Source organism: Alteromonas abrolhosensis (assembly GCF_001953635.1).
In the GTDB taxonomy this organism is placed as follows: domain Bacteria; phylum Pseudomonadota; class Gammaproteobacteria; order Enterobacterales; family Alteromonadaceae; genus Alteromonas; species Alteromonas abrolhosensis.
This window is the reverse complement of the sequence record NZ_MEJH01000008.1, coordinates 1-183610: the sequence shown is the minus strand read 5'-3', so window position 1 is coordinate 183610 and position 183610 is coordinate 1. Positions and strand designations below refer to the sequence as shown.

The window sequence follows — 183610 nt, the reverse complement described above, 5'->3', positions numbered from 1 at the left end:
CTCGCAAAGGCAAGTTCCCAAGCATTACTCACCCGTCCGCCACTCGTCATCTTCTAGCAAGCTAGAAATGTTACCGTTCGACTTGCATGTGTTAGGCCTGCCGCCAGCGTTCAATCTGAGCCATGATCAAACTCTTCAATTAAATATATCGAAATATGAATCGTCGTTGTGACACTCTTAACGAGTGCCCACACAGATTGTCTTGTCTAAATTTTTAAAGAACATTCACTAAAAGCCGTTGCTTCTTAGCGACTCACCCTGTTCGAGTGAGGTGCGCATTTTACATCGTTTATTTTCGATGTCAACCATGTTTTTAAACTTTTTATTTGTTTGAAAACTTGGTTTCGCACTTGTTGCTAAGTTGGCTTTGTTTTTCTCGAAGCCCCCTCAGAACGTGGAGCGCATTATAGATACCTCCTGTGAAAGATCAACACTTAAATTGGATTTTTTTGCTTTTTAAGCCACTTTTGGTGTTAACCGCTCATTTCTGCATCATTTCTCGTTGCTCAATGCATCTTTCGACTAGTTTTTTCACATTTTATTGTTCAATTTGTTACAAATGAGTAAACTATGTACAGCCTCCAACACCATAATAAACAATAGAAAGGTAGGTATATGAAAGTAGGCTTTATTCAATGCGCTGTTATTAGCGCTATTTTTGCAATTGCAGGTTACTTGTTATTTTCTTCTGCTAGTTTAAACGTCCATGTTCCACTAACCGTATCAGCAGCTCTGCTGATCAGCGGTATCGTTACTCCTTGGCTAGCGTCTCTTATTCAAAGTCCATCTTCCTCAGATGCCAGAGCACATTCTAATGACGGATCAGTAGAAACCTTATACGTGGGTAATTTGCCTTATAGAGCAAACGAAAACGCAGTAAAGGAATACTTCAGTAGCTTTATTGAAGTACAGTCGGTTCGCTTAATGAAGGATCGCAAAACTGGAAAACGAAAAGGATACGGTTTTATCGAGGTTGTAACAGACGACCTAAACAGTGTTATCGATAAAACCAACGACTCAATCTTCCAGGAACGAACGCTAAAAGTTCGCCCTGCAAAGGACAAAGTCGAACACGCGTAATTCTACGTACGGTTTAAAGGCTATAAAAAAGCCCGGCTAGCTTTCGCTACCGGGCTTTTATATTAATGAATAGTTAGTTACTCACTCGTCTCAGCAGATTGAGGAAGTCCATTGAGTAATGTTTGATTGAAAGCATGAAATCTATTTATGGCAGATACAAGGTCTGGCACCTGCACATCTTTCATTTCACTGATCAACCCACCTATTAAGGTATTATAGTCTTCGTTACTTCCTAACGTACTTTCGGCATTAGCAAAAGTATCCATCATCTTCTCTAAATATTGAGCTATCGGGCTAACTACATTCCCGAACTTAGCATTATCACTTTTATCATCGTTATAATGCTGAATGTTCTCATATGTCTTTAATACTTCGGTCTGTGTTGTTCTGTTCAGCTGCAATGCGTAGCCAACCAACTCTTTATCGTCAAAACCTAAACTTAATGCTTCTTCAAACGCTTTGTCGATGTCACCATTGTAAAAGGTGTCTGCGAGATCCTGAACTTGACCAACCAAATCAGCTATCGACTCCAACTCATCTTCATCAAGTTCGCCCTTCAATGAAAAGCTAATACCGCTACGCTCATAATATTGATACGACGTTTGTTCTGTGTAAGACGTCGAGAAGCTGCTTTCACTTTGCTCACCACTATTGCCAGATTGCTCCTGAGAAGCCTGAGCCTGGAAGTTAAGTTGCTGGGACGCCTGAAACGAGCGAAGACTCTCAAAACTAAAACTCACTTCGTCGCCATCTTTAGTTCGAATCAGCAAGCTTCCGCTTTTCTCATCCGATGCAGCTACCGCGTTTAAGGACGAAAGCGTTACAGCGTTCGGCTGCTGTCGACCAAATATGTCAGTTTCCAGATCGTTTATTCCTGTATCGATGAGATCGCGGCTTTTTGTCATCCCTTGCTCAATCTCTTCATTCATAAAACCAGCGAGGTCTTTTTCAGCCATAGCGAATCCACGGCTTACGCCTTCTCTCGCTTGGCTAAATAAGCCATTAAGCTTTTCTTCGCTGGCACCACCGTTTGCCGCACCTCTAATGACGCCACCTACGAACTTAAGTACGTTTCTGGCAACTTTTTCAAAGTCGAACAAACTGTTCGACTTATCTTCAATGGTTTTCTCTTTGGCTTCTTGTGGCTTTTGGCCATCTATGACCAACGCTTGGTTAAGGCTGCTACTCACCACACGTAAGCCGATGCTAGTTTGGCTACTGGAAACAGATACTGATGCCGCTTGTTGTTTAGAAAACTCAGCCGCTTGCTGCAATCCGTCTTGCTGTAACTGCTTTTTCAACATTTCGTTCGGGTGAACTGATGCCTTTTGATCTGCTTTTTGATCGACCTTCTGGTCGCCCATAAAAGCCTTAATTTGACCCACGTTCATAATTTGATCCTCACTATCCTCAATCTTATTATCGGCAAAGAATCAGTATTGTTTAATTTTAATACAGCTTTTTTACTAGTTCGTTCCTAATAATAATGCAGAAGTAGATAGAGCTTGTTGCAGTTATTTTATAAGGGACTACAATTCGCGACCTCAATATTGAATGGAGAATTTTATGACCGCGACCGAACAACAACGCTATCAAGCTCAGTTGGACGAAAAAGTAGAACGTCTTACTGCGTTACTTTCTCCGTTCAATGCGCCTGACTTAACCGTATTTCCATCGCAACCAACGCACTACCGTATGCGCGCCGAATTTAGAGTATGGCATGAAGGCGATGATTTGTTTCACATCATGTTCAACCAGGAAACAAAAGAAAAGTACCGCGTAGATAGCTTTCCTCCTGCTTGTAAAGCAATAAACGATGCTATGGCGCTGTTGCTTGAAGAAGTAAGACCAAATGAAGTGCTAAGAAAGAAGCTTTTTCAAATCGATTATCTTTCTGCACTATCTGGCGAGCTTGTCATCAGCCTTTTATACCATCGTCAACTAGATGAGAAGTGGCAAGAGGCTGCAAAAGAATTAAAGGCGAAACTCGAGGCTCACTTTCCGAAAGTAAACATCATCGGCCGTGCGAGAAAACAAAAGCTTATTATCGACAACGATTTTGTTATTGAGCGCTTACCCGTTAATGGCAAAGAATTCATATTTAAGCATATCGAAAATAGCTTCACTCAGCCCAATGCCGAAGTGAACTGTAGCATGATTGAATGGGCACTAGATTGCGTAAAGCCGCTCTCTGGCGATTTACTGGAGATGTATTGCGGTGCAGGTAACTTCTCACTGCCGCTAGCGCTTCACTTCGATAATGTTGTGGGGACCGAAATAGCCAAGCCCTCTGTACAAGCTGCGCAGTTTAATATTGAACAAAATCAGCTTAATAATGTGAAGATCGTAAGACTCGCCGCTGAAGAATTCACTCAGGCTATGAAAGGTGAACGTACGTTTAGTCGCTTAGAAGGCATTGATCTAAGTACATATAATTTCACAACTGTATTGGTCGATCCACCAAGAGCTGGGTTGGATGAAGACTCGCTTAGAATGATTCAGGATTACGATAATATCGTGTATATCTCGTGTAACCCTGAAACGTTGGCGCAAAATCTTGAGCTTTTAAGTGAAACTCACGACGTTGCTCAATCGGCATTATTCGATCAATTCCCGTTTACTCATCACATTGAGGCTGGCGTTTTACTTACACGCAAAAGCTAGTTTTGGTAAAAATTGACAAGGCCTTTGGAGTCACAAAGGCCTATGAAGACATATTAGAATAAGGTGGCTTTGATTAGAGCAAACGATGTGGACTTAAAAGGCCAATCGCCACTAATTCAATTATACGCTTTTTTGCGTTGCACCTACTTGAACGAAGCGAAGCTGTGCTTTCACTCTCTCACCAATTTCGCGGCGAAGCTTATCATCAGCTTCTAGTGCTTCAGCACCTGCACTGAATACGAGCCTAACCATAGCATCAGCTTGAAGCTGCGCGCATGAGTATTCTACGCCCTGCTGTTCAATAATGTAGTCGGTCAACTCGTCGATGAAGTGTTGAATCTCTCTAAATACTGCCAACCGATAAGCCGACGACGTACCAGTATGCTCGCGTAATAATAAACGAAATACGTTTGTATTTGCCGCAATAAATTCCATGAAGGTTTCAACAGAAGTATGTATTACGCCACCTCCAGAGGCTATACGCCGCCTTGCCTGACGCATAAGCTGCCGCAATGCTAAACCGGCTTCATCCACCAGCGTTAAACCTAATTCGTCCATATCTTTGAAGTGTCGATAAAAAGACGTAGGTGCTATACCTGCCTCTCGGGCAACTTCACGCAAGCTGATTGCAGATAAGCTGCGGTTTTCATCGAGCAAAGAAAACGCAGCATGAATGATATTTTGGCGGGTTTTTAATTTCTGTTCTTGTCGACTCACATTCGCACCATAGGTTGATTAGCTCTAAACGGCTTGATGATTTTTAGCGCTTAGGGTTGAAGCCCTTACGTCATCTGTATAGCCATTAACGCAATCAAACTTCGTACATCAAAGACTAGCATGTGTAGTTTATCGCAACACACACCAGTGGGGAAAGAGAAACAGAATCATCTCTTTTATAAACAAGCATTAAGCGGAAAAAGCCACAATTAACGAGCGCTTCAGCGTAGCTTTACTATAATTAAACTTTACACATGTAAGCAGAACTAATCTGGGTTTTGCTTGCCTGAAGCCTCGTAAAACGATAAATTAGCGAACAGTTGTAAGCCAAGTTGTATAAAATGAAAAAACCTCCTCTTATCCTTACTAATGTGCTGGTATTTATTATATCTGGCGCAATTGCGTTTATTGGTGTGCCGCTATGGGTGGCGTATCAAGGCATCGATTGGGCAGAAATCGGTGCGGCTATATTCCTATTTTACTTTACCGGTATGTCTATAACTGCCGGCTATCACCGCTTATGGTCGCATAAAACTTACGACGCCAATGTGGTAGTTCGTGTGATCCTTGCGATTGGTGGCGCTATGGCGCTGCAAAATAGTATTTTGCACTGGTCGTCAGATCATCGCGTTCATCATCGTCATGTTGATGATAACGACAAAGACCCCTACTCTGCGAAGAAGGGGCTTTGGTTTGCGCATATCGGCTGGATGTTGCGTGAGTATCAGGCCAAACGTTACGATGACTACAGTAACTGTAAAGATCTTCAAAAAGATAAAGTGGTGATGTGGCAGCATAACTACTATTTGCCCATCGTGCTGGCGGCCAACTTTGGTATCACAGGTCTTCTGGGCTATTTAAATGGTGACGTATTAGGCATGATCTTGGTAGCCGGTGTACTTCGCCTGGTGCTAGTGCATCACGTAACCTTCTTTATCAATTCGCTTGCTCATTTTTGGGGTAGCCAGCCTTACACCGATAAAAACACAGCACGAGATAACGGTATTCTTGCGTTTTTTACCTTTGGTGAAGGTTATCACAATTACCATCACATCTTTGAGTACGACTACCGTAATGGCATTCGCTGGTATCAGTTTGATCCTACAAAATGGCTTATTAAAGGATTATCACTAGTAGGTCTTACGTCAAACCTTCGCAAGGTTCCAGAAGAGCGCATCGAGAAAGCATTGGCTGCCATGCAGCTGCAAAGAGCAAGCGAAAAAGTCTCGCTGTTACCAAATGCAGAAGAAATGATGCACACCATACAAGAAGAATACGATTTGTTAATGCAGCGTATGAGTGATTATTACGCAACGAAAAAACGCGTAATGCGCGTTAAGCAACGTACGCTAAAGCGCAGCATTGAGGGATTAGAACTTGCGTATAAATATAAAGAGCTGAAACATGCCTTTGCTGTACAGAAAGAGAAATGGACACAGCTACAAAGCCTGTCCCTGCAAATGGCATAAGCTAACGCTCTGCATTACGAGTTGAACCTATAAAAACCACATAAGTGTCTGCTTATGTGGTTTTTTTTATTCTATAGTTGGAATTACAAAGCAAGTAAGGTAGTTATACTAAAACCAGAATCATTCATTTTGTATTGCGGCCAACCTAGTGGTGACATCGCATTACAAAAGTAACAACATGGGAAAGTAAGATGGCAACGAAGCAAAAAACTAAAGCCCCGTCGTATCACTATGACGTAATAGTTATTGGCACAGGTCCTGGTGGAGAAGGCGTTGCAATGCAGCTTGCCAAAGCCGGAAAAAAAGTGGCGGTTGTTGAGCGCTACGAGGCAGTGGGAGGGGGCTGTACCCATTGGGGGACCATTCCATCAAAAGCGCTTCGTCACTCAGTAAGTCGTCTTATTGAATATAACTCTTCTCCCTTGTTTGCCGACAACCACTTAAGTAAGAGTCTTACGTTTTCTGACATCATGCGCCATGCTAGCGGTGTGGTAAAAAGCCAAACTAGACTTCGTTCTTCATTCTACGATAGAAACCGCGTAACGCTTTTCCACGGTGAAGCCAGCTTCGTAGATGCGCATACGTTAGAGATAACCCGTAAAGATGGCTCGAAAGATACAGTCACTGCCGGTCAAATTGCTATCGCAACAGGTTCACGCCCCTATTGCCCTAAAGACATCGACTTTAGCCACCCTCGAATATACAACTCAGACACTATCTTATCTTTAAATCACGATCCCAAGTCCATCATAATTTATGGCGCTGGGGTAATCGGCTCCGAATATGCCAGCATCTTCAGAGGCTTAGGTGTCAAAGTTGACCTGGTGAACATGCGCGATCGACTTTTATCTTTCCTAGATGACGAGATCTCTGACGCGCTCAGTTATCACCTGTGGAACAATGGCGTACTCATCCGTCACAATGAAGCCTACTCTTCGGTTGAAGCTACCGATGACTCGGTTATTTTAAACTTAGAGTCGGGCAAGCGTATGCGCGCAGATTGTCTCTTGTTTGCTAACGGAAGAACGGGTAATACAGATACACTTAAACTCGAGAATATTGGTTTAAAAGCCGATGGCAGAGGCCAACTCAAGGTTAATGAAAATTATCAAACTGACGTAGACAATGTATTTGCAGTCGGCGATGTCATTGGCTATCCAAGTTTAGCATCTGCGGCTTATAACCAAGGTCGCTTTGCCGCTGAAGCTATGCTTGGCATAAAAACACATTCGGCATTGGTAGAAGATATTCCGTCAGGCATATACACCATCCCAGAAATAAGTTCTGTTGGTAAAACAGAGCAAGAGCTTACTGCAGCGAAAGTGCCTTATGAAGTGGGAAGAGCCCAGTTCAAACATTTGGCCAGAGCGCAAATTGCGTCTACGCAGACAGGAAGTTTGAAAATTTTGTTCCATCGAGAAACAAAAGAGATCTTAGGGATCCATTGTTTTGGCGAACGTGCTTCTGAGATTGTCCACATCGGCCAAGCGATAATGCAGCAAAAGGGCGAAGGCAATACCATAGATTACTTCGTTAACACTACATTTAACTATCCGACCATGGCTGAAGCTTATCGAGTTGCTGCCATTAATGGACTGAATAGGATTTTCTAACGGACACAAAAAAGCCGGCGAAATTGTCGCCGGCTTCTGTGTGTTAACTAAAAATTAGTTACGGTTCGCAGCAAGCGCGTTAAGCGAATCTTTATGTGCTACGATATCAATGTGCATATTTTCTTGATCGAACGTCATTGTTGCAATGGCGTAGTCACCCTGACTTTCGCTTGCAATGTCGATCAACTTTGCTTGTGCATCACGGAAACGAATGTTATTGCCGATTTTGTCAGACATACATTGGTTATTCATTTCGAATGTTTTCGCATCCATGCAATCGAAAAGCTGGTTATCTCCAGATTCCGCATGCGCAATACCAAAGGCCGCTGATAGAGCTAGGGTTAGTACTACTTTACGCATGTTTTTTCTCCTGTGTTACAGTCTACTACTGTCACTATTAAACATACTGTATATACATAAGATAGTCAAACTGAGATCATAGTTTTATGACAAAAGTATGACAAAGTGAAATATTTGGAGAAAAATTTGAAAGGGCACAACGCATTGGTGGTTAAAGCAAGGAATTGCAGGCTGTGCGCCCCTTATTTGCCACAAGAGCCCAACCCTATTTTTAACACTGCACCATCAACCAAAATACTCATTGTTGGACAAGCGCCGGGGCTAAAAGCGCATGAAAGGGAAACAGCTTTCGAGGATCCTAGCGGGGATCGTTTACGCGATTGGCTTTCTGTCTCGAGAGAGACCTTTTATAACCCGCGCTTAGTCTCGGTTATGCCAATGGGCTTCTGCTTCCCCGGTTATAAAAATGGCGCCGATGCACCACCTAGAAAAGAATGTGCGCCTACGTGGCACAATGAATTTCTCTTCTATTTAAAACCCAAAATAACGCTTTATGTCGGGCGCTACTCACAACAGTATTATCTTCCACAATTCAAAACGCTGACTGAAGCTGTGCGGACACCATCTGAGTCCCATTTTGTATTGCCTCATCCATCAGGTAGAAACAACCGATGGCTGGCCAAAAATCCTTGGTTCGAGCTTGAGATCCTTCCTGCCCTAAAACGCACTATTGCGTCTGTTTTATCAGCCTAATCTTGTTCTTCAAGAAACGCTAAAAGCGCATCGAACGGCATCGGCTTCGCATACAAGTAACCCTGAGCCTCGTCACATCCTAGTTTTATCATGTAACTCGCCTGCTCTCGCTTCTCTACACCTTCTGCAATAGTTAATAAGCCGAGCTTATTCCCTAAAGTTACAATGGTTTCAGCAAGTACAGCACTGGCTCCGGGTTTGATATCTTTGACAAAAGAGCGATCTACCTTCAAACGATCTAACGGCAATTGTTGAAGATAACTCATTGAAGAGAAACCCGTTCCAAAGTCATCAATAGCTATTTGAACGCCAAACTCTTTCAATGAACGCAATGCGTCTATTACAATTTGCGGTTCATCCATCACTACGCTTTCTGTGATCTCTAGCTCCAAAAGGCTTGGGTCACAATTTGCGTTAGATAGCGCCTGCTTCACTTTGTCTACAAATAGCCTGTCACGGAACTGCGGAATAGAGATGTTAACGGCAACTCTTAGATGGCCATAACCTTTCTCTTTCAACTCCTGAAGACGACGGCATGACTCTTCTAGCACCCATTCACCGATATCAACGATGAGACCTGAATATTCGGCAAGTGGTACAAACACGGCAGGTGAAATGTATCCCCCTTCCCCATTGGGCCAGCGTAGTAAGCCTTCCATGCCAACCACTCTTTCATTCAGCAAGTCCACTTGCGGCTGAAACCACAATTCCAGCTTTCTTGCTGCAAAGTCGCTTCTGAGTTGGCGAATCATATCTAGACGCCAAGTCGTCTGATCTTCGATGTCTTTGGCGTAATATTCAAAGTTATCGGTGAGATTTTTCTTTGCTCGGTTTAGCGCAATATTGGTACGCTTCAAGATCTCAATGCCGATGTGGCGCTTATTGTCTAATTTGCACAATCCAAGGGTGATGTTTACCGGAAGGGTGTGATCACCGACCTGAAACGAAGACTGGAAAATATTATTGATAGACTTTGGGCATACCAGTTCGTCAGGGCCGATAAGTCCAAAAACATCGGCGCCTATGCGGCCTTTTTTCACTATGCTGTCAAAAGATGACTGAAAGCGGTCGCTGATGGCACGTAGCAGTTCGTTACCAACTTCTTGCCCTAACCCATCGTTAATGTCAGAGAAATGGTTTACATCGATAAGGGCTACGCTGTAATTCTCTCCCGCAAATAAATTAGGTTTATCTAACATATTGATAAACTCGTTGCGGTTAGGTAGACGCGTTAACCAATCTCGAAATGCGGCGTTTCTTAACTCATGGAAAAGATTGACGTTTTCGTAGCCTACCGAAATGCTCGAAAGAAAAACTTCAAGTAAGTGCTTGTCTAACTCACTTATTTCATGAGTTTGACGCACGAAAACGGCGGCTTCAAAACCTGCGCGGCTGATATAAAGCACAGAGCAACTAGGTTCAAATATGTGCTTTTTCAGTCGTAGACAACGGCTAATATTTTCTTCAATCTCGAGATTCTTGAGAGTAAAAACGGGCTGGTTAATATATTTCGCATATTCGCCAGCTGCACCAAGTACGTAAACCTCTTCGTCTTCTCTATCCAGCAGCGAACCCGCTCTTGCACAGAGTAAACCCTCAGAATCTAAGCCAATTAGCGAACTTATCTGAGTAACTACGCCTTCACAAAACTCTTTTACTGAGTGCTCTTCAAACAAGTTGGCTGAAGAAGTAATAATCTTTTCTAAACCAGCACGACTTTGGCTAATCGTCACAATTTGCTGATACGAGCGAAGCGAGGAAATAATAGTGGTAAGGAGTTTAGCGCGAGTAAGTTCAGTCTTCGTTTTATAATCGTTGATATCGTAAACTTTAATGACTTGCTCTTCAGGCGCGTAGCCGGGCTGGCCTGTACGCAGAATAATTCGAGGTTCAACTAACTTCATGTCTTCGCGGATGTATTTAACAACATCAAAGCCCGCGTCATCTGTCTCCATGACGACATCAAGTAAGATTATGGCAATGGTGTTGCCATATTCATGAAGCATTTCTTTGGCTTGTTTTGCAGAATAAGCATGAATAAAGTTTAACTTTCTATCGTTTACGATGAGATCAGAAAGCGCTAGACGCGTTACCGTGTGAATCTCTTCATCGTCATCGACAATAAGAATGTTCCAGTCTTTGCCCAACAAAACTTGTTCTTCAACTGAACCATCATCATCTAAAAAAATTAACTCGTCGTTATCGTAATCCATTGCCGACATTACCGCTCATTTCCTCGATACATACAAAACAAGAATGCGCTATTCATTGTATTAAGGCGACGATTACATTGATAAATGGGTTACGCAATGCAATAGTGCTCTCATGTTACATGCCATTTTACATTCGATCATTTAAGCATTTATGAAGATTACATCCCAGCACTTTTCCCCTGAAGTCAAAAAACCTCAGCAAACAGAGGAGAAGACTGTCAAGGTGACAGCAGAATCGCCTGCGGCTGAGAAAGCGGCCAGCAACACAGTGAAAACCGATGCTAGTCGCCAACGTATGCTTTCATGGTTTGCCAGAGTGGGAATTAGCCCCTCTATGATGTCTCCTGATCCTAAAAAGCAAAAGCATGCGCTAGAACGAAGAAAACAAATTTTAGAAACCCAAAAAGCGAGCAATCTTCAAGCTGTATTAAATATAGCATTAAATGTGACGATCAACGAACAAACTAGCGATAATCTTGATCCCGACTGGTTTTTTGCATTTAGTACCATGGCTGAGGAAATTTATAGCCCACCTATGCAGGAATTATGGGGAAAGATTTTTGCTGTTGAAGTGGCGCGCCCAGGTAGCTTTTCACTGCGTACCCTTCAGCTATTAAAAACGTTAACACATAGGGATGCCCAAGTATTCAATAAGGCTGCAAATGTGGCCAGTAGAAGAAATAACGACACGGTGCCGCGCATATTAGTGGGCTACCACAAACGTAAAGGCTTGTTCTCTCTTCTGAAGCGCCCCGTTCCCGAACAGATAAACTTAGCCAACGTTGGGTTGAGTTACCCTGATTTGTTGTCTTTGCAGGAAATGAAATTAATTTACGCGAGCGAGATTGAAAGCGGTGAATATGCTGAAGGTCAGCAAGTCACGTGGCGATGTGTTAATGAAAATATCTCATTAACTAGTAAGACGTCGGGGGTTGCCTTGGTGTATTACAAGTTCACTTCGGTGGGCAGTGAACTGTATAAATTAGTGACTAAATCGCCCAATGAAGCCTATTTAACTAGCATAAAGTCGGTATTGGGCGAGGTATTTAACGTAAGTTAAATACCGTCACCAAACTCGTGCAGTCCACACTCGCGTTTCAATCCAAAGAAACGCGTATCTTGTTCGCTCATTCCTTCCTGAAGAGATTGTGTAGTATGCCAATCACCAATGGATACGTACCCTTGCTCCCAGAGCGGATGATAAGATAGATCATTATCTTTTAAATAATAATGTAGGTCTTTATTACTCCAATCAATGATTGGGTAAAGTTTGAACTGCTGCCCTACTTTTTGAAGTACCGGAAGCTTTCCTCTAGTGTCAGACTGGCTTCTGCGCAAGCCCGCAAACCATGTACCCGCATTAAGGTCACTTAATGCCCGCTGCATAGGCTCGACTTTGTTCATTTTGTTGTATTTTTCAATACCTTCAATGCCTTGTTCCCAAAGTCTACCAAACCGCGCTTCCTGCCATGCAGAAGACATATCTGCACTGTACACGTGAAGATTTAACTTCAACTTCTCTACAAGCTCATCAATGAACTTGTAGGTCTCAGGAAAAAGATAACCTGTATCGGTAAGCACAACTGGAATATCCGGCTGTGCCTGTGTAAGCATATGCAGCATAACCGCCGACTGTGCTCCGAAGCTCGAAGACACAATATGAGTATCGGGCAAGTTTTCCAGCGCCCAAGCAACTCGCTCTTGCGCTGTCATTTTCTCCAACGTCTCATTGATATCAGCAAGGGCTTCCTTACTGATATCGAGCGTTAAAGGCTGCTTTGTCGCTGTATTATTCGTCATAGAAATCCCGTGCGGAGTCTACTACTGGTTTTACAACACCAGCGCGAACCACAAAATCACCAAACGCTTCACCCGCTTCACGCTCCTTCGCCCATTGGCCAAGCAGCGTATCGAGTTCAGCCATGATTTCCTGTTCGCTAATGTTTTCTCGATACATACGTGGAATACGCGTACCTTCTCGGTTTCCACCCAAGTGCAAATTGTATTTACCTGGGCCCTTACCTACTAAGCCAACTTCAGACAGCATCGCTCGACCACAACCGTTCGGGCAGCCCGTTACACGGAAAATAACGCTGTCTTCCTCTAAGCCGTGCTTAGCTAGCAAACCTTCTAACTCTGTAACGGCATCAGGCAAGTAACGCTCAGCTTCAGCCATGGCTAGTGGACAGGTTGGCAATGCAACACAAGCCATTGAATCTAGTCGCTGGTTTGAAATTGATGGTGCTATTAATCCATGTTCACGGGCTAATGCTTCAATCTTGTCTTTGTCTTGCGGCGCTACACCGGCAATAATCAAATTCTGGTTGGCAGTTAAACGGAAATCACCTTTATGGATTTTGGCAATTTCTGCACAGCCTGTTTTTAACGTTTTGCCTGGGTAATCCAAAATACGGCCGTTCTCGATGAACACGGTAAGGTGGTATTTACCGTCAATGCCTTCAACCCAGCCAAATCGATCGCCGCGACCTGTGAACTCGTAAGGTCGACTTTCTTGGAACGTCACACCCGCGCGCTTTTCAACTTCAGCTTTAAAGTTGTCTACCCCTACACGCTCTAAAGTGTACTTGGTCTTTGCGTTCTTACGGTTAACACGGTTACCCCAATCACGCTGGGTTGTTACAACCGCAGCGGCAACGTCGAGCGTGTTTTCAAGCGGAATAAATCCGAAGTCAGACGCTTTTCGTGGATACGTGCTCTTATCACCGTGGGTCATCGCAAGACCACCACCCACAAGTACGTTAAAGCCAACTAGCTGGCCGTTTTCTGCAATCGCCACAAAGTTAAGATCATTCGCATGAACATCTACATCATTTTGCGGAGGAATAACTACTGTCGTTTTAAATTTACGCGGCAAGTAGTTATCACCCAAAATAGGCTCTACAGGCTTTTCAGTTGTTTCAACTTTCTCGCCATCTAACCAAATTTCTGCATACGCTCGAGTTTTAGGAAGTAAGTGTTCACTTATCTTTTTAGCCCATTCAAACGCTTGAAGATGTAACTCAGATTCCACAGGATTTGACGTACATAATACGTTTCGGTTTACGTCGCCGGCCGTAGCAATAGAGTCTATGCCCACTTTATTTAGCATTTGGTGCATAGACTTAATCTTTGGCTTTAACACACCGTGGAACTGGAACGTTTGACGGGTAGTTAAACGAATGCTGCCATACATGGTGTGATCGGCGGCAAACTTATCAATGGCTAACCATTGGTCTGGGGTGATAACACCACCAGGTAAGCGGGCACGCAACATCACATTGTGAAGCGGTTCAAGTTTCTGCTTTGCACGCTCAGCGCGAATATCGCGGTCGTCTTGTTGGTACATACCGTGAAAACGAATGAGCTGGAAATTGTCAGCTGTAAAGCCACCGGTCAGATCATCTTTAAGATCGGTCGTAATTGTGCCACGCAAATTATTACTTTCGCGCTTTAAGCGCTCGTTGTCAGCCAGTTTGCCCTCAACGATAAATGGTGATTTTTCGTTACTCATTAATAGACATCCTTCTGATAACGTTTCGCTTTTCGTAACTCTACAACATAGGCTTTTGCATCGGCTTCAGATTTACAGCCGTGCTCTTGCACAATACTAATTAGGGCGTTCTCTACATCTTTCGCCATGTGCATTGCATCGCCACACACATAGAAGTGCGCGCCCTGCTCTAGCCATTCGTACACTTCTTTCCCGTTTTCAAGTAAACGGTGCTGAACATATACTTTTTCTTCTTGGTCACGAGAGAATGCTAGCGTAATTTTGTCTAGCAGACCTTCTTTAACGTAACTTTGCCATTCCACCTGATACAGAAAATCTTGTGTGAAATGTGGGTTGCCAAAGAACAACCAGTTTTTGCCTTCAGCACCTTGTACGTCACGCTCTTGCATGAACGATCTAAACGGCGCAATACCCGTGCCCGGACCAACCATAATGACAGGGGTATTCGGATCAGCAGGCAAACGGAAGTTGTCGTTGTTCTCAACGAAGACTTCTACGTCACCATTTTCTTCTAAATACTCACACAAAAAGCCCGACGCGCCACCTTGATGACGATGCCCAAACGCTTCATAGTCGACGTGAGCTACGGTTAAATGTACTTCTTCTTCCACTTCGGCTTGGCTAGATGCTATAGAATACAAGCGAGGCGTTAGTGGTCGCAGAGCATCGACAAGCTGCTGTGCAGAAAGTTTACCCGGATGGTCGCGAACAATATCAATGATTTGACGTTCAGCCATGTAAGTGCGTAGCTGCGCTTTATCTTCCATTAGTGCAGCCAGCGACTCAGAGCCCGTCGCCTCTTGATATGACTTAATAAAATTAGGGTAGCTTAGTGTTAATTCAAGCTTTGACTTTAACGCTTCGGTGAGTGACATGGTCGCGTCAGCCACAGAGACTTCTGCATTGCCGTCTAGTGACAAAATGCTTATAAGCTCTGACACCAACGATGCCGCATTTTTAAACCACACACCAAGTGCGTCACCTGGCTTATAGGTAATACCGCTACCTTCAAGGCTTATCTCAATATGACGTATATCTTTAACGGAATCACGACCTGTGATTTTCTGTGATTCAATTAAGGTTGCTTTAAACGGCGCTTTTTTGGTGTATGTTTGCGCTGCTACACTTTGTACTGCCGCGCCAGTTTGCGCCGCTACTGCAGCTTGCGGAGCAGCACTAAAATCGTCTTTTAGCGAGTCGATTAGCTTGCTCAGCCATGCCTCGGCTTCCGCTTCATAGTCGACGTCACAATCTAGTCTCTCAACAATGGCTTTGCCGCCAAGTTTACCTAAGCGTTCATCGAAATCTTTACCCGTCTGACAGAAAAACTCGTAGCTACTGTCACCCAAGCCTAAAACGGCATATTTGGTATTAGCTAGCTTCGGGGCTTTTTTACCCGCCAAGAATTCATGTAACTCAATAGCATCGTCTGGCGCGTCGCCCTCACCATGGGTACTCACAAATACCGCAAGGTGAGTTTCTGCCTTCAAGTTACGCGGCTTGTAATCAGCCATGCTAACTAGCTTACTATTAAAGCCCGCTTCTTCAGCTTTCGCTTGGCATTGCGCAGCAACACCTTTTGCATTGCCGGTTTGTGAACCGTACAAAATAGTTAGCGTTGGCGCATCACCCGCTACTGCAGGAGTGCCTTGCATCATTGGTGCGACCGAACCACCTTGCGCAGCAGCCATGCCCGCAGCATAACCACTTACCCAAGTAAGTTGATCACGATTTAAGCCTGCAATGGCTTGCGTAATCGCATTCCACTGCTGTTCGTTTAATACCGCGCCTGGCGCTGAGTTCGAATTAGAATCTTGTGACATAGTCTTTTAGCCTTTTATCAATGGCGCTAAGGCTAACGGCTTTCTTCAAGAAGAGAAAAGAATAAATGAAACTTTTTTATTACTGAAAGTGCTAATGACTGTGCGAATAGGTAATAACACGATCGAATTTTTGCAAGGAGCAATAAAAAAGGCGTGAGCTGCAATAACAGTCACGCCTTTTAAAATAAGTAGTTAGGGCCTAAAAATGTAGTTCAAGGCCTGCAAATACGCCGTCGAATTCCATATCAGCGTACACGTCATCAAGGTCTTCGATATCAACCGTTACATTTCTGTAACCCACCTGAAGCGTCATATCAACGGCTAAGCTTTCAATGAATGAGTACTGAATTGCAGCTTGATAGTCACTTAGTTCATGGTCGTCAAACGACAAATAACTTCCTTCAAAGTATGCTGATAAACCTGTGAACGGTAATCCTAATTGAACCTTGGAATAAGCCATCGGAACAATGCCAGAAAATTCTGCTGACCCACTTGTGTCGCTTGCTCTATCTACAACGAACAGTGCGCCATCGATGTACTTCGCATTAACACCTAAGTCAAAGCTTACTAAGTCGTTGTCAAATAACTCGTAGTACAAAATGAAATCGGTAGCATCAAGTTCCACTTCAGTATTAACCGTTGTGCTTTCAGTAAATAGTTCGCCGTCAAAAGTGAATTCAGACTGAAGCGTTGTGGTGCCCGAGTTATCTAATGTCGTGTGATTTACTTTTACGTTAGGTAAAAACGGTACCGGATGCTCAAAGGCAATGTATAGCGCCGTATTGGTCTCATCATCAAAGTTAAAGTCAGCGGTGTTGTTGCTATCAGCAAAACCGCCCTGCGTATCAGTTTGCCATACTTGGGCTCCAACATATACGCCTGCGATAGTGTCTGCTTGAGATGAAACTGAAACTAATGCGCATCCCAATGCGGCAGCTATAAGACCCTTTTTCATTAATTATCCTTGATTAAGAAGTTCTGAAAGTTCAATTAAAGCAGCGTTTGCACGAGAAATATAGTTTGCCATTACCAAAGAATGGTTCGCTAGCATGCCGAAACCGCTGCCATTTAAAATCATGGGACTAAATACCGACTGTTGTGTCGCTTCCAGTTCCCGAATAATTTGCTGAAGACTAACCAATGCATTCTTATCTTCCAGTACATCGTAGAACTCAATTTCTACGGCTTTTAGAAAATGAAGCAAAGCCCATGTAGCTCCGCGTGCTTCATAGAAATTATCGTCTAGTTTCCACCAACTCGTTTTAACTACACGCTGGCTGGCTACAGGAGAAGACTGTTTAGCATTTGAGTCACCCGCCAAATCGGTATTTATTCTCGCCGATCCTACGCTGGCACTAAGTCTTTGTGAATAACTACCCAAACGTTTTTCTACCTGTTTCAACCACTCGCGTAAGTTGTCTGCTCGAGTATAAAACTGACTGTCGGTATTTCGGGTATTGGCTAACTCGTCACGGTATTTTTTTAGAAGCGCTATACCATCGGCATAACTTGATTCAGAAGAAGGCAATGCCCAGCTTTTGTGGTCCATATTGAACTTAGGATGGGCCTTTGTAAGATACGGATTTTCAATAGACTGAGATTGAGAGCGGCTAAAGTCTTTGCGCATTGAAAGTGCCAGATCGCGCACCATTTCCAGCGCACCGAACTCCCATGCAGGCATGTTATCTAAAAAGATGCCGGGAGGAGTAATATCGTTAGAAAGATACCCACCTGGCTTATCAATTAAGGTTTCTGACACATCGATCATAGTGGTGGTCAATGTGTAACCCGCAATATTGGTTGGGTTTTCAACTGGCGAGTTTTGTTCTAAGCGCTTTCTAACATCAAATGTATCTGGGGATAAACTCCAGTACCAACCAATTAGCCAGAAAAGCAAAAATATCACCACAGCGACAATCGCTATCCGTTTTGAGTTAATAGATTGTCTCATATAACACCAACCTTCCTTTTAAATAACAAATAGCCGACGGAGGTCAGCTATTCGTGGTCTTTATACTATGTGAAAAATGCGAAACCTTTATGACGGCTGTCTAATATCACCATCTTTTACTACGTTAACACAACTTAAATAAAATTATGATGATTATACATTATGGTGCATATTTCCGTCATTTTGCTGCTTATAGGCGGCAGAATTTCGGTTTTTCAGTGCATAGAGCGCAATTGCGATAAGTATTATTGGCCAAAATGCACTTACGCCCACAACTAATAGCGCTAAAAACCCCGCGCCAAGCGCTAACAGAATGGTGCCAACAACGCTTACAGCAACCACAAATCCAACGATAGCTAGGACTACGCCAACTAGCGACAATACTGCTACGTTTTCCCATGGACTTAGTAAATCATCTGACATAACCAGGTGCATACCTAACCAGCTATCAACCAAACTGCCTAAACAGTTCACCAGAATAATGGCGATGACCAATGCAATTAGAAAGTTTTTCATTACACTAATCTCGGCAATAAAATTACGGCTGCAACATAAGCTAATAGTGTAATAGGTGTCGCGATAAACAACCCAGCAACGGCAGCCGCTCTCACCCATACTGCATCTATATCAAAATAACGTGCAACCCCTGCACACACACCTGAAATGATTCCAGAATCAAGGTCTCTATAAATTCGCTTTTGTGATGGTACTTTCATCATCTTCTCCAAAAATGCTTACTTCGATATCTACAATATGGGCTTGCGGTACTTGAGGTCGCTTACGCGACCTTTTTCTTTTTAAGTTCAGCCAATTCCTTTTCAATAGCTTCATCCGCTTCCATTGCGTCGAACTGTGCTTGCAATGAAGTTGCTTCATTTGACTTTGTTAAGTCATACGCATCGACTTGCGCTTCTAAGTGATCAATACGTTGTTCGTAACTCTCAAAACGCATCATGGCATCATCAATTTTGCCTTCATGGTCAGCCTGTTTTACTTTCAAGCGTGTTTGCGCTGAATGTTTACGCTGAACCAGCGTTTTTTGCTTAGCCTTGGCTTCCGCCAATTTACTGTTCAAGCGCGCGGTATCGCCTTGGATCTTTTCGATACTTTCTGCAAGATGCGCTTCTTGTTCTTCAAGAGAAGAAAGTTTTGCGACATATTTTTGCTTTTCAATTAGCGCAGCTTTAGCCAATGACTCCTTATCATTATTCATTGCGATTTGCGCTTTGTGCTGCCACCCTTCTACTTCCTTTTTCGCAGACGCGATGTGACGCGTTAACGTTTTCTGCTGGGCGATAAATCGTGCTGCATCGGTGCGAACCTCAACTAATGTTTCTTCCATTTCTTGAATAATCAAACGAATGATTTTTTCAGGATCTTCAGCCTTATCTAACATCGCATTGATGTTTGCTTGAACAATATCGTTTATGCGTGAAAACATACCCATGATTATTTCTCCGTTAAAAGTAGTGTTGTGGCTTCCAGCACTTATTCTTCGTGACGCTACCGCTGGTTACCGCTGACTGAGTTCTTCTCAACAGTTAAACTATTACAATGAACATGCCAATTTCGTAACCAATTGATTAGTATAGACTTAATAGATTTTAGGAAAACAAAAAGCTGTTCACTTCGCAACCAAATACAATTTATTAGCGTATTTAACCAACGACATTGTTAAATTGACCAACCACAGTTTTTTTAATTTCAAGCTGTGCTTCACGCACAAAAAAAGCGCCTTTCGGCGCTTTTAGTGAATAAGTACATCGAATTAATCAGCATCTTCGTCTGCCGAACTACCTTCAGGCGAAGTGGCTACAACTAAATCAGTTACACTGACTTTACCGTTACCACGCACTTCCTGTGGGCTTAACTCGAAGTGATAAGTGGCGTTCGCCACAGCCTGATATACGTCTGCTTTAATTTCCTGCGATGTGGTAGCCACTGCATTTGAAACCACATTAGTCAAAAACGTTTGAAGCACTGACTCTTCTGCATTTGCTACGCTGCTTGCCATGCTTGCCGTCAGTAAAGTTGCTGCGATTAGTGAAGTTTTCATAATTTCCCTCTGAATTTAGTCAGTGCAACAACACGCCGTTGTTGCGATACTTAGAGGATTGCGAGAGCCGTGCCAACTCCTTAAAAAGAGCTTAAACAGTTGATTATTTTAGGAATAAACAAAAAAGCTCGCGAGAGAGCGAGCTTTTTAAAATTGAACAAATATTAAACTTTAGTCAAAACTACTAAGTCGTTAGTCATTTTGACTATTGTACGCTGCCACTTCTTTTTGGGCGCTTTCTACTGCGTCTAATGCATTTAGCAGTAAATTGGGATCTGGGTTTTTGCCTGTACCATTTTGGCTTAAGTATCTACGCCAAATACGCCCACCTGCTTGTCCTTGGTAAAGGCCTAATATATGCCGTGCTGCATGCCAGGGCTTAAAATACGGGTCGTCTTGGCGTTCAATATATTGCTGCATTTTAAGCACTACTTCACGACGTGACATGCCCTGAGCTTCAGTATCTCCGAAAATCTCTTTATCCACTGTCGCCATAATATACGGGTTGGCGTACACCTCTCGCCCTACCATAACACCGTCTACAAACTCTAGCTGCTGCTGGGTTTCTTCTAGCGTTTTAACGCCGCCATTAATGCTAATAGATAATTCAGGACGAGCCTGTTTCAGTCTATGAACCCGCGGATAGTTTAACGGCGGAATTTCGCGGTTTTCTTTTGGACTTAACCCTTGTAGCCACGCTTTTCTTGCGTGAACAATAAAGGTATCGCATCCCGCGTCTGCTACGGTATCTATGAAACGAGCAAAATCTTCATCTTCGTCCATATCATCAATACCAATACGACACTTAACCGTAACAGGGATATCTACCGCTGACTGCATGGCTTTAACGCAATTGGCTACCACCTCTGGCTGGGCCATTAGACATGCACCAAAACTGCCGTTCTTAACCCTATCACTTGGACAGCCTACGTTTATGTTCACTTCATCATAGCCACGTGCTTGTGATAATTCGGCACACTTAGCCATGTCAGACGGATCGCTCCCACCCAGTTGAACCGCTACCGGGTGTTCTTCTTGGTTATACCCCAAATAGTCACCCTTGCCATAAATAATTGCGCCCGTGGTGACCATTTCCGTATAAAGGAGTGTGTGCTTAGACATTAAACGTAAAAAGTAGCGACAATGGCGGTCTGTCCAATCCAGCATTGGAGCGACAGAGAATCTTCGGTCAAGAGTTTGAACAGTAGTATTCAATTTAAGCCTATGTTTTGTATAGATAATATTTAACTCTTCGAGTAAATACCAAATGCGGTATTTATCCTTTTAATTCCTTATTTTCACTGTATCGGGGTCCAAAAAGAGTCTTTTTGGGGCCCAAGTTTTTAGGCGGAAAATAAGATGGCGTATTATAGCATTACTAAGACGACGAGAAAAAATATCAATGTCTATCGCGTGAGAGTAAGAAACAAAGAGTCGGGAGTTATTACTTTTTCAAAATCGAAAACATTTCAAAACAAGGCAGCCGCAGTGAAGTGGGCTAAGGGCATGGTTCACAAAATTGAACGGCATTTAGTTGATGTCGACATGGAGCTAGTTGATTGCACCGTAGCAGAGTTAATAACTAAGTATCTTGATGCGAAGCAAAATAGTAATAGACCTATTGGCAGAACTGCACTTTATACACTGCAAAATATAGCTAAAAGCGACTTTGCGAAAATGCTCGTGTCTAAAATTAACGCTAGTGATGTGGTGAGCTATTGCCTTGAACGCAAAACGTCTGACTCTTCCCCTTCGCCTGCTACACTCTCTGTTGACGTTAGCTGCATCAGAAAAGTATTTCGTGTCGGTAAAAGTATGTTTGGTATAAACGTAGACGACCGCCCTATCGTTGATGCTTACCCTGCGCTCCACGACTTAAGGCTAATTTCACGTAGCAACGAAAGAGAGCGCAGACTAGAAGGAAACGAGTTTGAAATACTATTAGATGCGTTAAAAGAAAAGCAGCAACATCACTGCTGTTTAATTCCATATCACGATATTTTTCTCATATCGATACTCACTTGTTGTCGAATAAGCGAAGTCTGCAAACTTAGATGGCGAGATTTAGATATAAAGCAAAAAACGATTGTTGTGAGGGATAGAAAAAATCCGAATGGCAGCATTGGCAATCACTGCATTCTACCACTTCTTGGCGATGCGCTAGATATCATTTTGAGACAGCCTCAGACTGACGAGCGTGTATTCCCATTTAATTCTCGTTCGATTACAGCGGGCTTTCGGCGAACAAGACAAAAGCTTAATATCCCTGATCTTCGCTATCACGACCTCCGTCGTGAAGGCGCAAGTCGACTGATTGAGATGGGTTATTCGGTTGAAGAAACAGCGCGAGTAACGGGGCACCGTGACCTAAACGTACTATGGCGAGTTTATGTAAATATCAGACCTCAGCATTTTCTAGAGCGTAAAATGATGTAAGTAATCTAACTAATTGAATAATATTAAAAATAGCTTTCTCAACCCCATCATATAACTAAAAGAGACTTACTAATAAAAAATAATTCTATATCGGCAAATAGCCACATTAGCACGCAAAATGGCAGTTATTGTAACAATAACTGCCATCACGCTTTGTTTTAGGCGTTTCATAAAATAATGTAAAACATCGGTTTTTTAATTTCGCTGACAGGAATAGCTCAGAAAAACGCATGAATTACAATCGCTCCCGTGGAACAAAACCAGAGTTTCACGACATAACAAAAAACGCAACCTGTTGATTCAGATAAATAAAAGTAGGAACATCGTGTAATTAAAAAACAACGGCTACCCCCTGTTATACCAACAATGCTTTTAGAACAGTTAGTTAAAAACAATATTCGACCTGTAATTCAATTTAAGAATAACAGGTATATTTGTCGTTATAGAAACAACGAACATAAAATAGATAGAGAAGCAAAATTCGATAATGAAAAGGATGCAGTCGCATGGCGCTCAGAGATGATAAAAACATACGGAGCCATAAAGAACAAAGGGCCTGCCGGAAAAAACACTCTTATAAAACGAACAGAGAAGGCAATCTCGACTTCATCACAGCTCAAGATGTACATTTTGTTTTGGCTTGACGCCATTCGCGATGTACCCTACAAACCAGCTGCAAGTACCATTGCGAGTCTAAAACATATGCTCAAATACGATATTGTTAGGACTCCAGTAAACAAATTAGATTATACAACTCTATCTCGTTATATGGCGCAACGCGCTCAATCACTTACCAAACCTAGTGCGAGTACGCTTAATGTCGACATGTCTGCTATCAATCGCGTTATCAATGATGTTAATGCGCATCTAGATATCGCGTTCGATAATAGTGCTCTAATAAATGCTGGCCGACTACTCCGAAAAAGCGGGCAGATCAAAGGGTCTGGTGAAAAAGAGCGGCGCTTGAGGCATGGTGAATGGAAGCTATTACTTAAGGGAATTTACGCAACCAAAAAAAATAGAGCTCTAAGACAAAATTATACGCTAATACTTCGGCTATACATTAGTACAGCATTGCGCTGTTCAGAGTTGCTTTCTCTTACATGGGAGGATGTAGATATTGAAAACTCAACAATTAACCTTGTTATACTCAAACAAAGAGGAAAGCGAAAAGGCTTGGTAAAATCAATACCGATGCTCGATAAAACGAAAAAGCTTTTTCTAAAACTCCGTCCTCACGACTTCTCCTTGAAAGAGCCCATTTTTCATATAAGGGCAAAGTCTATGTCCACGGACTTTACGAAGTTCGTAAAAAGTGCCGGTATTAAAGGCCTCTCGTTACATGACCTCCGGACGGAAGGCATTAGCCGTATGTTAGAAATGGGGTTAACCATACCGATTGTGGCATGTTTTACAGGTCATCGCGAACACACAACTATAACCCGAATTTACACCAATTTGTGTGCAAAGAGAGTAGCCACCAAGGTTAGCTTAATTGCCCAAGTTAATAATATTCAATCTGAATGGCATTAAATTATTCGCGAAAATCAGACATTCTCGGCTAACGCGAAGGGCTCGATTAATTCATCACCGCAATGCATTTTTAAATACCAACGATTTCTAGCTTATCGTTAGTGTCATAACTTGTATTGTCCGACAGGGAACCCTTTTAATTGTTGAGCTAAATACTCAAAGCTTGCTTTATCTTTAGCAAACGCTTTTCAAAATCTTGCATATCATATTTACTCAGATGGACAGCAGAGCGGTCAAGCCGCTCTGAGAGCTCCGCTACTCGTCCACAAACCTTGCTCATAATGATGGCATCCAGCTTCAACTTTTTGACTAAACGAAGCCCTCTGATAGAAGTTAATAATTTTCGCCTAGGCGGGGTTATGTAACGCTCTATGTCGATAAGCAACGCGTCTAAGCGTTTTCTAGTAACGACACAATTGCCTTCAGAGGTTTTAATTGAACTCTTCATTGCAATAGTATTTCCAGAAATCCGCGTACTTTTAGAACGCTTCTTGCTAGCATTAATAAGCCGCACTTTTTCAGCAATAACCTCTTTGGTTAAGTGCTGAGGGCCGGATCTGGCTGGGGTTACCGAATCAGGAGCATCGTATTTATCGCTAACATTTTTGGCTTGTGTATTTTCAAATACCTCGGGAGTTACCCCGTTAGAGTTAGTATCGTCATTTTTTGATTCAATATTTACAGATGCGTAGCTCTCGCCAGTATATCGAGCCTCTTGAAAGTGGATATTCCTTACAGTGGAAGTCTCAATACTTTTCTGTTCAGGCGATGTGCAATTCAGAGTCTCATGACAAGACTTTCGATATATAGAGAGTTCATCGCTACCCTCACTGCTAGAACTTATGCTATTAGAGAGAATAGGCTCAGCGTCGTCGGCTACAGGTTTGCCCCCCTGCCCACCGGGCGTGTTGTTATACCCAAACTCAAATGTCCTATATTTCTTGATGTATAGTTGCTCAAACTCATCTAAATCCTCTTCTCTGCATTCATTAATAACGAAAAACGTAAACTTACTAGCACCTTTGGTATTCCATGCATGCTGCAACCCATCGTTATGATGCTTACCATTATTCAAGGTTCGTACGTGCTGCCGGAGCCGTTTACCTATATCTCGGGCTTGACCAATGTAAGTAGCAAAGTCATTCGAATAAATGCAGTAGATTCCGGTCTTATTTTTGTGCTTCTGAAAAAATGATTCCAAGTTTCTTTTAGGGGCGAAGGCAACTTTGGATATTGGATGTTTTTGCTTGCTGTATTGCCTCTGTGTGATAGGTGACGCTTTGTTATGGCTAAACTCTGGGCGTATGTATTTTTTTTGAGCTTTTCTAGGGTTAGATTTCTGAATTGTCAGGATTGGATAACTCGTCACATTCCATTGTGGAGCGCTTAATATAAACTCTAAAGGAAAGTCTACTTGGGCTTGAATTTTTTTTAGCTGAGAATAGTCATCGGCAGTCAAAAAGCCGACAATGGTCCCCGCAGCAAATATATTTCCATTTTCTTCATAAATGTTATTTTGTTTTACATAACAGCTTGTCGGTCCCGCATATATTTTTTGGAGCTCTTCTGGTTCAATACCGGTTTCATTTAGAATCCACTCGCGCCCTACTACGGCAAATGAAATGGGAAGACTGTTTTGTATATCCATTACTATTTAACTATTTGATGACGGCTTAACTTTCTTCAAAACACTTAGTTATTAACTGTTTTACTCTTACTAATTGTTCCACTTTTCTTATTTCTATCTCCACATCGCCAGTACCCCAGTGCCCGATATTTCTCATATCTTTAATGAACCCATCTTCTAGTTGAATGGTATCTGGATCTAATTTCAACCACAAAAGTACGCGAGGGTCTTTGTTCGGAACTATGCTTATACAGACAAAATTTTTGATTCGTTTGAAAGCCGTATACTGTTTTAAGTCTTTGCGAGTAATATCATCGCTCAAAGACTCTACGTATGAACATATCTCATCAAAAAAAGTTAGTAAATGAGGACTACATTGAGACTTAGCTTTTTCTAGAGTCCAGTCATACACCTGACTTTTTCTGATAACTGGTGTTTTTTCATTGTCTGCCGCTACATCTGGTCTCGAAGATACTTGAGTATTTACAAGTTCTAATAGCAGTAAGTCATCTGAGAAATATTTATATCTCATTAACTCAATATTTCTGTCTATCTGCTTAATTGCGTATTCATCATAGCGATTAAAATCAGAAGCGATGCAGATTAGCCTTGCGCCAGGCCATTCAATCGTTGCAGCCGTATCATTCCCTAACTTAGACATTACTAACAACTGAAAATCGGCTTTATGATCAAGCAACCAGTCCAAGTAGAACAAACCTTGGTTGATAACGTTTTCGTTTGAATGACGTTTATACTCAATAATTACAGGACAGCCGTTTTCATCCAAGCCCAAGCTGTCTATTCACCCGCCATTAGATGTAGAAAACTCTGATGCTAAGAAGCGGATACTGAGAAAGGTATCCATATTGATTTCAATTTGTTTTTGAAGTTCTCGTTCAAGCTTCGCTGATTTTGGCGCTAGCTCTTCCACTGAACCTGATAACGTTCTGAATAATTTTATATCGCTCATTCGCGCTCCCTGCTATGACTCATTAACCGATAAGAATAACATGCGTTGGGTAAAAAGCTTATTTGTGTTATTTGATGTAATCATATTGCCATGTAGTTATCTTCGGCGTAGTTTTAATATAAAAATAAGGAAATCAGGGAGGAACATTGATGTTGGATGCATTAGAGAAGATAGCTTTAAAAATACGAGAAATCAAAAAGAATACACACGATATCGAGAAGCTTGCAGAACTAAATAAGCTTATTAAAGTGTTTAACGATATCAGTAGCAGGAGTGGCTTAGAAAAACAGTACCCAGAGGCCTTAGTAAAAGAAGCCGAGCAGGTAATATTACGCGCTAAGCAACAAAAAAAGTCGGAAATTCGTAGTGATGACAAAGCTTCATGGGTTACTGATAGTTTTTACTGCCAACAATGCGATTCTATTGAGCTGTCAGCATTCCAAGCTACAAAGACCTCGCTCATTTCTGAACAGGGCTTCGATACTTGCTCATTCAGCGTTACAAGAACCAGAGTTTGTGAAAACTGTGGTTTCACATACCGCACACAAGAAACTCTAATCTTGAACGGTGATACAAAAACAAGAGCTGCTAGACAAGTACCGCATCTCAATTATGACACTATAAACAGTTTAGAGTCAGCAAGAGGGTTTATACGGAAGTCCGTATATTGGGTAAATCATTCATCTGGCGGTGATGTCTTATGTCCTGGTTTTTCAGAGAGAGTCTACAAAGGCATCTCTGGCTTTGAAATTGACTTTGGAGCTAATAAATTATTAATTACTGTATTATTCAAACGCGTTATTGACGAGCTTAATCGTGTACTGTCTGGTGAAACAAGTGAACTCACCGATGATTGGATTGACCTAATTATACGAGGTGCAGTAGCAAATCATAAGGGAATAGAGTATTCCACTTATTACCCCATTATTGATGGGTGTTACTTAAAGTTCGGTAACCATGGTATCGACATCGATAACGCACGCGGCTTTATCCTCACTCACCCCAAACTGACAGAGTTTTTCGATACGAAAGCATATAAATTAGCAGCAAGCGCAAATTAAAATTTGAGCATATACTAACTAATTTATCCCGACTCAAGTTTTTGCTAATATTTTTCGCTATTACTTTTAACTTTTACGAAAAAAGCTAGCTAGTAGCTCTGGGCCGAAGAAATTTATGCAGTAACTTCTACGAAATTTACGCTTTCTCTTATTTTTCTTACATCAATCTCTATTTGCTTAATAATTGAAGCCATTTTTTCAATAGTGTTATTAACTAAATCTTGATTTACAGGCTCTTGCTCTTCCCAAACCATTCTATTCACCTTATTGCTATCTTCACCTCCAGCATGCGCTTGAATATTGAACTCTATTTCTTCAATTTTCCGAAAATAAGTCGCCGCATCTAAATACCAGTCGTCGTATTTATCTGACAGTTCATTGCTTATATAAAGACGATTTTCTTCTATACTTTTTCTAAATTTTTTAAAGTGTGAAATAAACTCATAAGTCGGATCTATAAACTCAAACGAGCCGTCTTCATGCTTAAATTTTTCATATTCTGCCTTTATAATTAAAAGTTCAGAGTAAATATCTATTTTTTTATTGAATATATTTTCAAAAGTAGATTTCGATATCTGGTGGAACTGGTCTTTTTTTACCAACTCTAGTTGAAGTTCTTTTTCTAAAAGCTTTATCGAAGTTTGGTGCTCATTTTGCGTATTTTTAATGATTTTCTCTAAACCTGCTTTCTCTCTAAGCAATGATTTATCAGCTAATAACTTTCCAAGATAAGCAGATAGGCCTGTAATTATAAATCCTGCACCACCTAAAACCGAATAAATATGTTCAATAACAAATTGACTGGAAGACACCTAAATATCCTTAATATATATAACGCCGTACTGAATAGCGCGAGGTATTCTATAAAAACTTTCAGAAACGAGTGCCTTCAAAAGGTTTACTACCCGTTAAACTAGCTTCAATACTCTTTTGATACGTTCGTACACTCGCCTGAATTTAGGCTGTATTTCACTAGACAGCATTAAAACTCGGCCACGCCGCACTTTAGTAATAGCATCGAAGCTGTCTTCTCGAAACAGTAGAGGAGGAAAACCGTCAACACTGTGAGTTGGTGCATCTACACTTAGCTCGTGAAAGGTTATCGGGAACAGGTTTGAGCGACCTTCAACAGGTATGCCTGAGCCCGAACTTCCCTCATAAACTCTGCCTGTCTGTTTACAAATCCCAAGCTCACGCATTTAGCGTCTCAATTGAGCTTTCGATTGATTTGATTTTTGAATCGACTGAATTTGACAATAACTCGCCTTTGAAAGCTTTAGCTAGTATTGATTGAGTGAGTTTGTCTAAACGAGCTTTGGCGGCATTGTATTGCTTTTCTACTGTATTGGCATGTTCAAATAGCTGATTAACTCTACTAACAATTTCAGATTGTTCTTCGTCGCTTGGATAATAAATCTCAAATGCTTTGATAATCTTCTGATTCAAATTAACCATTGTGGAGCCAACGGAGTTTGATTCGAAAAATTGAATCGCTGTTGGAGATCGTAGCGCAATGGTTAAAAATGCAGGAGAGATACCTGACTCTTCAGTTCTTATAATCATTGAGCCAGTACCACACAGCATTGGCAAATGTTCTTCTTTTATTTCAGCTGCTCGCCCCATCTCACCACGTCTACCAACGATTACATCACCTATTTTTAGATTCCAAGCCTTTAAATCTTCAAACTTGTCGTGCGTTATGGTCATACTTTCAGACGAAAAAATTTTCCCCTCACTTATATGAGTCGGATTTACAACGGGAATCCCAGACATAATATATTCAGACTTATGGAGAGCGCTGCCAAATGGCCCAGTTTTTACAATAACTCCAGCATTTCCTAATGTTACTTTTTTGAAAGCTTCATGATGTTCCTCTCGCCAGTCTTTGGTGAGTTCGCCAGAAGTTGCAGCAGCAAGCACAGACTGACGGAAGCGTTTTGAGATAGCGGGAATTTTGTCGAGACGGGCCTGAGCGGCTTCGACTTTCGCGAGCACGCTATCGAGTTTGTCTGCGATGCGTTTTTGCTCTACACGAGGAGGTACTGGTAACTCAAAAGCAGACAATTTTTTCTTAGTTATGCGCCTTCGAGTAGTTCCAGTCGCTTGCATATCAATCAGGTTTCGGATTGCGGGTGAATTTAACCAATACTTTAACAACCTATTTTCCATTAGGTCATCAGGAGTTAGCCTAACGATACAGATATCTACTACAGTGACACAATCGTTCCTTAATTCAGGGAAAAGACAAGCTCTACCTAACGGGTCGGGCATTCGTGCTATCAAAACATCGCCAGTTTGCAGAAAGGTACACCTTAATAACGCAGCCTTTTCTTTATTCATAAAGCGAGACGATTTGTCCTTAAAATTACCGTCTCCAATATCAGCTAATTGTATTAATCTTATAGCACCAGAAGGGTCTTGGTCTTTACTCTCGACCCAATCTCCATCCGAAATCAAACCCGTAGATGCAATTTCTGAAAGTTTTTTAATTTCCCACCCTTGAGGCAACTCACTCATAGCACAACCTCTTCCGAAGCCTCTGCCACATCCAACTCAACCAAAATCGACTGCAAATCAGTAATTGCACCCGCCAGTTCTTCTATCGCTTCATTAATCAGCACATCTGGTTCAGGCAGTTTAGAAGCATCTTCAACACTATCGTCTCGAATCCAAGCCAAATCTAAGGAATCTTCTTTCGCAGCAATTTCTTCACGAGTGAATTTACGTAGGCGACAGGTATCGACATCCCCCACATCACTGCCGTTTTGATGATTATCGATAAAGGCTTGTCGTTGTGCCTCATCAACCTGAGTAAGGTCGCTGCCTACTGCCTCATAAAACTCATCGAAATGAGCTTTGGTCAAGACTGTGCGTTTGCCAAACTGCGGCATGTTCGCTCGCATATCGTAAACCCAAACATTTTGAGTGTTATCTGTGTCTTGATTCACATCTTTTGGCTTGTCGAAAAACAGCACATTTGTTTTTACGCCCGCCGCATAGAAAATACCTGTCGGCAAACGAAGGATGGTATGCAGGTTACATTTTTCCATCAAATCGTTACGTATCTTGCGGCCTGTGGAGCCTTCGAACAATACGTTATCAGGAAGCACTACTGCAACTCGCCCGCCAGGCTTAAGCATGGTTTGGTACATGGCATGAAGAAAGGCCAACTGCTTATTACTAGTGTAATGTACCAAGTCGTCACGGGTAGGCACGCCCCCACCCTGCTTTGTGCCAAAAGGCGGATTGGCTAAAATAAGCGAGGCTTTCGGTAAAGCTTTACCTTCATTTGATAACGTATCGCCATAAAGTACACCTGCATTGTCATCATCAATTGCCAAGTCGTGCAGCATTAGGTTCATCATTGCCAAGCGACGTGTATCGGGTACTAATTCCATGCCGAAGAAGGTTTTATGCTGATATTTGTCGTATGCAGTTTCCGAAAGGCTTGAGATATCGTTATGTTTTTCTAGATATTTATGCGCGGCGATAATAAACCCGCCTGTGCCTGCCGTTGGGTCTACCACTACATCATCTAGCGTTGGGCGCATTAGCTCTACCATGGCATCGATAAGTACCCTAGGCGTGAAGTATTGGCCTGCGCCCGACTTCTTCTCACTTGCATTGATTTCCAGCAAGCCTTCGTACATGTCACCTAGGCCTTCAACCTTGGCTGAGTACCAGTCTAACTTGTCGATTTCAGTTACCAGCTTATTCAATGTTGCTGGTTTACGAATACATGTTGCTGCATCAGCAAAAATCGCTTTTGTAATTAGCGAGCCATGTGAACCAAGGTGAATAAGTAGCTTTTTGTATTCTTCTAAACGTGTCGCTGCGTTAAAGTTTTCAATATCGCTCCAGCGATAATTTTCAGGAATGAGATTATCCTGCCCTGTTTCTTCAACCATTTTCAGGAAAATTAGGTAAGTTAGTTCGTTCAGGTACTCGTGGTAAGTTACGCCGTCATCACGCAATACGTGGCATAGATTCCATAACTTACTGATTAAATCTTGTGTACTCATACTACTGTCTCTTATTTGGTTCGTTGCACAGCCTGAAATCAGGCTGTTGCTTTATCATCTGTGTAGCCGCCATCATCATCGTTTACCCACAATGCACGATTAAACTGGGCGAGGATGTCGGTGATAGGCTGGTCGAAGAGTTTGTTGGCGCGATTGATTCCACCTAGCCGTTGCTTGAAAATACCTTCATTCAAGTTGGCTTCATCAACGATGATGTTAGCTTTCATTTGTTTGGCAATAGTGCTTAACCAGTCCCGCTGCGGTGTTTTCCACGGCTGGCTTGCAAGTATTCTATCTAATGCTCTATCTACTCGTTCTTCGTATGGGATAAGGGCTTCACCTATTGCGGCTTGGCGAATGTAACCAATGATTCTGGCAGCGATATCTTCGTTTCGTACTTCTTTCCATGCCGCTTTGAGATCTTCTTCTCTAAACTCGTTTTTTTCAAGTTCTAATGCTAATTGTTTCAAGCTTTCACGGGTTAATTCCCACGGACGTTGAATGACTGTTTGAATTGCAACCATTCTATTACTGTTAGCATTCACGAAGTCGTTAAAGGCGGTTAGGTAGTCTTCTGGCTTTTGGCCGCTGCCATAACCTGTTGAGGTATCGAGCACCTCGTCTTCATGCTCAGATACCACAATACGATTAAACCCACCCGTGCCCTTTACTTTCATATCAAGCAGCTCGCCTAAGCCTGGATTATTTAAAAACCAATTTGCTACTTCCTGCACAGGCTTTGCTTTTAATTCTTGCGCAAACTCCTGAGGCGGCTTTCCAACAATACGCTCGAATTCGCTTTGCTGAGTTTCAGTAAGGTAGCGCTTCTTACTTTGAAGCTTACTCAAAAATTGATCTCTCGCGAGTTCCTGAAGTTTGCTGTCTCTACCCTCTGCAATCTCGCTTTCCAGTTTGCTAAAGGTAATGTCTACGTTCGTGACCACGGGCTTCATGGTGTTCACTTTTTCGAGCTGCTTGTAAATGTCTACAGCATCGTAAATACGAAACCGCTCTTTAGCGATGTCATCACAGCGACGCGTAGCACGGCCTAACATTTGTTCGTAAAGAATTCGGCTGTTCACGCGGCGCATGAATACCAGGTTGCAAATGGAGGGCACGTCCACGCCAGTGGTCAGCAGGTCTACAGTGACTACTATATTGGGGAGACGGTCATTCTTATAACGCCTGATGAGCTGGAGCGGCTTATCGGATGCCCCCGTTATTTTCATGATTGCGTCATCGTCAACGGCCCCGTGATAATGCTCACACGCGTCCTTCAGCGCCTCTACCATCTCATCAGCGTGTTTGTCAGTTACACAAAAGATGAGTGTTTTCTCTTGAGAGTATGGGTCAATTGAATCACTTTCTATCAACCATTTCGCTATCGCTTTGGTAAACTCTGGTGCTATTACTTTTCTGTTGAACTGCGCAACATCAAAGTCGAGCTCATCAGGTGTATGAATGAGTTCAAGTTGATTGGTTTGTGGGTCGTAAACCTGCACTTCTTCATTCACATTGTAGTGAATACCATCAGTGTTGAGTTTGGTATGGATTCTTACAGGAGGTAGATGGTCAACTAGGTAACCATCAATTACTGCTTCGGTATAGCTGTAAGAGAATACTGGGTCGCCAAAGATATCGGTGGTATGTAAGGCTGGCGTTGCCGTTAACCCAATTTTGAATGCATCAAAGTAGTCTATTACAGCGCGATATTTTGAAACATAATCTTGCTGGTCTCTAAACTTTACTTCTGTTTCACTTAGCTCTCGGTCTAACAAGTAACCACGGTGGCACTCATCCACAACAATGCAATCATACTGCCCTACTCCTGGCCTAGAGGCATCTTCTGATGGGTACATGATACGCTTAACCAAACCCTGTACTGTAGCCACGTGTACTTTTGTGTCGTCATCAGGTGTGGGTTTTGGATTTTTTTCTGGCTCCATTCCTAATACGTCAAAAGTATCTGCAAACGTATTGAGGTTTTCCATACGCACTTCACCAAAATCAACTGTGGCCTGAACGCCAAGAGCACTGCGATCTACCAGAAACAGGATTCGGCGAAAACGTTCGGCTTTTAGAAGACGGTACACCAGCGCGATACAGGTTTTTGTTTTACCTGTTCCGGTTGCCATTGCTACAAGCGCACGCTCTTTTTCATCTTTAATAGCTTGCTCAACGCTTTGAATGGCTTTTTTCTGATAGTCACGTAACTGAAGTTCGTATTCAAACCCCATCTCATCAAGTTGTGCATTGGCTTTCTGAGGCGTCTGGCGAAGATAGGTTTTAATCTCCTGCGGGGAGTACCAGCCCTTCAACGCTTTGCGGCGATTAGTGGTATCACGAACGTCTAAGAACCATATCCCGCTTTCTTGCTCCAATTGTTTTAAATACGAGCGACCATTGGTTGCGAAAGTAAGCGGCACTTTAAACTCGCCGTACTCTGTCACTTCAATATCACCAGTTAACGATGCTATACCTTTAGCGTAGCGTTTGGCCTGGTCGATAGCGCCATATACATTCCTGGCATTTTTCTTTGCTTCGACAACAGCCACCAGCGTTGTACCGTTAAAGAGCGCGTAATCAGCTGGCCCAGAATCTGTGGGCCACTCTGCAATAGCACGGTTTTTATTGGGTTCTGGCCGAGCGCCTTTGGAATAGCGTAAGTTCTCTGTATCAGCTTCCCAACCTGCATCAATAAGTTGCTGATCAATGATGACACGGGTCTCCGCTTCATCCATTTCAAAGTGGGACTTTTCTATGCGTTGAAGCTCGGCGGCCTGCTGCTCTTTTGGTTGCGCTTTGAAATGGTCAAAGTTGACTTTATTTTCACGCTCAACTTCAGCTCGATAGTTGGCAAGCGCCTCTTCTTGCTCATGCGCCAATTGTTCCCATATCTCACGCTCCTCAGCCATCCGCTCTGCACGAAGGCGCTCAGCCTCGGCTTTTTCATGCTCGATTTGACTAAGCTTTTCTGCAACTTTTATGCGGTCTGATGTACGTTGAGCTTCAATCTTGAGTTGTTCTAACTGCTCTTCTATTTCTCTAACGTAAGCGGAGGGATCTTCAGGTTTCACAAATTTGGAAACTTTAAAGCCTTTGGCCTTGTCTCCTCCAAATGTGCTGTGAAACCACATGGAAAGCGCGTGGCCTACCATCATCGACTTCAGGGCATCGCGGTGGCTGCTACTATCAAATTCGTGGGTTGCTGTATTCCCTACCTTTCTTAAAGTATGAAAAGCGTCTCGAACGTTTTCATCTAATCTAAGTGAGTAATCTATATCGCGGAGTAAATCTACTTGCTTGATATCGTTGCCATACTCAACGCCCACACGGGCTGCAATATTTTGGGCAATGGCTTCGCCGAGTTGGCGCATTTTAATAAGTGTTGTATTGGGATCTGAGGAGAAGTTGCGCTCAGCACTTGCTGCAAGGTTATAAAACCAAACTCCGTGTGCTTTAAGAAACTCAAAATTGCTTGTGAATACCATACAACTTTCCTTGTCTACTCATTTACTGCTCACACTATATACTAAAGTTTAATCTTGATTAAGATTTTACTGAATACCGTGTGTTCGAATTTAATAATTATTTCCGCAAGTTAGCATTACTTTTATTCAACCTCCACGTCACTCATCGCGCCTCTGATTTATGCTCAAAAGTTCTCGCGTTCATATGTTGAAATATGAATAAGGAAAGCCTATAGAATTCTTCACTGGATACTCTTTACTCAATTTGGACTCATAATGACTAAAAGCTCGAAACTTATTAAATTCGTGAGCTGATAACACCTTCCTTATATCAAAAAATATCGATATATCTGTACTGAACAAAAACATGCTCCCAAATTGGAGCAATGGAACTTCGTTTATATGCGGAAGCGCTACTGTATTACTGTTCAATATGGCGTTAAAACTTGAAATTCCGCTATAAGAACAGGCCTTAAAGTTACCCAGTAAATATTTAGGCCAAGGTAGCTCCCCCTTTTCAGTCTTTATGAAAGTCTTCACACCTTTAAGTTTTTTGCCATATACGTTATCGAGGTGCTCGATTCTTTTGACAATTTTTAGCGCATGTTTTGTTTTTCTTATCTTGTAAGCTGCTAGTGCAGCTCTGTCTTTTTGGGAGTGTTTAATAGATTGCTTCTCTGCCAACTCGTTTTTTCGAATTGAATTCTCTAAAGAGCAAATAACCTCTTCAACCGAAAATTTAGGAGAACTGAAGTAGGGCTTAAGCTTCGTATTAAGCTCAGTCGGCGATAGAAACTTTTGTGACTCACCAAAACTAACTAAGTCACCATCAACAAGTACCTTAAATCGCAAACGCTCGGATTCAGTTAGCGCTTCGAAAAACGTTTCAATCAATCCATCGTAACGATGGTTAAACTGTAATATTGTTTTTTTGGAGAGAGGCTTTACTCGCTTATAAATGTTATTTAAAGCGCTTATCTTGCTATCTGCATCGATAATTTTTTGCTCTAATTCTTCGTACTCACCGTGTACGACACGCCCTATTCGACGTCCCAAGCTCCTTTTTATTTCTCTCTGTTTTTTGATAATTGCCCTTCTGTCCTCGCTAGATAAAACACTATCTTCAATCCATTTATTGTTTTCTATTTGGGTAATTTTACGGACATCGCTTGCCACAGCGTAACTTTCATCGACGAAAGCTAACTTTTGTTTAAGTGCGGACATCTCTACATTTGTGGATTTTTTGTAGACCAACTTATTCCATCCGATTGATTTTAAAGTCCAAGCGCCAATTACACCTTTTTTAGCAACGCCGCCGCAAGAGTATTTAAATACCAATATCAACACAACTCATAAGCAGGAACTAAAAATGAACATACTTATTACTCTTACACAAGGCGCTATCAAAAACGGCTACATAAACCTAAGAGGCAATCTAGACAAATTTGAGAGTCGGTATATTGGCGCAAGTGGTGAGGAACAGCATGGACATATGTTGCTGCTGGATATAGGTGATGGAGAAACCTTCGGTAGCGATGTATGCAGTACGTATCACCGTTTTCGCAATAGAACAGCCCTAAAAGCACTTGTAAAGAAATTTGGGGTTAAAGCGGGAGACACAATATCTCTTAAAAAGCTATCGAACAGTCATTGGTCAATTTCAAAAATGTAGTCATAACCCCAGCGGGCGGTGGGTTTGGTAACACCCGCAACCAGGCTTTAATCTTCACTCCCCGATACAATCGGTTCGAAGATATTGGCTTTTTACAAGGATATCAATGCGATTAGGGGTATTGATAGAGAGGTAAAATCTAAAAGTGACTGGCTGACAGCGGGAAAGACTGCGATATTCCGAGTTTTTTGTATTTGAAATAGCCTCCGCAAGGAGGCTATTAGTTATAGAGTAAATATTATTGTTTGGACTTATTTTTATATGCTTTTTGTGTAATAGTTATAAGAATCGAGAACAAGGAAAGTTGACGAAATGGCCATAACAATAAGACACACCTTTTTTGCTTTTCTTCTTGCGTCTAGCACTGTATGTGCGGAAAGAGTAGCAACTCCATCAAATGATTTTAATGAGCACTTCAGTTCTAATGTTCCCGTATCGGGCAATATTCTTGTTGGCGCTATGTATTCTAGTGCACTTGCTAGCACAGGCTTTCTTCTAAATACTTCCCATGAAGTGAGTCACTTTTGCTTTAAAGTATCTTCAATAGACGGGGCATATGTATCTGAAAATGATTACGAACTTCAGGCAGATATTGAACCAAGCTCTCAAACCGTATCTTTAGAATACCCTACAAAGTTTGAAGACATTCTCTCTAGCTTTAATCAGAACCAGCTAGCACCATTAGCAACAACTGGCAGTTGCGAAGATCAGCGCTACCAACACGTTTTACTTTCATCTAGAGCTGAACCGCAGAGCGGCTCTGATGTTCTCTTTATGATTAGTTCTGGAAGAAGTGAAGTTTTTATGCAATTAAAATCAAACGACGGTACAAGGGTAAAGGCGACTTGCGCTAGAATTGAAGATGGTAAGAGAACGTCGTTTGATACTATTTGTTCCGTGCCTGCTCTGTCTCTAGTTGACGAAGACTACAATGTGCAAATTGTTAGAAGAAAAAATGGAAGAAGTCTACCTGCAACACAGTTCACACTTTTGAAGAATAAATGAAACTTTCAATAGAGCGGGTAACCGCAATACTTTCTTTGCGAGATAAGCGACTCAACGCGGGTTATTTTCTAATTGCAACGATTGGCATTGTTGCGGTCATTATTCTACTAGGTGATAGAACGAATATTTATAGCGTAAAAGGGCACTCGCAAACGCTTACAATAAACACGACGAGCTCTGATATAAACGAATGGTATTTTGATTCAGGTACTCTAGTAGCAGAAGAGCTTTTTCTAGAACCCATAACTCTTTCTAGCGAAAGATATTTCACTTTTGCATCTGGTACAGAACTGCGCATAACCGCTGTTAATAGTGCTGGACAACATAAAATCCTGATTTCAGCAAAGAGTTTGAAACACTCTGGAACTCTTGAAAGTAGTGACGCTACCACCCCCCTCTCAGGTTACCTCGAACTACTTGTTAATCTATCTAAAGACATAGTGCTACCTTTTGAAGGCAAAGCGTTTTTAGGTGAGGATGTAGGGCGAGATGTAGACTCTCTTTTGCTGGAAGGCGAGGTAAATATACTTGAAAGCCGTTTTATGTCATCGGGCAGATATCAAGGCGAAACTTACACCTTAGACACTGGTGACAGAGCTACAATCGTAGACTTGAACAACGAATATATTTCAAAAGGGTTTCTTCGCTTTACTGATGAAAATGCCTTTTATTTTTCGGTTGTATCAGAGGGAGATGGAGTACGCGTAACGAGATTTGGTAACGAAGATCTTCTTTTAACACCTTCAATTTGGAGTCGCGTAACTAAAGATCCAGTTGTTGCTGCTATCACATCACTATTTGCATTAATGTTTTTACTTCTAGAATTCATTCTTCTTTTAAAGCAGACGATTAAAAATAAAGATCAGCTATGAATAAACTCTCATACATTACCCTTCTATTTCTTTCTTTCATTTCTTCAGGTTACGCAAATAACTTCACCCAAGTTTTCATCGAAGGTGATGATATTGGACAAGGTTTCTTAGTTAAACGACTTAACCTTTGTTACTTTATTTCACCGCTACATGTAATTGAAAACAGTGTGTTTCTAACTGTTAAAGGAAGTGACGAACTTCGCTCGTTAGGAGATGGACAGATGCTGCAGCCGTTCGGCTATGATTTATCGGTTGGTCATGTATCAGGCTCTCTTGCTAACCAATGTGGAGTAGATTACAACGCAATATCGGTTAAACAATCGGATATAGAAAAAGCGAAATCTGTAATTGTCTCTACAGTAAATAGTGACGGGTTACCCTCAAATATGAGTGCTACTATTCAAGAAACAGGCTTGATCTACTTAACTATCAAGCCACAAGCAAAAGAAAGAACGTTTTTTAAAGGGATGAGTGGGAGTTTAGTCTTCTCGGGAGGTGTCCCCGTAGGAATGCTGCAATCTATAGACAATAAAACAGGCTTAGGCAAAGTTCTAAGAATGGATCGACTATTTGAGACGGTTTCTCCATTTTTTTCTACTGATGGCGGAGATACTCAAGTTAACGAAGTTGCACCGACCAAAGGTTCAAATTTAAATTTCATTGTGACTTATTGGAATATGCCTCCAACAGTGAGCCAAAAGTCTATAAAGCTAATCAATGATGGCGACACTTCGACTTACTATGAAACTACTTTAAATGGCGATATCGCAGAGATTGATTTCACGTTATCTGATTATAATCATATTGAAGGGCTAAAGCTCAGTCTTCCTAATGACAGTGGAATAAAAGATATTGAAGTGCTTACCTCTAAAAAATCGGAAGGAAAAAGAGGATGGATTTCAACAGCCAGCAGCACTATATTGCCTAATCAGAGCGAAGTAGTTATTGAACTGGGAAGTATTAAAGCCCGCCGCTTGAAAGTTAAATTTTACTCTAGCTGGAATAAAAACGGGCTTATTAAAATTTCTGAAGCGACTATATTTTAAAAGATGCTTATTGTGGCGGGGAACTGTTGCTTTTCGCAAGTTATGGTTCCTTTGAATAACAAGTCGTCTGCCAACCTTAAGTGGCCATGACAATATCTCGTACCTAGAAAAAGGTTCAAACCGGACAAACTGGATTCTCCCGTACTATTTGAATAATTTGTATTATTTATAAAGACACCTTTTTCTTTATTGTATTGTTTAATTTTAACATTTAATCGCCCACCTATTTTCTGATAAATTGTTTTAGCTTCTTCGCTATCTGGCTGAGAATTAAAAGAAACGATAAAGTTATCCAACTCGCTAAATTTATTTCTAATCGTTAACGCTACTACAGATTCGTCGGAGGCATTTACTCCAGCAGAAAAAGCAAGTTCTCGCATCGCTAAATCATCAGAGTTTTGCATAGTATCTATCGCAGCAAGTCTAAGTGCAGGGTCAGCGCTTTGAACTAATGCTTTAAGTTCATTTATTTCCGCAGCTCTTTTTTTAATTTCTTCGATTGAATTAGCTGATACTGAAGTGGCAGTAGTTGAGAGCAGTGCTGTTGCAGCGAGGGTTCCCATGATTTTTCTTAGCATTGTTTTTCGTCCTTTGAGTAAATTAAATGCCTCATTAAGTTAACGATTTTCGATGTATTTTACAAATACCTTTAAGTCTAAATTTAACTATAAAACGAGCAGCTATTCCTAAACAGTTGATTATTTACTGGAGATTTTTAGTAGGTTGTAGCCTTCGATGCTTAGGATGAGTCAATTGCTTAAAAAAGCCTCCATCTAGGAGGCTATTAAGATCAGCGTGTAAGCTTTCGCCATCGCGCTTTACACGCGATCATCCATGTTTCAGCATCGATACCGAAAATACTTTCCACATCACCAGAAAAATTTCGAAGAAAGTTTGTGATTTCATCATGGTAAGAAAGCAGTACAGACAGAGCACCTTTTCCCTGACGGTATTTACCACCTCCGTCATCCATTTCCTGCTCAAGAGAATTACTGATTGATATCCCCAGCCATCTGCCGACACTATCGCGATGTAAATAAATATATCGCTGATAATCCAAAACAACGCCAGTTGGTTCAGCAGTAAAGTTTGCTAACAATAGGATTGTTGAGTCATCTCCTTCAAATGGCGACCTAGAGCGTCGTAAATATTTTCTAATGATAGATGGTGTTGAGCCTTGCATTTTGTTACTCCTGTTTTGTCCTTGGAAGTAACTAGGCTCCTAGATGGGAAACTCCTCTTTTTTTTCTGTGTGGAAGTCCAACCTCATCTGTTTTGAGAAATAAACTAAATCATCTTCTGTCCATTCCGCATAAAATTCCGGTTCGCTTAGTACAACGCCGATGAGTTCACGTATCACGGGAAAATGTGCAGGATTCGACACGATGTGATTTTGCAAAATGACATTCATAATAACGTCTTCGATATGCTGATTGTTTTTGTACTGACTTCCATCGAACTCATCTCGATAAGCCATAAATGCATTTGCTAGGTTATTAAAAACTTCGGATACGATTGCAGAGCATAGGTATGTATTTGTAGTCATGAATTTTCCTTTTTGTTGTTATTCATAATTACTTAGTCTCCCTATCAGAAAAATTTCCCTATTACTGACTTATTAAAAGATAAGACTAACTAGAAAAGGAAATAAGACATGACACACCTATCGCTCATTGAACAGCCAAAGCGTTGCATCTCAGATGATGAGGACTACATTGCTTTATACGAGAGCGAAGGCTCGTATATCTATTACGTGAGAAATTATGCAGCGCAAACTGAGTTTCTACTGCTAAGCATGGATTTGATGATGGCTTTGGAGGAAAGGTACAGAACAGTCGCGGGTGTTTATTTTACTCCCCACTTTTCAGTTTTGAAACATTTTGAGTCAGAGATCACACATCACGTACTTACAAGTGCACTACTGCCTCACTTCCATCACTTGTTCAATTGTAGTGTTTCAAAGTTCATCAAAAGACTTTGAACTACTGAAGCCAGCTTTTAGCTGGCTTTATTTTCAATATTACAAAGCTAAAAGTAGTTTTACGCTGAATTAGTTGCAATTTATTAAGTTTCTCTTTTCATGCCTCTCATTTAAAACAGAATCAAAGAAACTCTTTGTTTCTTCAATCCTTGCAAAGTAGCCGTTGCCTCCAAGACTATGCTCATCATAAACGCTGTACCAAGGAGCTTCCTTATCCTCAAACTCAATTGCATTTACAGATAATACATTTTGTTTAGCCTCTGGCATTCCAGATAGATACCTGCAAAACAATTTCTTGTCGGCACCTGCTCCCGTGGCTCCCAAAAAGGATAAGTTACTTATTCTAAATAGCTTGCCCAAGGCAATATCTCGACTATTAATTGAGAATACAAGAGAGCTATTAGGTGCTAGTAGACCTACTCTATGTTCTTCTTTGTCAGAAGGAACATTAAAAGTTGATGTCGGAGTAGCCGCTGCAATCATTCCAACTGTGACAGAAGAGAAGGTTGGAATTCTGTATAAACCATCTGATGGTTCTCCCTTACGATACTTTCTAAACAGTTTATATTCAGATTCTTGAGGCTGTTGTAGATTAGGTAAGGCATAATAGGGATTACCGAGTAATCCCCCTACAATGAATGCCCCCGAGCTGTGTGTAAATATTTTCAAACTCGGGGGATTAATCCCGTTATTTACAAACTGCTCTGCCAGCAAGTTAAATAGTTGTCGTAACTGAAATCCAACCAGAGGCCCAGAGCTTTGTGCCCTGCTCCATGCTCCTGAGATAGGGTTCCCCTCAAAACCATCCCAGTGAATGTTTACAAACAGGAACTCTCTCGACTCTGGCTCTGCATATTTGGAAATGTGCTCTTTGAATAGTTCGAAATTATTACTACTCTCATTAAAGTTATTGTTGTATCCATGAATCAAAACTATTAACTCGCGTTCAGTTCCGATTAATGACTGATAAATATGCTTTGCTCTACTCTTCCATATTTTATTTTGCACAATACGCCAATGGTCAAGGGCTTTTTGTTTGTCCTTTATCGTGCAGAGCTGTTCCACTTCCGTTGAGGCTTTAATTGAAGTGCAATCAAACTCTTCAGAAATTATGAGTTCATATAAACCATCATATTTATCAATACTCTTCGCGATATTCGAATCTAAGCCGCTTTTGGGATAAATACTTCCAAATGCATCAACGAAAATATTTATACTCTCTTTGTCTACTTTTTCTTGACTGGAAGCTTGTTCAACATAATAAACGTGAGTTGCACATCCCGCCGTAAGAAAAACAATCATTAGCAAAGCCAATTCTTTCATCATTCTCTCCTTTTTAAAAAATCGAGATAGCTGCTGTCACACTTACGATGTTTCCTGAATCATTAACCACTGTTATTTTAGTTTTACCTTCTTGTAACGGTGTTATATTAACTTTATCACCTGTACAACTAACGACAGCGACGCTTTCGGCACTAGAGGAACACCTTTTTATCTCTTTACCTTTAATAAGTGATAACGTCACTTTATGATAATTTTGCGCTTCGCTTTTCAGTTTAAATGGACTGGTATCTCCAATAGTGTCAACAAATTTGGCTTTAGAGGAGTCAACTTTTATATCTACATTGTTGGTATTTAGTCTAAATAGTTCGTAGTTCCCTGTTGCTTTCGCAATATCTTCTTGATCAGGTATAGTTTCGAGAAGTGAGTCCCTCATGATTTTTAGCGTCGCCATAACGCTTACGAATAACTGCGCTCCTTGAGGAGAAAGTTGCTCTTTTGGTATTAGATCATCTTTGCTACTTGCTACCTCAGCTCTGCTCCTAACATAGGTTGCATTTGCTTTTTCCACCAAGTCTAATGCCTGTGAATAGGCACGGGCTTTTCCTCCAGCATTTATAATATTTTCAATATCTGGAGTAAGAGCGCTCAATCCAGCTAATGTTGTTACAACGTCGGGATGAACTCCTGTAGAAGCTGAAAAAGCTGATGCGAATGCAGCAAAAACGACTTGGAGAGCAGACAAACCTTCTTCCCACTTTCTACCGTGGTCTACTCTTTTCCTCATAGTATCTTGTAATAAATAAGTAAACTTATAGACCTGTCTATCAGTTAAATCGAAACTACTGTCATCGATTACTGTATTAGTCGCTTTAGAGGCTTCAAGAAGTGAAAAAGAAGGTGTCGTTCTAACATCAAAATCTCCTACATCAGGCTTGTGATACACTCCAGAACATCCAAAAATAAGGTATATCAATGCAATTACTGTAGTTCGTTTGATATATATCATCAGCTATTCCCTTAGCACAAAAATCAAGATTGGTTGTTTTTTATACACCTTAGGTTTTATAAATGCAAATACTTACAATTGAAGACTAATCCTCTTATCGACCACTACTAATGTACAGCCTAAACGAATGAACACTTAAGGAGATCAAACAAAATCACTTTAACCTTTTTCCTGCTATCCTTACTTTCAGAGTTAAACTCAGTCTGAGTAACGTTGAAAAGCTCTAAGTCGGGAAGCACGTAACATGAGCCTCAAGAGTGCCTATGCCATACCTTCATTGCCTGTTCCACCGTAGTTTTTCAAACCACTTTGAACTACTGAAGCCAATTTTTACTAGCTTTATTTATAAAACCTCTGTAACCATCGCTCTTCCGTCATAAACGCTGCGTTGATTTCCGACGAAACTCAATTGTTCCACTTCAAGTAACAACATCCCAACTCTCAACTAATAGTCACCAAACTAATTTCCAAACAATTTTGATTTTAAGGCGCTTTGTGTATGCCTAATCGCTAACATTTAGCAACAATATGTCATTTTAGAGAGAACCAATGTTCACAACAAAAATCACCTTTGATCCCAACCCCGATACGGCTAACTTTCGTTCGATGCTAAAGCATTACCCAAAGCTCGAAAAATACTGGGACTTTGAAAAACATGACGATGGTGAGTTGCTGTTGCTGGATGACGAAAGTGTCTATATGACTAAAAGCGACCGCCTTCTCTTCCGTTTTTTCAAGGCAGTCTGGACGGGTTCTGGCGAAGATGCATTGAAATTTGATTTTGTCGAAGCTGCGTTTCGTTTGGAAGTGAAAGATCGTCAAATAATTGCAAACTTCTTTATATCGCCAGTTGCACCGTAGTGTACAGTGGCGGTGGATTAGTACGCCCATGAATGGCTGGTTTGATAAACGATGGTTAGCAGAGAAATAACGCAAACTTTCAATAGGGTTTCAAGGATGGGTTAGCTGAAAAGAAATATGTATTTTCACTAAAGCGCAAATGAGGTTGTGTTTATTTCTCGCTTTTCCAAATACACTTTTAACTGTCGGAACAAATAGAGGCTGAACGATGGTAAACATTTTATTTTCATTGCTGGTTCAACAATTCAATAGTGAGTGTATACAACCAAGTGATATCTCAACCTGGTTTGCAGCTAAACCTGCTTCGAAGACGCTTCTTACCGATCTGGCAAAGTATTTCGCACAGTCGAAGGAATTGGATTGTGATATTTCGTTGATGCAAGTGGCTAAGGATTTAGTCGCAAGCAAGTCAGCTAAACTGAGTACCCCAAAAAACATGCAAGATATCAGTCTTCACGAACAGTCTGTGGATACGCTAAACGCGTCAATGTCAAAACTCCAACTAGCCACCTTTTTCTTTCAGCAGCTCGGCAATCGCGCAGTTGTTCCATTTGCTGAAGCTGCTCAACTTTTTCAAATCTCAGCTGGTTCGGCGGAAGCAAAGCTGAAAAGCGGAGCTTATAAAGAACTGTGCTATATGGAAGTCGAGAAAGAAAATCGCAAGTCTCGCCCCTTGGTAAGCGTGTTAGACCTAGCTGACTACTTTTACAAAAAGAGAGAGGTAGTGGTTCTGGGGGATGCGCCCCAAGATTAGCGCGACGCTTAACTAGAGTGGAGCACTGGGTACAGGTCTTTTAGAGCGAATGCTAAAACTGAGAACAAAACTCCTCAGCTATTTGGGCGGTGAACGACTTTTCACCGCCAACCCATCAAGCTACTTCTTAATTCGACGGAATATCAGAGGTAAAGCACCTAGAAGCAAGAAAATTGCTGAAGGCTCACTTACGCTAATTTGATTTCTCTCAGAGATGGCACGCACTAGAGCCGTTCCTTGTGTAGGCCGCGTGTAAAATTCAGAAAACTCGTCGTTCAGAGCTATCGATTGTCCGAACTCCCTAGGTGGGTTTGAATTAGTTGTTCTATCTCTCAAGTACGCTGAGCGGGCTGTGACAGTCCAAGGCATATTTCTAGTCGATGGGGACTCCTTATAAAACCATGCCGAAGACCAGACATTCGAATCACCAACACAGTCATACCAAATATTACCTTCAAAACAACTCGTGCCTGTTACGCCGAATAACTCTGAAAAGCTACTATATAACGCTTCACCTTCAGAGTAATCCCAAGAATGGGAACCATCTTGATATACCTGTCCTAGCGACTCACCGAAATGACTGCTTAAAAGTGACTCAACTTGATCATACATAGCAACTTCCCAGCCACCAGCTTGGTAATCGTCGCGAGCTGCTGCAAGAGACATATTCAAGGTTTCATCCCACTGAAGCCATTCAAGACCTTGTGAGTAATCAGTGACTATGTTGGTTTGAGTGTCTAACGAAAGATTTCCATGCGTAATAATCGCGGAGTTACTAAAGAAAGGGGTAATACATAATGCTGCAATCAATGTGCTTTTTTTAATCATTTTTATGACTTCCTTGATTTTTAACTACTCGCTCCAAAAAAGCGAACGCGCAATGAAGCAATTTAGAGGCCGTTTTTCAAAGGTCGTCTATAAGCACCGCCACAAAGGGAAGCGACTTTAAAAAAAAATCGGTTCAACTAACAACTGTAAAGAAAACAGACACTTGAGAGGTTGATTATCAATCAAAAAAGGGAAGCACTGCTTCCCTTTTCAACAACCTTTAGTCTTCGTCGTCCTCACCACGATATTCTTCGTGGTTTGGGTTTAATTGGTTAGAGTGATTGTCCAAGCTATCCCAATAAGCATCGTTGTTTGGGTTCATGCTGTCGCTTCTATCGTCATTCGATGTTCTACTCATTATTTTTTACCTCTGTTTTGTTGAATTTGCTTTCCACGGTGGCCCATCGCTTGGTCGTACTGCTTGTTTGTTCCAGATGTACCTTTATTGCGATTGGTCATGTTCGCTGAGTTGTCTGTAGGTTTGATGTTTGACATTAGAGCTTCTCCTTATTTGTTGCTCGACGTGTATTCTGATTTAATACAACCATGAAAAAAGGGACATTTGAGTGAAATTATTTAATCGAGAACTAGATAAGGGATTACTGTTCAACCAGTTTCAGGGAACGACTTTGAGAGCAATTAATTCAATTAAGTCAGAATCAGATTTTTTAGTAAAAGTTGCCCAAAAAACGAAACGAAATAAAAGTATCACCCACGACCTTCAAATTTTCAGAGACTTTCGTGCTGATAAGCTTGACCCAGAAAAACTACAATCTTATCTGGGGTTTGAGTTTCCCTCAGGCTATCCAGGCTACAATAGTAGTAACGATGACATTATTGGAGGTTGGCACCACGTTCAGAGCGCTGTCTTCATGCTACGTCATACCAGCGATAAACCTGATCGATTGACTACTTTCTGGGACTTCATTAACGCTCACTGCATTTTGGAACGCGAGCAAGTTTTATTCGTGCGTTCCACAAAGAACATCTCGTCGGCCGAAGATTTTCTCAAACGATGGCTGTATTTAGGTGATACAGACCTAACATTTAAAGATTCAAGTTTCAGAGTTATATACGTTATCAACATGATTATGTTTTGGAGCGCTTGTTTCGAACTTTTTCTAGAATTGGAGTATGAGTCAGATGAGCACTCAATAGTGAGCCATATACTTCCATCTTGGTACACGAAAAAAGGGAATAAATACTTTAGTCCAAGTAATGAGAAAGTGATTGAATCAGTTAAGCGTAGTTGGGCAAAGAAGGCTTACAATGTCGATAACATATCTAATGTACAGCTTCACCGTGATATTTTGGTCAAGCAATACAATGACAAAACGCTCGATACGTCGAAATTATTTACGTGTAAAGAAGATACAATAGACCCAAATACAGACGCCATTAAGAAGAGATTCCAACGGATAGGTGAAGGGCAACTTTTTACTCTCAACCAGTTTAGGACGGACATAGCGATCCTAAATAATTCATATGCACAAACAAAAGAGCAACTTCCAATCATTATTCCTTTTTTGCTCACTAACCTATTCACACTTTGCCAAACGGATTTGATTGAAGCTGGGTGTAGTTTTGAGTCTATCGTTAACAACTTCGCTAGCTACCCCTCGCTAAAATCAAAAATTCGTAACCGCTACGATCATTTTCTTGATTCGGAAGAATTACGCCCCTAGCTTCCTACACTATACAATGGAATAGTATTTCGTTGTAATCATCGAAGGTTTTATTAACATAGTTTTGCGACACTTTCGCATTAACGCGGGGACTAATAGGTGGAATTATATTGAGGGAATATTGCTTAAAGCTTTGTATTTAAAGGGCTAGAGGAGAACTGCTTGTCCAATCCAGCATTGGAGCGACAGAAAATTTGCGGTTGAAGGGGGTGATTAGCACTGCGTTACCTTTTCTTATCTGCAAAAACGTGGTCAAAAAAGCGCCTTGAAATTAGGCGATGCGCATTCTACCTACCTATGTGCGAAAACAAAAGCAACCAGCATTATTAAGATCGCATTCATCTAATTTAATTATCGCGAAGTTCAGAGTTGGAAAAAATATTGTAGTAATAGGTTGCCGACCACGTAAGCATCATAAAACCAACTAGGGAGATTGAATCAATAATTACTGCTAGCTCGCTGTGAGGTGTGTGGGTCAAACTACCTAAAGTCGTAAAACTACTGGCGGCAATATGAACATAATCATCGATGGATAAACTTACGTCGCCTTGAAATCCACTTACGCCCCATATTTCATAAGCGAAATACATCATCAAGCTATACCAGGCAATTTCTATAAGGTGAATGAGAAAAAGGCACACTACTACCGATATGCTCATCATGAAATGAGAAGAAAAGCGCTTCGAAAACTGGGTGATTGTTCTTAAGCCCCAGTAGTGAAATATTATTATCTCTACTGCGCTAAAAAGCGCAAAGAGAACACTCGCAAAGAGTAACATTATTCACCTACCGCTTCTTCATAGACATACGCTTGGGCACACTGCTGCGCGATTTGCTTACCAAAATCAGCGCATGTATCTAGACCAGGAATATTAATGTACCAAGGTGTCACGAAAGCTGAGCCTATATAAATGTGGGTAGACTTACCGTTAAGCAGTAGCTCGTGATTTTCAGCGACCGACCATTCATCGCTGTTATTGCATTTTCCCCTTTCATTACTTGCTTCGCCAAAAGCTAACAAGTTCCTAAGTTTCGCAAGTTTATCTTCACACTCAATTACCCCTTTAGCGTCAATTTTAACTGCCTCTGCATCCTCATCTTCTCTTAACGTTTTGCCTTCAGTCTTTTCGAAACTGAGTACGCCACTGTCATAGAGTGCGATGATCCAATTTGCACTTTCTAGTGGAATCGAAGCAAAGCTCGCTGATAGCTGTGATTTAATATCGTGATGATTGCTTAGAAAGTCATTAAGTAACAACGGAGTTTGCTGAATGTAATCTATACCTGCCGCTATAACGGCGGGCCAGTCTGATTGACGGCTTGTATCGGCCAGAGAAAGTAATTCGGCTTTAAGCTTTAAAATAGGATGGGTTTGTCCTTTACGCTGATTTAGAAAGGTGAGGCTTTCAGCAAAAGACATGTTTTTTATCTGTTGATAAATTTTGGGCATGCTTTGTTTAAAAATAGGCAACAACTTGTGGCGAAAGAAGCTTTCCACGCCACTAACGTTAATTGCACTGTCTGCATCCAATTTTTTCTTATAATCAGCAACAACATCACTGTTATACCAAACTTTTGGAAACACACCCGTACGTGAGCGCATAACAATTTTAAATTCTTGGTTGCTTCGGTATTTCATACCACCAGCATCACGATAGAACTGCCCTTTAGTTCTAGCTATTGATAGAGCGGCGTCAATAGCCGTCAACGACATACCATCTATTATAAATTCCGCTTTATCTTCGTGCATGTAATACCTAGGAGGATAAGCCCATAGCGCATCATCAAGTTTCTCTGTCGCACATAAGTCACTGCCCATGTTGACCACCACATGAGTGAAACCTGAGAGCCTTTCGTTGTCCGTTTCAACGCTAAATTGATGGTTCTCCAAAACAATGGTTCTAACCGCAGCGCGAGTTTTTAAAGTGACGTCTAAACCAGACTCTTTAAGACTCTGCACCACTCGATTAAAGCAAAAACTTAAATACTCTCCCAACACACCTCTTGGAATGACCTGACTTTCTGAACTGTCAGAATCGTCGGTGCACGTAATAAAAGCATTTGGTGCTGTTGAAACGCTGTCTTCGCCATACACGTCACGAGCCCACGAGGAAAAAGAAACGTTAAGCGCTGGAATTTCATTTTCATTTAAGTTGGAAAGTAAATTGGGGCTGGCGTTTTCTTTTCTAAATGGCGTCCCTTTACCTGGTTCAGCATGTTTTTCAAATATCACTATCGACTGCGGAACATCATCTGCTTCTAGCAATGCGCAAAGAAAGTACAGCGTCGTTGGTCCCGCTCCTATTACAGCTATATTGCTTTGGTTACACTTCTTCATGATGTCGACTCTTTTCCCTTTGTAATTTTTAATCTAGAAAAAGGGAATAGATCACTCATACGCACATGTTTTCTGGTCTTTTATCGTTTAACTCTGCGCATAAATAAAAGTGCTCTGATTAGCACTAACATGTAAGCGAAAAATGGTGGTTCGGGGTTATTTAAGACACGCAGGGGAAAAACGGTGTTTTGAGGAGCCATCCCGCAACGTCATTTGGAATCAAACGCGAGATCAACTTACTGAATAAAATATGGTTTTTGTGTAGGTATTTACCACAATTATGCTTTTAGCGTATTTTAAAGTTCACGATTAGCGGCTATTGTATAAAGTAACAAGCATAATTATTAGCACAGACAAAAATGTGATTGCAGCTCGTTTGCGTGTTCAATGCAAAGACCTGCGCCTTCCGGAGACATTTTATGGCGGACAAGAAGCCGAAGGATCAGCAAGCGCAAGACGTAACTCAAACTGAAGGCGCGCCTCAACCAGCAGACGAACTTGCTCAACTTAGAGAAATTTTGTTTGGTCAAACAAACCGTGCTTTCCGTGCAGATCTCTCTGCTTTGGAATCACGGGTCAACGACAGCTTTACTAAACTGAATACGCATCTTGATAATCAGTTTAATGATATACGTAAGCTTATCGATCAACAGATCACTGAATTATCTAATCAGTTAGCCAGTGCAAATGACAATCATAGTAACGTCCAAGAGCAGCTTCAAAATACTACTGACAAGTTGCAAAGTGAGCTAGAAATAGCCGAGACCGCAGCTAAGAACGATAACGATGCGTTAGAAGCCCACGTAGTAAAAGAACTTGAGTCGCTAGATAATTTATTTAGTAAGCGACACCAAGAGCTATTAGAAAAGCTCCAGCAGGTTACTAGTGAGCTATCAGAAAGTAAAACTGACAGAAAAACGCTGGCAAACTTACTTTCGACTATGGCCACCAACCTCGCCACAGATCATTAATTAATGACTGAAAAAGTGCCGCCGTCTGAGCTGTCGGACAACTCTCTAGACAAAGTCAGAGAGCTACTTATCGGACGGGACGACAAGTTCGTTCAAGAGAAACTGAATCGCGATGCGAAAGGCATTGTGACCAACGTGGTTTCCGAAGCGCTATTTGATCGCGAAACAAAGGACGGTTCGGTCAACAAAGTCTTAGTTCCTCTTGTTGAAAAATCGCTGCACCGCTCTATAGAAGCTAATAGCGATAAGATTGTCGGCACGCTTTACCCATTAGTTGGCACGCTGGTAAGAAAGGCAGTGTCTTCATTTCTTGTTGAGTTTGTTGAGCGAACCAACGCGCTTATAGAAAACAGCCTAAGCCCCAAAAGTGTGTCCTGGCGATTCAAAGCTTGGCAATCTGGGATCAGATATTCTGAATACGTCGCTTCACAGATTTACCAATATCAAGTTCAACAATTGCTGGTTATTCATCGGGAGACCGGCACGCTTCTTCATAGTATTTCTTCAGATCCTGATAAAGAAAAAGACGCCGATCTAATTTCCTCAATGCTAGTGGCCATTAATGACTTTGTGGCAGATGCTTTTGGCGTAACCAGTACCGAGTCAGAAAACGAGCTTGGTGAAATAAAAACGGAAGACTTCACGCTGCTAATAAAAATTGGACCGCAAGCACTGTTGGTCGCAGCGGTCACTGGAAGTATTCCTCCTGAGGTACGCGGAAAACTTCAGCAAGCGCTTGAAGACTTTCATCAATTCTATCAGCAGCCACTACTTAATTATGAAGGCGACAATGCGCCCTTCGATGGATGCGAGACTATTCTTTCCGATTGCTTAATAAGCGAAAGAAAAGAAGGCGAAGGTAAGAAATCTAAGCGCTTAATAGGCGCTGTGGTACTTCTAGCGATTTTCTTGGGTCTAGCTGTGTTGTCATTTATGCGATTGTCACTAAGCATTTTGAAAAGTGATTTGCACGAGCTTACTCCCCCACCGGGAATCATCGTAACCGACACTTATATTTCTAACGGAAACGTGCATGCTAAAGTGCTTCGTGACCCCATCGCCACCAGCATCGAGAGCTGGTTTAGTGAAAATGGCATCGATACAGAAAGGGTCACCGTTATTGAAGAACCCTTTGTATCTTTAAAGCCAAGCGTAGTCGAGCGCAAACTTAGTATGTTGGTGAGCGACTATCCGCTTAGCGAGTCAGAAAACATATCAATGGAAAAAGGTGAAAACGGTAGCTTTGTAATTACTGGCACCGTATTTACTCCAACCGCAATTAACCTTACTCAGCAGATTAGTGCGATTCCAGGGATCTCGATGCTAAGCGTTGATACCACCTCACTCAACGTGAAAGCCGCGCATCAGGTAGACAATGCCGTGCTCCAAAAGGCCGCATTGAACCGGCTAGTTAACAAAGTTTCTTCACAAAATGTACTTTTTGCTACTAACCAAGAAGCGCTTTCTGAAGTACAGTTAGCAAAACTAGAACTACTGGCGAACGACATAAAGCAATTGTTAGCGCTTGCAGACAAAACGGAAACCGTTGTCAGCATTGTTGTTATGGGTTCCAGCGATAATTCAGGCTCAAGCGCACGTAATCGCGCATTGAGTCAAAAACGTGCAGAGAATGTTGTGAATTCATTAATTTCACTTGGCGTAGAAAGTGATATTCTTATACCTGTAAGCTTAGGAGAGCTGCCATTGCAGAAGGCGTCAATGGGGCGTTCGGTTATGTTAAACGTATTAATATCCAGTGAGCAGCAGTAAGGAAGCTTTGCAGTGATACAGAAGAAAGTTTGTATTTTAGGCCCTACTGGTGTTGGAAAAACAAGCCTGATAAAACAGTTCGTGGAAGGTATTTTCTCTGAAAAATACAAGACCACTATTGGCGTTAAAATAGATAAAAAACAAGTCAATAAGGATGGTCGCGGCATCCAGCTTCTACTTTGGGATTTGGAGGGTATCGACAGGTACTGTGGCTTTAATCCCCGCTATCTTCGCGGCGCTAGTGCATACATTATTGTTGTGGACCAAACCCGATCTCAATCCTTGCTTGAAGGCATGGAAATTCTAGAGCTCGCGCGAGAGCACTATCCAGATATCCCGGCATTTTTCGTTGTAAACAAAACGGACCTCCCCACAAGTTGGCACTGGAGTGAAGAGGAGCTGAATACTTATGCTCAAAAATTCGCTTCGCTTACGAAGACCAGCGCAAAGACCGGTGAAAATGTAGAGAACTTATTCAGTACAATTGCGTTTTGGTAGGAGATTGCCATGGATATCCATTTATTAAATGCATTGGGCATTACTAACTGCGCGCTTTTTAAATGTAATACTGAATCTGATATTGAATGCTTAACGCCTGAACTTCCATGGTTAGCCAATGTTGTGACGCTTGACGAAAACAACAAACTCCAAAAAAAGCATATCCCCTCTATTTTTTTAGACGACTTTTTTCTTGATGCCGACGAAGTATGGAAAGGTGATACTTCATTTACGCTTTCTTCGGGTTTTTGGACTGAGCAGAGTGAGAGCCAGGTACTTCGCCTAGAAGCATTAGCTATTAACAGTGAATCGGGTTCTCGCTATCTGGTCGTTAAAAATGTTGAAGAGCAATTTGACGAAAAGCGCAAAACCCTTCAGGCCGCTCGAGAACTTTTGCTAAGCCATCACGAAATTGTCGGTCAGCATGAGTACATTAGGCACAAACTTAACAGTGTTCTACGCAAGAATACGCGGCTTCAAAAGCTAGTTCCTCCCATTCAGCAAGCAATTCACAATCTAGAAACTGGCGTGGTCATTTTAGACGACAAAGGTGGGTTGATATTAGATAACAAAGCGTCTCACAGGCTGCTGCTTTGTAACAGCACCACCCCAAGCTCTATTCGCGTGAACGAATTGCTCAGAGATATCGACGCTCCGGCGGCATTTCTTCCGGCATTAGTGCAAAGAAAAGCACCGTGGCAAGGCGAGCTCTATTGGCAACCTGTTGATGATTACAACGTATGGTTACAGGTGACTATTCATCCTGTATTGCAAGGTGACGAGTTAACCCATTGGGTTTATCTACTTACCGATATCACTCATATCCACAATAAAGAAGAGAGCGTGTTAACCGCCAGCGGAATGGACTCGTTGACAAAGGTAGCCAATCGCAACCTCTTTACCGATACCGTAAGACGACTGGTTCAGGAAGAAACCGCATTCAAATTGTTTATCATAGACATATGCGACTTTAAGAAAATCAATGAGTCACTCAGCTATCAATCGGGTGACGAGATATTGAAGTCATTCGCACTGCGACTGCAAACCTTTGTGGGCAACAGCGGTTTTATCGCAAGGATAGGCAGTAACGAATTTGCATTAGTAAAACGTGAAGATACCTTCAAAGAAACAACTAGTGCTCAGTACATCGAGCAGCTAATCAAAAAGCTTACTCAAACTTACACCGTACTGAACGGCAGCGAGCCAAATTTGGGTATTAATATTGGCGAAGCGAACTTCCCTTTGCACTGTCAGTCAACAGAATCGTTACTTCAGTGTGCCGATATCGCACTGCAAGCTGCTAAATATCAAGGGCGTAATGTTGCGCTTACTTATAGTGAAGAATTGCACAGACAGCACCACGCAATAAATGAGCTTGAAAATCAGCTTCGTAGTGCCATCGAAAATAACGAGCTTAAGCTCTTCTTGCAGCCTATTGTCGATTTAGAGACAGGCAAAATTGTTAAATGCGAAGCTTTAGCAAGGTGGATAACGCCGGAAGGCAAGTTCATTTCACCAGAGATTTTTATTCCACTTGCTGAGAAAAGTGAGCTTATATTCCCGTTTGGAGAATGGCTTATCAATGAAGCCTGCGACGCCATTGAAGCATTAAAAGCATCGAATTTAGACATCAGGCTAGCCATTAATATTTCAGGACGCCAGGTATCAGATTTAGCGCTTCTGAATCAAATCAAAAACGCACTGGAAGATCATCAACTACCGGGTTCGAACCTGTCTATTGAACTTACCGAAAGTGTGTTTGTTGAAAGCTTAGATACCGTTTCCGTATTGCTTAACGAGCTTCGTGCTATGGGAATTACTGTGTCGATTGATGATTTCGGTACAGGATTCAGTTCACTGGTGTATCTGAAGAAACTGCCCATTGATGAACTTAAAATTGACCGCTCTTTTGTTAGTGAACTCGAGAAAAACACCGACGATCAAGCAATTGTGCAGGCGATTCTTGGGCTAGCGAGTAATTTGAATATTAAGATTATTGCCGAAGGTATTGAGACACAACAGCAGCAGCAATTTTTGCAAAGTCATCGCTGTGCTTATGGTCAGGGCTACTTGTATCAGCGTCCTGTCGCTATACCTGAATTCATATCGTTAGCGCAAAAACTGAAGTAACTGAGTATAGTTGCTCACCCAGTCTACAAAAAAAGCCGGAAGATTCCGGCTTTTTTTGTTTACTTTTTACAGTTAAATCAAACCCATGTGCCCAGCATGGAACTCTAAATGCTCTTCAATAAATGACGCGATGAAGAAGTAACTGTGATCATAACCTTCATGCATATTCAGCGTAAGTTGCGTATCTGACTGTTGTGCAGCATGAACCAGAGATTGGGGCTTCAATTGCTCGTGCAAAAATTCGTCTTTGGTACCCTGCTCTACCAACAGAGGCACGCTGTGCTTTTTGCTTGCCAGCAGCACTGATGCATCGTAATCCTTCCACGATGCCTCATCATCTCCTAAATATCTGCCAAGTGCCTTTTTGCCCCATGGACAATCCGAAGGATTCGAAATAGGGCTAAAGGCCGACACCGATACGAATTTGTTCGGATTACGCATACCAATGACTAACGCACCGTGTCCCCCCATGGAATGACCACTGATAGCACGCTCTTTGGTTACGGGGAATTCGCTTTCAATAAGTGCAGGCAATTCGTTTACAATGTAGCTATACATCTTGTAGTGCTTATCCCACGGCGCCTGTGTAGCATCAACATAGAAACCAGCCCCAAGTCCGAAATCATAAGAACCTTCTTCGTCGTCTGGAACACTTTCACCGCGAGGTGAGGTATCTGGCGCAACAATCGCCATACCAAGTTCTGCGGCCAGCTTCATTGCACCGGCTTTTTGCATGAAGTTCTGATCGGTACAAGTCAGCCCTGACAACCAGTAAAGCACAGGTACAGGCTTCTCTTTCGAGGCGAAAGGGGGAAGAAAAATTGCGAAAGTCATATCGCATTGTGTCGTTTCTGCTTTATGGGTGTAGCGTAAATGCCTCCCCCCAAATGCTCTATTTTCGCCAATAAGCTCCATTTCAGCTCCTTAAATTCGTAAATTTGCACCTTTATTGTGGAATCAGTAAAGGCTCTATCGGATTTTAGATCAAGTTCGTTTACACTAAGCGCCTAATTTTTGAGGTAAGTACAATGGTAAAAGCACTGTTGCATCATATTGTTGGCACTATTTCGGTCATCTGCTATTTCGTCAATACGGTAGTGTGGTCAACGCCTATTTTCATTTTGGCTATTTTTAAACTTATACCCATTACGCCGTGGCGAAGGTTCATTTCTTACTTACTCGATGCCTGCGCTACAGCATGGATCGGTGTAAACAACCTGAACCAGCGCATCAGTGGGCGCACAAAATGGCAAGTGAACGGGCTTGAAAAACTCACTCGAGATGATTGGTATCTCGTTGTTGCTAACCATCAATCTTGGGTCGACATCTTAGTTCTTCAACGTGTTTTTAATCGAAGAATTCCGTTTTTAAAGTTTTTCCTTAAAAAAGAGCTTATTTACGTTCCTATTTTAGGGCTTGCTTGGTGGGCACTCGACTTTCCGTTTATGCGCCGATATTCCAAATCATTTCTTGCGAAAAACCCGCATTTAAAAGGAAAGGATATGGAAACCACGCGCAAAGCGTGTGAGAAATTTCGCAATAAGCCTGTAAGCATTATGAACTTTGTTGAAGGCACGCGCTTTACGCAAGCCAAGCACGACAAACAAGCTTCGCCTTTTACTCACTTACTTAAGCCCAAAGCGGGCGGCATTGCATTCGTGCTATCAGCAATGGGTGACCATTTACATAAGCTTATTGATGTCACTATTGATTACCCGAACGGTGTCCCTTCGTTCTGGGACTTTGTCAGTGGCAAGGTTCGTGACATTCGTGTGAATATTAACGTTATGCCAATTAAAGATATAATGGAAAACGGTATTTTTAACGACAATTACTTCGATGATCCTCAAGTTCGAGCACGTTTTCAAACGTGGTTAAACGAACGCTGGCATGCCAAAGATCAACTTTTAGATTCACTAAACGCAACACAGAAACCATTATGATTCGCGCAGTACTCGCTCCTTTTATTTTTGTTTTACATACTTCGCTGCAAATTCTCAACCTTGCGTTGTGGGGTGGCTTAATTATCTTACTAGGACTAGTAAAACTCGTTTTGCCAAATGGCAAAGTTAGAACGGCCTGGAATAAAGTGATGCACGCACTTATGTTCAGTTTCGGAAGAATCAGCGTTCTATTGATACGCTTATTCAATCGCGTAGATATTGAATGTTCGGTGCACGGCGAACTATCAAAAGATCGTTGGTATTTGATCATTGCCAATCACTTAAGTTATCTCGACATTATTCTGCTTATCGAATTCGCTACTAACCGTATTCCAGCGCCCAAGTTCTTCCTTAAGAAAGAACTCATATGGTTACCATTTGTAGGGCTAGGCGCTTGGGCACTTGATATGCCGTTCATGCATAGATATACCCGCGCATATTTAGAAAAGCACCCAGAGAAAAAAGGAAAGGATCTCGAAACCACAAAAGCGTATTGTGAAAAATTTAGAACCGTGCCAACCACAGTGATCAACTTTGTTGAGGGAACGCGATTTACCACAGTGAAGCATCTATCAAGACAAAGTCCTTACGAGAACCTACTTCCACCGAAAGCGGGCGGCGTTTCTTTTACTTTATCAGCGATGGGCGAGTTGTTTACTAACGTATTGGATATCTCACTGCTTTACCCAGAAAACAAGCGCCATCCAATGATGGCCATGTTAAGCGGTCAGATGAAAAAAATCGTGATCGATGTGAACGTTACGCCAGTACCTGAACTACAACAGCATTCAGAACGCACTGAGTCTGAGTTTCGTCTTTATTTCCAGAATTGGTTGAACGGCTTATGGGAAAATAAAGATAACCGAATAAAGAAAATGTTGGAGTTGTAATTGATGGAAGTCAGTGCTTCAGTACGCGATAACTTTATCCACTTAGTAAATGATATTTTCCCGAATCTTACGACTGAAGATCCGCTATATAATGTTATCGCACTTAGCAGCATTCTGGTTGTATCTGCGGTCATCTATATAATCGCAAGGCTGCTGGTTCGCCCGCAAATTGCACGCTGGGTTTATAAATCAAACAATCTATGGGATAACGCGCTACAGCAGCATGGCTTTTTCCGCCGTTTGATGCACCTGTTCCCAGCGCTATTTATTTACCTTACTACGCCAATTCTTATTAGCGACGAAGCTGTGATGCACGGCATGGTGATAAAAAGCGCCCAGCTATACATGCTTTACAGTGGCCTTCTTGCCTTATACGCCATGCTAAGCACAGTGGAAGATGTGTACAACGCCTCTGCGCTTGCTAAACGCGCCCCTATCACCGGCTTTATCCAGGTTACCAAGCTAGCATTTGCTATTGTCACCATTCTATTAAGTATTTCTTTAATTGTAGACAGAAGCCCGCTGCTTATTGTGTCTGGCCTAACTGCACTTGCAGCCGTACTCTTACTCATATTCAGAGACACTATTTTAGGCTTTGTTGCTGGTATTCAAATTGCCGCCAACCGTATGTTCAATACAGGCGATTGGATTGCCATGCCTAAGTATGAAGTAGACGGTGAAATACTTGAGATTGGCTTAACTAACGTTAAAGTCCAGAATTGGGATAAAACAATTTCTACGTTGCCGACTTACAGCCTTACAACCGAAGCGGTTAAGAACTGGCGCGGCATGCAGGAGTCAGGTGGACGCAGAATTAAACGCGCAGTTTATATTGACGTACACTCCATCAAACTTTGCGACAACGACATGCTAGAGCGCTTCTCGAAGATTCGTTATATCAACGAATATATTGAAAAGAAGAAAAATGAGCTTCGCGCCTACCACCGAGATTATTCCATCGATGAGTCGGACTTGTTAAACAGTCGCCGCCTTACCAACATTGGTACGTTTAGAGCCTATTTAGAGGCATACTTGCGTAAGCACCCAGATATAAACCAAGAACTAACGCTTATGGTTAGGCAGCTACCGCCAAATGAACTTGGTTTACCTTTAGAAATTTACTGTTTCAGTGCACAAAAGGAATGGGTGAGATACGAAAAGGTGCAGGCGGATATTTTCGACCACGTTATGGCCATGTTAGATCTGTTCGATTTACGTGCCTACCAACGTGATGGGCATCTATCATTACTCGCCTATCGTGAACACAGCGTCTACAACGCGAATAGTACACACAACAGTGATGCGGCGTCTGATATGTCTGAACACCACCGAAGTGAAAATACAAGCGATGATAAACATGACGATTTTAAAGAGAAGAGCGAGTCTGAACGCAAAAAAGACGGTGCCTAGAGCGAACTAAACGTTTTCGAGACGAAAAAAAAACCGGCTGTGATAGCCGGTTTTTTTAATGCTTATCGCTTAAGCCAATGCGTAGGCCATCAGTAAGCAAAGCACTAAACCAGTAACGCCAAAAAAACCGTACTCGATTTTTTCCTGCATACCTTCAGCACCTGCTTTAGCAGTCATAAAGCCCATAACGATGCTGCTTAGCCCTAGCGTAAAGGCAATTAGCGCAACACCAAACATAATTGCATTAATCCAATCAGCCATTGTGATAACCCCTTAAAAATATTGGCGGTATTATGCACCAATAAATAAGATTTGAACATGCTTGGATTGGCTTAAATGTACCGCTATTGGTATTAATTGATCTTAGTCAAATCTGCTAATTAATTATCAAATTCACTAAATAGTGAAATTAACCGAATTAAAGAAAACCGACAAGCCCGCTTAAATCATTGAAAAATAATGCATTTAAATATTGGCAAGACCATTGCTCTATCTCCGTTATACCAGCTTGTATTGCTAGCTTATATCTGACAGTGACAGTACAGCGCATTGCAGTATGCCCAGTGCACTAACGCTGACGCGTCACACGTAAATTAAGGAATGAACAATGTCTAACAAATTATTACTTTCAGTTGCCGTTGCCAGTGCTTTGATGAGTGGCCAAGCCTTTGCGCATGACACAAGCTTTCAAAATAACAGCTGTGATATGGAGCTAGATGGTCATATCCAGTATTACCAAGGTGACCTAACCGTAAAAATGAATAACGGTACGGTAATGACGATTGATTCACACCACAATATGACTATTAACGGTGAGTCGGTTTCGCTAGACAGCGACCAGCAGCGTTGGGTAAGTGAATACTATAACAACATTGATATTGCCATTCCTATGACACTTAACATCGCCAGTGAAGGCCTACAAATAGCCAATGTGGCGGTTACTGAAGTGTTTACTGAACTGTTGGGCGGCGATCAAATGGGCGATGACTTTCGTGAGTTGTTTACTTCACTTGAAACCAAGCTGAACACCTCTTTCTATGATGATGCGGGCAATATTCGCGTTGATTCTACCAAGTTCGACGAGCCAGGTTGGTTTGACGAAAGTTGGGAGCAAGAGTTTGAAATGCAATTAGAGTCTTTGATCAGCGAGTCTATGGGACGAATTCTTATTGCCGTAGGCACACAAATGCTGTGGGAAGGTGGCGATATGTCTGAGTTTGAACAAAAGATGGAGCGCTGGGGTGAAGATTTAGAGAATCGTTTAGAAAGCCAAGCGGCTGCGCTAGAAGAGAAAGGCGATGCTTTGTGTGAAGTGCTTAAAAAGGCTGATTACGCCGAAGGTAAAATGCAGGCTTCTATATCTGGGCTTGATGATTTAAACCTTCTAGATATTGACCATCACAAAGAAATGAAGATGTAATTTTAGAAACGAAAAAGTTCTACACCATTCCTTTGAAGAGCCGACTGTACCGCAGTCGGCCTTTTTATTTATGCTTTAGCTGTTGCGAGTCTTCTCTACGCTTTCTCATCTAAAGCTCGTGATACTCCAACTTCTTCTAAATTCGCGGCCAATGTTTTTTGGAACAAGAACGCTTTGTTGCGCAAGAATGTTTTTGTCCGCAATAGGCTGGCCTTTAACCCCGCTTGAATTAACATGCCTTTAGCGTCGCGTTTTCAGCCACCAGAATTTCCTGATCCTGTTCAAACTATGCCTTCTTTGAAGGTTACTGTTAACGACAAGACTACCCGAGTTAATGTACTCTTAAGCCCTGAACAAAAGGGTATTCAAAGTATGAATCAGAATTTAGTAATGAGTGGCTACGGATGGTTAGCTGGCTATGTGGGTAACGCGCTTTCAGGAAAGCTCAATATTATTGGCACCAGTCGAAGTCCAGAGAAATGCTTCACGTTGAAAGCACAAGGAATTGAAGGGGTTCAATATGCACTAGGCGACGATACATCAATTCTGTGCAGTCACCTGCCTAACGCAACCTTACTGCTAAATATTCCCCCCGGTCGAAGAAACACAGATTTGGCGGTGTTCACTCAAAATATGCTTGGGTTAATTGATGCTGCAATCACTGCAAGTGTCGCGCATATTGTGTTTATCAGTACCACCTCAGTTTATGGCGATACAACGAACGACGTGCTCGCTGAAGACAGCGCTACGCAACCACAAACCGCATCGGCGAAAGCCCACGTAACTATTGAAAACTATCTGTTATCTAAACGAGGCCAAATTGATGTCAGCATAGTTCGTTTAGCTGGTTTAGTTGGCCCCGACCGTCATCCCGCACGTTCCCTAAGTGGAAGACAGTTGGATGCAGGAAACAAAAGAATAAATCTTGTACATGTGAGTGACGTGGTATCTGCTTTGACTACCATCATTTGCGACTTGCCGCTTAATGACGTTATACACTTATGTAGCCTATCTCACCCTAAACGCGGCGAATATTATGTAGATGCTGCCCACGCTATGAAAATTGATGCCCCACACTTTTCTGATACTGAAGCAGAACCTGCTGGCAAAGTGATCGACGCAACACAAAGCTGGGCAAGGCTAAATATTACACCAGAGTATAGCGACCCCTATCGCATGTTTTAGGCTTTACACCTAGTGAAAATACATACTCTTGCACAAACAAAAACGGCAAGCTTTGGGTTTGCCGTTTTTAAGTTGAGCTCGTTACTTGCTCACGTCAATTCTTGTAAAACCTTACTAACCGAAAAGGCTCAATCCGAAGTATTTCACCGCAACCGTGTTTACAAAGATCACGAGTAAAATAAGCGGAATAAAGGTCTTCAGCGATATATCCACATACTTTTCGAACCAGCTTCCTTTGTAACCGCTGCTACCTTCTTCAAGAGAAGCATTGAAATTAGCGCTCTTCCAACGGTGAATAACAAACAAGCAAATTAGCAGGCCGTTCAACGGCAAAATAGTGTCGTAGAACACATCGTAAATCACATCGAACAGTGACTTATCTGCGCCAGCATAGTGCATAAACGATGTAAGCATCTCGACCTTACCAAACGACAACGCACTAAGAATGGCCAGCACAATCATAATGCTGCCCAAAGAACCTAGAGCCCATTTACGGCTTACGCCTTTTTCATCCATAAGTGCCGCAACGGGTACTTCGAAAATAGACACAAGCGAGGTAATTGCCGCAAAGAAAACAAGCAGGAAGAACAAGCTTGCAACAACCGATGCGCCCATATACCCAATAGAATCTTGTAATGCTAAGAAGATACTAGGTAGATAGGTAAAAATCATACCTACTGAAGACTCGCTTAAATCGTCAGGATTAATTTCTGGGTTGAAAGAGAATATGGCAGGAAGAATCATCAAACCTGCGGTGAACGCCACTGCCGTGTCTGTTAACGCCACTAGCTTAGCAGCGCTTGGCACGTCTGCGCGCTTATCGATATAGCTTCCGTAAGTTATAAGAATCCCCATACCCAGTGATAACGAGAAAAAGGCTTGCGATAATGCGCCATTTACCACTTCGGCAGTAATCTTTGAAAACTCAGGAACAATATAGAACTCAACGCCTGCCATCGCATTTTCGCGAGTTAAAACGAAGATAACGAGGCCAATTAGCATTACGAAAAGAGCGGGCATAAGTAGCTTCGCCGCTTTTTCTATCCCTTCCTTAACACCGCCTTGAAGGATTAGGTAAACCACACCAACAACGGCCGCCATATAAGCAAAGATGGCTTCTGAATTAATAAACAGCCCAAAGGTTTCTGGGTTAGCTAACTTGTCTAAATTCCCGCTTACTGCCTCAAAAAGATAACCGAATAGCCAAACAGTAATAACCATGTAGAAAACGGCAATCATGAACGGCGTAGCAATGGCTAGCCAACCCGCGATTTTCCATTTCTTTTCATTTCCACTGATATCGCTATATGCGCCTAGTGGGTCTTTTTTCGCGTGGCGTCCCACCGACATCTCTGCCAGCATTACCGGTAAACAAATGGCAAAAACGAAAATAGCGTACATTAAGAGAAACGCACCCCCGCCGTTTTTTGCAGCACCTACAGGGAAACCAACCAAATTACCTATGCCTACCGCAGAACCTGCAGCAGCCAAAATAAAACCTATGCGCGATCCGAACTGTTCTCTGGCCCCGCTCATATCCCTTCCTCTTGTTGAGTTATTGTTATAGCAGTTCGCCACGTCACACCTTGTGACTTACAAATATGCCTTGTGATATACAAACATTTTGTACTCACAATTTGTACTTGTTGTTCGTACTTACTTCTCGTAAGTATCGAGCCGAGCGAACTGGTATTATTTATTATCAGGATGGCGTTTGTTGTTATGACTCACGTGTGGCGTCAACGCGTTGTATTGCTACCTCTATGGGCTTATCAATACGCTGCACCATTCCCAAAAATAGCATGGTAACAGCAGTGAAATAAAAAGTCTTGATGTTGAACTTGCTGAAGTGATGTTAGACCGTATCACCAAGTTACCACTTCGCCATTCCAGTCGATAAAATGGCAAGCTTGGTCTCGATTGAGCACCGAAAGGTGGTGAATAAGTTGTTTTGCAGTGAAAGCCGCAGTGAACAGTTTCTTGGCGGCAACGTTCTTTTGAAAAGGCTTAGATAGATCTGTATCGACCGTGCCAGGGTGATAACAAACAAGCATGGCATCTTTCAATCTGCGCTTGTATTCTACAGACGCCGTTTTGACCAACATATTGAGCGCCGCTTTCGATGCGCGGTAGCCGTACCACCCGCCAAGTCCGTTATCTGAAATACTCCCTACTCTTGCGCTTAAGCAAACAAGGGTTGAGCCTTCTTTACTCATAATATTTACCAAGTGCTTAAGCCATAATGCAGGAATAATGCTGTTTGTCTCGAAATAAGCAGCTAATGCATGCTCACTTACATCCTCTAAGCGTTTTTCAGGGTGAATTCCATCGCTATCGCGATGCAAAAATCCGGTAGTTATTACAACCGTGGTTAACGTGACATCTTGCTTTGCAAGTTGCTTAACAAAGTCGCTTATGGCCTTGTCATTTTGCTCAGCAAGCTGATGATACAAAACGTTCTCAGATTTGCGAACGTAAGCAGCGGGTGCTCGGCTAACTGCATACACCTGAGCACCTTCGTTGCAGTACTGCTCGATTAGTGCAGAGGCTATGCCGCCTGAGGCACCAACGATGAGTACATTATTTTTCATTCAGCTCTCCAGGAATACATCGCTCACACTCACGCTTTTTACCAGTCAACAGATAGGAAATGGTGTATCTATGCTTTGCGAACAGGTTGTAAGCCCCATCTGCTACGTGTCTAATAATGGGCCATCTTAGCGGCGCGTAGAGCCATCCCATTCCAACTGCTTTCCATGCTTCATGCGTAACATCAAGCCCGGTAATTAATGTTCCATCCTCGCGAAGTCCGTGAATCCTTGCGTTTAGCGCGTGCCAATCCATTGCAGGGAATCGCGTTGCAAAATCGGGGGCTTGAATATCTACAAGGGTCAACTTCTTATGTTTGTCTCGTTTACGTAAATGCTTCATTTCTGCAATACACAAAGGACAATAGCCGTCGTAGAAAATAATCACCTTTGGTCACCTCTGCTAAATCAAGCATGTGTTACTACACACACCAACGCAAACACGGGAGGTTTAGATTAAAAACCTTTGCCCACAGCCGCACGTTATTTTTATTTAATATTCGTTTATACGATAAAAAAACACGCTTGGATGACTTGTGTTGTGAACGGCGCGCACCCACACTACAGTCAAAGATTAAGAGAGGTTTTACTATGGCAAATTTACAAGTCGCCACCCTAGCCGGCGGATGCTTTTGGTGTATCGAATCTGCGTTCAACAGTGTAGAGGGCGTAGAGAAAGCAATTTCGGGCTATGCTGGAGGCGAAAAAGCTGACCCAACCTACGAGGAAGTATGTACGGGTACCACCGGCCACGCGGAAGTAGTGCAGGTAACGTTCGATGCCGACATCATCAGTTACCGCGAAATATTAGAAATATTCTTCGCGCTACATAACCCTACTCAGCTTAACAGACAGGGTAACGATATCGGCACGCAATATCGCAGTGCAGTTTTCTACCACGACGATACTCAAAAAGCTGAAGCACAAAAGATTATTGCTGAAATTACAGAAGAAGAGATCTGGCCCGATCCAGTTGTGACCGAAGTGGTTGCCGTGAACAACTACTATGATGCAGAAGATTATCATCAGGACTATTTTAAAAATAATCCTCAAAACCAGTACTGCTCAATGGTTGTGGCGCCCAAACTTGCAAAATTCAAAAAGACGTTTGCTTCTCGCCTTCGTAGTGACGCATAAAGTAAACGGCTGACCTCACTCTCATCCGCACAACTAATAACAAAAAGGGTTGCTCGAACAGCAACCCTTTTTTCATTCCAACCATTGCAAGCTTTAATGCTCTACTCAAACCAAACTTCATTGATTTTTAGAGGAAAGAGCAATGGGGCTAAATCTTCGTAGCGACGCTTATGGGCTTCGCACTTAGCATTTTTAAGGTAATTTTTTTCCCACGGGTCGTTAATAATCCACAATGTATCGTCAATGGTCACTAACCCTTCCATCGAGGAATTATCCATAGTGTACTGCTCGCAGTTTTCATCACTGGCTACATCAAAGGTAATAGGAACTCGCTTTGTTGGCTTACTACCACTGGTATCAATTACCCACAGTTCATTATCGTTTCTTGCCGCGCCTAACAAATAGGATGTGCCTGTTGAATGCGTATAAAGTGCCAGCCCATTAATAGGATGATTGCCTGAAGTAAATACTGGAAGCTGCAGACTAGGTTCACTCATGGTGGCAAAGTCACTTGATGCAAAAAAGTCTTTATCGATGGATAAGGTAAAAATTCGTGGTTGCCCTGCTTTGTCTTTCTCTAGCGCTAGATATAGCGTGCCATCATCCGCCATAGTCAGGCCCTCTATGCCATCGTTCGGGAAGTTGCCCACTTGAAATTCGGTGGGAAATTGCAGCGGACGTACTTCCGACATTTCGACCGACCCATTGTCTTTTCGTGTCAGTTTGACCAACAAGGTGGGGTAATCTGTAGATCCCGTTTCCTCGTACTTACTTTCACAACGTGGGCTTAATGCGCCAGTACGAGTTGCATCTTCAGTTACCGTATAGATCACGTTGGTGTCTCTGGGGTCTACGGCTAACGCTTCTAGGTCTGGTTGCTCACTTAAGTAGCTATAAAAACAACTCCGACGCACTGCACTTGAATATGAAAAGCGTTCGCTTGAAGCGGTAAGTGTAGCGGTTTCAGGTGAAATACTATGAAGTTTTAGCTGCTGTGTAGCATCGGCGCTGGCGTCTGCAATAGTAACAAGTTGACCATCTAATACCACTAATCCCGAGGTTTGAGGGTCAAACATCACCTTGCCCTTTTCATCAAGGATCCATTTGCCCACGGTCACTTCTGTTAAGTCTTGAGGCTCTGGAGTAATAATAACGTCTTTCGGCTCACTGCAGGCGCTTAACAGTAAAGCGGTTAACACAGCACTGGTTAAATATTTAAACATAGTATGAAGTCCTCTCTCGAATCATGTCATCAAGAGCAAAAGGTAAACTGAAAAAATTGTAAGGGAGTATATCGAGCATACCGTTTATTCACAAAAAAGAGTAAGGTTATGCGATAGAAATCAGATTTACCAAGTACATGTATGATTTTGCAGCTTTAAATATTGTTATGGTTGCAATTTACGCTTGTATTAAGCCGTACGTTTAAGTCGCTACTTGGTTTTACAATCATATGTATTTGTATCGAAAAGAATGAGAGGAGAGCGTCATTTCTACGCAGAACTTGCCCCAGGTTATTGCAGGTCCATTAGTGAGAAAAGTGACATCCAAAGAGTGTCATATTTGGGTAGTAACCAGTAACGCCGAAACACCGGCGCTAAATTTATCTATAAATGGCGCAACCGTCTCTGGCAAATATCAAAGTGAGACCGTTCGCGTAGGCGCGCATGCTTTTATACATTTGCTCTCTTTCTTTGCGAATGACCCGTTCGAAGACAGAGTACGAGTGGGCTATGAGCTATCGTTCAATAACGATATCCAACAGGCAGCATGGGTAGAAGAGCAACGCGCTCTTCTTTACGATGAGCAAACTTCGTTAAGTTTCCACTACACCGAGACCCCTGAAACAATACTTCACGGCTCGTGTCGCAAACCCCATTTTCATAGCGACGATGCCCTAGCGCAAGTTGATGCGCTTCACAAAAAGGCATTTGAATCCAAGCATGAGTTTCCCGATCTACTTTTGATGACGGGCGATCAAATATACGCTGATGATGTAGCGGGCCCGATGCTTAAAGCTATACACAACGTGATTGAACGTTTAGGTCTTTATCATGAAACACTGGAAGGGGCAGTAGTAACCAACACTAATGAACTTGCCACACATGAACATGGGTATTACGAACGAGAGCAGCTTCTTCCACAAATTGCGACCAATACTGTACTGTCTTCAATTTTCTTTGGTGCTAAGAAAAAACCGGTATTCACATCGGTAAATGCGCAAAATCACTTGATCGGCAGTGCGGAAATCATCGCCATGTATTTGCTGGTGTGGTCTGACACGCTATGGGCTGATATCAATATAGATAAAGGCGGGATCCCCCAAAAATACCTCGCTATTTTCGACAAGGAACACGAGGCGCTTAACGGCTTCGTAAAACAACTTCCGCAAGTACGTAAAGCGCTGGCGCACATTCCTACCTATATGATCTTCGACGATCACGACGTTACCGACGACTGGAACTTAACCCGGGGATGGGAACAAGAAGTCTACGGCAATCCTTTATCGAAACGCATGATCGGCAATGCGCTCATTGGCTATCTGCTTTGCCAAGGCTGGGGAAATGCACCTAAAAAAGTAGCGCCATTGATTGCTAAAGTACAAGAATCGATGGGAGAAAGCGGTTTAAATTCGCACGACGAAATTATTGATGATCTGTTGGATTTTGATCAATGGCATTACCGCTTAGATACCACGCCGCCTATTGAGGTATTAGACACCCGCACGCAGCGTTGGCGTTCGGAGTCTAATATGAATAAGCCTTCGGGGTTAATGGACTGGGAAGCACTGTGTGATTTTCAGCATTCAATAATCGGCAAAGAGTCTGTCATCGTTGTCTCTGCCGCCCCTATATATGGTGTAAAGGTTATCGAAGCCATACAAAAAGTGTTCACGTTTTTTGGCAAGGCGCTTACTGTCGACGCTGAAAACTGGATGGCCCACAAAGGCACCGCGAATGTAATACTAAACATTTTCAGGCATTACAAAACGCCGCCAGACTTCATCATTCTATCTGGCGATGTGCACTATTCTTTCGTGTACGATGTACGTCTACGCTTTAGACGCAACAGCCCTCATATCACCCAGTTCACCTGCAGCGGGTTAAAAAACGCATTTCCAGATGGATTGATTAAGTGGCTGGATAGATTAAACCGAATACTTTATCGCTCGAAGTCCCCGCTCAACGTTTTTACTCGGCGCAGAAATATGTCCGTGAAAGCAAGGGAACCAAGCATGGGGTATGGCGAATTATTCAACGGTTGCGCCATTGGTGTATTAAAAATTTCACAGAAAAACACCGATGTTCAGTGCAAGGCTTTGTTGAGCAACGGTAAAGAGGTAGAATTCCCAGCTTCTAAAGACGATTAGTTCAAAAGAGGTATCTAATGAGTGATAGCGCACTGTCCATAGGGCTTTTTTACGGCTCAACAACCTGCTATACCGAAATGGCGGCAGAAAAAATCCAAGCGCAGCTCAATAGCCTTTTTGATGAAGACATCGTTGATCTTCACAACATTAAAGACGTTAACCTCACGCGCACAGCCGAATACGACATTATCATTTTTGGTATTTCGACTTGGGACTTCGGTGAGCTGCAGGAAGACTGGGAGTCTCATTGGGAAGAAGTGCACGGCTTGGACTTGGCGGGGAAAACTATCGCTCTATTCGGACTCGGCGATCAACTTGGTTACGGAGAATGGTTTCAAGATGCACTAGGTATGCTGCACGATGCAGTATTGCCATCGGGCTGTAAGATAGTGGGTTATTGGCCGAACGAAGGCTACGAGTTTACCGCATCAAAAGCTTTGACCGAAGATAAGACCCAGTTTGTAGGTTTATCTCTTGATGATGAAAACCAATACGATAAAACAGACGCACGCATCGAAGCATGGTGTGAACAGTTATTGGTCTCAATGGCTTAATCCCCTTTTACATTTGGATGTCAGTGTTGGAAAGTAAAGGCCGTATTCATCAGCAGTTTTATCGCAACGGCCCAAGCCACAGGGACGGCGCTGATGTTTCATTTCAAGATATTCGCAAGCTGTTTAATTTCGCGACGATCACCGTTGGTAGATGGGTGACGGCTGAAGAACAACAGATCGCTGCCAACCTGTTTTTCGATGCACTTTACGATCTGGTCGCGATCTTAAATATCAATGAACAGGTGTTGTCGCTGAACGGATCCCTGTCACTGGCTTTTGGCAGCGGTGGTCAAAAGCATAGTAGTGCCCATTACAACAGCGCGAAACGACAGCTTGCGCTTGCAAAAAACGCGGGTGCTGGCGCGTTGGCTCACGAGTGGTTTCACGCCTTCGATCATTATATTGCACCACGGATGTTCAGCGGCATTGCTGCCGGTAGTTTTGCTACGCAAGCCTGGCTAGATAACGCGCCTATGAACGATCATCCATTGAATCAAAAATTGAGCGATTGCTTCTCGTTATTGTTCTTAAATGATCAAAAAAGGCCAAATGAGTACTTTGTGCGATCCGTAGAAGCTGATCGCGCGCTAAAAATGTATTATTATGCTATGCCTCAGGAGATGGCTGCCCGTGCATTTGAGGCCTGCATTCAAGATCACGAGATCAAAAATGCGTTTTTGGTGCAAGGTACAAAAAAGTCAACGGAAGCTAGACTTGGCATTTATCCTCATGGTAACTTGCGTACATCACTCAATCAGGCATTGATGTTGTATTTTTACCAATTAGGTGTCGCTATTTCACACAAACAAACCTAGTTTGTTGTTTTATTACTGTGAAACTGAGTATTTTTTCAACAACAAGTGTTAATGAGCACACTGTTTTTATACAAAACCCTGTATATTTTTGTAACAAGCAGTATACTAAAGCGCTCGAACGTAACAGAAGAAAGAAGACGAGATGAAAAGAAAGAAGCATACCTCGGCTGAAGACGAGGCTCAGATTGATATGACCCCCATGTTGGACATCGTGTTCATCATGTTGATTTTCTTCATCGTAACGACCTCGTTCGTGAAAGAGAAAGGTTTAGACGTAAACCGTCCAGAAGATAATCAAGCTAAAAACGATAAGCCTTCAAAAGCGCTTTCTATTCGTATTGATGCTGATGGCACAATCATGATGGGCGGCCGTGAGGTTGATATTCGTCGTGTGGTAGCTAACACACAAACATACTTAGCGGAAAACAACACGGATTCAGCTGCTATCCAAGCTCACGAAGACAGCGAGCACGGTACTGTGGTAGAAGTTATGAACCAAGTTAAAATTGCAGGTATCGATAAAGTATCTGTTCTGGTTAAGAAGAAAAGCTAAAGCGCTTCATTGACTAGACAAAACTTTACAAAAGCCACCTTCGGGTGGCTTTTTTCGTATAAGACCTTATACCAAAGTATCTCTTGTGCTATCGCATGAATTTTGTTCAGATCGTACCATTCGGTGTGTCTGGAAAATCCATGTTGAAGCTCGGTTCCAGACTCGGATGTCACTGGAGCCATTATGCACAAAAAAATACTCTACACTGCTGTAGTTGCAGCGGTTATGTCAGCACCACAGGTGTCTGCAGCCAAAATTGAATTAAGCGAAGCGTTTGAATATAACGCGTTTATCTTCGACAGTTTTACTGGTCAATCTTCTGATGTTGAAGGAAGACTTGCAGTAGGTGGCGAAATGAACGTAACCGACTTCAATGTTGGATTGCTATTATCACCAAGCATGTCTGAGTCTGCCCTTGCGGTAGGCGGAAACCTTCATTTCACACGCGGTGACGTTCACGGTGGCTCGACTACCGTGTCAGGTATGGTATTTGGTTCAGAACTCACATTCGATAAAGCAGTTAACGCCGAGCAGACCGTTAATCTAATAAACTCGACGGTGAAATCTGGCGGTATCTCATCGAAAGGTGATGTCAAACTAGGTAACTCAAACGTTGTAGCAGGCGATGTACACGCCAACACCGTGAAGCTTGGTGGGCCAAACAGTGTTTACGATAGCGTGAGCAACCCCAGTCTTTATGGTTCTCAAGTGGAAAACGGCAATGTATTTGCTGAATCTAGCGTTGAACTTGATAGCAGTGAAGTCAACGGCGTTGTAACGCTTAACGACGTTAACAATTACACCGCCATCAACGGTTCGACAGCAACCTCTGTTGAACAAGATAGCGTGAGTAAGGCTGACGTTAACAACATTGACTTTAATGCGATTGCAGCCGAAGTTACAGCGCAGTCTCAGGAGTTTGCGTCAATGTCGGTGAATGGCTCAACTACATTGTCATGTACCGATGCCAGCGATCCGGATAAAGTAGTAGCATGTACCGACCCGAATACCGCTGTATTGAATACCATCACCTTCTCAGGATCTGATGACATCAATATCTATAATATTGATTCAAGTTGGTTTAGCGCTGCTGATAAAGGCATTGTTTACGATTTCTCTACCACCAGCTATAACATCATCAACGTTTATGGTGAGTCGGTGGAGTTATTCAACACAGGCTTCTTTAATACTGCCTTTACGCAGGAAAATGAATACTTCAGAGAAAATGGCCAGTATAGAGACAATGACAACAATGTAGGCCATCGTCACGATGGCCTGTATACCAACAACATTTTATTTAACTTTGTAGATGCCGATTTTCTTACGCTACATAGTGTAGGGGTGAAAGGCAGCGTACTGGCGCCATATGCAGAGCTAAGCTTTTATAATGGTCATGTAGACGGCAACGTTATTGCTAACAGTCTAACTACTCCATTAGTGCAATTGGTTAACGACCAAGGTCAAAACTACAATGCACCAACAGGCCAAGTAAACAATTATCGTTTTGGCGCTATCAATGTCAGTGAGCCAGCTTCAATCGCGCTTTTATTCGGCGCAGGTTGCTTTATGTTAGCTAGACGTAGAAAGGCGAACTAACGCTCTAGAAAAGATAGATAGTCTTCAAATGAAAGCGGCTTTACAGTGCAAAGCCGCTTAATCTTGGCGAAGAGAGCAACAGTTCATCGCTCGTTACACCAGTGCCTCGTCCTTCTCGCCATCTTATCTGAATACCCGCTTCGAACGCTTGATACTCAACGGCAAACGCTTTTCCAATATAACCAGCCACAATCCAGTGGTTATTAATACGATACTGGCCTTCAGCCATAAAGTTTCCGCTTAAGCCCGTATCTGAGCTTTCACCAAGGGTAGCGTCCTCATTAGTCGTTGGAGAAGCGCCTCCAATCGGAAAGCGAGGGTCATCATCTTGCTCTAGACGTGAAAGTGCAAGTGAGCTTCGAAGTTTAACTTGCCAGTTCAGTGCTTCAAGAGTGAGTAATTCAGAATACCCCCCAATGCTGACAAACTGACTCGGGCTAAAGTAGCCACCGTTGCCAACCGTAAAGCCGCTTAAGTTATTATCGTAACTTATATAGCTTAAGAACGGCCCTACACGCCAATAATCAAGCTTTGGGGATATCATAGTCGCAATATCGTAACTTACATCTCCACGTAGCGCGAGTGCGCTGTTATCAGCAACCTGTTCGCCTTCTAAGCGACTCAATTGCGCGGTGCCTGCAACAGACCAGTTATCGGCCACTGCATGGGCAACCAATCCTCTTACACCACTTTCTATCACGTAGCCCCACGGCTTCGCGTGGTCAGCATTAAAGGTTCCGTTTTGGCTTAACAAGCTGTCTTCTTTCGCCTTTCTAAACAAGGTCGCGGCAACTGTTGTGCTGCCAAGAAACTTGCTTGCTGATATTTGCCCGGTTACTTTTGCGCTAACGGGCTGGTCGAACATGGCATATTCTAGGTTAACGTAAAAATTAAAATCGGGCGCTTGATAATGCGCTTCGGCGCGAAGCCCCTTATCTTCGAAGCCGCTTATTCCTGAAAATGAACCGCTTAATTGGTTATCGCCAAACCAGTCACCTATCTGAGGGCGACCGCTATAAAACTGCTTATAGTCGAGTGAAACTTGCCACAGCCAGTTTTTGTAACCGCTGCCAATGCCAACGTATTGCGACAGAACATCGAAATTACCAAGCCCCTCGCCTCCGCTTCGGCTACGAGTATTCATTCCATAAACCGCACTTAGGCCGTCTTTGGTTTGTGCTGTAACTCCGCGTGCATCACCGTTTTGATAGGCCAACCAAAATTGTTTTCTAGGCCAAGCATTGCGTGATGTCCGTTCTTGCAAAATGCTTTTAACCGCGCTGTATCTCAGCGCCAATCGGTTTAGTGTGGCGTCGTCGTTTTGATTGAGCATCACCAATTCGTTGGCGATCACCGTATCGGTTGGCGTCTTCGCTAGCACTCGCTCGAACGCTGAGGTGGCGGTTGTGGTGTCTTGTATTTCTTTAGCAGCCCAACCAATTAGTGCTTGCTCATCAATGCTCAAAGGTCGCAATCGCGCAAGCGCCTCGCCGGCTTCTATACTTTGCTTGTAACGCCTTGTATCGTAAAACTGCGCTTGCTGGCTTGCCAGTGCATCAGCACAGCGTCGAATGAAAACTTCGGTATTGATACTACATGCTAAGTCGAAAGCGCGCTGCTTTGCCGTGTCACCGCTTTGGGCGCTAAGAGATAAATATCTGCCTTCGTTATCGTTAATCAAACTAAATAACGCTTCAGCAAAGTCATAGTTTTTTAAATCGTATTGTTGCCACGCTGCGCCTTGCAGTACTTCTTTAACGTAGCCGCTGTTATCAGATTTGAGAAACTGCTCCAACGTTTTCGTATCGCGCAAAGACAATGCCTGCTGTAGCTTAATACCAGTGACACTGTTAAGGCCTTGTTGAGCAGATTGTTTATCAATATCGCGCACTGCAGATTGCAAGGCCTCAGAGAACTGCTGCGTTGCCACCTCTAACATGCCTTTATCGAGGGCAGTCCATCCCATCAGCAGGTAAAAATCAGTGCGCTTAAGTTGATTACTTAAGGCAATGAGGGTTTCTACTTTTTGCTTAGGTGTATTTGCCCTGGCCTTGGGCGTTAACTGGGCAAATTGCTCTAGCGGGCGAGCTTTCAAAGCGGGCTTGGCCGGCTGGTTTTGTGCGGCTGCCGTCAAATTCCTAGACTCTGAAGCTACAGGTTTGATAGTACCTTTTAATCGGCCGTTTATTCTGTTTAGTTCGGTTTCAACTTCTTGTGGTACCTGCCACGCAGGATAACGAGCTTTTAAGCGCGTGAATTCCTCGTTAGCTTGTTGAACCTGTCGCTCATTAATATGGTACCAAAGCCCAGTTAAATCTGGCTGCTCCTGCTGTGCCGGTAGTATGCCCAGATCTTTTTCTTTGTACGTTGTTTTAGCTTGCCCCAAAGCCTGCATCGACACAAAAGACGTGGCGAGTGCTCCTAGGGCTAAATATAAAGACGTGCGTGTAAACCTATCTTTCACGATGCATTATCCAAAACCGCTAACATAGATAGCAGCGTTAAACTTGCCGAGTAATAATCCATGTTTCTATTGATTTCAGGCCACACTGCCCTTTGGTGATCGTCTGATTGCATCAGGCTGGTCACGGCAAGTTGCACTGATTGCATCCCCTCGGACATTTCATACTCGGCCGTTTTTTCGGTTAACAGGTTGACTGTCGCTGGCGTAGGCTTTTTTGCCCACCACGCGTAATATGGCGCAAGAAGCTTCTCGGTTAGTGCAGCATTTTCGCGAAATCGTGGCGACCATGAAAGCTGTAGCGGAATACGGATGGCATTAAATCCAAACTCAGGCGATATTACGTTGTCCAGCGTTAACGCGGCGCGGTCCAAACTATTTTCACGGCCTGATTCATTAGGTGTCAAGCGCACCCAATCGCTGGGCAATCGATAAGATGAAAATTGCATATTTGAGAGTAAGGTTAAGCCTGACTCATACAGATTTTCCCAACGTTCCGGCGTTACCGATAAATTGGCCAAATCAGTTATAGCGGGGAAAATCCAATAGGAAAGATTTAACTGAAGACTGGTTTTGCCCGCCTGTTCAGAAGTAAAGCCGTATTCACCAGGCAGTAGCAGCACGCTCTTATTGTGCGCTACCAGTAACTTCTGCTCCACCGCACTGACGATATCTTTGGCAGCGTCTCGATAACTGCCTACACCCCACTTTTCACTTGCACGCAATAATGCCCAGGCAATGAGGATCTCTCCATCAGAGGCATTATTAGGGTCATCGATACAAGAAGATGAATTATCCACACAAGGTCGGTAGCGCCAGCTAAAGAGCCCGTCATCGCGCATGAGCGTGCGCCTGGTCCAGTGCCACAATGCGTCAAAGGTATCTTTGTCGTTGGCGGCGACGGCAAAGAGCATACCGTAGCCCTGCCCTTCGCTGTGCGACACATCGTCATTTCCCGTGTCTATCACTCGCCCACCATCAATAAACAATGCCTTATACGCAATGTATTGCGACTTGAACTCGCTATCTTCCTTGGTAGAGCAAGACGCGAGCAAGAGGAGAATACCTACCACAAGCGCCGTTTTTGTTGCAAAGTGCAGGCTTACCATGAGTCTTGTACTTGTTTGTTTCGGCGTTTAAGCAACAGGTAAATCAATAGACTGACAACAAACACCATCAATACAAAGCTCATCAGCCAATACCAAGGATTGTTAGACAACCAAAGCCTTAAATGCAACCAGCTATCGTCGGCTTCTCCCACTTCGTATTTGTCACTTACTTGCATAATAAGTGAAGGTGACAGTCCATCTTTCCATGCGAAAAAGTCACCGGCCATCTGCCCCCACATAGACAGACTGACCAAGTCTTCTACCCTTGCCTGAAGTAACTCTGGAGATTGGGCTGCGACAATAAACAAGGTATCGGTTTGCGATGAAGTTGGATGGGCTTGTGCGGTAAGCACAGCTTGCTCACCCAAATCGCTTTCTTGAACTGTATGACCATCAATTCGCATTTCTTTAAAAGACTGATCATCGGTTAGGTTTCTAACGCGATTGTATAGATTATTTTGAAGTCGATAAGACCAGCGCTTTGTTGCTTCGATAGCGGTGTTGAATTCAGATTGTTCAATTTGCGTTAAGGTTTCAGGTGTGCCAAGTACAATCACAGAGCCTTCAGTTGTAATGTCGTTCCCGATTGCGATTTGCATGTTCAATAAAGGGACTTGCGCTACTTGTGCCAATTTAGCTGATAGAGTCAACGCGGTATCTAGGTAGTCTTCTGAAGGTATTGCAATCGTTGAAAGAGGCGCAGATTTAAAGCGCACAAACGGATATGCAGTTTCTGAAAGCAGTGCGAGATTAGGCTGAACTGCCACGTTTCCTGCATCGGGCAATTTCATAGCTGAAGAATCATCAAGCTGGAATACAAGATGAGATCCGGGAATGTCGTCACAAGGTACGCCCGCCAGTGGCGCTCTCATTGTCACTGCGAAATCTAAATTATTAACCCCGCCTTTAAAGAAACGCGCTGGTATTCTCAGTTGATAGTCTCTGAATGACTGCCCATTAATATTATTAAGCGATAAACCGTGAACAAGCTCGTCATTGACGCTGACGTTCATAACCGAGCCTGGCCCAAAGCCCGCTCCATATCCAAAGTCTAACAGCAAACTCACGCTTGCATTTTCAGGCACGTAAAAGTCAGCGGGCAGCCTGAAAGACACCCGTTTTGTGAAGTTCCCTTCATCTCTAAACTGAGTAGTCGACACACCAAAGTCTTTAAATGTGTAGTGATTGTCCGGCTTCAGAATGCGGTGGCGCTGCAGGGTTTCTGCCTGCATCTGTGACTGAGAAAGTACGGTAACTTGCGAAACGGGATTTATCGCGTCATCCATTACTGCCAAGGCTTTGGCGGCCTCAAGCACTTCATCTTGTGTGGTGCCACTTACAATTAAGCGATAGCTAGCTGGCACAATGACTTTACTGTCTTTTACAAACGCAGGTGTGCGTTGTGCCTTTAAAAACGCGCCATCAATGTCGTTGATCACTTCGTCAGATAATACCGGTGATAAAGCCTCAACTGTCCCGACTAGTACGTGTACGGGTTGCTTCTGTTTTGCCTTCAAATACCATGCTGCACGCTCGTAACGGGCGACATTTTGGTCATCCCAAAAACTGTTTTCTGTGTCTTCTAATTGAGGCAAAACATAGCCATCATCGAAGCTATCGTGCTCGACAATCAGCGGCTGATATTGATTTCTCAAAGCGAGGGCTTGCGCCACAAGAGGTAGCGTCTGCTGTTGGATTTGAGCTTCAACTTCTCGCGCCGTATATAGCTGGACATTTCGCTGACCGCCAATACCTGGATTAAAAAAGCCGCTTAGTTCATCAAGTGTAAAGCGTTTCTCATTCACCGATGTTGCAATCTTCAAAGTCGAATTGTACGCGTTAATTTCACTCCATAATTCCGGTGCGCTGCCGTCAACGCACTGCTCGGCGTAATGTTGACTCACTGCCAGCGTTAGTGAGTTAAAGCCTGCGCGCCACAATGATGAAGGGATCGCAATTTCCGATACAAGAGATGGTCTGTCTGGATCGAAAGCAATCTGACCAATAGTGGCGTTGTTGAACCTAACGTATAGCTGTGAGCGTTTTTTAATGAGCGCCTGCGAACTTACGACTTCTAGCGTCAACAGCGCGTTGTCCACATCGGTTACTGAGCTAAGAGGAATGGGAATGTCAATTGAGGCAGATTTACCCTGCAAGCGCACGGTACTTTCACCACCGAAAAAATCGGTCAGGCGGTACGTATCGGTTTGTGCCACAAGGGTAAAAGGCATGCACAAACACACTATGAACATAAGGTATTTTTTTATCATTGATTTTCCTTTGCCGGCTTACCAAGTAAACCTAATTTGCCGGCGAATTTCCCCATTAATACAAGCATATGCAACAAAACAGGCTTTAACCCAACTTTCAACACATGTTTTGCGCCGAACCAGTATGAGATAGCCCTTGTTCTTCTTCTTTGAAATGACATCCATCGTAAACTATCACACAGTGAATAGGCGACCACTTCGTTCTCTTGTTCTTCGGTTTGTGGCACAAAGCGCACCCGAAGTATTTTTGATTTATTGTCGTAGTGAAGCACGTCAATTGGCAAGTGAACGTTCTTTTTCAGTGCGTGACTCCACGATGTCAACGTGGCATTTTCAGGCACCAACGCTCCCTCACCTTTTAACCGCAGCCGTGCACCGCCCAGGGATAAGTCAACCAAATCTCCAACCCACGCTTCGTCGTTCGTAGTTTTAATGACGACACTGTTAGTAGCGGGTAAACGAGCCTGACTTCGAACCTGTTTTCGCTCCAGTAACACACTGAGAACGGATAACAAAAGAATCAAGTTAAATACATTCCACAACATAACCACCACAGTAAGTTCGCGAGTGAGTGGCTCTGTTATAAACTTATAAACGCCGCTACCTAATGCGAACGTGATAACCAAGATTAGCCAGTAAAACACGCTCGATAAGGGTGAAACGAACGTTCTGTCTAGGCTTTCTCCTTTCGGCGTAACCACAAATGAAGGAGCCCGCGGCTTTAAGAACACTTTTATTAGTGCGTTTAATGTAAACGCACATTGCAGTATTTCGTACAATTCCGAAACTAAGGGCCATCGCGTTCGCCCAAAGAGCATCGTGGATATCATGTACGTGGCAATAACGTGAGGCAAGGTGAAGGCAAAAATTTCTAGCATTGACGCATGATAAACCTGAAGGCCAAAGACCAAATACGCCAACGGCATAAGCAAAAAGATGATGCGAGCAAACGGGAACAGCCAAAACATGATTGAACTCATGTAGCCTACTCGCTGATACCACTTAAGACCTTGTGCTTTAAACGGCTTTTTTAGTAACAGTATTTGCGTCATACCTTGCGCCCAGCGCATGCGCTGCTGGATAAAAGCGTCGAAGGTTTCTGGCGCAAGTCCGCTTACCATGGGTCTGTCCACATATACAGACTCATACCCCATTTTATGAAGGTCTAACGCAGTTTCTGCATCTTCAGTGATAGAGTCGCCGGAAATACCGCCCACTAAATCAAGGTGCTTTCTTCTCATCAATGCCGCTGAACCACAGAAGAAAGAACTACCCCAGTAATCTAAGCCCTTCTGTATGGTTCCGTAAAACATATCATTTTCTGAAGGCATGCGAGTAAACGCAGAAAAATAGTTGCGTTCTACCGGGTCTGGGTTGGCCATAAAGTGCGGTGTTTGTACAAGAAAGACTTTCTCGTTTTTAAGCATCCAAGGCACAGTTCTGTCTAGAAAATCTGATGTCGGAACATGATCGGCATCTAAGATTACAATCAAATCGCCTGTGGTATTTTGTATCGCACTATTTACATTACCCGCCTTGGCAAACTCGTTTTTCGCCCGGGTATGATAGGTGATGTCTAATCGTTCACATAACGCCTGTAGGTTGAGGCGACGCTGTCTGGCAGCTGCTGCAGCTACTGGGTTCTGAGCATTTATCTTCTGGTCAGTACCGCCATCATCGAGCAAATGAACACGCAGCTTTTCCTTAGGGTAATCAAGCATTTTTGCCGCGCGGATCGTAACTTCTAGTATCCCCTCATCTTCGTTGTAACTTGGGATCATGACATCAACGCTAGGTAAAGTAGATTTATCCATTCCTTCTAAGGTCAACAGAGGTCGACTTAGTGGGAACGCGTTAACGATAGCCCCTAATACAGACGTTATCCCCGCATAAATTTCAGCACCGAATAACAACCAAACGGCGATCATTGAGAAGAAATCTGAATAGGTGAGCGTGTAAATACCTCGCCACAACAAATACCTTACGCTAAGTGCAATAGCTAGCACTAGCGCGAATATACGAAATAAGTTCTGATATTTTTGTGTGTGACGAGCTTCTTTGCTGCAAAGCGATATTGCAATGAGAATAACAACTGAAGATAGGAGCTGGCCCAAGGCATCCATGGGTGCCAGAAGTAGCACCCCAAGAATAAAGGATGCTACCAGCAGTAAGATGATGAACTGTGTGGTGTAGTGCTGTCTACGGGTTTGCGAATAATCCAAGTTTGCGATCCAATACGTGTATTTGCGTTACACTTGCATAGTTCGCCCTGTTAATTAACGTAATTTTACCGTCCGACATTTCGATTTCGTGATTACTCTTATAAAACAAACGAGAAATGTCATCTCTCTGCTTTTTATTGCTCTTTGAAGCTAAAAACCACGCCGGATACGTTGCCATTCCAAATGCGGCTACAACAATAAGGCCGTAAAACACTACCGGCGACATTGTTGGCGCTATGTACAGGGAAAATAAAAACATAGCCATACTTGCAATCGTAAATATACCAGTAATTTTACGAAAACGTATAACTTTCATAAGTTTATTTTCTGCATCTAGCAGCATCGAAAGGCGCTTTTTCCACAGCTGTTCTGTCTCTAAGCTTGTGCGCTCCTCAACCAGCTGTGGTTTAGTGAAAGCTGAAGGGGTGTTTCTAAACTGTTGAGCGCGCTCAAATACGTTTATCGTAGCGCCGTCATTGATGGCGCCCTGAAACGATTGTTCAAGCGTAGGTGATTGATCAAATTGTTTTGAGTTATCTACTAATTTCACTGCGCACACTCCCCTCATTACTACACGCTGAGTCTACTTCCGTACATCCAGAGGAAAAATTGCTGAAACCATACTTACTGATTAATAATGATACGCTTCCATACCTAAAATAATATTGAACTTTAGCTCATTGAACTTTGGTATAAGCGATAGAAAATAAGGGCTGAAGGGAGATTGTGCCGAGGTAAAACAGCGGGGTTACTGGTTTATAGAACGTACGGATTCATTAAACCAATCAGTGCAGTGAAGTAAGCGTGCAGTGGAATAAGCGCGCAGTGAAGCAAAGGTACGAACGTACAAAAATTAAGACGTGCAGCTCCATCTATAACAACCAGATGGAGCGGACAGGTGAGTTAGTAAGGTATGTAATCTGAATTGAATGTCAGAAACGTAAAGCTAAGGCTTACGCAGTTTACTTAAAATGCTAACCAAATTACTTACGTTGAATACTGTGCCGAAAATGCTTCCTACCGATATGGCGTATAAGAGCCCCAAGGTTTCGGCAACAAGGAAAACTTTCCTAATGGTATGGGTGTTGCGAATAACCAAAGAGCCTACGGTGAAAATGAGTGACGACGCATAGGCAATAAAGATTATCCAGCTATGTGACAACACAAACCATTCGTAAGCAAGAAAGCCTAGATTTACCGCAACGAAGAAAAACAAAATAGCATTGCTTCTGTGTTTAATTGCAATGAAATTGCGGACACTAGCAAGCAGTGTTCCGATGCCTGCTGCCATAGCATCTAGCATAAAAAAGTGTACGCTTAGCGCACTTAAAGCAAACGCTGATATTAGCAAATATTTGTCTACATTGGTTTGGCGATACCCAATAAAATTCAAAACAACGGCGATTGCGCCAAAGCCTTCTGCAACTATGTTCATTTATATAAGCTCATTAAAATTTAAGGTAAAAAGGCTGGCAAAGGGCTTTGTATTCGCTTGTGTAATTGCCCTGCGCGTCTCTAATGGTTAAAGTTGTCTTACTCGCCTCTTTAGCAATTACCCCGACATTTTCAATTGATGATAGTGTGGAAGTTATCGCTAGTTTTCTAAAGTGAAAGGCGCAAAGGTAAGGAGCGCTGTTAGATTCATGCCTGACGTAAAGTTGCTTTTCTAACGCGAAGCTATGAGAAGCGGCGTTCTGAATTACCCTTGCTTCTAGCGAAAAAGGATAAACGCAATACAAATGCCCGTTTGACTCAAGCAGTTTGTAGCTGACCTCAAAAAACTCTTCTGTACCAAGCGCCAAAGTCTGCCTTGCCAAATTTCGAGGTTGGCTTTGCTGATTGTAAGCATTTGAACGTTTGGCTGGTGAGTCGAAGTAAGGCGGATTTGAAATGACTACATCGTATAAATAGGGCGATGTAAAACTATTTACATCACAACGGCGGGAAAATAATTGGTTAGCCCACTTTGAGTTTTTAAAATTTAACGCGGCCTGCGCCGCAGCATCTTCATCAATTTCTATCGCGTCTATTCGAAAGGCTCGCTGATTACCAACACGCTGTTCATCGGTACTACTGTGAAAAAAATGCTCTGACTTTTGCGCCATCATCAGCGCAAGAATGCCACTACCCGTTCCTACATCTAGAATATGCTTGGCCGAACCGGGCTCAGCCCAACTTCCTAAAATCAGGCTGTCGGTGTTCACTTTCATGGCGCATTTATCTTGCGCTACGGTGAATTGTTTACAGCGGAACATAAGGAAGTCGTATTACCTAAGGCGTTTGAAAGGCGCGCATTCTATACCAAGTTATGCAAGGCTTCACGTTAAGGTTGTGACAATTACTGCCAGCGCTGCAGAGACATCATATTTCTAGCCACATCAACAGCATGAACCGGTCGGTATTTCTTTAACGGCCCTTTCATTATACTTTGCCAAATGGGCGCCGTTTTCTGCGCTATATCTTCTAGCGTTCTCGACTCATCGCGACTGCCTAATAATAACGACGGGCGCACCGCAGAGGCATGTGGCAACTGCGGCATTCGCATGATCGCGTTTTCTAGCTCACCTTTTACGCGCAAATAAAAGTTACTGCTTTTAGCATCAGCGCCTACTGAAGATATCCATACAAAGCTGTCTGCGCGCTGTGCACGGGTAAGCTGTGCAGCAACATGAACATACTCAAAATCGACGCGGCGAAACGCTTGCTTAGACCCTGCTTTTTTCAATGTGGTACCCAAACAGCAGTACACATGATTTACGCTGAAGTAACCTTGGTAATCCTGAAGATTTTCAAAATCGATAACCACGGGCTTCAGCCGATTGTAAGGGTCATTAAACATGCTAGAGGGAAGCGGCTTTCTCACTAAGCAAGTGACTTCATTGTACCTTCTGTCCTGTAACAACATATTTACAAGCGTTCGCCCCACTAAACCTGTCGCTCCTAGCACCATTGCGGATTTCATACGTCGCACCTTGTATCATAAATTGATATAGCTACAATCAAACCTTCGACAGTCAATTATGCAGATAAAAATGAAAAAAGCCCTTTTAATTGGAGCCGCTATGCTCTCTACTGCTTTAAATGCTGAAACGCTCACAATCGAGCGTATTTTCTCTTCACCTTCTCTTGATGGCGATGCCCCCCGTTCATTAAAAGTGTCACCCGATGGTCAAAGGGTAACGTTCCTTAAAGGTAAGCAAACCGACTACGAACGTCTAGATTTATGGGAGTACCACATTGAAAGTGGTCAAACCCGTATGCTGTTCGACTCAAACGACCTACAAAGCGGCGAAGAAGTACTTTCCGATGAAGAAAAAGCACGCCGCGAGCGCATGCGCTTATCTGGCAGCGGGATTGTTAGCTACCAATGGTCGGACGATGGAAAAGCCTTACTGTTCCCATTAGGGGGCGACGTGTTTTATCACAAGCTAGGCGAAAAAGGGGCGAAGCAACTTCTAGATACTGACGCTTTTGAAACTGATATTAAATTATCACCAAAAGGTAACTACATTTCCTTCATTCGCGACCAGAACCTTTATGTAAAACATATCGAGTCTGGTAAAGAAATGGCGATTACTAAAGAAGGTGGCGACAACATCAAATTTGGTATGGCTGAGTTTGTGGCGCAAGAAGAAATGGGCCGCATGACCGGATACTGGTGGTCGCCAGATGAAACTAAAATTGCTTTTACCAAAGTTGATGAAAGCCCAGTAGATGTTATCACGCGTTCTGAAATCTATGCTGACGACATCAAACTTATCGAACAGAAATACCCGAAAGCGGGTACGCCCAACGTCTTGGTGGAACTTGCTATTCAAGACATCAACTCTGGCGATCGCACCTGGGTTGATTTAGGTAAAGACAAAGACATTTATTTTGCCCGCGGAAAGTGGATGCCAGATAGCACCACCTTTACCTACCAGTGGCAGACACGCGACCAGCAAACACTGGAGCTTCGCGCGTTCGACCTTAACAGTAAAAAAGAAAACGTACTGCTTACAGAAACAAGCGATACCTGGATAAACCTGCATAACGACCTTTACTTTCTTAAAGACAAAGAACAGTTTATCTGGGCGTCTGAGCGTGACGGTTTTAAACACCTTTACCTATTTAACAACAGCGGCAAAATGGTTAAGCAATTAACCAAAGGCGACTGGGTCGTGGACAGCGTTGAAGCTATTGATACTGCGAACAACCGTTTGTATTTCTCTGGGCGCAAAGACACGCCACTAGAAAGCCATGTTTACAGCGTGCCATTAGATGGCGGTGAAATTACACGAGTAACCGAACTTGGGGCTTATCACAGCGCGGCATTCAGTAAAGATGCCTCTATCTTTATCGACCGTTTCTCAACCATTAACTCTCCTGCTCAAGTTAGCCTAAATAGTGCCACCGGCGAGCGAATTACCTGGCTTGAAGAAAATAAAGTTGAAGAAGGCCACCCTCTGCACGCTTACATGGATAGCTGGACGGCACCTGAGTTTGGTGACATCACTACAAAAGATGGCGCAACCCTTAAGTATCGAATTTACACGCCTGACAGTGCCAAGCAAAATCCTAAACAGAAGCACCCTGTTATTGTTTACCTTTACGGCGGCCCGCACGCACAAGTTGTAACAAACAGCTGGGCGGGTAACCGTGGTTTGCTATTCCAACACTGGGTTGACCAAGGTTATGTGGTATTTACGCTAGATAACCGCGGCTCTAACTATCGCGGCAAAGGCTTTGAAGATCCTATTTACAAAAAAATGGGCTTTATTGAAGTGGACGATCAGGTTGCAGGCGTAGAGTTCTTGCGCACACTTCCTTTCGTTGATGCTGAGCGTATTGGTGTTCATGGCCACAGCTATGGCGGATACATGACCCTAATGACCATGTTTAAAGCGGGCGATTACTTTGCAGCGGGTGTATCAGGTGCGCCGGTAACCGACTGGCGCTTATATGATACCCACTATACTGAACGCTACATGGGCAACCCCAATACGGATGACGATGCTTACACCGCGTCTTCAGTGTTCCCCTACGCAAAAGACCTGAAAGGCGACCTTTTAATTTACCACGGCATGGCAGATGACAACGTGCTGTTTACCCATTCAACGATGCTATACAAGCACCTTCAAGACTTGGCAATTCCATTTGAAACTATGGATTATCCGGGCAAGAAGCACAGCATTCGAGGCAAGCAAACGGGCATTCACTTATACAAAACAATAACCAACTTTTTCAATAGAACGCTCAAGTAGCCATAAGTGAATGAAATATAAGGGCATAAAGATTATTTATCTTTATGCCCTTTTTTTGGTTATTAAACTTTATAATAATTTTTTACTTCAAGGTTTGTTTAATTTTTTTCATAGTGTAGGTTCGAAAGTGAGCAATTTGCTCACCCACCACAAAAAACAATCAAAAAGGTGGGATTACACAACAGGTGAAACAGAGTGGTACCTATGAAAAACAATAAATTTACCCCTTCTTTAATCGCTGCTGGTTTGGCACTTTCAAGCTTCGGCGCTCTTGCAGACAACGACCGTTATATTATCCAAGTAGACAACAACGCCAAGGGCATTGTTAAAGCACTAGCCAAACAGTCTGGCGCAGAAATACACGTTGATGCCGATGGCTTTATTGCTGCAACCTTCAGCGGTAAGTCATTAGATGACGTTAAAGGCTTGCTCAACAATCCACATGTAAAACTGGTTGAGGCTGACCAAAAGCGTGTACCGCTAGCGTTATTTAACGACGACGCGGGAGACCCAACGCAAACCCAATTAACGCCGTACGCGGTTTATCAATCACAAGCTGATCAGGTTGTATTTGATAGCAACGCAGGCATGAAAGTGTGTGTCATCGACTCCGGGTTAGATTCATCGAATGCCGATTTCAACTGGTCTGCAATTACCGGTGACAACGACCCTGGCACAGGTAACTGGTTTGAAAATGGTGGCCCACACGGCACACACGTAGCAGGTACCATCGGCGCGGCTGATAACGGTTTTGGTGTAGTGGGTATGGCACCTGGTGTTGATATGCATATTATCAAGGTGTTTAACGCTTCTGGCTGGGGATATTCATCAGATTTAGCACAAGCAGCACAGCTTTGTTCTCAAGCTGGTGCCAACATCATCAACATGAGCCTTGGTGGCGGCGGTGCAAACTCTACAGAAGAAAATGCGTTTAAAGACTTCGTAGCTGGGGGCGGCTTAGCAGTAGCTGCAGCGGGCAATGATGGCAATAGCGTACGCTCTTACCCTGCGGGCTACTCGTCAGTGATGATGATTGGCGCTAACGATGCTGATAACAACATCGCGGATTTCTCTCAGTATCCGTCGTGTACCACAGGTCGTGGTAAACGCGTAACGACCGACGAAACTATCTGTGTGGAAGTAACTGCAGGCGGTGTAGACACTCTTTCCACATACCCAGCTGGCGGAGCTTCGCTTTCTTCTATGAGTGCTGACGGTGTCGGTTTTGCTTCATCAGCGATGGAAAACACTGGTACGGCATCAGCTGCAACCTACTTCCTGGGTTTGGGTGATGCTGTAGATAGCGGTGCTGCTGGCAAAGTTTGTGTTATTGACCGCGGTAGCGTGTCGTTCTACGACAAAGTTAACAACTGTGAACTATCTGGTGGTGTAGGAGCCGTCATTATTAACAATGAACCAGGCATGCTTTACGGCACGCTCGGTGATACTAACAATACATCTATCCCTGCTGTAGGAGCAGCATTCGAAGATAGAAGCGCATTAGTTGCGGCATCTACCATTGATATCTCTATTGGCGCAAGCGACTACGGCTACATGAGCGGTACTTCAATGGCGACACCAGCCGTTGCAGGTATTGCGGCACTGGTATGGTCAAATCACCCAACTTGTACAGGTGAAGAGATCCGAAGCGCACTGAAAGCTACGGCGATGGATGCAGGTGCAGCGGGCAAAGACGACTTCTTTGGTTATGGTATCGCCCAAGCGGCTGATATGAATGCTTACCTTACGCAAAACGGCTGCGCCGGAGGCAACGGCGGTGGCGGTACTGGTGGCACAGGTGAATTAACTCTTACTGCCACCGGCTATAAGGTAAAAGGCACACAAAGAGTGGATCTTTCTTGGGCTGACGCTACGTCATCAAATGTTGATGTATATCGCGACGGAAATGTAATTGCTACCACGGCTAACGATGGCGCTTATACTGACGCGCTTAACGTTAAAGGCGGCGGTAGTTACAGCTACCAAGTGTGTGAGACCGGCACTACTACCTGTTCAGCAAGTGTTAGTGTGGTTTTCTAAGGTTTTAGCGGGTTATGTTTCCGACATGAATTTGCAGTGATTCGCAAAAAGATTGTCTGAATCTTAAAGCAATAAACTAAAAAAAGCGGGCAGTTCACACTGCCCGCTTTCTTTTTATTAACCGTAATCTAGGTAAGCAATTGCGCTTAGCTAAACATCTGGGTTGCTAGGTTTTGCTGTACCGCCTGAGCAGACGATGCACTTAGTTCAATCTCAATTGGATCGGCTTTGCCCGACAGCCAAATTTTAAGCTCGGCGTCAGTATCAAAATGCCCTGCCGTCTCAACGATAAACTGCGTGATTGATTTATAAGGTATTGAATGATAGTTCACTTTGCGCCCGGTAAGGCCTTGCTTATCAATAAGGATTAGGCGCTTGTTTGTGAATACACTTAAATCGCGCACCAATTTAAACGCAGAGGTAACGGTTTCGTTAGCAGCAAGTATAGGCGTAAGCTCTTCTTGAACATCTGAAGCGCTAGTCTCGCTTGCATTCCCCATGATGGTATCAAATAAACCCATGACATTTCCTTTTAAGCAGAGGCAAGTTTAACTCGCCATTGAACTCTATGCGCCAGTGGCTTGGGTTTATCCAAAGCAAAGCCTTGACCGAAATCTACTTTAAGGTCTCGTAAAACCTCGGCGGTCGCGTTATCGACCACAAACTCGGCCACAGTCTGTTTACCCATACTGTGCGCGATATTATTTATCGCAGTTACTGTAGCATGATCGATAGGATCGTGAACGATATTTCGCACAAAGGAGCCGTCGATCTTAACGTAATCAACATCTAGATTTTTAAGGTAGGTGAACGAGGACATACCTGCACCAAAGTCGTCTAAGGCAAAGCTACACCCCAAATCACGTAGTGTAGAAATGAAGTGTTTAGCAGCGCTTAAGTTAGTTACCGCTGTTGTCTCTGTAATCTCAAAACAAATTTTCTCAGCAGGTACAGAAGTACTTTGCATACGCTTTGCAATCTTATGCAGCGCCATTTCATCACCCAATGTAATACCCGATAAATTAATCGCGACTTTGCCTACGGTATCGATGTGAGCAGGATTACTTTCAAGGGTTTTAAGGGTGTTATCTACCACCCACATATCCACTTTGTTCATTAAGCCGTGACGCTCTGCCAACGGGATAAAAAGCCCTGGACTTATAAGGCCACTGTTTTTTGCATGTAGACGCAGCAAAATCTCGTAATGCTGTAGTTGGGCGGCCTTTTCTTGATTGGGCACGTTAAGCGGCATGATAGCTTGGCTATACAACTCAAAACCGTCGTTTTGTAATGCGTGGTGCAAGGCATGTAGCACCTGGTTTTCACTGTCATCAATGGCCATTTGTGAATCATTGTCATGAAACACAAAGTAACGGTTTCGACCCAAGTGTTTGGCTTTGTAACACGCGTTGTCAGCAGCTTTAATTAACGCTTCTGCGCTTTGTGTACTCTCGTTTATTTCGATAACGCCAATGCTTGCCCCCACAAAGAACAACTTGTCGTCATAAACAAAACGATAATTTGAAATCGCCAATAAAAGCTTGTCTAGGCGCTTGGTCACCTCATCCAAACTTTGATTGCGAAATATAATGCAGAACTCGTCTCCCCCTATTCGGGCAAGCAGGTCTTTCCCATTCACGTATTGCCTAAATATGGTGGAGATTTCTTTTAGCAGCTTATCGCCGGCTGGATGACCACAGCTGTCGTTAACTAACTTGAATCGATCCATATCGATAAAGCACATCACGCTTTGCTTGTGGTAAGCGCGAGGCAAATTGATACTCGCCACTTTTTCAAAATCAACGTGGTTTAAAGCCTTGCTCTCGCCCTGCTGACCAGCCGCTTTATGCGTTTCATCAAGGATCTCTCGTAGTTTTTCATCAAATGCATAGCGATTAAACAGCCCGGTTAACTGGTCATGGTTTGCTTGAAAATACACTTCTTCCTGCAGCGCCAGCTCTTTCGTCACATCGCGAGCTATGCCTTCAACGGCAACCAGTAATCCCTGCTCGTCGACAATGGGCGTGTCTGAAAATTCAATCGCTAACGGTTCGCCGACCTTGCCTTGATAATGCACAATATAAGGCTCGGGCTTTTCGCCACGGGCAATGGTTTGGCGTATCTCAAACGTCTCGTCAGGTACTTGGCGAACGTACTTCGACTCGTTCGCACAGAAGTCTTCTGCGCTAAACCCTAAAATCTTTTCAATACCTGCGCTCACATACATAAAGTTGTGCTCGACGGTCTTGGTGTAAACAAAGTGGCGGTGCATGCCGTCAACTAAGCGGCGATACTTTTCTTCGCTACGCTTTAAATCGTGCTGGGCACGAAAACGTTCGGTCACGTCCCTTACGGTCACCGCAATATTGTCACCAGCTCTTACCACCTGGACTTTTATCCATTGAGGCGCAATCTTATCACTGTGAATGGCAAGGTGAGCTTCATAAGGCACGCCAAGTTCAGCAACGTTTTTGGCGTTTTTAAATTCACTGCTTAAACCTAAATAACGCGTTTGCTCGGCTAAACTCATAGACCTCAATACATCGCATGCACCGCGAAATAGGTAGCGACTGTATGAGTTTGCTTCTACTAGAGAAAAGTCGTCATCTGTTGGCTGATAAATAAGAAGCGCATCAAGGGAGGCTTCGCTAGCGGTGAGGTAACGCTGCTGACTTAAAGACAAATTAACCGCACCTTTAAGCTGCTTGTGCAGCACATAGCTCACTAGCGCCGACATCAACAGTCCAATCATAATAATTAACAAGCCAGCGTTATATGGGCTTAGCTGAGACTGCATGGAAAGGTAAAAATCGCGTTCTAAAAAACTGAACGGCAAAAGCGACACAATGGTGCCATCGTTGACTAACTCACCGCTTTGAAAAAGCGTTGCACTGTCGGCGTTAAGCTGAAAGTTAAACTGTGGGCCTACTAACTCGCCTAACATCACGGTTAATATGGTTTGTACGTCGAACCCCGCCGCCAGAAATCCGTGCTCAGGCTCTTGAGGGCTTATGGCCCTGCCCACAACGATAAAGTGATGTTGAGCGGCATCTGAATACAAAAGCGTGCTTTCCAAATCCTCGGACAAACGCGATATGTTTAAGCCCAACGCTTCCATAGGATGGCCAATGAGGCTGTTGTCTATACGGGTTTTGATACCGGAAGATGGCGTTGCCACCCACGCTATCTCACCGTTAGCATCGACAAATACCAGCGATGAAAAGCCTCGCTGCATGCCCATCAATGACAGTGCTTGCGCATTAAACCAGTCTACTTGGTTTGGCTCAAAGGTGGGCCAGTTTCGCATTAGGTTGTGCAGCGCTTGAATACGTTCGCTTGAGAAAACTTCAAGACTAATTTTTACCTGCTCTGCAACCGACTGCGCTTTGGAAATACGTGCTGCGCGTTCATCGTTTTGGATAAAAACACCAGCAGAAACAAATAAAAAGGTGAGAAAAAGAAACAAAACCGTAGGTAAGGCGTAAATACGATGGTTGTGTTTGCTTAACATGTGCCTGTCTCCGGTAACTTGCGCCGGTATACTAAATAAGGTTTATGAAATAAATATGAATTGTCTTATAGGTATAGGCTCTGGCGTTATTTAATAGTATCTGGCACTGTAAGGTATCGGTTTTCCTTTTAGTGCGTAAAGCCCTTGTCGGCGCTAACCCATTAAAAACTCAAAATGAAAAGAGCGTTACGTAATGAGTATTTCCCCAAATTTCGAAGACATTAAACAAGCCTATGAACGTATAAAAGGCGACGTAAAGAAAACGCCAATTGTTGAATCTTCGTTGCTCAACAAATGGATGGGCAACCGCATTCTGTTTAAAGCGGAGTGCTTACAGACCATTGGGGCATTCAAAATTCGCGGCGCCATGAATTTTTTAGCCCGCTTGAAAGAGGAAGGTCGTTTACCGAAGCATGTAGTTGCCAATAGTTCTGGAAATCATGCTCAGGCGGTAGCCTATGCAGCAGCTCACTTTGGTATTAAGGCCACTATTTTCGCGAGCGAGACCATTTCGCCGATTAAAGCTGCTGCTACGCAAAGCTATGGTGCTGAATTAAAACTATTTCCTACCCGACCAGAAGCAGACGCTGCTGTCGAGCAAGCCTCAAAAGCACCAGACACGGTCTGGATACCGCCGTTTAACCACAAAGATATTGTGGCAGGACAAGGCACGGCAACGTTAGAAGCGCTTAACGAAATTGGTGAGGTGGATGCTGTCTTTGCGCCCTGCGGAGGCGGAGGGTTATTGTCGGGCTCATTGCTGGCAACTCGCGCACTACAGCCAAATGCATTGGTCATTGGCGCTGAGCCTGCCGAGGCGAATGATGCCTCTATGTCGTTGCAAGCAGGTGAGATCATTGCCTTAGACTATGCACCAGATACCTTAGCAGACGGCGCTGCCACTCCTTCTGTTGGCGATGTTACGTTCCCTATATTGCAAGAAATAGATGATTTCTATGAAGTGGACGAGCTGCAAATTGCTTATTGGACCCAATGGCTACATCATTTATTAAAGCTTCATATAGAGCCCACATGTGCGATGACCATGGCTGCAGTAGCGGCTTGGGCTGCCAACACCCCGCCTGGGCAAACGGCTCTTGTTATATTGAGTGGTGGAAACATAAGTCAGGCGAGTATGGCTAAGATTTGGGAGAGAGATTTTTTGCTGCAGCCTCCTATCCTTGACCTTGATGACGAAGATGAACTTGAAGAAACTGAGCGTGTTGAGGCATAGCGTTTTGTTAGCGCACAGCTATCTAAATTCGGACAACTCGGTATAAGAACAAAGAATAAAACAGAAATAAAAAAGGCAGAAACTCACTATGAACTCTACATTGTCGGCACTGACATTTAAAAAGCACTCGCTTTCAAAATTGCTAACCGCAACGTTTGCAACAGCGGTAACGTTAGGTGCTATGACCACCACGCTTACGGTAGATGCTGCAACGCTAGTCGAGAACGTAAAAGGCTATACGTTAAATGAAAGTGGCAAACTGATTACGTTTAAAAACCTTGTCATTGATGAAGGCAAAGTAGTTGCATTAGATATCGACAAAGATAACACGCCTGTCGATAGCACTATTGATGGCAAAGGCAAAGTCATGCTACCCGGGCTTATCGACGCTCACGGGCATTTGCTTGGCTTAGGCGCAAACTTGTTGGAAGTCGATTTGCGAGAAAGTAGCAGTGCACAAGACGCGGCCAAGACAGTTGCCGAATACGCCTTTGCAAATGGACAACAAGCTTGGATTACCGGGCGCGGTTGGAACCAGGAGTTATGGTCTGACAGAGCGTTTCCAACAGCGGCTGACCTGGATAAAGTCATTTCTGACCGACCTGTGGCACTAGCTCGCGTAGACAGCCACGCTACCTGGGTGAACAGTAAAGCGATGGAAATTGCGGGTATAACTAAAGACACCCCATCGCCTGCAGGGGGCGAAATCATTAAAGACGCCGACGGTAATCCTACCGGTGTTTTCATTGATAATGCATCGCAATTAATAGAAGCGCACTTGCCTAAAGCAAGCAACGCTATTTACGAGCAACAATTACATGCAGCAGGTGAGCACTTACTAGCAAATGGTGTTACGTCAATGCACGATGCTGGCATAGACAGAGACGTTTACGATTTCTATTTAAAAGAAGCGGTAGAAGGTGACTTGCCTGTGCGTATTTACGCCATGGTGAGTGCGACAGACCCTGACCTCAGCACCATGTTAGGCAATGGCGCTATCCGCGATAAAGACGACTTTTTATATATTCGTTCAGTTAAAGCTTATGGCGATGGCGCACTAGGTAGCCGAGGCGCAGCATTGCTTGAACCTTATTCAGATGCGCCGCATCAACATGGATTGCTGTTAACTCAACCAGAAGATATGACCCAACTGTTTACTACGGTAATTGGTGCGGGCTTCCAGCTTAACTACCATGCCATTGGTGATAAGGCTAACCATGTTGCACTGAACGAGTTTGAAACCACGTTTAAGAGTATTGGCGGCAGCGAACTGCGCAACCGCATTGAGCATGCACAGGTGATTGCGCCTGACGACCTAGCTCGCTTTGCTTCGCTAAATGTTTTACCTTCCATGCAGCCAACTCACGCCACCAGCGATAAAAACATGGCGGAAGATCGTTTAGGAAAAGATCGTATGAAAGGCGCTTACGCATGGAAAACGCTACTCGATTCAGGTATTGCACTGCCTTTAGGCTCTGATTTCCCTGTTGAGCTTGCTAACCCATTTTACGGCCTTCACGCTGCGGTTACGCGACAAGACAGAAACAATCAACCCGTAAAAGGTTGGTATGCCCACGAAGCGTTAACCATTGAACAAGCCTTTAAAGGGTTTACTTTAGATGCAGCCTACGCAGGGCACATGGAAGATACCTTAGGCACACTAACTCCAGGAAAATGGGCAGACTTTATCTTGGTCGACCAAGATATTTTTACCATTGATGCCAAAGACATTTGGAAAACCGAAGTACACGCCACTTATGTGGCTGGAGAAGAAGTTTTTTCTAAATGAGTAGCGAAAACAAAAGCCTGTTAACCAAAGGGATTGGCGGCATTGGCGCTGCCCTTTTGGTGTTAAATGGCCTTATTGGGGCGGGCATTTTTGCTCTGCCCGCCAAAATGGCCGCTGAGCTCGGCGCTTTCAGCCCTTACATCTTTTTGATTTTTGGCGCGCTAATGCTGGCCATTGTGTGGTGTTTTGGGCAGCTAGCGGCGCTGTACCAAGAAACCGGTGGACCTGTGGTGTACGCCCAGAAAGGCTTTGGCGACGCAGCGGCGTTTCAAACTGGCTTTATTTACTATTTAGCTCGCGCAACCGCGATTGCCGCCAACATGCACGTGTTATTGCTGTACGCCGGCTATGTGTGGCCCGAACTGAATGCGGGAATAGGCAAGTCATTCGCTATTATCGCGCTTACCACAGCACTAATCGTAGTGAATATTGTCGGCCTTAAGGCCGCCATGCGTTCACTTGATACTATCTCGGTGCTAAAACTGCTGCCTCTTGTGGCGCTTATTGCGGTTGGTTACTGGCAGCTCGATTTTTCTACTGCGCTAGCACGTTCTTCGGAAACCGTTGTACCGGCGTTTGACACCATATCTGCTGGTGCCCTACTTACGCTTTACGCTTTTATTGGTTTTGAAACGGTAGTGGTCACGAGCGGCGAGACCAGTTCGCCGAAAAAGACCATACCTCGGGCTTTGATGCTTACGGTTTCAGGTATTGCCATATTTTACTTTTGCGTGCAGTGGCTTTATTGGCACACAGTAGGGCCTGCAGAGCCGGATAGCGCACCGCTTATCGCACTCGCCAATATAATATTTGGCGAAACTGGGGCGCTTATAATGACGCTAACCGCCGTTGTGTCGGTTGCCGGTAACTTACTGGCAAATATGATATCTACATCTCGTCTGACGTTCTCTATGGCGCAGCAGTCACTTATTCCAGGTAAACTCGGACAGAAGTTAGGCGAAATTCATGCGTCCTTCGCTACCCCAGCTGTTTCCATATCAATACTGGGATTATTTGCAGGAGCTATGGCACTTAGCGGTAGCTTTGTATGGCTGGCTATTTCAAGCGTGCTTGCCCGGCTTGTGGTTTACGCCGTGTGTGTAGTGGTGTTGATGAAAGCACAGCGAGATTCATTGCAAGGGGCTTCCTTGCAGAGCGCTACTTCACAAGCCAGCATGCAGCAAGATACTTCTGGGAAAGACGCTTACCTTAAAGGCTCTGCAGGCGCATTTGCCATCCCTGTAAACCTGTTTCGACGTCTGATACCCTTTGTCGCACTAGCGGTTTGCGCATGGTCTATTGCGCAGTCTTCAACCAACGCGTGGCTATTTTTACTGGGTGAATTAGTGGTTGGCGCACTGCTTTATTTTTTTTATTTCGCTCCAAGCAACAAAGAATCAAAAGGTTAAACCGTGGAAATTCAAGTTATACCCGTTACGCCCTTTGCCCAAAACTGTTCATTAATTTGGGACTCATCCACTAACAAAGGCGCGTTTGTCGACCCAGGTGGCGACGTTGAAACGTTAATTGAAGCTGCGTCAAATAAAGGCGTGAGTATAGAAAAAATCATACTCACTCATGGGCACTTAGATCATGTGGGCGGCACTGTTGCCATCGCAGAGCATTACGGTGTACCGATTTTTGGGCCTCATATTGGCGACAAATTTTGGTTAGATGCACTTATGCAGCAAAGCCAAATGTTTGGCTTTCCACCCGCCCAACCTTTTATTCCCAACGAGTGGTTAAACGACAACGATACCATTTCAGTGGGCAATTTAACGCTAGAAGTGCTGCATTGCCCGGGTCATACACCTGGTCATGTGGTGCTGGTAGAACGCTCAAGTAATCGCGTTATTGTGGGGGATGTCATTTTCGCAGGCTCTATTGGCAGAACGGATTTCCCACAAGGTAATCATCAGCAATTAATCGACTCGATTAAACAGAAAATTATGGTGCTGCCGGATGATATGACGATTTACCCGGGTCACGGGCCAACTACAACGGTTGCAACCGAAAAGGCCACGAATCCTTATGTATCTGGCAGGTTCGGTTAGCCTAATTAAAAATAAAAAGGCGAGGTACGTTTAATTGCCATTAACGCCCTCGCCTTCCTGCTAATTGACGCCCGCTACATACAAGCATGAAGCGATAATTAACAGACCTTACAAATAATGCTTATTCGTAAGCGCCACTTGCATAATGCAACTCATAGCTGTGGCTATAAATTTCAAGGATGTTGCCAAACGGGTCTTCCATGTAAATCATGCGGTAAGGCTTTTCACCAGGATAGTAATAACGCGGCGCCTTCATTCGCTTTTTACCACCAGCAGCGACAATCTTTTCAGCCAAGCCTTCAACATCTGGGTCTTGAACACAGAAATGAAAGATACCGGTTTTCCAATATTCAAAGTTGTTTTCTGGGTTCTCTTGGTTGCTGAACTCAAAAATTTCAACGCCAACACGATCACCTGTTGAAAGGTGCGCAATGCGAAATTTCCCCCAACCTGGACCAAATACATCGGTACACATTTCGCCAATTGCCGAGTCATCTTCAATAATCTCTGTTGGCTTCATGATGAGGTACCAGCCAAGTACTTCGGTATAAAATTTCACGGCAGCTTCTAAGTCAGGTACCGAAATACCGATGTGAGAAAACGTACGTGGATACGGTGTTTTTACTGCTTCAGTCATCACTTACTCCTATGTAGTGCAAGTTATCAAAATGGCTTAAGCGGTCGCCTCGTCTAGAAGGCCAACTCGAACACCGCTTAAGTGAATGTGCATACATAGTAGCTAGACAAAGATGAAACATGAAATTATGATATTTTCTAAATTTGATAAATTTAAATTATATAAAAATGATAAACCCTATTTGGCTAGACACCTTCATCACGTTAGCAGAAACGGGGAACTTTACGCGCACCGCAGAACAACGGTTTATGACGCAGCCGGGCGTAAGTCAGCACCTTAAGAAACTGGAAGAGGCTTGTCAGTGTGAACTAGTCGTCCGTTTAGGCAAAGGGATTCAGCTAACTGAACAGGGCCAGCGTGTGTACCACTATGCCAAGGAGCAGCAGGAAAAAGAGGAAGATTTTATTACCAGCTTAAAGTTTGACGCCCCTTTTGAAGGTAAGTGCGTAGTGGCCTGCTCGGGTGCTATTGCTCAGCGTATTTACCCAGCCTTACTGGCACTGCAAAAACAGCATAGCGCGCTTAATATTCACGTGGAAGTCGCACCTCGTCGTACTATTTTGTCAGGCATTGCGAGCAATACGCTGGAGCTTGGCATTGTGACAAACCAGCCAGAGAGCGAAGATATACATAGTGAGTATTTAGGCGAAGAAGCATTGGGGCTTATTCTACCGCGTAGTCTACCTGACGCGCTTGCTGCGCAGGTTCCTGAGTTATCTGAAAACGCGCAGGGTTTTGTTTCGGATTCGGATTCGGATTCGGATTCGGATTCGGATTCGGATTCGGATTCGGATTCGGATTCGGTAGCAAAAGTAGCAAGCGTATCTGGAAAAGCAAAGAGTAAAACTGGTGATGGTAGAACAATAAAATCCGTCATCAAGCATTTAGGGCTTATCAATCACCCTGATGCAATGCACTACTTACAGCGCTATTTCAACGATTGCGGAGAAGCTGAGTTAGCTAACATTAATCCAAATAAGTTGCCTCATGCCGGCTACATAAACCAGCTTTCGCAAATTCTACTGCCGGTAAGCGAAGGATTGGGTTACACCGTGCTGCCCACCAGCACACTAGACTTTGTGTCTTTTGCCGACAAACTTACCGTCTACAAAGCCAAAAATGAAGTAACCGAGCCCCTATACAGTGTTCAAACACCCCACAGCGCTCTACCCGCCCGCTACCAAGTAGTGAAACAAACCATCACCCAAGTATTGGGTTAAAAATGGGGTCAGAGTACATTATCGATCTAGCTAACCTGAATATTGGGGTCAGAGTACATTATTAGGCTGGTTTAACAACTAAGCGGCGAGCTTTTTGAGAGCGGGGCAATTAACGTTACTCTGACCCCACAATTCGTGATTAGTCGTGAAGCGATGGATCTGGCGCTACCATTTCGGCTTCTTTTTTGTGTTCAGGGACATCCACTTTACCCGAGGCTATGACTTCGCCTTCCTGCCATAACTTCCACTCGCCCCGTTCGTAGATATCCCACTGTTCATCGTTTGTTAGCGGTTCAGTAGCAATAATGCTCACTACATCTTTTGGCGTGGTTTCAGCTGCAAAATCAATTTCCACCTCTACATCACTCAAACAAGCGGGGCCGAAAGGTGCTCTACGAGTAATGCTAGCTAACTTTGTACTACAGAACGTAAATAGCCAATCGCCGTTACTCAGCAAGCAATTGAATACACCTTGCTGAGCATACTCCTTTGAAAGTGCCACCAGCGTTTCAGCTAACTGCTCTGGCATAGCGTCTCGAGGGAGGTTTTGCCTGACGTTATTCATAATATCGCAGAAAAGCTCTTCGCTATCGGTGTCCCCAACTGCTTCGTAAATACCCGTTCGGCGCGAGAAGCTAGGTAGTTGCCCGTTGTGCGCAAACACCCAATATCGCCCCCACAGTTCGCGAGTAAAGGGATGCGTGTTAGCTAAGTTAATGTTACCCACATTAGCCTGACGAATATGGCAAATCGCATTCTTGCTTTTTATAGGCAACTTCGAAACAAAGTCAGCGATGGGTGATGTGGCGCAAGGCTCGGGATCGTGAAACATACGCACGCCCTTCCCTTCATAAAAAGCAACGCCCCAGCCGTCTTTATGCGGCCCTGTTTCACCTCCGCGGCGAGTCAGCCCGGTAAAACTAAAACATAGGTCAGTGGGAGTGTTCGCACTCATGCCTAAAAGTTCACACACAGCGTTTATTACCTATAGCAGTTATTTCATGAAGTACGACGAGAATACGCAAGCACTTTAGCCGAATCAATTCGACATTGGTCCGTAATAAAGGAGAGGCAACAGACCTTACAACCCATTTAATTTTTTAAAGCCAATAACCTTCATACCACTTTATTTTAATTGAATTGCGTAAAAACGTCCGTTTTATGTTTACCTCCCCTTTCATTTACAATAAATAATAATGATAAACAATTACAAACAAACCACTCTTTCATATATATGATGCGCTACCACTCTTTCTCGATTTATTCGTTTTTCGTCATTGTTATGTGTTCGGTGTTATTACCCTACACTTCTTTTGCTAACGAGGTTTCGCCTTCAACTCATATCGCTAATACTGGGAACTACGAGGTAAATCAAACCTTTAAGCATTTATTAAGCGAACATCAAATCGTGGCAATTGGTGATATACACGGCTCCGCAACACCGACAGAGCTCTTAATCAACGCCCTGTCTGATCGTGATATCTTTGAGAGTGTCGACGTCATTGTGACTGAGTTTGGTAATAGCCATTACCAAGCTGAGTTGGATGATTATTTGCTTAATCCCAATACAAAGGTTTCACTGCAAGAATTAGAGCCTTTGTGGCAGGACAGTATTTATTTTATGGCGTGGCAATATGAGCATTACCGCCATTTTGTGCAGACACTAAGATTACTCAATGCATCGTCAAACCATAAAGTTCGCATAGCTCTTGCTGAACCAGAGTTTAAATGGGAAAGATTGAGCAAAGAGCAATGGCAGTCTCTCACCAAAACACGCATTGTTAACTATGAAAAGACTGTGAAGCAGATAGCTGAACAAAACAATAAAGCGATTCTTCTGTTTGGCGCAATGCATACATTAAAGCAGCCGGTGTCGTTAAAGCGCGGGGAAGCAATCAATGAGTTTGTGCCCTTTACTTCTAAGCTTAAGGACCTAAATATTGCGACAATATGGACCCATTTTTCTACATCGACAATACCTGATATTTCTACTCCTACGCTCGTTTTGCTTAACGAAAAGAGTGAATTGAACTCCCCTTTATCCAGCGTTTCAGCACGATTTGCAAACGACACAATTCAAAAGCTTTCAGACGTTGCTGACGCATACTATTACCCGGGTCCTTTGAACCGTCATGCGCCAGTGCCTTCACATATTAAACAAAACAGCCAATGGCACCACGAAATGAATCGGCGCGCCGCAATAGTTGACGAACGAGTCTCAGCACAAATCGCTAAGCAATTAGCTGAATGGCAAGCCAAAACCGACTAGCATTGTGAAATTATGGGGTCAGAGTACTTTTTTAGTAATGTACTCTGACCCCATTTATTCGGCGTGTTGTTGGGGCTGACAAATCTCATGTAGTGCTGAAGGGGCGTCGACGCTGAGATAGAGTGTGTCCATCGACTCAATAAAAGTCGCTAAACCAGAGTAATACTTTTGTTCTGAAACAAAAGTAAGTTTAACGTTTGCGTTGCCTATACCGAAATGGAACTGTTCTTTTGTTGAAGCAGCCGTCCAACTGCCTGTTTCTACTTGTTTAATATTGGAAAGTGGAATAACAGTCATTCCCCACCACGAATTATTCACCATAAGCTTATCTTTTATAAGGTAAACAGAGTAATGCTTGCTGACTCTGTAGTTAGCAATAAACATCACTATGAGGTAAAAAACCAAGGTTGCCACGACAATGGCAACCGTTTCACTCCAAAGTGCTATGGCGAGATAACTTGCATACGTCGCAACTACAAGCGCTACACAAACCAGTGACACATGCCACCACTGTGCGGACCATAAATGCAGATTGGCTATGGCGGGAACATGGTTTCTACTAAAACGAGGAATGGCGTAGTACCAACTGGCGGGCTCATGAGCAAACATAAGTGCCAACTCTAACTTCTTTGCTTCTTTTGACCCTTTTTCATAAATGTTATCGCCTTCATATTGTTCCAGCATATGAATTCGCGGATCGCCAGAGAGCTTTCGAGCCCCCCACAACGCTTTAACTATCGTTACCAGAAGGAGAATTTCTATCACCATCAATACGGCAATAATCGGATATTTAAGATAGGTAATGAATTCGAAGTAATAGGCTAACTGCTCTGGATAGTTATAGCGTGCGACCAAACTACTTAAAGAAAGAACTAACAATAATTTCCACAGAGCCTGATTGCCAACTTGAATGATCCAGAAATAGTAAAGTACAGGCAAAAAGACAAAATATGCTAACGTAACAAGCAAGGTATTTCGCCAATGTGCTTCAGCCCAAATACTTTCAAAGGAGAAGGTTATTTCAGGAAGGGTTTCAGGTAAAAATAATGCGCCCACATAAAAGCAGGCAGCAGCAACTATTAGAAAAGCTATCCGGTATTTAACGGGTTTGCGCATAATTCATCCCTGATGCGTTAAACAAGCTGGCTGAATGCCGAACCAGCGTTACACCTACCATACTGAAAATGCGCCGAAACCAAAAGCGTAAATCGTAAAACTAATGGGGTCAGAGTACATTACATAGAAATGTACTCCGACCCCATTTTTTAAGCAGCTTTCACTTTGGGAGAGTCTTCGTGCTCAATTGCGTTGCTTTGAGTATCGCTTTTTGTGCTGCTTGATTCGTCTGTAGTTTGGCTATCGCGTACGTTTTTCTGCACCGTAATAGCGGCGAAAAGGCTTAATATGAAGGCCATGCCGAAGAAGCCTTTTTCACTTAATAAAAGCTCAGCATTTAATAAGCCAATTACCAACAATACGATGGCTGATGCGGTGGCTACAGCTGATGCAAGGAAATACGCTTTGGTAGTTGGCACACCTGCCATTTTATCGCGTACCGTTTTTTGTAAGCTCACCACAGAAAACAAGCCAAATAACATAATGGTGAAGTAATAACCCTTTTCATTAAGCGCCATTGGGGCATTGTAAAGGCCGATAAAATAAGCGCTTACACCCACAATTAGGGCTGCCAGTGAAGCTATGCGAAATGCTTTCGTTGGTTTATTCTGAGTCTGCATTGTTAAATTCCTCGATAATAGTTGTCTCACCGTTACTCGCAAAAATAACTGCCTTTTCCGATAAATCGTATTTCTGCATGTAACGAGCAAGGCTGCCAAATGTAGTTGTTTCCACCTTACGACCGTGATCGGACAGCGTCACGCCGTCGCTGAACATACTCGCCAAGCCAAGTTTGGCGCGGCTCATGTTTACTTTTTGCGGCGTAAAATATGCCTTTGCATTAGCTTTTAGCTGGGCTATATCTGTGGTGGAGTACACCGCAGCATTCAGCACATCTAGGGTGTACTCGGTACAGTTTTGTCGTTCACTGTTGAATGGGTTAGCAACCACTGAATAGCGTGGGTTATGCAACAATTTTGCTTTATCTTCGCTGTACATACTTAGAAGCGCTTGCTGCACGGCAACCGATGGGATAATCAGGCCAGCCTCGAGCGCATAAGCACTCCAGAAAAAATCTACAGGATAATCTGTAACTAAATGACTCACGTCTTGTTCATCAGCATCTTGATACAAATTATGGATTGCATAGCCTTTAGCAGTCTCTCCATTATCTAGCTGAATGCTTGAGTAGATAGCAATAGCAGTGTGCGTGAAGCGAATGCCCTCCGGCATGTCTTCAATCGGTCTACCTCGCCTTGCAATAATGAAAGCACGAGCTCCTTGGCTTGCCGCATACTTTTCTACTTCTTTAGAAAAAATGGCAATGGCTTCTGGTGAAAACGAAGGTTTTCCGTGCTGCTGACTACCTGCCAAAGCTTGATTAGCGTTGGCAGTAAGTAGTACCAAAGCCACAGCCATTGAATACAAAAACGTTTTCATACTCTTCCCTGCTTAGATTTTCTCGACTTGCACTGAATAAGACCCACTTAAAGCGCTCACTAATTTTTATGAAGTACTAGATGCACAACGCTTCGCTGTAGCAGTTTTTTACCAAGCTACAGCAATTTTTATAGCTTCCAGTCGCACTCCAAGCCGCTAGCAATTAATTACCGTTAGCGTTTAGTTGTGGTAGTAGTTGTCGTAGTCGTTGTTGTGTTAGTGGTCGCAACGACTTTGTTTGGTGCAGGGTCTGCTGTAATGATTGTTTCGGTAATCACTAACGGCTGGTTATTATCAACGGAGGACTGATGACTAGCTCCGTGAATACTGCGGCTACTCTCGTCAATCACACTTTCAGCAACTGCGCTACCTGCCACTACAGCACTGCCGGTTAGTATCACCGGAACAGCGACTACGGCACTCGCTACTGACGCCGTCGTAGCTAAGCCTTCAGATGCTGCAAGCGCGCTATGTTTACTGGCTTTGCCACTGTGGTCGATAGAATCATCTGCCATTACAGAATGGGTAAGAAGCGCACTACTTAATAGTGCAGTTAACATCAATGTTGAACGCGAATTTTTCATATCACTTGCTCCTAGTATTTAAAGGCGAGATGTGCCTGAACATGTTCTACACTAGAACCAAGAATAAATTTCGTAAACCACAATCGCTGATGTAGTATTAAACTACACCACAAGTATAAATATTTAATACCATGAGCCAAATTAACCTTGTTTACGACACGCTTAAACAATGTTTACGAGAGCAGCGATTTACCTACAAACAGATCGCACAGAAACTGAACGTAAGCGAGGCCAGCGTAAAACGAAATTTCTCTCTACAGGCTTTCAGCCTCGACAAGCTGGAACAGATTTGTGAATGCCTAAATTTGTCATTGAGCGACCTTTTTAGCCTGTCGCAAAAGCAGCAGGAAAAAATTTCCCAGCTATCTGAGCAACAAGAAATGGAGTTACTTGCCAATCCCAAGCTACTGCTTGCAGCAGTTTGTGTGCGTGATGGCTGGCGCTTCTCGGAAATCATCAAGCACTACAATATTTCTGAGGTCGAGGGCATTAAGCTAATGACAACCTTAGATAAACTTAAGCTTATAGAGCTGTTACCGAATAACCGCTACAAGCTGCTCATTGCGCAAAACTTTCGCTGGATCCCTGGCGGCCCGCTAGAAAAATTTATGGAGCAGGAAGTAATGGTGAAGTTTATGGCTCCAAAGAAGAACGAGCCATGGATGTTCCGTTTCTATTTACGCGGCCGCTATTCTCAGACCTCGGTTTCGATTATTCAGCGCCGTCTTGAACAACTGCGACAAGAAGCAGCAAAACTCAGCAGCGAAGATAATGCCCTACCAATTGAAGAACGCCAGCACATTGGTCTTTTAATGGCGATGCGGCCTTGGGAGCCTTCACTTTTTGAAAATATGAAGCGAAAATAAAAGTAATGGGGTCAGAGTACATTAAATAAAAAAGTACTCTGACCCCATTTTTAAGCGATCCCGCTTTCTTCGAGAGCACGCTAAGCAACATTCAGCACATTATTTTGGATGGGCTAAAGCCAGCGTAAAACTTGATGCATGAGTTGCCGCGGGCGTGGAATAAATTTGCGGGAGGGTCTTTTGGCGCTCTCGCATGTGGAGGACAGTAGCCGCTCTTACAATGGTAATAGTGACGAACTTTCTCTTAAAAAGCCTTCCAATCGCTCGACCTGGGTAATTGCCACGCCCCCGTAGCGCTTTTCAATCAACTTTAAATCATACAGCTTCGTTAATGATTTATGTGCGGTAAGTACGGTAACGCCCAATCTTTCAGCATAATCGCTTTGCCTTAAGGGTATAAAGACGTGCTTAGAGGTAAGATACGATTGATAAATTAGCTTAGCTAACTGGACGTGAGTGGGTAAGCGTCGAATATCATCCAACCTTTCCAGCGCCGAGTGAAGCTTTATTGCCAGTGACCGGGTGATGAATTCAGCAATCGCTGGATGTTGGCTTGTCAGAGAACGAAAAGCAGGTTCAGGTATTTGTAATACCTTACATTCCGTTAGCGCTTCAGCGTGATGCGTTCTTGCAAGTGATGCATACAATGTGAACTCGCCAAACGTATCTCCTCGTTGCAATACAGTAGTAATTTGATAACTGCCGTCCAGGCCATAATTACCAATCTTTACTTCTCCTGATACTACAACAGACAGCCCTTTGTTTTTACTTCCCCTATCGTGGATTGTCGCGGTAGCCGCATAGGTTCTTAGCGTTCCAAAAGGCAAACAAAGCTCGACGTATTCGTCAGGCATAATGGTTTGCTGCTTGCCGTGGATGTAGGACATGACATTCAAATCTATACAAGTATATATTCTTGCATGTTAACGCAATGTAAATTCACTCTCAACAATCTCTTGGTGGGAGTCATTACAATGGGTTATCAATGGGCAATTTTAACGGTTTTTATCACGTTTGCTTTGCTGGAAGCGAAGAACGGTAAGCTATTTAAAAAAGCGACAGAAGTAAGCGATGATGGAAAAGTAGAGCTCATAGGTACGTTACTTTTATTTATTGTAACCCAGCCACTGGTTCTCTTTTGTTCTGCAACAATGATGGCACTAGCATTTCCTCAACTTCAGGGAATACTTGTAGATTCCCCTATTCTTTCACACATAGCGCTACTTTTGATTTTCGATGACATGATGCAATATTGGTGGCATAGGCTGTCACATTCCACCCGATTTCTTTACAACCTACATAGAGCACACCATAACGCTAAGTACATGAGTGTTCGCATCATTTACAGAAATAACTTTTTCTATTACCTGTTTATGCCTTCACTTTGGTTTTCCGGTGCACTGATCTACCTGGGTTTGGGTTGGACCTATGCCTTTTACTTGGTGGTTAAACTTACCGTTATCACCGGCGCACACGCAGAGTGGAAATGGGACAAAACACTGTACAGTATTCGGTGGTTACATCCTGTGGCCTGGGTAATTGAACGCACGATATCAACGCCTTCTACACATAGTGCGCATCATGGGTTAAAAGCAGATGACGGCGTGACCAACTACAAAGGTAACTATGGAAACCTGTTGTTCTTCTGGGATGTACTATTTGGAACCGCTAAGATCACAAGACAATATCCTGCACAATACGGTATTGAGGGTATGTTTTACGCCAACTGGAAAGAACAGCTTATTTGGCCGCTTTATAAAACGCCGCGAAAGCCTAAAGCAGTGCAAAGTCCATCGACGAAAGTGAACGATGCTAGCCAACCTTTGATACCAAACACAAAACAATTACCCTCGTGTGAAACAATTGAAGGTAAAGCCTAGCGCATTGGTACGCAGCAAGTAGGTTCGTGCTAGAATAGGGTCTTAATCTAGAACAAGCAGCGGCACTTTATGAATCAACAACCCAATAACCCCTTACATGGCTTAACGCTAGAGAAAATCGTCACGCAACTTCACGAGCGTTACGGATGGGATGGATTGTATTACCGCATCAAAGTGAACTGCTTCAATAATGATCCTTCGATTAAATCGTCACTTAAGTTTCTTAGAAAAACCCAATGGGCGCGAGATAAAGTAGAGCAGCTTTATATTCAGACGTTTAGTAATAATGCTTCAAATGGTGAATCTTAAAGCCATTTGAGCTGCAAAAGATTGAAACCGGTTTCCATAAAAGCGTTCAAAGTCGGCCTAAGCCGCTAGGGACATTAGACAAATAAACCAAGCAATAACACAAGAAAAAGCCCAATAAACCCTATTAAGGTCGCCATGCATGTCCAAGAAACAAAGGTGTCTTTCACCGAAATATCAAAATAACGATTAATGATCCAAAACCCCGTATCGTTCACATGAGACATGGCCGTGGCTCCCGCTGCGATAGCGATTGTCATCAGCGCAAGCACGGCAGGTGAAAAGGCCAAATCCTGCACTACAGGGCCCATTAAACCTGCAGCTGTTAACATAGCAACTGTTGCCGACCCTTGAATAATTCTGACTGAAATTGCGATAAGAAACCCGGCTGCCAACGGGGGGAGCGGCGATAGTGCGACAACATCGGCGAAGGCCTGCCCCGCCCCAGAATCGATGAGCACTTGTTTAAACATGCCACCCGCGCCTGTTACCAGAATGACCAAGGCAACCGGTTCTAACCCTCTCGATGCGATGTTTCTAATTTGCTCGCTAGATAAGCCCTGCTTCTTCCCAAGTACTTTAAAACAGGCGATGGTGGCGATGGTCAGGGCAATGAAGGGATGACCAATAAATAGCAACGCCTCTTTCAAGAAACCATCGGGTAGTGTGAACTTCGCTAACGTTCCAATCAAAATAGCCACCAGAGGAAATATCAGTAGCGCAGCCACTGAAGCAAAACTGGGAAGGTGCGCAGGTTTATTGTGCGACGCCTCTAAAATGTGAGCAGGAACCGGTACATACAAGCGCTTGGCCAAAAACGTCGCATAAATTGGACCGGCTAAACATGCGCAAGGTACGCCCACAATAAAGCCGAATAATATGACTAAGCCGATATCAGCCCCTAAAATTGAGGCTACCGCGACGGGACCGGGTGTAGGAGGTATGAAGGCATGGGTTACGGCAAGCCCAGCAGTAAGCGGAATACCGTAGTAAATGAGCGATTTCCCTGACTTCTTCGCCAATGAATAAATTAGTGGCATTAAGATAATGAGCCCGACTTCAAAGAAAACTGGAATTGCCACCAAAAACCCCGTAAGCACAACCGCCCACTGGCTGTTCTTCTCACCAAACTTAGTATTAATGGTTTGCGCGAGTCTATCGATACCACCAGACTCTTCTAAGAACTGCTCGAACATAGCACCCAGCCCAACGATAGTGGCCACAAATCCCAGCGTATTGCCCATGCCTGATTGCATGGATGCCAGCACATCGGCCGCTTGCATTCCCGTTCCAAGACCGACAAATGCTGCAGCCACCAAGATTGCTATGAAAGCATGCACTTTTCTAACTACCACTAAATAAGTTAGAAGCACGATGCTGCAAATGGCGACAAAAAGAAGTGAAAAGGTATCGGTCATACGTGTTCTCTGGTACCTGATAACGACCTCATCATAGTATGACGAAGCCACAAGCCAACATTAGCTTGCTATCAACATCGACCTAAGTACTTCCCGGCCGATGTTAATTATTTATTAAATAACATTGTATTTTCATAACAATATTATAATCACCACTTGAACGCAACCGGTTTCCAAACTAATATTTATGGTAGTGCTGATAGTGAGAATATCTCTGCGTATCCTCCTGAACTAAACTGTGAGAAGTAAACTTATGACCCACCGCCATGTATTTTTCGTTTCGGGAGTTTCAGGGACGGGAAAATCAACATTAAGTCGACATTTAGCTGAACGGTTTGCTATGCCTTTTGAAGAAGGAGATCGCTACCACAGCGCAGCAAGCGTAGAAAAGATGTCTTCTGGCATACCGCTACAAGATGCAGACAGATGGGAATGGCTAATTACCCTAAACATGATTGCCAAACAGCACCTTCACGCTGGCCGCAACGTGGTTATAAGCTGTTCAGCGCTGCGCTCAGCTTATCGTGACGTGCTAACCAAAGACATTTCGTCTCACTGCCATTTTATTTATCTTCAAGCTTCACAGTCAGTGCTAAGCGCGCGATTAAAACAACGGGAGCATTTTTTTAACGGTGATGCTATGCTCGAAAGCCAGTTTGCAGCCTTAGAGCTGCCTTCAAAAGAAAGCGCATTCATTATTGATGTGGCGCAGTCCTTCGAGCATGTATCCAAGCTAGCCGAAGACTTTATTCGCCCTTTAATATCAGAGTAAGACTGGCGACGTTATTTCGTCTACTGCGCTGATTACCGGAACTAGCGGCACGTTAAAAGATTGAAGAATGAGTAAGGTAAAAAAGTCTCGCACCAAAATATCAGATGTAGCCAATCATTTAGGGGTTCACAAAACTACTGTATCTCGGGCACTAAATAATTCTAGCGGCATTTCTAAATCGTTAGCCCTCAAAATTAAAAAGGCAGCGCGAGAGCTAAATTATATCCCTAACCGTGCCGCCCAATCGCTATGTGCAGACAACAATAGAACCATTGCATTACTACTCCCATCCTTCGGAAACAATGTGTTTAACGATGTAATGTTAGGTGTGAAGGCCGTTGCCGATAAGGCAAATTATGCACTGATGATTGGCGACTCGACCTATACCGAGCTTGGCGAGGAGCGTACTGTCGAATCTTACATTCAACAGAACGTGAGTGGCTTCATTCTTACTTCGACGCGCCATACTGAAGAAACGAGAAAAATGCTGCTAGCCACAGGGACGCCTGTAGCCGAAATTATGGATATTTCTAGTGAGCCCTTTGATATTAACTATGGGGTAAATAACGAATTAGCAGCCCAATCTATGACCCAACATCTCATCGACAAAGGGCGCCGTAATATTGCTTTTTGCTCTTTGTTTTTAGATTGGCGCGCAATATTGAGAAAACAGGGCTGGGAAACCGCGCTTGACAATGCAGGGCTATCAGCAACGCGATATGTCTCCTCTAGAGCCGACGCTTCATTTCAAGCTGGTGCTGAGCTTCTCTCAGAAACACTGCATAAGTGGCCCGATACTGATGCGCTATTTTTTGTGAGCGACGAACTTGCGGCCGGCGCGGTCATGGAATGTAATAGGCGAGGTATTAAACCTGGCAAAGATATCGATATCTGCGGTTTCAACGACTTGAGTTTTGCACGTTCAATTTACCCAGCACTAACAACGGTTTCAGTCCCGCGCCGAAAGATGGCAGAAATGGCAACCGAATCATTGATAGCGCTAATAGAAGGCGAAGACGTTGAACGAGCGAGCCAAGTTTTACCCTTTGAGCTTAAAATACGAGAAACTGCTTAGCAGACATCTGAAAGTTTCAGCCCTTAGACTTAGTGCCCGTTAGCCTAGTACTCTCTAACTAGCTACTCTAGTCTAGCTCTTCTAACCTAGTCCCTTGGGCGTGGTAGCCAAAAAACTGGCGCCCAAAAGCCTTCTGCCTGAAAGCCTTTTGTCCTTGAACCATTTGCCCAACAACTCTGTGAAAATCCTTTTTAAATAAATTGCAGGGTAGTAAGAGATACTCCCCTGCTCATTTATTCATTATTAAACGCGACGTTGCTAGTTAAGCATCGGTGTAAAGCGTAGTTATCCACTTCTCTTCGCTAATGAAATTCCAGCCCCAGTCGGCCCATTTTTCATCTAAGCCCATTGCTTTAACTTCATCAAGGGTTTTGCCGTCTTGCTTAAGTGCCTTAACGTAGTTGAACGTTTCAGAGATCATAGCTAAAAATGCGCTGTATTCTTGCTTGTTACTTATGTCGCCATGGCCAGGAATGATAACCGTCTCGTCATCTATTTTAGCAAGCAGCTGTTTTACTGAGTCCATATAGCCTTCAACATTGCCACCTGCGCCTTGGTCAATGTAGGGAAAACGACCATTAAAGAACAAATCCCCTGTGTGCATTACGTTTGGTTGCTCGAACCACACTACGCTGTCGCCGTCGGTGTGGCCTACTGCTAAGTGCATCACGTGAAGGGTTTCACCATTGAAGTAAATTTTAATTCCGTCTTCATAGGTGATAGTTGGCAGCGCTTCGGGTTTTACTTTTTCATCGATAGCTAAACGAACTCGCACATTCTCATGGGCAAGAATGGTTGCACCTTTATGACTGTGGAAAAATGCGTTAGAGCCCGTGTGATCGCCGTGATAGTGAGTGTTTATCACGTATTTTGGCTTGTCGCTGCCTAACTCACCAAGCTGTGCTGCTATTTTTTCAGCAAGGGGAGCGAATTGATCATCAATGATCAAAACACCGTCTTCCCCGGCTGATACGCCAATGTTTCCGCCAGCCCCCGTTAGCATGTGCACAGAGCCTTTTATCGCGGTTGCCTTTACTTCGACATCGGCAAATCTATCTTGTGCGCTAGCGGTGTTAAACGTTGAATATGCCAGCGGGCTCACAGCGATGAGTGCGGCCATAATATGTGTGCTAAAACGAGGTGCAGTTTTCATTATTATTTCCTTGTAAAAAGCCTGTTTAAATAAGACCTCTTACACTATGACCTAAATTCACAATTAGATCATTTTTTCATCATCAGGAATATCACCAACATAAGCGAAACGAGGAAGGGTTTCTCCATCTTTTTCAACCGACTCAACAAACATATCTAGAGGGCGAACCCAAAGCGCTTTTTCGCCGTAGCATGGGCGGTATACCACTAGCTTGCTTTCGTCTTCTGAATGCGTCGCCACTTCGTATACATCGTATAAATTACCTTTGTAATGCTTGTAGCGACCTGGGGTTTTAAGTTGTTTCGCGTCCATATTATCCTTCGAAAAAGTAGAGTGAAATTGTAAAGGCGTATTTGCCACGGTTGCACAGTAGAGTTCAATGAGCTCTATCTGCTTATTTGTGTAAACCTGGCTTTTGAAAAGCTACCTAAATTGATGGATGTTTAGTGCAGCATCATTACGTTGAGTATAACAAGCAACTGAAGTGAGGCTAGAGCCCTTCAGCATCTATTAAAAGTGTGTGAGGCGTTTCATTTAAATCTGACCAAACGGTAAAACCAACTGCTGTGTTGATTGGTCGGCAGCAAGACCTATATGTACCCCAACAAGGCGGATACCCCGTCCAGTTGCTCGCTCGAAGGCTTCCTGCATTAACGTGCGAAAATACGCTTCATCCAGCGTTACGCAGCGGTGTTCTACCGTAGTTAATTGGAAGTCGTTAAACTTAAGCTTTACTCCCTGTGTGCGAATACGTACCGGCTTACCCGTTCGCTTCTTGTGATTTTCCATTCGCTCTTGAAGCTTTTCAAATAAATGTGGCAAGAAGTCAATGCACTGCTCTAAGGTGTGGATGTCTTCGCTTAACGTACGCTCCACACCAATAGACTTGCGTTCACGAGATACCGATAGTTCACGTTCATCAATACCGTGAGCTCGCTCCCACAGCACACTGCCAAATTTACCCAGCTCTTTTTGAATACGCTCAAAAGGGTATTGGCGAACATCGTCGCAGGTATTAAGCCCCATACGCTGAAGCTTTTGCATGGTGACTTTGCCCACGCCCGGTATTTTCTTTAAAGGCATGTCGCGTACAAACTCATCGAGCTTATCAGGAGTAATAACACAAATTCCATCAGGCTTGTTTTCATCGCTCGCTACTTTTGCCACAAACTTACAGGGAGCGACACCTGCTGAAGCGGTAAGCCCAAGTTCACTTTTAATGCGCTCGCGTATTTCTTCGGCAATTAACGTGGCGCTGCCACCACAAAATTCACTGTTGGTCACGTCTAGGTAGGCTTCATCTAATGATAAAGGCTCAATGAGGTCGGTATAGTCAGCAAATATCTTACGTATTTTTTGCGACTCAGCAGCGTATACATCCATGCGCCCTTTCACTAGAGTGAGGTTAGGACATAGCTTTAAGGCATACGCTGTGGCCATAGCTGAGCGCACACCAAATTTACGGGCGGGGTAGTTACAGGTAGAAATAACCCCTCGACGGTCGGCACTGCCGCCAATCGCAATGGGAATATCGCGCAAGGCTGGGTTATCGCGCATTTCAACTGCGGCGTAAAAACAATCCATGTCGACGTGGATAATTTTTCGCATTACCTGCCTTTGCTCTTAACGTGCTCACACGAAACTGTACAAAAAGACAGTATATTATCAATAACGTTTAATTACACTACCTCGTTATGGAATATTGATAATATTAACGGGTCCCTAATCCCCGATAAGAGGCAGGCGTTAAAACGAAGGCATTTTATAATGGGTGGTTGACTGAACGAGAGTAGTCAATAAAAAGCGGCGACACCCCAACGTTGGAGTGTCGCCGCTCAATCATAAATCGCCTTGAAAAGTATCAGAATTAACTTAAGCGGAGTTACCTACTTCGCTCGGCCTAACCAATACATTACTCGTGATGTCGACATCATCACTTCCAGGCTTCCCTCAGCAGATTTTCTCGCATGTAGAGAGTGGCTGCGGGCTGGGCCAATCAACGCAGGGCTCTTCCAAATACTGATGCCTTCAACCGTCATTTCGCTGAGTTCAGAAGCACTATAGTAACCCCAGTCACCGTCATGCGCCGACGTCACAAGAAGTGTCTGTTCAGTAGCGGTTACTGGATTGGCTACCATGTCGACAATACTCATATTTACAGAAACGTCTGATGTCTTCGTCAAAGTGGTTTCATTTACTTCAAAAATAACCAGAGATTGGCTCTGATCGTTATAACAGGCAAGTTCGGATGCAGCGTCACTATCAGCGTTTATAAAGGTAAGACGCGCACAAGAAATATCGGCGCTTGCCTGAATAGAGAAACCAGATGTTGTTGGCGTTAGTAATTGCGTTATGTCGTTACCTTGAGAGAGCGCCACATACACATTGCCATTCATCGACACAATATCAAAATCACGGAAATATTGAGGCATGGTGTAAGTAGCCAACATAAGTTGATTGTTCACGTCGACCGCTTTTAATGTGCGACCATCAACATAGACTGCATCATCAAAACCATCGTTATTGAAGTCGAATGCCTTGATAACTGAAACATCGTTCGAATAGTCGCCTGTAATCTCATATTGAATAGAGAAATCATTTAATCGCATTGCAGCGAATGCGCCATCATAGGTTTGTGCAGTAGGCAGGAATAAATCACCGGCACCATCATTGTTGTAATCGGTAGTTACGGCAATACTAGAGTTATCCCAGTTAGAGGAAATTTCTTCACTAGTGATGTAATTCCCTGTGTTCTCCATTAGTAAGACTTTAGAGCCGTCATAGCCGCTCCCCGTACTCGGTACGAAGAAAACAGCACGTTCGTCACCAGGATACAAATCTGCCCACCCAGCCGCATTAAAGCTATCTAGTTGATGTGTAGTTGCTGTCGTTTTTATTGTTGCAGAAGTTGCCGTGACATCTGCCGTTACAAGTAAATCTTCACCAGAAGAAGTAGTGCCAGTGCCCCATAACAGTTCATTAAGGCCATCGTTGTCGGCATCGCCAAGGGTCAGCGAGGTAGAACCATGATCCACCATATCAATGCTAAATACTGAAGTTAGCGTATTGTTAGACAGCTTCATGGCGTGAACATTGCCCCATTGGCAGTCCCCTACAAGCAATACAGGATTACTATCATCAGTCAGTTTTCCTGCGCTAATGTCACAAGTATTAAAATTCTCAACACTCGTAATTTGAGATTTGTTTTGTGCTGAGTACACATAGATGTAAGACCAACTGTCAGCCCCTACAATTTCTTCAATACCGTCGCCATTTATATCGGCAACAGCAATGTGGCGACTACTAAATCCTGAATTCAAAAACCACTGGTTTTCCCCAGATCCAAGGTCATAAACCAAACCAGAGTTGGTAACCAGTTCTAACTGAGTGTCGGAATCTACATTACCCAGAGCAATTTCATAGGTATCTTCAGCGGTAAACGTAAATAAAGGTGTTTCGGGCGAACCAAGGTCTACCACCACAATATCACTGGCTTCGCCGTAATCACGTGATGAATATAGGTAGGCCAATTCATCGTCACCATCATTATCTATGTCACCGAGAACAGCACTATGTATGTAATTGTCGGTAGTAAAAAGCGTTGTTGCCGTCTCGTCAATGTCGGTAATAACGGATACGCTGTGTTCAGATATCACTAGAATATCGGGGTAATCATCGTTATCAAAATCTGTGCTGAGAACTTGCTTAACTTTTCCAGCGTCCGCCATTATGTATGGGTACATCCAAGTTTGGTTATAGCTGCCATTTTGATAAGACAGCAAGAATATGCGGTTTGCAGAATCGGTGGAAAGAACTTCATTGTCGCCGTCATGGTCAAAGTCACCCACTACCATTGAATTGTTCATTTTAGGCACTTCAATACCCGAGCGAGCTAATTCTTGAACCTCATTATTAGTCACTGAGACATGGGTTTTGACTACTTCAGCCCCCTCTTGCCCCGTCGAAAAACCAAATGCGTAAAGCTGGGTTTTAAACAACTGATTACTCGGCGCTTGCCAAGAAATCAATCCATCTTCATTAATGGTAGCACCTGAAGGTGCTGATACTAAGGTGGGTATCCCTTGGTTGTCACCAAGATCAGGGTCAGACACAATGGCTCTGAATTCGATAAATTCTCCTGGAGACACTGACTCTGGTAAATTCTCGAACGCTACTTGTGCCGGTGCATCCGACAGAACAATTGAAATGCGACCTGACTCTACAGTGTTAGCACTATCTGAAACGACCATAGATACTTCAACTAAATCGTTAAATACAGCGCGGTAGGCCGGTAAGGTATCACCTGATATGTCCTCTACTAAGACACCGTTGATGTACCACCGGAAACTGACCGATAAATCTTCGTAGTCTGTATCGTTATCATTATAATAGCCGGGACTAACGGTAATAGGTGTCGTTGTATCGACTGTGTCCCAGTTGTAAAATTCAGGTGCATAGACAGTTGGTGGGATAGACATGTCAGTAATAGCGACAAGAGTTCTGTCAGCAAGGTTACCACCAATTAAATCATAGGCATCGACTAAAAATGTACCTACATCGTAGTTACCGTCGTTATCAGTATCTTCTAGATAACGAATAATGCCTTCTTCGAAAAGTAACGTTGCAGTTTTATCACCTGCTACAACTACTTCCCCCATATACATGTATGGCCATAAATATTCAGGGGCCTCTGCTTCAATAGCTAATTTACCTTTAGAGCCAACATAGAAGTCTAATTCAGCATGGTTTACGGTTTCATTAGGCGAATCATGTATATTGAAATCGCCTTCTAATTTGTATTGCTCTGAGCCAATAGTGAACGCGACATGCTGGCTGGTATCTACGTAATAGTTACCGTTAGTTTCGTTGAAGCCTTCATCGATTGAGACGACACCCGACAAAGTATAAGGTACGCCGTCGTAAGTCCAAGTGAGGCTATCAACATACAAGCTGTATTTCACAGCGCTCTCTGACACGCTTTCAATGGCGATGGCCGTTGATCCGGAAATGGCTATGCCGTTGCTATATGACCAACAGTTTTGGTAATTCATGGCGATGACACCTGTTAAGGAGTCTGTCACCTTCCCGTCATAGGCAACGCTACCACCTTGATCACAGGCGTATGTTTTCTTAATCGCTCCGCTTTTTACATCATCAGTGAAGTCCTGTTCTGCCAGTTCTGGCACCGTCATAACAGAATCACTAAATAATAAATTGAACGCTTGTTGGACCAACTGAAGATCAACTTCCGCATCAGTTGTTTTGCCTTTGTATTGGGCGTTTGCAAGTGACTTGGCTGCAGTGTTAAGTCGAGACGCGTCGTAATCTTTTGCGTTTTTGATGATGGTAGATGGCGAAACCGAAGAGGAGCCTCCATTTACCGGCCCCGCAGAGTCCGAACCTCCGCCTCCACAAGCCGCTAAGGTTAATGCGACTATACCGATAGTCCCGAGGCGTACACTGCGTGTCATAGCTCTTCCTTGATCTGTTGTTATTGGAATTAGTATTTTTTGAAGTTTAAATTTAGCGTAAATATAAATGTGGAGCAACGAAATATAGGGCGAGCATAATGATGTTCACAAATTTAAATGCTTGTCACAGGCTCGTCTGTAACGATAACGGTTGGCTCTTGAAGCAAACCTAATGCTACATCGAATGAGCTGACCAGATTAGGTGAAGTACGTTAGCTGACAGATACAAAAAAGCGCTGTCGAATTACTCAAACAGCGCTTTTAAATCTTAAACGAAAGATGGGTGAAGCATCACAAAATTTGGTTTTGCTTCCATTCGTTTAGCTTTTTCTGGCGGGCTTCTTCTTTTTCCATGCGTGACTTCTTACGGTCACACGGTTCTGGACAGTCACAGGCCTTTTCAATACCTAGTGCACCTAAGCCACCACAGCTTCCAGAGATTGATTTTTTCTGAAAAAGGTAACCTACAGCCATAGCCAGTACCATTGTTAGAAAGAAACCAAAAGCAAGGATAAATGTAGACATTGCTACCCCCTAATTATGAACTGTGACCAGTTTATCAAATTCTGGCGACGCATACTCTTCAAATCCGTCTTCTGTGCGACGAATGAGGAATACAGCAAGTTGTTCTTGCTCAGCAACCGCTATCGCTTGTTCCCACCCCATTACGTTAAACGCGGTGGCTAGACCATCCGACGTCATTGAAGAAGGGTGAATTACTGTAACCGAAACCAGGTTATGAGAAATAGGTTTGCCCGTTGTGGGGTCGATTAGGTGCGAGTAACGAACACCATCTTCTTCGTAATAGTTGCGATAGTCTCCTGATGTAGCGACTGCATTAGTGCCAATAGACACCACTTTCTGAACGGCACGCTCAGTGGTAACTGGCTTTTCAATGGCAATCAGCCACTCACTGCCGTCACCGCGTTCACCTTTCACACGCATTTCACCACCTATTTCTACAAGGTAGTTTTCAATGTTGTGCTTTTCAAGGATCTCTGCCACTTCATCAACGCCAAAACCTTTAGCAATAGTCGACAAGTCGACATAAAGCATTGGGTGACTTTTCTTTAAACCTGTAGGCGTAGTTGACAGCTTCTTATAACCCACATATTCGCGAATATCGTCGATGTCTGTCTGGCTTGGTACTTTTTCAGGGCGCTTAGTTGGGCCGAACCCCCACAAATTAACCAATGGGCCAACGGTAACATCTAGTACTCCGCCACTAAGGTTTGCCAAGCGTAACGCCTCATTAACCACGGTTAGCGTATCTGGCGATACGGCGAAATTGTCGGTATAGCGATATTGGTTAAATCTTGAAAGCTCTGATGTTGGGTCGTAGGTAGACATCATCTTGTTTACCTCAACAAGACGGGCGTCTATTTCAGCCTGTAAGCCTTCCACAGGCGCTTCTTCTACAAGATATTTTATATTGTAGGTTGTGCCCATTGTTTGCCCTTGAAGGTGCACTACAGGCGTTTTTTCGTCGCTACAGCTTGCGAGAAGTAGAATACCTACCGCAACAAAGGCGAGGAATATTCGAATAGCAAATCGAATCACGATGTTGTCCTTAGCTAATATGCACAAAACGGAACGGGTATTATGTGCATTATGCGTTTTGCTTCAACGAAAAAGGGGCTTACGCCCCTTTTAATATGCTTAATTTTTTAAGCGAGTAGCTTAGCCACCGAAGTCATCAAGCATGATGTTTTCGTCCTCAACACCTAAATCTTTAAGCATGTTGATTACGGCCGCGTTCATCATAGGTGGTCCACACATGTAGAACTCACAGTCTTCTGGTGCAGGGTGATCTTTCAAGTAGTTCTCAAGAAGTACTTGGTGAATGAACCCTGTGTAACCTTCCCAGTTGTCCTCTGGCTGAGGATCAGAAAGTGCTACGTGCCACTCAAAGTTATCGTTTTCTGCTGCTAACTCATCGAAGTCTTCTGTATAGAACATTTCACGAAGTGAACGTGCACCGTACCAGAAGCTCATCTTACGCTTAGACTTAAGGCGACGAAGCTGATCGAAGATGTGTGAACGCATTGGGGCCATACCAGCACCACCACCTACGAATACCATTTCGTTGTCAGTTTCTTTCGCGAAGAATTCACCGAATGGACCAGAGATAGTCGCTTTGTCACCTTCTTTCAGGCTCCAAATATACGATGACATTTTACCAGCAGGTAGACTTAGGTTATTAGGTGGCGGCGTAGCAATACGCACGTTCAACATAATAATGCCTTCTTCTTCTGGGTAGTTTGCCATTGAGTATGCACGAATTGTCTCTTCGTCTACTTTAGACTCGATGTCAAAGAAGCCAAAACGCTCCCAGTCACCGCGATACTCTTCAGGAATATCAAAGTCTTTGTACTTAACATGGTGAGCTGGCGCTTCAATCTGAATATAACCACCTGCACGGAAAGGTACGCTTTCACCGTTAGGAATTTTAAGCTTAAGCTCTTTGATGAAGGTTGCTTTGTTATCGTTAGAGATAACTTCACAATCCCACTTCTTAACACCAAATACCGACTCTTCAAGTTCGATTTCCATGTCTTGCTTAATAGCAACCTGACACGAAAGACGACAGCCCTGACGCGCTTCACCTTTAGTGATGTGGTCTAGTTCAGTTGGAAGAATTTCACCGCCACCTGAGTGTACATCTACACGACACTGACCACATGAGCCACCGCCACCACAAGCAGAAGATACGAAGTAACCTGCGTCAGCTAGTGCACCAAGAAGTTTGCCACCCGGTGCAGTTTTGATTGCCTTGTCTGGGTCACCATTGATAGTGATAGTTACATCACCACTTGGTACCAATTTAGACTTGGCAAACATAATGATAAATACTAGCGCCAATACGATGGCAATGAACATGCCGACGCCAAGAAATATTTCTACGTTATTCATTTATATGCTCCCGAGCTCTATTACAGCTGAATACCAGTGAATGACTGGAAGCCAAGTGCCATTAGGCCAGCGATCATGAATACAGAACCAAGACCACGAACACCATCAGGCATATCAGCATACTTCAGCTTTTCACGTACTGCCGCTAGCAATACAATTGCTAGTGCCCAGCCCATACCACTACCAACGCCGTAAACGATGCTTTCAGTGAAGTTGTATTCACGCTGTACCGCAAACGCCACACCACCGAAGATTGCACAGTTAACGGTAATTAGCGGAAGGAAGATACCTAGTGCGTTGTAAAGCGCAGGGAAGAACTTGTCTAAGCTCATCTCTAGAATCTGTACCAACGCCGCGATAACACCGATAAACGTTAGGAAGTTAAGGAAGCTTAGGTCAGCTTCTGGGAAACCTGCCCATGCTAGTGCGCCTGGAGCAAGAATGTTTACATAAATAACTTGGTTAACGGGTACAGAGATACCTAGTACCACGATAACTGCAACACCAAGACCCATAGCAGTCTTAACTTTCTTAGATACCGCTAGGAATGTACACATACCTAAGAAAAGTGATAACGCCATGTTCTCAACGAAAATTGAGCGAACAAATAACGACAAATAATGTTCCATGACTTACTCCTTAGGCTCTACTTGCTCTGGACGGATAGTACGGATAAACCAAATCATACCGCCGATTAAGAAGAATGAGCTGAATGGTAGGATCAACAAACCGTTACCCTGATACCAGCCACCGTTTTGAACCAGTGGAAGGATTTCGAAACCTAAAATAGTACCGAAACCAAATAGCTCTTTAATTGTACCAATTACAACTAGAATGAAAGAGTAACCCAAGCCGTTACCAATACCATCAAGGAAGCTCATTAGAGGTGGGCTCTTCATGGCGTAGGCTTCAGCACGACCCATTACGATACAGTTAGTAATGATAAGACCAACGAATACCGACAGCTGCTTCGATATTTCATACGAATACGCTTTCAGGATTTGGTCAACAACGATTACCAACGACGCAATGATGGTCATCTGGATAATAATTCGAACGCTAGATGGGATCTGGTTACGAATTAGTGAAATAAACAAGTTTGAGAACGCTACAACGCTTGTAAGCGCAAGCGACATTACCAATGCTGTTTCCAGCTTAGTGGTAATTGCCAGTGCTGAACAGATACCCAATACCTGTAGGGCGATCGGGTTGTTGTCCAGGATTGGCCCAAAGAGGGCCTTTTTCATTTCTTTAGTATCTGCCATGAGACTTCCCTTATGAACGCCATGCTTGGTTCTTCAGGAACTGGCCGAAGCCTTGCTCGCCTACCCAGTAACGAATAGTGTTTTCAACACCGTTGCTGGTTAGGGTTGCACCTGAAAGCGCATCGATAGTGTGAGGATTGCTAGGGTTAGCATTTTTCACTACGCGAATAGCAACTTCGCCATTCTCGTAAAGCTCTTTGCCGTCCCATTTGTCCTGCCATGCAGGGTTTTGCACTTCACCACCTAGTCCTGGCGTTTCTTTTTGCTGATAGTAAATAAGCTCGCGAACCGTTTGGCCGTCTGCGTCTACCGCTAAGAAACCGTACATAAGATCCCAAAGGCCGCTGCCGTGCACAGGAAGGATGATACGAGATACATCACCTGCGTCGTCGCGAACTAAGTAAACACTTGCCACGTTAGGGCGGCGTTGAAAACCAACATTACTGTTAGTCACCTTAGTGCTGTACTCAGTTTCTTTGGCTGCTTTATACATATCGTAATCTGGCTTAGGCGCTTCTACGAAAGTACCTTCGTCAAGATTTACATAACGCTGCTCTACTCGCTCGCTGTACGTGCTTTCAATTGCGCTATTGCTCATGCCCATTTCATAAAGGCCTGCAGCATTAAGAATGTTGCTCTTTTTATCTAGAGCTGCGTTTGTTTGTTGTAGAGAGCGAAGGCCAACAGCCGCGCCAGAAACAACAATTGAACAAACTAAACATACGGCAACAACAATACCTACCGTTTTGCCTAAAGATTCTTTCTTAGCCGACACGTGCTACCCTCCGCTTGATATTGCTTTGTGCGACAAAATAGTCGAACAGTGGCGCCCACAAGTTAGCAAATAGAATTGCTAGCATTACACCTTCAGGGAAGGCTGGGTTTAGGACGCGGATTAGTACCGTCATGAAACCAATGAAGATACCGTAAGCCCACTTACCTTGGTTTGTGAACGACGCAGAAACTGGGTCTGTCGCCATAAAGAACATACCAAAAGCAAGACCACCAACAACAAAGTGCCAATGAGCAGGCATTGCAAACATAGGGTTAGTATCGCTGCCGATTAGGTTTAGCAAGGTTGCGAAGAACGCAACACCAATTGCTACACCAGCAACAATGCGCCAGCTTGCTATACGCATGTACATGATGAACAAGCCACCAAGAATAATAGCAAGTGTAGACACCTCACCCGCTGAACCTGAGATAGTACCGATGAAGCTGTTCATCCACTGATCCATGTTCGCGTAATCAAGGTTGCCTGAAGCCGCTTGGCTTAGAGACGTTGCACCAGAATAACCATCTGCCGCTACCCATACTTGGTCACCTGAAATCTGCGCAGGATACGCAAAGTAAAGGAATGCACGACCAGACAATGCTGGGTTAAGGAAGTTACGACCTGTACCACCGAATACTTCTTTAGCAATTACAACACCGAAGGTAATACCTAGTGCAACTTGCCATAGAGGAATAGTAGCTGGAAGTGTTAATGCGAACAGTACCGATGTAACGAAGAAACCTTCGTTAACTTCGTGCTTACGCACAGACGCGAACAATACTTCCCAGAAACCACCTACCGCGAACGTTACCGCGTAGATTGGCAGCCAGAAACATGCGCCATAGAAGAATAGACCTAGTGTACCCGCATTTACTAAGTCACCGCCAAGGGCAGCGAATAGACCTGCTTGCCACGTATCAGGTAGTGTTCCTGCGCCAGCAGCAATAGCTTCTTGCGCTTGGAAACCAATGTTATACATACCGAAGAACATAGCTGGGAATGTTGCCATCCATACCATGATCATGATGCGCTTAAGGTCAATGCTGTCACGCACGTGCGTGTTAGCTTTGTTTACTTTACCTGGGGTGTAGAAAATGGTCGCCGCAGCTTCGTAAAGCGCATACCACTTTTCATGCTTACCACCTGGTTCGAAGTTTGGTTCGATTTTTTCTAAATACGCTTTTAAACCCATGACTTAACCCTCTTTCTCTATCGTGGTCAAACAGTCGCGTAAGATAGGAGCGTAGTTATATTTGCCAGGGCATACATAAGTACACAATGCCAAATCTTCTTCGTCCAGCTCTAAGCAACCCAACGTCTGAGCACCGTCAGTATCACCAGAAATCAGGTCCCTAAGCAGAAGCGTAGGAATGATATCTAGGGGCATAACGCGTTCGTAATTACCAATTGGAACCATAGAACGTTCAGAACCATTGGTAGTTGTTGTCATATCAAATTTCTTGCTGCCACTTAGGTGACCTAAGTAAGCACGTGTCACAGAGTGTTGGTTTGAACCAGGTAGGATCCAACCGAACAATTTCTTCTCGCGACCTTCTTTTAGTAGTGAAACTTGGGTGTGGAAACGACCAAGGAAGCCGTGAACGCCCATCGCTGTCGTACCGTTAAGTACAGAACCAGAGATAACACGTACTTCACCGTCTACTTGCTCGTTAGCAGTAAGCTCGGTCAAGTCTGCGCCTATTACAGTGCGCACTAGGCGTGGGTTGGTTGCTGCAGGACCTGCAAGAGAAATAACACGACGGTTATCTAGCTCGCCAGAGGTCAACAATGCACCAATTGCCATTACGTCTTGGTAGTTGATGTGCCAAACCGTTTTGTTCATGCCAGCAGAATCAAGGAAGTGGATGTGAGTACCCGGTAGGCCCGCAGGGTGAGGACCGCCAAATTCTTCAACATCAACTGCCGCATCGCCAGTAGCAACAGAAGCACCTGCCGCTTTACAAACGTAAGTCTTGCCGCCGCTCAATTGCGTTAACGCTTTAAGACCATTTACGAAATCGTCTTGGCGCTCAGCAATAATCACAGCAGGATCTGCTGCTAGTGGATTGGTATCCATTGCTGTAACAAAAATTGAACTTGGAACAGAGTCTAGCTTAGGAGATTTGCTAAATGGACGTGTACGGAACGCTGTCCACATGCCTGACTCTACAAGGATTGACTGAAGCTGCTCACGTGAAGCGCTCGCGATCTGGTCAGCTGCAATTTTATCAAAAGTTACAGCATCGCTGCCGTTCACTTTGATAACTACAGACTGAAGAACACGTTTTGCACCACGGTTAACCTCTACCACTTCACCCGCTGCTGGGGCAGTGAATTTAACGCCAGGGTTCTTTTTGTCTTCAAAAAGCACCTGACCTTTCTTCACTACATCGCCAACTTGGACGTGCATGGTAGGGCGCATACCCACATATTCTTCTCCCAGAATGGCAACGCGCGTTGCAGCAGATGCATCAGCAATCTCCTGCTTTGGCGCTCCCTCAATTGGGAGGTCGAGACCTTTCTTGATTTTTATCATATGTAATCGCACTACTCTAATAGAAATACCCTTTTGCATGACCGCAGAAAACCTGCCTGTCAGCATGCAAAAGCGCACTATTAACAGGTGTAGAACACCTTTTCGTTGTTGATTGATGGAACTTGCTGCAATTGCTACGGTCAGCCTGTTATGAAGCCGTAACGCATAATTCCTTTTGCGGACGCTTAATTCGCCCTTTCTTTATAGACCACCAGCAGAAATTTACACTTTTTATTATTGTTGTGTAGCTGCAATCGCCACTGCTGTTTTGGTAGAGGCAGAAAAGACCCCTACTTAATTTCGGGATTTTAGCATTAACCCATACGTTTGTGCCACGCTAATTCAAGATAAAGGCAAATTTTTCTACAATTTAATGTAAACCTTTGGTCTTATTCATTTACATTTTTGCTCTCTACCCCAAATATCGACTTAAAATTTGGTACAAAAAAGCCGTCAAATCAGACGGCTTTTACGCATATTAGCATTAGGTTAATTAATGGTAAGTTTAGGTATTACCAATTAACCATTGGGTCAACTTCGCTGTCGTAATCAACACTTGAAATGTCAAAACCGAATAGCTTCAAGAATTCATGGTTGTAACCTTTGTAGTCACTTAAGTCATGAAAGTTCTCTTGTGTCACCTGGTCCCATAGCGCTTTAATTTTGGCTTGGGTAGCATCGTTAGTTTCTTTTCCATCCATGCGATAACGATTTGCTTCGTCCAACGTTGGCGTGTCGCCAAACAGGCACTGAGTGAACAAGCCATAAATCTGTTCAATACACCCTTCATGCGTCCCTTCCTCTTTCATCACTTTGTAAATAAGTGAAATATACAGAGGCATTACAGGAATAGCCGAGCTTGCTTGCGTTACCAAAGCTTTTAATGAACTTACGTTCGCCTGTACATACAGGTCGCTGTTTTTACCAATAATGGCCGCAGCGGCGCGATCCAGGTCTTCCTTCGCTTTTCCAATAGTCGCCTGACCATAAATAGGCCATGTTAGTTCTTTACCGATATAGGTATATGCGGTGGTTTTACAGCCTTCAGCAAGTACGTCGGCCTCGCGTAAAAAGTCCATCCAACGCTCCCAGTCTTCCCCACCCATAACTTTAATGGTGTTAAGGATCTCTTCGTCGTTGGCTGGCTCTAGCGATACCTCATGTACTTTGTCTTTATCAGTATCATAAGTTTTTGTGGTGTACGCCTGCCCTACTGGCTTAAGCGTAGACTTGTATGTGACACCTGTTTCTGGGTCAGTTCTGCGTGGGGAAGCAAGGCTATAAATAACCAGGTCGACCTTGCCCATTTCCGCTTTAATCTTTTCGATAGCTTCATTTTTGATTTCATCAGAAAAAGCATCGCCATTAATGGTCTCTGCATACAAGCCCTTTGCTTTGGCTGTTTCATGGAATGCAGCGGTGTTGTACCAACCCGCAGTACCTGTTTTGCGTTCTGTTGGTGCTTTTTCAAAGCATACACCTAGCGTTTTTGCGCCATAGCCAAATGCAGAGGTAATGCGCGACGCTAAGCCGTAGCCCGTTGAGCTACCAATAACCAGTACATTTTTAGGGCCTTCGCCTAAGTCACCTTTTGCTTCTACATAAGCAATTTGTTCTTCAACCGCTTTTGCACAGCCTACCGGGTGCGCGTTTGTACAAATGAAGCCTCTCACTTTAGGCTTGATAACCATAATAATTTTCCTTATTTGAGCGTGGGGCTATTGTAATGCCGAAGCCACTGATAACAACTCGGAGCAGATGAAACCTAGCATATCGCAAACGCAAGGCGACACCAATGAAACAACGTACCAAATTGAGGTTTGCTTTGTATTTAAGAGAAAAGACAGAGAAGAAAAGAGAAAGAAACTTTAGGCCATAACGCTAAACTTAGCGAAGTGCGGGCTAATATTTAAAGTGCTATGAACTATGAATAAGAAGAGATGGAACACAGGTGTACAGAACTGCACACCTGTGAACAACACATTAACCTAGAACGTCAAGTAGCTCTACGTCAAAGATAAGCGTGCTGTATGGTGCAATAGCTGCACCCGCGCCTTGCTCACCGTAAGCAAGATCGTGTGGCACGTATAGGCGATACTTAGCACCTACTTTCATAAGCTGTAGTGCTTCAGTCCAACCTTTAATTACGCCGCCTACTGGGAATTCAGCTGGCTGGCCACGCTCGTAAGAGCTGTCGAATGTAGTACCGTTGATAAGCGTACCGTGGTAGTGAACGCGTACTGTGCTAGATGCAACCGGTGTTTCACCGTCACCTTCAGCAATTACTTCGTACTGAAGACCAGATTCAGTTACGGTTACTTCGTCACGCTTCGCGTTTTCTTCAAGGTACTTTGTGCCTTCTTCAATAACCGCTTTGCTCGCTTCTTCTTTAGCCGCTTGCATACGCTTGTGAATTTCGCCAAACGCATCACGTAGTGTGTCGTTATCAACCTGAGGTGCTTGACCTGCGAAGGCGTCTTTTAGGCCAGCTACAACAGCATCAATCGCTAGTCCGTCAAACGGATTTGATTGTAATTGTTGACCCATTTGAAAACCAATGCCGTAACTTGCTTGGGTTTCTACTGTATTGAATGTATCAGTCACAAGAACTCCTGAAATTAAATTACAAATGCAGTACAAATTTCAAACAAAACGCATAGCGCGAGAATGTTTCTGCATTTTCCGGTGCAAGAGTGTATCACACCACAAAATATCTTGCTTTGAGCAATGTTAACTAGGGTGCAAAAGTATCAAAATGTTGTAAATTATAACCGAAAGTGGTTAGACAAGTCGCAAAGGACACAGTATGGTTAAGGCCATATATTTAGGAGGATAGCATGCAAACACACTACGATGCTGAACTGAAAGATACCGTTCGATACCTAGGTAAAACCTTGGGTGAAACAATCAAAAATCAATTGGGTCAAGAGTGGCTAGACCGTATTGAAAAGATTCGTAAAGGCGGCCGAGCTTCTTATCAGGGAGACGCTACGTGTAGCGAAGAACTGAAAGAAACTTTCAAAACAATGTCTGACAGCGATTTGCTTACTGTTGGCCGTGCATTCGCACAATTCTTGAACTTAGGCAATATTGCTGAGCAAGAATACAACGCAGCAATGAACGTTGATGCGTCGATAGATGCACTATTTAAGCACCTAGATAAAGCTGATTTGACAGCTGAAAAAGTACAAGATGCAGTAGCAAAGCTAAACATTGACCTTGTACTTACCGCGCACCCGACTGAGGTTACGCGACGTACACTTATTCACAAACATAAAGAGTTGGCGAACTGCCTTCAGGCAATTCACCAGGAATCGCTTAATGATGTTGAGCGTAAGAAAATTGAAACCCGCATAGCTGACCTTATTGCGCAGGCTTGGCACACCGAAGAAATTCGTTCGGTAAGACCTACGCCGGTTGACGAAGCTCGCTGGGGTTTTTCTGTTATCGAAAATTCACTGTGGGAAGCAGTGCCTGACTTCATGCGCGAACTTGATGACCGCCTGAATGAAGATTATGACGTATCACTGCCACTAGATGCGTCACCCGTTCAGTTTAGCTCTTGGATGGGCGGCGACAGAGACGGCAACCCATTTGTAACGTCAAAAGTGACTGAGCAAGTTCTATTGCTTGCTAGAAAACGTGCAGCCAAGCTTTTCGCTATTGATCTTGATCGCTTGCAAGTTGAGCTTTCAATGTACGACTGCAACGACGCGTTGCGCGAGAAAGTGGGCGACGCCAACGAGCCGTACCGCGCCCTACTGCGTCCACTTGTCGATAAATTCATCGCTACCCGCGATGGCATTAGCGACTACCTAGCAGGTAAAAACCCAGATACTTCAAATTGGGTTGAAAGTGATGATGAGCTAATTGAGCCACTGATGCTTTGCTATCAGTCACTGTTAGACTGCGGTATGCAAGTAGTTGCCAACGGCCTATTGCTAGACACTATTCGCCGTGCACGAGTATTCGGCATTCATCTTTTGCGCCTCGACGTACGTCAGGATTCTGAGCGTCATGCCGACGTCTTTAGCGAACTAACACGCTATCTTGGTCTTGGTGACTACGCACAGTGGAGCGAAGCAGATAAACAAGCGTTCCTATTACGCGAGCTAGGCTCAAAGCGCCCGCTATTCCCCGCTCATTGGGATGCGTCTGAAGAAGTGAAAGAAGTGCTGGATACCTGTAAGGTAATTGCAAAGCACAGCAAACACGGCTTTGGTATTTACATAATCTCTATGGCAAGTGAGCCATCAGACGTCATGGCCGTACAGCTTCTACTTCAAGAAAGTGGTGTAGATTGGCCAATGCCAGTGGCGCCATTATTCGAAACGCTAGACGATTTGAACAACTCGCCTGACGTAATGCGCAAACTTCTGTCTATCGACTGGTATCGCGGTTACGTAAAAGGTCGTCAGTTCGTCATGATTGGTTACTCAGACTCAGCTAAAGATGCAGGTGCACTTGCCGCAGGTTGGGCGCAATATCAATCACAAGAAGCCTTAGTTGCCATTGCTGATGAGTTTGACGTGAGCTTGACCTTATTCCACGGCCGTGGCGGTACGATTGGTCGCGGTGGCTTGCCAGCGCATGCTGCTATTTATTCTCAGCCTCCTGGCTCACTGGACGGCGGCTTCCGCGTAACAGAACAAGGCGAAACTATTCGCTATAAATTCGGTATGCCTAAGCTGGCTAAACGCAGCCTAGGTATTTACGCCAGCGCCATAATTGAAGCCATGTTATTCCCGCCTCCGGCGCCTAAAGAAGAATGGCGAGAGCTAATTACTGCAATGGCAGCCCAAGGTCGTGACAACTACCGTGCAACCGTGCGTCACGATAAAGAGTTTGTACCTTACTTCCGTGTAGCAACGCCAGAGCAAGAGTTAGGCAAATTGCCATTGGGTAGCCGCCCGGCGAAGCGTAAGCCACAAGGTGGTATTGAAAGCCTACGCGCTATCCCATGGATATTTGCTTGGGCACAAACCCGTTTGGTGCTACCAAGCTGGCTAGGCGTTATGCGTGCTATTGATAGCGTGAAAACCCCGGAAAACGAAAAAGTGGTTAACGAGATGTTCAGCGAATGGCCGTTCTATCGTTCACGTCTTTCAATGCTAGACATGGTGTTCCATAAAGCCGATCCGCGTATCAGTGAAGCTTATGATGAGCGCTTGGTACCAAAAGAGCTTAAACACTTTGGTGAAGCTCTACGTGCCGAGCTTAAAGAGAGCATCTCGTCGCTACTGGCTATTACTGGCGAAGACGACATTATGAAGAACGATCCGCAGGGTAAGGAGTCGATGGAGATCCGCGCAGCATATCTTCAGCCCCTTCATTACCTGCAAATTGAGCTATTAGATCGTATTCGTAAAGCGGGTGACGATGCACAGAACACCAGCCTAGAGCGTGCCATGATGGTCACCATCGCGGGTATCGCAATTGGTATGCGTAACACGGGCTAAGTAAGCTAACCCTATAAACCAAAAAAGCCCGCTTCGTTTTACGTAGCGGGCTTTTTTATTATTACTATGTACATGAGCTAACCATGCTTTGCAATCGGTAAAGGGAAGTGCATCGCCTTTAAGGGTTAATACTTTGGCAGTTGAGCGCGTGCAGTGTCTGCTAATGGTTTGGTATTGCTTGTAGCCGCAACAGTATGGCGTTTGAAAAGGATAAAAGAGCGATAAAAAGTAAAGTAATTCGTTTTAAAAGACTCATAACACATCCTTGTTGAATTCAAATAAAAAACAGTCAGAATGGAGGTGGTAAATAACGAAGACGTAAACGACTTAACAAAATACGGACCTGATTAGTAACAAAATTTGTCGTTGTGCATTGAATTAAACAGCCATTCACCAAACAGATTTGTGCTTTTAGACGAAAGCAAGCGTTACTCCTCTTTTTTCGACTCGTATCTATTTAACCAAGGAAGTTTTGTGCAAGAATCAAGGAAGCTAGAAGACTATTTGATCGAAAGACCCAAACCGAGTGGAATTGACGTTGTATGTAGCCTACAGCATTTTGCAATTATCACTTACGCAGTGCCAGCTAAGCGATTTGAAGGAATTTTCCCCGAGAGGTTTCAACTCGACACTATTGAAAGAAATGGTCAAGAGCTTGGGCTCATATCCGTAGTACCTTTTATCGACGTTGATTTCACTTCCGCCGTGTTCCCTTTCCCTAAATTTACGATGGGACAAACCAATTATCGCATTTACATCATCGATAAAGAAACGGGTGAGCGTTGTGTCTGGTTTCTTGGTACTACGCTAGATTCTTGGACGCTAGCCGTTCCCCGATACGTTTGGAACCTGCCGTGGCATTCGGGAAGGGTTCGTTTTGATTGTGAGCAAGACAAAGAGAGTGGTCTCTATAACAAGTATCGAATGAATACCGTTTCTGATTGGGCCCCTGCGTCGGTAGACTTAGTGCAAGGTGAAAGTGACAAGCTTAGTTTCCCGGGCTTTCCCGACGTAGAATCTGCTTTAGTTTATTTAACCCACCCTCTCGCAGGCTTTTATTATCGAAGTGATAACAAACTGGGGACTTATCGCGTCTGGCATAAAGAACTAGCTGTTAAACCCGCTAAACTTGTATCTGCGAGTTTCAAGCTTTTATCTGATCTCGACATTGTTAGAGAGTCAGAACAACATTCGCCTTACAGCGTCCTGATAGAACCCATCAATGAGTTTACTATTTACTTGCCACCGACTGTCATTAAATAACGCGAAGAGCTTATAAGCTCCTGTACCAAGGATGTCGCGACGCAGCCTGCAAAGATGCAACAAAAAAGGCCGGATACGTAAGGTGGTAACAGAAACACTTCTTTTTAGAGAAATGAGAGCTAATAAAATTTCATCTTGGTGCAAGGACTGGAAAGGCGATTGAAATGTAGGCTCTCCACCGCAGGGATGCGGTGGCGAAGCCTACATGGACGTATTCACGGCGGGTCTACGTTTTGATTGCCTTTTCAGGCTTCCCCGCCAATAGCGCTATTAGCCGTTTACGAAGTCAACGCCTAGCTTGATGTCGCCACGTAGGCCTTCAAGCATGTCGTTTTTCGCTTTTTCTTCAAATGCGCTTAGCTCGCCGTATGGCAAGATTTCTTCAACACCGTTTGCGCCTAGGCGAACTGGGTGTGCAAAGAATGCTGCGTCTTCGCTGTCGTCAGTTTGTACATAAGTGTACTCAACCACGTTCTCACCTTGCATTGCTGCAACTAGTGATAGACAGAAGCGTGCTGCTGCTTGACCCATTGATAGGGTTGCAGAGCCACCGCCCGCTTTAGCTTCAACAACTTCAGTACCCGCGTTTTGGATACGAGTAGTTAGGCTAGCAACTTCTTCGTCTGTGAACTCTACACCTTCAACTTGTGAAAGTAGAGGAAGGATAGTTGTACCAGAGTGACCACCGATTACCGGTACGTGCACAGAAGATACGTCTACACCTTTAAGTTCAGCAACAAACGTTTCAGCACGGATAACGTCTAGTGTCGTTACACCGAATAGCTTGTTCTTATCGTAAACGCCTTTTGCTTTAAGCGTTTCAGCTGCAATAGCAACAGTAGTGTTAACTGGGTTAGTGATGATACCAACACACGCGTTCGGGCAGTTATCAGCTACACCTTCGATTAGGTTTTTAACAATGCCGGCGTTGATGTTGAATAGATCAGAACGATCCATACCTGGCTTACGAGGCATACCCGCTGGAATTAGAACAACGTCTGCTCCAGTTAGTGCATCAGCTAGGTCATCTTTACCGTGACCGGTTACTTTTACCGCAGTGGGGATGTGGCTCAAATCAACGGCAACACCAGGAACAACTGGCGCTACGTCGTAAAGCGCTAAATCTGAACCTGCTGGCAATTGTGTTTTCAACAACAAAGACAGCGCCTGACCAATACCACCGGCAGCACCTAACACGGCTACTTTCATACCATTTCTCCTATGGGATTACTTCACGTATTTAAACGGAACGTCACACTAATGCAACGCGGGGGAAAACTCAATCACCGGATCGTCTTATTAACGTTATTTATGGCGATTTTATCTCGATATTCATTATCATGAATGATTATGCAAAGAAATTGCGCAAAGTCTACCTGTGCGGCACAATATACGCATACTAAATACAATTCCTAACGATAACCCTCAAAAAAGAAAAGAGCGCTAATGGCAAACGCAAAGCAAGAGCTACTCATCAAAGCTTTTAAAGAAATTCTTAAAGCAGAAAGTTACGGTTCACAGGGCGAAATTGTTGATGCATTAAAAGCACAAGGTTTTGACAACATCAGTCAATCTAAAATTTCTAGAATGTTAAGCAAGTTCGGCGCGGTCCGTACGCGAAATGCCCGGGGAGACATGGTGTACTGCTTGCCTCCAGAGTTAGGTATGCCAACTGCGAAAAGCCCTCTGAAACAGCTGGTTCTTGATATCGTTCATAACAATGTGATGGTGATTATTAGAACAAGCCCAGGAGCGGCACAGCTTATCGCGCGCCTTCTCGACTCTCTAAGTAAGAAAGACGGTGTTTTGGGTACGATTGCAGGTGACGACACAATTTTCATCGCACCAGCTGATGTTGCTAGAATTGAAGAACTAAGGCAGCGTGTCGAGGATCTGTTCGAAAACGTTTAGTTCATAAAACGATTTTGAAAAGTGCCCTCTTGAAGAGGGCGCTTTCAAGAAATACATTGTCCCGCTAGCTCAATAGCTTAATTAGTGCATCAGCTGCTGGTCGTGATGAAGGCGGGTTTTGCCCCGTCACCAATAACCCGTCGGTACACACTTTTACTGCAAAGTCGTCGGCACTCTCATACCTACCGCCTTTTTTAACCAGTTCATCTTCAACTAAGTAAGGCACTACCTCAGTGAGTTCCATTGCACTTTCTTCGCTATTTGAAAAGCCAGTAACCGCTTTGCCATCTACCAAATACTTTCCATCAGGGGTTTTCACATCTTTAAGGACGATTGGCGCGTGACATACTGCTCCAACAGGCTTATTAGCTGCAATCATGTCTTCAATGAGCTTAATAGAGTGAGCGTTATCTGACAGATCCCACAATGGTCCGTGTCCGCCGGGATAAAATACCGCGTCAAACTCTTCTGCTCTCACGTCTTCAAGGGGAATAGTCGACGCTATTGCACTTCGCGCTAGCTCATCTTTGGTATATCGCATAGCGTCATCTGTCATCGCATCGTCCGCAAGGCTATTTGGATCAATTGGCACCTGCCCTCCCATAGGAGACGCCAAAGTGATCGTGTAGCCCTCATCTTTAAATGCGTAGTACGGTGCAGCAAACTCTTCCAACCACATACCTGTTTTGTTACCGGTATCACCCATAATTTCGTGAGATGTCATTACCATTAACATACGTTTAGACATAAGCCCTCCTTGCGAGCATTTAAAAAATTCGTTGTGAATTACTTCGGCTAAAGTACGCAGTTAGATCATTAAAAAGGGTGAGAGATCGGTTGATTACTTAGTTGTGAGATAAATAACAGGCATAAAAAAGTGCCACTTCCTGTTAAGGAGAGTGGCACCTAACACTACAACTTGTAGTTAGTGTCTATCTACAGCTTAGAAGCGGTAGTTAACACCTACACGCATTTCCCAAAGTGATGCATCACCTTGACGACGCTCTGGGTTAGAAGAACCAACTACAGCTGTATTGAATGAAGTCTCTTCTAGGATACCCCAATCATCGTTAAGCATGTTCGTGAAGTTATCAATCACGAAGAATACTTGTGCAGTGTGGTCTTGATGGAACGCAGGAACATCTTGGCGAACCGCGATGTCAACCTTCGCCCACCATGGGCTTTCTTCATCGTTACGCTCAGCACCGATTGGAAGAACGTTGTTAGAATCCAAGTATGGTGTGCCGTAAGCTGCTTGGCTGTCACTGCGTGATAGTGTGAAGCTGTAAGGCTTACCAGACTGAGCAACCGCGAATGCAGAGAACGTAGTGTCTAAGCCGTCGAAGAATTGCGTTGTATAACGGAAGTCTAACGTAAAGCGGTGTGCAATGTTCCAATCAGATAGTGAAGACACTTCTTCGTTTGGATCGTGGAATGCACGGTACTGGAAGTTAGAGAACGCTACAGAGCTAGTCATAGGCTGAACATCTTCAGCGTGGCTGTAGTTGTAACCACCAACGATTGAGATGCCGTTGTCCCAAGACTTGTTCATTGTTGCTGTTAATGAATAAGAAGTAGAGCTCTCATTTGAGTTAGTTAACTCTAGTGAGCCCAAACCATTTCTCTCGTAATCAACATAACCGTCTTCTGTTACGCCAACAGCTTCAATACCTTTGTATTTAATCATCGCTTGGTCTTGCGTGATGCTCACCAATAGATCTAGGTTAAATACATAGTCTTCGTCAGTTACATGCGTCATACCTGCAGAGATTTTCCACTCGCTAGGCATTACGAAGTCTGGGTCAAGATTGTTTGGCTCGAAGTTACGGCCAACACCTGAATCCATTGTTGCATCTAGGTCAGATGGTACTGAGTAACCTGGACCAGCAGTAACGCCGTCTTCAGTGTTAACCCAAGTGATGCTGCCATCTAGGATGTTTGCGTAGTCGTTTCTTACTTCACCACCAGTAACGTTAGTGTTCTGATAGTTGTTGGTCATCCAAACGTTAGGGTTACCGCCTGAGAATAGACCAAAACCACCGCGTAGTTCTGTGCTATCGCTTAGCGTGTAGTTAAGACCAACACGTGGTTGAAGAAGGTCTACACCGTCTAGGTTAGCACTGTTGCTGTAACCGTAAGAATCAGTGAAGTCTGTATTCTCTAGAGGACGATCTGAAGTTGTGATCCAGTCATAACGAAGACCAGCAACTACTTTTAGGTCGTCAGTAAGGTAGAACTCGTCTTGCGCGTAGGTTGAGTGAGACGTGTAGCCCCATTCTGCTGCACGGTCAAGAAGGTTACCCGAGTATGCATAACCGTATTCGATACGTGCATTAGCACCGTTTTCGAAATCGTCAATGCTGTTAAACGTAGTTGTAGTTTCAGCGTGCTGTACGAAAAGGTTGAAGATATCAAGCTTGTCGTTTTCGTAACCGAAAGTTAGCGTGTGACCGTTGTCGAAGTAATAGTTACCACGGAACATGATGCTAGTTGCATCCCAGTCTAGGTCGTTGGCTTGACGGCTGTCATCAGAACCTAAGTAAACTGTTAGGTTATCTGAAGAGTCATCCGGATCGTTAGCCATACGGATTAGGATTTCACCGAAATCATTTCCACCTGGAGTGCCGTCACCGTAGAAAGAGCGCTGAAGGTTATCAAGCTCAGTACGTGCGATACGGATTTCAGTTGAGAATTTGTCTGTCCAGTCTGAGTAAAGTACACCGATGAAAGACTGAAGCTCTGCACCACGCTCATATAAGTGGCTTGAGAATTCAAATTCATTTGAATCGCCGTCAGACTCAGAGAAGTTGTTACCGTCGTTGTAGTTATAGGTAAACGCCAAACGGTGTTGGTCGTTGATGTTCCAGTCTAATTTAACAAGTAACTTTTCATCTTCGTTAGCAAGGCTTGATGGAACACCGCCAGCGTCAAAGTTGTAAACGTCTTGAGAAATCTGTTGGATACGCTCAACTTCTGCTTGCGTAATATTAACTTCGTTAATTGCACCAGAACCGATAGCACCACGGTCGAAGGTGTTTGCACCTTCAAGCTTTTCATATGCAGCGAAGATAAATAGTTTATCTTTGATTAGCGGTGCACCAACGGTGAAGCCGTAACGTTTTTCAGTGTACGCGCCTAGGTTGATGTCGTCGCCTTCTAGAGAGTCACCACGTAAGCTGTCGCTACCGTAGTCGTAGAATGCAGAGCCGTGAACTTCGTTAGTACCAGTTTTACTTACTGCACTGATGTTACACGCAGAGAAACCACCGTAAATTACGTCAAAAGGTGCAATTTCAACTGAAACGCCAGCAATAGCGTCGAAAGAGAAAGGCATTCTTTCTGTTGGGTAACCGTTAGAGTTAAGACCGAAAAGGTCGTTCATGCGAACACCGTCAACAGTCAAGCTGTTGAAACGTGGGCTCTTACCCACACACTGGATACCGTTGCTGCCGCCTTCGTCTACGTAGATACGTGGGTCGATACGAACGATATCAGTGATGTCACGGTTAATTGCAGGCGCTTCTTCAAGAGTAGAAAGGTCGAAGCTTGCTACTGGGCCAGTTTGACCAAAAGAAAGGCTGCTAATTTGAGAACCAGTAACAACAATGTTTTCGTACTGAGCCGCAGGCTCAAGCATACGTTCGATAGATGCTGATTCACCAAGCTCTAAGTAAACATCGTTGATTGTTTGATCAGCGAATTCATCAGAATCAATAACAACTGTGTATGGACCACCAACGCGAAGACCGCGAAGACTGAATGTACCACCACTGTTAACTGTTACTGTTTTCACAGCACCAGTAGGAACGTGAGTTACCGTTACAACGGTACCTGCTGCTGGGTTACCTTGAGGCCCCATAATTTTACCGTTCAATTCAGATGACGTTACCTGCGCCATTGCAGTAGACGACAAACCGATTGACAGCGCAACCGCAGCCGCAATGCGACTGAACTTTGCTGATGTTCTCATGTGTGTTTCCCTTTTTGTTTAAATTTGTTTTAGGTTCGCTAGTAGGGTATTTCCCTTAGCTGACCTTCAATTAATATGAACCGACGAAATTGTTATAGAGGTTCATGTCAATTTTATTACAGCTTTACATTTTTATTTAGCAGCAATCCCCCTAGGCCTATGACTTTGCAAAAAATATCTTGACCAAATGGTCAGATTAATTTACTTGTTATTATTCTTGTCAATTCACGGCGGTTAGCTGTCCCTATTCTTGCCATATCGAGCACTAATAAACAGCGTTTAATAAAAATCAGGTTTACCCATAAAAATAACAAAAATTACAACAACTTACCATTTTAAAATAAATTTACCTATTGCAATAAGTAACCTTAACTGATGAAATCCGCATATAAATCGTTAATTCATTTGGTCGTTTTTTTGACAGATTTTAGAATTGTTACCTCTGCAAAGTGGATTGTCTTGGTTGCCGTTGCATTAATATGTAGCGTAGCTAGCTATTTTAAAAATTCTATTTTTTATGATGACATTCTGCCACAAACCGGTCAAATATTAACCTGCAATACTGGATTATCGGGTAACGAAGACGTTTTTTCTGCTTATATTACCGATGGGCGTATTGCAGAGATGGTCAACGAACGGCTGTGTTCTGATAGTACAATCAAACGCCAATATAGCGGTATAAAGGTAGTAGTTGGACAAAGCGACTACGATACCTTTAGATATATTAATCATGGTGTTGTTGATCTTGCCTTGGTAAAAAGCAACATTGTTGACGCCTTTGGCGCCGACAAAATCTATGGGCTGACAAAGCTTGCAGCCCACCCTGACTACCCTGCATATTTTATAGCACTTAGAGAAAAGCCCACGTTAAGTAAAGAATACCTGCTTGGAAAACGCATAGGCCTGCTTGATTATCCTAGTAGTCGCTCCGGTCACATCGTGCCTAAAACAGTTTTACATCACTTAGGCCTGACTGACAGCAATGTCGATATCATTTATTACAGTTCTCACAAAGAGTTAAGGCGGGCACTCCTGGCTGGTGAAGTTGATATTATTTCGACTTATTGGGCCGAAGAAGACGGAGAAACGTTTTCTAAAAATTACATCGCTCCGCTATTAGAAAGCGTAAGCGGCATGCAGTGGTATTTAAAGATGCAGACACAAAACACCGACCTTTTCTGCGCGGTACAGTCGGTTGTTTATGAAATAGCGACAACCCATCCAAGACCATATTACAAAAATATTACGTTGGAAGAAGGGTGTAACAAATGAGTAAAATTAAGTTGCGCCTCAAATCACCACTAAAACTTGCTGTAGTTGTCTTTTTACTCGTCGTTTCATTGCAAATTGCGTCGCTGATAGGCCAGTACTTTGCTCATCAATCTTCTATTCATCGCGCAATTGATGTAGTTGAAAGAAGAATTAGCCTTGATAGCGCATTCTTAGATGTGGGTAATGAAACACTCAATACGCCAGAAAATAGATACGCGATAGGTCGTTATATTGAGCGTTTGAACCGAGTAATAGAAGAAGCGCAGCTTCCCGTTATCGTTAGTGAAATTCAAGGTGTTCCGACAAAGTTGGATTCCTCTGCTTTTCCAGTACAGCACCGCACCAAGTTTCAAAACGCAGAGCAAACCATTGATATTTTAGTTAATAGTAAAGCGCCAGTAAGCGAGTTAAGCGTAAGCTGGTTAAGCCTGCTATTGGCTTTACTTGTTGCGCCACTTTTTGCGTTTACTAATAGAAAGAAACGCGTGCAGTCGAAACTTGAAGAATTAGTACTTCCACCTAAGCCTAAGCTAGTTATCAATCTCCAAGAAAAAACGATTTCAAACGGCATTGATGACAGAATAGTGACCTTGCAGAACAAGCCGTTGTGTTTTTACACCGCGCTTGTCAAATACTGCATTGACAATCCACATGAGTCCCTTCCGCCTCACAAGGATGTACCGAGCGAACTAATGGCGCTAGCTAATAAATGTTTCGCCCGTCTCATTGAGTTGGGGCATACAAAACGAAAACGCCCAGACTTCAACGCGAACTTAGATAAAACCTTAAGTGAAATTCGCGCTGCCCTTGATGAGGTGTTTATTGGCTACCTGGAAGAAAAAGAAACCTATTATCCGCCTAGAGCTCAAGGTGAAGGCTCTCGCTCTAAACAACACTCGTACGCATTGCCGAATATTAAGGAAGACGATATAGAAATTATTGGAAACTAGTAATTTTTTAATTCTGGCAGTTAAAAACTGACCACTTGGAGAACTTTTTACTATTTTTTGCAAGTCGACTAAACGCCCTGCAATACCTTGAAAATACAATAAAGTTCTAGCAAAGACCGATCCAAATACCGATAACTTGTGAATATAACATTGATTCGCGAGGCCTAAACGCGTATCTTTGCACCAACAAAATCAGCTTTATAGTACTATGCAATCGCCACTTATTATTGCCATTTCTGGAGCTTCTGGCTCTGGGAAGTCTCTTTTTACAAAAAATTTGTTTAACGGCTTCAGTGCTCAGGGCCGCCCGGTTCAAGTGCTGCGCGAAGATCACTACTATCGCGCGCAAGATCATCTTCCCATGGAACAGCGTGAGAAGAATAACTACGATCACCCAAATGCGTTTGAACATGAGCTTTTAAAAGCACACTTACAAGCATTGCGCGATGGTCAGCCTATTGACTATCCACATTACTGCTATAAAACGCATACGCGTTTACCTGAAACTGAGCGCCTTAATCCAGCGCCAGTTATTATCCTTGAAGGTATTATGCTACTTGCTCGTACTGATCTACTTCCTTTGTACGACGTGAAGATCTTCATTGATACTCCGCTTGATATTTGTTTGATGCGTAGAATGATGCGCGACCTTAAAGAACGCGGTCGTAGCATTGAGTCTGTGGCAAAACAGTACGAAGAAACTGTTAAGCCTATGTATCATCAATTTATCGAACCTAGCCGCTTCACTGCCGACGTAGTAGTGACGCAAGGTGGCAAAAACCAAATTGCATTAGATGTGATCAAATCACACATTCAGCAAGCGCTTCTTTAAGGGAACATTACTATGGTGAGTTTACTGGGCATTGCAGTCCTTCTGGGTATTGCTTTCGCGTTATCGTCGGCGAAACGCAGTATAAATTGGCGCACTGTTGGTGGCGCGTTTGCTATTCAAGCATCGGTTGGCGCGTTTGTCCTGTATTCTGAACCTGGTAAAGAAGTATTGTTAAGCGCGACTCGCTTTGTCGCAAACATCATCGCTTACAGCCAAGAAGGTATTAATTTCTTGTTTGGCCCTATCGGCGACAAGTCGATCGCGTTTATTTTCGCTTTTAACGTACTTCCTGTGATCGTGTTTTTCTCAGCGCTTATTGCCGTTCTTTATCACCTGAAAGTGATGGGTATCATCATCAAAGTGATTGGTGGTTTCTTACAAAAAGCGTTAGGAACCAGTCGCCCGGAATCTATGTCTTCTGCAGCCAATATATTTGTGGGCCAAACTGAAGCACCTCTAGTGGTACGCCCTTTTATTCCACACATGACGAGCTCAGAGCTGTTTGCCATTATGGTGGGTGGTCTCGCGTCTATTGCGGGCTCGGTAATGGCTGGTTATGCAGGGATGGGCGTAGACCTTAAATATTTATTAGCAGCCAGCTTTATGGCTGCACCTGGCGGCTTACTTATGGCAAAAATCATGTTGCCAGAAACCAGTAAGCCCAATGAAGATTTACATGACGTAGATGCGGAAGATACCGGCTACGCCAATGTATTTGATGCGGCCGCCAGTGGCGCTGCATCAGGCATGCAACTTGCGTTGAACGTAGGTGCAATGCTACTCGCTTTCATAGCACTTATTGCCATGTTTAACGGCCTTATTGGCTGGACGGCAGGGTTATTCGGCTATGAAAACGTGACGTTTGAAGGGATCCTGGGTTATGTGCTTCAACCTCTTGCATGGGCAATCGGCGTACCATGGGAGGAAGCGCAACTTGCAGGCAGCTTTATTGGTCAGAAAATGGTAGTTAACGAGTTCGTTGCTTACCTCAATTTCTTAGAGAACCAATCACAGCTATCTGAAGCATCTCAGGCCATTATCACCTTTGCACTTTGTGGTTTTGCAAACTTCTCTTCTATCGCTATTTTGATGGGTGGAATTGGTGCTATGGCACCAACACGCAGAAAAGAAATTGCGAGACTGGGGTTAAAAGCTGTTATTGCTGCAACGTTATCTAACTTGATGAGTGCCGCGCTAGCGGGCTTTTACCTCTCTCTTGGTTAAATTTCATTAATTTGGACCAGTTGGTCAAGATTTTACTAGACTAACTGGTCAGGTTTCTGTAAATTACGCGCAAATTCCTCGCGGGATTGATTTATGTCAATTTCTGCGACTTTTTTCTGTAGCCCGTCTACCTTTATAATGCCGCAGTCAAAATATACGGGATAAAGTTATGCAATTAGTTGCTGTTGATTACCAAGCGGAAAACGCACAAGAAGAATTCGTGAAGTCACTTCGCGAGACAGGGTTCGGTGTTTTGAAAAATCACCCTATCCAACAGTCATTAGTTCAAGGCATTTACGACAATTGGCAGGGCTTCTTCGACAGTGAAGAAAAGAATGATTACCTGTACAACAAAGGTAAACAAGACGGATTTTTCCCTCAGAGCGTATCTGAGGTAGCCAAAGGCTTTACGAAAAAAGATATTAAAGAGTATTACCACTTCTACCCATGGGGTCAGTGCCCAGAAGCACTACGCCCTCAAATTTCTCAATACTATGAGGAAGCAAACACACTAGCGAAAGAGCTATTGGGTTGGATAGAAGAACATTCTCCTTCAGAGGTGAGTGATAAGTACAGTCAGCCGCTGGGTGACATGATCAAAGATTCTGATCAAACTTTGCTGCGCATACTGCATTATCCGCCACTTAAAGGTGATGAAGAAGTTGACGCGATTCGCGCTGCTGCTCACGAAGATATTAACCTGATTACTATCTTACCGGCAGCTAACGAGCCTGGATTGCAAGTAAAAGCTAAAGACGGTAGTTGGATTGAAGTTCCGTGCGATTTCGGGAACTTAATTGTGAATATTGGCGACATGCTTCAAGAAGCATCTGGCGGATACTTCCCATCAACTACTCATAGGGTGGTAAACCCAGATGGTGCTGATATGACGAAATCTCGTATTTCACTGCCATTATTTTTACACCCTAGACCGGATGTTGTTCTTTCAGAACGTCATACCGCAGGGTCATACCTGCAAGAGCGCCTTCGTGAGCTGGGCGTTATATAAATTAAGTTCCTTTTGTAGTGTTATTCTTTTGCCGCAGCTAGTCTGCGGCTTTTTTTATATAAAGCTTTCTGTCATCCCTCCCCTATCCTCCCTTTTTAATTATTTGCCAAAGCCGATAACTTTGACTGATAGCGAGACTTGTCTTGTCTATTATCCGCATGCTTCATAGCACGAGCTAGATATTGTTCAGCGTTTGTAATATCTCCACTCTCGTAATAGGTTTTCGCTAGCCCGAACAAAATCTCGTGACGAGTATTATCTAGCTTAAGGCCCTTTTGGTAGTGTGATATTGCTGCCTCGTACTGTTCATCATCGTACGCTTGCTCACCCAGAATATAATGGTAAAACGGGTTGCTTTGACGCTTGTTATCTACCATTTGGGTGATGTTTTTTGCCTCTTCATGTCTATTTTGATAACGATAGAGAATTGATAGGTTTTCCCATGCAGTTAGATTTTCATCACTTAAAGACAGTGCGTGCTTATACACTGCCTCAGCTTGGTCGTAGGCATCAACCATTCTGTAGAGCACTCCAAGATTGACCCAACTCTGAGCCAGTTCTGGGGCTATAGTTGCCGCCGCTCTAAAATAGCTGTAGGCCCTAGTGTAACTATTCGCCACAATCGCATCTGCGCCTTTGTTATTATAGAACATAGCAATGACTTTATTCTCTGAAACGGCAATTCTAGGAAAGTGACTTCTAAGTGTCTGAGGGTCAAAATCCACATCTGCCCAACTGCCTCCGATAGATACAACGTTCGGATCTTCTGGTAGCTGAACTCGTAAATTAATATGGCCGTTTAGTAAACTGTACCCTTCTCGACGCGTCCAATATTCGGGAATTTCAACTTCGTAGAAGGTGGCCTTTAGTCCTACATGCTCCGCCAGCGCATACGTCATAATAGAGAGAGACAAGCAGTTTGCAGCTCGATTATTAAATGTGGTGTTGGCGGTGGTATTAGCGCCATTTCTATAAAGCATGCCCTGGTCAGAGTGATCAAATATCGCCTTCACTAAGCCCCTTACATTTTTCTGTAAGGCACTTTTTTCATAAACGGCTTGTTCAGCAAAAAACTTTGCATCTTTGTCGAGAAAAAATATTTCCTCAGCGGTCTCAACAGGAAATAGCGAATAAGAAGGGAATAGGCGGTCGTTCAACAAGCTGGGCCCAGCTTTTACCTGCTGGTTATCGGTAGATTGGCAAGCACTTAGCGCTATGCAAAACAATAAAGGAACAGCGAGTCGAGCACTCATTACAGGCACCTTTCTTTTTTACTCGATACCCTAAGTATAGCAGCCGATCTATTATTTACATTTTATTTACATCCTGTTCTATTGCTCGTTTAACGCATATTTGAATACTCCATTTCCTCATTGAAATATCCAAGTTTCGCGAATTGGCATTACACAAAGTTAATCATCAAATTCTTCTAACATGCCGTACCAAATCTCAATTCAGTAGCTTTGTGTAGCGTAGGTCATGTAGTTGACGATACGAAGGATGTTGAATTTCACTTAACGTATTTAAATAGGTAAAAGGAAAGAGTATGAAAAAGTTAATTAGCGCGTTCTTCTTAGTGGTTTTAAGCACCTCGGCGATGGCAGGGCATCACGCGAAAGATGGGCATAAAGATATTGTCGATACAGCGGCAAGTAATGAGATGTTTTCTACACTTGTCACCGCAGTTAAATCAGCAGATTTGGTTACTACACTAAAGGGAGATGGGCCATTTACCGTGTTTGCCCCTACTGATGGAGCCTTTGCCGCCCTTCCCCCAGGCACGCTTGAAATGCTTTTGAAGCCAGAGAATAAGCAAACGCTTGTGAAAATTCTTACTTACCATGTGGTCACGGGCAAAGTCACAGCGAAAGACGTGTCTACGCTATCTGATGCCACTACAGTGGAAGGGAGTAAGGTGATGATTTCAACGGACATGAATAAAGTTATGATAAATGACGCTAACGTAATTAAAGCCGATGTCATGACAAGCAACGGTGTTATACATGTGATCGATGCCGTGTTACTTCCTAGTGACGTAAAAGCGTCACTTTAAAAGCATACTGTACGCGAAAGCACTTATTCGTAGTGCTTTCGCGCGTATTTCCATTTTTGTACCGACATCGATCTCTTCAATTCATATCAGCGTAGAAATAATTATTGAATAATTGAGCCTTCCTCAAGCCCTGGCTCGAAGCAACATCTATTTGCAAAAATCTCGCTTTAATCATTCGGACAAATCTATTCAAGGAATCAGGAAAGGAGTTCACATGTTTACCGTCTATACTTATAGCATCGCTGGCTTACTGGTAATTAGTTTCACTGTTTTCGTTCAAAATATCGTTGCTGCAGTCGCGCACCGCAAGCAATCTCAGTACATCCCAGGAAAAGTAAGCGAAGAGCTCAGTCACGATAGTTTTGTGTTCAGAAGCCACAGAACATTTCACAATTCTCTGGAAAACATCCACCAGTTTACGCTCCCTGCTATTCTTTGCATTTTTCTCGGCGCATCGACCAGCATACTTGCGGCATTAGTTTGGCTTTACGCGCTAAGTCGGATTATTCATATGGGGCTTTATTACGCTATTGCCACAGAGAAAAATCCAAGCCCAAGAAGCTATTTTTATATGATTGGGACACTATGTACGATGGGCGTTTTCGGGCTAGCATTATTCAACCTATTTACATAGAGTCTAAGTAAAACAATAAGTTGGATTCGTAATTAAACCATACGGTTAAATATTAAACTTTTGGTTAATCCACTTTTTTGAATTTTAGGCGTACTCTTTAAGTCGAACACTCACATTCGTGTTTAGGAGTACTTGTGTATATTGAACAAGTTGGCGATCGAACTTTGGCAGATTGCAAAGTATTGATTGTCGACGACCAAGCCAGCAGCAGACTTGTTCTGGAAACCTTACTTGAAGACACTGTAGCTTGTACTTCTGTCAGCTCGGGTAAAGAAGCTATTGAGTATTGCAAATATAATACCCCCGATTTGATCCTTATGGATGTGTCTATGCCTGAAATCGACGGGCATCAAACAACCGCAATATTAAGAAAAAAGCCGCTATGCGCTCATATTCCTATAATTTTCGTCACCTCTTCATCTAGTGACGAAGAAGAGTCTCGATGCTGGGAATCTGGATGCGTTGATTTTGTCGTAAAGCCTGTTAATGCTTGTACCCTACGCAATCGCGTCAAGTCGCACATTAATCATAAGCTTAGAAACGATTTACTCGAGAAGCTCATCTATGTGGATAAGCTTACGGGTGCCTATAACCGCCATTATTTAGATGACTACTTACCGCGATTAGTCAGAGACGGATTGCGCAATGTTGCGCCGCTTTCTTTAGTCATTTTTGATGTTGATCACTTCAAGTTATTTAACGATATGTATGGCCACTTAGACGGTGATAGCTGTTTATGGAAGGTGAGTAAAACGATTAACGATGCTCTTCTTCGACCTATGGACAAACTAGTAAGAATTGGTGGCGAAGAGTTTTTGGTGATTCTGCCGAACACTGATGCCGAAGGCGCAAAGTCTGTGACCGAGCGTTTGTTACGAACTGTTTATGATCTGAATATTCCTCACGCTGCCTCGGAGTATGAGCGTGTTACGTTAAGCGCAGGTCTAGCCGTGAAGAACGCCGATGACAATAAAACTATCGATTACGTCATGCTAGAGGCTGACAAAAACCTTTATGTTGCTAAAACCTCTGGCCGAAATCAGCTAGTTGCCCCTACTTCGAAAGCGGCTAGCAAAGTTGAAACCTTATCCCCTCCTATGAAGATGAAAGCCCAAGGCTAAAACGTCCCACGGCATTAGTATGAAATAAAGATTCGATAGAATCTTCCAGCGTAATTCCCAATTCGTTTAGCTGAGCGTAAAACAATTGTAGCGTTGCTAACGCATCGTCTAACGCATTATGTTCTGGAAATGCAGGGAACCCCAGACGTTGTCTACAAACGGTAAGTGTCGCGCTATTGCTGGGTAATACCTGATGCTGTTTATTTAGCTGATAAAGTGCAAGCTGAAGGGTATCGATATAAACGACGTCGACTTGAGGTAATTCACAGCGCTTGAAGGCACTATTGAGTGCCATCAAATCCAACCTCGCATTGTGAAAAATCAATACATGGCTTTCTAACAAAGGTATCAAGGACTTCAACGCTTCCTTAATACCTTCACCTTGCTGCAATATATCCAGGGTCAACCCGTGGATCACAGGGCTTTGCCCCAAATCTGCGGAGGTATTTATAACGTGATAACCACTGGAAGAAAGCGCAATTTTTCCGGCAGAACCACTTACATATCCAATCGATGTGATTTGTGTTGTTAAGGGGTCTAAAGAGGTTAGCTCTAGATCCACTGACGCTAAAGGCGTGCTACACAGCTTTTTGTCACGCAAGGATTTCCTAAATTTGCTTTTGCCAAATAACGCCGATGAACAAGTTTCAATTAGTCGCTTTATCATAAGATTAACTGACACCGCCAGAGAACTTCATTACCATCGCCTGATTAGTTCTCTCAATAGCTTTGAAAGCAGCCTTTAGCTGGTGTTTTTCTATCGATGATAGACTGGATATAGACACTCGGTTGTCTGTGACTTTGTTTTCCAGTTGATGCCGCCAACGTAAGCGGTTTAGGAAAAGCCAGATATCTCGTAAGTTAGTTGCATCCCTTTTGGAAAGCTGTGAATTAGATGACAGAGCCTCTAATCGGGCTAATGTATTGGGCAATGTCACCCCATCAGCTAACGCGTAAATACGCGCTATATTATTAATTAACGCAACGGCTCTTGTTTTTAAATCGATTACGTCTTTTTCCTTACGTCCCTTTTCATAAATAAACTTTTGGAACATGGAGAGTGGAACTGATATTTCGTTACTGTTTCGCGTAAGCGCGGCTAGAAACATATTTTGCTGCATTAACGGTGCGCGTTTACGCTGTAGCTGTTTAAATAAGCTCACATCACCGGCTGCACAGCGAACATCCAGAAAAATGTTGAAGTGCATAATCGCATCTTTAGTTGGCGCCTTTACCCATCGTTTAGCTTCTTCAATGGCTTCGTCAAGCGAAAGCCTAAGGTCTGGGTTGCTAGCCATAATATTGCCGTCACACAGTTTAATACCGCATTTTGCCAATCCATTGCAGACGTACTCTGCCATTTTTGCGAAATATTCAGCTTGTGCTTTGTTAGGCCGCTGTGCAAGAAGAAGACCGTTGTCTTGATCTGAGCCCATTGTCTGGTCTTCTCTAGCTTGAGAGCCATAGACAAGCCAGGCGAACATCATCGGCGCCTTTCCATTGGCCTGTTGGAAAAAGCCAATAAGCTTTCTTGTCATGATATCGGTAGCCTGAGATAAAATTTTGCCAGCAATGTCGTAGTCTCCTGCTTTTTTAGCGTGGGCTGAGAAATAATGCGGCAATTGCCAGGACAACCTGGTCAGTTCATACAGGTTTTCTGCTTTACTTAGTTCGCCAATAATAAAGAGTACATTTCCCCGCTGATGACGAATAATGTCGCTGGCTGTGACCATTCCCAGTGGAGCAAGGGTTTGTTGATCTACGACAGGCAAATGATGGATGTTTCTTTCTGTCATTAGCGCTAAGGCATCAAAAAGCGTTCTATTTCCCATTATTTGCGCAGGATTTGGGGTCATGATGTGGCTTACAGGAAGGTGAATATCAAGAGACGCAGCCACCACTCTTGAACGTAAGTCGCGGTCAGTAATAATACCAATTAGCTTATCTTCTCGGGTAACCAGCAGTGACGATACTTTCTGAGTTGTCATAAGCTGCGCCGCGGCTGTAATTGAGGTTTCTACATCCACCGACACTGGTGATTTGTTAATAACGTCTTCAAGCCCTTTGTAAAGCCACATGGAATTTGTGTCGGAAATAGCGTGGTTTTGAAGTGCGTTGTTGCGCAGCCCATCAAAGAAATGGCGAATAACAGGTAAGTCAAATAAGGGGGCAACCGCTGAAGCTTTAAAACAGTAAACAAGCCCAGGGCTGTCTACGCTTATGCTCAATGGAAAATTGCGGTTTTCCATAATGTTCACATAACCAAAGTAATCGCCTTCACTCAGGTGACGTAAAGGCGCATCGGAATCTTGAACAGAAAATTGACCATTTTGAATGAGATAAAGTGACGCATCGCCCTTTTGCAGATCGCCAACATTATCCGCTGTCAAATATACCAGCTCAGTATGTTTTACCAGCTCAAGCTTTTGCTCTTTGTCCAGCACGTCAAAAGGTGCTGATGTGTTGAGAAAGTCTTCAACTTGTTTAGCCATCGCAGTCATAGAAAATGTCCAGTTCACAAAAAGAAAAAACCAACCTACTCACTTTCGCCAGTAGATTGGTTTTGTTTTCTTAAAGCCTATCTTAAGGCAGCATTAGTTTAGTGAGCCGATGCTTCACCCGCTCCCTTAGGATAACGAATGCTTTCAACCAACTCTTGGATTTCTTCTGGTGCTTCATCAGTTGCTTTAAATACTAAGAATGCAACAAGGAAGTTAACCATCATACCCAATGTACCAATGCCTTCTGGAGAAATACCAAACCACCAGTTAGCCGGCACGTTAGCCGCAGGATTCACAAACTTGAAGTAGATGATATAGGCGGCGGTGAATGCAATACCGCTAACCATACCTGCAATCGCCCCTTTATCATTCATTCGCTTGCTGAAGATACCCATGATAATTGCTGGGAAGAAGCTCGATGCAGCCAAGCCGAAGGCAAAGGCGACCACCTGCGCAACAAACCCGGGCGGATTAATACCGAAGTAGCCTGCAATTACAATGGCCACACCTGCCGCTAATCGCGCGTACATCAGTTCTGCCTTATCGGTAATATTCGGCATAAAGTTTCGTTTCAACAAATCGTGGGAGACGGATGTCGAAATTACCAACAGTAGACCCGCAGAAGTAGACAAGGCTGCAGCTACACCACCCGCGGCTACCAGTGCAATGACCCATGCAGGTAGATTCGCAATTTCAGGGTTCGCCAGAACCATAATATCGCGGTCAACCTTCATTTCGTTGCGCTCATCGCCAGAATAGAACATCTTGCCATCGCCATTTTTATCTTCAAAGCCGATAAGACCAGTTTGTTCCCAATTCTTAATCCACGAAGGCGCTTCTTCATAGCTGGTACCCGTCATTTCAGGACCATTAATGGTTTCAATCATGTTTACACGAGCAAAAGCGGCAAGTGAAGGCGCAGTAGTGTACAGAAGTGCAATGAACACGAGTGCATAACCTGCAGACTTACGAGCATCGTGAACCTTAGGCACAGTGAAGAAACGTACAATTACGTGAGGAAGACCCGCTGTACCTACCATCAGAGCGAACGTAATAAAGAATACGTCGATAGTACTCTTAGTACCTGAGGTATATTCATTGAAGCCGAGTTCCACGGACAACATGTCGAGCTTCTGCAACACGTACATTCCGGAACCATCAACTAACGTGGCACCAAAACCGGTTTGTGGAAGAATGTGACCTGTCACCATGATAGAGATAAATACTGCTGGAACGATATAAGCAAAAATTAGTACGCAGTACTGTGCAACTTGGGTGTAAGTAATACCTTTCATACCACCAAGCACAGTATAGAAGAACACGATAACCATACCGATAACAACGCCCGATACGATATCCACTTCTAAGAAACGGCTAAATACAACACCTACGCCACGCATTTGGCCTGCAACGTATGTGAAACAAACAAAGATTGCACAGAATACGGCAACCGTACGTGCTGTCTGTGAGTAGTAACGATCACCGATAAAATCAGGTACCGTGAATTTACCGAACTTACGTAAGTACGGTGCTAAACAAAGTGCAAGTAGAACGTAACCACCTGTCCAGCCCATTAGATAAACGGCACCGTCATAACCCATAAACGAGATAAGACCCGCCATCGAGATAAACGAGGCTGCCGACATCCAGTCTGCTGCGGTAGCCATACCATTCATAATGGGAGGAACACCACCACCGGCTACGTAAAAATCATTAGTCGACCCAGCGCGGGCCCAAATTGCTATAGCGATATAAAGCGCAAATGATGCACCTACGATAATAAACGTTAAAGTTTGAACGTCCATGATTTACTCCTCATCTACGCCGTAGCGTTTATCCATGGCGTTCATCTTCGCCATGTAGACAAAGATTAATGCAACAAATACATAAATTGCGCCCTGCTGCGCAAACCAGAAGCCTAATTTAAAGCCAAAAAATTGGATTTCATTTAAGATATCGACAAAAATAATGCCGGCACCGAATGATACGACAAACCAAACGACTAAAAGCTTGGCGAGAAGGGCGAGATTCTCCCTCCAATACGCTTTTTTGTCCTCTTCGTTTCTAAATGCCATTGTTTCACCCTCATGTCAGGTTAATTGATTGTTATGATTTTACATATTCCTAACGCCCGGCTTTGTTAACGTTATTGCTGCGTAATGTGCGATTGAGAAGAAACAACCACACGCAGCAAAGTCAAGCATTTAGGAGCTCGCCTACTACTCTAGACCTGACACTAAAAATTCAAAATGAGACCATGGTCGTAGGTTGACTATGATCGAAATGATTATAATAGCGACAGCATTGTTAAAACTAAGTTAAAAGGAACGTTATGGTTTTTGGTTGGGTAACACTTGCAGTACTGTATCTCTTCTTGCTTTTTTCATTGGCGAGTTGGGGTGAGAAGAACTCGCCAACCGCAAGAGCTTTAACGTCACATCCAGCGATTTATTCATTAGCCCTCGCCATTTATTGTACCGCGTGGACATTTTTCGGAATGGTAGGTCAAGCAAGTAGAGATACGTGGATATACCTTCCGATCATGCTTGGACCTATTCTTGTTTATGTATTAGGTTATAAGTTTATTTATAAGTTGACGCTAGTTAGCAAGAAGCAGCACATTACTACCATTTCAGACTTCATTGCTTCGCGCTATGGAAAGCGCCAAACCGTGGCATTGGTAGTCACGCTTATTGCTCTACTCGCCACCATTCCTTATATCGCGCTTCAATTAAAAGCAGTCGGCGCCACTTTCCAGCTTCTTACTCAACAGCCCAATAGCAATGGCATTATCATTGCCGCAACCGGCTTTATCGCTGCGTTCGCTATGTATTTTGGTACACGCCAAACGGACGTCACCGAATACCGACGAGGTTTAATGTTGGCCATTGCGTTCGAGTCGACCATTAAGCTGCTAGCGTTGGTGTTGGTTGCGGTTGTTGGATATAGCGCATGGAAACGCACTCAGTCGGGGCCGTTTTTCGAGAGCTTTACTAACGAAGTCGCCTTAGCGCAATTTGGTTCGTTTACCTTCATTGCTCAAACAATCATGGCCGCCGCAGCCATCGTTTGCTTACCACGACAATTCCACGTTGCCATTATCGATAACCTAAGCTTGGGACACCTGCGCACGGCAAGGTGGCTGTTTCCGCTATACCTAACTATCATCTCAGCCGTTATTCCCGTTATTGCCATTGCGGGCAAAGCCATTTTTGCAGGCGCAAATATCGAGCCCGATTCTTACGTGCTGTCGCTCGCGGTCTTTTCAGAGTCAGTCCTTCTTCAGGTTATAGTGTTTGTGGGCGGGCTGTCTGCCGCAACCGCCATGATTATTGTAGCTACGCTCACTTTGAGTACCATGCTGACCAATGATGTAATCTTGCCGCGCATTCTTGCTTTTACAGGCAATACTGACGACAAACAGGATGTATCAAGCAAGATCAGACTTATTCGCCGTATAGTTATCGCTTTTATCCTGCTCATGGCTTTTTTATACCACCAGCAAATGACTAGCAGCCGCTCCCTTCACTCAATTGGACTTATTGCTTTCTCGTTAGTTATTCAGCTTATGCCAGCAATTGTTGGAGGGCTTTATTGGAAACGTGCTCATGCGCACGGGGTATATGCGGGGCTCATGGTGGGCTTGGTCATTTGGGTGTTGTGGCTTGTGCTTCCTATCGTCAGTGAGCAAGTATCGCAAATGGAGCAAAATGAACTCATTAGCCAAGGTGCCATGATCAGCTTAGCGGCGAACACCTTTGTCTACATACTCTTTTCACACTTTGCTCCCCAGCGTCTTATCGACAGGATGCAAGCGGAAGCCTTCGTTTCTCCAGCGATATCCAGTAATAATACCGTGAAGGCTCAGGCAACCAATGTAACGGTTTCCGACCTAATCACGTTACTTTCAACCTTTATGGGATCAGGTCGCTGCGAACAACTGCTGGAACAATATCAACAGCTTAATAACTGCCAATTGAAACATGATGACACGCCGAATGAGTCGTTTTTGTCATTTTGTGAACGCGCTCTCGGCGGCGTAATCGGCGCTTCAAGTGCCAAGGTGCTATTAGATAGCGCACTGCGCGGCAAGAAGATGGATTTCACCGAGGTCATCAACTTCTTTGATGACACTACTCAAGCCATGCAATTCAATATGACTGCGCTTCTTACGTCGCTTGAAAACATGGATCAGGGTATTAGCGTAGTCGACAAGCACTTAAACTTAGTGGCGTGGAATAAGCGCTACGCCGATCTTTATCCCTACCCTGATAATTTGCTGGCGGTGGGAACCCCCATCGAAAAATTAATTCGATATAACGCTTCTCAGGGAGAATTCGGCACGGATAACGTAGACGCTGAAGTAGAAAAAAGGCTGGCGCACTTACGCTCTGGTATGCCCCACCGTTTTACTCGACAACGCATGGATGGACGGGTAATCGAGATGGTAGGCAACCCACTGCCCGGTGGTGGCTTTGTAACCAGTTTTAACGACATTACTGGGCACGTTGAAATACAGCAAGCACTTGAAGAGTCGAACATTGATCTAGAAGCACGCATAAAAAAGCGTACAGAAGAAGTCCATTCCATTAACGCAGAGCTTCGCCTTGAGATAGAAAGGCGCTCTGAAGCGGAAAAAGAACTTATTCGAGCCAGAAAAGCTGCCGAAGACGCCAACGCGAGTAAAACCCGCTTCTTGGCACTCGCTAGTCACGATGTTCTTCAGCCACTCAATGCTGCCAAGCTGTACGTCAGTGCCCTTGAAGAGCAAGAATTGTCTGAATCAGCACTGGCAATTATCCGTAAGCTTAATCACAGTGTAACCTCTAGTGAAACACTAATAGGCACCTTGCTCGATATCGCGCGTTTAGACCAAGGTGAAATGAAACCCGACATTGAATCTATCGATGTAGTAGCCCTGCTATCCCCACTTGTTGACGAAATGGCTATGCGCGCTCGGGAAAAAGGGCTTGGCTTTAAGGCGCTAATACGTCCGTGTTGGGTGAAAGCTGACAAAACCTATTTATACCGAATAACCCAAAACTTGCTCTCTAATGCGGTGAAATACACAGAAAATGGTCGCGTTCTTTTTGTAATTAAACCTGTAAAAGACACGGTTTATTTTAAAGCCATCGACACAGGGATTGGTATTTCTACTGATAAGAGAGACAGTATTTTTGGTGACTTTTTCCGCGCAAACGAAAGCAAAGAGCATGGATTGGGACTGGGCTTAGGTGTGGTACGCCGCTTAAGCCTGCAGTTAAACAGCGATATCAATGTTACCTCTAAAATTGGTAAAGGAAGCTGCTTTGCTTTTTCTCTTGCTAAAGCGGAACCCAAGTTAGTTTCTGATGTACCAATGAAAACTCGCAACACGACATTTACAGGGATGGATGTACTGTGTGTTGATGACCAAAGAGAAAACCTAGATGCAATGCAGACCCTACTGCAGAAGTGGGGAATAAATGTTGTGCTGGCTAACAACTGGGATGACGCGCTGAAAGTCTGTGAGACGATTCAACCCCAAATCTTATTGATGGATTATCAACTTAGTCACGACAGCGAGAAAAATGGGTTGGCTCTGATAGAAGAACTCAGGCACAGGCTCAATATTGTAGTGCCGGCGGCGCTGATAACGGCAACACCGGATGAGAGCCTAGTCACACAGTGCAAAGCCCAAGGCGTAAACTTTTTAGCGAAGCCGTTAAAGCCAGCAAAATTGCGTGCGCTACTACAAAGTATGACGCGCTACATTAGAGAAGCGAAAAACGTGTAGGAAACTGCACGCTTTTCGATGATCGCTTTACCAGAACAGATTAAAGTAATTCGTCGTGTGGTTTACTTTCTTCAATCTTAACCACCGGCGTTTCAACGCTCGACTTCGCCACAACTTTACCCATTGCCCCCCACTTTTCTTTAGGATTAAGTAAAACTGGGCGAGTTAAAATCAGGTTGTTTGGGTACATAAGGGTTTCGCGCTCGGCGGTAAGCAAGCGCGTACTAAATGGCCCTACATCGGCAATTACGCCTTCAATGAAGTTATCGCCGTCAAGAATGCGCACGTAATTACCTCTGCGGTAGGCTACATTCGTAAGTAATATAAAGTAGGCGGTAATATTACTGATAAGCGACCAGCTTGCGAAAAGCGCAACACCCGTTACTGTAATGATAGAAGTAGAAAGGACTAACAGCCCGGAAAAGTCGATACCCCATGCTAGTAACAACAACGCCAACGATACTGTAGCGACAATGACGCGTGCGGCAAAAAGTCCTTTTAAGGCGCTATTCGACTTTAGCTTTGACTTGACGATGTTGGTTTCCAGTTTTGGCAGTAACTTTCGAGACATTGCCAAATACATAACTAAAACCAACCCACTCCACACGACATTTGACTGGTACTGAGTTAACCACGCCAAAAACCCATGCCACCACTCATTCATTAACCCTAATCCTTACATTCATTTAACTAAGCATACCGGCCTAAAATGCTAATTTTACTTTAAATAGGCCGACGCGCTCTAATGCTAACGTGAATAGCCGACAAGTTCATGCATTAAAAGCAATCGACACAACAAGAATTATTCGTAAGACACCCCTTGGCAGTTACATTAGTATGCGCGCAAAAATGACTTGTCTATTTAACAATCACGTTCTAACGTGGTAATAGGTTGGTCGATAAAACGACAAAATAAAACACAAACTACAGGCTTTTTTATAATGCGCATTGCAATTCTTTCCAGAAATCCTCGTCTTTACTCTACTTCACGCTTAGTCGAAGCTGGGCAGGCTCGCGGGCATCAGGTTGACGTTATCGATACCATGCACTGCTACATGGATATCACCAGTGCGCGACCGTCTGTTCGCTATAACGGTAAGCGACTTCCTTATTACGATGCCGTGATTCCGCGAATTGGCGCGTCAGTAAGCTTTTACGGAACGTCGGTTGTTCGCCAGTTTGAAATGATGGGCACCTACAGCCTTAATGAATCAGTGGCTATTAGCCGCTCGCGAGATAAATTGCGTTCATTGCAGCTTTTGTCTCGCAAAGGTATCGGCATGCCTAGGACAGGCTTTGCACATCACCCTGACAAGATTGACGACGTTATCAAAACCGTTGGCGGCGCGCCGGTTGTTATCAAGCTGCTAGAAGGTACGCAAGGTATTGGAGTAGTGTTGGCTGACACCCAAAAAGCGGCCGAATCGATCATTGAAGCATTTATGGGTCTTAACGCCAGTATTTTGGTGCAAGAGTTCATCAAGGAAGCTGGCGGTGCAGATATTCGTTGCTTCGTGGTTGGCGGAAAAGTTGTGGCAGCTATGAAACGTCAGGCAGCTCCTGGGGAATTCCGCTCAAACCTTCACCGCGGCGGCCAGGCAAGTTTAGTTCGCTTAAGCCCAGCTGAGCGTAAAACGGCAGTAGACGCGGCAAAAACAATGGGCCTTAACTGCTGTGGCGTAGACATTCTTCGCTCTAATAACGGCCCTGTGGTAATGGAAGTAAACTCATCGCCTGGCCTTGAAGGTATAGAGAAAGCGACAAACAAAGATGTCGCCAATATGATTATTGAATTTATTGAAAAAAGCGCTGAACCGCACAAAACAAAAACCCGTGGAAAGGGCTAGCGCCCTTTAACCTTTGCTTTGCAATGACGTAAATATAGGAAAACGTTAGTGGTAAATGATGTTTTAAGAATTGGGGGTGAAAACGTTGCTCCTGGCGAAACAAAAAAAATTGAGTTAGAAATGCCGCCGCTGTACACGGCAACCAATATGAGCATTCCCGTTTATGTAAAGCGAGGAAAGCGACCTGGCCCAATTATGTTTGTTAGCGCGGCCATCCACGGTGACGAGCTAAACGGTATTGAAATAGTAGGTAGACTTATCCGTTCAAAAGCAATTGAGCGTTTAAGGGGAACCCTTATTGCAGTACCTATGGTCAACGTTTATGGCGTATTAAACCAATCTCGTTATTTACCCGATAGACGCGATTTAAACCGCAGTTTTCCAGGAAGCAAAAAAGGCTCACTTGCGGGCCGTTTGGCTAACTTGTTTTTCAAAGAAATAGTAAGTAAATGCGACGTAGGCATAGACCTTCACACGGGAGCAATTCATCGCAGTAACCTGCCTCAAGTTCGTGCTGACTTAGACGACCCAGACGTATTAGAAATGGCGAAAGCGTTTGGGGTACCTGTTTTACTTAATGCAGAACTGCGCGACGGTTCGCTACGCGAAGCAGCCAGTGAGAGCGGCGTAAAAATCTTACTTTACGAAGCGGGTCAAGCGTTGCGCTATGACGAATTTTCGATTCGAGCAGGCGTAAGAGGTATTATTAATACCATGCGTCACTTGGGCATGCTAAATAAGAGCCGCAGTAAAGGGCACAGCATTGAGCGCTTTATAGCACGTCAAAGCGGATGGGTACGCGCACCAGAAAGTGGTTTCGTGACGCACTTAGCGCAGCTTGGCGACCATGTAGCAAAGGGCGATAAACTGGCTATCATTGCTGACCCATTTGGCAATTACTTAGACAGTCTTGAAAGCCCTGCCGAAGGTGTTGTAATTGGTAAACAAAATATTCCGCTTACTCAAGAGGGTGAAGCGGTTTACCACATTGCATACTTCTCAGAGCCTGATACTGTTGCTGAACATGTTGAATTATTACAAGACAATTTATTGCCACCAGAACAGGGTCCTGTTTTATAAAATTGGTAGAAAAACTGATGAACAATAAAAAAATTGTTGGTGCGGTAGAACTGTGTGATTTACCTAAACTTGCGATCACAGATTTAAACGTACGCGTTGATACAGGCGCGGCAACATCGTCACTTCACGTTGATAACATTGAAGAATTTGATCAAGACGGTGAGCTCTGGATTAAGTTTGATATACATCCGGACATTCACAACGTTGAACGCGTAGTGCGCCGAGAAGCGCGTGTAGAGGGGCAGAAACGCGTAAAAAGCTCAACTGCTACACTTGAGAAGCGCTATGTTATAATTACGCCTATAATAATGGACGGGTACCAATGGGATATTCAATTAACCCTTACGGACCGCTCGGAAATGACCTATTTAATGTTACTCGGAAGAGAAGCAATGAGTGGGCACTTTATTGTAGACCCCGAATACGATTTTTTGCTTACGGGGAAAGATTAGCATTACAAGTAAGCCATAAGGGAAATGTTAGCTGGATCCCTTGGGCAACTTGCAGTAAGGCATGCGCTTAGTGCATGAAAAATACAATATGGATGTTACGAAAAAAGCCCTAAGCGTTGTCGCTTTGCTAGTAAGTGTATTCACTCAACACAGTGTTAACGCCCAACAGCAAAACACAAATGAGGTAAGTACTGACTTACCTCATACCGTTCTTCGCTTACCAAATGTCCATCCCGGGCGAGACGCTGTATACGCCTATGCAAAACGCCTGCTTACAGAATCACTTCGCGTGACCGAAGCCCAGTACGGTACCTTTGAACTGATTGTCAGCGACCAAGAAACCGCGCAAGAACGTCAATTACGCAGCCTCGAGCACAACATGCTGGACGTAACGTGGAGCGTTACATCAACAGAGCGTGAACGCCAGTTTCTTCCCATTCGCATTCCCATTATGGCCGGACTGTTTGGTAAGCGTGCATTGTTTGTAAGAGAAGACGACACGCGGTTAAAAAGTGTAGAGTCATTGGAAGAGTTGCGGGCCTTTAGAGCGGTTTTAGGCTACGACTGGCCAGATACAAAAATTTTTCGCGCAAACGACATTCCTGTTCTAGAAACGACTTATCGAGCTTCATTTCGCATTGTCTCTGAAGGCTTTGCTGATATGTTTCCAAGAAGTGTTATGGAAATTAAAGAAGAACTCGCTGATAAGGCGCTCTCACGCGGTCTGACTATCGATGATCACCTTATCATTTCATATCCAAGCCCCATCTTTTTCTTTGTAGGAAGCGACAATCAAGCGCTTGCCGGGCGCATTGCTGAGGGCTTGCTCATACTGTTCGAGACAGGTAAGTTTCAAGAACTACTGTTAGCTCATGAAAACTTCAGAGAGGGAATGGCACTGATTGAAGGGCGAACCGTCATTGAGATTAGCAATCCACTGCTAAGTGAACAGAGCCGCCTGGCATTAGAGAAGTTTTTACCTGAGTTTTCTTCGTCACAAGCGATGAAGCAGTTTGACGCTACTGAACGGGTGGCTCCAGTTCAAGTTGTGAAGCAATAAGTACCGCTTGCGTGCGGTTGTTTATGCCTAACTTTTTGAAGATCGCCGTTACGTGGGCTTTAACAGTAGCTTCGGCTATATCTAAGTTAAAACCTATTTGCTTGTTTAGCAAACCGTCTCGCATATAGCAAAGCACTTTGTATTGCGAGGGTGTAAGCGATGCTACTTTGTCCGCCAACTCAGAGAACTCTTCGTTCACCTCATCAACGTTTTCACTTAAATTATCAGGTAGCCATACATCGCCATCTAATATTGCTTCTACAGCGTTTGCAATATCTTGCGCACTGGCTGTTTTCGGGATAAACCCAAGCGCGCCTACGCTGATTATCTTTGAAATAAGTGTAGTGTCTTCCGTACCAGAAACTACGGCAACAGGAAGTTCGGGAAAGAGTTTTCGAATATGAAGCAGACCAAATAAGTCGTTGCTACCCGGCATATGTAAATCAAGTAACAACAAGTCGATATCCTCATTATTGAGAATATCGACCGTAGTGTTAAGGTCTCCCGCCTCTTTAAGGGTTAAGGCTGGAAGTGACAACGACAACGCGCCTCTTAGTGCATCGCGATACAGCGGATGATCATCAGCGATTAGAAGGGTTATCATTGTCTATATCCTTAGTTTCTACTTATTTAGACGTTCCTCTATCAGTGTATCAACAACCGATGGATCCGCCAACGTAGATGTGTCACCTAATTGCTCATGCTCATTGGCGGCAATTTTACGCAAGATACGGCGCATAATTTTACCTGAGCGAGTTTTAGGTAGCCCGCGTGACCACTGAATCATATCTGGTGTGGCAATTGGGCTTAACTCTTGGCGTACCCACGCTTTGAGTTCTTTAGTAAGGGCTTCATCTGCTTCAACCCCTTCATTTGGTGTTACATAAACATAGATCCCCTGCCCTTTAATGTCATGTGGGAAACCAACAACGGCAGCCTCGGCCACTTTAGGGTGGGCAACAAGTGCACTTTCAATCTCAGCGGTACCCAAGCGGTGACCCGATACGTTCAACACGTCATCCACACGACCGGTGATCCAGTAGAAGCCATCTTCGTCACGACGTGCGCCGTCGCCCGTGAAGTACACGCCTTTGTATGCGCTGAAGTAGGTGTTAATAAAGCGTTGGTGATCGCCGTAAACCGTGCGCGCTTGACTTGGCCAGCTGTCTTTAATTACTAGGTTACCTTCTGCTACGCCTTCAAGCTCTTTGCCGTCAGCGTCAAATAGCGCCGGCTGAATACCGAAGAATGGGCGCGTAGCTGAACCCGGTTTTAGCTCCGTGGCGCCAGGTAGAGGCAGAATCATGTGTCCACCCGTTTCTGTCTGCCACCATGTATCGATGATAGGACAACGCCCTTTACCAATAACTCTGTGGTACCACTCCCATGCTTCTGGGTTAATTGGTTCACCCACTGTGCCTAGTAAACGCAGCGAAGATAAATCACACCCTTCTGCTGGAACGTCACCATGAGCCATTAATGCGCGGATAGCAGTTGGCGCGGTATAAAGACTATTTACCTTGTACTTCTCTACGACCTGCGCGATGCGTTTAACATCTGGATAGGTCGGTACGCCCTCAAAAAATACTTGTGACGCAGCGTTAACCATTGGTCCGTAAACCATATAGCTGTGACCCGTGATCCAGCCCACATCAGCAGTACACCAGTACACATCATCATCTTTATAATCAAAGGCATACTTAAAGGTCATTGCGGAATATAGTAGATAACCACCTGTGGTATGTACTACACCTTTTGGTGTTCCGGTAGAACCTGATGTGTAAAGAATGAACAGCGGGTCTTCCGCATTCATAACCTCTGGCTCACATTGCGCAGATTTACCCTCTACAGCATCGTGCCACCACACATCGTGCTTGTCATTCCAATCAACATCTCCACCCGTTAGCTTGTGAACTAAAACGTGAGTGATAGATGGACATGCATCGCCAGCCAACGCTTTATCTACATTCGCTTTTAACGGAATGCTTCTTCCAGCACGGCGGCCTTCGTCTGCCGTAATGACCACTTTCGCGTTGCTATCATTAATACGATCGGCAATTGCGTTTGGTGAGAAACCACCGAAAATAACAGAGTGAACGGCACCAATGCGGGCACACGCTAGCATGGCATAGGCAGCTTCAGGTACCATAGGCATGTAAATGGCGACACGGTCACCCTTTGTTACGCCCATATCTTTGAGTGCATTAGCTAGTTTACAAACTTCGTAGTGTACTTGTTGATACGTGATATCTTGGCTATCTTCTGGTGAGTCGCCTTCCCAGTGAAAGGCAACTTTTGTGGCATTGTTAGCCAGATGGCGGTCAATACAGTTATAGCTGGCATTTAACTCTCCATCTTCAAACCATTTTATCGACACATCGTTTTCGCCAAACATCGTGTTTTTAATTTTGGTTGGCTTTTGATACCACTCAAGCATGGATGCGTGCTCAGCCCAGAACGCTTCAGGTTGCTCTACAGATTGCTTGTACATCTCGTCGTATTGAGATGCGGTTAAATGCGTAGACTGAAGAATGTTCTCAGGCACAGGATAAGTTTTGCTGGCGGTCATATAGATTGCCTCCAATATCAATGATGTAAAATTCTTGTTGTATGGTGAAACACTCTAGCCATTCACCCACAAAGCAAAATGAGACTTTGGTCTTAGCAGCATACAACTAAGGTTCTACTAGAAAAGTATTACGACTATAGTCTTATGCGACCATTGGCTTATTTAATTTTGAGATAATAAGTACACAATCAGCAATGTTAACGTTGAATTTACATTTATTTAACCACTTTTTTGGAACAGACACGATGAAAGCTAAAATAAAAAATACGGCTACAGCAGTAGCGCTGTGCCTAGCAGCATCTACCGGTGCAGCGCAAGCAGCAACAATCGGCGACACAAGTGTGAAATTCACAGGCTACATTAAAGTCGACGCTATGGTCAGTGACTACTCAGATGGCACCATTGCATCGGGTAGCGTAGGTCGCGATTTCTATATTCCTTCACTAACACCTGTTGGTGGCGTTGACGAAGATCCACAATTTGACGCGCACATTAGAACGTCGCGATTCCGCTTTGCTACTTCTACTCCAACTGCTGAAGGCGATACCATAAACGGTGTTTTCGAGCTCGACTTTATTGTAACTAGCGGCGGTGATGAGCGTATCAGTAACTCTTACGTTCCTCGTGTTCGTCACGCATACCTGACCTACAAAAACTGGTTAGTAGGTCAAACTTGGACGACATTCATGGACGTAGGTTCACTACCAGAATCACTAGATTTCATCGGTACGACTGACGGCATTACCTTTGGTCGTCAAGTTATGGTGAGATATACTAACGGCGGCCTTCAGCTTGCCCTTGAAAACCCAGAATCAACCATTACGCCTTTTGGTGGCGGCGGCCGAATCACAAGTGATGACAACAGCGTTCCAGACTTTGTAGCTGCCTATACGTCAAAGTATGACTGGGGTTATGTTAAAGTTGCGGGCTTACTAAGACAGTTGTCTTACGACAACGCAGCTGGCATTGACGCTGACGAAACCAGCTTCGGTGTATCTGTAACTGGTAAATACAACCTGTCGAATGGCGATGACATTCGCTTTACTTTCAACACTGGTAAAGGTTTAGGCAGATACTCTGCACTTAACGCCGTAAATGGTGCAGTGCTTACTGAAAGCGGCGACCTTGAAGCCATCGACTCAACGGGTTACGGCATTGCCTACCGTCATAAGTGGAGCGAAAAAGCGCGCAGTAGCATCATGTTCTCAGCGTTTGAAGCAGACAATGATGTGTCACTCACAGGCTTGAATACCACTGAGAGCACTTATAGTACACGTGTGAATTACTTGTACTCGCCAACTAAGGCGCTAACCGTTGGTGCTGAATACGCTTTCGCAAAACGCGAAATTGAAGCAGGCCTTGAAGGCGACATGAACCGCTTCCAAGTATCGGCTAAGTATGCGTTTTAATTAAACGCTGCAGTTCAACAAAAACGGCGCTTATTCAAGGCGCCGTTTTTTTGTATCTTCAGAAAGCTTGCGTGCGTTCAACGAGGATATAAGCGCGTTTAAAAGCCTAGGGGATACTGCCTTAGCACGTTGTGAATGTCGTCTAACGTTTCGCTTGAAAGGGAAATATCAAATGCGTCGATATTCTCTTCAAGTTGAGGCAGGGTTGTAGCCCCAATAATTGTGGAGGTAACACCTGGCACTTGCTTACACCACGCTAACGCAAGTTGTGAGGGTGTAATTCCCGCTTTTTCAGCGATTTTCATATACTCAGCGGTAGCCGCCTGCGCTGGCGCTTTGTCTCTAAATAGTCCCATGCGCTGCGCTAGGGTCCAACGACTTCCTTCTGGTCTTGCGCCACCCTGATATTTACCACTTAACATGCCGGTTGCCAGTGGAGACCATGGTAAGTAAGCAATATTCTCTAGCTCACACATTTCAATTAAATAAGGCCAGTCTTTCGCATGAAGTAAGCTGAATTCGTTTTGAATAGAAACAGGAAGCGGCATATCCAGCTCTTTGCAAAGCATAAGGAAAGCGTGAATTCCCCAAGGTGTATCGTCTGATAAACCCCAATGCCTAATTTTTCCTTCGTCTAATGCGCGTTTAATACCTATAAGAATATCGCGCATTCCATCAAGCTCTTTTTCTCTGTTGGTTTTCGTTGGATCAGCACCATCTGGCCAGTGTTTGCCAAAGTGAGGGGTTACTCTGTTCGGCCAGTGCAGTTGGTAAACGTCGATATAATCAGTTTTCAAACGCTCTAACGAGTAAGTAAGCGCGTTAGCAATTGCACCGGATGTAATAGGCCCAGCGTTACGAATATACTTCAATCCGCTGCCGGCAATCTTTGTCATTAAGATAATATCTGAACGCTTTGACTCATTACGTGAAATCCAATTACCAATAATGCGCTCTGTGTCGCCATAGGTATCAACATTTGGGGGAACCGGATACATTTCGGCGGTATCGATAAAATTCACGCCCTTATCAAGAGCAAATGCTATTTGTTCGTCCGCATCTTGTTGGGTGTTTTGAATGCCCCATGTCATTGTGCCCAAGCACACGTCCGACACTTGTAAATCGCTGTTTCCTAAGCGGTTAAACTTCATCTTTGCTTATACCTTGTTCATGCAATAATGAGTCGACCGCTTAAGAAATAAAAGTGCCCTTCTGTAATTATGAGGCTTTCTTAGTGGCCAACTCGGCTTCTACACTGGCTAGTCGCGCCTCAATATCTCTTTTAGACTCGACCATCTCATTCGCCAACTCTGCGAGTGACTTTAACTCTGCAAACCCTAACTTTCGCGTATCAATCATTTGATACTGACGCTTGCAACGATAAAAGAAAGTAAGAAAGTTAACAAATGCACGGTGAAAAGTCGCAAAACTCTTGATCAATACCAGAATTAACACGACAGAAGTTAGCGCGGCAATACTTAAGCTGTAAATACGCACTTGGCCTTCTTGTTGTTCAATCATCGGTTGCAGAGCGGTATCAACGCCTTTTAGCTGAGTCTCAACGTTATGGGCACTTTGTCTGAAATCGCCACGAAGGCCTTCGTTGTGAGTAACGCCAAAGGTTGTAAACGCATCCACTAACTGTAGAAGTGCTTCTCTATATTGAACTACAAACTCACCATACCCCGTGTTATTGCGGTAATCAGAGACCAAGCGCTCACTCATTTCATTCATCAGCTTGGCATAGTAGCCTTCATGCGTTATTTGGTAATTTCGCGTGGCAAGCTGGATATTCGTTAATAATTCTCTTGCTTGTGGAGATTGAGAAAGCGGCCCTTCATTAAGCGTTTTTTCTAGCTCAGATATACGTCCTCTAAGTCCATCACTTTGGGTAAGTCCAATGCGCTCTTGAAGTGACACAACCTGTTGAAATACTCCTCTGTAGGCTTCCATCGAAGCAGACAGACTTTCTACATCCGCAACAGGTAGGCGATATTCGTTAAACATAGGTACAAGCGTAGTCAATCGTCCCTTGAACGAATAAGACTGTTGAAGAAATTTATCAAAGTAATCTGTGTCGTGGCGAAGTAAAAAATCCTTTTCGTGTCTTCTCATTTGAAGCAAATCTTGTCCCATTCTAAGTAACGCATCGCGCTGCTGATTTAAGCCAATCAGACGCTGCGTGAAGTAATGCTGACTTACCACCAGCATGCCCATTCCAATCACACATATAAGGGTCATTAAGACCAATCGAGACTTAATTGAATCAAACTTCATGACGAACTCCTCTTGGGAGAAAACTGATCGAAGAAAACATAAACAAAAGCTAATAAGTGTTTAAATTTCGCCAACATACATCACTACTATAGGTGCTAAACCCAACATTTTTTATTAAACCTTTGTAGCAATTTTGTACGTTTAAATATTAAAAAAAAATCGCACAATTAGGGTGAAACCCCTATGTTCGAACAAAATTCAAACGGCCACTATTAAGGCGTACTTTGCTGCGATGACGTAAATCGACAAACGCCGTGTTTTAGCTCAGCCAAAGGCGCTAATACCATGCGCCCTGACAATAAAAACGCGTTCGAAAATGCTAACGACAAAGCCAGTTAAACATTTGTCTTCAGCATCAATGAAAAAGCGCAGCCTCAAGAATTTGGAGAAGAATATGAAGAAGTTCGCCCTATCTACGTTAGCTGCAGCTATGCTTGCAAGCCCTTCAGCCTACACGCTTGCCGATGCTTATATCGGTTCACAAATGGCTGAAAAACTTGTATCGCTATCCCCTACCGAATCGCTGATGGCTGTTGTTACGTATGATCAAATGTCGCCACTTGCCGAGTCACAAATTACTCAGCTGTTGAACTTGGGCATTACAGAAGGTATTCAATTCAAAAACCTTCCTATTATTGGTGTGGTGGCAACCAAGGCGCAAATTGAGACTATCGCCCAATTCGACGGTGTACGCTCGGTTTTCGCTAACCGTGAGATGAAGCTATATAACGCAGATGCGCGCGAACTTACCGGTGTAGCAGATTTGCAGGGCGAGGGATTTGCGTCGCGAAACAACGTTGAATTTACTGGTAAAGGCTCAACTGTTTTAGTTATAGACTCAGGTATTGATGCTTCTCACCAAGACCATTTCTTTGGTGACACCGTGGTTGATAACGTTCAAGCAATATTGAACCCAGGGGCGCTTTCCATTGTTGGCGTAACAGGCCCAACACTATCGAATCAGGTAAATACAGATCTAAATTCAGGGCACGGTACGCACGTAACCGGAACTATCGCGGGTAGTGGTGCAATGTCTGATGGCAAACACCGCGGCGCAGCGCCAGATGCTGACATCATCGGTTATGGTTCGGGTGCTGCAGTTTTGCTTCTAGATACTATAGGCGGCTTTGATTACGCTATAAGTAAGCAATATACCTTCGATAACCCTATTAAGGTTATCAGCAACTCTTGGGGTTCTAGCGGTAAATATGAACCACTCGGCCCTGTATCGTTAGCAAGTTACAAAGCGCATACAATGGGAATGATAAGTGTTTTCGCGGCTGGTAATAGTGGCCCGGGTGAAGACTCACACAACCCATACGCTCAAATTCCTTGGGGAATTTCAGTAGGCGCAGGTGACAAGTTTGGAAAATTGGCTGGCTTTTCATCTCGTGGCCTAAAGGGCGAGTCTGGTGATTTTACCATGCCGGATGGTACGCAATGGACGTATAATAACGAAGTATCAATTGTTGCACCTGGTGTCGACATTATTTCTACTCGCGCTGTACTTAACGCTGCTGCAAATGGCGGTGATGCGGATGTCGATGCAATTGAACCGCAGAATCTTCCCTTCTACACGATGATTTCTGGCACCTCTATGGCTACGCCTCACGTTTCTGGCATTATCGCTTTGATGCTAGAAGCAAATCCAAACCTTGATAACGCAACCATTAAGCGCCTACTTCAAGAGACAGCCACTAACATGCCTGGCTATGAGCGCTGGGAGGTGGGTGCAGGTTATGTAAACGCGCGTTCTGCAGTTGCCGCAGCATTGCTTGAAGATATGGATCATAAGGTTACGGTTAATAACCTTGATGGCAAGAGCTTCAAGGCAAATGCACTAGTCACAACCAGCGATCGTGTGGAAAACTTCGATATCTTTTATTCACCCGTTGGTGAGCCTGAAGTGATTCCTTTTGAGGTGGGCACAGATGAAGTACTTGTTAAAGCATCGGCCGACACATTTGCGAACCTGACCAAATTAGTATTGGTGGCACCTGATGGTACCGAGTATCGCGGTAACCTTACAACGCCTGTACTTACCACAACCATGCGCGTTGCTGCGCCGGCCATGCCTGGCACGTGGGGCATTTATGTTTACGGGCTAACTTCACTTTCTGGTATTGAAGCCGACCCATTAGGTTTGACTAATGGCCCGGGTCTACCTGAAACTTTCAACGTAACGGTATCGTTTGAGAACAGTGGTGGGTTCGAGGGAATGGATGACGTAGTAGGCCACCCTCAGCAAAACGCCATTGAGTTTGCCGTGAGTGAACGCCTTATGGACGCCATTAATAGTCGCGGCTTCTCACCAGATGCACGCCTAAAGCGCAAAGACTTTGCTCGCTACGCCGTAATGGGTGGAGCAGTAAGACAATACCGTGACCTGCTAAACGAAGAACGTCCTAATGTTGGTTCAGTGCCTGGTTTTGACAAAGCGTTTATCGAGTCAGTAATGGTTAAAGGTGGCGCGCTAAAAGATAAGCTTCGTACACAGGCTCCTGTACTTCGCAGTGAAAATGGTAGTGCTGACCCGTTCGCAAGTGTTACTAAGCTAGATATCGCTTACTCACTGGTACAGATGCTTGGTTTGGAAGAAGCCGCACTTAGTTTTGACCCTAACGCCGACATCGTCGTTGACTATAACGGTGAGCAAATTGTGCTGGAAGATCAAGACAGTATCCCTGCTGATATGAAAGGTTATGTGCAACTTGCGCTTACCCTGTCATTGATCAACGCTGAGTTTGGTGTAGAGCAAAGCCCATTTAGCTTGACGCCAACCATTACCGCGAGTTTTGCGCCTGATACAGCGATAACCAGAGCACATTACGCAGTACTGGCATCACGCTTCTTTACGCAGTACTTCGAATAAAATCGCAAACCACTGAAAATGGTGCCATTATAATAATTGATAATGGCACCATTTTAGGTTAAATTTTAACCAATACTGGAAGAGGTCATCCTATGATGTTTACTGCGATGAAATTCAGACAACTTACCACTGTTGTTGCCACCACTGCTCTACTTCTGTTTTCTACTGCGCAAGCGCAGGTAGTAACGCCCGCAACCCTCACTGTCGATGACAATAAGATTCAGGCGAAGCTTACGCTCACTAGTTTAATTGAAGTGGACTTAACCGTTGAGTTCGAAAACAGTATTGGCCTTAATGCTAACAATATCGATATTACTGCTGAGCTACTTGATCCAACAGATTTAACCATTACAAATCGCCTCCCCTCTGCATTAACCAGCGCAGTCTCGGGTTTCCCGGTTCTTGTATCTATTTCTCCGAAAGCAGACGCAGGATTTGGGTTTGAAGGCTTAGCAATGGTTGAGCTTTACACCAAAGCTATTCACTATACGCCTACTATTCCATGGCGTTTATTTACATCCCATGAAGGCGATACGTTCGAAGATATAACAGCGTTAACTTCTTCGGGTAGTTTCCGCGCTCGTGGTAGCACGGGGCAATTTTCTGACTTCATCATATTACTAGACAATCGCCCGTCTACTACCGTCATCAACGACAAAGTGTCGAAACTTAACACTATCGTCAACGACAACCGTGACAAAATTGCAGCGCTTTTAGAAGCAGCAATAGACAGTGGTGTTAACGACATTCAGTCAGCGTTAGCGGTAAACGATGATGATGCGGCACTAGTTGCTGTAGATAGCCTGATATCGCTTATCGACAATGCGTCTGGAAGCGAAATCGCGGACGTATGGCGTTCAAGCGGAGATGTGGTTAATGTGAAAGGACTACTTCTTACTCAGCTTCAAACATTACGCTTTAGCTTGAGAACATTATAAATCACGCATGTGCACAAATGCTGGATTTAAACAAATTCAGGTGAGCTAGAGTTTAGCGTCACGGGTAAAACGGCGAAAAGAATAGTCCTATATCGGGAGTATGAATGACCGTTGTCAATGCCAGTGACGTGACGAGGAATTTGCCATGCCGCTACAAATTGCTTTTACTGAAAACAACGGAAGCGTAAGTGAGCACTTGCTTTTTGAAGGGCGAGAATATCAAGTTGGCCGTTCTGAAAGTGCAGATATTGTTATTTCACACCCGCAAGTTTCTCGTTCTCATATTGTACTACGAGCCGCAGACAACGATCGCGTATGGCAACTAAATGATATGAGCTCTACAGGCTGTTTTAGTGCGGGCGTCCAAATAAAACACCTGACGCTAGACAAGCCTCACGTTCTTCAACTTGGCCCCGTACCCTGCGAGTTCACCCCTGTCGAACTTAACAATGTTGTTAAACTTGATAGCCAACGGGAGTGGAGAAAACAACAGCTAAAGCAATATCAAACGCAGCTTCAACGTTGTAATAGCAGCACAGCACTTATTAACTTGGCCAGAGAGTGTTTAATTCAGTCGTTAGGTTGTGAGCGAGCATCACTTATTCTGTTTGATAAAATCAATAATTATCAACTTGGTGTGGGCTATGAAAGCTGGATGCAAGGTGACGATTTTACCGGCAGTCGCACTATTATTAATCAGTGTATGCAAGCAAATGCAGTTCGCGCAATCGGCAATATTGTTTGCGACGATTCGCTGAATAAGCAACATAGTATAATTAATCACGGCATTCAGGCAGCCATCTGCGTGCCCGTCTGTATTGAAGAAAAACCTGTTGGCGTTTTGTACGCAGACTCAACACTGGGACGCCGTTACTTCACCCAAACGGACATAGAATTTGCCACCTCTTTAGCAAATATGATTTCGATGCGTTTGTTATTCCACACAATAGAGCATAAACTTTCACTTATAAGCTAGAATAAAAACAATAACTCTTAAGTCTGTCGCCATATTGTACCTCATAGGTAAGCAGACTTGCGTGGTGTAATATTTATGTAGTTTGCACCAACGCAGTAATTAGTGAAGTGTGGAGAAGGCTTTGAACAGGCCAGATGTATTCTCGTCGCAAAACAATTCTCTTAAAACTGAAGCGTTAGCTTTAGGGGCTTCTGTTACGCCAAATTCACGGTTAGCTAACCGTTTTCGTATTCTTGAACGACTGGGTTCAGGTGCCCAAGCTGCCGTTTACAGTGCCCTTGATGAGCTACTAGATGTAAAGGTAGCACTAAAAGTTATTGAGGGTGGTGCCAGCGACCCGGTAAAAATGCAAACTATCCGCAATGAAGTCAACATTGCCAGGCAACTACAGCATCCCAATATCATCCGCGTTCACGATGTTTTCTCTGACGGAGATACCGCCTTTTTTACGATGGCATTTATTGAAGGTGAGCCCCTTTATACGCGCCTTCAACAACCTATCAGCAAAGCGAATTATGACAAGTGGCAGCAACAACTTATTGAGGCCCTGTTAGCATGTAAATCGATAGGCATAAAGCATGGTGATATAAAGCCAGATAATATTCTTCTTGATCACAACGCTGACATTAAACTTATCGACTTTGGTATTGGACAAAGTGCGGCGTCTGGCGCGCAGACGAGTGGCCACCAGCGCTACACTGCCCCGGAGGTTATCCAAACGGGAAAAGCAACCGAGCACTCTGACACTTACAGCTTAGGCAAGGTGTTAGAAGACATGCTAGGCTGCGTGCAAAAAGAGGGGATTGGCTTTTCCCATTACCTGTGGGTAAAAAAGCGCAAAGCATGCATTAAGCAGTTAACACACCATTTACCAGCCAAAAGACTCCCCTTAGAGCAGGCGCTTAGCATTAGTTCTATAGGTGACAACAGCAGTGCAAACGTGTCTTACACCACCTTTGTTACCTTTTCGGCAGTTGCGCTACTTGTATTAGTGGTGAGCGCCAGTATTTTCTCTTACTCTTGGTATCAAAAAGAGAAGCCTAAATTGGCCTCTGATTCCCCTGTTCAACTTTTACTATTAAATGATCCGCAATACCCACTTTTAGATACCATCAACACGCTGCTTCGCTATCCTCTATCTACGCATCCTCATATTGTTTTAGATGACCAATCACAAACTCAAGCTCTGGTGTCCAACTTGGCGCTGTCACCGTTTGAGCGTGATAACGACAGGGTAGACTTGGCCGCAACAATTATGGCCGACAGCGTTTTATTGCTTGATGCTACGCCAACCAGTAGCACGGGCTATCTGCTTCACGCGAGTGTGCTCAGCATGCCAGCCAATACACTTATTTTTACTGTGTCGCACAATGTAGATGCAAACACCCTTTCCGATGATTTGAGCGTGTTTGCCAATAAGCTGATTCAGTCGCTGTTTGACGCCATCGAAACTCAATCCCCCCAACCTCTGCCTGATTTACGGTATCTCGATGCGCTTGACACCGCTTGGCAAAAGGGAGAAGCGTTAAACAGTAATGACACCGTTGACGCCATAATAGCCACCACACCGGATTATCCTGGAGGGTGGGTAGCAAAAGCTCGAAATACAATGAATACAGGAGATTACGACGGTGCAAGACAGGCACTAGATACCCTGTTCCAACTCCCTGACTTGGCAATATATTGGCGTTTACAAGGCGAACTGTTAAGAGCCGAATTAAACGAAGATTTGTCGCTTGCTCAGCAATCGATAGATGCGCTTGTCTCACAGTTTCCTAATAGACCTGACTTGCTATCGCTGCGCGCAGACATCTATCAGTGGGCAGGCGAAGATGCCAAAGCAATGGCCGACTACAAAGCCGCATTAGCACTTCGACCTAATAATGGCCAACTGTGGTTCGAACTGGCCCGTTTGCAAATTATTAATGGTGATATAGACACCGCCACCAGCGAATCGTTAACGCGCGCTTTGGTATCTTTCCGGCAGGCGAAAGATAGCGAAGGGGAAAGCTTAGTATTGAATGCGTTTGGCATTGCGTATCTTCGCACAGCAGACAATATGTCAGCTGCTCGCTACTTTAAAGATGCATTAGCCCTGCGTGATGCAAAAACGCAGCCCTCTCAGCGAGCCAAAACATTAGCCAACCTCGCGATTGCCACCTCGCTTACTGGGGACTACGCCACCGCCGAAGCGTCGTTAGAAGAGGCGGTAAAACTACTGCATGATTTAGGTGATCTTGCCCAAGAAGCCCATGTTAACGATACATTGGGCTTTATGTTTGAAGAGCGCGGACAGTTTGCGAGAGCGTTGGATTACTATAAACGCGGCCTTGATATTCGTGTGCAAACCGATGACAAAGTACTTCAGCCACAAAGCATGAGTAACGTGGCTTACATGCACTTCCTCATTGGTGATATCTCACTAGCAGAGATTTACTGGCAACAGGCAAAGATGTTATTTGAAAGAAACGGTGACGAATCTCACTTGCTTCGAACCCATCAAAATCTTGCTCAGCTAAGCCTGGTGAAAGGTGATAAGAACACTGCCACAAATTATTTAACAACAGTTGAGCAAAGACTCGGGGCACAGCACAACCAAGAAAAGCTATATAACCACCTGCTGTTTAGCTACTTAAACTTTGCAAATGGAAACTTAGCCGAAGCCACTCAGCACGCTGCTGATGCAAGGCGCTTAGCCCAAGCTTCTGAAGACGCAAGAGCGCAAACCGAAGTGCTGCTATGGCAAGGAGAGATCTGCTTACTTACTGCAAATTGGTCCTGCTTGGAAAACAGCCTTGAAACGGTAACCCCAACTATTAGTCAAGAGCGTCACGAGCAATTTGCGGTTTATCAATGGTTAACATTAGGATTGAAGCACCATCTAGGCACACTGAATAACGAGCGCGACGAAATTTACAATACGCTCGTCGATAACAGCAACGTACCAGTGATAACCGAAATTAAAATTCTGCTCGACATGCAGCAGCGACTTTCTTTAAGTGAAAATAGTAGTGCTATGGAAAAGCTAAGTTCGCTTATTAAGCCTACCTACTATCAACCTTACCTGCAGTGGCTATACGTGAGAGCGTCGCTGGGTGATGAAGAGTCTATTGAAAAACTAAAACAAAAATTAGCGCTCTACCCCACCTACTGGCGCAATCACCTTTACTATCGTGCCATTCCGGGTAAAGAAGATACCGTTGAGAAATTGACCACACAGTGGTTGTCACAATTACCTGAAGAACAAGTTGGAGACTACAGGAACGCCTATTTTGACTGACTTGGCCACCGAGATAGAGAACATTAAAGCGTTGCAGGCAACCCTTCAAGCGCGTTTAGATGCCGACCAAGAGGTATTACAACAGCTTGCTAAACGACTGTGGGCCCAACAAGAATCAGAAAAAGCGAAGCTTTCCAGGGAGTTACACGATGGTATCGGCCAGTTACTTACAGGCCTAACCAGAAGACTACAGGCTTTATCTACCTCATCACCTGAGCTAGAAGCACTACACGGCATTGCTGAAATGGCGCTAAATGACGTTAGGCAACTGTCACGGTTAATGAGCCCCACTATTCTTGATGACTTAGGTCTTAAACCCGCACTTAACTGGCTATGTCGAAACTTGCTTAGTGGGGAAGTTATTGAGTACCACACGGATATAACCATACCCTCTGACCTTCCAAAAGATATAAGTATTTTATTATTTAGAATTGCGCAAGAAACGCTGGTTAATGCTATAAAACACAGTGAGGCTACTAACCTTACCTTATCGATTTCTTATCACCATCACGTAATTCGTTTGGATATTCTCGATAATGGTGTAGGGTTTGATAGTAAAGCCATAGAGCCCGGCATTGGTCTTTCAAGTATTCGCGATAGAGCTGAAGCGTTTAACGCGACGCTAGAAATAGACTCTGCAGTGGGGCAAGGCACCAGAACAACAGTAACGGTACCCGTATGACAATTCGTGTAGTGCTAGCCGATGACCATGTACTTATGCGTCAGGGCGTATCTCAAATGCTTAATGCCAACCCTGATATTAGCGTCGTGGGAGAATGCGACGACGGTGTCGCACTGATCGCTGCCGTGTTAAAGCTCTCACCAGATGTTATTTTGATGGATATCTCTATGCCACGAATGAGCGGGCTAGTGGCTATTGATAAAATTTTGTCCCAGCGCAGCGACGCAAAAATTCTTGTGCTGTCTATGCATAACGAAGTGGAATACATTGAAGCCATGCGTGACGCAGGCGCAAAAGGTTATATATTAAAAGAATCCTCCGGCGAAAGTCTGGTTGAAGCCATCAAGAAAGTTGCCGCAAACAAAACCTGTTTTCCCGATGAACTAACCCAGTCATCTAGCGATCAATGTCAAAAGCACGTATCGCCGCTGAGCGTATTAACTAGAAGAGAGCGAGAAGTCTTTTTCTTAGTTGCCGCAGGCAACACCAGTAAGAAGATTGCTGAACTCTTAGATATGAGCCTTAAAACTGCAGAAAATCATCGTAGCAATATTTATAAAAAACTTAATTTAAGCAGTTCTGCAGAACTTATCAGAATGGCAGGAAAAGCAGGCTTACTAGAGTAGTTGGTCTTTATTGCCAGCGTAGAACTCTTTCCTTTTCACTTTTTGCATTCTCAGCGAATAGTGATTACAGCATTTAACGCCCTAAACAAAAAAGAGGGCCTTGCTTCAGCTACCCCTCTCTAAAAATTGCGCGAGGGCTGGTTGTGGCATTCAAAATCCGTAGCAGTACACTTGCTGCAGAGGATTCTCCACAAGTGAGCTCCATTAAATTGAACACTGCTCCATTGGACTTTTTTACATTAAAACTAAAAAGAGGGGCCTTGCTTCAGCCCCCCCTCTCTAAAAAGTGTGCGAGGGCCGGTTGTGGCATTCAAAACCCTCAGCAGCAGGGATGCTGCTGTGGAGCGCCCATGGATGGGTTTACCGCGTGTTTTGAATGTTACAACCGGCCCTCGCCTCAAAGGACTAAAGTTCTGCGTATTGCGTTAAGATAAACGCAGCTTCGCCTCGTGACACGCCATCTTGTGGGTTAAAGAAGGCTTTAAGCGTAGGCTGTAGGTCAAATGGACCTTGCTCTACTTTCACTTCCACCTGCATTAAGCCAGCAGCTAATGCCTGTTGAACATAACCACGATATTCTGGTGCAATCGCATCGGTATCTTCAACTTCTACCGCTTCGCCTAAGACGATAGCGATAACCTTCTCTGAATCAAAGCTTTGTGCTGCATCTTCAAGACCTAGAGCTTGAACCATTGAGTACGCCATTTCTTCTTTGCTTACCTGCATATTACTTCCAAAGAAATCTCCATTTGCCTGCATAACCGGTTGCGTATTCATTTCTAAATCTCCCAACACTGCACCTGTCGCCGTGGCAGAGTTTACCGCTGCAGCGCTCTCTGCACCCACATCGGTGTAGTTAACTGTATTACCGTCGTTGGTTTGACGAAGGTTGGCACTGAGGGCTAACGTATCAGCAAGTTCTATACGTGTTAGCGGCGCATCTGGCGCAAACCCACTTTCTTTTGCGTCCATTAGCTCATTTGCAACTACGTATTCGATGAACGGTTTAGCCGGATGGCCTTGTGCATCATCAATACCTGTATAGCCTGAGGTTACCAGTAAGCGAATATTTACATCGTTGGTTCCAGGTACACCCACACCGTTTGTTACGCCAAGAGGGTCTACTGATACACCGCTAATACTACCAATACCACGGCTGTATAGCTTCCATGTGCCCGGCATACCCGGAGCAGCTGTGCCTACAGAAGAACCTAAAACAGGTAGGCCAATGCCAGAGCCGTAACGATTGCCTGCAGGATCTTCCAGTACAAACGCCGTAGCCGTTTCAATTGATGCGCTAGCAACAACCATTGACACATCTGCTGTTACTTCGAATTCTTCTACCGGAGACTCACCAACAGGAAGGTAGGTTGTAGGTAGCGTAAAGCTATCGCCTTCTGCTACATTCGCAAACGCATTAAATTCACGATTTTGCTTCACGGTATCGCCAAATACTTCCTCGCCTTCCAGCACAGCAGTTACCGCAGCATAAGCGTTCACGTAACCTGCACCCACTTCCCACTCGTCCATGCCTGCCATTGGTGTTGCAGTTTCCTGAAGAATACGTTTTACATCTTCCCACTGAAGGTTTGGATTGGCTTCTAGCATTAGCGCAACAATACCTGACACGTGCGGCGCAGCCATTGATGTACCGCTAGATACGGTATAAAACGGTAGGTGTTGTGGCTCAATCATTTCAGCGTCGTCAGCAGCGCTTAAACCGCCTAAGCTAGACAGTGATGCACGAGCAGAAATAACGTCTACACCTGGCGCGGTTACGGTAGGACGGTCTTCCCATGTAAACACTTCTCCATCGACAACCGCTTGTCCGCCTTTCCCGTCGACACCGCGTGAACTAAAATCAGCCAGCTCGCCCTGCTTGTTACCCGCAGCTACCGTAATTACCCAAGGTGCCTTTTTAAAGTTACCGGTAATTGTCGACTCACCTGGACCTGAGTTACCTGCCGAGAACACAGTGATAATACCGTTATCAGCTAATGCTTTAGTCACAACGTTTGTTGGGTCATCTGGGTTAAACTCTGTACCCACATCGCCAGTGTTACCAAACGAGTTTGAGATAACACGGATGTTGTAATCGAACTGGTGCGTTAACGCGTAGTCGAATCCACCGATAGTATCTAAAATGAATAGACCTGCGCCCGAGCCATAACCAATGATATCTGCACCCGGCGCTACACCTGCATGCAAACCACCGCTCTTAGCGCCGTTACCGCCTACCGTGCCTGCCACGTGCGTTCCGTGACCGCCTAGAATGTCGGTGTTAGATACGTTTTCTTGATAAGTAATCGGTAAAATGCCGCTGTAGCTGTTTAGATTAACTTGCGCTAGGACGTTTTGAACTACGTGATCAGGGAATGCTAAATCACCATGAGTGCCGTCAACACCTGAATCGTTAACAACCACGCCGATGCCTTTTCCTGACACTGGCATTCCGTTAATACGAATATCACGGTCAGCTCGCAGCGCCTGAACACCTGTAATTTGAGTTGATTCATGATTTTCTAGTTCAAGCGGATCGTTGTTCCATACAGAAACCACGTCATCGCGCTGATAAAGTGCTTCAACTTGTTCTTTGTTAGCTAGCACACCAACAATAGGCACGTTGCGAAGGCTAACACCACCCGTGATGCCTAACGATTCAAGTGCTGTAATTTGTTCTGTTGTGGCAGGTCCCTTACCTTCAAATGTAACAATAACTTGTTGTAGTTCTAGTGGCGAAGCAGCAAGCGCATCGGCCAATGTTTTATCGAAAGTTTTTGCATTCACCATGCTCGCTGGTAGGGCACAAGCAATAGCTACTGATAATACTGTTTTGTTATTAAGGAACTTCATAATACACCTCTCTTTGAGTACCCCTTGAGTATTTAACAACCAAAGAAGCAAAACTATGGGGAGTTCCCCCTATTCGGTGTAATTTATAAAAGCGTTGAAAAAGCAGAAACTTAAAAAGAAAAAAGCCCTCACAAAAGGAGGGCTGAAAACACCAACTATCGAGAAACATAGATATGTTGGAGGGAACGAACGAGGTACCAGAAACACATTAGCTAAAAAAGGATTACTGTTTGCGCTTTCTCATTGAAGTAAACGCGAACAAAATTAGCATCGCAGTGGCAAAAGAAGCAGGTTCGCTCACTTGTGTTGAACCATTTGTAGACTCGACAGTTTTAACAAGTTGAAACAAGCCACCTGCGCAGCGGTCGCCATTTTCAAAAAACACGCACGAGTCTGATGATCCTAGCCCGGCTAAACCTGAACTAATAGTGAATTCGTATGGAACGCTTGAGTCTTCAATAAATAGTTGAAAACCTTCACCGCTTTCATCACCAAACACACCATTTTCTAAATCAACTATCGCAAACTCATCAATATCGTCTTCTAAAATATTATAAGTCGTACCATTGAACTCTAGCTGAAAGAAAAATGATAACCACGTGCTCATATCGAATTGGGTTTCGTTTTCATCAAAAGTGATTTGCCCAATTAAACTGGTTTGGTCAGCTTCGTCACCTAACACTAATCGAGTGAAATCATAGGTGATTACGCCGGCGAAAGAAGGCGCAGAAAACAGAACGAACACAGCGGCAATTAATGACTTCATAGTAAACCCACTTCTAAATTCTTATGGGCTTAGTATTGAACTTAATGCATTGAATACAAATAGGGAGTTCCCCCTAGTTGTATTCAATGCTATCTAATATGACGTGGTTTAATTAGCGTTTTGTTCGCGTAGTACTTTTGCTAGTTCGTAATTACCCTGCGAAAGAGCGATATCCGCTACCGAATTACCAGCTTTATCCATGTGAGCTGGGTTAGCCCCTTGATCGATAAGCGTATTGATAATTTCTTGTCTATCGAAAAGGCTTGCGAACATCAACGCCGTTTGGCCTTGCTCGTTTTCTTCATCTATATCGCAATCGGCAAAAACCAGTTGCTTAGCTACACTGACGTGACCTTTAAATATGGCCCCCATAAGTGCGGTGTTTCCGCGGTTGTCTTCTTGACATGGGTTGGCATTAGCTTCGCTGATAAGAAAGTTCACGGTGTCGGTATGCCCATGGTACGCGGCAAGAATAAGTGCGGTGTAGCCTTTTTCATCGGCCACATTAACATCTAGACCGGCTTGATAAAACGCACTCAGCATGGCGCTATCACCTTCCCGCGCTGCATCAAAATAGCGTGCTTTCAAGGTCTCCATATTAGGCCTAGTTGCACTTTGTTGAGTATTATCTTGAGTGGTTGCGTCGGTTGCGGCACTAGTATAGAAACTGGTGAAGGTGGCAACGACGAACAGTGCTGCCGTAAGTGTTTGCTTTAAAAAAGACATTGTGCCCCCTTACTGGTAAATCTAAATTTGGTTACTACTAAACTGTTTTCAGCAAAGCTGTTACAGAAAGATTGTTATAGAAAAGTGGTTTGAGATAAATAGGAGTTACTCAACACTATGATGTAACTCCCAACCCTATTGCTACTTAGCTTATTGCATTAGTGCGGTTAGGCTTTCAGCAACTTGCTTCGCTTTTGCAGCGCGTGCAGCTTGCTGTTCCATTAAGTCTTTCGCCGTTTGACGAACTTTAGACATTGGTGCTTTCGCTAATTTTGCTACACCTGCACCATAGTCCTTATCAGCGTTGTACATATAGGCACTGATAATGACGCGAATTTCTTCTTCAGGCACCGATGCCAATGCACCGCCTAAGTTACTAATTAGGTTTTTCTGACCTTCTTTAGTTAGGTTTCTGAAAAACTCACCCGCTTGCTTGAAGTTCTGTTCTTTGTAGAACGGAATTTGTTGCGTCATACCTGCAAGCGGCTTGCTTGAATAACGAAATGCTGGGTCTTCGTTAAGATCAAGACGACGGCTTGGCTGGTAGTTTACATCGCGGTTAGTACTCGTTGTGCGTAGCTGACCATGTTGCTCGTGGTTATTGATAACCGCATTTTTAGGCGTATTAACCGGAATGCGGTACGCGTTAACACCTAGGCGATAGCGCTGTGTATCAGCATACGAGAACAAGCGACCTTGAAGCATTCTGTCTTCTGACGGCTCGATACCAGGAATTAAATTGCTCGGAGCAAATGCCGCTTGTTCAGTTTCTTCAAAGAAGTTATCTGGAACACGGTTAAGCACTAGGCGACCAATCTTTTTAGCCGGAACTAGCGATTCAGGCCAAATCTTAGTGGTATCAAGTGGGTTAAACTCAAAATCATCCAGTTGCTCAGGCTCTAGCTCTTGTAAATAAAGATCCCAAGACGCTGTTTCACCTTTTTCACCAATTCGCGTGTAAATGTCGGTTGTATGCGGCTGCATATCCATTCCCTGCACTTTCATCGCTTCTTCATTGGTGAAGTTCTTAATTGGCTGATTAGACTTCCAAGTAAACTTCACGTACTTATAGTTACCTTCGTCATCAACAAATTTGAAAGCGTGAACACCTGAACCATCCATATTTAGATAGCTTGCCGGTGTCCCGTAGTCAGAGAAAAGCATAGTTAGTGTATGCGTTGACTCTGGTACGTGAGAAAAGAAGTCAAAAATGCGTTTGGCGTCTTGCTTGTTTGTTACCGGCGATGGTTTAAATGCGTGAACCATATCAGGGAACTTGATTGCATCACGAATAAAGAAAACCGGAAAGTTATTACCCACTAGATCCCAGTTACCTTGTTCGGTGTAAAACTTCACCGCAAACCCGCGAGGGTCACGCAATGTCTCGGGCGACAAATGGCCATGTACTACAGACGAAAAACGAACAAAAACGTCGGTCTTTTTACCCGCTGATTGGAACGGCGCAGCCAATGTTTCATCTGAAAGGTCGACTAGGTTTTCATAATACCCATAAACGCCGGTGCCACGTGCGTGAACAACGCGCTCAGGAATACGCTCGCGGTCAAATGCCGCTAGCTTTTCAATAAGGTGCGAATCTTGTAGTAAAACCGGTCCCCATGGGCCTGCTGTTTGCGAGTTTTGATTATCGCCTACGGGGGCACCATTTTGACGGGTTAGTGTATCGGCGCTTACGCCTAAGGTAAGCATACTGGCAGCTACGCCGCCTAGGACAAACTTAGTTAACGTTGATTTTATTGAGGCTCTCACAGCTGTACTCCCACATGAAGGTTGGTACGAGGTTTAGGGGCTTTGACTTCTACGCAAACTTGGTCGCCATAATAGTTATCAGCGTAATTGCATTGCGTTCGAATGGGTTGATTAGTTGTGGAGGAAACACGGTGGCTATTCGCCGTTGTTAGCTTTTTTAATAGTGCGCTCATTTGGCTCTCCTTGTTAAGTTGAGAGCATTATCATTAATTGAGTAAAACTATTAAAACGGGATTATATGATTCAATTAATTGAATATTGCGATTGTAAAGATGCTAGCTAATCGTAATATTTTATGAATGAGTGGAAACCGTAACTTTAAATGGGAAAGCGAAATAACTGGGTTGGAAAAAACTTTACTGCCTAGGAAGGTGTATGTTGGCGCAGCGTATTAATTACAACGCTGCACCGATTACAAGAAAATTAAGCTTCTAGCCAAGGGCCGGTAATTGCCAAAGTTTTCGTTGGTGAGTATATGTTTACAAAAAGCGTTTTACCATCGGGTGAGAAGCAGGCTCCGGCAAGTTCAGTTTGCTCATGGAGTTTGGCAAAGTTATACACTTCTCCACTAGGCGTAATGCCGCGCAAATGGTTATCAACAATGTCAGTATATTGATCTTCACACACCAACAAATGCCCGTTTGGACACACCGTTAGGTTATCGCCAAAGTTATACAAGTTCTTGTCTTCACTTTCTAAAAACAGCTGAAGTTTGTCTTGTTTTCCATCAGCAGAAGGAACAAGTTTCATTACTTGACCGAGCTGCTTTTGGCCGCCATTTGTACAGCAAAAATAAAGCTCGTCTTCACCCCAGTGTATACCTTCACCGCGAGCAAATAAGGCCGCACCTTTCTTGTACCCTCTAGCCCGTAAGTCATCGTTCGGACTTTCCGGGTTGTCTAATGCTACCCACTCAATGTCAAACCAAGTTGCTACCGGCATCGTTGGGGAAGTCCAGTTACGGGTATCAAACTGAGGCCTGTCTTTGACTACTAGAGCTTCTAATTGGCCGCCAGCAGCCAAGTTACCGTACTCGTTAGGTACAAAGCGATACAGCAAGCTGTCACCCTGATCTTCGGTAAGGTAGACAACACCGGTTTTGGGGTCAACACAAGCCGCTTCATGGTTAAAACGCCCCATTGCTTTAAGGGGCTTAGCTTCTATCAATGAATTAGCATTAGCAGGTACTTCAAAGATATAGCCGTGATCTTTGTTTACCACGTCACCGTTCGGGCCGTGAGGACGGTCTACCGATTCTTCACACGTTAGCCACGTGCCCCAAGGCGTAACGCCGCCAGAACAGTTTCTTACCGTTCCAGCAAGGCTAATGAACTCTCGCTCTACCGTTTGCGTGGTAAGGTTGTACACCATAGTTGTGGTGCCGCCCGGCAAAGCAACCCCGTTGTGGTAGTTATCATAGGCCAGCTCACTTGTATGCTTTTGAATAGACTGTGGCTGAGCGCCTAAATGCTTCGGGTGCAATTCGTGGTTGCGTATGAGTGCCACTTTTTCGCTGGTACCGTCTATGGGTAGACAACCCATGCCGTCTGCTCGGTCAGGCACATGCATACCGTCAGACATCCTATTTCCAAGACTAGATATAATCTTGTAACTAAAGCCTTTAGGTAAATCGAGCAGCTTTTGAGGGTCGGCGACTAATGCGCCATAGCCTTCACTAATCGGCATAGACGCCAAATCTAACTTCTTACCGAAAGCACTGCTAGCCAGGCCACCAAATGCTAAAGAGCCTACTAAAAACTGGCGTCGTGTAATCATGAAAATCTCGTTAAACAATAAAGCCGGGCATAATAGCCATTAATTGTTACTGTATAACAACAAAGGCATGAAATTTCCACTTCTTCTCTGCGTGCTTATCTTATGCCGATAGAAGGGAATGAATGCTGTACCTTTTGAAATCCGACAACGCATGGTGCGATTCAGGAACTCTTACATAAAAGCGGGGATGGGCTCGCGGCGTGTTACTACCCTCTCACCAAGCTTTATATATTCCAAAGGGGTGGCGCTTATTCAATCTAGAACTCTCTGCTGCATGGATGGCTTTACGGCGTGTTTTTGATGGGGCTTCACTCCCGAAATTCCAAATCACAGGCATAAAAAAAGCGCACCTAAGTGCGCTTTTTTGTACCTTGTGTTGCTAAGTCTAGATTAGTCTAGGATCTTAGATACAACACCAGCACCTACTGTACGACCACCTTCACGGATTGCGAAACGAAGACCTTCTTCCATCGCGATCGGAGCAATTAGCTCAACTTTGAATTTAAGGTTGTCACCAGGCATTACCATTTCTACGCCTTCTGGAAGCTCTACAGCACCAGTTACGTCAGTTGTACGGAAGTAGAACTGTGGACGGTAGCCTTTGAAGAATGGAGTATGA

Annotated in this window: 159 protein-coding genes and 1 rRNA gene; 68 read left to right on the top strand and 92 right to left on the bottom strand. The window is 43.9% G+C overall.

Translation table 11 applies throughout. From position 1 onward, the window contains the following. Nucleotides 1-142, bottom strand: a 16S ribosomal RNA gene (locus BGK61_RS13560); the annotation flags it as partial. A 473-nt stretch (nt 143-615) separates the two neighbouring features. On the opposite strand from BGK61_RS13560, the gene BGK61_RS13555 reads away from it, so the two are divergent. Continuing rightward, nucleotides 616-1080: an RNA recognition motif domain-containing protein gene (locus BGK61_RS13555; RefSeq protein WP_014950707.1), complete on the top strand. Its 465-nt coding sequence runs from the start codon at nt 616-618 to the stop codon at nt 1078-1080. A gap of 77 nt (nt 1081-1157) precedes the next feature. Here the strand turns inward: BGK61_RS13555 and BGK61_RS13550 are convergent, their stop codons facing one another. Then, nucleotides 1158-2471 carry a DUF5610 domain-containing protein gene (locus tag BGK61_RS13550; protein WP_076011081.1) on the bottom strand — a complete coding sequence of 438 codons (1314 nt, stop codon included), beginning with the start codon at nt 2469-2471 and terminating at the stop codon, nt 1158-1160. A 175-nt stretch (nt 2472-2646) separates the two neighbouring features. Between BGK61_RS13550 and trmA the strand changes: the two genes are divergently transcribed. After that, nucleotides 2647-3744: a tRNA (uridine(54)-C5)-methyltransferase TrmA gene (gene trmA, locus BGK61_RS13545; RefSeq protein ID WP_081099447.1), complete on the top strand. Its 1098-nt coding sequence runs from the start codon at nt 2647-2649 to the stop codon at nt 3742-3744. A gap of 120 nt (nt 3745-3864) precedes the next feature. On the opposite strand, the gene fabR is transcribed toward trmA, so the two are convergent. Further along, complete coding sequence (gene fabR / locus BGK61_RS13540) at nt 3865-4461, bottom strand: HTH-type transcriptional repressor FabR (protein ID WP_076011080.1); 597 nt, start codon at nt 4459-4461, stop codon at nt 3865-3867. A 341-nt stretch (nt 4462-4802) separates the two neighbouring features. On the opposite strand from fabR, the gene BGK61_RS13535 reads away from it, so the two are divergent. Continuing rightward, a complete protein-coding gene (locus BGK61_RS13535; RefSeq protein WP_076011079.1) occupies nt 4803-5930 on the top strand; it encodes an acyl-CoA desaturase in 1128 nt (375 codons plus the stop codon). A 191-nt stretch (nt 5931-6121) separates the two neighbouring features. Continuing rightward, on the top strand, nt 6122-7543 hold the full coding sequence (sthA, locus tag BGK61_RS13530) for a Si-specific NAD(P)(+) transhydrogenase (protein WP_076011078.1): 1422 nt from the start codon (nt 6122-6124) through the stop codon (nt 7541-7543). Nucleotides 7544-7597: 54 nt separating this feature from the next. Here the strand turns inward: sthA and BGK61_RS13525 are convergent, their stop codons facing one another. After that, the gene (locus tag BGK61_RS13525; protein WP_014999558.1) at nt 7598-7903 is read right to left on the bottom strand and encodes a hypothetical protein; all 306 of its coding nucleotides are present in this window, start codon (nt 7901-7903) and stop codon (nt 7598-7600) included. 114 nt (nt 7904-8017) lie between these two features. On the opposite strand from BGK61_RS13525, the gene BGK61_RS13520 reads away from it, so the two are divergent. Then, on the top strand, nt 8018-8596 hold the full coding sequence (locus tag BGK61_RS13520; RefSeq protein ID WP_044556846.1) for a uracil-DNA glycosylase family protein: 579 nt from the start codon (nt 8018-8020) through the stop codon (nt 8594-8596). On the opposite strand, the gene BGK61_RS13515 is transcribed toward BGK61_RS13520, so the two are convergent. Beyond that, on the bottom strand, nt 8593-10818 hold the full coding sequence (locus BGK61_RS13515) for a bifunctional diguanylate cyclase/phosphodiesterase (RefSeq protein WP_014999560.1): 2226 nt from the start codon (nt 10816-10818) through the stop codon (nt 8593-8595). The genes BGK61_RS13520 and BGK61_RS13515 overlap by 4 nt on opposite strands. Before the next feature lie 214 nt (nt 10819-11032). Between BGK61_RS13515 and BGK61_RS13510 the strand changes: the two genes are divergently transcribed. Continuing rightward, nucleotides 11033-11869 (top strand): TIGR03899 family protein, encoded by an 837-nt coding sequence (locus tag BGK61_RS13510; protein ID WP_014999561.1) that lies wholly within the window; start codon nt 11033-11035, stop codon nt 11867-11869. Here BGK61_RS13510 and BGK61_RS13505 read toward each other — a convergent pair. The 10 genes from BGK61_RS13505 to dusA all read right to left on the bottom strand — a co-directional run bounded on the left by BGK61_RS13505 (nt 11866) and on the right by dusA (nt 21365). Further along, nucleotides 11866-12609 (bottom strand): phosphoadenylyl-sulfate reductase, encoded by a 744-nt coding sequence (locus BGK61_RS13505; RefSeq protein WP_014999562.1) that lies wholly within the window; start codon nt 12607-12609, stop codon nt 11866-11868. The two genes, BGK61_RS13510 and BGK61_RS13505, sit on opposite strands and share 4 nt — an antisense overlap. Continuing rightward, nucleotides 12599-14320 (bottom strand): assimilatory sulfite reductase (NADPH) hemoprotein subunit, encoded by a 1722-nt coding sequence (cysI, locus tag BGK61_RS13500; protein WP_076011076.1) that lies wholly within the window; start codon nt 14318-14320, stop codon nt 12599-12601. Before cysI ends, BGK61_RS13505 begins: the two co-directional genes overlap by 11 nt. After that, nucleotides 14320-16143, bottom strand: coding sequence for an assimilatory sulfite reductase (NADPH) flavoprotein subunit (locus BGK61_RS13495; RefSeq protein ID WP_076011075.1), 1824 nt, complete (start codon nt 16141-16143; stop codon nt 14320-14322). The genes cysI and BGK61_RS13495 overlap by 1 nt, the downstream gene beginning before the upstream one ends. A 199-nt stretch (nt 16144-16342) precedes the next feature. Continuing rightward, nucleotides 16343-17098, bottom strand: a complete 756-nt coding sequence (locus BGK61_RS13490) for a TIGR04219 family outer membrane beta-barrel protein (RefSeq protein WP_076011074.1) — start codon at nt 17096-17098, stop codon at nt 16343-16345. A 3-nt stretch (nt 17099-17101) separates the two neighbouring features. Beyond that, a complete protein-coding gene (locus BGK61_RS13485) occupies nt 17102-18094 on the bottom strand; it encodes a DUF2333 family protein (protein ID WP_014999565.1) in 993 nt (330 codons plus the stop codon). Between the two features lie 153 nt (nt 18095-18247). Next, on the bottom strand, nt 18248-18610 hold the full coding sequence (locus tag BGK61_RS13480; protein WP_076011073.1) for a hypothetical protein: 363 nt from the start codon (nt 18608-18610) through the stop codon (nt 18248-18250). Continuing rightward, nucleotides 18610-18810 carry a PspC domain-containing protein gene (locus BGK61_RS13475; protein ID WP_014999567.1) on the bottom strand — a complete coding sequence of 67 codons (201 nt, stop codon included), beginning with the start codon at nt 18808-18810 and terminating at the stop codon, nt 18610-18612. The genes BGK61_RS13480 and BGK61_RS13475 overlap by 1 nt, the downstream gene beginning before the upstream one ends. A gap of 62 nt (nt 18811-18872) precedes the next feature. Further along, nucleotides 18873-19541 (bottom strand): phage shock protein PspA, encoded by a 669-nt coding sequence (gene pspA / locus BGK61_RS13470; RefSeq protein ID WP_076011072.1) that lies wholly within the window; start codon nt 19539-19541, stop codon nt 18873-18875. A gap of 321 nt (nt 19542-19862) precedes the next feature. Next, nucleotides 19863-20150 carry a hypothetical protein gene (locus tag BGK61_RS13465; RefSeq protein ID WP_076011071.1) on the bottom strand — a complete coding sequence of 96 codons (288 nt, stop codon included), beginning with the start codon at nt 20148-20150 and terminating at the stop codon, nt 19863-19865. 192 nt (nt 20151-20342) lie between these two features. Further along, a complete protein-coding gene (gene dusA, locus BGK61_RS13460) occupies nt 20343-21365 on the bottom strand; it encodes a tRNA dihydrouridine(20/20a) synthase DusA (protein ID WP_076011070.1) in 1023 nt (340 codons plus the stop codon). Between the two features lie 144 nt (nt 21366-21509). On the opposite strand from dusA, the gene BGK61_RS13455 reads away from it, so the two are divergent. Then, nucleotides 21510-22586 carry a site-specific integrase gene (locus BGK61_RS13455; RefSeq protein WP_076011069.1) on the top strand — a complete coding sequence of 359 codons (1077 nt, stop codon included), beginning with the start codon at nt 21510-21512 and terminating at the stop codon, nt 22584-22586. Between the two features lie 366 nt (nt 22587-22952). Then, the gene (locus BGK61_RS13450) at nt 22953-24119 is read left to right on the top strand and encodes a tyrosine-type recombinase/integrase (RefSeq protein WP_076011068.1); all 1167 of its coding nucleotides are present in this window, start codon (nt 22953-22955) and stop codon (nt 24117-24119) included. A 148-nt stretch (nt 24120-24267) separates the two neighbouring features. Here BGK61_RS13450 and BGK61_RS13445 read toward each other — a convergent pair whose 3' ends face one another. The 3 genes from BGK61_RS13445 to BGK61_RS19745 are packed head-to-tail and all read right to left on the bottom strand — an operon-like array spanning nt 24268 to nt 26716. Then, on the bottom strand, nt 24268-25767 hold the full coding sequence (locus tag BGK61_RS13445; protein WP_076011067.1) for a GIY-YIG nuclease family protein: 1500 nt from the start codon (nt 25765-25767) through the stop codon (nt 24268-24270). Between the two features lie 25 nt (nt 25768-25792). Continuing rightward, entirely contained in the window at nt 25793-26539 is a 747-nt protein-coding gene (locus tag BGK61_RS13440; RefSeq protein ID WP_240498949.1) for a DUF5655 domain-containing protein, read from the bottom strand. 9 nt (nt 26540-26548) lie between these two features. Continuing rightward, nucleotides 26549-26716, bottom strand: a complete 168-nt coding sequence (locus tag BGK61_RS19745) for a hypothetical protein (RefSeq protein ID WP_234349442.1) — start codon at nt 26714-26716, stop codon at nt 26549-26551. Between the two features lie 149 nt (nt 26717-26865). Here BGK61_RS19745 and BGK61_RS13435 point away from each other — a divergent pair, with 149 nt between their 5' ends. Further along, nucleotides 26866-27777, top strand: a complete 912-nt coding sequence (locus BGK61_RS13435) for a hypothetical protein (protein WP_076011066.1) — start codon at nt 26866-26868, stop codon at nt 27775-27777. A 113-nt stretch (nt 27778-27890) separates the two neighbouring features. Here the strand turns inward: BGK61_RS13435 and BGK61_RS13430 are convergent, their stop codons facing one another. The 6 genes from BGK61_RS13430 to BGK61_RS13405 form a co-directional block, all read right to left on the bottom strand. After that, on the bottom strand, nt 27891-28589 hold the full coding sequence (locus tag BGK61_RS13430; RefSeq protein ID WP_076011065.1) for a hypothetical protein: 699 nt from the start codon (nt 28587-28589) through the stop codon (nt 27891-27893). 96 nt (nt 28590-28685) lie between these two features. After that, nucleotides 28686-28976, bottom strand: a complete 291-nt coding sequence (locus tag BGK61_RS13425; RefSeq protein ID WP_076011064.1) for a hypothetical protein — start codon at nt 28974-28976, stop codon at nt 28686-28688. Next, on the bottom strand, nt 28969-30294 hold the full coding sequence (locus tag BGK61_RS13420; RefSeq protein ID WP_076011063.1) for a restriction endonuclease subunit S: 1326 nt from the start codon (nt 30292-30294) through the stop codon (nt 28969-28971). The genes BGK61_RS13425 and BGK61_RS13420 overlap by 8 nt, the downstream gene beginning before the upstream one ends. Next, on the bottom strand, nt 30291-31799 hold the full coding sequence (locus tag BGK61_RS13415) for a class I SAM-dependent DNA methyltransferase (RefSeq protein WP_076011062.1): 1509 nt from the start codon (nt 31797-31799) through the stop codon (nt 30291-30293). Before BGK61_RS13415 ends, BGK61_RS13420 begins: the two co-directional genes overlap by 4 nt. 38 nt (nt 31800-31837) lie before the next feature. Further along, complete coding sequence (hsdR, locus tag BGK61_RS13410; RefSeq protein ID WP_076011061.1) at nt 31838-35290, bottom strand: type I restriction-modification system endonuclease; 3453 nt, start codon at nt 35288-35290, stop codon at nt 31838-31840. Between the two features lie 180 nt (nt 35291-35470). Further along, a complete protein-coding gene (locus tag BGK61_RS13405; protein WP_157888797.1) occupies nt 35471-36607 on the bottom strand; it encodes a hypothetical protein in 1137 nt (378 codons plus the stop codon). A 31-nt stretch (nt 36608-36638) separates the two neighbouring features. Here BGK61_RS13405 and BGK61_RS13400 point away from each other — a divergent pair, with 31 nt between their 5' ends. The 4 genes from BGK61_RS13400 to BGK61_RS13385 all read left to right on the top strand — a co-directional run bounded on the left by BGK61_RS13400 (nt 36639) and on the right by BGK61_RS13385 (nt 39864). Further along, a complete protein-coding gene (locus BGK61_RS13400; protein WP_076011059.1) occupies nt 36639-36941 on the top strand; it encodes a hypothetical protein in 303 nt (100 codons plus the stop codon). A gap of 312 nt (nt 36942-37253) precedes the next feature. Continuing rightward, nucleotides 37254-37946: a hypothetical protein gene (locus BGK61_RS13395; RefSeq protein WP_076011058.1), complete on the top strand. Its 693-nt coding sequence runs from the start codon at nt 37254-37256 to the stop codon at nt 37944-37946. Next, complete coding sequence (locus tag BGK61_RS13390) at nt 37943-38818, top strand: hypothetical protein (protein ID WP_076011057.1); 876 nt, start codon at nt 37943-37945, stop codon at nt 38816-38818. Before BGK61_RS13395 ends, BGK61_RS13390 begins: the two co-directional genes overlap by 4 nt. Further along, complete coding sequence (locus BGK61_RS13385; RefSeq protein ID WP_076011056.1) at nt 38815-39864, top strand: hypothetical protein; 1050 nt, start codon at nt 38815-38817, stop codon at nt 39862-39864. Before BGK61_RS13390 ends, BGK61_RS13385 begins: the two co-directional genes overlap by 4 nt. Here BGK61_RS13385 and BGK61_RS13380 read toward each other — a convergent pair. The 3 genes from BGK61_RS13380 to BGK61_RS13370 all read right to left on the bottom strand — a co-directional run bounded on the left by BGK61_RS13380 (nt 39861) and on the right by BGK61_RS13370 (nt 41410). Beyond that, complete coding sequence (locus BGK61_RS13380) at nt 39861-40442, bottom strand: hypothetical protein (RefSeq protein ID WP_076011055.1); 582 nt, start codon at nt 40440-40442, stop codon at nt 39861-39863. The genes BGK61_RS13385 and BGK61_RS13380 overlap by 4 nt on opposite strands. Before the next feature lie 212 nt (nt 40443-40654). Further along, entirely contained in the window at nt 40655-41047 is a 393-nt protein-coding gene (locus BGK61_RS13375; protein WP_076011054.1) for a hypothetical protein, read from the bottom strand. A gap of 39 nt (nt 41048-41086) precedes the next feature. Then, nucleotides 41087-41410: a hypothetical protein gene (locus BGK61_RS13370; RefSeq protein WP_076011053.1), complete on the bottom strand. Its 324-nt coding sequence runs from the start codon at nt 41408-41410 to the stop codon at nt 41087-41089. 108 nt (nt 41411-41518) lie between these two features. On the opposite strand from BGK61_RS13370, the gene BGK61_RS13365 reads away from it, so the two are divergent. Next, nucleotides 41519-41845 carry a hypothetical protein gene (locus BGK61_RS13365; RefSeq protein ID WP_076011052.1) on the top strand — a complete coding sequence of 109 codons (327 nt, stop codon included), beginning with the start codon at nt 41519-41521 and terminating at the stop codon, nt 41843-41845. Between the two features lie 69 nt (nt 41846-41914). Here the strand turns inward: BGK61_RS13365 and BGK61_RS13360 are convergent, their stop codons facing one another. Further along, a complete protein-coding gene (locus tag BGK61_RS13360; RefSeq protein ID WP_159062712.1) occupies nt 41915-43171 on the bottom strand; it encodes a hypothetical protein in 1257 nt (418 codons plus the stop codon). Nucleotides 43172-43181: 10 nt separating this feature from the next. Beyond that, the gene (locus BGK61_RS13355; protein WP_076011050.1) at nt 43182-44135 is read right to left on the bottom strand and encodes a hypothetical protein; all 954 of its coding nucleotides are present in this window, start codon (nt 44133-44135) and stop codon (nt 43182-43184) included. A 549-nt stretch (nt 44136-44684) separates the two neighbouring features. Here BGK61_RS13355 and BGK61_RS13350 point away from each other — a divergent pair. Both BGK61_RS13350 and BGK61_RS13345 read left to right on the top strand, forming a co-directional pair. Next, nucleotides 44685-44996: a hypothetical protein gene (locus BGK61_RS13350; RefSeq protein ID WP_076011049.1), complete on the top strand. Its 312-nt coding sequence runs from the start codon at nt 44685-44687 to the stop codon at nt 44994-44996. Between the two features lie 208 nt (nt 44997-45204). Beyond that, a complete protein-coding gene (locus tag BGK61_RS13345) occupies nt 45205-45750 on the top strand; it encodes a hypothetical protein (protein ID WP_076011048.1) in 546 nt (181 codons plus the stop codon). Nucleotides 45751-45870: 120 nt separating this feature from the next. Here BGK61_RS13345 and BGK61_RS13340 read toward each other — a convergent pair whose 3' ends face one another. From BGK61_RS13340 to BGK61_RS19620, 3 genes are all read right to left on the bottom strand, one after another. After that, nucleotides 45871-46578 carry a hypothetical protein gene (locus BGK61_RS13340; RefSeq protein ID WP_076011047.1) on the bottom strand — a complete coding sequence of 236 codons (708 nt, stop codon included), beginning with the start codon at nt 46576-46578 and terminating at the stop codon, nt 45871-45873. Nucleotides 46579-46798: 220 nt separating this feature from the next. Next, on the bottom strand, nt 46799-46936 hold the full coding sequence (locus BGK61_RS19625) for a hypothetical protein (protein WP_167369500.1): 138 nt from the start codon (nt 46934-46936) through the stop codon (nt 46799-46801). Next, entirely contained in the window at nt 46936-47073 is a 138-nt protein-coding gene (locus tag BGK61_RS19620) for a hypothetical protein (protein WP_167369499.1), read from the bottom strand. Before BGK61_RS19620 ends, BGK61_RS19625 begins: the two co-directional genes overlap by 1 nt. A 71-nt stretch (nt 47074-47144) precedes the next feature. On the opposite strand from BGK61_RS19620, the gene BGK61_RS13335 reads away from it, so the two are divergent. Next, nucleotides 47145-48263, top strand: coding sequence for a hypothetical protein (locus BGK61_RS13335; protein ID WP_076011046.1), 1119 nt, complete (start codon nt 47145-47147; stop codon nt 48261-48263). A 347-nt stretch (nt 48264-48610) separates the two neighbouring features. Here BGK61_RS13335 and BGK61_RS19740 read toward each other — a convergent pair whose 3' ends face one another. Both BGK61_RS19740 and BGK61_RS19415 read right to left on the bottom strand, forming a co-directional pair. Next, nucleotides 48611-49042: a hypothetical protein gene (locus BGK61_RS19740; RefSeq protein WP_014999571.1), complete on the bottom strand. Its 432-nt coding sequence runs from the start codon at nt 49040-49042 to the stop codon at nt 48611-48613. Continuing rightward, on the bottom strand, nt 49042-50601 hold the full coding sequence (locus tag BGK61_RS19415; protein ID WP_083648656.1) for an FAD/NAD(P)-binding protein: 1560 nt from the start codon (nt 50599-50601) through the stop codon (nt 49042-49044). Before BGK61_RS19415 ends, BGK61_RS19740 begins: the two co-directional genes overlap by 1 nt. A gap of 419 nt (nt 50602-51020) precedes the next feature. Between BGK61_RS19415 and BGK61_RS13315 the strand changes: the two genes are divergently transcribed. Genes BGK61_RS13315 through BGK61_RS13300 form a run of 4 tightly spaced genes read left to right on the top strand, consistent with a single transcriptional unit; the run spans nt 51021 to nt 55970 of the window. Further along, nucleotides 51021-51572 carry a hypothetical protein gene (locus BGK61_RS13315; RefSeq protein WP_014999573.1) on the top strand — a complete coding sequence of 184 codons (552 nt, stop codon included), beginning with the start codon at nt 51021-51023 and terminating at the stop codon, nt 51570-51572. 3 nt (nt 51573-51575) lie between these two features. Continuing rightward, a complete protein-coding gene (locus BGK61_RS13310) occupies nt 51576-53342 on the top strand; it encodes an OmpA family protein (protein ID WP_076011045.1) in 1767 nt (588 codons plus the stop codon). A 12-nt stretch (nt 53343-53354) separates the two neighbouring features. Then, on the top strand, nt 53355-53840 hold the full coding sequence (locus BGK61_RS13305) for a Rab family GTPase (RefSeq protein WP_076011044.1): 486 nt from the start codon (nt 53355-53357) through the stop codon (nt 53838-53840). Between the two features lie 9 nt (nt 53841-53849). Next, nucleotides 53850-55970 carry a putative bifunctional diguanylate cyclase/phosphodiesterase gene (locus tag BGK61_RS13300; RefSeq protein ID WP_076011043.1) on the top strand — a complete coding sequence of 707 codons (2121 nt, stop codon included), beginning with the start codon at nt 53850-53852 and terminating at the stop codon, nt 55968-55970. Between the two features lie 72 nt (nt 55971-56042). Here BGK61_RS13300 and fghA read toward each other — a convergent pair whose 3' ends face one another. Further along, a complete protein-coding gene (fghA, locus tag BGK61_RS13295) occupies nt 56043-56885 on the bottom strand; it encodes an S-formylglutathione hydrolase (RefSeq protein WP_076011042.1) in 843 nt (280 codons plus the stop codon). A 113-nt stretch (nt 56886-56998) separates the two neighbouring features. Here fghA and BGK61_RS13290 point away from each other — a divergent pair, with 113 nt between their 5' ends. Genes BGK61_RS13290 through BGK61_RS13280 form a run of 3 tightly spaced genes read left to right on the top strand, consistent with a single transcriptional unit; the run spans nt 56999 to nt 60213 of the window. Further along, the gene (locus BGK61_RS13290) at nt 56999-57913 is read left to right on the top strand and encodes an acyltransferase (RefSeq protein WP_076011041.1); all 915 of its coding nucleotides are present in this window, start codon (nt 56999-57001) and stop codon (nt 57911-57913) included. Continuing rightward, complete coding sequence (locus tag BGK61_RS13285) at nt 57910-58803, top strand: acyltransferase (RefSeq protein ID WP_014999579.1); 894 nt, start codon at nt 57910-57912, stop codon at nt 58801-58803. Before BGK61_RS13290 ends, BGK61_RS13285 begins: the two co-directional genes overlap by 4 nt. A gap of 3 nt (nt 58804-58806) precedes the next feature. Next, nucleotides 58807-60213 (top strand): mechanosensitive ion channel family protein, encoded by a 1407-nt coding sequence (locus BGK61_RS13280; protein ID WP_076011040.1) that lies wholly within the window; start codon nt 58807-58809, stop codon nt 60211-60213. Between the two features lie 69 nt (nt 60214-60282). Here the strand turns inward: BGK61_RS13280 and BGK61_RS13275 are convergent, their stop codons facing one another. Then, the gene (locus tag BGK61_RS13275) at nt 60283-60474 is read right to left on the bottom strand and encodes a hypothetical protein (protein WP_014950735.1); all 192 of its coding nucleotides are present in this window, start codon (nt 60472-60474) and stop codon (nt 60283-60285) included. A gap of 346 nt (nt 60475-60820) precedes the next feature. Here BGK61_RS13275 and BGK61_RS13270 point away from each other — a divergent pair, with 346 nt between their 5' ends. After that, the gene (locus BGK61_RS13270; protein ID WP_076011039.1) at nt 60821-61633 is read left to right on the top strand and encodes a DUF2884 family protein; all 813 of its coding nucleotides are present in this window, start codon (nt 60821-60823) and stop codon (nt 61631-61633) included. 372 nt (nt 61634-62005) lie between these two features. After that, nucleotides 62006-62818 (top strand): NAD-dependent epimerase/dehydratase family protein, encoded by an 813-nt coding sequence (locus tag BGK61_RS13265; protein WP_044557069.1) that lies wholly within the window; start codon nt 62006-62008, stop codon nt 62816-62818. A gap of 114 nt (nt 62819-62932) precedes the next feature. Here the strand turns inward: BGK61_RS13265 and BGK61_RS13260 are convergent, their stop codons facing one another. The 3 genes from BGK61_RS13260 to BGK61_RS13250 all read right to left on the bottom strand — a co-directional run bounded on the left by BGK61_RS13260 (nt 62933) and on the right by BGK61_RS13250 (nt 65794). Further along, the gene (locus BGK61_RS13260) at nt 62933-64354 is read right to left on the bottom strand and encodes a sodium-dependent transporter (protein WP_014999583.1); all 1422 of its coding nucleotides are present in this window, start codon (nt 64352-64354) and stop codon (nt 62933-62935) included. 329 nt (nt 64355-64683) lie between these two features. After that, nucleotides 64684-65409, bottom strand: a complete 726-nt coding sequence (locus BGK61_RS13255; protein ID WP_076011038.1) for an SDR family NAD(P)-dependent oxidoreductase — start codon at nt 65407-65409, stop codon at nt 64684-64686. Next, on the bottom strand, nt 65399-65794 hold the full coding sequence (locus tag BGK61_RS13250; protein WP_014999585.1) for a thiol-disulfide oxidoreductase DCC family protein: 396 nt from the start codon (nt 65792-65794) through the stop codon (nt 65399-65401). The genes BGK61_RS13255 and BGK61_RS13250 overlap by 11 nt, the downstream gene beginning before the upstream one ends. A 203-nt stretch (nt 65795-65997) precedes the next feature. On the opposite strand from BGK61_RS13250, the gene msrA reads away from it, so the two are divergent. After that, nucleotides 65998-66543, top strand: coding sequence for a peptide-methionine (S)-S-oxide reductase MsrA (gene msrA / locus BGK61_RS13245; protein ID WP_014999586.1), 546 nt, complete (start codon nt 65998-66000; stop codon nt 66541-66543). A gap of 101 nt (nt 66544-66644) precedes the next feature. Here the strand turns inward: msrA and BGK61_RS13240 are convergent, their stop codons facing one another. Further along, nucleotides 66645-67766 (bottom strand): hypothetical protein, encoded by a 1122-nt coding sequence (locus BGK61_RS13240; protein WP_076011037.1) that lies wholly within the window; start codon nt 67764-67766, stop codon nt 66645-66647. A 281-nt stretch (nt 67767-68047) separates the two neighbouring features. Here BGK61_RS13240 and BGK61_RS13235 point away from each other — a divergent pair, with 281 nt between their 5' ends. The 5 genes from BGK61_RS13235 (at nt 68048) to BGK61_RS13210 (ending at nt 73431) form a co-directional block, all read left to right on the top strand. Next, nucleotides 68048-69913, top strand: a complete 1866-nt coding sequence (locus BGK61_RS13235) for a metallophosphoesterase family protein (protein ID WP_076011036.1) — start codon at nt 68048-68050, stop codon at nt 69911-69913. Nucleotides 69914-69930: 17 nt separating this feature from the next. Further along, on the top strand, nt 69931-70467 hold the full coding sequence (fldB, locus tag BGK61_RS13230; protein ID WP_014999589.1) for a flavodoxin FldB: 537 nt from the start codon (nt 69931-69933) through the stop codon (nt 70465-70467). A gap of 26 nt (nt 70468-70493) precedes the next feature. Next, the gene (locus tag BGK61_RS13225; protein WP_083653884.1) at nt 70494-71282 is read left to right on the top strand and encodes a CLCA_X family protein; all 789 of its coding nucleotides are present in this window, start codon (nt 70494-70496) and stop codon (nt 71280-71282) included. A gap of 142 nt (nt 71283-71424) precedes the next feature. Continuing rightward, the gene (locus BGK61_RS13220; RefSeq protein ID WP_014999591.1) at nt 71425-71835 is read left to right on the top strand and encodes an ExbD/TolR family protein; all 411 of its coding nucleotides are present in this window, start codon (nt 71425-71427) and stop codon (nt 71833-71835) included. Nucleotides 71836-72018: 183 nt separating this feature from the next. After that, nucleotides 72019-73431, top strand: a complete 1413-nt coding sequence (locus BGK61_RS13210) for a collagen-binding domain-containing protein (protein WP_076012878.1) — start codon at nt 72019-72021, stop codon at nt 73429-73431. A 40-nt stretch (nt 73432-73471) separates the two neighbouring features. Here the strand turns inward: BGK61_RS13210 and BGK61_RS13205 are convergent, their stop codons facing one another. The 8 genes from BGK61_RS13205 to BGK61_RS13170 all read right to left on the bottom strand — a co-directional run bounded on the left by BGK61_RS13205 (nt 73472) and on the right by BGK61_RS13170 (nt 84455). Then, nucleotides 73472-75895, bottom strand: coding sequence for a cellulose synthase subunit BcsC-related outer membrane protein (locus tag BGK61_RS13205; protein WP_076012879.1), 2424 nt, complete (start codon nt 75893-75895; stop codon nt 73472-73474). Continuing rightward, nucleotides 75892-77001 (bottom strand): family 8 glycosyl hydrolase, encoded by a 1110-nt coding sequence (locus tag BGK61_RS13200; RefSeq protein WP_076026092.1) that lies wholly within the window; start codon nt 76999-77001, stop codon nt 75892-75894. Before BGK61_RS13200 ends, BGK61_RS13205 begins: the two co-directional genes overlap by 4 nt. After that, nucleotides 76995-79271, bottom strand: coding sequence for a cellulose biosynthesis cyclic di-GMP-binding regulatory protein BcsB (locus BGK61_RS13195; protein WP_076012691.1), 2277 nt, complete (start codon nt 79269-79271; stop codon nt 76995-76997). The genes BGK61_RS13200 and BGK61_RS13195 overlap by 7 nt, the downstream gene beginning before the upstream one ends. Then, nucleotides 79268-81493 carry a UDP-forming cellulose synthase catalytic subunit gene (gene bcsA / locus BGK61_RS13190; protein ID WP_076012692.1) on the bottom strand — a complete coding sequence of 742 codons (2226 nt, stop codon included), beginning with the start codon at nt 81491-81493 and terminating at the stop codon, nt 79268-79270. The genes BGK61_RS13195 and bcsA overlap by 4 nt, the downstream gene beginning before the upstream one ends. Continuing rightward, the gene (locus BGK61_RS13185) at nt 81471-82043 is read right to left on the bottom strand and encodes a hypothetical protein (RefSeq protein ID WP_076012693.1); all 573 of its coding nucleotides are present in this window, start codon (nt 82041-82043) and stop codon (nt 81471-81473) included. Before BGK61_RS13185 ends, bcsA begins: the two co-directional genes overlap by 23 nt. A gap of 396 nt (nt 82044-82439) precedes the next feature. After that, the gene (locus BGK61_RS13180; protein ID WP_014999599.1) at nt 82440-82928 is read right to left on the bottom strand and encodes a YgjV family protein; all 489 of its coding nucleotides are present in this window, start codon (nt 82926-82928) and stop codon (nt 82440-82442) included. A gap of 13 nt (nt 82929-82941) precedes the next feature. Next, complete coding sequence (locus tag BGK61_RS13175) at nt 82942-83748, bottom strand: tRNA1(Val) (adenine(37)-N6)-methyltransferase (RefSeq protein WP_199820745.1); 807 nt, start codon at nt 83746-83748, stop codon at nt 82942-82944. A gap of 83 nt (nt 83749-83831) precedes the next feature. After that, nucleotides 83832-84455: an NAD(P)H-binding protein gene (locus BGK61_RS13170; protein WP_076012694.1), complete on the bottom strand. Its 624-nt coding sequence runs from the start codon at nt 84453-84455 to the stop codon at nt 83832-83834. Nucleotides 84456-84525: 70 nt separating this feature from the next. Between BGK61_RS13170 and BGK61_RS13165 the strand changes: the two genes are divergently transcribed. Together BGK61_RS13165 and BGK61_RS13155 are read left to right on the top strand one after the other, a co-directional pair. Then, the gene (locus tag BGK61_RS13165) at nt 84526-86736 is read left to right on the top strand and encodes a S9 family peptidase (RefSeq protein ID WP_076012695.1); all 2211 of its coding nucleotides are present in this window, start codon (nt 84526-84528) and stop codon (nt 86734-86736) included. Between the two features lie 204 nt (nt 86737-86940). Then, nucleotides 86941-88776, top strand: coding sequence for a S8 family serine peptidase (locus tag BGK61_RS13155; protein ID WP_076026091.1), 1836 nt, complete (start codon nt 86941-86943; stop codon nt 88774-88776). A gap of 146 nt (nt 88777-88922) precedes the next feature. On the opposite strand, the gene BGK61_RS13150 is transcribed toward BGK61_RS13155, so the two are convergent. Next, nucleotides 88923-89297, bottom strand: a complete 375-nt coding sequence (locus BGK61_RS13150; protein ID WP_014950757.1) for a PH domain-containing protein — start codon at nt 89295-89297, stop codon at nt 88923-88925. 11 nt (nt 89298-89308) lie between these two features. Further along, nucleotides 89309-92287: a bifunctional diguanylate cyclase/phosphodiesterase gene (locus BGK61_RS13145; protein WP_076012906.1), complete on the bottom strand. Its 2979-nt coding sequence runs from the start codon at nt 92285-92287 to the stop codon at nt 89309-89311. A gap of 193 nt (nt 92288-92480) precedes the next feature. On the opposite strand from BGK61_RS13145, the gene BGK61_RS13140 reads away from it, so the two are divergent. The 4 genes from BGK61_RS13140 (at nt 92481) to BGK61_RS13125 (ending at nt 97364) form a co-directional block, all read left to right on the top strand. After that, on the top strand, nt 92481-93521 hold the full coding sequence (locus BGK61_RS13140) for a serine/threonine dehydratase (RefSeq protein WP_076026090.1): 1041 nt from the start codon (nt 92481-92483) through the stop codon (nt 93519-93521). A gap of 88 nt (nt 93522-93609) precedes the next feature. After that, nucleotides 93610-95310, top strand: a complete 1701-nt coding sequence (locus BGK61_RS13135) for an amidohydrolase (RefSeq protein WP_076012949.1) — start codon at nt 93610-93612, stop codon at nt 95308-95310. Then, nucleotides 95307-96719, top strand: a complete 1413-nt coding sequence (locus BGK61_RS13130; protein ID WP_076026089.1) for an APC family permease — start codon at nt 95307-95309, stop codon at nt 96717-96719. The genes BGK61_RS13135 and BGK61_RS13130 overlap by 4 nt, the downstream gene beginning before the upstream one ends. Before the next feature lie 3 nt (nt 96720-96722). Next, nucleotides 96723-97364 (top strand): MBL fold metallo-hydrolase, encoded by a 642-nt coding sequence (locus tag BGK61_RS13125; protein ID WP_076012664.1) that lies wholly within the window; start codon nt 96723-96725, stop codon nt 97362-97364. Between the two features lie 121 nt (nt 97365-97485). Here the strand turns inward: BGK61_RS13125 and BGK61_RS13120 are convergent, their stop codons facing one another. After that, on the bottom strand, nt 97486-98001 hold the full coding sequence (locus tag BGK61_RS13120; RefSeq protein WP_076012665.1) for a lactoylglutathione lyase family protein: 516 nt from the start codon (nt 97999-98001) through the stop codon (nt 97486-97488). A gap of 167 nt (nt 98002-98168) precedes the next feature. Here BGK61_RS13120 and BGK61_RS13115 point away from each other — a divergent pair, with 167 nt between their 5' ends. Continuing rightward, complete coding sequence (locus tag BGK61_RS13115) at nt 98169-99221, top strand: LysR family transcriptional regulator (protein WP_076012671.1); 1053 nt, start codon at nt 98169-98171, stop codon at nt 99219-99221. Nucleotides 99222-99360: 139 nt separating this feature from the next. Here the strand turns inward: BGK61_RS13115 and BGK61_RS13110 are convergent, their stop codons facing one another. Continuing rightward, nucleotides 99361-100194, bottom strand: coding sequence for a class II glutamine amidotransferase (locus BGK61_RS13110; protein ID WP_014999611.1), 834 nt, complete (start codon nt 100192-100194; stop codon nt 99361-99363). A gap of 309 nt (nt 100195-100503) precedes the next feature. On the opposite strand from BGK61_RS13110, the gene BGK61_RS13105 reads away from it, so the two are divergent. Next, nucleotides 100504-101490, top strand: coding sequence for a hypothetical protein (locus BGK61_RS13105; protein WP_234349531.1), 987 nt, complete (start codon nt 100504-100506; stop codon nt 101488-101490). Nucleotides 101491-101544: 54 nt separating this feature from the next. Here BGK61_RS13105 and BGK61_RS13100 read toward each other — a convergent pair whose 3' ends face one another. The 4 genes from BGK61_RS13100 to BGK61_RS13085 all read right to left on the bottom strand — a co-directional run bounded on the left by BGK61_RS13100 (nt 101545) and on the right by BGK61_RS13085 (nt 104630). Beyond that, entirely contained in the window at nt 101545-102606 is a 1062-nt protein-coding gene (locus tag BGK61_RS13100) for a hypothetical protein (RefSeq protein ID WP_076012667.1), read from the bottom strand. 149 nt (nt 102607-102755) lie between these two features. Continuing rightward, the gene (gene yiaA, locus BGK61_RS13095) at nt 102756-103226 is read right to left on the bottom strand and encodes an inner membrane protein YiaA (protein WP_076012668.1); all 471 of its coding nucleotides are present in this window, start codon (nt 103224-103226) and stop codon (nt 102756-102758) included. Beyond that, nucleotides 103210-104046 (bottom strand): DUF2145 domain-containing protein, encoded by an 837-nt coding sequence (locus BGK61_RS13090; RefSeq protein WP_014999615.1) that lies wholly within the window; start codon nt 104044-104046, stop codon nt 103210-103212. The genes yiaA and BGK61_RS13090 overlap by 17 nt, the downstream gene beginning before the upstream one ends. Before the next feature lie 173 nt (nt 104047-104219). Further along, nucleotides 104220-104630 (bottom strand): hypothetical protein, encoded by a 411-nt coding sequence (locus tag BGK61_RS13085; protein ID WP_014999616.1) that lies wholly within the window; start codon nt 104628-104630, stop codon nt 104220-104222. Between the two features lie 131 nt (nt 104631-104761). Between BGK61_RS13085 and BGK61_RS13080 the strand changes: the two genes are divergently transcribed. Then, entirely contained in the window at nt 104762-105496 is a 735-nt protein-coding gene (locus BGK61_RS13080) for a helix-turn-helix domain-containing protein (protein ID WP_014999617.1), read from the top strand. Nucleotides 105497-105711: 215 nt separating this feature from the next. Here the strand turns inward: BGK61_RS13080 and BGK61_RS13075 are convergent, their stop codons facing one another. Next, the gene (locus BGK61_RS13075) at nt 105712-106383 is read right to left on the bottom strand and encodes a Crp/Fnr family transcriptional regulator (protein ID WP_076012669.1); all 672 of its coding nucleotides are present in this window, start codon (nt 106381-106383) and stop codon (nt 105712-105714) included. Between the two features lie 87 nt (nt 106384-106470). Between BGK61_RS13075 and BGK61_RS13070 the strand changes: the two genes are divergently transcribed. Beyond that, nucleotides 106471-107376, top strand: a complete 906-nt coding sequence (locus BGK61_RS13070; RefSeq protein WP_076012670.1) for a sterol desaturase family protein — start codon at nt 106471-106473, stop codon at nt 107374-107376. 69 nt (nt 107377-107445) lie between these two features. Next, nucleotides 107446-107685, top strand: a complete 240-nt coding sequence (locus BGK61_RS13065) for a VF530 family protein (protein ID WP_014950784.1) — start codon at nt 107446-107448, stop codon at nt 107683-107685. Nucleotides 107686-107759: 74 nt separating this feature from the next. Here the strand turns inward: BGK61_RS13065 and BGK61_RS13060 are convergent, their stop codons facing one another. After that, nucleotides 107760-109100 (bottom strand): GntP family permease, encoded by a 1341-nt coding sequence (locus BGK61_RS13060; protein ID WP_076026088.1) that lies wholly within the window; start codon nt 109098-109100, stop codon nt 107760-107762. A gap of 253 nt (nt 109101-109353) precedes the next feature. On the opposite strand from BGK61_RS13060, the gene BGK61_RS13055 reads away from it, so the two are divergent. After that, complete coding sequence (locus BGK61_RS13055) at nt 109354-109872, top strand: gluconokinase (protein ID WP_076012401.1); 519 nt, start codon at nt 109354-109356, stop codon at nt 109870-109872. A gap of 67 nt (nt 109873-109939) precedes the next feature. Then, a complete protein-coding gene (locus BGK61_RS13050) occupies nt 109940-110947 on the top strand; it encodes a LacI family DNA-binding transcriptional regulator (RefSeq protein ID WP_014999622.1) in 1008 nt (335 codons plus the stop codon). A gap of 262 nt (nt 110948-111209) precedes the next feature. On the opposite strand, the gene BGK61_RS13045 is transcribed toward BGK61_RS13050, so the two are convergent. From BGK61_RS13045 to BGK61_RS12980, 14 genes are all read right to left on the bottom strand, one after another. Next, on the bottom strand, nt 111210-112100 hold the full coding sequence (locus tag BGK61_RS13045; RefSeq protein ID WP_076012402.1) for an MBL fold metallo-hydrolase: 891 nt from the start codon (nt 112098-112100) through the stop codon (nt 111210-111212). A 63-nt stretch (nt 112101-112163) separates the two neighbouring features. Then, nucleotides 112164-112412, bottom strand: a complete 249-nt coding sequence (locus BGK61_RS13040) for a DUF1653 domain-containing protein (protein WP_014999624.1) — start codon at nt 112410-112412, stop codon at nt 112164-112166. A 222-nt stretch (nt 112413-112634) separates the two neighbouring features. Next, nucleotides 112635-113708 (bottom strand): DNA polymerase IV, encoded by a 1074-nt coding sequence (gene dinB / locus BGK61_RS13035; RefSeq protein WP_076012403.1) that lies wholly within the window; start codon nt 113706-113708, stop codon nt 112635-112637. 278 nt (nt 113709-113986) lie between these two features. Continuing rightward, on the bottom strand, nt 113987-117571 hold the full coding sequence (locus tag BGK61_RS13030; protein ID WP_076012404.1) for an FG-GAP repeat domain-containing protein: 3585 nt from the start codon (nt 117569-117571) through the stop codon (nt 113987-113989). Nucleotides 117572-117862: 291 nt separating this feature from the next. Then, complete coding sequence (gene nqrM / locus BGK61_RS13025) at nt 117863-118096, bottom strand: (Na+)-NQR maturation NqrM (protein WP_014950791.1); 234 nt, start codon at nt 118094-118096, stop codon at nt 117863-117865. Nucleotides 118097-118105: 9 nt separating this feature from the next. Next, nucleotides 118106-119131, bottom strand: a complete 1026-nt coding sequence (locus BGK61_RS13020) for an FAD:protein FMN transferase (protein ID WP_076012405.1) — start codon at nt 119129-119131, stop codon at nt 118106-118108. 120 nt (nt 119132-119251) lie between these two features. Next, complete coding sequence (gene nqrF / locus BGK61_RS13015) at nt 119252-120484, bottom strand: NADH:ubiquinone reductase (Na(+)-transporting) subunit F (protein WP_014999628.1); 1233 nt, start codon at nt 120482-120484, stop codon at nt 119252-119254. Nucleotides 120485-120504: 20 nt separating this feature from the next. Next, nucleotides 120505-121113 carry an NADH:ubiquinone reductase (Na(+)-transporting) subunit E gene (gene nqrE, locus BGK61_RS13010; protein ID WP_014950794.1) on the bottom strand — a complete coding sequence of 203 codons (609 nt, stop codon included), beginning with the start codon at nt 121111-121113 and terminating at the stop codon, nt 120505-120507. A 3-nt stretch (nt 121114-121116) separates the two neighbouring features. Continuing rightward, the gene (locus BGK61_RS13005) at nt 121117-121749 is read right to left on the bottom strand and encodes an NADH:ubiquinone reductase (Na(+)-transporting) subunit D (RefSeq protein ID WP_014999629.1); all 633 of its coding nucleotides are present in this window, start codon (nt 121747-121749) and stop codon (nt 121117-121119) included. A gap of 10 nt (nt 121750-121759) precedes the next feature. Beyond that, on the bottom strand, nt 121760-122524 hold the full coding sequence (locus BGK61_RS13000) for a Na(+)-translocating NADH-quinone reductase subunit C (protein WP_014977464.1): 765 nt from the start codon (nt 122522-122524) through the stop codon (nt 121760-121762). Next, entirely contained in the window at nt 122514-123716 is a 1203-nt protein-coding gene (locus BGK61_RS12995; RefSeq protein ID WP_014999630.1) for an NADH:ubiquinone reductase (Na(+)-transporting) subunit B, read from the bottom strand. Before BGK61_RS12995 ends, BGK61_RS13000 begins: the two co-directional genes overlap by 11 nt. Nucleotides 123717-123719: 3 nt before the next feature. Beyond that, on the bottom strand, nt 123720-125060 hold the full coding sequence (locus BGK61_RS12990; protein ID WP_014999631.1) for a Na(+)-translocating NADH-quinone reductase subunit A: 1341 nt from the start codon (nt 125058-125060) through the stop codon (nt 123720-123722). A 512-nt stretch (nt 125061-125572) separates the two neighbouring features. After that, nucleotides 125573-126751, bottom strand: coding sequence for an enoyl-ACP reductase FabV (fabV, locus tag BGK61_RS12985; RefSeq protein ID WP_076012406.1), 1179 nt, complete (start codon nt 126749-126751; stop codon nt 125573-125575). Between the two features lie 292 nt (nt 126752-127043). Then, the gene (locus tag BGK61_RS12980; protein ID WP_014999633.1) at nt 127044-127664 is read right to left on the bottom strand and encodes a BamJ family beta-barrel-assembly machinery protein; all 621 of its coding nucleotides are present in this window, start codon (nt 127662-127664) and stop codon (nt 127044-127046) included. Nucleotides 127665-127897: 233 nt separating this feature from the next. Here BGK61_RS12980 and ppc point away from each other — a divergent pair, with 233 nt between their 5' ends. Both ppc and BGK61_RS12970 read left to right on the top strand, forming a co-directional pair. Next, the gene (ppc, locus tag BGK61_RS12975) at nt 127898-130519 is read left to right on the top strand and encodes a phosphoenolpyruvate carboxylase (RefSeq protein WP_076026087.1); all 2622 of its coding nucleotides are present in this window, start codon (nt 127898-127900) and stop codon (nt 130517-130519) included. 474 nt (nt 130520-130993) lie between these two features. Continuing rightward, nucleotides 130994-131782 carry a DUF2071 domain-containing protein gene (locus BGK61_RS12970; RefSeq protein ID WP_076012116.1) on the top strand — a complete coding sequence of 263 codons (789 nt, stop codon included), beginning with the start codon at nt 130994-130996 and terminating at the stop codon, nt 131780-131782. Between the two features lie 270 nt (nt 131783-132052). On the opposite strand, the gene mdh is transcribed toward BGK61_RS12970, so the two are convergent. Next, entirely contained in the window at nt 132053-132991 is a 939-nt protein-coding gene (gene mdh, locus BGK61_RS12965; RefSeq protein ID WP_014999636.1) for a malate dehydrogenase, read from the bottom strand. Between the two features lie 237 nt (nt 132992-133228). Between mdh and argR the strand changes: the two genes are divergently transcribed. Then, nucleotides 133229-133693 (top strand): transcriptional regulator ArgR, encoded by a 465-nt coding sequence (gene argR, locus BGK61_RS12960; protein ID WP_014999637.1) that lies wholly within the window; start codon nt 133229-133231, stop codon nt 133691-133693. A gap of 64 nt (nt 133694-133757) precedes the next feature. Here the strand turns inward: argR and BGK61_RS12955 are convergent, their stop codons facing one another. Next, entirely contained in the window at nt 133758-134441 is a 684-nt protein-coding gene (locus tag BGK61_RS12955) for a type 1 glutamine amidotransferase domain-containing protein (RefSeq protein ID WP_076012117.1), read from the bottom strand. Nucleotides 134442-134636: 195 nt separating this feature from the next. Further along, on the bottom strand, nt 134637-137663 hold the full coding sequence (locus BGK61_RS12950) for a TonB-dependent receptor (RefSeq protein ID WP_076012118.1): 3027 nt from the start codon (nt 137661-137663) through the stop codon (nt 134637-134639). A gap of 375 nt (nt 137664-138038) precedes the next feature. On the opposite strand from BGK61_RS12950, the gene BGK61_RS12945 reads away from it, so the two are divergent. The 5 genes from BGK61_RS12945 to BGK61_RS12925 all read left to right on the top strand — a co-directional run bounded on the left by BGK61_RS12945 (nt 138039) and on the right by BGK61_RS12925 (nt 142950). Further along, nucleotides 138039-138935, top strand: a complete 897-nt coding sequence (locus BGK61_RS12945; RefSeq protein WP_076012119.1) for an ABC transporter substrate-binding protein — start codon at nt 138039-138041, stop codon at nt 138933-138935. After that, nucleotides 138932-139885 (top strand): hypothetical protein, encoded by a 954-nt coding sequence (locus tag BGK61_RS12940; protein ID WP_076012120.1) that lies wholly within the window; start codon nt 138932-138934, stop codon nt 139883-139885. Before BGK61_RS12945 ends, BGK61_RS12940 begins: the two co-directional genes overlap by 4 nt. Before the next feature lie 208 nt (nt 139886-140093). Beyond that, the gene (gene udk / locus BGK61_RS12935; protein ID WP_014950808.1) at nt 140094-140717 is read left to right on the top strand and encodes a uridine kinase; all 624 of its coding nucleotides are present in this window, start codon (nt 140094-140096) and stop codon (nt 140715-140717) included. A 12-nt stretch (nt 140718-140729) separates the two neighbouring features. Then, nucleotides 140730-141941, top strand: a complete 1212-nt coding sequence (locus BGK61_RS12930) for a NupC/NupG family nucleoside CNT transporter (RefSeq protein ID WP_014999642.1) — start codon at nt 140730-140732, stop codon at nt 141939-141941. Nucleotides 141942-142110: 169 nt separating this feature from the next. After that, entirely contained in the window at nt 142111-142950 is an 840-nt protein-coding gene (locus tag BGK61_RS12925; protein WP_014999643.1) for an isopenicillin N synthase family dioxygenase, read from the top strand. A 95-nt stretch (nt 142951-143045) separates the two neighbouring features. Here BGK61_RS12925 and BGK61_RS12920 read toward each other — a convergent pair whose 3' ends face one another. Continuing rightward, nucleotides 143046-144203, bottom strand: a complete 1158-nt coding sequence (locus BGK61_RS12920; RefSeq protein ID WP_076012121.1) for a tetratricopeptide repeat protein — start codon at nt 144201-144203, stop codon at nt 143046-143048. 293 nt (nt 144204-144496) lie between these two features. On the opposite strand from BGK61_RS12920, the gene BGK61_RS12915 reads away from it, so the two are divergent. The 3 genes from BGK61_RS12915 to BGK61_RS12905 all read left to right on the top strand — a co-directional run bounded on the left by BGK61_RS12915 (nt 144497) and on the right by BGK61_RS12905 (nt 146758). Continuing rightward, nucleotides 144497-145003, top strand: a complete 507-nt coding sequence (locus BGK61_RS12915) for a fasciclin domain-containing protein (protein WP_076012122.1) — start codon at nt 144497-144499, stop codon at nt 145001-145003. Between the two features lie 214 nt (nt 145004-145217). After that, nucleotides 145218-145637 carry an MAPEG family protein gene (locus BGK61_RS12910; RefSeq protein WP_014999646.1) on the top strand — a complete coding sequence of 140 codons (420 nt, stop codon included), beginning with the start codon at nt 145218-145220 and terminating at the stop codon, nt 145635-145637. 134 nt (nt 145638-145771) lie between these two features. Beyond that, the gene (locus BGK61_RS12905; RefSeq protein ID WP_076012123.1) at nt 145772-146758 is read left to right on the top strand and encodes a GGDEF domain-containing response regulator; all 987 of its coding nucleotides are present in this window, start codon (nt 145772-145774) and stop codon (nt 146756-146758) included. Here the strand turns inward: BGK61_RS12905 and BGK61_RS12900 are convergent. The 4 genes from BGK61_RS12900 to BGK61_RS12885 all read right to left on the bottom strand — a co-directional run bounded on the left by BGK61_RS12900 (nt 146733) and on the right by BGK61_RS12885 (nt 151334). Further along, on the bottom strand, nt 146733-147359 hold the full coding sequence (locus BGK61_RS12900; protein ID WP_234349497.1) for a 3'-5' exonuclease: 627 nt from the start codon (nt 147357-147359) through the stop codon (nt 146733-146735). The two genes, BGK61_RS12905 and BGK61_RS12900, sit on opposite strands and share 26 nt — an antisense overlap. 70 nt (nt 147360-147429) lie before the next feature. Further along, complete coding sequence (locus tag BGK61_RS12895; protein ID WP_076012124.1) at nt 147430-149259, bottom strand: putative nucleotidyltransferase substrate binding domain-containing protein; 1830 nt, start codon at nt 149257-149259, stop codon at nt 147430-147432. Between the two features lie 98 nt (nt 149260-149357). Continuing rightward, nucleotides 149358-151064, bottom strand: coding sequence for a sodium:solute symporter family protein (locus tag BGK61_RS12890; RefSeq protein WP_014999650.1), 1707 nt, complete (start codon nt 151062-151064; stop codon nt 149358-149360). Between the two features lie 3 nt (nt 151065-151067). Beyond that, complete coding sequence (locus tag BGK61_RS12885; RefSeq protein WP_014999651.1) at nt 151068-151334, bottom strand: DUF4212 domain-containing protein; 267 nt, start codon at nt 151332-151334, stop codon at nt 151068-151070. A 257-nt stretch (nt 151335-151591) separates the two neighbouring features. On the opposite strand from BGK61_RS12885, the gene BGK61_RS12880 reads away from it, so the two are divergent. Further along, nucleotides 151592-155035 carry a PAS domain-containing hybrid sensor histidine kinase/response regulator gene (locus BGK61_RS12880; protein ID WP_076012125.1) on the top strand — a complete coding sequence of 1148 codons (3444 nt, stop codon included), beginning with the start codon at nt 151592-151594 and terminating at the stop codon, nt 155033-155035. Nucleotides 155036-155075: 40 nt separating this feature from the next. Here BGK61_RS12880 and BGK61_RS12875 read toward each other — a convergent pair whose 3' ends face one another. After that, complete coding sequence (locus BGK61_RS12875) at nt 155076-155699, bottom strand: mechanosensitive ion channel domain-containing protein (protein WP_076012126.1); 624 nt, start codon at nt 155697-155699, stop codon at nt 155076-155078. Nucleotides 155700-155976: 277 nt separating this feature from the next. Between BGK61_RS12875 and rimK the strand changes: the two genes are divergently transcribed. The 4 genes from rimK to BGK61_RS12855 all read left to right on the top strand — a co-directional run bounded on the left by rimK (nt 155977) and on the right by BGK61_RS12855 (nt 159474). Continuing rightward, on the top strand, nt 155977-156882 hold the full coding sequence (gene rimK / locus BGK61_RS12870) for a 30S ribosomal protein S6--L-glutamate ligase (RefSeq protein ID WP_014999654.1): 906 nt from the start codon (nt 155977-155979) through the stop codon (nt 156880-156882). Between the two features lie 48 nt (nt 156883-156930). Further along, nucleotides 156931-157962, top strand: coding sequence for a succinylglutamate desuccinylase/aspartoacylase family protein (locus BGK61_RS12865; RefSeq protein ID WP_076010857.1), 1032 nt, complete (start codon nt 156931-156933; stop codon nt 157960-157962). A gap of 17 nt (nt 157963-157979) precedes the next feature. Next, nucleotides 157980-158414, top strand: coding sequence for an ATP-dependent zinc protease family protein (locus tag BGK61_RS12860; protein WP_076010856.1), 435 nt, complete (start codon nt 157980-157982; stop codon nt 158412-158414). Nucleotides 158415-158484: 70 nt separating this feature from the next. After that, entirely contained in the window at nt 158485-159474 is a 990-nt protein-coding gene (locus BGK61_RS12855; RefSeq protein ID WP_076010855.1) for a type 2 periplasmic-binding domain-containing protein, read from the top strand. Here BGK61_RS12855 and BGK61_RS12850 read toward each other — a convergent pair. Beyond that, entirely contained in the window at nt 159434-160078 is a 645-nt protein-coding gene (locus BGK61_RS12850) for a response regulator transcription factor (RefSeq protein WP_014999658.1), read from the bottom strand. The two genes, BGK61_RS12855 and BGK61_RS12850, sit on opposite strands and share 41 nt — an antisense overlap. An 18-nt stretch (nt 160079-160096) precedes the next feature. Further along, nucleotides 160097-162043, bottom strand: a complete 1947-nt coding sequence (gene acs, locus BGK61_RS12845) for an acetate--CoA ligase (RefSeq protein WP_076010854.1) — start codon at nt 162041-162043, stop codon at nt 160097-160099. A gap of 245 nt (nt 162044-162288) precedes the next feature. Here acs and BGK61_RS12840 point away from each other — a divergent pair, with 245 nt between their 5' ends. Then, nucleotides 162289-163452 (top strand): DcaP family trimeric outer membrane transporter, encoded by a 1164-nt coding sequence (locus BGK61_RS12840; RefSeq protein ID WP_076010853.1) that lies wholly within the window; start codon nt 162289-162291, stop codon nt 163450-163452. Between the two features lie 98 nt (nt 163453-163550). Here BGK61_RS12840 and BGK61_RS12835 read toward each other — a convergent pair whose 3' ends face one another. Together BGK61_RS12835 and BGK61_RS12830 are read right to left on the bottom strand one after the other, a co-directional pair. Continuing rightward, a complete protein-coding gene (locus tag BGK61_RS12835; RefSeq protein ID WP_076010852.1) occupies nt 163551-164603 on the bottom strand; it encodes an aldo/keto reductase in 1053 nt (350 codons plus the stop codon). A 67-nt stretch (nt 164604-164670) separates the two neighbouring features. Next, nucleotides 164671-165729 carry a chemotaxis protein gene (locus BGK61_RS12830; RefSeq protein ID WP_076010851.1) on the bottom strand — a complete coding sequence of 353 codons (1059 nt, stop codon included), beginning with the start codon at nt 165727-165729 and terminating at the stop codon, nt 164671-164673. Nucleotides 165730-166123: 394 nt separating this feature from the next. Here BGK61_RS12830 and BGK61_RS12825 point away from each other — a divergent pair, with 394 nt between their 5' ends. The 6 genes from BGK61_RS12825 to BGK61_RS12800 all read left to right on the top strand — a co-directional run bounded on the left by BGK61_RS12825 (nt 166124) and on the right by BGK61_RS12800 (nt 175103). Beyond that, nucleotides 166124-168601, top strand: a complete 2478-nt coding sequence (locus BGK61_RS12825; protein ID WP_076010850.1) for a S8 family peptidase — start codon at nt 166124-166126, stop codon at nt 168599-168601. 92 nt (nt 168602-168693) lie between these two features. After that, entirely contained in the window at nt 168694-169539 is an 846-nt protein-coding gene (locus tag BGK61_RS12820; RefSeq protein WP_076010849.1) for a DUF6689 family protein, read from the top strand. Between the two features lie 145 nt (nt 169540-169684). Further along, nucleotides 169685-170515 (top strand): GAF domain-containing protein, encoded by an 831-nt coding sequence (locus BGK61_RS12815; RefSeq protein WP_076010848.1) that lies wholly within the window; start codon nt 169685-169687, stop codon nt 170513-170515. Between the two features lie 121 nt (nt 170516-170636). Continuing rightward, entirely contained in the window at nt 170637-173795 is a 3159-nt protein-coding gene (locus BGK61_RS12810; protein WP_076010847.1) for a serine/threonine-protein kinase, read from the top strand. Beyond that, nucleotides 173788-174477 (top strand): sensor histidine kinase, encoded by a 690-nt coding sequence (locus BGK61_RS12805; RefSeq protein WP_076010846.1) that lies wholly within the window; start codon nt 173788-173790, stop codon nt 174475-174477. The genes BGK61_RS12810 and BGK61_RS12805 overlap by 8 nt, the downstream gene beginning before the upstream one ends. Further along, nucleotides 174474-175103 (top strand): response regulator, encoded by a 630-nt coding sequence (locus BGK61_RS12800; RefSeq protein ID WP_014977493.1) that lies wholly within the window; start codon nt 174474-174476, stop codon nt 175101-175103. Before BGK61_RS12805 ends, BGK61_RS12800 begins: the two co-directional genes overlap by 4 nt. A 405-nt stretch (nt 175104-175508) precedes the next feature. Here the strand turns inward: BGK61_RS12800 and BGK61_RS12795 are convergent, their stop codons facing one another. The 7 genes from BGK61_RS12795 to BGK61_RS12770 form a co-directional block, all read right to left on the bottom strand. Then, a complete protein-coding gene (locus BGK61_RS12795) occupies nt 175509-177956 on the bottom strand; it encodes a S8 family serine peptidase (protein ID WP_014999668.1) in 2448 nt (815 codons plus the stop codon). A 223-nt stretch (nt 177957-178179) separates the two neighbouring features. Next, nucleotides 178180-178722, bottom strand: a complete 543-nt coding sequence (locus BGK61_RS12790) for a hypothetical protein (RefSeq protein ID WP_076010845.1) — start codon at nt 178720-178722, stop codon at nt 178180-178182. Between the two features lie 108 nt (nt 178723-178830). Next, on the bottom strand, nt 178831-179448 hold the full coding sequence (locus BGK61_RS12785) for an ankyrin repeat domain-containing protein (protein WP_076010844.1): 618 nt from the start codon (nt 179446-179448) through the stop codon (nt 178831-178833). 150 nt (nt 179449-179598) lie between these two features. Beyond that, nucleotides 179599-181215, bottom strand: coding sequence for a catalase (locus tag BGK61_RS12780; protein WP_083648648.1), 1617 nt, complete (start codon nt 181213-181215; stop codon nt 179599-179601). Beyond that, entirely contained in the window at nt 181212-181388 is a 177-nt protein-coding gene (locus BGK61_RS19530) for a hypothetical protein (protein WP_155279885.1), read from the bottom strand. The genes BGK61_RS12780 and BGK61_RS19530 overlap by 4 nt, the downstream gene beginning before the upstream one ends. Nucleotides 181389-181638: 250 nt before the next feature. After that, entirely contained in the window at nt 181639-182991 is a 1353-nt protein-coding gene (locus BGK61_RS12775) for an alkaline phosphatase PhoX (protein WP_076010843.1), read from the bottom strand. A gap of 390 nt (nt 182992-183381) precedes the next feature. Beyond that, on the bottom strand, nt 183382-183610 hold a 229-nt coding region (locus BGK61_RS12770), incomplete at its 5' end, for an EF-Tu C-terminal domain-related protein (protein ID WP_459166507.1).

Bases quoted from the DNA above. Each gene is read 5' to 3' on its own strand.
- cysI (WP_076011076.1), bottom strand. From the start codon at position 14,320: ATGAGTAACGAAAAATCACCATTTATCGTTGAGGGCAAACTGGCTGAC.
- BGK61_RS12880 (WP_076012125.1), top strand. From the start codon at position 151,592: ATGGTTTTTGGTTGGGTAACACTTGCAGTACTGTATCTCTTCTTGCTT.
- BGK61_RS13145 (WP_076012906.1), bottom strand. From the start codon at position 92,287: ATGTTAAGCAAACACAACCATCGTATTTACGCCTTACCTACGGTTTTG.
- BGK61_RS19740 (WP_014999571.1), bottom strand. From the start codon at position 49,042: ATGTTACTCTTTGCGAGTGTTCTCTTTGCGCTTTTTAGCGCAGTAGAG.
- BGK61_RS13260 (WP_014999583.1), bottom strand. From the start codon at position 64,354: ATGAGCGGGGCCAGAGAACAGTTCGGATCGCGCATAGGTTTTATTTTG.
- BGK61_RS12875 (WP_076012126.1), bottom strand. From the start codon at position 155,699: ATGAATGAGTGGTGGCATGGGTTTTTGGCGTGGTTAACTCAGTACCAG.
- BGK61_RS12895 (WP_076012124.1), bottom strand. From the start codon at position 149,259: ATGACTGCGATGGCTAAACAAGTTGAAGACTTTCTCAACACATCAGCA.
- BGK61_RS13365 (WP_076011052.1), top strand. From the start codon at position 41,519: ATGACACACCTATCGCTCATTGAACAGCCAAAGCGTTGCATCTCAGAT.
- BGK61_RS19530 (WP_155279885.1), bottom strand. From the start codon at position 181,388: ATGAGCGCACTATTAAAAAAGCTAACAACGGCGAATAGCCACCGTGTT.
- BGK61_RS13180 (WP_014999599.1), bottom strand. From the start codon at position 82,928: ATGAACATAGTTGCAGAAGGCTTTGGCGCAATCGCCGTTGTTTTGAAT.
- BGK61_RS13290 (WP_076011041.1), top strand. From the start codon at position 56,999: ATGGTAAAAGCACTGTTGCATCATATTGTTGGCACTATTTCGGTCATC.
- BGK61_RS13045 (WP_076012402.1), bottom strand. From the start codon at position 112,100: ATGAAAACTGCACCTCGTTTTAGCACACATATTATGGCCGCACTCATC.
- BGK61_RS13340 (WP_076011047.1), bottom strand. From the start codon at position 46,578: ATGATTAAAAAAAGCACATTGATTGCAGCATTATGTATTACCCCTTTC.
- BGK61_RS19415 (WP_083648656.1), bottom strand. From the start codon at position 50,601: ATGAAGAAGTGTAACCAAAGCAATATAGCTGTAATAGGAGCGGGACCA.
- BGK61_RS13555 (WP_014950707.1), top strand. From the start codon at position 616: ATGAAAGTAGGCTTTATTCAATGCGCTGTTATTAGCGCTATTTTTGCA.
- nqrM (WP_014950791.1), bottom strand. From the start codon at position 118,096: ATGTCTACATTTATCCTTGCTTTTGGTTTCTTTCTAACAATGGTACTG.
- BGK61_RS13370 (WP_076011053.1), bottom strand. From the start codon at position 41,410: ATGACTACAAATACATACCTATGCTCTGCAATCGTATCCGAAGTTTTT.
- BGK61_RS13280 (WP_076011040.1), top strand. From the start codon at position 58,807: ATGGAAGTCAGTGCTTCAGTACGCGATAACTTTATCCACTTAGTAAAT.
- BGK61_RS13420 (WP_076011063.1), bottom strand. From the start codon at position 30,294: ATGAGTGAGTTGCCTCAAGGGTGGGAAATTAAAAAACTTTCAGAAATT.
- BGK61_RS12930 (WP_014999642.1), top strand. From the start codon at position 140,730: ATGGTGAGTTTACTGGGCATTGCAGTCCTTCTGGGTATTGCTTTCGCG.
- trmA (WP_081099447.1), top strand. From the start codon at position 2,647: ATGACCGCGACCGAACAACAACGCTATCAAGCTCAGTTGGACGAAAAA.
- BGK61_RS13175 (WP_199820745.1), bottom strand. From the start codon at position 83,748: ATGTTCCGCTGTAAACAATTCACCGTAGCGCAAGATAAATGCGCCATG.
- BGK61_RS13465 (WP_076011071.1), bottom strand. From the start codon at position 20,150: ATGAAAACTTCACTAATCGCAGCAACTTTACTGACGGCAAGCATGGCA.
- BGK61_RS12820 (WP_076010849.1), top strand. From the start codon at position 168,694: ATGATGTTTACTGCGATGAAATTCAGACAACTTACCACTGTTGTTGCC.
- BGK61_RS12775 (WP_076010843.1), bottom strand. From the start codon at position 182,991: ATGATTACACGACGCCAGTTTTTAGTAGGCTCTTTAGCATTTGGTGGC.
- pspA (WP_076011072.1), bottom strand. From the start codon at position 19,541: ATGGGTATGTTTTCACGCATAAACGATATTGTTCAAGCAAACATCAAT.
- BGK61_RS13475 (WP_014999567.1), bottom strand. From the start codon at position 18,810: ATGAAAGTACCATCACAAAAGCGAATTTATAGAGACCTTGATTCTGGA.
- BGK61_RS13375 (WP_076011054.1), bottom strand. From the start codon at position 41,047: ATGCAAGGCTCAACACCATCTATCATTAGAAAATATTTACGACGCTCT.
- BGK61_RS12790 (WP_076010845.1), bottom strand. From the start codon at position 178,722: ATGAAGTCATTAATTGCCGCTGTGTTCGTTCTGTTTTCTGCGCCTTCT.
- BGK61_RS13485 (WP_014999565.1), bottom strand. From the start codon at position 18,094: ATGAGACAATCTATTAACTCAAAACGGATAGCGATTGTCGCTGTGGTG.
- BGK61_RS13505 (WP_014999562.1), bottom strand. From the start codon at position 12,609: ATGACGAATAATACAGCGACAAAGCAGCCTTTAACGCTCGATATCAGT.
- BGK61_RS13310 (WP_076011045.1), top strand. From the start codon at position 51,576: ATGACTGAAAAAGTGCCGCCGTCTGAGCTGTCGGACAACTCTCTAGAC.
- BGK61_RS13210 (WP_076012878.1), top strand. From the start codon at position 72,019: ATGCACAAAAAAATACTCTACACTGCTGTAGTTGCAGCGGTTATGTCA.
- BGK61_RS12885 (WP_014999651.1), bottom strand. From the start codon at position 151,334: ATGGCATTTAGAAACGAAGAGGACAAAAAAGCGTATTGGAGGGAGAAT.
- BGK61_RS13400 (WP_076011059.1), top strand. From the start codon at position 36,639: ATGAACATACTTATTACTCTTACACAAGGCGCTATCAAAAACGGCTAC.
- sthA (WP_076011078.1), top strand. From the start codon at position 6,122: ATGGCAACGAAGCAAAAAACTAAAGCCCCGTCGTATCACTATGACGTA.
- BGK61_RS12815 (WP_076010848.1), top strand. From the start codon at position 169,685: ATGCCGCTACAAATTGCTTTTACTGAAAACAACGGAAGCGTAAGTGAG.
- BGK61_RS12995 (WP_014999630.1), bottom strand. From the start codon at position 123,716: ATGGGTTTAAAAGCGTATTTAGAAAAAATCGAACCAAACTTCGAACCA.
- BGK61_RS13115 (WP_076012671.1), top strand. From the start codon at position 98,169: ATGATAAACCCTATTTGGCTAGACACCTTCATCACGTTAGCAGAAACG.
- BGK61_RS13105 (WP_234349531.1), top strand. From the start codon at position 100,504: ATGTGTTCGGTGTTATTACCCTACACTTCTTTTGCTAACGAGGTTTCG.
- BGK61_RS13285 (WP_014999579.1), top strand. From the start codon at position 57,910: ATGATTCGCGCAGTACTCGCTCCTTTTATTTTTGTTTTACATACTTCG.
- BGK61_RS12990 (WP_014999631.1), bottom strand. From the start codon at position 125,060: ATGATAAAAATCAAGAAAGGTCTCGACCTCCCAATTGAGGGAGCGCCA.
- BGK61_RS13120 (WP_076012665.1), bottom strand. From the start codon at position 98,001: ATGACTGAAGCAGTAAAAACACCGTATCCACGTACGTTTTCTCACATC.
- ppc (WP_076026087.1), top strand. From the start codon at position 127,898: ATGCAAACACACTACGATGCTGAACTGAAAGATACCGTTCGATACCTA.
- BGK61_RS13135 (WP_076012949.1), top strand. From the start codon at position 93,610: ATGAACTCTACATTGTCGGCACTGACATTTAAAAAGCACTCGCTTTCA.
- BGK61_RS12825 (WP_076010850.1), top strand. From the start codon at position 166,124: ATGAAGAAGTTCGCCCTATCTACGTTAGCTGCAGCTATGCTTGCAAGC.
- BGK61_RS13165 (WP_076012695.1), top strand. From the start codon at position 84,526: ATGAAAAAAGCCCTTTTAATTGGAGCCGCTATGCTCTCTACTGCTTTA.
- BGK61_RS13450 (WP_076011068.1), top strand. From the start codon at position 22,953: ATGCTTTTAGAACAGTTAGTTAAAAACAATATTCGACCTGTAATTCAA.
- BGK61_RS13390 (WP_076011057.1), top strand. From the start codon at position 37,943: ATGAAACTTTCAATAGAGCGGGTAACCGCAATACTTTCTTTGCGAGAT.
- nqrF (WP_014999628.1), bottom strand. From the start codon at position 120,484: ATGAATAACGTAGAAATATTTCTTGGCGTCGGCATGTTCATTGCCATC.
- BGK61_RS13345 (WP_076011048.1), top strand. From the start codon at position 45,205: ATGGTAAACATTTTATTTTCATTGCTGGTTCAACAATTCAATAGTGAG.
- BGK61_RS13490 (WP_076011074.1), bottom strand. From the start codon at position 17,098: ATGAAAAAGGGTCTTATAGCTGCCGCATTGGGATGCGCATTAGTTTCA.
- BGK61_RS12955 (WP_076012117.1), bottom strand. From the start codon at position 134,441: ATGTCTAAACGTATGTTAATGGTAATGACATCTCACGAAATTATGGGT.
- BGK61_RS13265 (WP_044557069.1), top strand. From the start codon at position 62,006: ATGAATCAGAATTTAGTAATGAGTGGCTACGGATGGTTAGCTGGCTAT.
- BGK61_RS13515 (WP_014999560.1), bottom strand. From the start codon at position 10,818: ATGTCGGCAATGGATTACGATAACGACGAGTTAATTTTTTTAGATGAT.
- nqrE (WP_014950794.1), bottom strand. From the start codon at position 121,113: ATGGAACATTATTTGTCGTTATTTGTTCGCTCAATTTTCGTTGAGAAC.
- dinB (WP_076012403.1), bottom strand. From the start codon at position 113,708: ATGCGAAAAATTATCCACGTCGACATGGATTGTTTTTACGCCGCAGTT.
- BGK61_RS13050 (WP_014999622.1), top strand. From the start codon at position 109,940: ATGAGTAAGGTAAAAAAGTCTCGCACCAAAATATCAGATGTAGCCAAT.
- BGK61_RS13055 (WP_076012401.1), top strand. From the start codon at position 109,354: ATGACCCACCGCCATGTATTTTTCGTTTCGGGAGTTTCAGGGACGGGA.
- BGK61_RS12920 (WP_076012121.1), bottom strand. From the start codon at position 144,203: ATGAGTGCTCGACTCGCTGTTCCTTTATTGTTTTGCATAGCGCTAAGT.
- BGK61_RS13065 (WP_014950784.1), top strand. From the start codon at position 107,446: ATGAATCAACAACCCAATAACCCCTTACATGGCTTAACGCTAGAGAAA.
- BGK61_RS13170 (WP_076012694.1), bottom strand. From the start codon at position 84,455: ATGAAATCCGCAATGGTGCTAGGAGCGACAGGTTTAGTGGGGCGAACG.
- BGK61_RS13075 (WP_076012669.1), bottom strand. From the start codon at position 106,383: ATGTCCTACATCCACGGCAAGCAGCAAACCATTATGCCTGACGAATAC.
- BGK61_RS13140 (WP_076026090.1), top strand. From the start codon at position 92,481: ATGAGTATTTCCCCAAATTTCGAAGACATTAAACAAGCCTATGAACGT.
- BGK61_RS13195 (WP_076012691.1), bottom strand. From the start codon at position 79,271: ATGATAAAAAAATACCTTATGTTCATAGTGTGTTTGTGCATGCCTTTT.
- BGK61_RS13240 (WP_076011037.1), bottom strand. From the start codon at position 67,766: ATGTTTAAATATTTAACCAGTGCTGTGTTAACCGCTTTACTGTTAAGC.
- BGK61_RS13090 (WP_014999615.1), bottom strand. From the start codon at position 104,046: ATGAAAACGTTTTTGTATTCAATGGCTGTGGCTTTGGTACTACTTACT.
- BGK61_RS13535 (WP_076011079.1), top strand. From the start codon at position 4,803: ATGAAAAAACCTCCTCTTATCCTTACTAATGTGCTGGTATTTATTATA.
- BGK61_RS13445 (WP_076011067.1), bottom strand. From the start codon at position 25,767: ATGGATATACAAAACAGTCTTCCCATTTCATTTGCCGTAGTAGGGCGC.
- BGK61_RS13220 (WP_014999591.1), top strand. From the start codon at position 71,425: ATGAAAAGAAAGAAGCATACCTCGGCTGAAGACGAGGCTCAGATTGAT.
- BGK61_RS12840 (WP_076010853.1), top strand. From the start codon at position 162,289: ATGAAAGCTAAAATAAAAAATACGGCTACAGCAGTAGCGCTGTGCCTA.
- BGK61_RS13315 (WP_014999573.1), top strand. From the start codon at position 51,021: ATGGCGGACAAGAAGCCGAAGGATCAGCAAGCGCAAGACGTAACTCAA.
- BGK61_RS12940 (WP_076012120.1), top strand. From the start codon at position 138,932: ATGAGTAAAATTAAGTTGCGCCTCAAATCACCACTAAAACTTGCTGTA.
- fldB (WP_014999589.1), top strand. From the start codon at position 69,931: ATGAGTGATAGCGCACTGTCCATAGGGCTTTTTTACGGCTCAACAACC.
- BGK61_RS12795 (WP_014999668.1), bottom strand. From the start codon at position 177,956: ATGAAGTTCCTTAATAACAAAACAGTATTATCAGTAGCTATTGCTTGT.
- BGK61_RS13385 (WP_076011056.1), top strand. From the start codon at position 38,815: ATGAATAAACTCTCATACATTACCCTTCTATTTCTTTCTTTCATTTCT.
- BGK61_RS12835 (WP_076010852.1), bottom strand. From the start codon at position 164,603: ATGAAGTTTAACCGCTTAGGAAACAGCGATTTACAAGTGTCGGACGTG.
- BGK61_RS12800 (WP_014977493.1), top strand. From the start codon at position 174,474: ATGACAATTCGTGTAGTGCTAGCCGATGACCATGTACTTATGCGTCAG.
- BGK61_RS13005 (WP_014999629.1), bottom strand. From the start codon at position 121,749: ATGGCAGATACTAAAGAAATGAAAAAGGCCCTCTTTGGGCCAATCCTG.
- BGK61_RS13495 (WP_076011075.1), bottom strand. From the start codon at position 16,143: ATGTCACAAGATTCTAATTCGAACTCAGCGCCAGGCGCGGTATTAAAC.
- acs (WP_076010854.1), bottom strand. From the start codon at position 162,043: ATGACCGCCAGCAAAACTTATCCTGTGCCTGAGAACATTCTTCAGTCT.
- BGK61_RS12910 (WP_014999646.1), top strand. From the start codon at position 145,218: ATGTTTACCGTCTATACTTATAGCATCGCTGGCTTACTGGTAATTAGT.
- BGK61_RS13525 (WP_014999558.1), bottom strand. From the start codon at position 7,903: ATGCGTAAAGTAGTACTAACCCTAGCTCTATCAGCGGCCTTTGGTATT.
- BGK61_RS12915 (WP_076012122.1), top strand. From the start codon at position 144,497: ATGAAAAAGTTAATTAGCGCGTTCTTCTTAGTGGTTTTAAGCACCTCG.
- BGK61_RS13080 (WP_014999617.1), top strand. From the start codon at position 104,762: ATGAGCCAAATTAACCTTGTTTACGACACGCTTAAACAATGTTTACGA.
- BGK61_RS13130 (WP_076026089.1), top strand. From the start codon at position 95,307: ATGAGTAGCGAAAACAAAAGCCTGTTAACCAAAGGGATTGGCGGCATT.
- BGK61_RS13150 (WP_014950757.1), bottom strand. From the start codon at position 89,297: ATGGGTTTATTTGATACCATCATGGGGAATGCAAGCGAGACTAGCGCT.
- BGK61_RS12785 (WP_076010844.1), bottom strand. From the start codon at position 179,448: ATGTCTTTTTTAAAGCAAACACTTACGGCAGCACTGTTCGTCGTTGCC.
- BGK61_RS13435 (WP_076011066.1), top strand. From the start codon at position 26,866: ATGTTGGATGCATTAGAGAAGATAGCTTTAAAAATACGAGAAATCAAA.
- BGK61_RS13200 (WP_076026092.1), bottom strand. From the start codon at position 77,001: ATGGTAAGCCTGCACTTTGCAACAAAAACGGCGCTTGTGGTAGGTATT.
- hsdR (WP_076011061.1), bottom strand. From the start codon at position 35,290: ATGGTATTCACAAGCAATTTTGAGTTTCTTAAAGCACACGGAGTTTGG.
- BGK61_RS12950 (WP_076012118.1), bottom strand. From the start codon at position 137,663: ATGAGAACATCAGCAAAGTTCAGTCGCATTGCGGCTGCGGTTGCGCTG.
- BGK61_RS13040 (WP_014999624.1), bottom strand. From the start codon at position 112,412: ATGGACGCGAAACAACTTAAAACCCCAGGTCGCTACAAGCATTACAAA.
- BGK61_RS13100 (WP_076012667.1), bottom strand. From the start codon at position 102,606: ATGCGCAAACCCGTTAAATACCGGATAGCTTTTCTAATAGTTGCTGCT.
- BGK61_RS13085 (WP_014999616.1), bottom strand. From the start codon at position 104,630: ATGAAAAATTCGCGTTCAACATTGATGTTAACTGCACTATTAAGTAGT.
- BGK61_RS13480 (WP_076011073.1), bottom strand. From the start codon at position 18,610: ATGAAAAACTTTCTAATTGCATTGGTCATCGCCATTATTCTGGTGAAC.
- mdh (WP_014999636.1), bottom strand. From the start codon at position 132,991: ATGAAAGTAGCCGTGTTAGGTGCTGCCGGTGGTATTGGTCAGGCGCTG.
- BGK61_RS13350 (WP_076011049.1), top strand. From the start codon at position 44,685: ATGTTCACAACAAAAATCACCTTTGATCCCAACCCCGATACGGCTAAC.
- BGK61_RS13415 (WP_076011062.1), bottom strand. From the start codon at position 31,799: ATGAGTACACAAGATTTAATCAGTAAGTTATGGAATCTATGCCACGTA.
- fabV (WP_076012406.1), bottom strand. From the start codon at position 126,751: ATGGTTATCAAGCCTAAAGTGAGAGGCTTCATTTGTACAAACGCGCAC.
- BGK61_RS13255 (WP_076011038.1), bottom strand. From the start codon at position 65,409: ATGAAAAATAATGTACTCATCGTTGGTGCCTCAGGCGGCATAGCCTCT.
- BGK61_RS13270 (WP_076011039.1), top strand. From the start codon at position 60,821: ATGTCTAACAAATTATTACTTTCAGTTGCCGTTGCCAGTGCTTTGATG.
- BGK61_RS12890 (WP_014999650.1), bottom strand. From the start codon at position 151,064: ATGGACGTTCAAACTTTAACGTTTATTATCGTAGGTGCATCATTTGCG.
- udk (WP_014950808.1), top strand. From the start codon at position 140,094: ATGCAATCGCCACTTATTATTGCCATTTCTGGAGCTTCTGGCTCTGGG.
- BGK61_RS12850 (WP_014999658.1), bottom strand. From the start codon at position 160,078: ATGATAACCCTTCTAATCGCTGATGATCATCCGCTGTATCGCGATGCA.
- BGK61_RS13355 (WP_076011050.1), bottom strand. From the start codon at position 44,135: ATGATATATATCAAACGAACTACAGTAATTGCATTGATATACCTTATT.
- BGK61_RS13550 (WP_076011081.1), bottom strand. From the start codon at position 2,471: ATGAACGTGGGTCAAATTAAGGCTTTTATGGGCGACCAGAAGGTCGAT.
- argR (WP_014999637.1), top strand. From the start codon at position 133,229: ATGGCAAACGCAAAGCAAGAGCTACTCATCAAAGCTTTTAAAGAAATT.
- BGK61_RS13060 (WP_076026088.1), bottom strand. From the start codon at position 109,100: ATGACCGATACCTTTTCACTTCTTTTTGTCGCCATTTGCAGCATCGTG.
- BGK61_RS13425 (WP_076011064.1), bottom strand. From the start codon at position 28,976: ATGCGTGAGCTTGGGATTTGTAAACAGACAGGCAGAGTTTATGAGGGA.
- BGK61_RS19745 (WP_234349442.1), bottom strand. From the start codon at position 26,716: ATGAGCGATATAAAATTATTCAGAACGTTATCAGGTTCAGTGGAAGAG.
- BGK61_RS19625 (WP_167369500.1), bottom strand. From the start codon at position 46,936: ATGAGTAGAACATCGAATGACGATAGAAGCGACAGCATGAACCCAAAC.
- BGK61_RS13300 (WP_076011043.1), top strand. From the start codon at position 53,850: ATGGATATCCATTTATTAAATGCATTGGGCATTACTAACTGCGCGCTT.
- BGK61_RS13155 (WP_076026091.1), top strand. From the start codon at position 86,941: ATGAAAAACAATAAATTTACCCCTTCTTTAATCGCTGCTGGTTTGGCA.
- BGK61_RS12830 (WP_076010851.1), bottom strand. From the start codon at position 165,729: ATGAAGTTTGATTCAATTAAGTCTCGATTGGTCTTAATGACCCTTATA.
- BGK61_RS13030 (WP_076012404.1), bottom strand. From the start codon at position 117,571: ATGACACGCAGTGTACGCCTCGGGACTATCGGTATAGTCGCATTAACC.
- msrA (WP_014999586.1), top strand. From the start codon at position 65,998: ATGGCAAATTTACAAGTCGCCACCCTAGCCGGCGGATGCTTTTGGTGT.
- BGK61_RS13395 (WP_076011058.1), top strand. From the start codon at position 37,254: ATGGCCATAACAATAAGACACACCTTTTTTGCTTTTCTTCTTGCGTCT.
- BGK61_RS12860 (WP_076010856.1), top strand. From the start codon at position 157,980: ATGAACAATAAAAAAATTGTTGGTGCGGTAGAACTGTGTGATTTACCT.
- BGK61_RS19620 (WP_167369499.1), bottom strand. From the start codon at position 47,073: ATGTCAAACATCAAACCTACAGACAACTCAGCGAACATGACCAATCGC.
- BGK61_RS13275 (WP_014950735.1), bottom strand. From the start codon at position 60,474: ATGGCTGATTGGATTAATGCAATTATGTTTGGTGTTGCGCTAATTGCC.
- yiaA (WP_076012668.1), bottom strand. From the start codon at position 103,226: ATGCAGACTCAGAATAAACCAACGAAAGCATTTCGCATAGCTTCACTG.
- BGK61_RS12945 (WP_076012119.1), top strand. From the start codon at position 138,039: ATGAAATCCGCATATAAATCGTTAATTCATTTGGTCGTTTTTTTGACA.
- rimK (WP_014999654.1), top strand. From the start codon at position 155,977: ATGCGCATTGCAATTCTTTCCAGAAATCCTCGTCTTTACTCTACTTCA.
- fghA (WP_076011042.1), bottom strand. From the start codon at position 56,885: ATGGAGCTTATTGGCGAAAATAGAGCATTTGGGGGGAGGCATTTACGC.
- BGK61_RS13360 (WP_159062712.1), bottom strand. From the start codon at position 43,171: ATGATGAAAGAATTGGCTTTGCTAATGATTGTTTTTCTTACGGCGGGA.
- BGK61_RS13380 (WP_076011055.1), bottom strand. From the start codon at position 40,442: ATGCTAAGAAAAATCATGGGAACCCTCGCTGCAACAGCACTGCTCTCA.
- BGK61_RS13455 (WP_076011069.1), top strand. From the start codon at position 21,510: ATGGCGTATTATAGCATTACTAAGACGACGAGAAAAAATATCAATGTC.
- BGK61_RS13070 (WP_076012670.1), top strand. From the start codon at position 106,471: ATGGGTTATCAATGGGCAATTTTAACGGTTTTTATCACGTTTGCTTTG.
- BGK61_RS12925 (WP_014999643.1), top strand. From the start codon at position 142,111: ATGCAATTAGTTGCTGTTGATTACCAAGCGGAAAACGCACAAGAAGAA.